Genomic DNA, 228595 nt, shown 5'->3' with positions numbered 1-228595 from the left:
GCGCCTGGCGGAATGGGGCCAGCAACCGCTGCCGATCAGCGCCGCCTGTCACGACGGCACACGCCTGCACCTGCGGCTCGAGGGCGGTGAGGGTTCGGTGGCGGCGGCCCATGAGCGCCTCGGCGGCGAACGGCTGGACGCTGCCTTCTGGGACGATCTCAACGAACAGCGCCTGAGTTACTTCGATGAAGACCAGCCGCTGTGGCGCCTGTCCCTGCCGCACAACACGCCACGCCTGTCGCTGCCGGGTCGCCAGATGCTCGACTGGGGCGGCGCCCAGCGCTGGCTGAAGTCCGATGCCGAAGCGGCATTCATCCGCCAGGTGGTCGACGAGGTCGGCGGTCATGTCACCTGCTTCAGCCACGGCCTGACCGACAGCCCCTTCCATCCGCTGCCGCCGGCGCTGATGCGTTATCACCGCAACCTCAAACAACAACTCGATCCACGGGGCATCTTCAACCCCGGACGCCTGTACGCGGAGCTTTGAACCATGCAGACGACCTTGAGTGAACGCGCCAGCCATCTGCCCCGTGCCGCAGAAGCCGAAAGCATCCTGCGCACCTGCGTGCACTGCGGCTTCTGCAATGCCACGTGTCCGACCTATCAATTGCTCGGCGATGAACTGGACGGACCGCGAGGGCGCATCTACCTGATCAAGCAAGTGCTGGAAGGCAACGAGGTCACGCAAAAGACCCAACAGCATCTGGACCGCTGCCTGTCGTGCCGCAACTGCGAAACCACCTGCCCGTCGGGCGTCGATTATCACAACCTGCTGGACATCGGCCGGGCGGTGGTCGATGCGGCGGTGCCGCGCCCGCTCGGTCAACGCCTGTTGCGCGAAGGGTTGCGCCAGACCGTGCCGCATCCCGATCTGTTCAAGAGCCTGGTCAATGGCGGTCAGGTGTTCCGCGCCCTGCTGCCCGGCCTCCTGCAAAGCAAGTTGCCGCGCAGTGTCTACCCGGCCAAGCCGCGGCCCATGACCCACCGTGAGCGCCAGGTGCTGATGCTCGAAGGTTGCGTGCAGCCCGGCCTGTCACCCAACACCAATGCCGCCGCGGCGCGGGTGCTGGACCGGTTGGGGATCAGCGTCATCGCGACCCGCGAAGCCGGTTGCTGTGGTGCCGTGGATTACCACCTGGATGCCCAGGCCGCCGGTCTCGATCGCGCCCGGCGCAACATCGACGCGTGGTGGCCGGGCATCGAAAAAGGCGCCGAGGCGATTGTGCAGACCGCCAGCGGTTGCGGCGCCTTTATCAAGGACTACGGCCATCTGCTCGCCAGCGACCCGGCCTATGCAGCCAAGGCGAAAAAGGTCAGCGAACTGGCCCGGGACCTGGTGGAGGTGTTGCGAGACGAACCCCTGGAAAAACTTGGCATCCACGCCTCCCAGCGCCTGGCCTTCCATTGCCCCTGCACCTTGCAGCACGGGCAGAAACTCGGCGGAGCCGTGGAAGCGCTGCTGAGCGAACTCGGTTTCAACCTCACGCCCGTTCCCGATGGGCACCTGTGCTGCGGCTCGGCGGGCACCTATTCGCTGACCCAGCCCGAATTGTCGCGACAACTGCGCGACAACAAGCTCAACGCCCTGGAAAGCGGCCATCCCGAGGTGATTGTCACGGCCAACATTGGCTGCCAGTCGCACCTCGACGGCGCGGGCCGAACCCCGGTGCGGCACTGGATCGAACTGGTCGAAGCCGCCCTGCCTTAAGCGAATCCTGGAGATGCCCATGAACAGCAAAGCCGTCCTGAGCCAGGCCGAAGTCGGCCAGATCATCAAAGCCGCCCGCGCCGAAGCACAGGCCAACCAATGGGCCGTGACCATAGTGGTGGTCGATGACGGCGGCCACCCACTGGCCCTCGAACGCCTCGACGGCTGCGCGCCGAGCAGCGCGTACATCGCCACCGAAAAGGCCCGCACCTCAGCCCTCGGGCGACGCGAATCGAAAAGTTATGAGGACATGGTCAACAGTGGGCGCTACGCTTTCCTGTCAGCACCGGTGCTGACTTCGCTTGAGGGTGGCGTGCCGATTGTTTTCGATGGGCAGGTGATTGGTGCTGTCGGGGTGTCGGGCGTCAAGCCCGAACAGGATGCGCAGGTGGCGAAGGCCGGGGCGCAGTGCCTGGAATGAGGTGTCGGCTTCACCCTTTTCCCCTGTGGATGGGCTTGTGGCGAGGGGGCTTGCCCCCGTTGGGTCGCGAAGCGGCCCCCGAAAAATGGGACTGCTGCGCAGTCCAACGGGGGCAAGCCCCCTCGCCACAAGCCCGCTCCCACAGGGGCCGCGTTCAACCAGCCGAGAGGAACTCTGCGATGCCCCGTCTAACCGCAAAAGACTTCGCCCCCGAACTGCTGGAACTCTACGACTACTACGCCCACGGCAAGATCAACCGCCGGGAGTTTCTCGACCGTGCGGCGTTGTTCACCTTCGGCGGCTTGACCGCTGGCGCCCTGCTCGCCGCGCTAAGCCCCAACTATGCGCTGGCCGAGCAGGTCGAGTTCACCGATCCGGACATCCTTGCCGAATACGTCACCTACCCGTCGCCCAAGGGCCACGGCCAGGTTCGCGGTTACCTGGTGCGCCCGGCCAAGACCGCCGGCAAAGTACCGGCGGTGGTGGTCGTGCACGAAAACCGCGGGCTCAACCCGTACATCGAAGACGTGGCCCGGCGAGTGGCCAAGGCCGGGTTCATCGCCCTCGCCCCGGATGGCCTGACGTCGGTCGGCGGTTATCCCGGCAATGACGACAAGGGTCGCGAGCTTCAAGCCACGGTCGATCCGGAAAAGCTGATGAACGACTTTTTCGCCGCCGTCGAGTGGATGATGAAACACCCGGCCGCCACGGGAAAAGTCGGCATCACCGGGTTCTGCTACGGCGGTGGCGTGACCAACGCGGCGGCCGTGGCTTATCCGGAACTGGGTGCCGCCGTGTCGTTCTATGGCCGTCAGCCGACGGCGGAGGAAGTGCCCCGGATCAAGGCCCCGGTGATGCTGCACTACGGCGAACTGGATACGCGGATCAACGAAGGCTGGCCCGCCTATGAGAAAGCGTTGAAGGCCGGGGGCAAGACCTATGAGGCCTACATTTACCCGGGCTGCAATCATGGTTTTCACAATGACTCGACACCGCGTTATGACGAGGCGGCGGCGAAGCTGGCGTGGGAGCGGACGGTGGGGTGGTTTAAGAAGTATCTGGTTTGACCGGGAGTTCTTGGTCTGCGGGGCCGGCCTCTTCGCGAGCAAGCCCGCTCCCACATTGGATCTCTGTCGTACACAGATTTTGTGTTCACTGGAGATCCCCTGTGGGAGCGGGCTTGCTCGCGAAGGCGATCTTAAGGCCGCAGCAGTTACTTCGGCTGAGCCACCGTCCGCAAATACGGCTTCAATGTCTTGAAGCCCTCCGGGTATTTCTTCTTCGCATCTTCGTCAGACACTGAAGTCGGGATGATCACATCCTCACCCGGCCGCCAGTTCACCGGCGTGGCAACGGTGTGCTTGGCATTCAGTTGCAGGGAATCGAGCAGGCGCAGCACTTCATCGAAATTACGCCCGGCGCTCATCGGGTAGATCAGCATGGCCTTGACCTTCTTGTCCGGGCCGACGATGAACACCGAACGCACCGTGGCGTTGTCCACTGCCGTACGCGCGCCGCCGCTGGCATTGGGGTGGATCATGTCGTAGAGCTTGGCCACCACCAGGTTCTCGTCGCCGATCAGCGGATAGTTGACCGCGCAGCCCTGGGTCTCGGCAATGTCACCGACCCAGCGGTTATGGTCACTGACCGGGTCGACGCTGAGGCCGAGGACCTTGGTGTTGCGCTTGTCGAATTCCGGCTTGAGTTTGGCCAGGTAACCCAGTTCGGTGGTGCACACCGGGGTGAAATCCTTGGGATGGGAAAACAGGATAGCCCAGCCATCGCCGACCCATTGGTGAAAATTGAGCGTGCCTTCGGTGGTTTCAGCGGTGAAATCCGGTGCTTCGTCGCCAATGCGGATAGCCATGTTCGATCTCCTTGCAGTGATGGACAGGGATGCCGTCAGGGCACCGAATGCGCTTTCAACGGCATGGACGCGAGACAGTATAGGAGAGGTTGCGGGACTCGCCGGACCGCATCGGGTGCGTCGTTAGCCGACCAGCGCGATCAGTTGCTGACGCTGGGCGTCGGTCAATGTCGGGCCGAATCCGGCCCTGGCATTTTCCGCCATGTAGCGCGGGTTGCCGGTGCCCGGAATCACGCAGGTCACCGCCGAATGCGACAGCAGGAACTTCAGCGCCAGTTGCGGCCAGCTCTTGACCCCGACTTGCGCCGCCCAGCCTGGCAGCGGTTTGTCTTTCAGTTTGGCCAGCAAGCCGCCACCGCCAAACGGTCGATTGCAGATCACCGCCACGCCCCGTTCGCGGCACAACGGCAGCAGGCGTTTCTCGACGCCGCGATCATCCAGCGCGTAGTTGATCTGCAAGAAATCCACTGGCTCGGCCTTGAGTACCGCTTCGACTTCTTCATAGGCCGATGCGGTGTAATGGGTGATGCCGATGTAGCGGATGCGCCCTGCTTCCTTCCAGTGGCGCAGGGTCGGCAGGTGCGTCTGCCAGTCCAGCAGGTTGTGGATCTGCATCAGGTCGATAATGTCGGTCTGCAACAGGGCGAAGGATTGCTCCATCTGCGCAATGCCTTCTTCGCGGCCCCGGGTCCACACCTTGGTGGCCAGGAACGCCGGCGAACGTGGCTCATGGATCGACAGCAGTTCGCCGATGGTCTGTTCGGCGCGACCATACATCGGCGAGCTGTCGATCAACGTGCCGCCCTTGTCGAACAACGCATCCAGTACCGTGGGCAGGTCCTTGTAGGTCGGTTGCGAAGGCTCGACGTCGAATCCGCGATAAGTGCCCAAGCCTACGATCGGCAAGGGCTCGTTACTGGAAGGAATGGCGCGAGTCTGCATGGTCTTGCCTCCTGTTCCCGTCGGCGGCGCGGGTTGTGCCCCCACCGGACCGAACGTGAAGACCGCCGAAGCACCGGCAGCCAGCGTGAGTATTTCTCTACGGGTGTAACCCTCAGGATGGCTCATAAAACGCTTCTCACCAGTCGTTCGGGTTCGGTCCGTTGCGTCGACCGTCCGGACAACCCGCGCCAAAGGTCGATTGACTACACTCAGAAAGCCTTGCGCCAGCCACTTTCAAACCCCGAGCGTTCATGCCGCCCACTAACGTTAGTCGAATGTCACGCACCCTGGTGTTGCTCGTCGTCATCGTCGCTGCGCTGTACCTGGCGCTGTGCGTCGCGCTGTTCGTGTTTCAACGGGCGCTGATCTATTACCCGCAACCGCGCACCGTCGGGACAGCCGCAACGCTGCTGACCCTGCCGGTCGCCGACGCACAGGTGCTGGTCACTGTCCGCCCTCACGATGGCCCGAACGCGCTGGTTTATTTCGGCGGCAATGCCGAGGACGTCTCGCGCAACCTGCCCGGGTTCACCCAGGCGTTCCCTGACTACGCCCTGTATCTGCTGCATTACCGTGGCTTTGGCGGGAGTTCCGGCTCGCCATCCGAAGAGGCCATTGCCCGCGATGCCATCACGTTGTTCGACCAGGTGTATGCCACCCATCCGCATGTGGCGGTGGTCGGGCGCAGCCTGGGTTCCGGGGTTGCCGTGCGCCTTGCCAGCCAGCGGCCGGCCGCGCGGCTGGTGCTGATCACGCCCTACAACAGCCTCGAAGGGCTGGCCGCCCGTCAGTTCCGCTGGTTTCCGGTGCGCTGGTTGCTGAAGGACAAATACCCGTCCTGGCAGTACGCCGCCCGCATCACGGTGCCGACGGTATTGATTGCGGCCGGGCATGACGAAGTGATTCCGCGCTCCAGCACCGAGCGCCTGTTGAGTCACTTCACCAAAGGCGTGGCTTCGATGCAGGTCATCGAGGGGACGGGGCATAACTCGATCGGCGAAAGCCCTGAATACCTCAAGGCGCTGGGGGATGGGTTGTAACGGGATCAGCGGTCTTTGTGGCGAGGGGGCTTGCCCCCGTTGGACTACGAAGTAGTCCCCAACCCAGACGATACGGTATATCAGACAAACTTTTGCGACCGCTTCGCGGTCGAACGGGGGCAAGCCCCCTCGCCACAAAAAGCCAAATCGCTTTTGGCGACAGGCTATGGCCGTTCATCCGAGAACTCACCTGTGCCCAATAAAAACATATTTTTATGTCTATATTGATATTGTCGAACGTTCCCACTCTCTGAGGGTGCCGTCATGAATATCAAAACCCTGGCTTTGCTCCTGCTGGCATTGTGTGCACAACCGGTCTGGAGCCAGACGCCTGCCGCTTCACCCGCCGCGGCCGACAGCCCCGCGCTGACCACGCGCCTGGCCGAGCGTGACCTTTGGGTCGAGCACATTTTCTGGATCAGAAACTACGCGCTGGCCAATCAATCCGCCGACCAGAAGCAAGCCAAAGTCGCGGCCGACCAGGTGGTCGACAACGCCACCAAAATCGCCAACAGCATCGCCCCGCTCTACGGCCAGCCAGCGGCGGATCAATTGCTCAAGCTGCTTGCCGGGCATTGGGGCGCGGTGAAACACTACAGCGATGCCACCGTTGCCAAGGATGCGAAAGGCAAGCAGGCCGCCGTCACCGAATTGACCGGCAATGCCAAGGCGATCGCGGCTTTCCTGGCCGGTGCCAACCCCAATCTGCCTGAGACGACACTGGTGACGATGTTGTCAGCCCATGGCGGTCACCACATCGCCCAGATCGATGAGTTTGCCGCGCACGATTACGCTGGCGAAGCCCGTACCTGGGCGATGATGCGCACGCACATCCTGGCCCTGGCCGACGCCTTGACCGGCGCGCTGGTCAAGCAATTCCCGGACAAGTTCTGATATCGCGCGAGGGCACACCATGCTGGAAGGACTGGGCCGAACACAGCAAGACCTGCTCAATGCCCTACTGCACCATGCCGGCGGCATGAGCATTGACGAGTTGGCTGAACATCTGGCCGTCACACGTACGGCGATCCGCCAACACCTGGCGGCGCTGGAGCGTGACGACCTGGTGCTGCGCGGCGACACCCGCCCGACGGGCCGTCGCCCCGAGCAGCTGTATCGGCTCACCGACCACGCGCGGGAGCAATTCCCTCGCCACTATCAGCTGCTGGCCAGCGTATTGATCGATGAAGTCGCCGCCATCATCGGCCCCGAAGCCCTTGCCTCGCTGATGCGCAGCATGGGCCGAAAACTGGCCTTGGACCGTGAACAACAGGTCGTTGACGAAGCCAGGATCGTCCAGCACATGAACCAGGCGGGCTACGAAGCCGAGGTGTTTTTTCGCTCAGGCGACAGCCCGGAAATCGTTGCGCACAACTGCGTGTTCCATCGCCTGGCCGCCGAGCATCCGGTGGTCTGCGAACTGGACCTGGCCTTGATCGGCGCGCTGGGCGGCGGTGAAGTCGAACACAGCGAATGCATGGTGCGTGGCGGGCATGTCTGTCGCTTCAAGCTGCGACCGACAGAAAGCCCGGAGCCGCCACTCGAACCCTGACGTTACAGATCGACCATCTGCATGTTCGCCTTGAGAAACCCCATCAACTCGGCCGCCGCTGGCGACAGGCTCTGCCCCTTGCGGCACAGGATGCCGATCTGGCGCTCCACCCGCGGCTCTGACAGCGGCAGGAACACCAGTTTCTCGTTGCCCTGCGGGAACGCCAGGGACGGCAGCGTGGTGATGCCGATGCCCTCTTCCAGCATCGCGATCAGCGAAATCATGTTGGAGACGAACAGCAGACTGCTGTCCAGCAACCCCGCCGCCTCCGTGCCAGCGAGCAAGCGCGACGTGCCATTGCGCACCAGCGGGTAGGCTTGCAGGCTCGACCAGTGCAATGCCTCGCCGCTCGCCACCAATGGATGATCGTGGCGGCAGACCACCCCCACCCGATCACTCAGGATCGGCACGAACTCAATGTTTTCGTCCGCCGTCCACACGCTGCTGATCGCAAAGTCCACCTGCCCCTGGACCAACAACTGCTGGACGCTGTCGGCGTTGCCGTCCTGCATGCTGATCTGCATTTTCGGGTGCTCGCTGACAAACCGTGCCAGCAGATGCGGCAGCAACCGACTGGCCACCGATGGCACCGTGGCGATGCTCACCTGACCGATTTCATGCCGTGCCAGCAAGCTGACTTCACGGGCGATACGGTCGTGATGCGCGAGCAAATCCTGGAACAGCGGCAAGCAGTGTTCGCCGAAGGGTGTCAGTTCGGTCTTGCCGCCCTTTTCGAACAATGGCTGGCCGAGTTTCTGCTCCAGCTCACGCACGGCCAGGGACAGCGCCGGTTGCGTGCGATAGGCCTGCTTCGCCGCGCCGTGAAAGCTTTTCAGCTGGGCGACCAGGACGAAATAGCGCAGTTGGGTAATCTTCAGCTCAGGCAGCACGGTAAGTTTTCCTTATCATTTCATATTTATTATTAATTTTTATTTGCAGACTAATACTCTCAAGATGGGGCCAACGCAATCGGAGGTTCCCATGGCACTGCAACCCTACAAAAACTACATCGGCGGCAACTGGTGCGAAGGCCAGGGCGTCATCGCCAACCACAGCCCTTCGGATGTTCAAGACCTCATCGGCCACTACCAGCAAGCCAGCGCCGAGCAAACCCAGGACGCCATCGCCGCCGCCCGCGACGCCCAGCCGTTATGGGCCGCCAGCGGCCTGGAACAGCGCCAGCAAGTGCTGATGGCCATCGGCAACGAGCTGATGGCACGCAAGGAAGAACTCGGCGAACGGCTCTCCCGGGAAGAAGGCAAACCGCTGGCAGAGGGCATCGGCGAGGTCAATCGCTCTGCGCAGTTCTTCCACTACTACGCCGCCGAAGTGCTGCGCCAGATGGGCGAGACCGCCGCCTCGGTACGCCCCGGCATCGAGATCGAAGTGCAGCGTGAACCGGTCGGTGTGGTCGGCATCATCACCCCGTGGAATTTCCCCATGGCCACCGCCGCCTGGAAGATTGCCCCGGCCCTGGCCTTCGGCAATGCCGTGGTGTTCAAACCGGCCAACCTGGTGCCGGCCAGCGCCTGGGCCCTGACCGAAATCATCAGCCGCCAGGCCCTGCCCGCCGGCACCTTCAACCTGGTCATGGGCAGCGGCGCGGTGGTCGGCGAAAGCCTGATCCAGTCCGCCGACATCGATGCGTTGACCTTCACCGGTTCCCTGCAGACCGGTCGCCGCGTCGCGGTCGCCACCGCCGGCAACCTGGTGCGTTGCCAACTGGAAATGGGCAGCAAGAACGCCCTGGTGGTGCTCGATGACGCCGACCTCGACATCGCCGTGGAATGCGCGTTGAACGGCGCCTTCTTCGGCACCGGGCAAAAGTGCACGGCTTCTTCGCGATTGATCGTCTGCGACGGCATCCATGACCGTTTCGTCGAAGCACTGGTGGCGCGCATGCGTCAGCTGAAGGTCGGCCATGCCCTCGGCCAGGGCGTACAGATCGGCCCGGTGGCCGAAGCCCGGCAACTGGAGCAGAACCTCCATTACCTGCAACTGGCCGAAGACGAAGGCGCGACCCTGGTCGAGGGCGGCGAACTGCTCAACCTGGAGCCGGCCGGGCACTACATGCGCCCCGCCCTGTTCATCAATACCCACAACAGCATGCGCATCAACCGCGAGGAAATCTTCGGGCCGATTGCCTGTGTGATCCGGGTCAACGATTACGAACAAGCCTTGTCGGTGTTGAACGATACCGAATACGGCCTCACCGCCGGCATCATCACCCAGTCGCTGCGTTATGCCAGCGACTTCAAGCGCCGGGCCCGCACCGGTTGCGTGATGGTCAACCTGCCCACCGCCGGCACCGATTACCACGTGCCGTTCGGCGGTCGCAAAGCCTCCAGCTTCGGACCACGCGAGCAAGGGCAATACGCCCGCGAGTTCTACACCGTGGTCAAGACCACCTACGTGCGACCTTGAACGGGAGATCAGCATGCACGACTTATTGATGATCGACGGCCTGCAATATTCCCACTGGAACGAAGAGATCTTTCGCCAGATGCGCGAAGGCGGCCTGAGCGCGGTGCACGCCACCATCGCCTACCACGAGAACGCCCGGGAAACCCTGTCGCGCATCGGCGAGTGGAACCGCCGCTTCGAAACCTGGCCCGAGCTGATTCGTCCGGTGCGCGAGGCGTCGGACATTCGCCTGGCCCATCAGGAAGGCCGCGTGGGGATTTTCTTCGGTTTCCAGAACTGCTCGCCGATTGAAGACGACATCAGCCTGGTGGAGGTTTTCCGCCAGCTCGGTGTGCTGATCATGCAGCTCACCTACAACAACCAGAGCCTGCTGGCCAGCGGTTGCTACGAGACCGAAGACAATGGCATCAGCCGTTTCGGCCGCCAGGTGATCCGCGAGATGAACCGCGTCGGCATGCTCATCGACATGTCCCACAGCGCCGAGCGCAGCACGCTTGAAGCCATCGAGCTGTCGAGCCGGCCGGTGATCGTCTCCCACGCCAACCCGTCGAGTTTCCACGCGGCCAAGCGCAACAAATCCAACGCGGTGTTGCGCGGTATCGCCGAGTCCGGCGGCCTGCTCGGTTTCAGCACTTACCCGTTCCACCTCAAGGGTGCGTCGGGCTGCACCCTGGAAGACTTCTGCGACATGGTCGCCAGCACCGCGGAATTGATGGGCGTCGAACACATCGGCATCGGCACCGACCTGTGCCAGCAACAACCGCTGCAAGTGCTCGAATGGATGCGCAACGGGCGCTGGAGCAAAGACAAGGATTACGGCGAAGGATCCAAGGACAACGCCAACTGGCCGGCACCGCTGCAATGGTTCCGTGACAGCCGGGACTTCCCGGTCATCGCCCAGGGCCTGCGCGACCGAGGCTTCGCCGAGGACGAGGTACGCAACATCATGGGACTCAACTGGCTGCGCCTGCTGGAAAACGCTACGACGGCGCAAAACTGACTCTTGATCGACACCGTGAGGACAGCATGAAAAATAACAACAATAGCCTCCCGTTCATCTCCCCGACCGGCGATGCACAGCCCCAGGCGCGTATTTTGGAGGCATCATGAAAACTTCCGACACCCTGCAAGCCGACGTCCAGCCAATGGACCTTGCACCGCCGAAAAAAGACATCGACTGGCCGCTGTTCCTGATCAGTGGCGGCTTCCTTGGCGCCTTCCTGATCGCGGCACTGGTCGACATCGATGGCGTGTCGCACCTGGTGAACACGCTGTTCGCCTGGTCGACGAAGTTCTTCGGCTTGTACTGGCAGATCCTGATGCTCGCGACCTTCGCCATGAGCCTGTTCATCTGTTTCAGCAAATGCGGGCGGGTACGCCTGGGCGGCGTCGACCAGCGTCCCGATACCAGCACCTTCAACTGGATCGCCGTGATCATGTGCGCCCTGCTCGCTGGCGGCGGCGCGTTCTGGGCGGCAGCGGAACCGATGATGCACTTCGCCAGCCCGCCGCCGTTGTTCGCCGGGGTGCAACCGCACACCGAAGCCGCCGCACACGTTGCGCTCGCGCAATCATTCGTGCACTGGGGCTTCCTGGCCTGGGCAGTGCTGGGCAGCCTGCTGGCCATCGTGCTGATGCATCTGCATTACGACAAAGGCCTGCCGCTGGCGCCGCGCACCCTGCTCTATCCGTTGTTCGGCGAACGTGCGCTCAAGGGACCGATCGGCACGCTGGCGGACGCCACCTCGATCATCGCCGTGGTTGCTGGCACCATCGGCCCGATCGGGTTCCTCGGCCTGCAGATCAGCAGTGCGTTGCACTCGGTATGGGGCATTCCCAACGACCTGGTGGTGCAGTCCATCACCATCGTGCTGGTCACGGTGATGTACACCATCTCCTGCCTGGTCGGGCTGGAGGGCATCCGCTTCGTCAGTGGTATCAACGTCTGGCTGATGATCGGCCTGGCGGTGTTCATGGTGCTGCTCGGGCCCACCGCCTTCATTCTCGGCGGCTTTCCCAGCGCGTTTGCCTTGCACCTGGAGCAGTTCATTCCGATGACCCTGTTCCGCGCCGATCCGAAATGGCTCGACTGGTGGACGGTGTTCTACTGGGGCTGGTTCATTGGCTACGCGCCAATGGTTGCCCTGTACGTGGCGAAGATTTCCCGTGGCCGGACCATCCGTGAAGTGATCATGACCCTGTCGATCATCGCACCGCTGGTGACCATGTTCTGGTTCACCATCGTCGGTGGCGCCGGCATCGGTATGGAATTGCAAACCCCGGGCATCGTCACCGCCCACGGCGCGCAGCCCGAAGACCTGCTGCTGGGCGTGACCCAGAACCTGCCCTTGGGTGGACTGATCTCGGCGCTGTTCCTGTTCCTGAGCTTCATCTCGGTGGCCACCAACGGCGATGCCATGGCGTTCACCGTGGCGATGGCCATGTCCAGCAATGACAAGCCGAAAGCATGGCTGCGGGCCTTCTGGGCCATCGGCATGGGCCTGGCCGCCGTGGTGTTGATCACCATTGGTTCGGGCGGGGTCACGGCGCTGCAATCCTTTATCGTAATTACCGCCGTACCGGTTTCACTGCTGATCCTGCCGTCGCTCTGGGATGCACTGCGCATCGCCCGGCAGATGGCTCGCGAACAGGCAGTCTGATGATGAACAGTTCAGGAATCGCAATGATGTCGCACACCGACGCAGACACCTCTCCGACCTTGCGGCCCGCCGCCCGGGTCATGGACCTGGAGCGGCTGGGCAGTCACTTTCAGAGCCGCTTGAGTTTCGTGCGCAGCAGCATGCGGCGGATGATGAACGAGCAGTGGCGCATCCAGCGCACCTGCTTCGACCTGGACGCCGAGGGCTTTGGTACGGCGATCTACCGCATCGACACCGCCAGTGCCCATTATCACTGCGTCATTTTTTCCATGTACCTGCCACCGGAAAAGCGCAGCGACCGGGTCATTGCCGATCAGTGGGACGTCAGTTTTGTCCTGCTCGCCGGCGACGTCGACGAGCAGCAATTGGCTGACTTGCGACGCAATGTGCCGCTGCAGGAAGCCGGGCGATTCGATTCGCGAGTGTTGGTGCTGTCGCGGGCCAACCGCAGCCTGCGCAACTTCGAGCGTTTCCTCGAAGCGCTGGCCGAAGGTTGCCAGCCAGACCCTCGGCAACTGGCCGAGGTCGGCTACCTGTATCGCACCACCGCGGTATACGGCAACGGCAAGTTCGGCATCGCCGACTTCAGTTGCCTGCAAGGCACGGCGGACTTCACGCAACCCTTCAGTGCGCAAATGTTTACCGTGTACCTGCTGCGGCATTTCAGCATCGAACAGATCGAGCACATGGCCCGGGCGCGCAACCCGCAGCGGGCGGTGGGTCTGGCCCCGGCCCTGCAGCGTTACCTTGGAGTCGGCAATTCCACGGGACTGGGCATGGCGCCGTTCCTGATCAACCACCCGCAACTGGTCAACCAGTGGATGTGGGCGCGGGAAACGGCGTTGGGGTTGGTGCTGGCCCAAGCAGCTGACGTGCCTCAGGCGCAGCGCTTCCAGGCATTGCTGCAACGGGCCCGTCAACACTTGCAGCAAACCCGCACCGATGACCAACGACAAAGCGGTATCGACCAGCAGACGCTGGCCGATCTCGATCATCTGGCCGAGTGGTTCACCGGCCAGTCGGTCAACGCCGGCTTGTGGTCGCGCCTGCAAGCCTGGGCCGACGTGAACGTCGGCGCCGGTTGCCAGGAACTGCTGGTCAGCCTGCTGCTGGAGTTGTACCCCGAACAGGTCGATCCGCTGGCCGGGCAGATGTCGGTCAACGAGGGGTTTCGCCTGAATGCCGAGATGCCGCTGGATGAACTGAGCGACCTCATCGAGACCGAGTACCGCTGGGCGCTCGAGTACGACTTGAGCGGTGCCGAGGCCAACCACTTCTTCTGGTATCGCTCGGCGGAAAAGGAAGAGCCACGCCTCGGCGAACGGGCCATGGAGCCAGGCGCAGAGAAAGAAATGCAGTTGGGGATCGCGCACAACATTCAACGTTGTCATCGCGCCCTGCTGGCCTACCGCGAGCAACACCCACGGCAATTGACCGCGCACTTTCTGCTGGCACTGCCGCAGTTCAAAGGCACTGTCTGCCGCCTGCAGGGCATGGCCCGCTGCGCCTTCGGCGAGATCCGCGCCAACCTGATGGACCGCGGCATGCTGCCGATCCACTTGCTGCGCTGCAAACTGGCGTTCTTCGGCGCTGGCAAGTTCGACCCCAAGTCCAGCCGCTGGGTGCGCATCACCTTGTTCCAGGGGGCACCGCTGGTCAGCGAGATCGGCCAGCCGTTCGCCGACGACTGGAATTTCGCCGTCATGCCTGAACTGACCAACGCTGCCGGAGCACTCTGAAATGCGCGTATCACTCAATGAAATCCAGGTGATCTGCCGCAAGGCCTTCGAAGGCATCGGTTTTGCGCCCGGTGATTGCGACGACGCCGCCGAGATGATCGCCAGGCTGCAACAGCAAGGCCTCGACGGCATCGGCGCGCTGAAAAAGGCCTTGGACTTTCTTCACGATGAAGTCGATCGGCCCATCGAAACCTGCTACGAAGACGCCACGCAACTGACCCTCGATGCCCATGGCCAAAGCGTGTTGCGCTGCGCCGCCCAGGCCATCGAACTGGGGGTGGGCAAGGCCTTGCGTGGCGGTAGTGCGCTGATCCGCATTCGTCACTGCCACAACCGCATTCTGCTGCTGGGCTACCTGGCGCGCTGTGCCGGAGAAGGCCTGAACTTTTGTGTGTATTGGCGCGATGCCCGGCAGGAACTGGTGGCCACCTTCAGCGCCGGGAACACCCACCCGGCCTTGCGCGTGTATGACCTGCCGCAACCGGCGCAGGGCGACGAGCAAAGCATCAACGTGCTGATGTCCAGGCACTTCGCGCTGCTGCCACGGCTGAGTGCCGAAGACGCGGCCCCGACGTTTGAACACAGTCAGCCAACCCCCGCGGGTGGGCTGCAGGTCAATGATGAAGTCTGGGCCCAGTTGAAGAAACTCGGTGAGCGGGTGCTGGTGGAAAGCACCGAAGAATCCCGTCGCCGTGGCGCCGGCGAAGGCAGCGACACCCGATAAAACCCTCAAATCTGCATCAGGAATCATCCATGAAACAGGCGATCAAGACCGATCTCTTTGCCTCGCGCGCGCCATTGGAATGGGCGGTTGTCGGCAACGGCACGCTGTACACCGCGCAAATCCCCATCGACCGTCAGGGCCAGGTGGTGAGCGGCGGCATCGAAGCGCAAACCCGGCAAACCCTGGACAACCTGCGCCATACCCTGCAAGCCGCCGGCAGTTCGCTGGACGCGGTCACCCAGGTGCTGATCTACGTCACCGACCGCAGTTATCTGGCAACCGTGAATGCCGTCTACGCCGAGTACTTCCAGGCGCCCTACCCCAATCGTGCTGCCATAGTCGTGGCAGGTTTGGCCCGGGAAGAAATGCTGGTGGAGTTGGTGGTGTACGCCTGTATGGACTGACCCGCCCCAGCACCCTGTAGGAGCGAGCCTGCTCGCGATGGGCGCTAACGATAACGCTGGCTGCCTGACACCCAGCGGTGTCCTGGAGTCCATCGCGAGCAAGCCCGCTCCCACAGAAGACCTACCCTTCGTCGGACATTTCGCTCCGACAATAAACAGGTTCACGTTCGCCGTGAACCTTGTTCCAGGAAGCCAGTCATACCCCAGCGTTTTTTCCTCTCCTATCGTCGTCATCTCATTCGAGTTGTCCGTCCATGCGCCAAACTGTCGTTGCCTTGCGCTTTTCTTCGCTGTGCCTGTTCTCCCTGCTCCCCGTTTTCGCCAGCCCCGCCCACGCCGATGGGCAACGACAACTGGTCGACGCCATCAACGACTATCGCGCCCATCCGCAAGGCTGCGACCGGCGACCGACGCAACGTTTATCACCCCTGAGGCTGAAATCGAACCTGGCCCTGCCCGTTGGCTACGGCGGTGGGTTGCGGGACCGGTTAAAGGCTTCCGGCTATCAGGCCACCATGGTGCGGTCGATCCGCGTGGTGGGTGCACGGGATGCCGAAGAAGCGTTCGATATGTTCCAGGACGAGCACTGCGCCGCGCTGCTCGACAACCAATACGCCGATATCGGCGTCAGCCGCGCCGGCAGTGAGTGGCAAGTGGTACTTGCCAAGCCGGTACTCGACGGGCAAACCGGCGATCCACGCAGCGCCGCCCAGGCGTTGCTGGCGCAGGTCAACGCAGCCCGGGGCAAACCGCGCCTGTGCGGTCGCCAGCGTTTCGCCGCCGCGCGACCGCTGTCCTGGAGTTCGGCCTTGGGTTCCGCTGCACAAAGCCACAGCAAGGCCATGGCCTACGGCAACTATTTCGCCCACCAGGACCCCGACGGCGACATGCCCTCCGACCGCGCCAGGGCCGCCGGTTACCGTGGCCGCCAGATCGGTGAAAACATCGCCGCCGGGCAAGGCTCCCCGAGCAAGGCCATGGCCGGCTGGCTCGCCAGCCCCGGGCATTGCGCCAACCTGATGAACCCGATGTTCACCCAGGTCGGTGCCGCGTACGCCGCCAACGCGCGCAGCGACAATGGTGTTTACTGGACAATGCTGTTTGGCGCGCCTTGAGCCGCCGGCCAGCCTCACCGTGCGGGCATTAACAGGTTTGGAGGTCACTTCATTTCGGCGTGGGCAGGTCCCTTGTAGGAGCCGGCTTGCTGGCGAAGGTCGTTAACGATAACGCGTGCTATCTGGACTCACTCGGCGGACTTGGGTCCATCGCCAGCAAGCCGGCTCCTACAGGTACTTGAATCCCCGGCCAGCCCCACCGTACGGGCATTAAAAAGCCCGCTCTGAGCGGGCTTTGTGGGTGAATGTAACAAGTAGGTGGCCGGTGCTGGTCTCCGGCTTACAAGGTTTATCAGGCCTCCCACAAAAGAGTCGTGAAACCGTAATGGAACTCTTCTGCTTCACACGGCATAAGGGCTGGATCCCAGCGCGGGGATCTTTCTAACCGTGTACCCTTCGGAACGCGCCCCACGTCTCCTTGCTATCCTTTTGCGCATCAGTCTGCGTCTTCACCTACAGGATTGAGAATAGCAAAACAGGCGCGATTGCCAACCAGGCTTTTAGACCGATTTCGACCAGCAGAAAACCCGGCAGGAAACAAAAATACTATCGACAAGGAGATGACGTTACATGGATGAGTTTCACCGGGGCAGTTGCCTCTGCGGCACCGTTAAATATGGCTTGTCGAGCGAGCTGAAAGCCGTCACCCATTGCCATTGCGGCCAATGCCGAAAGAGCCATGGGGCTGCGTTTGCGACCTACGCGAGCACACCCGCCTCGGCGCTATCGATCATGACCGGCACTGATTCGCTGATGGCCTATGAATCGTCCAAAGGCGTCACGCGGCGGTTCTGTTGCCGCTGTGGATCTTCACTGTTCTGGACTGACTCGACAGGCGCATTTTCCGACTGGGTTTCGATTGCCCTCGGCACCCTGGATACGCCGCTGCGCCCCCGCAAGCAAAAACATGTGCATGTCGGCTCGAAAGCGGACTGGCACGACATCAGCGATCAGCATCCTCAGACGGACTGAGGCACATTCAACATCCATAGCGCCTGACACACCGTCTTCGCGAGCAAGCCCGCTCCCACAGTTGATTTGCGTCGAATGCGATATCTGCGTACACCCTCGAAGAATGTGGGAGCGGGCTTGCTCGCGAAGAGGCCGGCACATTCAACATCCATGGCGCCTGACCCACCGCCATCGCGAGCAAGCCCGCTCCCACAGTTGATTTGCGTCGAATGCGATATCTGCGTACACCCTCGAAGAATGTGGGAGCGGGCTTGCTCGCGAAGAGGCCGGCACATTCAACATCCATGGCGCCTGACACACCGTCTTCGCGAGCAAGCCCGCTCCCACAGTTGATTTGCGTCGAACGCGAAATCTGCGTACACCCTCGAAGAATGTGGGAGCGGGCTTGCTCGCGAAGAGGCCGGCACATTCAACATCCATGGCGCCTGACCCACCGCCTTCGCGAGCAAGCCCGCTCCCACAGTTGATTTGCGTCGAATGCGATATCTGCGTACCCCCGCGAGCAATGTGGGAGCGGGCTTGCTCGCGAAGAGGCCGGCACATTCAACATCCATGGCGCCTGACCCACCGCCATCGCGAGCAAGCCCGCTCCCACAGTTGATTTGCGTCGAACGCGAAATCTGCGTACACCCTCGAAGAATGTGGGAGCGGGCTTGCTCGCGAAGAGGCCGGCACATTCAACATCCATGGCGCCTGACCCACCGTCTTCGCGAGCAAGCCCGCACAGTTGATTTGCGTCGAACGCGATATCTGCGTACACCCTGGACAATGTGGGAGCAGGCTTGCTCTGCGTCCGTGCTTCACGAAGGCCGGCGCACCACCCTCACCTTGCCGCTACCCCCACCACCGCAGAACAACCGCTCGCCGCCATCGGACTCCAGTCCCGACACGCCGACGCCCTCCGGCATCTTGAGGCTCTCCAGCACTTCACCGGTTTGCGAGTCGATGCGCCGCAGTTCACTCTTGTCGCCCTCCCAGGTGCCATGCCACAGCGAGCCTTGCACCCAGGTCACGCCGGTGACGTAGCGGTTGGATTCGATGGTGCGCAGGATCTTGCCCGTCTCGGGGTCGATCTGGTGGATCTTGCGTTCGCGGTACTGGCCCACCCACAACGTCCCTTCGGCCCAGGTCAGCCCCGAATCGGAGCCTGCGCCAGGCGCAGGAATCGTCGAGAGGATGCGGCCGCTGCGCGGGTCGATCTTGTGGATGCGGTCTTCGGCGATCTGGAACAGGTGCTCGCCATCGAACGCGGTGCCCGCATGGGCGGCGACATCGATGGAGCTCAGCACCTTGCCGCTTTCCGGGTCCAGGGCGTTGATTTTGTCGTTGCAGGCGAACCAGACCTTTTCGCCGTCCCAGGTCACGCCGCACACATGGTCGACATCGGCAAACGGGCCATATTCACGAATGACTTCAGCAGTTGCGTGTTTCATTCCGGCATTCCTCATTGGGGTTGGTGGCGTTCATCCTAGCCACCGGGCAGCGGCGCCGGGAGTAACAAGGTCGTCGCGAAACCCGGCACGGGCGGTGTCATCCAGCGCCGTGCGCGGCCACGGCCAAACCACTGCACCTTGCCCTGCTCCGCCAGTGTATCGAGCGCCCGTTGCACCGTGCGCTGGCTGGTGCCCAGCGCCAATGCCAGGGCGGAACTCGACCACGACTCACCATCGGCGAGGCAGGCAAAGACCGCGGCAAATTTTTCCTCGACCGGTTGCGCCAATGTCACCACATCGGTACACACAGGCGATTGCAGCGCATAACCGCGAGCTGTCGCGGTGATGCCGGCCAAGGGCCTGAGCGCTTGACGCAGCCTGCCGATTTCCACGCGAAGCCGGGCGCGATGGGATTCATCCGCGAGCTTCAAGCGGAACGCCCGGGCGATCAGCGTTTCCCGCGCCACGTCGGCGGGCCACGCTTCGGCCAATGCGCGGGCCAGCAGGAACAGGATCGGCCGCGTCGCGAGCGACACCGACATGCCACAGCCACGCACGGCGTAGCGGCAGGCATCCACCACCAGCGACGTTGAGCTGAGCAAGGCTTCAACTTCCTCGAGCAACAGCGGCCGTGCTTCCCCTTGGGCAATCAGGCGTGCCGCGGGGGCATCGAGCAGTTGCGCAGCGTGTTCGACCTCGGCCATCAATGCGGCAATTCCCGTTTGACCGGCTGCCTGCCGGGCCCTGGTCAACGCATCCCGTGCCGCGCTCGATTGCAGGCGTCGAATGGCGATCCCCGCCAGCACCAGCTCATGGGTTGCGCGCAACGCCGGCGGCAACGCGCCGGGGTCGAGTCCGGCCAGTAACTGCTGCGCTTCATCGAGTTGACCGATCAGCAGCAAGCGGCGGATTTGCAGATACCGCGCATGGGCGGCATTGACCCGGTCACCGTGTTGCTCAAGGGTGACCCGCGCCGTTTCGAGCGCCTTGACCGGCCAGCCGAGCTCCCGCGAAGCCAGGGCGATTTCGGCCTCGGCCACCACACAGCGCGCCCGGGCCAGCACTTCTTTGGGCGCGAAAGCTCGTTGCGCGCGCTTGAGCAGCGCCCGGGCCCGCACCAGGTCGCCCAGTTGCGCCATGGCGATACCGCGCAGGGCCAGCGCCGGCGCATCGTCACGCAAGGCCACGCGGTCCAGTGCGCCGAGCGGATTGCCCGCCGCCAGCGCCTGGGCGGCTGCCGTGATCATCGAGTCCATCGAAATCCCGCCACGCTTGTCACTCCCATCATTCGATACCCGGGTTTAGTCTAAATCACGACCTTTCACCAGGAGCGTACAGCGATGAACACGCACAAAACCGCGACCCGTGACCAATGGCTGACGGCACGCCTGCAACTGCTCGAAGCGGAAAAGGCCCTGACCCGACGCAGCGATGAAGTGGCCAGGCAACGCCAGGCATTGCCGTGGGTTCGCCTCGACAAGACGTACCGATTCGAGACCGACAACGGCAATGCAACCCTGGCCGAGCTCTTTCAGGGGCGCTCGCAATTGCTGGTCTACCACTTCATGTTCGGCCCCGACTACACCGCCGGCTGCCCGTCCTGCTCAGCCATTGCCGATGGCTTCGACCCCTTGGTCATCCACCTGGCCAATCACAACGTGACCCTGATGGCGATCTCCCGCGCACCCTTGGTAAAACTGCAGGCCTACAAGCGCCGGATGGGCTGGACCTTCCCCTGGGCCTCGGCCGCCGATAGCGACTTTACCGCCGACTTCAACGTCTACTTCACTGAAACCCAGCAGCGTGAAGGGCTGGTCGAATACAACTACCAGCGCGGCGGACATGCCATGGACGCCAGCCAGATCCCGGAACCGGTGAAACAGTTCGCCGCGACCTGTGGCACCGACGCGCCGACCTACTCCCGCGACCGGCCGGGGTTGAGCTCCTTTGTGTTGGAGGACGGCGCGATCTATCACACCTATTCCACCTACGCGCGGGGCCTTGACGGGTTGTGGAGCATGTACCAGTGGCTCGACCGCGCGCCCAGGGGACGCAATGAAACGGGGCCCTGGTGGCGCCGGCATGATGAGTACCAGTGAGCGCCGGCGGTGCCGGTCACTGAGCGCCGATGAAGACATCCGCCAGTTTGTCCACCAGTGCTGGCTTGGTCTGCAAGACCCAGCGCCGGGTCGCCCTTTCCTGCCATTCCTCGGCACGATCGAGGGTGTAGCGCGGCACAAAGTCACCGAGGAACCGACCCAGGTTGTGCAGCGTGACTTCATGCCCGGCGTCGGCCATTTGCTCGAGCAAGTCCCTCAGGGCCACTTCTAATTCGGGCGGCCACTGTTCGCCGCCCAACACCTGTTCGACCGAAGGGTGTCGATCACAACCAAGCGAATTGCAGACAGGCATCGGCATTTTCCTCGGTGTTGCGTTGTGTGTGAGTCAGCCAAAGATGCTGCACAGTTCAATGCTGCGCAACCACTTCACCTGACGAGCCCCGGAGTGGCGATCGCTACCCGAGACCAATGAAAGGTGTTCGCCAGGCTCCGTCTGCCCGTGCGCATGCTGTCGATACACCACCAACACCGCATCGCCCACGTCGGTATTGATCAATTCGTTCCAGCTGAACAACGCGACATAACCGTCACTGGCCCGCGCCACCACATAGGCGCGTTTCCAGCCCTTGGGGTCATCACTCTGCAACCCGGCCTTGAGCACAATTTCCCGCAGCAACACGCCGCGATAGCCCTTTTTCCGGGCTTTTTGCGCATTGCCTTCGCAGGTGTTGCTGGTCAGCGTCACCCAGTCATAGCCCGGCATGGCTTGCAGGTCGGCCACGCTCAAGCGCAGCGGGTTCTGTACTTGCCCGACCACCTCGAGTGTCTGTTCCGCCACATCGATGGTTGCGCCGGGCAGCAGCACGGGTTTGGCGCTGGGGCGAACAAGGCTTTGCACAGTCGAAAAAATGGAACGCATGGCGATGCTCCTGTCGTGGTTGACCAATCACCTGCAGGTCCCGGAGCGCGCATCGCCCGCCCGGGACCGCTACGCCGTGCTTAAAGCAGCGGCAGGCTGTAGCTGAGGATCAGGCGGTTTTCATCCAGGTCACTGCTGGCATTGCCACGCAAGCTGGCGTTGCGCCAGGAAATGCCCAGCCCCTTGAGTGGACCGCTTTGCAGCGCGTAATCGATACGCAGGTCGCGCTCCCATTCCTTGCGATCACCCGCGGCGGAATCGATGTTGTCGCCACTCAGATAAGTGACCACGGTCTTGAGCCCCGGCACGCCCAGCGCGACGAAGTCATAGCCGTACTCGGCCAGCCAGGTGCGCTCGCCGGCGCTGAGGAACTTGCCGATCTGCCGGTCCGTGATCAGGTACGCCGTGGCGCCGTCGCCCTGGTTGACGAACGGGAACGCGCTGTCGCCGGACACTTGCTGGTAGCCCGCGCTGAAGGCATGGCCGCTCAGGCTGTAGGTGAACAGCGCGCTCCAGGTGTTGTTGTCCACCTCACCGGCGTGGGTGTCCCCCGCGCTCCAGAAGCCGCTGCTTTTGTAGCCCTGGGCACGTCCGGCCGCGTTGCCGTTCTTGCCATCGGCGCTGCTGTTGAAATAGCGCAGATCAGTCTTCAACGCGCCGGGGCCGATGGCCAGGGTGTGGATCAGGCCGAGGAAGTGCTGCTTATAGAAATCTTCGAGACTGCCGTAGTAGTACTGGGCGGTCAGGTCCTTGCTGATCTTGTAGTCGCCGCCGGCGAAGACAAAGTTGTCCGAGTCGGCCAGCGGCGTGCTGGCCGGAGTGCGGGCGGGACGTGTCGCGCCGGCGATGCGCAGATCGATATCGTCGGTGGAACTGCGGGTCTTGGTGCTTTGCAGTTGGCCGGCGGTGAGGGTCAGGCCGTCGATCTCGCTGGAGGTGATCTGCCCGCCTTCGAAGGTTTGCGGCAGCAGGCGACCGTCGTTGAAGTTGATCACCGGCAGCTTGGGCTGCAGGGTGCCCAGCCGCGCCTCGGTCTTGGAGATGCGCACCTTGCCGGTCACGCCGCCCTTGGAATATTCATCGACCGCGTGGCCGTCGCTGTCCGTGGGAAACAGCGCCCCCGGCGTACGGTCAATACCAGCCTTGCCCACGCGACCGCCGCTGTCCAGTTTCAGCCCGGTCATGGCGATGGCGTCCAGGCCAAAGCCGACGGTGCCCTGGGTGAATCCGGAGATCACGTTGAGTTGCAGCCCCTGCCCCCACTCCTTGGCCTGGCTGGCGTAGGCGGCATTGCCCACCTTGTCCTGGCTTTCGCGGTTGTCCGAATTGAAATAGAAATTGCGCAGGCTCAGCGAGGCCTTGCTGTCATCGATAAAACCGGCGGCGATGGCCTGGTGGGTCAAGCCACCCAGGGTGATGGCCAGGGCCAGGGGTTGCAGCTTCATTGTGTTTACTCCGGTACGGGGCTCTTGTTTTTTTGGTGTCCATGGACCTGATTCCCTCGAGACCTGACGTTTTCGCCTATCGCTATATATTTTTGTATATAGCGATAGGCGAAATTTACCGCTTGCAGGTCTGCAAGCGCCGTCGGTGCTACGTGATTGAGGCTAGGAAAAGGTTGAAACAGGTCTGGCGGCCTGCATCTTTCTAGAAGCTGACTTTGAAGTCAATAAATTTAACAAAAGTGAATGGAGCGTTTGATCACGCTTGCCGTATGCGTTCAGCAGAAAGTAAAACAGAGTCACCAGAAATAAAGTGCGGTGGTTGCAGCGAGGGATTCGGTGTCACAACAGGCTCCGCCAGGTACTTAACACCCTCGGGCTGTTCAACCCGCACTTCACCTACCTTCAGGGTCTGGTGTTCGGTGAAGAGGCCGTCCGGGCAACGCTCCACGATACCCGTGCCCGATTGTCACTGGAGCCGGTGTTCAGCAATCTCATTTGCAGCTCATCAGTAGAACTCGTCTAGCAAACAGTAAAACGCTATACGTTGCTGATCTGGCTCCACACCATAGGCGCGAAAAAATGGCGCTACCCATGCCTGTCCAAGGTTGCGCTCTATGCTTCGGACAGCCAGTGCAAGGTCTTGATAGATGTCACTGATGCCTAGCCGGCCGCAGTCGATATAGCCGGTAAAGTGACTTCCTTCGACCATGAAATTTGGCAGGCAGGCATCGCCATGGGTGACCGCAAGATCATATGTTTCAGGGAGCGTCGACAACATCTCTGCGAAAACATCCTCAGCGGTCCGACCCAGCCGCTCATCGTCAAAGTCTGCCTCGTCAACGAGCCCGGCCCTCACTCGACGCCTGGCGGTTGCAATGCGCTGCTCCAAGGAGTGATCAAAGGGACATGTCGCAATGGGTACCTGGTGCAGAGTACGTAGCGCCATCGCCAGGATGCTGACAACTTGGGGTGGAGACAAATCGTTGGCACTGGCCAGATCATGCCCGGGGACGGCACTCATGAGTAACCAATGGCGATTGTTTTCTGTCGTAGCATCAAGAACGGTTGGCCCAGGCAGGTCAAGCCGATTCATCCAGCGAAGACGCTCAATCTCCTCCGGCAGTTCACTGTGTGCACCAATGGGCTCGGACTTCACGAACAGGTGTTCGACGTTGATGCAGCGGATGCGAGAAACCTCGGCGCCTGACTCTCCGATAGCTTGTCGTTCTATAGGCGCCCCACTGAATGTTTGGGACCATTGGGTAGGAATATTCATGCTCTCACTTACTCAAGTGTTGGCGGATTGACTGCCCGTCGGTTGCATGACACGCAAGACTTAAACCCTGCTCACGTCGAAGCCAAGGCAATCAAAACCGCGGACAGGTAGAGGCCAATTCCAAAGACGCTATGACTTATCACACTGCGCACGCAGTTCCTGGCTGGCGTGGGCGTCCGAGAGGATGCAAATCCTGCCCCCATGGCGGGCTGTATAACGAAAAGAGGAACTGCAACTGTCGCGAAGCCCACAGCGATTGCTGGCAGGAAGGTGGGTTCCTGCAGCCAGGCAACACCTTGAATGCACACCAGTAACACCGCGAAAGCAATGCCCGTGACGTAGTGTGCCACCCAACCCAAGGCCACTTCACCTCGCACCGGCATCGCTTGTCCAATGCTGGCATGAGCGAATGTACCTTGGCACACATGACCTACCCAGCGCCCTACGAAGGCGAAATTCAGCGTTGGAACGCCTAGGGCCTTCAGAAGAAACATCCACAAATCCATGACGACAGTAGCGCCGACCCCCAGCAGAAAAACCTGTGCAACCTCTTCCGGCAATGCCATACAGACCTCTTGTTCATGGACCAATTTATCTTGCGAATGCATGATAGAAGTTGAAGTCAACTTCAAGTCAATGGGCTGAAAATGGATATCACTGAGGTCGTCAAACGCACGGGAATTCCTGCCCACACATTGCGTTTCTACGAGAAGAAAGGCTTGATCGCGTCGGTCAGCCCGCGCGGGGCTCGACGCCAGTTTGCGCCGGCCGTGGTTGAGCAGTTGGCTGTTATCGCACTCGGACAGGCAGGTGGTCTCTCGCTGGATGAGATACATGCCATGCTCTCCCCGAGTGGCAAGGCCGTTGTTGATAGAGACGTGCTTTTGGCCAAGGCCGATGAGATTGATGCGACCGTCAAGCAACTACAGGCGATGAGTCGGGGATTGCGGCATGCGGCCGAATGTCCAGCCCCTAGCCACGCAGAATGCCCGAGATTTCATAGGTTACTCAAGGTCGCGGCGGCTGGCGCCTTTAAACGTGGCAGGCATTCGGCGCCATTCCCTTCGGCCGTTCGGTCTTGAGCACTCCGTACACGCGCATCAGTGCTCCGACATCACCACCATCACTTCAGCATCGGCGCCATCCTCGCCTTCAGCCAGATAAACATGACCAATCGAGCTGTTGAAATAGGCTGTTTCGCGACAGCCGATGCTGATGAATTCACCCGTTTCGAATTGAATCCGCACACGACCTGAAAGGACCACGGCGAACTCTTGTCCGGGGTGACGGATGTAGTCTTCGAACTGGTTCAGTTCACGCGCACAGATCCGCGCGTACATGGGCGTCATGCTGCGCCCGGGGAAATCCCCCGCCATCGGGTGATATTCATAATTGCCCGTGCTGTAGCTCGCCGCACTGTCGATGGCGGTGCTGACTACCGTGGGCTGTACTTCGCTGACGCCCGCCTTGGCCGGGCTGAACAGCTGGGAAATGTCCACACTCAGGGCACGAGCGGCGGCCGCGAGTTTTTCGTAACTCACCGACACTTGCGCCAGCTCCATCTTCGACAAGGTCGACAGCGCCACGCCCGAACGCTCGGACAGTTGTTTCAGCGTCAACTTCTGGTTTTTGCGGAGGACACGCAGGCGCGCGCCGACCTGGGCGCGATCTATCAAGGGATGGTCCGTGGGACACGAGACTCGATCGGAACTCATGCAGACTTCTCTGTCGTACGAAAAACGGCGCCTGGGGCTGAGCCAAGGCAAGGGCTGGAATAATACCTCAAGGTAATGGGTTGACTGGGGAATTCTCATATCTTACATTTCTCGTATCTGAGAATTATAAAAATAAGGGGAAAACTAATTTTCCCCATCCCCAGAGACAGGAGTGACTTCGGTATGCAGGACAGCGAGTGTTTCGATTTCGCCATCATCGGCGGCGGTATTGCGGGGGCCTCCCTGGCCTATCGCTTGGCCGGGCAAGCCAGCGTTGTGGTGCTCGAGCGTGAGAGCCAGCCGGGTTATCACGCCACCGGACGCTCCGCCGCGATGTTCATGGAAAGCTATGGCACACCGCAGATCCAGGCATTGACCCGTGCCAGCCGGGACTTCTATGAGCAACCGCCAACCGACTTCACCGAACATGCGCTGCTGGAGCCTCGCGGCTGTCTGTACGTCGCCGGTGAGGGGCAACAATCCCTGCTGCGACAAACCTTCGATACCGGCCTGGCACAAGCTGGCAATGTTTCATTGATTGATACCGAGCAGGCCCTCGCGATGGTGCCCTGCCTGCGCCCGGAGGCGATTGTCGGGGCGATGCTCGAAACTGACGCCCGCGACCTGGACGTCCACGCACTGCACCAAGGTTTTTTGCGGGCCATGCGCCGTGCCGGTGGCGTACTGAAATGCGATGCCCAACTGAGTGTCGCCACCCGCGAGGGCCGTCATTGGCACCTGACACTGGCCGACGGCCGCCAGTTGCGCGCGCGCAATCTGGTGAACGCCGCAGGTGCCTGGGCCGACCAGGTGGCGCAGCAATGCGGTGTGAAGCCCATTGGGATGCAACCCTGCCGACGCACCGCCTTTACCTTCGACGGCCCTGAGGGCGTGGACTTCTCACGCTGGCCGGCGGTGATCGGCATCGACGAAAGTTTTTACTTCAAACCGGACGCTGGCCAACTGCTTGGCTCACCGGCCAACGCCGATCCCGTCCCGCCACAGGACGTGATGCCCGAAGAGCTGGACATCGCCACCGGGATCTACCACATCGAAGCCGCCACCTCCTTGACCATCCGCCGCCCACGCCACAGCTGGGCCGGCCTGCGCTCGTTCGTCGCCGACGGTGATCTGGTGGTCGGCTGGGACGATCACCGGGAAGGCTTCTTCTGGCTGGCGGCACAGGGTGGTTATGGCATTCAGTCCGCGGCCGGCGTATCGCAACTGGCCTGTGCCCAATTGCTCGATCAACCCCTACCCGAAACACTGCGCCGCCAAGGCGTCGAGCCACAACGCCTGGCACCTGGTCGCTTGCGCTGATCATCCCCCCAATGAGGTTGCAAACCATGTCTGACAATTTTCAGCGTTACCCCAGCCACCTGCCCTATCCGTTCTCCAAGGCCATTCGGGTCGGCGACTTTCTGTTCCTCTCGGGGCAAGTCCCGATGAACCCTCTGGGCGAAGTGGTGCTCGGTGATATCCGCGAGCAAACCGAGGCCGCCATGGCCCGCATCGGCGAGACCCTGGCCGAATGCGGCGTGGGTTTTGACCAGGTGGTGAAGGCCACGGTGTGGCTGTCGGACATGCAACATTTCGCCGGTTTCAACGAGGTGTACAAGCGCCACTTCGAGAATGGTTTCCCGGTGCGCTCCACCGTCGGCGGCGCCCAGTTGGCGCTGGGGGTCGATGTGGAGATCGAAGTCCAGGCCTGGGTCGGCGCCCGCTGATCCACCCAGCTGTTTGCCAGTGCGATGCCCCGGGACGGCCATGAACAGTGGTCGTCCCCATAAGCCATAACAAAAACAATTCGAGGGAAATCGTCATGAAAGAAAGTCTGAAAATAGCCGGTGCATTTGTCGGTGTGATCGTCGGTGCAGGATTCGCCTCCGGTCGGGAACTGCAGATGATGTTCGTGGATTTTGGCGTATGGGGACTGCTCGGGGCGGTGGTCAGCGCCGCGCTCTTCACCTTTCTCGGGATGGCATTGGCGGGTATGGGTAGCCGCCTGCGGGCAAAGTCCCACAAGGACGTCGTCTATGCACTGTGCGGACGCTACCTGGGCACCTTTGTCGACCTGATGATCACCTTCTTCATGTTTGCGGTGACCGTGGTCATGTTGGCCGGCGGCGGCGCCTTGCTGGAACAACAGTTCGGCATCCCCGCCCTGTTCGGCAGCGTGGCGGTGACCTTGATCGTGGTTGCCATCGTGTGCCTGGATGTGCAGAAGGTCATTGGCATGATCGGCGCTGTCACTCCGCTGTTGATCCTGACGGCGGTAGCGGTGGCCCTGTATGGTGCCGCCACCCGGGGCTTGAGTTTCGGTGAACTCAATCAACTGGCCAGCCAGCAAGAAGCCGGCGCGAGCCATTGGCTGCTGGGAGCGTTGTTGTACGTGTCTTACAACATTGTGGCCGGGGTGCCGTTTCTGGCGATCATGGGCGGCGCTGCGAAATCCGAGAAGCAGGCCATCTGGGGTGGCATCCTCGGTGGCGCATTGCTGGGGCTGCTGATGCTGGTGATGAGCCTCGGATTGCTGTCACGCCTGGACAGCGTGGCGGATTTGCCAATGCCCATGCTGTCCATCGCCACGGAGGTTTCGCCGGTCCTCGGCCTGCTGATGGCGGTGATCATTTTCCTGATGATCGTCAACACGGCCGTCGGTACCCTGTATTCCTTTTCGGCCCGGCTACTGCCGGCAGGCACTCGCAAATTCCGCATCGGCTCAGCGGCCGCTGGCGCACTGGCTTTCGTCGGCAGCCTTGTCGGGTTTGTCAACCTGGTGGGCCAGGTCTATCCACTCTTTGGCTACCTGGGCTTTTTGCTGATTGGCGCAGTGGTCGTTGGCTGGTTACGCGTAGGACGCCTGGCCCAGGCTTAAATAGTCGATAGTGGCGCGCTGAGTAAAAAAACGATCAATGCGACCGTGGCTATCAAAGGTATCGGCAGGCCGTACGGGGCGATACTCATCGCCAGCGGCGCAATCAGACTGTCAACGCCCAGAGCAAACCAGCACTGGCGTTGGCGGTCACAGATCCCGCCCCAAATATTGTTGATCGATCAGAATCAGTGCCAGGCAGATCTGCAGATGGAGCACCGTTGCGCGGAGCACGCGTATGGCACAATGTTTTCTTCCTGACTCAATCGCTGAGGCCTCATGATCCGCGACTTTCGAAACGTTGACCTAGAGCCCGTATTGGACATTTGGCTACGAGCGTCAATCCAGGCGCATCACTTCATAGCCCCCGAATTCTGGCGTAGCCAGCTTGATGCTATGCGTGAAATCTACCTACCCGGCGCCATGTCCCGAGTATTTGAGGCAGACGGGACGGTAGTAGGATTCTGCTCTGTATATGGAGACACACTTGCGGCGCTATTCGTATCGCCTGAGCGTCAGGGGGACGGTATCGGTTCGCAGCTTCTCGCGGACGCCATGGCATCCAGGTCAACTCTACAGCTGACTGTGTATTCGGCGAATGCGCCTGGTATCCATCTCTATGAGAACCAGGGCTTTGTAGTTCTCAATGAACAACTGGACGCGCACACTGGCCACCTTGAGAAGGTGATGCGCTGGGTCGCCTGATCTGACTAATGTAGCTATACGACAGGTCGCGCCAGCTTCAGCGTAAGCGTCCGCCCAACTGACCTTGCGTTGTTAAGGGCCCGTGATTCTCGATGGGAAGACGGACAAGGAGCAATCAACAGCTGGCGCAAACCCGGCGGGTACTCCGTACCAGTCTCCGGATGTTTTCTTAGTGGGTAGCCATCCTCGTAACACACATTCCTGATGCCATCGCTTAGCGCCAAGGTGAGCGCGAACAAATTCCTTACATGTTTCTACATCTTCGAACGCGGCGTACAACGGCAACTTACATCGCCTTCCAATAATCGGCATCGGAATAATAAAAAGACCGATTACATGGAGAGTTTCAAATGCCCTTTACTCGTACTGTTCTAGCGTTGTCCCTCGGCCTGTTTTTTTTGCAGAGCCAGGCTCAGGCGGCGCCGCCGCTGTCGCTTACTAATGGCAACTCCGAGCTGACTGCGCAAATCAGTAATGCCTGGATTGAAATCAACAAGACCGCGTTAGAGCACAATATCCGAGCCCTGCAAGCGGAGCTCGCCGGCAAGTCGAAACTCTGTGCGGTACTAAAAGCCGACGCTTATGGTCATGGTATCGGGTTGGTGATGCCTTCGGTGATCGCGCTCGGTGTACCGTGTGTGGCGGTCGCCAGTAACGAAGAGGCGCGAGTGGTTCGCGAAAGCGGCTTTAAAGGTCAGTTAATCCGTGTTCGCACCGCTTCCTTGGGGGAGCTGGAAAATGCTCTGCAGTACAACATCGAGGAACTGGTTGGCAACCTCGATTTCGCCCGCCAGGCGGCCGATCTTGCACATAAACACGGTCGCAAACTGCAAGTGCACATCGGCCTCAACTCAAGCGGCATGAGCCGTAACGGCGTGGAAATGGCCACCGAACAGGGCAAGAAAGACGCCGTGGCAATCACAAAGGTACCGAATCTGGAAGTGGTCGCAATCATGACCCACTTCGCGGTGGAGGATAAGGACGACGTACGCAAGGGCCTGGCAACCTTCAATGAACAAGCGGCTTGGCTGATGGACGTGGCCCAGCTCGATCGCAAGAAAATCACCCTGCACGCGGCCAACTCCTTCGCCACCCTGGAAGTACCCGAATCGCGCCTGGACATGGTGCGCACGGGCGGCGCGTTGTTTGGCGATACCGTCATTTCGCGCACTGAATATCGGCGCGTGATGCAATTCAAGTCGCATGTGGCCTCGGTCAATAACTATCCCGCTGGAAACACAGTGGGTTACGACCGCACCTTCACCCTGACACGTGATTCGAAACTCGCCAACATCACGGTCGGTTACTCCGATGGGTATCGCCGCGTGTTCACCAATAAAGGCGTGGTATTGATCAATGGACATCGCGTGCCGGTGGTGGGCAAGGTTTCGATGAACACCGTGATGGTCGATGTCTCGGATGCACCCGACGTCAAGGCAGGTGATGAAGTAGTGCTGTTCGGCAAGCAAGGCGCAAACGAAGTCAGCCAGGCTGAAGTCGAAGAGATCAACGGTGCGCTTCTGGCCGACCTCTACACCGTCTGGGGCAGTGCCAACCCGAAAATACTGGTCGAGAAGTAATCCCACCACCATCGTAAATTACCGGGCACGCTCATTCGTGCACCGTTTTGCCAAGCGCGCAAAACCTCAAATGTATGGCAGGGACCGACAGGAGAGAGGTCGCATTCTCTTGTCGGAAGTTGACCATTATGTTTTTTTCCGCGCTGACTCAACGTATCGCCGATGTCGGCGCAGTCGCCTGAGATATTCACTACTGCGCCATGGTGTTTGATCACGCCCGCCCCCGGCGTTCGGAAGCGAAAGCGCACCTTATCTATCGTGCAGATGCTTCTTCAAGAACGACCGGGTTCGTTCGTGGACAGGGTTTTGCAGGATGTCTTCGGGTGCACCCTCCTCGACCACCACCCCGCCGTCCATGAAGACAATCCGGTCTGCCACTTCGCCGGCAAAACGCATTTCATGAGTGACGATCAACATCGTCATATGCTCCGCAGCGAGTTGCTTCATGACCAGGTTGACCTCTTCGACGAGCTCCGGGTCCAGTGCCGATGTCGCCTCGTCGAACAGCATGACTTTCGGCTGCATCGCCAGGGCCCTGGCTATGGCCACCCGCTGTTTCTGCCCGCCCGACAGGCGAGAAGGATATTCGTCGAACTTGCTGGCCAGGCCAACTTTTGACAAGTATTCCATTGCCAATTCACGAGACGCTTTTTTGCCGAGCCCCTTGAGCTTTACCGGGCCAAGGGCAATGTTTTCATACACGGTCAGGTGCGGAAACAGGTTGAAGTGCTGGAATACCATGCCCATCTGCTGCCGCACGGCATTGATGTGCTGTTCGAACGCACGACCTTTCAATGGCCGGTTGACTTGCTCGCCCTCCAGCCAGATCTCGCCGTCGTCGAGCACTTCCAGGTGATTGATCGAGCGCAGGAGCGTGCTCTTACCAGAACCGCTCGGGCCGATGATGGCGATGATTTGTCCGCGAGAGATGGAAAGATCGATGCCCTTGAGTACTTCAAGTGCTCCGTAAGCCTTGCGAGCGCCCTTCACTTCAACCATGAATTGCTTGCTGATCATCGTGACATCTCTACCTTGTTTTCGAGAAGATGCAGGCCGCCTTCCAGAACAAGATTGGCTGCATAGTAAATAACCGCAACAGTCAGATAAAACTCGAACGGACTATAGGTTTCGCTCACGGCAAGTTGCGCGCTGTACACCAACTCGGCAATACCGATGATGGAAACCAGGGAGGTGTCCTTCAACAGGACAATCAGGTTGTTTCCCAGTGGCGCAATAGTCCTGCGCAGCGCCTGCGGCACGATGATGTAACGCTGGGTCTGTCCACGGCTGAGGCCAATGGAGCGCGCACCTTCGATCTGCCCCGGGTCTACCGACACCACGCCGGCACGAATGACGTCGGCGTTGTAGACGGCAAAGTGCAAACTAAGACCAATGATGCCAGCCACCAGCGCGGGAATATCGATGCCTACTTGCACAAGACCATAATAAATCACGTACAACTGCAGAAGCAGTGGCGTGCCCATCAGCAACCAGGTCATGAAACGCACGGGCAGCGCCAACACCTTGGGCGCATAAAGAACAATGAGTGCAAAGGCTATCCCGGCCATCAAACTCAACAGGCTGGAACTTACAAACATCACGACCGTCCACCAAAGACCGGTCGCAAGCAGCTCGGAATAAGGTGTAACTATACTAAGATCCAGGCTTTGCATAGGAATGCTCTCACCTTGCCGCGAAGCGATTATCGAGATAGTCGACAATAAATCTGACCGAGTAGACCATCACGATGTAAAGCAATGCAGACACCATGAAAATCTCAAAAGGCTTGTACGTTGAACTGATAAAGCGTTGCGCTGTATATGAAAGTTCAACCACAGAGATCGTCGACACCAATGCAGAACCTTTGATAAGAGCGACAGCGTTCACTCCCAGCGGTCTTATCATCAGTTTTGCAGCTTGTGGCAGCGTGATGAACAATAAGGTTTGACCCCGCCCGAAACCAATTGAACGTGCCGCTTCTTCCTGGCCAGGGTCAATGTTGATGATAGCGCCCCGAATGGACTCGGCCATGTAGGCGGCGATATTCAGGCCCAGGCCGATGACGCCTGCCGCAAACGGCTCCAGCTCAAGTCCGATCTGCGGCCCGCCAAAGTAAATGATGAACAGCTGAACCAGGCAGGGAGTGCCGCGAAAAACGCTGATGTAGAGTCTGGCAAGGCATCGAAAGGCGAGAACAGTGGACAACCGGCCAGCCACGAGCACGATTGCGACCAGAAAACCAAGCAGAAGAGCAAGTACAGAGATCTGCACCGTAATCCAGGCCGCCTCCAGGAAAAACGGGAATGTGCGTTGTATGAGAGTCAGATCCATGAGCACGCTCGGAAAAGTCTGATTGGCTGGCTCGACAGTAAGTCGAGCCATGCTAAATACGCATTAGCGGATATCGTTGCCAATCCACTTCATCGAGATCTTTTCGTAGGTGCCATCGGCGAGCATGTCTTCAAGTGCCTTCTGCATCGTCGCCTTGAGTTCAGGGTTGTTCTTGCGCAGGGCAATGCCCATTCCCTCAAGAGCACCGTCGCTGTCCGGTGGCGTAATGATGCGAACCTTCTGCCCGGTTTCCTTGACGGCGACCAGCACCGGAACACTGTCCATCACAATCGCGTCGATACGCCCAGCCTCCAGGTCGACCAGCATTTCCGGAAGCCCCTTGTACGTTCTGACCTTCAGGTTGCCGCGGGCCCTCGCCCATTTATCGTGGGCGTCGCCGAGGGTCACGCCGACAGACACATCCTTGAGATCATCGAGGCTTTTGATCGAAGAATCTTCCTTCACTACGATCGTGCGGCCGGCATGGTAATAGGGCCCGACGAAATCCACGGCCTTCTGCCGTTCCGGGGTAATGGTCATGGAAGCGATGATGGCGTCATATTTTTTCGCCAGAAGACCTGCAATGATCCCGTCGAACGGCGTGGTGATGATCTTCACTTTTACCCCCATCCGCTCAGCCAGTGCCTCGCTGATGGAAGCATCGAATCCGACAATCTGGTTCTGCTCGTTGGCAAAGCTGAAGGGCGAGTATTGACCGCTCATCGCGATGCGGATTTCCTGGGAATCCTGGATCGACTTCAAATCATCAGCGTGAACAACCGAGGTGGAAAGTAGCGCCGCTGCCGCCACGGTAGAAGCGACAATCAAACCCTTGAGCTTTTTGGTTAGCATTGGATGGCACCTTGGAAGAATTGTTTTTTATTTTCTTGGAGTTATTCAGCCGGCCTTCATGAAAAGTCTTGCATAGGCACTTCTGGAAAGCACCCGGCAAGGTGTCAGCCTGCCTGACACATTGCCGGAGTTGGCCGACACTATGTCGGGCAGTCAAATCAGCGCAGTGCGGCCTTGAAACTTTCGTCCAGGACCTCGAGCAGAAAGTCAGCATTTGCCTGACTGAAAATCATCGACGGGCGCATCTTCAGGACATTGTCATGGGGGCCTTCAGTACCGATCAAAATGCCCCGCTCCCTGGCACCATCGGCCACTTGCCTGGCCAACTGCGTGGCCGGAACTTTGGTCTTGCGGTCCGTGACAAGTTCTATCCCGAGAAACAGACCCTGCCCACGCACATCGCCAATTGCATCGTAGCGCTGCTGCAACTTGCGGAAGCCGTCGAGCAGATAGTTGCCAATGGTCAGTGCGTTGAGTTTCAGGTTATCGCGCTCGATCACATCGAGTACCGAGAGCCCTACAGCACATGAAACCGGGCTGCCGGCGAAGGTATTGAAGTACTCCATGCCGTTGTTGAAACTGTCGGCAATTTCCCGCGTGGTCACCACCGCCGACATCGGATGGCCATTGCCAATGGGCTTGCCCATGGACACTGCATCGGGAACCACACCCTGGGTTTCAAAAGCCCACCAGTGGCTGCCTACACGACCAAAGCCGACCTGGACTTCGTCAGCCAGGCAAAGACCGCCCTCGGCACGGACCATTGCATAGACTTCTTTCAAGTAGTTTTCCGGGAAGAACAGTTGCCCGGCGACACTGGGAATGGACTCCGCCAGGAAGAACGCCGGCGCCCTGCCCTGCTTGCGCATGAGCTCGATCTGATCCGCCACGCTCTCGGCGTAACGCTTGCCGAGTTCCTCGAACGCCCACTGATCCAAACCACGGTAGGCATCCGGGACGGCCGCCTCGAACACATGGTCTGCGCGCCCTTTACCGGCTTTACGCTTGTACTTGTAGGGGCTGAGGTCGATCAATTCCTGGGTAGTGCCGTGGTAAGCCCAATCCAGCACGATCGCATCGTTACGCCCGGTGTGATTGCGCGCCATACGCAGCATGAGGCTGTTGGCTTCACTTCCCGAGCAACCGAAGGAAGCCACCGCCAGACCTTCAGGCAAAGTGGCGGTGAGCCGCTCCGCATACTCGACGATATTGTCGTGCAGGTAACGCGTGTTGGTGTTCAGGCGTGAGGCCTGCCGGGAAAGTGCTTGCACCACATCCGGATGAGAGTGGCCGAGATGGCAGACGTTATTGAAGCAGTCCAGATACGCCCTGCCAAAGTTATCGATCAACCAGACCCCGTCACCGCGAACGAACTTGATCGGGTCCGAATAGGAGATCGACAGGTTTGGCAGCAACAGCTCCTTGCGCTTGGCGACAAGCTCGGCCTTGGTGCGTCCGTCCTGGCTGTAGGTTTCCGCAGGAATCCCCGCGAGGGTCGATGCATCGGGGAACAGGTCCGCCCATACCTCAAGATAAGCCCGCTCACCCACACCGATGAACTCGCCCGCTTTCAGCCCGGTGTCGGTGGACATCTGAAAATGCACATGGGGGATCCACCCGCCATTTTCCGTATCCGCCCCCATGTATCCCACCAGCGCGCCAGCCTCCAGGCGGTCCCCGGGCTTGAGCCGCGCCAGGGCTTCATGCGCCATGTGCCCCCACAGCGTCAGGAATGGCGGGCACCCCTCAGGCGAGTGCTTGAGCATGATCAAGCCGCCATAACCCAGCGGCTCATGCTCGACCTCGACGCTCTGCACCACGCCGGCAACCGGCGTATAGAGCGGCGTGCCGGCGGGCATGATCAAGTCGACACCGACGTGAATGATCCGACGCTGCCCTTCGATGAATCGCGACTCAAACGCCGTGTCGGTGTAGATGGTCCGTTCCTCGCCCCATGGCCCGATGCCGAGCGGCACCTTGTGCTCGGCAGAAAAATCACTCCACCACTGGGTTGCCTGCGCTGGACGCCGCTCGGCTGAAGCGATGGTCATCACATGCGAAGCGTCGCCGAACGGGGCAATGGCCTTGTTCATGGTCGCCGCCGATGGACGCACGATATCGGCGAAGGACTTGCAGTTTTCAGCCACCCAGCGGCGCACCGCCCCCGCGCCTTCGATCGCGTCAAAACCGCAGGCTTTGCGCAGGATCGCCGTCGCCAGCCGCGGGTTCATGCGATCCATCCTTTCCAGCAGTCGCCAGGCCGGCGCTTCGCTGATGCCAAGGTAGGGATTGTCTTGCGTGCGGTCGCAGCGCGAGGCCGACAAGGTGACACTGGTGACCAGGCGCATCGCAATGAGATTGAAGAGGACGTCAAGCTCCTCCGGCTGCAGAGGGTACTTGTCATGGAAACCGGCAGTGAGGGCGGCGGCCGCGCCGATCGGGTCTTCCATGTCGAGAATGGAATAGGCGCAGGTAATGGCGACTTCGGCAATCAGGATCGTATGGACCGCATCGCCAAAATCGATGACGCCCGAGACGCTCTGGTGATTGTGCGAATCGACGAGGATGTTCCAGTCATTGCCGTCATTGTGAATGACTTGCGCACGCAGACGCGAAAGCTTCGGCTGGACGCGTTGTTCGAAGTTCTCAATGAAGCGTTCCAGGATGGCCCTTCTGCCAGGATCTGTGACGAAGTGCAGGCGTGAGCGCGAACGTGCGGCGTGACGCAAATCCCAGTCGAGATCACGCACCGCGCCCGGATGAATGAAGCCCTGAAGTGCACGGTCGATTTCACCGAACGACTGGCCCAGGCTGCGCATCAATTCGAACGTACGCTCGACCTCGGCCAGCGGCGTACCGTGCAACCAGCTCACCAGGCGCACCGCATGGGTTTCGCCCGAGGGCGCTACCGCAGTGGCGAGGTATTCACCGGCAAGGCTTTTCTTCAGAAAAGGCACGGTAAGCTCGGGGTTGTGAGTGGCGAGATGACTGAGAATGGCCGTCTGAAACTCGCTTTCAACGCGCGGCTCGGTCGAGTTGACGACCTTCAGAATCCATCCCGCATCGGTTCCTGTGTTCAACCGGTAGTTGCGGTCGCGCTCGCCATCCAGCGGCGTGGCCGTACCAATAACGTTGAAAAGCTGCTCACTGAGTTTTTCGGCATCCCCGGTCGAGAACTGGGGGGCAGGATGCGAGAGATTTGTCATGGTAGTTGTTTTCCAAGCCATTTTTTTCAGATAGCTTGGCACGCAACGCCCGGGACGGCAGTAGGTATACGGTCGGCTTGCGCCTGCATATTGCCGGAATCGACCGGCACAATTTCGGCAGCAAAATTAGGGAGTTCTGATGCGCGACCTGGACACGAAAGACCGCGAAATTCTCGAAATTCTTTCCAAGGAAGCCCGGATTGCCCTGAAGGCTTTGGCAGCGAGAATCGGGCTTTCAAGAAGCGCGACCAGCGAACGGGTCATCAACCTTGAACGCAATGGCGTGATCAGGGGATACCGCGCGGACATCGGTGAAATCGACGCCAACGTGATTCGCGCCATCCTGCTGGTCTGCCTCAAGCGCACGCCTGCAATGGGCCTGCTGGATCTACTGGCGCAAAACTCGCAGGTCCGGCGCGTGTCCTCGGTCAGTGGCCAACTCGACCTGGTCATCGAGATCGAATCACGAACCATCGATGACCTGAACCGGGTCAGAGATGCCGTCGCCAGTCATGATTATGTTGAGGACATTACTACCGCTGTTGTTCTGCGGCGCGATATTGATCGGCAGAGTTCCTGATTTGTTTGGGGGAGAAATTGCACTGCATTTGATCAGGCGTTTGCGTTCGACTTGATCAGTCATTTGCATTCGTTCTGACCACCCATTGCATCGGATTTGACCCGCTTGCTTCGTGGGCATGAGCGGCAGAGAACGGCTGAAGCGGTCGTTCGACTGATCAGACAAGGTGGTAAGGCTGGCATCTTTTCCAGCGACAGGGACGAACGCATGACAGAGGTCTACCAGGGAAGCAGCCTTTGCATATCGATCATGTTATGCGCTACTTATTACGCTAAACCAGTGAGTCATAGTTCTGGACGTTCGCCCCGAAACGATTCAAAAAAGGATATCGATGAGGGATGAGCAATTACTCTTCAAGTGATGCGAGGACTTCGCTTTAGTCGAGGCACCCAATTGCTTAGGATGGCGCATGCCCTATCACATTATCTTGCTCGTACTTTTTGCAGCGCTCTTGCATGCCAGCTGGAATGCCGCATTGCGCGGTGGCGCCGACAGACTTTGGTCGATGACGATCATGTGCGTGGCGGTAGCCATTGCCAGCATCGCGATAGCCTTGTTTTTGGAAGCTCCGGCCCAAGCCAGCTGGTTCTACGCAGCGCTTTCAGCGGTGCTGCACGTTGGCTACAACTTGTTCCTGGTGCGCAGCTATAAGGTTGGAGACCTTGGGCAAACTTACCCTATATCTCGGGGCTCCTCGCCTATCCTGATTACCCTCGCGGCTTCGGTTTTTGCCGGAGAAACGGTTGGGCCAGTCGCGATGATCGGCATTTTACTGGTGTCAGGCGGAATCATTTCGCTGGCCTTTAGAGGGCGCAAGCTTGCCGTTCCCAGTCTGCCTTACGCCCTGGGAACCGGTTGTTTCATTGCGGCTTATAGCGTGACGGATGGCATTGGCGTCCGCCTGTCCGGCGCGCCGATGGCATACACGGTATGGATGTGCGCCTTGTGGGGCATCTTGATGCCTTTGGTGTATGTCGGCGTGCGCGACGCGAAGAGTTTATTTACCTTCCGACCGGGGTTCATGTCGGCCTTCGTTGGAGGTCTGGTCTCACTTCTGGCCTATGGCATCGTCATCTACGCCATGTCCGCCGCGCCCATGGGAGCGGTGTCTGCATTGCGCGAAACCAGCGTGTTGTTCGCGGCATTGATCGGATATTTTTTCTTGGGCGAAACACTGACTGCCCGAAAGATATTGGCATGCGCGGTGATTGCTGTCGGGACGATCATCATTGGCTGACGGCAGGGGCGCAAAGCCGAGGTCAGCTATGGGCTCGGTTACAGCCCTTCGCGATAGGCAACTACCGGCCGATTCTGTTGAAAAAGTCGGCCATGGTTTCCACGGGAGAAAAGTACGCGTTTGAGATTGAAATCTTTACTTTAAGCAGAGGATTCCCGGGCTCAGATTTCGCGCAGCTGCGCGCAAAAAAGGCATTTTCAGCAGTCAGTACGCGGGCAGTCTGGAAGGACCGACTTTTTCAACACAATCGGCCAGAAGCTGCCCTTCATCAACGGCAGCAATGGCCAAAAGGGGGCAATCGTTTACGGTGAAACGTTGCTCCAGACGGATATAACACTCTATTCGATAACCCGCCCGATCAGATCGTTGCCTTGGCTGATGTGCCGTGAAGATATTGCCTCGCAATAGCTTTCATCTGCTCTGAGGACATGGCTGCGCCATGTCCTCCGTGAATGCACTGCACCTCCAGATCGATCAAACGTTGCATCGTCTGACGGTAAAGAGTCTGGTTCGAGCAAGGCAGGTTATCGACCAAACCACCGATATAAATGACGTCACCACTGAAAAGCACACCTGCCGATTCGTCGAACAGGCCAATCGAACCACGAGAGTGACCGGGTAAATGAAGTACCCGTAGCTGTTTGTCTCCCAGATCGATGATGTCACCCTCCTCCACGGTCTGAGTCAATGGAGCCGGCCTGATGCAGTAGTGCTCCGGCGACCAGTTCAGGCACGGTGATTGCTCCACTGCGCCCGGCAAGCTGCGAAACACATGGGCCAAGGTGTCCTGATCAACCATGCAGGCAAAGTCTTCCGCCTCAGCCGGATGCCCAAGTCGTGTTTCGAACTCATGGAAACCGCCAACATGGTCAGCATGAATATGGGTCGCCACCGCAACAAGCCGCTTACCTTCTTCCAGAGCCAGGGCCGGTCGTAACGGAACCAACCCCATGCCGAAATCAATCACCAGATCGGCATCGCGCCCTCGCACGTGAAAGAGGTTAGCGGCAAAGTAGCGGTGCACATGAGGCTCGCTCAAGCGCGTAATGCCATTGCCCAGATCCTGCCTTTGGTACCATTCATCCCTCATGGGGCACCTCAATGCAGAAGCTGGCCAAGAAAGCGCTGGGTTCGTTCGTGGCTTGGCTGGGTAAATATTTGATCAGGCGAACCGCACTCGACAATTTGACCTGCGTCCATGAAGACAACCTTGTCAGCCACCTTGCGAGCAAAGCCCATTTCGTGGGTAACACACACCATGGTCATCCCTTCTTCCGCCAGTTGAACCATGGTGTCGAGCACCTCTTTGATCATCTCCGGGTCCAGCGCCGAGGTCGGTTCATCGAACAGCATCACCCTGGGATTCATGCACAAGGCTCGTGCAATGGCGACTCGCTGCTGTTGGCCACCCGAGAGTTTGGCTGGATAGCACTGGGCTTTGTCCGGGATGCGTACCCGCTCCAGGTAATGCATGGCCAGTTCCTCTGCTTCTCGACGAGGCATCTTGCGTACCCAGCGTGGCGCCAGTGTGCAGTTCTCAAGAATGGTGAGGTGGGGGAATAGATTGAAGTGCTGAAACACCATACCCACTTCGCTACGCACCCGATCGATGCGTTTGAGCTGGCCGGTAAGCTCCACACCGTCGACGACGATGCGTCCTTCCTGGTGTTCCTCCAGGCGATTGATGCAGCGAATCAGGCTGGACTTGCCGGAACCGGAGGGCCCGCAAATGACTACCCGTTCGCCCTGCTGGACATCCAGATCAATATTTTTCAGTACCTGGAACGCCCCGTACCATTTGCCAAGCCCCCGAATTTCCACCGCAGTTGGCTGAATCTTGGCAAGCTCGACTGGCGTATCAATGGACAGTTTCATGGTGTCTCCTGTTTTGCCGAAAAGCCGCCCTTAGCGGTAGCCATTGGAAAGAACGCGTTCGACGCGCATCTGCAAGCCCGTCAATACCGAGACCAGCAACATGTAGTAAACCAGCGCGGCGCTGTACCACTCCATAAACTGAAAGCTCGTGGCAATTGCAAACTGAGTGGTGGTCATCAATTCATTCAAAGAGATGATGGTCGCCAGAGAAGTCGCCTTGAGCAGTGAGATGAACTCGTTAACCAAAGCGGGTAGCGCAATACGTAAGGCTTGCGGCAACACCACCAGCATGAACACTTGCCATCGATGCAGACCCAATGCCGCTGCGCCTTCGCGCTGGCCGCTGCTCACCGCAGCAAATGCACTGCGAAATATCTCGGTCAGATAGGCGATCTGTATCAGCGACAGAGCAATGAACGCCGCCAGAAAAGGCGTGAACCAGCCGCCACGAAAACTGGGGAACAGTTGCGGTAGCCCATTCCAGATAAACAGCAAGACCAGCAACGCCGGAGCACCACGGAACAACCACACATAACTGGCCATCGACCAGCGCACGCCGCGCCGCGACGAAGTTGCACAGGAGCCGGTGAACAGCGAAACGCCCATCGACAACGCCATCACGCCAACCGACAACACCAGGGTCAGCAGCGCCCCTTTAGCCAGCGGCCAGCCGAATACGGCGTCCAGGAATAACGAAGAATCAAACACCATGACGCTCACCCTTACTGCTGAGCCAATTGGACGTCTGTCGACTGGGTCGGCAGATTCCACTTGGCGAGCAGCGTTTTCAGCTCACCACTTTGCTGCAAGGCACCCAACGCATCGTTGAGTTTTTGCAAATCGGCAGTGTTCTTGCGCAGGTAAAGTCCAAACAGGTCAGTGTCGGGATAGGTATAGGTAATCTGCAGTCTCCCAGGTACCTGGGTACTGCGATAAGCCGCCGTTGTATCCTGGGTGATCGTCGCCGTTACTCGCCCTACGAGAACTTGCTGGATAACCGCCGAAGCCGACGGGTACGTCTGCATGCTGATGGGCTTACGACCGCTTTCTATCAGCTGTTTGTTGAGAGCCTTTACCGTGTCTTCGTAGGTGGTGCCCGCCTCGATAGCGATCACCTTGCCGCTCAGATCTTCCGGTTTGCGGGTTTGCTCATCCTGTGCCGACGTCACCATGACCTTGGACGATTTGAAATAGCCAACACCGTCGTAGCGCTTCAAGCGTTCGCTAGTAAGGGTCATGCCGCTGGCAACAACATCACAACGTTCTGAGTCGAGAGACGGCAACAAACCTTTGAAATCGCCCACAACCAACTGGAGTTTTACGCCCCAGTGTTTGGCCAGCGCAGCCATGACATCCACCTCAAAACCAACCATCTGGGTGTCGCCTGGCTTGGCGTAGAACTCCATCGGTGGAAACTCGCCGGCCGTACAGACTTTTAATGTGTCGCCCTGAGCGAACGAAGGTTTCGTGCTACTCATATCAGCTGCAACGGCCAAGCTGCTGGCCATACCCATACCCAAACCCAGAAAAATTGCGGCTACTTGGTTCATGACATTTCTCTTGTTGTTTTGGTGGTTTAGAGGAGGAATGCGGTAACGCAGGGCAATGGTGCTGGCGACAAAGAAGGCAAACAAGCTAAACTTTTTATAGGGTTATTCTTTAGAAAAACTGAAATATAGGCGTGACGATGGCACTCCCACCTCTCCATAGTTTTCGGGTATTCGAATGTGTCGCACGACTGGGCAACATTGCCGCGGCGGCGGTGGAGTTACATGTCACCACGGGCGCAATCAGTCAGCAGCTTCGGGTTCTGCAAAGCGGTCTGGGTAAGGAATTATTCGAGAAGCAAGGTCGACGACTGGTCCTGACCGACAATGGCCGCCTGTTGCAACATCGGGTAGCCAACGCGATTTGCGAAATCCAAGATGGGGTGCGCCAGCTATCCAGTGAACGTCAGGGAGAACGGCAGAAAATCGAACTGACGCTTTCTATCCCCAGCGTGCATGGCGTAACTTGGCTTGCCACGCGGCTTTTCGCGTTCATGGATGACAATCCGCACATCAAGTTGAATGTCATCACCGCAAGTTACTTCAATACAGTCGATTGGCGGCGGGCCGATCTGGCCGTGATTTACGGCGTCCCTCCCTGGCCTGGCTTCTGGTGGCGATTACTGCACGGGATCCGCATGACACCGGTATGTAGCCCCCAACTATTGCGCGGCCCCAAGGCCATTCGAAGCGTGTCCGACCTGGCTCATTATCGTTTGCTTCATGAAGACGATGGCGCGCAGTGGCGACGCTGGCTGTCCGAGGCACGCTTTGGGCAATCGAGTGACTCGGATATTTACTTCGATGATTTCGGCATGGTTCTGCAAGCTGCTCGCGATGGGTATGGCGTGGCACTCAGCGACGAGGTTGTGTCCGCCCGCGATCTGGATGAAGGCCGACTGGTACAGCCTCTCGCCCTTGCCGTGCCAGCTTTGCAGAACTATTACTGCGTGTGCAGCGAAGGTAATCGCGATCGTGAGGAAGTGAGCAATTTCATCGAGTGGTTGATTGCGCAATCGCAACTACCTGTTACGCCCCAGGTGTAAATAGCTTTTCGTAGGAAGCCGGCTCATGCGACAGCGTGACGGCTTCGGCGTGGCGCTGAGCGATGAAGTCGTCTCCGCCTGCGATCTCGATGAAGGACGATTAGTGCGTCCGCTGCCGATCTCGGCGCCGGCGGTGCACAATTACTATGTTGCCTGTTCCAAAGGAACGCGCGAACGCCCGGAAATCCCGGCGTTCATCGACTGATTACTCTCTAAGGCAGGGCAGCCCGATCAGTAACCGTAGACACGACCATCAGTGAACTGGATGTTGGTAAGAATGCTGATGTCCTTCTCCACCTTATAAAGCTCGGAACTCTTGATCAGTTCCGGATCGCTGAAGGCTTCACCCTTGGCTCGCCCGGCATGGATCAGGACCATCTTGTCGCGGATCGCCCGCACGTCGGCGTATGTCATGGCTGGCACCCTGGTTGGGTCCTCGTCAGCGTGAGCGCCATAGATGGCGGTCTGCTCATTGATCACCTTCAGCGTGGCATCGAGAGAAGCGACGTAGTCCTTCAGGTTCCCCGCCAAGAGCCAGGACGGATAGACGTGGTCCCCCGCCAGAAGGATGTTGTGCGTTTCATCGAAGAGCGCCACTTCATCCTGCGTGTGACCGGGTACGCTGATCAGGCGCACCTTGAGGCCGCCCAGGTCGATCGTCTCGTCGGGCTTAATCAGTCGCGCCACCTTGAAGGGCGGCACCACCATATGATCTATGTTGCCCAGGTAAACCGGCTCGGGAACACGGTAGAAGTCATCTTTGCCCTTGAACTGACGAGTGAAGGGCATATCCACCAGGTAGATGCTCTGAAAGTTGTGCAAGCCGCCAAGGTGATCGAAGTGCAGGTGTGAAGGCAGCAACGAGAGCGGCTTGTCCGTGATATTGCGCACCACCGAAGTGATGTCTTCTTTCTGGTTCGCGCCCGAATCAAACATCAGCGCCCGATCCGTCCCCACCAACAAGTACGAATAGTTCTTCTGGTAGTAGTTGGGCTCGCCGATGGCGTAGAGGAAGTCCGTTAACTTATGCACCACAAAGGCCGGGGTTTGCCCCGTGGAGGTTTCCTGTGCCTGAGTGGCGAATGGGACGCAAAGGATGGTGAAGGAATACAGGGTCAGGGCTTTTACGAACTTGTGCATGGAGTGCGGACCTTTTCTCTTGTTGTCATCGGATGGCAGAGTACTTTCTGCAGTGCCTATCTCACTGGCTGACGGTTCGCACATCAATGGATGATTTTTAAAGCCGGACACTTCAGTTCAACTAAAGCGTGCGGCGAATACTCAGTACCCATTTCGCTCCCTGAAAGTAAAAGTCGAATTTCGATCCCGTTAAGTCGACTGAGCGCAGCTGAGCTACACAGCCTCGCCCCTCCAAGATATCCATCAAATGAATAATGCATGTGCAAACATGTGATTTCCATAACCCCTGTGGATTGGAGAATATTTGCCCATCGAAACCAGTCATCTCCAAAGGGGAATGCCATGTTCAGTAAGGCAGTAGCTCTCGCACTAATCCCGGTGGGTACCGCGTTGCTGGCAGGTGCAGTCCTGCCCTTCCAGGCTGCCAGCAATGCAGCCGTCGGCCGAGCGTTAGGGCACCCGCTCTGGGGGGCGTTAACTTCGCTGTTCGTCAGTGCCGTTGTGGTGGTGATTGCGCTGTTGGTCCTACGTGTATCTGCGCCTGATGTTGGCAAGGCTTTGCAGGGATCCTGGTGGTTATGGATCGGTGGCATTTTGGGCGCCGTGTACGTAGGCAGCGCAACTGCCATCACTCCCCAGCTAGGGGCTAGCGGTTTTCTACTGCTCGTCGTAGCGGGACAAATTTTGGCTTCAGTCCTGGTTGACCATTACGGACTGATGGGACTCCCCAACAAACCGATCACTTTCACTCGAGTGGCAGGCGTCGTGCTCATCTTTGGTGGTGTGTTGCTAGTCCAGGGCATCGGCACGCCAACGGTTGAGAACAGCGCTACCCAAATCAGCAAGTAACCCGCCTTACCCGTTATATGAAAACCCGCAACGCAACCGCAACTTTCTGACTCACGATAGGAGAAACAAAGATGAACTTCGTAAAACTTCAGTTCAGCGATGGCCGTTCCGATGTTGAAGGTATCGACAGCGTCAACGCTGTATTGCGCAGCGTAGGTGTGCGCGCCAGCACTGTCTCGATACCCGAAGAAGCCAAGCCGATACTCAAAGCATCGCTGGTTGACGCCATCAGCGAAGAAGATCAAAACAAGCTGCTTTCGATATTCAGTCTCAACCGCGCTGAATTGTTGGAGCAAATCCACCTCGCAGGCCGCACTCCTGAGGTACACCGTGGTGGTTACCTGGGTACCCGCGAGGGAGATACAGCGCCCTATCCAAAAGTTTACGACATGAAAGCCATGACCCCAGAGATGCGGACTTGGGCTCTGAATCGTTATGGGCGTCTTCATGTAAACACTTCGGACAATGGCGCGGGCATTGATGAGGTGATGACGGTTGTATCCGGTGGTGCTTTCACCTGGATGTTTGTACTGCCGGATGGCGTCCTTGCGCGCTTGACCGTGCATGAGATCAATCCTCAAGGGCCTGCGGTGCGCCTCAGCTATCCAGGCTTTGGCATGCACGCCGGCTACATGGATCCGCACCAGGGCGTAATTGTGGCTTATGCCCATGGGCCGGAAAGCTTCACTATTCGCTTCGATGAATCAAGCGTGCCGCATGCCGAGTTGCTCGATACCAATCCTTGGGTCGACTTCTCGGGTGAAGTGCCTCAACTGTTTTCCAAGATCAGCTAAGTCGTCGAGCTTGGCGCACGCATCGTGGAGAGCTCCCATCTAAAGATCGGAAATTTGGATGGGGACTCAAGTAAGTGATTCCGACAGGAGGATCGTTATGCGCAGTTTTTCAATTCAACGTATAGACCATGTTGTTTTACGGGTACAGAACATCGAGCACAGCCTGGCTTTCTACACATCTATACTTGGATGTGATGTCAAAAAGCGCCGTGACGACCTTGGCATGATTCATCTGAGCGCAGGGACATCCATGATTGACCTGGTTGATGTGAAAGGGCCGATCGGTCGTCAGGGTGGTCAGCCGGCGGGTAAGCAAAGACACAACGTCGATCACTTTTGCCTTCGGGTTGAGCCGTTTGATGAACAAGCCATTCTCCGCCACTTGGCTGATGCCGGTGTATCTGCTGAAAAGGCAGTGATGCGCTATGGAGCAGAGGGAACAGGCTTGTCGATTTACCTGAATGACCCTGATGATAATCAAATCGAGTTGAAAGGCCCTGCTCTGCAATCCTGATGAAATTCGTCAGGTAGACGGGCAAGTAACTATCGAGTTAGTCGTGATGGAGCACAGCTTGGCTGCTCTGGTTTGACGTCAGCCTGGCTGAGAGCATTTGAAGACTGCCTCGCGCAACCAGCGATGTGCGGCGTCACCCTCTTTCCTGGAATGCCAGGCCTGCTGATAGGCAAATCGGGGGATATCAATGGGCGGTTCGAATTGCCGTAGCGATTTGTGGTTTCGCATCGGGCCTACCGCGCGACTGGCAACCGTAAGAATCAAATCGGTACCAGCAAGTACTTCGACCGCAGCGCTCCAGTGTGGCAAAGCCAAGGCAATGTGACGCTTTAAGCCTCGGGTGGCCAACGCTTGCTCGATTTCGTCATTCGCGTCAGGGCGAAGCGCGAGCATTACATGTGGGCGAGTTAGCCAATCGTTCAGTGAAAGACCGCCCTGCGCGGGCAACACTTTTTTATCAGCAAGACTGATGAACCCTTCGAAAAAGAGATCTTGAAGCGCAATGGCATCCGGAACCTCGGGAAAGATACCCAATGCAAGGTCGAGTTCGCCATCCAAAAGCTGAGAAATCATCATTTCTCGACTTGCCTGGCTGATAGCCAAATCAATACCTGGAGCTTCTTGACGAACCTTCTGGGTAAGCCGAGGTAGAAGGATTCGCGCTGCATAGTCCGATAGCGACAATCTGAAACGGCCCTTTGCCGTTGATGGCTCAAATGACGGAGCGCCCAACAGCGAGTTCAAGTTGCCCAAAGCATCCTGAAGCGGCTGAGCCAGAGCTTGTGCCCTCGCCGTTAAAACCATGGACCCGTTTCGCCGTATGAGCAAAGGGTCATCGAAATGGGCTCTGAGCAAGCCGAGCGCGTGGCTGACTGCTGGCTGGCTTTTATGCAGCCGTACTGATGCTCGCGTGACGTGCTTCTCGGCCAGTAACGCATGAAGCGTTACCAGCATGTTGAGGTCAATCCTGCGCAGTTCATCCATAGAATGAATACTCGAGTCGCAAAGTAGTGGTTTTCATCAATTTACCACATGAACTGTTACCCCCGCCGAGCGCTGATCGGCATGTTTAACGGAGAACTTTATGCTAGGCAAAACTGCCCTTTATCTTTTTCTACCCTTACTGACAGCCTTCATGGCAGGCACGCTGATTCCGGTACAAGCCGCTAGCGGCGCCACGCTGGGACGCATGCTTGGCCACCCTTTATGGGGAGCCGCTGTCGCGCTCAGCATCGGCGTCGTTGCGATATTGGTAGCTGTCATCCTTATGCGCTTGCCCGTGCCTGACTTCCAAAGTGCAGTAAGCGGCCCGTGGTGGATGTGGATCGGTGGTGTGACAGGGGCCATTTACGTGGCTACTTCCTTAGCGCTACTTCCAAGAGTCGGAGCGAGCGGTTTCCTCCTGTGTGTAATAGCCGGTCAGATGATTGCAGCGATGCTACTCGACCACTTTGGCCTGCTCGGATTGACGGAAAAGCCAGCAAGTTTTGGGCGCTTTTTGGGTGTGGGAATCATGCTGCTTGGTCTCGTCGTAGCACAGTTCAACAGTCCTGGTGTTTCACAGACTGTGTCGAAGGACAAAGAAGTGCTGACAGAGCAAGCGTCGAATAGAAATACGTCGAATTAACAAGGATACAAGGGGTATCGCTTGAGTCGACTGGCGGCTGTACATCCAGCTAATCGAAGTGGCCTGCTCCTGGCGTCCGCTTTGGCCGTTTTCTGCCGGTGCTGACCGGCAACTATGGGTCGTTCTCTGCCCGGTATTGCCATGGAGCATCCTGGTCAAATCCGATGCAAATGACAGGTCAAGTCGAATGCAAATGGGTAGGCAAGTCTGTGAAATCACCTACCTTGAGGGAGAAAACTCAAGACCGACTCCCCCCCCTCAATTCATGATCAATCCGGCAACAGTGTTTATCCCGCCGACCGATTTTTACCCCCCCGCCAAACACCTAACATTGGCTCTACCCAAGTGAGTAAAGCCAACCAAGCGCAACCCACTCACGCGGGAAAAATCGTCCCAGGAATAACGCTCCGACCCCGAGGTAAAGATCATGAAACTGCTAAAAATCGCACTCTTGCTTACGCTTGCCGCCACCGGCACCCAGGCCTTTGCAGATGACATCCACTCCACTGCCGCAACCAGCCAGGCACCGGTTGAAACCTACACATACGGCACAAAGCTCGATATCAAACGCGTCATCGAAGTCTCGGAAATCGCCAATGAATGCGGACCGGTCCCGGCGCGCATGACCTACGAAGATTCCCAGGGTCAACGCCGTACCATCGAGTATCAAGTGATGGGCAGCGGTTGTTCGAACGGGTGAGCACTGTACGGGCGCTGGAGGGTCGACACTCCATGCGTGCTGCGCCAGCCACATCGCTACACCGATGCACCGACAATTTTTTCATCAGACGCCAGCAACCCGGGAATGGAGTGCTTCAGGAATTCCACCCAGGTTTTTATTTTTGCATCGACGAACTTGCGTGAAGCGTAGATCGCAAACAGGTTCAACTCTTCCAGCCGATACTCCGGCAATACCCGCACCAGCGTCCCCGCCCGCAGGCCTTCGACGGCCGACGCGATCGGCTGGATGCCAATGCCCATTCCGTTCTTGATCGCGAAGGTCATGGCGTCCGCCGTGTTGACGTGGAAGGGCGACACCGGCGTGCTGAACGTTTCTATCCCTTGCGGGCCTTCAAACACCCAGTTCTCCGATGGCATGACCGTGTTGACGATGCGCAGGCAATCATGGCCGTCGAGTTCACCGGGCGAGCCGGGAACCCCGCGTTTTGCCAGGTACGCCGGCGAGGCGCAGAGAATGCTGTAGGTGATACCCAGCCGCTGGGCGACAAAGCCGGAATCGGGCAGGTCTCGCGCCAGCACGATCGACATGTCGTAGCCCTCCTCCAGCAAATCCGGCAGGCGATTGGTCACGGTCAGGTCGAACAACACCGAAGGGTAGGTTTCCCGGTAGCGGGCGATGGCGCCGATCACGTAGTGGTTGCCGATGGCCGACATGGCGTGGATTTTCAGGCGGCCGGCGGGCATGACCTGGGCCGTGCCCGCCTCGGCATCGGCTTCGCGCATGTCCTCCAGTATCCGCTCGCAGCGCTGCAGGTAGCGTACACCGGCTTCGGTCAACGCCAGGCGTCGGGTGGTGCGGTTGATCAGGCGCGTTTGCAGGCGGGCCTCCAGGCTGGAAACGGCTTTGGATACGTTGGTCGTGGTGGTGTCCAACATCGTGGCCGCCGCGGTGAAGCTGCCGCTTTGGGCAACCGCGGCGAAACAGCGCAGGGTCTGCAAAACATCCATCGGTGTCACCTCAAGGGGTAGGCGGTCCTGTGACGGACCGCCCTGATGCCAGGCACTACGGCTTGCGTGGAATGAACCCGGGCACTCCGGTTTCAACCACCGAGTTGAAGCGTATACGGGTTGTGATGTCTTGTTGAATCTCGAGCATGGCCCTGTGCGGCAAGGTCGAGATATCGATGTTTTCGCGGATATGGCTTGGCGTGGCCGAGGTGGTCAGGAATGCCACGCCGCGTTGCACCGACCAGGCCAGCGCCACCTGGGCCGGGGTTTTCTGCAAGCGCCGGGCGATACCGGTGAGCACCGGGTCTTGCAGCACATTCGGCTCCATGCCATGCCCCAGAGGCGCAAACGCCAGCACGATGATCCCGTGTTCCTTGCAGAATTCCAGCAGCTCCCACTCCGGCAGATAAGGGTGGGCCTCGACCTGCACCACGGCCGGTTTTATCCGCGCCTCAGTGACCAGCGCCTTCAACGCTTCCAGGGTGATATCGGACACCCCGATGGACCTCGCCCGCCCCTCATCCACCAACCGTTCGAGCGCGCGCCACGTCTCGATCAATGTCACGCCGTTGTCGTAGATGACGTTGCCCTGCTCGTCCCTCGGGTCCTGGTTGTCACCGGGTTGAAAGGCAAACGGCGTGTGGATCAGGTAGCAGTCGATGTAGTCCACTTGCAGGCGTTGGCGACTGGCTTCGAACGCGGGCTCGACGCGCTCGGGACGGTGGTTGGTGTTCCACAGTTTGGTGGTGATGAACAGGTCCTCGCGGCGGACTTTACCGGCTGCCAGCACGTCCATCAGCGCAACACCCACCTGTGCTTCGTTGCGATAGCGCTCGGCGCAGTCGAAGTGGCGGAAACCGGCAGCCAGCGCTTCCTTCACCGCTTCAGTGGTGGTGGCAAGATCGCGGAACAAGGTGCCGAAGCCGACTGCCGGCATCTCGACCGTCCCATGGTTGAGCGGGAAGCGGGTATCGCGCAGCCCGTCGTGAAAGGCTTCATAGGTCATGTCAGTACTCCAGGCCGCAGCCATTATTGATACGAAGGTTTCTGCCCGTCGCCCGAGGCAACGCGTTGCTCGAAGGCGCCGACCGAGTTGCCGCCCAGGGCGATGAACAACTGCACGGTGTCGAGGTACTGCGCGGTTTCCACGCGGATCTGCCCCAGCAGCGCCTGCTCAAAGGCACGCTCCGCTTCCAGGACCTGGAGAATGCTGTTCTCGCCTTGCGCGAAGGCTTGCTGGTTCAACTGCAGACTGGTTTGGGCCGCGTGCAATGCGTCGGTCTGGGCCAGGTGTTCCTCGGCGTCATGGTTGATCGCCTGCAAGGTGTCGGCGACCTGGCCGAACGAGCTGATGACCGTCTGTTGGTAACCGGCGAGCGTCGCCTTGTAGCCGTCGACGGCAGCCTGTTGTTCGGCCTTGAGCGTACCGCCATCGAAGAGCGGCCCGGCCAAGCCCGCAGCAAAACCCCAGAGCGCCGCGCCGCCATTGCCCGAAGCCGCCTGCGCCAGGGACGCCGACAGCGTGACGTGGGGATAGAGATTCGCCGTCGCCACGCCCACCGCCGCGCTGGCCATGTGCAGTTGTGCTTCGGCTTGCAGCACATCCGGGCGATCGTGGGCCATTTCCGAAGGCAGGCTCACCGGCATGTTCGACGGCAGGACAAACTCGCTCAACTCGAAGTCGGGAGCGATCCAGTCCGCCGGCCCCTTCCCCGTCAGGATCGACAGCGCATGCCGGGCGGCATCGCGCTGCTGAGCGAGGGGCGGCAACAGCGTGCGGTCCTGGGCCAGCCGTGTCTCGGCCAGCGACACATCGATCTGCGTGGTGCTGCCATTGCTGCGGGCCATGCGCACCAGCTCAAGATTCCTCGCGTCGTTGGCCAGCAGTTTTTCCACGGCCTGGATCTGCGCATTGGCGGAGGCCACCAGCAACGCCTGGCTGGCGACGTTGCCGGTCAGGGTCAGGTACGCCGCTTCGTAGCGGTGAGTTTGCAGCTCGGTGAACGCCTGCTGCTGTTCAACAAGGCGCTTGTTGCCGCCGAACACATCAAGGTCGAACCCTACCCGCGGCCCGATCGCATAGAAGTTGGCGATCGAGGGTTCCTTGCTGTTGTGCAGCCGTTGCCGACCGGCCACGGCAGCAAAATCGACCTGCGGATACAGCGCACCCTGCGCCGCCGCCACAGAAGAAGCGGCCTGGCGGATCGTCGCATCGGCGGCCACCAGATCGAGGTTGCCGTCGATGGCGCGACGCTCCACGTGGTCGAGTTTCTGCGAGCCAAAGGCAGCCCACCAGTCGCCACGGACCCTCTTGCCTAGGTCGATGCATGGCTCGGCACCATGGGCCAGGCGCTGCTCGGCTTGCGGGTCATAGTGCTGCGACGCACTCGCTTGCGGCGTCTCATAGTCCGGGCCTACGGTGCAGGCCGTCAGCAATACCAGTAGCGACAGCGCTGCGATCTTCGTTTGCAGCAGATGTCTGTTGATGACCAGCGCACAAGATTTCATTTGGCGAACTCCACGAAAACTAATTGGCCGCAACGGGCTTGCGAAGAAACAGCACCAGCGGGCTCACCACCAGCATCACCACCAGCAAAATCTTGAACTGGTCGACGACCGCGATGAACGCGGCCTGGCCGGTGATCATTTCGTTGAGCCCTTCCAGCGCCTGCAGCGGCGCCGAGGTCAGCGACTGCGTGGCGACGCGGTACGGCGTCAGGTTGCTGACCAGCGCCATGTGCATGGCCTGGGTGTTGTTGAAGAAAAACAACTGCACGATCGCCACCCCCAGCGTGCTGCCATAGACCCGGGCCAGGTTGAACAGGCCGGTGCCTTCCGGGCGCAGCGCCGGGTCGAGGGTGCTGAAGGCGACTTTGCTCACCGCCGGCATCAGGATGCCCAGGCCCGCGCCTTGGATCGCACCGGCCACAGCCACGGGCCACTCGTCCATCAGCGGTGAATAACCGAGCATCATCCAGTTGGCATAAATCACGATGGCAATACCGGCCGCGACGAAGAGGCGCCGGTCGAAGCGCTCGGGCAACCGCCCCATCAGCAGGAAGGCGCCGACCAGGCCGATGCCACGAGGGATCGTCAAGGCGCCGGTGGTGTCAGGCGGATAGCCGAGAATCTCGTCGAGCATCGGTGAGGTCAGGGCCATGGTCGACAACAGCACGAAACCGAGGGCGAAAAAGATCACCGTCGACAACACGAAGTTGCGGTCCTTGAGCAGGCGCTTGTTGAGGAAATGCACCTTCGAGGTCAGCACATGCACCACGAACAGGTAGATCCCCAGCGCCGACGCCATCGCTTCGATCCAGATCTCCGGCGAGGCGAACCAGTCCAGTCGCTCACCCCGGTCGAGCAGCATTTGCAGGCTGATCAGGCCGAGGGTGAAGGTGCCGAAACCGAAGAAATCAAACGCCGGCGGTTTCTCGGCTTTCTTCTCGGTCAACAACAGCGCCATCACCAGGAAGATGAACGCCGACAGTGGCACGCTGAGGTAGAACATCGGCCGCCAGCCAAAGTGTTCGGCGATCCAGCCACCGATGCTCGGGCCGCTGACGATACCGAACAGCACGATGGCGGTCCAGCTCGCGCCAAAGGTTGCACGCTTTTGCACCGGCAAGGTTTCCATGGCGATCGCCATCGACAGCGGCGCCAGTACGCCACTGGCGAGGCCTTGTACGATGCGCGCGCCGACGAACTCCAGTGATGTCGTCGCTGCCGTGCCAAGTAACAAGCCCAGGACGAACAACGCCAGCGCCGCCTGATACACCCGCTTCAGGCCAAAGCGTGCGGCCAGCCACTGCGCGATTGGCATGCTGATTGCGCTGGCGGCCAGGTACGCGGTGAAAATCCACCCCGCCTGATCGTCGCTCATCGACAGGCTGCCCTGAATCAACCTGAGTGCCGAGTTCGGCAACGGCAGGTTGGCCGACTGCATATAGGTCGCGAGCAAGGCGGCGAACCTGAGCGAGCGCGCACCCTCCCCACCGGGACTTACCAACGATTGAGCGTTCATCAGGAGTTACCTGCGGTCAGCAACGCCTTGAGCGGGTGCCACCAGGGGCTTTGAAACTGGGTGTCGATCCGCACCGTGGCGCTGGTCCCGGAGAACAGCGGCAGCGCCGGGTCCTCTTCGTCGAGCTCAAGCCGTACCGGCACCCGCTGCGTGACCTTGACCCAGTTGCCGGTCGCATTTTCCGGCGGCAGCAAGGCGAAATCCGAGCCGGCCCCCGGGCTCATGCTGGTGACGTGGGCCTTGAACACGCGATCCGGGTAGGTATCGATGCGGATGGTGGCTTCCTGACCCGGGCGCATGTGGGCCACGTCGGTCTCGCGGAAGTTGGCCTCGATCCAGATCTCGTGACCGGACAACAGGGCAAAGGCCGGCGCACCACTGTTCAAGTGGTTGCCCACCTGCAGATCATCGACCTTGGCCACGATGCCGTCCTGCGGCGCATACACCGTGGTGTACGAGAGGTACAGTTGCGCCTCGTCGAGTTGCGCCCTGGCTTCGCGTACCGTCGGGTGACTGTCGGCGTCGATGTTTGGATTGCCGTTCAAGGCCACCACGGTGCTGGCGATCTGTTGCTCGATGGACGCGATCCGTTGCCGCGCCACTTTCACGTCGGTGTCGGCCCGTTCGTAAATCGATTTCGAGACGAACTCGGAGGCGACCAGGGCTTTCTTGCGGGCAAAGTCCTTCTGGTCGAAGTCGGCCGACTCTTTTGCCGATTGCAGTTCCGCCTGTTGCTGGCGATAGCTGGCCTTGAGCCCGTCGATGCGCAGCCGCGCCACGCTGAGCTGCGCCTGGGCACGCTCGACGGCGATCTGGAAGGGTTGCGGGTCGATCCGGAACAGCACCTGGCCCTTGTGCACCTGCTGGTTGTCCTCGACGGCGATTTCCACCACTTGCCCGGAAATCCGCGCATTGATCGAGGCCTTCGCCACCCGGGCGTAAGCGTTATCGGTCGAAACATACGCCTGCCCCGACACGTGGTGGGCATAACCCAGCGCCGCGAAGAGGATGGGAACACCGACCATCAGCCAGGGGCGCAAGCGCTGTTTCAGCGGTTTTCCGGTGGGTGCGCCGACCGGGTTGGGGCCAGGCTGCTCGAAGGTCTGTGAAGCCGGGATATCGAACTGTTTGGTCATGATCGAGTTCACCTTTAGCCGGGTAATCGGGCCGGCATCGGCAACAAGCGCCAGCGGCCCGAATGAGAATGGATGCAGTAAGGAAGCAAGCCCGTGCGCGGTCGGGAGGATCGCTCCCAGCACGTCGGTTTCGTCGCCGCAACACTCAGTTCGCGCTCGGCTACAACAAACCCTGATCAAGGAATTTCTGATTCCTTAATTTTGTGCGATGGTGTAAGAATATCCCTCGACCCAGCGCTTCACAAGGATTTTGTACAACATGGCACAAAATAAATCGACAGAGGGCAAAGGCCGTGGCCGCCCTCGGGCGTACGACCCGCAGACAGCGTTGCAGCAGGCACTCGGGGTGTTCTGGAACACCGGCTATTCCGGCGCGTCGCTCGACAGCATCGCCACCGCCGCCGGCATGAATCGCCCCAGCCTCTATGCGGCATTCGGCGACAAGCACGCGCTCTACATCAAAGCGCTGGAGCAGTATTGGGAATTCGCCGCGGCGGCCATGCACGAGGCCCTGACGGACCTCGAGCTGCCGTTGGCCGAAGCCTTGCAGCGTTTCTACGAGGGGCAGTTGTCGATTTACTTCTCGGGCGACGGCCAGCCCCGGGGTTGCTTCGCCATCGGCACGGCCACCACCGAGGCCGTCGAGGACCCGCAGATTCGCGAGGTGCTGTCCGACCGCTTGAACCGGCTGGATGCCGATCTGGAGGTTCGCCTGCAAGCGGCCAAAGAGGCTGGCCAGCTCAAAGGCGATGCAGACCCAGCGGCCCTTGCCGTGCTTGCCTCGTCGCTGCTGCACAGCATTTCCATACGTGCGCGGGCCGGTAAATCCCGAGCCGAACTGACGGCGCTGGCGCGCAATGCAGTCAGAGTGATCTGCGGTGAGTGAAAAACTCGAGGATATTCTTGCCGGGGAATTGGCCGTGATCTTCTGCGGGATCAACCCCGGAATGACTGCCGCCGCCCAGGGTCACCATTTTGCCGGGCGCGGCAATCGTTTCTGGCGCACGCTGCACCTGGCCGGTTTTACCCCGGAGCTTGTGCAACCGGAAAACGATCGGACTCTCTTGAACTATCGATGCGGATTGACTGCGGTGGTCGAACGGCCGACAGCCAGTGCCGATCAGTTGTCCTTGCACGAGTTCAGCGCCGCCGCAGCGGGCTTCGAACAGAAAATCGCCCGCCATGCGCCGCGTTTCGTGGCGTTTCTGGGCAAGGCGGCGTATTGCGCGCTGTCCGGTCAGCGCAACATTGCCTGGGGCCTGCAAAGCAACACCTTCGGCAATGCCTCGGTCTGGGTGTTGCCCAACCCCAGCGGCAGAAATCGCGGGTTCAGCCTTGAGCAACTGATAACGGCCTACCGTGAACTGCGGCTGGCGGTCGACGGCAATCGGCCGGCGTGATCACGTCGGCGGAATCGTCGCCAGCACACCGATAAAAATGGTCAACAGCAGAAAACCGCCGAGAAAAATCGTCATCTTGGCCATGTGGCCTCCCACGCAATGAATTGGCGGTACAGCGGGCGCCATGAGTTGCCCGAACTGCGTACCGTAGATTTATTGTCGGCCGATGGCTGTTTCCGTTACAGAGGCAGATTGCGCTGAAAAATACGGATCAGATCCCCTTTCAGGCTGTGTGTTCGGGCCTTTTGCAGAGCGAAGTTTGTGCGCGGAGTCCACAAATGGCGTGACGATCAAACCCCACAGCGTCAGGTATCGCTCGTGATCCTGCTCCCCGGTGCCGTAATGGATGACTTCGGGTGTGGACCGGGTGACGTACAGCGTGCCGAACATCCAGTCCCACAGTGACAGGTTGATGCCGAAGTTCTTGTTGAAGTGTCGCGGCGCATCGCTGTGATGAATCTGGTGTTGCGCCGGGCTGCTCAGCACCCGCTCAAGCACCGGCCCGAAGGACAGCCACACATGGCTGTGACGCAGGTTGGCCGCCAGGTTATTGAAGATGAACACCATGTAGGTCACGCCAAATAGCGTATAGCGGCTGATCTCCCCGCCACAGGCGTACCAGAAGACACCGGCAAAGGCGCCGAGACAGATGATGTCCGTGAGCTTTTCCACCACATCTTCCAGAAAGTGCACCCGGCTGGCCGTCGCCGGCACCAGCACGGGCGCCGAATGATGGACTTTGTGGAAGGCCCACAGGTACCGCGAATGAAAGGCGCGATGGCCCCAGTAATGGCTGAAATCCTTGACCAGGAATACCCCGAGCCCATAGAGCAAGGTCAGCCCCAGGTTCTCCTGCACTTGCGTACGCGCACCCCACAGGTTGCTGAAGAACGCGATGTAGTCCGCTGAACGCAAGACATACGGATCGACCAGGCCGACGATGGGCAGCACCAGGGCGACCTTGAGAATGGCGATCACGAAGTAATAGCGGTAGTCGAGCAGCGCCGAGCGGTGCAGGTAGACCCGGCGGCCACCGATGAACTGTGGGAACGAGCGCGCGTCGGTCAAGCCCCGGGATTTGCGGTACCGGAACAGGCAATAAGCGACGCTGTAAGACATGCAGAGAAAGGATAGCCCGAGTCGGCCGTTGAAGTCGAAAATGCCCAGGAACTGCCGGGTGACCGGCTCGATCACCCACTGGGATAAATAAAGATGGATTGCGGCGAGAACATCCATACCGGGCTGCCCAACGTAAATGGAAGGGCAATTGTAAATGAGAACGAGTCTTTAATGTGTTGATTTATGACCGAGTGTCAGCCACCCAGCGCAATGATCGCAAGGATCAGCACGGCCCCCGTGGTGGCCATGATCACCCCACCCTGCCACTGCGTGGCGCCCGCGTATCGGGCGAGCAGCCAGCCGGCGATGAACAGCACCACGAGGCCGACCAGGTTGGACAGGCGGATGGCGAGTGCCGTCTGGTCGAGCAGTATGAACGGCACCACCAGCGGAAAGGTCGAGCACACCACCAACAGGAAAACACCCAGGGCGCCCCTGAAGTCGTTCCAGCCCAGGCCGGCCCTGATCGGCAAGGGCGGCTGCTCGAGCAGCCGCCGGCGCAACAGCTCCAGGCCTTCGCTGCCGGCCGCCGTCGCGAACTGCAACGGCAATACTTGTGCAATGAGCGCCTGACCGGCCGCGGCGTCCGTGCCATTGCGCAGGGCAAGGTACAACTTGATCCTGCGCGTGCGCTCGACCAGTGCGCGCAACAGGTACATGACCGCATCGGCCAGTCCCCAGGCGAGATTGCAACCGAGCGCGGCGATCATCATCGTGCGTTCGGCGGCCTGGTCTGCCGTGGCCACGCTGATGGTGCCGGTGAACGTCATGGCCATCAGCAGGCCGAAGATCACCTCGGTAATGCGCTCGACAGGATCCAGTACAGGCGCCCTCTCGAATTGATCATTGCCTGTCATGAATTCACCTCCCCCGGGTCTGCCCGCACGATACCGGCCGACGCGTCGGCCAGGCACCGGTTGCCCGGACTGGCGATGCGCTTCCCCGTCAAGTGTAGATTGAACGGCTACACTCATGCGCACACGTTACCTGCTTCTAGAGGAGCGATTCATGCTTGATTACTTCGCACTGGGCCTGCTGATCTTTGTCGGGCTCGTCCTGTTCTACGGGGTCATCCTGCTCCACGACATCCCCTATGAAATTGCCGTCCACCGCAACCACCCCCACCAGGATGCGATCCACGCGACCGGGTGGGTCAGCCTGTTCACCCTGCACGCGCTCTGGCCGTTCCTGTGGATCTGGGCGATGGCCTACCGAGAGGACCGGGGCTGGGGGTTCAGTGACGGGCATTCGCCCAAGAGCCATGTGGTTCACCTCGAACAACAGGTCGCCGAACTGCAAGGCCGGATCGAGCGCCTCGAAGCGACGGCGGGCACGGCACCGGGCAGGCTGCCAACGGACAATCTCGGCGAGGGCCTTTGAGCCATGGATCTATTACTCATACTGACGTATGCGGCACTCTGCGTTGCCATCTTCAAGATCTTCCGCATCCCCCTGAACAAATGGACGGTGCCCACGGCGGTGCTGGGCGGAATCCTGATCATCGGTGCGCTGATTTTCACCATGAACTACAACCATCCCTACTCCGAGGTGGCGCGTTCCTATTTCGTCTCGGTCCCGGTGATCCCCGTGGTCAGTGGCCAGGTGATCGACGTGCCGGTGAAGACCAACCAGCCCCTGGAAAAAGGCGATGTACTGTTTCGCATCGACCCCGCGCCTTTCGAGTACCGGGTCAAATCCCTCAAGGCACAGCTGATTGCCGCCCAGGCCGATCGCGCGCGGATCACCGAGTTGATCAAGCGTAATTTCAGTACCCAACGGGAACTGGATATGGTGGTCGCTCGCAGCGATGACCTGACTGCCCAACTGGGCAACGCGCAATACGAACTCGACAACACCACGGTGCGTGCGCCGAGCAAAGGCTTCGTCACCCACGTTTCGCTGCGTCCGGGCATGATGGCGACCAAATTGCCGCTGCGCCCGTCAATGGTGTTCATTCCTGCCGAAGGGCATTACTTCTCGGCGTGGATGCGGCAGAACAGCCTGTTGCGCCTGACCGAAGGCGACGAGGCCGAAGTCGCGTTTGACGGCATTCCCGGGAAGGTGTTTGAAGGCAAGGTGAAAACCGTGGTGTCGGTCATCGCCGAAGGCCAGATTCAACCGTCGGGCACATTGATCGGCTTCACCGGCTCACCGCCGGCCGGCCGGGTGCCAGTGATCATTGAAATCACCGATCCCGACTATGCCCAGTACGCCGGCCAGATGCCGGGCGGGGCCTACGGCCAGGCGGCGCTGTACAGCCAGCATTTCCATCACATCGCGATGATGCGCAAGATCCTCCTGCGCATGGCCGCCTGGATGAACTACATCTTTCCGTTCCACTGATACGGCAGCGTCGGCAACTGACTCAATCCTTGAATTGGGTCAGTTGCCGGTTCAGCGAACCGGCCTGATGCCGCATCGCAGCTCCTACAAGGGACCGCGTCCTGGTCGAAACACGCAATACCCGTAAGAGCTGGCTTGCTGGCGATGGACTCCAGTGCGCCGCGTTTATCCGGTTTATACGCGTTATCGTTGACGACCATCGCTGGCAAGCCAGCTCCTACCAGGGACCGCGTACCGGTCGAGACACGCAATACCTGTAGGAGCCGGCTTGCCGGCGATGTACTCCAGTACGCCGCGTTTATCCGGTTTACCATCGCTGGCAAGCTGTACTTGGGCGAAAAGAGGAAGTCCTCGCCGCTCATGTCACGACCGTCGCAGGTGACGAAGTCCTTGTACTTGCCGTCGGTCACGGAGGCACCGGCGTTGAACACGTCAAAAAGCTCGGTTTTCGAGTTCTTTTTCGGAGTTCAGAGAACGTGGGGCAAACAGAAGACAGCAACTTTACGGTGCAAGCTAGCGGGCAGAGGCAGGGGGAATTTTCGAATGTGGCGTCGAGGGGTTTTGCGGCGCTAGAGAATCCAGCTCAGCAGCAGGTGCGAGGCAATCCACGGAGACGCCTGGGCCACCGCCCATGCCAGCAGTGCGCATACGAGCAGGTAACCTGCAACGAACTTGAACATCGCGCGATCTTCCATGCCACCCTCCCGACTTTACAGCCATGCAGGGCGCTCATTGCGAATGCGTCACCATTACGACACCCGCTTCGCCCGTAAAGACTTCGAGTGTCAGAATGGTTTTCAGTTCCATTGGCGCACAAATCAGGAAAAAATTGGTTCTTCACGCAATCCCGGGAAACCGTAGGAGCCGGCTTGCTGGCGATGGACTCTAGTACGCCGCGGTTGTCCGGTTCATGCGCGTCATCGTTGACGACCATCGCTGGCAAGCCAGCTCCTACAAGGGACCGCGTCCTGGTCGAAATGATGTGAACGCCAAACTGTAGGAGCCGGCTTGCTGGCGATGGACTCCAGTGCGCTGCGTTTATCCAGTTCGTACGAGGGGGACCGCGTACGAGTCGAAATGATGTGAACACCAATCTGTAGGAGCCGGCTTGCTGGCGATGGGCTCCAATGCGCCGCGTTTATCCAGTTTGTACGCGTCATCGTTAACGACCATCGCTGGCAAGACAGCGCCTACAAGGGACCGCGTCCGAGTCGAAATGATGTGAACACCAAACCGTAGGAGCCGGCTTGCTGGCGATGGACTCCAATGCGCCGCGTTTATCCAGTTCGTACGAGGGGGACCGCGTACGAGTCGAAATGATGTGAACACCAATCTGTAGGAGCCGGCTTGCTGGCGATGGGCTCCAATGCGCCGCGTTTATCCAGTTTGTACGCGTCATCGTTAACCACCATCGCTGGCAAGCCAGCTCCTACAAAAGACCGCGTCCGAGTCGAAATGATTTGAACACCAAACTGTAGGAGCCGGCTTGCTGGCGATGGGCTCTAGTGCGCCGCGTTTATCCAGGTCACACGCGTCATCGTTAACCACCATCGCTGGCAAGCCAGCTCCTACAAGGAACCGCGTCCACGCTGAAAATAGAGTGACGCCCCCCCCCCTGTTTCGAGGTCGGCCGGTTTGGCGCTCACTTCAGATACCACCCCCAAGGTTCGCCGTTGTAGCGGGTGATCTGCTTGGTTTCCAGGTAGTTGTTGTAGCCCCACTCGCCCAGCTCACGACCGATCCCGCTCTGCTTGTAACCGCCCCACGGCGCTTCGACGAAGGTCGGCTGCGAGCAGTTGACCCAGACAATGCCGGCGCGAAAGCCGCGAGCGACCCGTTCGCAGCGCGGGATATCCCGGGACATGACCGCCGCCGCCAGGCCGAACGGTGAGTCATTGGCCTGGTGCAGCGCTTCGGCTTCCGTGTCGAAGGCGCGCAGGCACACGACCGGTCCGAAAATCTCCTCACGCCACAAAGCGCTGTCTTCGGGAACATCGGCGAAAATCGCCGGCGTCAGGTAATAACCCTTTTCCAGATAACCCGGCCGCACACCGCCCGAAACCAGTCGCGCACCCTCGGCCTGGCCGGCGGCAATGGCCGCCAGCACCTTGTCCAGTTGCCCCTGGCTGACCAGCGGCCCGAGTTTCACACCCGTTTCGAAACCCTGGCCAATCCGGATCTGCTCGGTCGCGACAATCAGGCGTTCCAGCAGCGCCGGGTACAACCCGCGTTCCACCAGCACCCGCGAAGTGGCTGAACAGACCTGGCCCTGGTTCCAGAAGATGCCGAACAGAATCCATTCCACCGCCGCCTCAAGATCACTGTCGGCAAAGATCACGAAGGGCGATTTGCCGCCCAGTTCCAGGCTGATGTTTTTAATCTCGCTGGCGGCGGCCTGCATGATCTTGCGCCCGGTCGGCACGCTGCCGGTGAAGGCGATCTTGTCGACATCCGGGTGTTCGGCCAGCGGCGCTCCCGCCTCGCGACCCAAGCCCGTGACCACATTCAGCACCCCGGCCGGCAGCCCTGCCCTGTCAGCAATGCCGGCCAGTTCGAGGGCTGTCAGCGGCGTCAGTTCGGAGGGCTTGAGCACAACGGTGCAACCGGCCGCGAGTGCCGGAGCAACTTTCCACGAGGCCATCAGCATCGGGAAATTCCACGGGATGATCGCGGCGACCACACCCACCGGTTCCTTGATCACCGATGAGGTGAACCGCGCATCCGGCACCTCGATCGACCGTTCACTGTGTTGATCCGACTGCTCGGCAAGCCCCGCATAGAAGTCGAAGCACCCGGCAGTATCGGCGATGTCCCAAAGCGCTTCCGGCAGCGGCTTGCCGTTGTCGCGCACTTCGATGGCGGCCAATTCGTCCTGACGGACACGAATGCCCTCGGCGATCTTTCTCAGCACCTGTGCCCGTTGCGCGCCGGACCAACGGGGCCAGTCACCCTCATCAAACGCAATGCGCGCCGCTGTCACCGCCAAGTCGATATCCTCTGCTGTCGCCGAGGCAACCCGCGCCAGCACCAACTCGTCACTCGGATCGAGCGTGTCGAAAACACCGCGTTGAACCGGGCTGACCCACTCCCCGCCGATGTACAACCGTTGGTAGTCACCCAAGGGACACTCCTTGATCCTGCGCTGCCGACGCTGCTGGTACAGCTGTTCGGCGGCCTGCAATTGCTCGCGGTCATTGACCCCGAGCACGTCGGCTTCCTCCACTTCCACGGCAGTCACGGTCAGCCCCGCCTCGTTGGCCACCGCCACCGCATCGGTGAGGTAGTACTCGCCCTGGACGTTGCGGTTGCCGATGCGATCGAGCAACCACAGGCAGGTGTCGGCGCGCAGGCCCATGACGCCGCCGTTGCAGAAGTTGATGTCCAGCTCCTGCGGGCTGGCGTCCTTGGCTTCGCGGATGGCCAGTAAACGCCCCCGCTCCACCAGCAGGCGCCCGTAAGGGCCCGGATGCTGTGTGTGGAATCCCGCCACCGCCACCGCTGCGCCGTCGATCAGTGCCCGACGCAAACGGTTCAAGGTCTGCGCGGTGATCAACGGCGAATCGCCGAACAGCACCAGCACACAACCCTGCTCGTGAGCCTCCAGTGCCGGCCGTGCCGCCAGCAACGCATGGGCCGTGCCCAGTTGCTCGTGCTGGGTAAACACCCGTGCCGTCGGTGCAACCTGATCCAGGTACTCGGCCACCAGATGGCCGCCGGCACCCAACACCACCGCTCGCTGCTCGATGCCCGCCGCCTCCACCGCCGCCAGCACATGGCCGAGCAGCGGCCGGCTGCCCACCGGGTGCAAGACCTTGGGCAACGGCGAACGCATGCGCGTGCCCTGCCCGGCCGCCAGAATCACCGCCAGCGTCGGCCAGTCAATGTTGTCACTCATCGCGATCCTCCTGTGTGCATCCCGGCTTCAGGCCGGATCGCGATAGAAAACGTCGTCGGCATACGGATACCACCAGTCCTGGATTTTCGGCTGGTGGTCGATGATGACCATTTTCGAGCGGCGAAACGCTTCCAGCCCCTGACGCCCGAGCTCGCGCCCAAGGCCGGACATTTTCCAGCCACCGAACGGCAACGCATCGTTGTCGATCAGCGGATTGTTGACCCAGACCATCCCCGCTTCCAGACGCTCGGCAGCCTCCATGGCTTCGGCCAGATCGGTGGAAAACAGCGAGGCGCCAAGGCCGAACGGCGAGTCATTGGCCAACCGCACCGCCTCGTCGAAATCGCTGACACGGCAGATCGCCGCCACCGGGCCGAAGCACTCTTCCTGAAGAATCGCCATGTCGCCGGTCACGCCGGTGAGGATGGTCGGTTCATAGAACCAGCCGACGTTGTGCCCGGGTGGAATCCGTCCGCCACACACCACTTTCGCGCCCTTGGCCACGGCGTCGTCGACCAGGCGCATGACCTTGTTGCGCGCCGCCTCGCTGACCATCGGCCCGATCTCCGAGCGCTCCAGGCCATGACCGATGCGCAAGGCACGGGCACGCTCGGCGAACCTGGCGACAAATTCGTCATGGACCTCGTCGACGACATAGAAGCGCTCGGCCGACGTGCAGATCTGCCCGCTGAGGTGGAACGCAGCCGTCACCGCACCCGCCGCCGCGACATCCAGTGGTGCGTGCCTGGAGATGATCAGCGGATCGCTGCCACCAGCCTCGATCACACAAGGTTTCATCCGTTCGGCGCAGGCCACGGCCACGGCTTTACCCGCCGCGACACTGCCGGTGAAGGCCACCGCGTGAGTCTGCGCCGACTGCACCAGCAACTGCGCGGTGACTGCATCGCCTGGCACACAGGACACCAGCCCCGGCAACAGCGCGGTGAAATGCTCCATGAACTTGAGGGTGCACAGGGTCGTGGCTTCCGCCGGCTTGATGATGCAGGCATTGCCCGCCGCCAGCGACGCGGCGACCGTCCAGCACATCAGCAGGATCGGAAAATTGAACGGCATGATGTGCACGCTGACGCCATAGGGCTCGTAGCGCACATGCTGGAAGGAACCGATCTGCGTGGTACCGGCGACCTTGCCGGCATCGTCCCGGGCCATTTCCGCGTAGTAGCGAAAGATCGGCGCACAGTTGGCTAACTCGCCCATGGCCTCGGGAAACGGCTTGCCCATTTCCAGGGTCATCAGGCGCGCCACTTCACGGTTGCAGGCAAGGTTCTGTTCGATGGCATTGGCCAGTTGATGCAGGCGCGCGGCGCGGCTTTTGGCATCCACTACGCGCCATTGTTTTTGCGCGGCGGCGGCGGCGTCGATGGCAGCTTGCACATCGGTATCGCCACACACGCCGACTTGCCCGACCGCTTGCAGGGTCGCCGGGTCGAGCACCTCGCGCACGCGGCCATCGGTCAGCGGCAGGAACTCGGAATTGATGAAGCGCAATGCAATGTCAGTGTTGAACGTGGCCATGGGATGATCCTTGAACCAATCGATAAGGGGTTTCACGCAATGTCGCCAGGGTCTCGGCGGGCAGTTCCGCACGCCAGCCCGGCACGTGCCGGTCAAGCCACTGGCGCAGCGGCGCAAAGGCCTCGGCGTCCAGGGCGCGGATAAACAGACCGAGGGTGCGCGGCAAGTGCGCCAGGTAACCGTGCTTGCCGTCCCGGCCGGCCAGGCGCACGAAAATCCCCAGCACCTTGGCGTGACGCTGGGCAGCCAGGCGCCGGTAATCTTCGAGAAAACCCGGCGCATCCAGCTCCGGGCGCTGCAACAGGTAATGGCTGATCAGGGCCACCCGCAGCGCCTCCGGCACATCACGACGGGCGTCTTCGAGCAGTGACATCAAGTCATAGGCCGCCGCCCCGGCCAGCGCGTCCTGGAAATCCAGCAAGCCGCAGGCCGCGACGCCTTCGCGGCCTTGCAGCAGCATCAGGTTGTCGACATGAAAGTCGCGCAGCACCAGGGCTTCGCGACGTTTTGAGACGTCGAGGCAGGCAACGGCGAACAGCGCCAGATACTCATCGCGCAGGGCCAGTGCCGCCTCTTTGCCGATCAACAGCGGCACGTACCAATCAATAAAGAGTGCGTACTCGGCCGCCAGTCGCTGCTCGTCGTAAGGCGCCAGCTCCGCGGCGGGCGCTGCGCGATGCAACGCCACCAGCGTATCGACCGCCAGGTGATACAACGCCGACTCCGAATGCCCGGCCAGCAGCAGCCGGGTGTAGGTGTCGTGACCAAAATCCTCGATCAGCGCCAGCCCCGCCACCTCGTCCACTTCCAGCAAGGCCGGCGCGGACAGGCCCAGCCCCTGCAACTGCCGGGCGATCCGCACGAACGGGCCGATGGGTTCGCTGTGTGGCGGCGAATCCATCAGCAACAGGCCGGCACCGTCCAGGCGGAAATAACGCCGGGTCGAAGCATCCGCCGGCAAGGCGACCAGCAAGGCCCCGGCAAAACCGGCGCGGGCCAGGAAGGCGGCGCGCTGGTCCTCACGGGTTGGCAATTGCGCCAGTGCATCTGTCATGGCAGTCACCGGATCATGTAGACCTTTTTCACGGTCTCGTGGACGGTACACACGCCTTTCCAGTCCTTGCGGAAGAAGGCGGCGGTGTCTGGCTTGATCTCGATCACTTCACCGGACTCGTGGACGTAAGTGCAGCGACCTTCGAGGAAGTGGCAGAACTCGTCGCTGGTGACGTGGCAGAACCACTTGCCGGGGGTGCAGATCCAGATGCCGCATTCGGACTGGCCTTCGGGGCCTTTGTGCAGCACCACGCCGGAAACACGGGATTCGCCTTCAAGCATGGTCGGGATCACGCCCCAATCCTTGACGTCGGTGATGCTCAGCGGGTCGTACAGAAACGGGGTAGTCATTTATTTTCTCCAGTAAATTGTCATTCTCGGACCTGTAGGAGCCGGCTTGCTGGCGATAGCGCCGGGACTGTCGACACATATGTCGCCCGACGTACCGCCATCGCCAGCAAGTCGGCTCCTACAAAGTTCAGGCCAGCATGTAAACGTTGCGCAGGGTTTCGCGGACGTCGCATTCACCCGTCCATCCGGCCGGGAACAGCACCAGGGTGTTGGGGCGCACCTCGATCACTTCGCCGTTGTCATGGCGGTAGGTCGCGTGCCCGGCGATGAAATGGCACAACTCGTCCCGGGGAATCGACAGCCGCCAGCGCCCAGGGGTACACACCCACAATCCGGTTTCAGGACTGTTGTTCGGCCCCTTGAACAGCAAGCGCCCGCTGGAATGCGAGACGCCTTCGACGGCGTCGCTCTGCACGCCCCAGTCCACCAGGTCGGTGCGGCTGCTGACGGCTTCGAGGTACGGCGTGATACCCGCCGTGGTGGATGAATCAGGCATCGTTGAGCACCTTGTCGAGAATCGCGGCCGCGTCTTGCGGCCCCTTGCGGGATTGCATCTGCACGCTGGTGCGCTGCAGGCGTTGGCGCATCGCCTCGTCGTTGAGGCACGCGTGGAGTTTTTCTGCGAGCTGTTCTTCGCTCCACTCATAACGGTCGAGCTTGAAGCCGTGGCCGCTTTCTTCAGCGCGCATGGCGTTGTCGTGGCCGTCCCAGACGTAGGACATGACGATCGCCGGTTTGCCGAAGAACAGGCACTCGGTGAAGCTGTTGTTGCCGCCGTGGTGGATCACCGCGTCGACCTGGGCAATCACCGACGGCTGCGGGAACCAGTTGGAAATCTGCACGTTGTCCGGCAGGTCCGGGTACTCATCCAGGTGCTCGCCGACGTTGAACAGCGCCCGGTACGGCAGCTTGCCCACCGCCTCGATCAGGCGCTTGAGCAGCTCGACATCGCCGGAACCGAGGCTGCCGAAGCTGGCGTACAGCAGCGGCTTGTCGTTGTTCGCACGGAACCGCGGAATCTCGTACGGCGTGTCGTGGCGCACGCAGCCTTGCAGGTAATGGAAACGCTCGGCCGGCAACGGATGGCGGCGGTCGAACTTGACCGCATCCGGGTACAGCAGCAAGTTCATGAACGGCGAGGTTTCAAAGAACGTGCCCAGCGGATACGGCTGCTCGCCATGGGCCTGGAGGAACTGGTTGAAGTCCTCGTGGATCGGCCCGACCACTTCCTCAAAGCGCTGGCGGAATTGCGCGTGGCCGGCCTTGTCGTCGATGCTCATGCCCGACAGGTGCGGCGGGATATCCGGGTCTTCGATCTCGTTTTCCGAGCAGGAAATGATCCGCACCCACGGCTTGCCGTACTGCTTGATCGCCGGAAACAGGATCACGTTGTCGACGCAGATCAGGTCGGGCTTGACCTTGTCCAGCACCGCCGGCAGGTCCTTTTGTGCCCACTTTGCGGTTTCGACAATGGCCGCCCAGCATTCCTTGACGTAGTTGTCGATCTGCTCGAGCGGCGACTTGCGGAAGTTCGGGATGTGGCCGTTGATGAAATCCACCCAGTAGCGGGCCATCTCCTCGGCCGGCATCGGCGCCGACATGTTGACCATGTGCTCTTCGAAACCATAACCGGCGTACACACCGCTCATGCCCGGGTCGGTGAGGAACACCGCCTTGTGGCCCAGGGCTTCACAGGCCTGGGCGATACCCACTGAGTTCAGCGCCGGGCCGTAGGCGGCTTCCGGAAAGAATGCGATCACTTTCTGTTTCATCGAGTGCTGCTCCTGCCTGGTCTTTTTATTGTTCAGCGTGTCAATACGCGGGCATGCCGGGCCTGCCAGCCCAGCCGGATGGTCGTGTCGATTGCAAAATGGGCGAATTCGAACTGTGAGGACGGCACGCGCACGATCAGCGGTTTGTCGCTGAGCGGAGTCTGCACGTGCAGGTTGGTGTCGAGGCCGTGGTAGGCGACTTCGACGATCTTGCCGCTGACCTGATTGGCGCATTCGCCGCCCTGCTCCGTCAGCACTTGCAGGCGCTCGGGGCGCACCACCACGGCAACGGCCTGGCCGCTCACCAGCGGCGCGTCGGTTTCCACGCTCAGTTCCTGGCCGTTGACCCGCACCGAGTGTTGACCGGTGCGCACGCCTTCGAGCAGGTTGCTGACGCCGATGAAGTTGGCGACAAAACGGCTGTTGGGGTTTTCGTAGAGCTCGGTCGGGCTGCCGCACTGGCAGACCTTGCCGCCGTCGAGCACGGCCATGCGGTCGGACATCACCAGGGCTTCTTCCTGGTCGTGGGTGACGATGATGAAGGTGATGCCGCTCTCGTGTTGCAGGCGCTTGAGTTCCAGCTGCATCTTTTCCCGCAGCTTCTTGTCGAGGGCGCCCAAGGGTTCGTCGAGCAGCAACACCCGTGGTCGCTTGACCAGGGCCCGGGCCAGCGCCACCCGCTGACGCTGGCCGCCGGAGAGTTGATCGGGCTTGCGTTCGGCCAGTTCACCCAGCTGCGCGGTGCTCAGCACTTCATCGACCCGCCGGCGGATTTCGCTCTCCGGCAGGCGCTCCATCTCCAGGCCGTAGGCAATGTTCTTGCGCACGGTCATGTTGGGGAACAGCGCGTAGGACTGGAACATCAGGTTCAGCGGCCGCTTGTTCGCCGGCAGCGGCGAGATGTCGTTGCCGTCCAGATAGATGCAGCCACCGCTGGGGGTTTCGAAACCGGCGAGCATGCGCAACAGCGTGGTCTTGCCGCAGCCGGACGGCCCGAGCAGCGCGAAGAACTCGTTCTCGCGGATGCTCAGCGACACCTCGTTGACCGCCAGACCGTTGCCATAAGACTTGCTGACCTTATCCAGGATCAGTACCGCGGATGAGTTATTCATGGGTGCGAGGAGCCTTGTTGAGACGCTGCGAAGCCAGCAGCGCGGTGATGCTGACCAGCATCACCAGCGTCGCCAGAGCATTGATTTCCGGGGTGACGCCGAAGCGGATCATGGCGTAGATCTGCATGGGCAACGTGGTCGAGGCCTGGCCGGAACCGGAGTTGAAAAAGGCGATGATGAATTCGTCCACCGACAGGGTGAACGACAGCAATCCACCGGCCAGCACGCCGGGGAAAATCACCGGCAACAGCACCCGGCGCAAGGTGGTGAACCAGCCCGCGCCGAGGTCGATCGAGGCTTCGAGAATCGAATAGTCGAAGTGCTTGAGCCGCGTGCGCACCACCGCGCAGACGAAGGCGATGTTGAACACGGCGTGGCTGATGATAATCGAGTGCAGCCCCAGGCCGACCTTGAGCAGGTTGAAAAAGCTCAGCAGCGCAATCGCCAGCACGATGTCGGGAATGATCATCGGCGCCATCAGCAAGGTGTCGACCACCTGGCCCTTGTGGTTGTCCTTGCGGCGCAACTCGATGCCCAGCGCCAGGAAGGTGCCGAGCACGCAGGCAATGAAGGTCGCCGACAAGGCAACGATCAGGGTGTTGAGCGCCGCCGACAGGATCGCCGTGTTGTGCGCCAGCGCCGCGTACCATTTCAGCGAGACGCCGCCCCAGGCGGTGGGCAAACCGGACTTGTTGAACGACAGCAGGATCAACACCAGGATCGGTATATAAAGGAAGGCGTACACCAGCCCCAGGTGCGAACCGAGCACGGTGGCGCTGACAGAACGTGGCTGACTCATGAGCGCGCCCCTTCTGCACGACGGGCCACCAGGGCCTGGATGAACAACAGGATCAGCATGATCGCGATCAGGAAGAAGCTCAGCGCCGCGCCGAACGGCCAGTCCCGCGCCGTGAGGAATTGCGAGTAGATCAGGTTGCCGACCATCTGCACCTGCTTGCCGCCCAACAGGTCGGCGGTGATGAAGTTGCCGATGCTCAGCACGAAGACAAACACCGCGCCCGCCGCGATACCCGGCACGCTCAGCGGCAGGATGATCCGGCGAAAGGTCATCCAGCCTGAGGCGCCGAGGTCTTTGGAGGCGTCCCAGAGTTCGTTGTTGATCCGCGACAGCGACGAGAAAATCGCCAGGATCACGAAGGGGATGTAGTTGTAGACCAGCCCCAGCACCACGGACGATTCGGTGTACAGCAGGCTGATGGGTTCGCCGCTGTAGCCGAACACTTGCAGCAGGCGGTTGATCAGGCCTTCGCGGTTGAGCAGGACGATCCAGGCGTAGGTGCGGATCAGGTAGTTGCTCCAGAACGGCAGCATCACCAAAAACAGATACACCGCCTGACGCCGCCGTGGCGCCCGGGCAATCGCATAGGCCGCCGGGTAACCGATCAGCACCGCGAACAGCGTGGCCAGCCCGGCGATCTTCGCCGACTTGAGCAGGATGCCCAGGTACAGCGGATCGAATGCGCGCTGGTAGTTTTCCCAGGTGAACAACCAGTCGATGCCGCCATAGGCACCGCGTTCGACGAAGCTGTAGACCAGCACCAGCAGGCACGGAATCACCAGGAACATCAGCAGCCAGCCAAAGCCGGGCGCAAGAAGCCAGGCCGACAGACGCCTGTCAGCATGCAAAGCACTCATTAACCCTATCCTCCCGCCTCAGGACAGAGGCGGCTTGCGAGCGTGGCGAGGCATGCCGGGCATGCCTCGAATCGATGCGGCGTTAGTTCTGCGCCGCCATGATTTCGGTGACGGCGCGGGTGTAGGCCTTTTGCGTGGTGCCGCCGAGGTCGCGCAATTGCTCCATCTTCACCAGCTCGCTCGGGGCGATGGTCAGGTTGGGGTATTGCTTGAGCAGGTCTGCGGACAGCCCGGCCATGGCCGCCTGGTTGGGGATTTTGTAGAGGATGTTTTCAGCGACCCAGACGTGGTTTTCCTTGGCCAGCATGAAGTTGACGAATTTGAAGGCTTCGTCCTGGTGCTTGGAACTCTTGAGCACGACCATGGTGTCGACCCATAGGTCGGAACCTTCCTTGGGCACCACGAACTTGATCGCCGCGTTGGCTTGCGTGCCGTAGTTGCACCAGCCGTCCCAGGCGTGGGCCATCAGTGATTCGCCAGAGGCCAGCTTGGAATAGAAGGTGGTGTCGTCGAAGGCCAGAATGCGTTTTTTGGTGGCAATCAACTGGTCGCGAACGGCGGCGATTTGCGCAGGGTCGCTGTCGTTGACCGACCAGCCCTTGGCGAGGAAACCGGCGCCGAGCATCCAGCGGTCGGTGGCCAGCATCGTCACCTTGCCCTTGAGGGCATCGCTCGGATTGAGCAGCTCGTTCCAGCTCTGCGGCGCCGGCGTCACCTTGTCGGAGCGGTAGCAGATGCCGGTGGTGCCCCAGGTGTAAGGCACAGAGAACCGGTTGCCCTGGTCATATTCCAGGTGCGTGGCTTCGGGGTAGAGGTTTTTCAGGTTGGGGACCTTGACCGGATCGATGTCCGCCAGCAGCCCCTGCTTGTGCAGGACTTCGGCGAACGGCGAGGAGACGAACACCACGTCGTAACCTTCACCACCGGACGCCATCAGCTTGCCCATGATTTCTTCGTTGGTGGCGTGCAGCGCCTTGTCGACGTCCACACCGCTGGCAGCCTTGAACTTCTCCAGCGCATCCGGGGCCATGTAGCCGTCCCAGATGGAAATCACCATGTCTTTTGCACTTGCAGCCTGTGAGGCGATCGCCAGGGAAACGGCCAATCCCGCGCACAGAAGATCATTCAGCTTGCTCATAAATACTCACCCGACGATTGTTTATTGTTGTGTTCGAAGGCAGTACGGCAAAACGAGAAACGATTGCTGGTGTTTTTTTTTAGAAATTAGGACCAGTATCAAAAGATGTCAACGCATTTTTTCCGGCCTGACGTCCAACCGGCGCATGACATAAGATGAGCAACTGAGTCCCACAGCGGTTCACAACGAGAAAAGACGCTTGAGCACGACAGCCGAAAAAAAACCGCGCACCAATCACCTCGAACTGGCCCGGCGCATCCTCGAGCACACCCAGGAAAGCGGCCTGGTGGCCGGCGATCCGGTGGCCGAACAGGCCCTGGCCCGCACGTTCCAGGTCTCGCGCACGCTGATTCGCGGTGCACTGAAAGTGCTGCTGGAAGAGAATCTACTGAGCCATGAGGCCGGCAAGGGTTACACCCTGTTGGCATCCCCGGCTGGCTCGGCATTCAACGCCGCCTTGCCGCAAGCCGAGGAAGAAGAACTGGCCGCCTCGGTTCTGCGCGACCGCATGGCCGGGCGCCTGGGCGACAGCATCAGCATCAGCGAACTGATGCGCCGCTACGACATCGGCCGGCCGGCGGCGCAAAAAGCCCTGCAGCAATTGAGCGAAAGCCAGGCCATCGAGCGCGGCCCCGGCCAGTCCTGGCTGTTTCGCCCGTCGCTGAACAGCCTCGCAGCCCTCGAAGAAAGCCTGAAATTCCGCCTGATCCTCGAGCCCGAAGCCCTGCTCAGCCCGAGCTTCAATGCCGACCCGCAACGCCTGGCACTGTTGCGCAGCGCCATGCAAAGCCTGCTCGCCCGCCCCGTGGAAGACTTCGATCTGCAGCAGTTTCGCGAGCTGGACATCAGCTTCCACGAACTGCTGGCCCAGAGCTGCGGCAACCGCTTCATCAGCGACGCCCTGCTCCAGCACCAAGGCTTGCGCCGCCTGCCGAACCTGCTGCCGTCGGTGAGCGTGCACCGCCTGCAGGAAGCCCTGCGCGAGCACCTGCAGATCATTGCGCAGATCGAGCGTGGGCAGATGGAGATCGCCGCCGACCTGCTGCGCCTGCACCTGCGCCTGAGCGCCGCGCAACGCCCGCAAACCGCCAACCGTGGCATCCCGCAAAGTCATCTGTTCGGGCGTCGCTAACCGATTCGAAAAAACATGATGATTTTTTTTTGAAAATAAGACAGCATCAAAAACACCTTCAGGAGCGGCGGGTCTGACCCGCCATGGACAGTCCCTCGCCATGCAAAAACAAAAACTGATCGCCCTGTTTCCGGAAGCCAGTTTCGGCGCGGCCTTGAACTGCATTGGTATCGCTCAGTCGCTGCGTGAACTGGGCGCCAAGCCGGTGTTCATCTGTCATGAGCATTTCCAGGGGCTGTTCGCCGAATACGGTTTCGACGAATACCCGATTCCGCAAGTGAGCCCGTTGTCGGCGGCGGAACACCAGCACTACTGGGAGCGCTTCATCGAGCGCAGCATCCCGTACTTCGACCAGACCCCGCTGGCACAGATCGACAGCTACGTGGCGCCGGCCTGGGAAGCGATCATCGACACCGCCATCGAGTCGGAAAAGCCGCTGCAGCAGTTGCTCAGCCGCTTGAAGCCGGACGTGATCGTGCTCGACAACGTGGTGATGTTCCCGGCCATCGCCAACGCCGGCTGCCCGTGGGTGCGAGTGGTGTCCTGCGCCGAAACCGAACTGCCGGATGCCGCCGTTCCGCCGTACCTGTCCGGGTGCCTGGCCAGTGACCCCCAGGCCTGCGAGGGTTACACCGAGCAGTACCTCAAGGCTATCGCACCGGCCCATGAACGCTTTTCGCAGTTTCTCCTGAGTAACGGCACCGCGCCGTGCCCACCGGGACAATTCCTCACCGATTCGCCGTGGCTGAACCTGCTGCTGTCGCCGACACCGGTGCGCTATGAACGCCAGCAACCGCTGGACCCGCAGCGCTACGTCTACCTCGACGGTTGTGTGCGCCGCGAAGCGCCGTACATCGTCCCGGACTTTCCTCGGCACAACGACGCGCCGCTGATCTATCTCAGCTTCGGCAGCCTCGGCGCCGCCGACACCGGGATGATGAAGCGCCTGATCAGCACGATCGAAACCTTGCCTTATCGCTTCCTGGTCAACGTCGGCGCCTACCGCGACATGTACACCACCGTGCCGGACAACGTGTACCTGGACAGCTGGTTTGCCCAGCCGGCGGTGCTCAAGGAGTGCGATGTGTTCATCCACCACGGCGGCAACAACAGCTTCTGCGAAGCGCTGTATTTCGGCCTGCCGTCGCTGATCATTCCCTATTGCTGGGACGGTCACGACAACGCCGCCCGCGCCGAGGAAGTCGGCGTCGGCCGCTACCTGCCGCGCTTTGCCGATCCCGTGGCCGCGCTGCCCGCCGCGCTTGAACAGCTGCTGGCCGACCAGGCGATGAAACAACGCCTCACCGCGTTCAGCGAGCGCATGCAGGCGACCCGCGGCACCGAGATTGCCGCCCGCGCCATTCTCGACCTCTAGCCAAAACAACAAAAACCATCGGGCAAGCGAACGCCATCGTCGCTGCCCGACACACGCCGGAGTTTCAGCATGAATGCCCCATCGCATCTCGATGCGCTTGACCATGTCCTGCCCCATCCCTTCTGGCAGGACACCGTCACCCCACCGCCTGCCGCACCGTCCGTCACCGGCACTGTGCAATGCGACCTGGCGGTGGTCGGCGGCGGATTCACCGGATTGTGGACGGCGCTGCTAGCACGCCAGCGCAACCCGGGCATGAGCATCGCGATCATCGAGGCGCGCCGTTGCGGCGGTGAGGCCAGCGGACGCAACGGCGGTTTCTGCGCGCCGAGCATCTCCCATGGGGTATCCAACGCGCTCAAGCGCTGGCCGGATGAAGCGCAGCAGTTGATTCGCCTGGGCCGGCAGAACCTCGATGAGCTGGCCGCCGACCTCGATCGTTTCGGCATGCAGGTCGAGTTCGAACGCCAGGGCAAACTCAACGTCGCGGCCCGGCCGTGGCAGGTCGATGGGCTGCGCTCGATGCAACGCAACTATGCCCGCTTCGGCATCGATTGCCAGTGGCTCGAAGGCAAGGAACTGGCAGAGAAACTCGACTCCCCGACCTATGCGGCCGGCTTGTTCGAACCCAACTACGCCTTGCTCAACCCGGCAAAAATGGCCGCTGAACTGCGCCGCGTTTGCCTGGAACAAGGGATTCAACTGTTCGAAAACAGCCCTGTTGTGCAACTGGATGCGGACAAGGACAACGTGCGCCTGCGCACAGCCAATGGCGAAATCATCGCCGGGCAGATCGCCCTCGCCACCAACATCGCCCCGCCGCTGCTCGGTCATCTGGCATCGAGCGTGATCCCGGTCTATGACTACTCACTGGTCACGGAGCCACTGCGCGATGCACAACTGGCAGCCATCGGCTGGACCGGCCGCTACGGCATCGCCGACGCCGGAAACCAGTTCCACTATCTGCGCAAGACCGCCGACAACCGCATTCTCTGGGCCGGTTATGACGCCATCTACCATTTCGGCGGACGCCGCGACGAGGCCCTGACCCAGCGCCCACAAAGCTTTCAGCGCCTGGCCGAGCAGTTTCAGCAGACCTTCCCGGCCCTGCGCGATGTGCGCTTCAGCCATGCCTGGGGCGGCATCATCGACACCTCCGCACGCACCACGATGTTCACCGGTTGCGAGCACCAGGGCCGCGTCGCCTATGCCCTGGGCTTCACCGGGCAAGGGGTGTCCGCCAGCCGCTTCGCCGCGTTGAACATGCTCGACCTGTTGGCCGGCGAGCGCACCGAGCGTACCGAGCTGCTGATGACCTCCAAGGCGCCCTTCCGCTTTCCGCCCGAACCCTTGCGTTATGTCGGCGTGAAACTGGCCCAACGCTCACTGGCGCGCGAAGACCGCGACGGTCACCGCGACCTGCTGCTCAAGACCTTCGATGCCTTCGGCATCGGCTTCGATTCCTGATCCGGAGACCACCATGTCCACAGCCCTGCCCCGGCACGTCATCGACTTCGCCAGTGACCTTGTCCCCCGTGAAACCGAAATCAACGACCCGGCCGTGGTCGACGCGCCTTATCGCAGCAAGAGTTGGCGGCACTTCGTGGCGCCTGAGAAAAACGCCGTGGCCGGCATCTGGGAGGCGGGACCGCACCGCGAGCGTTGCCAGTGCGATTACGATGAGCTGTGTCACATTCTCGAAGGCACAGTGCGCCTGACCGATGCCGAGGGCGTCGCGCGCACGTTCGGCCCCGGTGATTCCTTCGTGGTCGCCAGCGGATTCAATGGCACCTGGGAAAACCTCACCACGGTGCGCAAGGTCTACTTCATCCTCGGCTAAACGGCGGATGGAATGAGCAACAAACAACCCGTGGCGAGGGAGCTTGCTCCCGTTCGGCTGCGCAGCAGTCGCAAACCCTGTTTGCTCGGTGCTACCTGATTGATCCGGTTTTGGGGCCGCTGCGCAGCCCAGCGGGAGCAAGCTCCCTCGCCACAGGGGCTGGGGGGTTCGTCCTTTAAGTGGTTACTTGCCGTACCTGGTTTCGCCCGTTGCGCTTGGCCTGGTACAGCGCGTCGTCGGCGCGGGTCAGCAGGCTTTCCGGGGTGTCGCCGGGTTGGGCATGGGCCACGCCGAACGACGCGGTGATGGTATCCAGCACCGTGTCGGTACTCCGGGCCTTGACCCGCAGCGACTGGATTTTCAGGCGCAGGCGCTCGGCAAAAACGCCGGCAGCCGCCAGGTCCGGGCAATCCTTGAGCACCACGCAAAACTCTTCTCCGCCATAACGCGCCGCGAACGCTTCGCCGGGCAGCGAATCGCGCAGCACCTGGGCGACATGCTGAAGCACGCGGTCGCCCAGGGGATGGCCGTACTGGTCGTTGAATTGCTTGAAGTGGTCGATATCCAGCATCACCAGCGCCACGCCTGCTGGCGCGCTGTTCATCGCCTGCTCAAGCTTGCGGTTGAAGGTGCTGCGGTTGAGCAATTCGGTCAGGCCATCGAGGGTCGCCGCCAACTGGGCGCGCTCCAGCTTGTCGCGCAGGCTTTTGATCTCATGCTGCGCGGACTGCAACTGGGAGAGGAAGTGCTCCTGCTGACTCTGCATCAGCTGGGTGCTCTGTTGCAGCTGGATCAGGATGCTCGGCAAGCGTTCGCTGGCCGGTTCTTCGAGCATTTGCAGGTATTGGCCGAGGCTGGCCTGGAAATTCTGGTTGCCCTTCACGCTGCGCGAAACATCGCGCTCCATGTCGTCGACCAGGTTGATCGCGTCCTGCTGTCCGGAACGGGCGTCCGCCAGCTCATCGCGGATGATGTACTCGCGAAACAGCTTGGTGGCGGACTCCGGCGGGAAGTAATCGAAGTCGTTGACCACCCGGTCCAGGTGCCGGTTGAGCTCCGGCTCCTGGCCTTTGCTGTAGGTGTACCAGAGCGCGTAGTGCACCGGGTTGGGCGGAATGTTGTGACGAACCATCAGCGGCACTGCCTGCTTGAGCAATGCCGCCGCCTCGCGGGAGTCTTCTGGATACAGCGCTAGAACAGTCGCACGCGTGTCTGATTGGCTCATGGCTTCACTGTGGTTGTTTATCATTGGCGTTTGGCAAACTCGCTGAGCATAGCCATACGCCCGAAAAACAGCTATCGCCAATTACACAATCCTTTCAACGCGGTACGCCTGTTCCAACCGTCATTACATGTTGCCCGTCATCACACCTGCCATGTTCTGCCGGCGACGGTAAGCCGTGTCACGGTTCGCCAGCCAGTAGTACAGCGGCGTGGTCACGATCAGGCCGACCAGCCACGACAGGTCCGCACCGTCGATATGCACCGCCACGGGACCGGTGTAGATCGGCGTGTTCATGAACGGGATCTGCACCACGATGCCGATGGCATAGGCCAGCAGTGCCTGCGGGTTGAAGCGGCCATAGATGCCGCCGTCGACGCGGAAGATCGAGGCGATGTCGTAGTCGCCCTTGTGAATCGCGTAGAAGTCGATGAGGTTGATCGCTGTCCACGGCACCAGCACCACCAGCAACGCCAGCACCAGGTCGACGAAATGCCCGATGAAATCCGCCGAGGCACCGATGGCCGCCACGCAGCAACCGGCGAGGATGATCAGCGACAGCACCGCCCGGCTCTGTGCCGTCGGAATCCAGCGGTGGGCGAAGGTTTGCAGCAGGGTGATCACCGAGAGCACGGAGCCATACAGGTTCAACGCGTTGTGGCTGATCACGCTGAGCAGGAACAGCACCAGCATCAACGGGCCGATGGCACCGGTGGCCAACTTCACGGCGTCCATGGTGTCCATGCCCACCGGCGTTGCCAACACGGCGACAGCGCCGAACACAAAGGACAGGATCGAACCCAGCGACGAGCCGAGGTAAGTCGCCCAGAAGGTCGAACTGACTTTCACGTCCTTGGGCAGGTAGCGCGAATAGTCGGACACGTAGGGCGCGAATGCGATCTGCCAGAGTGCCGCCAGCGACACCGTGGCCAGCCAGCCGGAAATGTTGAAACTGCCACGGGTGAGGAAGTCGTCGGTCTGCACATGGGTCAGGATGTAGCCGAAGCCCAGCACGATGCCCAGCCCCAGCACCCAGGTGCCGATGCGATTGAGCACGTGGATGAAGCGGTAGCCAATGATGCCGATGATCCCCGATCCGAGCCCGCCGAGGACGATGCCGACCGACACCGGCACGCTCTCGACCACGCCATGCAGCGACTTGCCGGCGAGGACGATGTTGGAAGCGAAGAAGCCGATGTACATCACGCCGGCAATCACCACCACCAGCAACGCACCCAACGAACCGAACTGCGCGCGGCTCTGGATCATCTGCGGAATGCCCATCTGCGGGCCCTGCGCCGAGTGCAGCGCCATCAGCACTCCGCCGACCAGGTGGCCGACGATGATCGCGACAATGCCCCAGACCAGGTTCAGGTGGAACAACTGCACGCCGAGCGCGCCGGTGACGATGGGCAGTGGTGCGATGTTGCCGCCGAACCACAGGGTGAACAGATCTTTGACCTTTCCGTGGCGATCCTCAGGGGGGACGTACCCGATCGTGTGTTTCTCGATGAGCGGGGCGGATGAAGCGGTGGTGGACATGACGAACTCCAAAGCAAGGATGAGTACGTGTTCGTACTTCGGTGTGCGCGGACGGAACGGCGCATTTCTTGTAGGAGGCGATCATGGACAAAGAGCAGCGGGAGGAAAATTAGTTAATTTGTGCCTTTAAACGTTAAAAAATATTGCGCGGTAATGGCTATTTATCAGCAGGAAAAACCAATTAAAGACAAAATCAAGCCAAAGACAAAACCCCTGTAGGAGCGGGCTTGCCCGCGATGGCGGTGTGTCAGCCAACGAAGATGCTGGATCTGATGGCCTCATCGCGAGCAAGCCCGCTCCTACAGGGTTCTGCGTTTGTCAGGCACTTCAATGTTGGACCTGATGGCCTCTTCGCGAGCAAGCCCGCTCCCACAGGGGTAAAGGGTTGACCACAAATTTTGCGAACAACCGAGAAACCTGTAGGAGCTTGCCCGCGATGGCGGTGGGTCAGCCAACGAAGATGTTGGATCTGAGGGCCTCATCGCGAGCAAGCCCGCTCCTACAGGGTTCTGCGTTTGTCAGGCACTTCAATGTTGGACCTGATGGCCTCTTCGCGAGCAAGCCCGCTCCCACAAGGGTGTGTGTGTTGGCTGAGTTATCGCGCAGCCCAGGCATTGAAGCGCTGTTCGAGCTCTTCGCCGTGGTCGACCCAGAACTCCGCATCCACCGCTCGGGCGCCGGCCAGGTTGGCTTCGGCGGTCGGCAGTTGCTCCTGCACGGCTTTGGGCAGCAATGGCAGGGTCTGGCGATGCACAGGCCCGTAAGGGATGTTTTCCGAGAAGACTTTTTGCCTCTGCGGCTGACTGGCAAACGCGATGAAGTTTTCCGCCAGCGCCTTGTTCGGCGTGCCCTTGACCACCGCCCAGTATTCCGGGTCGTACAGGCTCTGCGGCCAGACGATGCTCAGCTTCATGCCTTCCTTCTGCGCCGAGGCGATCCGGCCGTTGTAGGCCGCGCTCATCACCACGTCGCCGGCCACCAGCCATTGCGCCGGCTGGGCGCCCGCCTCCCACCACTGGATGTTCGGCTTGATCTGGTCGAGCTTGGCAAAGGCCCGCGTCACGCCTTGGGGCGTGTTCAGGACCTTGTAGATGTCATCCGCCTTGACGCCGTCAGCCAGCAAGGCGATTTCCAGGGTGTACTTGGCACTCTTGCGCAAACCACGCTTGCCCGGGAAGTCGGCGACGTTCCAGAAGTCCGCCCAGGACTGCGGCGCCTTGGCCTGCTTGCTCTGGTCAAAGGCCATGACCATCGACCAGACGTAAGTGGCCACCCCGCATTCGGTCAGCGCACCGGGCACGAAGTTCGCCGCATCACCGAAGCGCCCCGCGTCGAGCTTCTCGAACAGGCCTTCCTCGCAGCCGCGCAACAACTCGGGGCTTTCGACTTCCACCACGTCCCAACTGGTGTGACCGGCCGAAACCATGGCCTTGATCTTCGACAGCTCGCCGTTGTACTCACCGGCGATGATGTTGCCCGCGCCGCTGGCGTTGAAGGGCTGGAAATAGGCCTTATCCTGGGCCTGTTTGGTCGCGCCACCGAAGGAAATCACGGTGAGGTCCTGGGGGGCCGCCCACGCACTGGCACTCAACAACGCCAGGGCAAACGGAACACTGCAACGCAAGGATCTGGACATGGATCGCTTCCTCGGGCCTTGTGGCCCGTTGTTGTTATGGGTGTTCGGATTCACTCAAGTAAGCCGCCAGGCGATCCATCAGGCGGTCACAGGCCGCCATCTGTTCGACGCTGACAAATTCATCGGGCTTGTGCCCCTGGTCCATGCTGCCGGGACCGCAGACCACCGACGGGATACCGGCCTGGTCGAACAGCCCGCCTTCGGTGCCAAAGGCCACGGTGCTGAACTCGTCGCTGCCGCACAGTTGGGCAATCAGTCGGGCTGCGGCGCTGTCGGTCGGTGTCGCCAGGCCGGGATAGGCCGAGATTTTTTCAAAGCGGATGCCGGTATCGCTGTCCACGGCCTGCATGGCCGGCAGCAACGTCTGCTCGGCGTAGTCCTGCAACTCGTCGACGACTACTTGCGGGGCGAAGTCCGGCAAGGCGCGGATCTCGAAATCGAAACGGCAATCGGCGGGCACGATGTTCAGCGCCGTACCGCCCTGGATCACCCCGACCTGCACGGTGGAGAACGCCGGATCGAAGCGTTTGTCGTGCAACTGCGGGCGCGCCAGGGTGGTGCCGATGTCACCCAGCCGGCCGATCAGGCGCGCGGCCTGCTCGATGGCATTGACCCCATAAGGCGCGTAGGCCGAATGACAGGCCGCGCCGCGCACGTGGCAACGCATCGCCAGCTTGCCCTTGTGGCCGAGCACCGGCTTGAGTTCGGTCGGCTCGCCGATCAGGCACAAGGCCGGTGCCGGGATGCGTTGCGGCAGCACTTCGAGCAAGCCGCGCACGCCGAGGCAACCGACCTCTTCGTCATAGGAAAACGCCAAATGCACCGGGCGCTTCAAGGGGCTGGCGAGAAACATCGGCACCGCCGCCAGCACCGAGGCCAGATAACCTTTCATGTCCGCGGTGCCGCGCCCATACAGCTTGCCGCCCGCCTCGCTCAGGCAGAACGGCTCGACCGTCCACGCCTGACCGTCCACCGGCACCACGTCGGTGTGACCGGACAGCACGATGCCGCCGGCCACGCTCGGGCCGACCGAGGCCAACAGATTGGCCTTGGTCCGCTCGGCGTTGTAGATCAGTTCGCAATCCACGCCCAGCTCGCGCAGGTAGTCGCGCACGAACTCGATCAACTCAAGGTTCGAGTCGCGGCTGACCGTGGCGAACCCGATCAACCGCGCGAGCATGGCGCGGCTGCGCAACTCACTCATCGCCGGGCACTCCATACGCGGGGGCCAGGGTCGGATTGAGGGCGCGGGTCAGATAATCCTGAAGTTGCGGCTCGTAGGCCGTCCACAGTTTGCCCAGCTCGCCAATCGGGTTTTCATCGGCCCAATCCACCCGCAGGTCGACAATCGGCCAGGTCAGGTCACCGACCACCGACAGCGCCGCCGAGTGCACCGCGCCCGCTTCGCCGCCGGCATCCTGCCCGGCCTGCAAGGCGTTCATCAGTCGGGTGGCGAGGCAGCCTTCGCTGTTTTCGAACGCCGCGACCATCGCCTCGATCACCCCACTGTTGGCCAGCAGGTTGCCGGCCGCCACGCATTGGTCACCGGCCACGGCATTGTTGATTCCCAGCGCATGGTTGCCGCTGAACACCGCCGTGCGCCCCTGGGCATCGACCACCGCGACCTGGCGATACTGGCTGTAGCCGTTGCGGGTCAAAGAGTGGTCCAGCGCCTGGGGCGGCGCCGAGCCGTTGGCCAGTTCATCGAGGATCTGCGGGCCAAGGGCCGGCAGCGTGATGTTCTGGCTCGACACCGCGCCGACACCGGCACGCAGCCACGGGCAGCGCGCACCGACGGCAATGCTCGAAGAACTGATGGCAATGCCCAACTGGCCGGTCTCGGCGCAGCGACCCACGATGGAAAAAGTCATGGCGAATTCCTTATTCGGGGATAACGGCAATCACGTCGATTTCCATCAGCCACTGCGGCTGGCCGAGGGCGCTGACCACAAGGCCAGTGGAAATCGGGAACACGCCCTTGAGCCACTTGCCGACTTCCTGGTACACCGGCTCGCGGTAGCGCGGGTCGATCAGGTAAGTGGTGGTCTTGACGATGTGGCTCATGTCGCTGCCCGCCTCTTCGAGCAATTGCTTGACGTTGCGCATGGCCTGTTCGGCCTGGGCGCGCGGATCACCGAGGCCCACCAGTTGACCGTTGAAATCGGTACCGACCTGACCACGCACATACACGGTGTTGCCGGCGCGCACGGCCTGGCACAGGTCGTTGTCGAGCGTCTGGTTCGGGTAGGTGTCTTTGGTGTTGAACATGCGGATGCGGGTATGAGTAGGCATCAACGAACTCCCATGAGGCTGGCTTTCTGAAGAGGTGCGCGGGCGGCGTCGGCTTGACGCTGGGTCGCATCCCGATAGTTGAAATAGGTGTGCTGTTTAACGATGTGATCGGCAATGTGCTTGGCGTCGTGCCAAACGCCCCAGATGAACGCGGAGCCACGACGGGACTGCCACGGCAACCCGACGAAATACACGCCCGGCTCGGCCGACACGCCGCGCTGGTGCTGCGGCTTGCCGTTGTCCTTGAAGGCGTCGACCTTCAGCCAGCTGTAATCGGTGGAGTAACCGGTGGCCCAGATGATCGTGGTCACGCCGGCCTTGAACAGGTCCAGCTCAAGGACTGGATTCGTCACGCAGTCCGGATCGGCCAGCATGGCGCGCGCTTCCGGTTCCAGCGGCAGGTCGAGGCCGTTGCGTTCGATATAGGCGTCGGCCTTGTCGAGCAGTGCCAGGTAGTTTTCATCGCCACGGCGGATGTTGTCGGCGAGGTTGTTTTCGAAACTCACCACGGCGCCATTGAACGCTTGGGTCAGGCCGACCAGGGTCATGCCTTGATGGGCCAGGCGGCGGAAGTCCACGGTGTGGCCGCCACGGGCACCGCTCACGGCGATGGTCACGTGTTCCTTGCCCGGCTGCATGGCTTCGGCATCCCACTCGCCGAGCACCCCCAGCCACCAGCAGAAATCACGGTTGCGATAGGCGCGCGGCGGACGATCGTGGGCGCCCACCGACAGGTAGACCTGCTTGCCGGAGCGTTGCAGTTCATCGGCGATCTGCACGCCCGAAGAACCGGCGCCCACCACCAGCACCGCGCCTTCGGCCAGTTGCTGCGGGTTGTAGTATTGAGCGGAGTGAATCTGCGTGATGCTGGCGATTTCCGGGGCGATCGGCGGAATGGCCGGACGCTGGAACGGACCGGTGGCGACCACTACATGGCGAGCCTCGATCACGCCCTCGGAGGTTTCAACGGTGAACCCCGGACGATCGGCATTGCGTTCGACTTTTTTCACTTCCACGCCAGTGCGGATCGGCGCATTGAATTTGCGGGCATAAGCTTCGAAGTACTCAGCCACCTGCTCCTTTCCGGCGAACGCATCCGGGTCCAGGCCGTCGAATTCCAAGCCCGGGAAGCGGTCGTGCCAGGCCGGGCCGTTAGCCACCAGCGAATCCCAACGGCCGGTGCGCCAGGCTTCGGCAACACGGTTGCGCTCCAGCACCAGGTGGGGCACACCGAGTTTGCTCAAGTGTTCACTCATGGCCACGCCGGCCTGGCCGGCGCCAACAACAAGCGTATCAATTACGGTTTTATCAACTGTCATGGCTGTGCACTTCTGAAAGGTGGTTTGATTCAGGTCGGTCATGGCTGCCGCCTCGATTCTGATCACTGTTGTTCTTCTGCTACGGCTATCGGTGTCAGGGTGTTGGCCGCATTCTGTTCGGAGCCGGGGATTAGCGAAATTATGTTTTTTGTGGTTGCTGGCGAGGAAAAAGCGTCGAGCCGACCGATCGGCTGTGCGAGGTTGCGGGTGGCCGGATCCCGGCCTATGGTCCTAGCGATGCAATGCCTGTGATTGACGCCTGATGGCACATTGCAGGCCGCTGTCCACCCAGTGCGAATTAGCGCAAGGAAGTGACGACATGCTTACCAATTCCCGCCCTGCCGTGCTCGAACTGATCGGCAATACACCGTTGGTGCGCGTCAGCCGGTTCGATACCGGCCCATGCACGCTGTTTCTCAAACTCGAATCACAGAACCCCGGCGGTTCGATCAAGGACCGTATCGGCCTGGCGATGATCGATGCCGCCGAACGCGATGGCCGCCTCAAACCCGGCGGCACCATCGTCGAAGCCACCGCCGGCAACACCGGCCTGGGCCTGGCCCTGGTCGGTCGCGCCAAGGGCTACCGGGTGGTGCTGGTGGTGCCGGACAAGATGTCCACCGAGAAGGTCTTGCACCTCAAGGCCATGGGCGCCGAGGTGCACATCACCCGCTCCGACGTCGGCAAGGGTCATCCCGAGTACTACCAGGACGTCGCCGCGCGGCTGGCGGCGGAAATTCCCGATGCGTTCTTCGCCGACCAGTTCAACAACCCGGCCAACCCCCTGGCCCATGAATGCAGCACCGCACCGGAGATCTGGGCGCAGACCCAGCACGATCTGGACGCGATCGTCGTCGGTGTCGGTTCGGCCGGCACCCTCACCGGCCTGACCCGCTTCTTCAAACGCGTGCAGCCGGACCTGGAAATGGTCCTGGCCGACCCGGTCGGCTCGGTGATGGCCGAATACAGCCGCAGTGGCACCCTCCCCACCCCCGGCTCCTGGGCGGTGGAAGGCATCGGCGAAGACTTCATTCCGTCGATTTCCGACCTGTCCAGCGTGCGCCACGCCTACTCGATCAGCGACGAGGAAAGCTTCGACCACGCCCGCCAGTTGCTGCGCGCCGAAGGCATTCTCGGCGGCTCGTCGACCGGCACCCTGCTGGCCGCCGCCCTGCGTTACTGCCGCGAACAGACCCAGCCGAAACGCGTGGTCAGCTTCGTCTGCGACACCGGTACGCGTTACCTGTCGAAGGTCTACAACGACCAGTGGATGAACGATCAGGGCTTGCTGCAACGCAAGCACTACGGCGACCTGCGCGACCTGATCGCGCGGCGCTTCGAAGATGGCCGGGTGATCAGCGTCGGCCCCGACGACACCCTGCTCACCGCGTTCCAACGCATGCGCCTGGCGGACGTCTCGCAACTGCCGGTGCTGGTGAAGGGTCAGCAACTGGTCGGCGTGATCGACGAATCCGACATCCTGCTGGGCGTGCACGAAGACGTTGCGCACTTTCGCAAGACCGTGGCCAGCGCCATGACCGACAAACTGCAAACCCTGTCCCCCGACGCCACGCTGGCTGAACTGGAGGCAGAGCTGGGCCGTGGCCTGGTGGCGATCATCCAGGACGCCTCGGGCTTCCACGGCCTGATTACCCGAACCGACATGCTCAACCATTTGCGGAGATCCCTGCCATGAGTCAACAGGACAAAAACGCCCCGCCACAGGGCTTCGCCACCCGGGTGATCCACGCCGGGCAAGTGCCGGACCCGACCACCGGGGCGCTGATGCCGCCGATCTACGCCAACTCCACCTACCTGCAACAGAGCCCCGGCGTGCACAAGGGTTTCGACTACGGGCGCTCGCACAACCCGACGCGTTTTGCCCTGGAACGCTGCGTGGCCGACCTCGAAGGCGGCACCCGGGGCTTTGCCTTCGCCTCGGGGCTGGCGACCATTTCCACGGTGCTCGAACTGCTCGACGCCGGCTCGCACATCGTCTCCGGCAACGACCTGTACGGCGGCACCTTCCGCCTGTTCGACAAGGTGCGCCAGCGCAGCGCCGGGCACCGCTTCAGCTTCGTCGACCTGACCGACCTGGCGGCGTTCGAAGCCTCCCTGCAAGACGACACCCGCATGGTCATGGTCGAGACCCCGAGCAATCCGCTGCTGCGCCTCACCGACCTCGCCGCCATCGCCCGCACCTGCCGCGCGCGCGGCATCATCTGCGTGGCCGACAACACCTTCGCCAGCCCGTGGATCCAGCGCCCGCTGGAACTGGGTTTCGACATCGTGCTGCACTCGACCACCAAATACCTCAACGGCCACTCCGACGTGATCGGCGGCATCGCCGTGGTCGGCGACAACGCTGAACTGGCCGAGCGCCTGGGCTTTTTGCAAAACGCCGTCGGCGCCATCGCCGGCCCCTTCGATGCCTTCCTCACCCTGCGCGGGGTGAAGACCCTGGCCCTGCGCATGGAACGCCATTGCAGCAACGCACTGGACCTGGCGCAGTGGCTGGAACGCCAACCGCAAGTCTCGCGGGTCTACTACCCCGGCCTGCCCTCGCACCCGCAACACGAACTGGCGCAACGGCAAATGCGCGGCTTCGGCGGCATGATCGCCCTCGACCTCAACAGCGACCTGGCCGGCGCCAGGCGCTTCCTCGAGAACGTCCAGATCTTCGCCCTGGCCGAAAGCCTGGGCGGCGTGGAAAGCCTGATCGAACACCCGGCGATCATGACCCACGCCACCATCCCGCCGGATACCCGTGCGGAACTGGGAATTGGCGACGGGTTGGTGAGGTTGTCGGTGGGGGTTGAGGATGTGGAGGATTTGCGGGCGGATCTGGCGCAGGCGTTGGCAAAGATGTAAATCACCAGAACTAAGGAACACCACAAAACCTGTGGGAGCGGGCTTGCTCGCGAAGACGGCGGCACATCCAACATCGATGTGACTGATATACCGCTTTCGCGAGCAAGCCCGCTCCCACATTTAAATTTCTGTCATACACAAATTTTATGTTCACCAGAGATCCACTGTAGGAGCGAGCCTGCTCGCGATGGCGGCGGATCAGTCAATATTGATGCTGGCTGACACTCCGCTATCGCGAGCAGGCTCGCTCCTACACTTGAATTTCTGTCGTACAAAAATGGGCTGTTCACCAGAGATCCACTGTGGGAGCGGGCTTGCTCGCGAAGACGGCGGCACATCCAACATCGATGTGACTGATATACCGCTTTCGCGAGCAGGCTCGCTCCTACACTTGAATTTCTGTCGTACAAAAAATGGGCTGCTCACCAGAGATCCACTGTGGGAGCGGGCTTGCTCGCGAAGACGGCGGCACATCCAACATCGATGTGACTGATATACCGCTTTCGCGAGCAGGCTCGCTCCTACACTTGAATTTCTGTCGTACAAAAATGGGCTGTTCACCAGAAATCCACTGTGGGAGCGGGCTTGCTCGCGAAGACGGCGGCACATCCAACATCGGTGTGACTGATATACCGCTTTCGCGAGCAAGCCCGCTCCCACATTTAAATTTCTGTCTTACACAAATTTTATGTTCACCAGAGATCCACTGTAGGAGCGAGCCTGCTCGCGATGGCGTCGGATCAGTCAATATTGATGCTGGCTGACACTCCGCAATCGCGAGCAAGCTCGCTCCTACAGGTTTTGCTGGCCTGGCACACAAGAGTCCCTATAATCCCGACGTTTTCGTCTACCCTCACGAAGCGTCGTGCAGCAATTAGCGTGTGCGGGGCGCATCGACATTTTTCCGCTATTGAACCGGAGAACTTCCATGCTCAAACGTACCCTGGCCTTGGCCGTCGGCCTGACCCTATCCGTTACCGCCCTGCTGGCACAGGCTGCCGACACCCTCAAGGTCAGCGCCATTCCCGACGAAGCCCCCACCGAATTGCTGCGCAAGTTCAAGCCGCTGGGCGAATACCTGGAGAAGCAACTGGGCATGAAGGTCGAGTTCGTGCCGGTGTCCGACTACCCGGCGGTGGTCGAGGCGCTGGCCACCGATCGCATCGACATGGCCTGGCTGGGCGGCTTCACCTTCGTGCAGGCGCGCCTGAAAACCGGCAATGCCATTCCACTGGTACAGCGTGAGCAGGATGCGCAGTTCACCAGCAAATTCATCACCGCCGACCCGGCCGTCAAGTCGCTGGCCGACCTCAAGGGCAAGTCCTTCGCCTTCGGTTCGGTGTCGTCGACGTCCGGCAGCTTGATGCCGCGTTACTTCATGCTCCAGGACGGCATCAAGCCGGAAACCTACTTCAGCCGCGTCGGCTACTCCGGCGCCCACGACGCCACCGTCGCCTGGGTCCAGGCCGGCAAAGTCGACGCCGGCGTGCTCAATGCCAGCGTCTGGGAAAAACTGGTCAAGGCCGGCAAGGTCGACACCGACAAGGTCAAGGTCTTCGCCACCACGCCGGCCTACTTCGACTACAACTGGACCGTGCGCGGCACCCTCGACCCGGCCCTGGCCGAGAAGATCAAGGCGGCCTTCCTCGCGCTCGACCCGGCAAAACCCGAAGACAAGGCCATCCTGGACCTGCAAGCCGCCAGCCGCTTCATCGCGACCAAGCCTGAGAACTACAAGGGCATCGAGGAAGCCGCGCGCGCTGCCGACCTGCTGAAATGACATTGCATCTGAACCGCGTCAGCCTCACCCACGACACGGGCGTGCTGGCGCTAAATGAGATCGACCTGCACATCACCGCCGGTGAGCAGGTCGCAATCATCGGCCCGTCCGGCGCCGGCAAGTCGAGCCTGCTCAACCTGCTCGCCACCGCCCTGCGCCCCGGCAGCGGCACGGTCGAGGTGCTCGGCGAACAAGCCTGGCACCTCTCCGCACGTCGACGTCAGCAACTGCGCGCACGCATCGGCCTGGTGCATCAGGCGCCACCACTGCCACCGCGCCAGCGCGTGGTCACCGCGGTGCTGGCCGGCAAACTGGGCCAATGGGGTTTTGCCAAAAGCCTGCTGAGCCTTTTGCATCCAGTGGATGTGCCTGGCGCGCGGGCGGCCCTGCTCAAACTCGATCTTGGCGACAAGCTGTTCGCCCAGTGCCAGCAATTGTCCGGCGGCCAGTTGCAGCGCGTGGGCATTGCCCGAGTGCTGTACCAGGCCCCCGAAGTGCTGCTGGCCGACGAGCCGGTGTCGGCGATGGACCCGGTCCTGGCCGGGCACACCCTGTCGATCCTCTGCCGCCACGCCCGGGAACACAAGGTGACCCTGGTCGCCAGCCTGCATGCCGTGGAACTGGCCCTGACGCACTTCTCGCGCATCATCGGTCTGCGTGACGGCCAGGTCCTGTTCGACCTTCCCGCCAGCGAAGTCGACCACGATTTGCTCGACAGGCTCTACGCCAACGAGCAACTGCAATCGCCGCCCGCTCCGGTGGCGCCCTTGAGCCTGCAGATTCCCCGATGCTGACGCGCGATACGCGGGACCCGGCCACCCTTCCTCGTCTGCTGCTCACGCTGTTAGCGCTTGCCCTGCTGTGGCCCGGCATCCATTTCAGCGAGCTGGACCTGGGCGTGCTGTTCAAGGACGACAGCCAAAGCGAGATGGGCCGTTTCGTCTCGGCCTTCTGGCCCCCCGCCCATGACCAAGAGTTCCTCGAGTTACTCTGGCAAGCCACGTTGCAGACCCTGGCCATCGCCACCGCCGGCATGGCCCTGGCCCTGATGTTGGCCGTGCCCGCCGGCCTGCTCGCCAGCCGCGCGCTGTCGCTGTCGGCGGCTTCGCGCGGCGGTCGCCCCAGCGCCCTGGGCCGGCTGCTGCGCTGGCCGGTGCGAGGCTTGCTGATCTTCCTGCGCAGCGTGCCGGAAATCGTCTGGGCCCTGCTGTTCGTGCGCGCCGTCGGCCTCGGCCCGACCGCCGGGGTGCTGGCGATCGCCATCACCTACAGCGGCATGCTCGGCAAGGTCTACGCGGAAATCTTCGAGTCGGTCGACCAGCGCCCCGCCCACGCCCTGCTGCAAGCCGGCAGCGGTCGATTGACCGCGTTCTGCTACGGCATCCTGCCCAATGTCGCGGCGGAATTGCTGTCGTACACCGTGTATCGCTGGGAATGCGCGATCCGCGCCTCCGTGGTGATGGGCTTCGTCGGCGCCGGCGGCCTGGGCCAGCAGATCGACCTGTCGTTGCGCATGTTCGCCGGCGGTGAAGTGGCGAGCATGCTGCTGACCTTTTTCGTCCTGGTGCTGTTCGCCGACCAGATCAGCCGCCTGCTGCGCTGGAGGTTCGCATGAATCGCCTGATCAACCTGCTGCTCATCCTGTGCATCGGCGCAGCGGTCGTCGCCTCGTTCAGCTACCTGGGCATCGACCTCGGCGAACTGACCGGCAGCGGCAACCTGCAACAGATGGGCGCCTACGTCCTGCGTTTTCTCAGCCCGGACCTGAGCGCCGGCCATCTGCAAGCCATCGGCCGAGGCGCCGTGGAAACCCTGGCCATGTCAGCCCTGGGCACCCTGCTCGCGGCGGTGTTCGGCCTGCTCCTGGCGTTGCCAGCGGCCGGGCGATTCGGCTGGCCGTTGCAGAGCGCATCACGACTTGTGCTTAACGCCCTGCGCGCCATTCCCGAACTGGTGTGGGCGGCGTTGATGGTGCTGGCCGCCGGACTCGGCCCAAACGCCGGGACCCTGGCACTGGCGATGCACACCACCGGGGTGCTCGGTCGACTGTTCGCCGAAGCCTTGGAAAACACCCCGCCGCAACCGGCTGAAGCCATTCGTTTGCAGGGCGGTAATGTGGTTTGGGCTTTCTGCTACGGCACACTGCCCAACCTGTTTCCGCAGTTGCTGGCGTACATTTTGTACCGCTGGGAGAACAATATTCGGATGGCCAGTGTGCTGGGTTTTGTTGGGGCTGGGGGGTTGGGGCAGATGCTTTATGTGAGTCTTAGTCTGTTTCAGGAGGCTCAGGCGAGTACGGTGATATTGGCGATGTTGGTGCTGGTGTTTGCGGTTGATGGGTTGAGTAGTTGGAGTCGGCAGCGTTGGGTTAAGGCGTGAAGCGGCCAGTGTGTCGTCGTGATCGCGGGCAAGTCGGATCGCCGCCTTAACATATACAGGGGCGCGCATCGGCTGACAGGACGCAAGAGGAGAGAGAAACTGAAAGTTCATTAGCGGTCAGCTGTGGATGAACGTCCAGAGATCGGTATTCAGTTTTTCAATAGCGTCTTTAAAGTCCTTGGTGGTGATTTTCTGACTTTCGTTCTCTAGCTGGTTGCCGAATACCTTACGCACCACTTTGACCATTGTTTGATTGGTTCTTGCGTCTATGAACTCGGCTTCAACAAATAGATTAGTGTCTTGATCCCTGTGACCGGTAGCTGCCTGTGTCGCTCCGACAACGGCCGCAATCGGCATCACTTCATACCACTTCATACCTTCGTTCGAAGCGCTGACGCCAGTGATTGCCGCCCGCAGAATCAGGGGGCGTGACCTGGCCGGTGCGGCGGCGGCGTTAGACACCCTCTGGTATTTCTGTCCCAGCACGATTTTGGCCTTTCTGGACATGAAGTCCTGCAAGTCGGCCAGCGTCTGTTGATTGACCTGCTCATTGGGTTTGGGCGAGGGATAAAACTCCAGCGTTCTGAACGCTATGGTGTCATACGCATTCGGGTTCCACGACGGGCTCACCCAGCGCATTGCCTTCTCACCCGTGGCGGTGGTCACTTCTTGCAGGTTGTTGTAACTGGACAGGAAGCCCGAATATTGCTCGCGTTCAGTGACTTGGGAGGTGCAACCGCCGAGTAGCAGGTATGTCAGTGCGACGCCAACAAACAGTTTATGGTCCAAGGACATGGTGGGTTCACTCCACGATTTAGTCGCGCTCAGTCAACTGAAAAACAGAAACGCCAAGTCATGTTTCTCTTCATGGCTTGAATGCAGGCGTTGTAGGACTCACCGGAGATTGATTGCCGTTGTGAACTGGATCTGCTGCACCGACATACCGCAGAGACAGCCCCCAGCCCAACTGACATTGATGCCCCCAGAGCATAGTCCGTTCTTGCAGATCTGCGGCACGATCTCAAGGTCTGGCACTGGTCGAGTACTGCCTTTGGCGAGAGGCAGAAAACGGCCAAAAGCAGACCATGGACACGCAGCTAACACGTCAGTCATGTGCTAAGTAATATGTCGCTTTCACCTTTCTTGATGTCGCGTTTACAATGTCGATTTTTTGATTGCTCAATGGATTACGCATGAACATGGGATGTTATGCCAAAAGCCGTTCGGCATCTAAAAGTTGAATTTAAGGAGCAATAAAATGGAAATCAAGATTGATGTATTGGGTTCTCCAACAGAAAAGGATAAAGCAGTTCTGAATAATAGGTTTTCAGAATATCTTCGAATTCAATATCCAAATCTGCCACCAGAATCGGAAGATAAAATATTTATGGTGGTTGCACACGATGAAGTAGGCGACTACATCGGTGCAATAAGCTGTAATTGTTACTGGGATGGCTTAGAAATTGACACCTTTTGGGTTAAGGAATCTCATCGCGGTAAAAAAGTAGGATCTATGCTTTTGGAAAAAGCAGAAGCGATTGGTGCCAACAATGGAGCAGTAGTTGCATTCTTAAAAACCGTTGATGCTAAAAAGTTCTATGAGCGGCATGGATATGAGATTTATGGTGTTCTTGAGGATCGCCCAATTGGGACTAACCTGTATCATTTAAAGAAACGGCTAGTAAAACATGCATAACAACTGGTTCAAATCGTTCACTTCGCTCAATGGGACGGGCTAAAGCCCCCCCTTAACCAAATGCTGGTCAGAGTCCGCTATGGGTCGATTTCTGCCTGTAGCCACCGTCAGCTTTTGGCCGATTCTGTTGAAAAAGTCGGATTTTCAGCTGGCCTGAACTAAGGCACGACCACCATCGGAGAACCTACTCACCACATCGAGTGGTTTCTCGGCTCTTCGTTGACCTTTGCTGCTCTGTTATTGGGTTAATTTGAGGTTTTTTGCTTCGTGCAGGCGCACCTATCCCGTGGCAGGTGGCCCTTGAGATGTAAATTTGGCCAGCCGTCGCAGGTTCTGCACCGCAGCGGCCAGCGTGAATTCATCAGTCGCGCCACTCATGCCACGTAGTCGCAGGCGATCCAATTTCAGGATGCGCTTGAGGTGGGCAAACAACATTTCGACCTTCTTACGTTCGTGGCGAGAGCGCACGTACCCAGGTGTCGCTGCGATTCGCCGAGCCACATCGCGCGCGGCTTCATGGACGCTGCGGGCGATCTTGCGGCACGCAGTGTTCGGGCAGCACTTGGCTTTCATCAGACAGGCAACGCAGTCGGTCTGCCGGGATCGGAAGATAATGGTGTTGGCTTTGGTGACGTGTGAACGCTCATTTTTGAAGGCTCGCCATTCGCTGCGCAATGGGTTTCCGGCCGGGCAGCGGTATTCCTCAGCCTCTTCATTCCAGTGGAAATCGTTGCTCGAAAAACTGTTGTTCTTGCGCTCGGTTTTGTCCCACACCGGCACATGCGGCTCGATGTCTTTTTCCTCCACCATCCAGGCCAGCATCGGCGCGGTGCCGTAAGCGGTGTCGCCAATAAGGCGCTCCGGCTTGATGTCGAACTGCGCTTCGACCCGTTCGATCATCGTCTTGGTGCTCTCGACTTCTGCGGTTCGATGAGCCGGTGTGGGTTCCACGTCCATGATCACGCCGTGCTCGGTATCGATCAGATAATTCGTGGAATAAGCGTAGAACGCTGGGCCACCTGGAGCTGCGGTCCAGCGGGCTTGAGGATCAGTCAGCGATAGGCGCTTCGGTAGCGTTTCGGCCAGAGCCTCTTCATCGAGTGCCTCAAGATACTCACGCACGGCGCGGGTGCTCAGGGCCGGATCGTTCCAGTTGACCGGTTCATCACCCGGTACACCGCGCTGCCGGCTGGCATCCGCTTTGATGATGCTGGCGTCCACGGCAAAGCCTTCGCCCTTGACCAGGCCGGCGTCCATGCAACGACGCAGCACTTCGTTGAACAGCCAGCGAAACAAATCGCTGTCCCGAAAACGGCCGTGCCTATTTTTGGAAAAGGTCGAGTGATTGGGGACTTCATCTTCAAGGCTTAACCGGCAGAACCAGCGATACGCCAGGTTCAAATGGGCTTCTTCGCACAGCCGACGCTCTGAGCGAATGCCGTAGCAATAGCCCACGATCAGCATGCGGATCATCAACTCAGGGTCAATCGACGGACGCCCAATTGGGCTGTAAAAATCGGCGAGGTAATGGCGCAAGTCGCTCAGATCGAGACACCGATCAATGCTACGCAGAAGGTGATTGGCGGGGATGTGGTCTTCAAGGTTGAACGAGTAAAACAGCCGTTCCTGCCCACTCGATAACTGTCCCATCATGCTGCGTGCTTCCCTGCTGGCCAATGCAGAGATTTTGCCGCAGGCCAGACAGGGGAGCTACTTTTTCAACAGAATCGGCCGTTCTCTGCCGGTCACGGTTACAAAGCCAGCTGATCAAATCCGATGCAACCGGTGGTCAAGTGCAGGGCAATTCCGCACCTGACAACCAAACCGGTAATGCCCACGCAAAAACCCCTTCCTGCGCGACAGCACAGGAAGGGGTTTTTTCGTTAAGGCCGATCAGTCTTTAGCCTGGCTCAACTTGGTGAACAGCTCAGTCGGTACTTTCTTGCCGTTGGAGGTGAACTGGTTGGTGCGGAACTTGTACACCTCACCTTCCGACAGGAAGCCGTCGCCGTTGGTGTCCATCGCCTTGAATTCCTCTGTGCCCTTGGGGGCCACGGCCAGCAGTTCCTTGAGCGAAACGCGGCCGTCGTGGTCGGCGTCGGTGCGTGCGAAAGACGCATCGCCGCATTTGCCTTCACCGCACTTGCCTTCGGCCTGGGTCTTCTGGGCGCTGGCTTCGGCGCCGCATTTGCCTTCGCCACATTTGCCTTCGCTGGTCTTTTCTGCGGCGGCCAGTTGGTAGCCTTGCGGCAAGGCTTCGGCGGAGAACGCGGTGGAGGCGAAGTTGATACCGCCGACCAGTGCAACTGCGAGCAGGCCAATACGGGTTTTGTTCGACTGGATACGAGACATGTTGATACTCCGGATCAATGGCGTGGCTGGACCACTATTGGTCGTACCACAAGGGGTGATGAACCTGGTGGCGAGGTGCGTTGTGCATCTCGCTTTGACAGGTCTATTTGGCCCCAGTGGTGTATCCGGGCTGTATCCGTGAAGTGATGGTTTTGTATGGCTGTATGCGGATGCAGCGCCCTGATACACGGCGATACACGAAAGGCGTTACTCGGTTGTTGATGTCCGAAAGAGCTCTTGTTTAAAAAGGTTGTAGGGTATTTCCGGGGGGCTACAAGACCTTGCGTCGTTGCCTACGGTTACGCCAGAATCCGCCGGCTTGTGCGCCCAGGGGCCTGGTTTTATCGTTTCCGCGTCGTTGCCAATTCAGCGACCAGGCTTGGAACCCTGATGAATAAACGGCGCATGATGCCCTTCATAACCCATGCTGCACACCTTTGAGTGTGTGCTTCGTTATGGCGGCTGTGCGTGGGAGACCTTAGGGTCTGCCGGGTTTCCGTTTCCCGGGTTCCAACCTGCGTACAGCTGCCACCCTTCGCTTGGAACCGAATGGTGCAGCTTTAACTCGTAGACGGAGAGTTGCCATGTTCAAGGTCACCCCCAACCCGCCGGACGCCGATCCGGCATCCCCGTATGAACCCGATTCAAAACATCTCGACGAGGCTGCCCTCGCCTTCCCTTCGGCCGCAGATATCAAAGCCACACCACGCACACCTGGCTCCCTGTTTACCGTCGACCCCAAGGTCGATACCGAAACCCTGATGGTGTATCTGGTCGAGACGCTGGCCTCGGTCGATGTGATGGTGCATCAGTTGGTGGATCATCTGGACGGCGGATCGCGCAATGCCCTGCTGGGGATTTCCAACAGTGTGATGTTGGCGGAGATCACGGCGAATCGGGTGTTGGATCAGATTGATCCGCGTGAATAATCACTGATTCTGTGGCAAACGCTGACCCTGTGGCGAGGGGGCTTGCCCCCGTTCGGCGGCGAAGCCGTCGCAAAACCTGATTGCACCGTTTGACTGAAGAAAAGCGGGGCCGCTTCGCAGCCCAACGGGGGCAAGCCCCCTCGCCACAAATGTCGGCAGGCTCAATTGGCGCAACAACACTTACATCGCACTGAATCATTGGCAGACGCTAACTCTGGAGCTAACACCGCCCTTGTGGCGAGGGAGCTTGCTCCCGCTCGGCGGCGAAGCCGTCGCAAAACCTGATTGCACTGTTTGACTGAAGAAAAGCGGGGCCGCTTCGCAGCCCAACGGGGGCAAGCCCCCTCGCCACAAATGTCGGCAGGCTCAATTGGCGCAACAACACTTACATCGCACTGAATCATTGGCAGACGCTAACTCTGGAGCTAACACCGCCCTTGTGGCGAGGGAGCTTGCTCCCGTTCGGCGGTGAAGCCGTCGCAAAACCTGATTGCACTGTTTGACTGAAGAAAAGCGGGGCCGCTTCGCAGCCCAACGGGGGCAAGCCCCCTCGCCACAAATGTCGGCAGGCTCAATTGGCGCAACAACACTTACATCGCACTGAATCATTGGCAGACGCTAACTCTGGAGCTAACACCGCCCTTGTGGCGAGGGAGCTTGCTCCCGCTCGGCGGCGAAGCCGTCGCAAAACCTGATTGCACTGTTTGACTGAAGAAAAGCGGGGCCGCTTCGCAGCCCAGCGGGAGCAAGCTCCCTCGCCACAAATGTCGGCAGGCTCAATTGGCGCAACAACACTTACATCGCACTGATTCATTGGCAGACGCTAACTCTGGAGCTAACACCGCCCTTGTGGCGAGGGAGCTTGCTCCCGCTCGGCGGCGAAGCCGTCGCAAAACCTGATTGCACTGTTTGACTGAAGAAAAGCGGGGCCGCTTCGCAGCCCAACGGGGGCAAGCCCCCTCGCCACAAATGTCGGCAGGCTCAATTGGCGCAACAACACTTACATCGCACTGATTCATTGGCAGACGCTAACTCTGGAGCTAACACCGCCCTTGTGGCGAGGGAGCTTGCTCCCGCTCGGCGGCGAAGCCGTCGCAAAACCTGATTGCACTGTTTGACTGAAGAAAAGCGGGGCCGCTACGCGACCCAACGGGGGCAAGCCCCCTCGCCACAGGGTTTGTGTGTTTGATGTTGGGGGATTGCTAGTTCGGGTCGAGCAACCCGCCGCTCCAGTTTCGCGACACCCGGCTGCCGGTGAATTTCGCCACGCCCATGCCCTGGGGGATCAGGCGATCGCGATAGCGCGTCACCAGGCGCCCCGCTTGCTCGGCATGCAGCACCACTTCGGAGGATGGATCGCCCGGGGTCCTGAGGATTCGCGCAAAGCGCTGGCCTTCCTCGACGAAATCCCCCAGCTCCTTTTCGAAGATCAGCACGCCGGGTTGCGGGGCGATGATGGTTTCCATGTGGCCCATTTCCACGGCTTCGACGGGCCAGTCTGCAGGCGCCACTGACTCATCGATGACGCCGCAGCTGCATAGCCAGTTGTACAGCCCTTCGGCATCCGACTCGGCGAAACGATCACTGACATCGCCCTGCCCGCGCAACTCAAGGGTCGCCGCCATACGGTGCTCGGTGACGCCTTCGCGCAGCCACGGGGCGATGATGGTTTCCTCGAAGGAGCCGTCGCCGCCGTCATCCCAGATGATCGCCACGTCCATCTTCATCGCCGCCGCCAGTTCGCGGCCACGGGTCTGGAAACTGCGGTGCACGTAGAGGTACGGCAAGGCCTCGTCATCGGTGTGCAGGTCGAGCATCACGTCGGCCGGGGCGGCCAGTTGCACCAGTTTCTTTTGCCATTGCTGGACGCAGGTCGAAGGTCGCTCCATGGCTGCCGACTGGTCGAACGCGCGGTTGAAGTTATGCCCGGTGGCGTCGTGGTAACGCCCGAGGATCCGCCCCTGGCGAAACTGCCCGATGCCCAGCGGGTTGGCCTGCGGCACCACGGTGATGTTGCCTTTGAGCCGGCCCTGGGCCTCGGCGGTTTGCAGCCTTTGCATCAGCAGGTGCAGGACCAGCATCCCGGCGATTTCATCGGCATGCACGCCGGCCTGCAGGTGTACGTTGGGCCCGCTGCCGTCGCCTGCGTAACGCCAGGCACCGACCCGCACGGCGTCACCGTTGTTGTTACGAACACTGAACGAAATATCCTGCGGCATTGGCTTTCCCTCCCGTCATGACCGTTGAAAAACGCTGTATCGCTGCTGTCGAGGCTGGTGATTGAACAGACGTTCAACTAAGCTCGACTGCGTGGAATCTCACCCAAGGACAGCCTTGTGCCAACCGTTGCCCCGAAGAACCGTCGCGCCGAACCCGAAGACCGCCGCGAAATGCTGGTGGCCGCCACCCTGCGCTGCCTGGGCCGCGACGGTCACGCCGGGATTTCCGTGCGACGCATCGCTACCGAAGCCGGGGTGTCCGTGGGGTTGCTCAACCATCACTTTGGCAGCATCGAGGCTCTGATCGCCGACACCTACCAGCGGCTCGCGAGCGAACTGACCACGGCCCTGCTCTTGGAAATCGAGCAGGCCGGGACACCCGCGCAGAAGATCGACGCCTTCCTGGTCGGCTCGTTCTCGCCCAGGGTCATGGACCCGAAACTGCTTGGCGTGTGGGTGGTGTTCTGGAGCCTGATCCGTCACTCCGAACACGTCAGCCAGTCCCACGAAAAAAGCTACCGCGCCTACCTCGACCTGATCCGCCAGTTGCTCGACGGCCTGGCCGCCAGCGAAGGTTTCGTGATTCACGACACCCGGCTGGCGGCCATCGGTTTATCGGCGATGCTCGACGGTCTCTGGCTCGAGTGGTGCCTGAACCCCGAGACCTTCAGCGCCGCCAACGGTCTCCACATCTGCCGTTGCTGGATAAAGGGGCTGCGTCACGGAGCATTCAGCACCGACGACGTCCTGTGATGCGTGCCGGCCGAAGATCATCGCCAGGGTGCCGCTGACGGCGATCAGCCCGGCGCCGATCATCAGCGACGTGTCCATCAGCGTGCCCCAGACCAGGCTCGACAGGGCGAACGCCCAGATCAGCCCGGTGTACTCGAACGGCGCGAGCAAGGTCGCGGTGGCGCGGCGGAAACTGGCGAACAACAGGAACTGACCGATGCCGCCCACCAGGCCGGCGCCGAGCATGCCCAGCCAGGCGGGTGTCGGCGAAGGCGTGTGAGTCCACGGCAGGGCCACCGCCATGCAAATCACGAACACCACGTTGGTGATCAGCATCTGCTCCAGCACCGAGGTCTGCTCGTCCACCTGACGCAACTGGATGTAGGTGAATGCCCAGCACACCGCCGCCAACAAGGTCAGCACGATGGGCAACGGCTCGGTCATGTTGTCGGGGCGACAGGCAATGACCACCCCGATAAAACCGATGATCAGGCTGAACCACTGCCAGCCGCTGGCGCGCTCCTTGAGGATCACCGCCGCCAGCATCGTGACCATGATCGGCGCGGAAAAATACAGGGTGGTCATCTCGGCCAGGGTCAGGTCGCGGGCCGCCGTGTAGTACAGCACCCAGGCCACGATCGACAGCAGACCGCGCACCACCAGCAGGCGCCGGCTGGGTGAATGCCAGGCCCGGCGGATGACGCGCAGACGGCCTGCCAGCAGCACCGCCACGACCACCACGGCGGCGCGCCAGAACAGAATGGTGACCACCGAATAGTCGGCCACCAGCCATTTGATCAGCGCATCCTGAAACGACAGGAACGCATAGCCCAGGACGCACAGGCCAATGCCTTGCAGCGAGCGGTCAACCCTTGACGAACTCATCAGGCCGACCTGCGCACCGGCGTGCCGCGCCGTTCGGCGAAGGCAAACAGCGCCTCGATCAGGAAGGTCAGGCAGACGTAGACACCGGCCACCAGCAACAGGGGTTCATACACTTGCAGGGTTTGTGCGCGGACCACGTTGGCGGCGCCGAGCAGATCGATCACGGCGATGGTCGAGGCCAGCGCCGTGGACTTGAGCAGCATCACGGTTTCCCCGGCCAGGGTCGGCAGCAACAGGCGCATCGCCCGGGGCAACCGTACCCGCAGCAAGGACTGGCGCTTGGTCATGCCGAAGGCCGAAGCCGCTTCCATCTCGCCCTTGGGCACCGCCAGCAGGCCGCCGCGAATCACTTCGCCGACATAGGCGCCGACCGACACCACCAGGGCGAACACGATGTACCAGTAACCGTCGCGCAGGTACGGCCAGAGGAAGCTGCCGCGAATCAGCGGGAACTGGGCAAACAGGCTGCCCAGGCCGTAATAGAAGATGTAGATCTGGATCAGCAACGGCGTGCCACGGGTGACGCTGGTGTAGAACAGGCTGACCTTGGCGATCACCTTGTTTTTCGAGATCCGCGCCAGGGCCACCAGGACCGCCAGGGCAAACCCGAACACACTGGCGATCAATAGAATCGTGAGGGTGGTTTGCAAGCCCCGGCCCAACAGTGCCGCGTATTCAATTATCCACGCTGGAATCATTTCATTTACTCAGCCGGTTCAGTCAACAAGAGGCATCCAGCGACGAATACGTCGCTCCAGCCGACCCGACAGATAGTTCGACGCCAAGGTCACCGCGTAATACAGCGCGGCAGCCGTGAGGTAGAACAACAGATAGTGGCGCGTCGAACCCGCGCCTTGCTTGGCGGTGTACAGCAGTTCGTTGGTGCCGACCACGCTGATCAGCGCACTGTCCTTGATCAGGTTGATCCACAGGTTGGCCATCCCGGCCATGGCGTACGGCGCCATGATCGGCAGCGTGACCCGGCGGAACAGCCCGAAACCGCTCAGGCCGAATGCCTTGGCCGCTTCGATCTGGCCGAAGGGAATCGCCTGGATCGCCGCGCGGAAAATCTCCGAGGCGTAGGCGCCCTGCACCAGCCCCAGCACCACGATGGCCGCCAGCGGACCGCTGACATTGACCACGCCGTAGCCCAGGTGGGTCATCAGCGAATTGAGGAGCATGGAGCCGACGTAGTACAGCAACAGAATCAGCAGCAGTTCCGGCACCGCGCGGAACAAGGTGGTGTAGCCGCGCATCAGTGCGGCAATCGGTTTTGGTGCGCCCAGCTTGAGGCACGCCACCACCAGCCCGATCGCCAGCCCGAGCACGAAGGCCCCGGCGGAAATCTGCAGGGTCATCCACAGCCCCTTCAGCAGCGCACTGCCCCATCCCTGCTCGGTGAAATTGATCAGATCGAACATTGCCGGCATTTCAGTCTCCAGTTGGCGGATCTGCACCTTCCCATGTGGGAGCGGGCTTGCTCGCGAAAGCGGTATGTCAGTCAATATTTATGTATCTGATACGCCGCTTTCGCGAGCAAGCCCGCTCCCACAGGGGATCTACGTTTAACCCGTCGTCAGAACGCAGGCTTCACGCTGGTGCCGAAGTAGCTCTGGGACAGGTCGTCGTAGTCCTTGCTCGCCAGCAACTGCTGGATGGCCTTGTCGAGCTTGGCCTTGAGTTCGGTGTCGTCCTTGCGCATGCCAGCGCCTACGCCTTTGCCGAAGATCGGGTCGTAGGGCACGGTGCTGAGGTAGGCCAGGTCCTTGGCATCCGGGGTCTTGATGAACGAAGCCATGGCGGTGCCGTCGGCCATCATCAGGTCGATGCGCCCGGCGATCAGGTCGGCGTTGGCCGAGTCCTGGGTGTCGTAGTACTTAACGTCGGCGATTTTTTCGTAGTAGGTCTTCAGGTAGCTGGCGCTGACGGTCGAGTTCTGCACGCCGATGATCTTGCCCTTGAGGTCATCCGGGTACTTCTTCACCGACGCTTCTTTCGGGCCGACGACGGCAATCGCCGAGTCGTAGTAGGCCTTGCTGAAGGCGATCTGTTTTTCGCGCTCTTCGGTCACCGACATCGAGGAAAAGATCACGTCGATCTTCTTCGCCAGCAGCGACGGAATGATGCCGTCCCACGCCACTTCCTTGATCTCGCAATCGGCTTTCATTTCGCTGCACAGCTTGTGGATCAGGTCGACTTCGAAACCCTTCCACTCACCGTTGGCCTGCTTTTCGGTGTACGGCGGATAGGGTTCGGCGGCCACCGCGAACCTGATCGGCTGTGCTTGCGCCGCACTCATGCCAGCCAGCAATACGCAGGCTGCACCGGTCAACCAGTTTGCAAAACGTCGATTTCCCATGTTGTTTTCCCGTCTTTTTATGATGAGTTAGCGAGTCTGATGAGCGTTGACGAATTGTCGGCAACGCTCGCTGCGTGGGTGTACGAACACTTCGTCCGGCGAACCGGTTTCCTCGATCAGCCCTTGATGCAAAAAGGCGACCTTGGAAGAGACATCGCGTGCGAAGGCCATTTCATGAGTCACCAGGATCATGGTCCGGCCTTCTTCGGCGAGGGAGCGGATCACCCGCAGCACTTCCCCGACCAGTTCCGGGTCGAGTGCCGAGGTGGGTTCATCGAACAGCATGACCTTGGGCCGCATGGCCAGGGCCCGGGCGATGGCCACCCGTTGTTGCTGTCCCCCGGAGAGAAACGCCGGGTACTCGTTGCGCTTGGCCGCAAGACCTACGCGCTCGAGCAGCGCTTCGGCCCGTTCGGTGGCCTCCGCACGGCTTTCACGCAGGACCTGGGTCGGCGCTTCGATGAGGTTTTCCAGCACGGTGCGATGGGGCCAGAGGTTGAAATTCTGAAACACCATGCCCAGGCTGGAACGGATGCGCACCAGCTGTTTGGCGTCCGACACCAGCGGTGCGCCGGGACGGTTCTGGTTAAGGTGAATGCTTTCGCCATCGACCAGGATGCGGCCCTGATCCGGCACTTCGAGCATGTTGATGCAGCGCAGCAAGGTACTTTTGCCCGAGCCGCTGGCCCCGATCAGCGAGATCACTTCGCCCTCGCGGGCGGTCAGGGAAACGCCCTTGAGCACTTCGATATTGCCGAAGCGTTTGTGCAGGCCATCGACCTCGATCATGGTCCTGGCCGCAGCCGGTTCGACGGTTGCGGTGCTGGTCATCGTGCCGAGCACCGGCCTCGGCGCCTCACCATTGAGCACCTGGACAAAACCGCGAATGCGCTGGCAGGCCTGGGCCAGGCGCTCTTCACCGAGGGTGAACGACAGCCGCACAAACCCCTGGGCCGGCTCACCGAACGCCGCCGCATCGAGCACCGAGACACCCGCCTCGCGCAGCAGGCGCCAGGCGAATTCCAGCGAGGTCAGGCCGGTGCCGCGCACGTCCACCAGCACGAACATGCCGGCATCGGGATTGAGCACGCTGATGCCCGGGCAATCGGCCAGGCCGGACACCACCAGGTCGCGGCGCCGACGATAGATCTCGCGCATGCCGTGGGTGACTTCATCAAAGGACTGCACGGCCTTGAGCGCCGCTTCCATGACAAACCCGGGCAAGCCGTAGAGCATGCTCAGCACCAGGGTTTCGACATGGTTGACCAGGGTTTCATTGGCCATGACCCAGCCGATGCGCCAACCGGTCATGGCATGGGATTTCGACAGGCTGCCGATCACCACGCAGCGCTCGGCCATGCCCGGCAACGCTGCCAGGCTCAGGTGTTCTCGCTCGTAGGCGAGGCTCTCGTAGACCTCGTCCACCACCACCCACAGGTCATGGGCGATGGCGAGGTCGGCGATGGCTTGCAGCTCTTCGCCACCCAGCACCACGCCGGTGGGGTTGTTCGGATTGGAGAAGAAAATCGCCCGGGTGCGCGGGGTAATGGCCTTGGCCAGCACGGCGGCATCGAGGCGGAAACCCGAGTCCGCCGCACAGGGCACCCGCACCAGCGTGGCGCCGGAGGCCTTGAGCGTGGCTTCGTAGGTGACGTACATCGGATCGAAGGCAATCACTTCGTCGCCGGCACCGAGCAGGCACATCGAGGTGGCGAACAGGGCGTTCTGCGCGCCTGCCGTGAGAATGATGTTCGAGGCCTGCAGTTCGCGGCCAATCGACTGGCTATAGCGGCCGGCGATGGCTTCGCGCAAGGCCTGGCGGCCGGCGATTTCGGTGTAGTGGGTGTCCCCTTCGCGCAGGGCGTGGATGGCGGCGTCGGTGATGAAATCGGGGGTGGGGAAATCCGGGTCGCCGACGCTGAGGATGATCACGTCCTCGCCGTTGCGTTGTGCCGCGTTGGCTGCGTAGTGAATATCCCAGGCGGCAACGCCCTGGCCACTGATCCGTTCAACAAAGGGTGAAAACCGCATGCCATTGCCTCGTTCGAATTGAAGAAACGCAAGCCCGCAACCAGCCGGGGGAAGGTGGCCCCCAACATAGTCCAGACTGAACACTCGTTCAACAGAAAACTCACAAGGCTTCGCGTTCAGCGCAAACAGGTCGTTTTCACGACAGTCTCGCCGTTTTTCAGCACGGCGCGATCAAGCGACGTGAAACGATTTTGCTGACCGCTCCCAGCACCAGCGCCAAAAGAATCAGCCCCGCAGCCACCGCAAACGTCAACCGCATCCCCTGCGCGATAGCCTCGGGTTGCGCCTGCAAGATATCCTGGCTGGCCGTGCCGAAGGCGAACACGGCGCCCATCACCGAGGCGCCCGTGATCAAGCCGAGATTGCGCGACAACCCGAGCAGGCCGGAAACCACACCACGCTGTTGCGCCTCGATTTGCAGCATGACGGCGGTATTGTTCGCCGCCTGGAACAGCGCATAGCCGGCCGTGAGGACCACCATTGGCGCGAGGTAACCAGGGATGCCGACGCTCATCGGCATGACAGGCAGGATGCACGCGCCGGTCAACATGGCAATCAGCCCGAGTGCACCCGAACGCTGCGCGCCCAGCCGGTCGACCAGGCGTCCGGCGGGCATGCCGGCCAGTGCCGCCACCAGCGGGCCGGCCGACATCACCAGCCCGACACTCGCCGCCTTCAACCCCAGCGCACCCGACAAATAGAACGGGCCGACCACCAGGGTGGCCATGACGACCGTGGTCACCAGGGTGCTCATGGCGAACCCGGCGCTCAGCAGCGGACTGCCCAACATCGCCAGGTTAACCAGCGGCGACGCAGCCGTTTGCTCGACGAACACGAACAGGACCAGGCCGATCACCGCGACCAGCAGCAGTGCGGTATTGAGCGGACCGAAGCTGCCGCGTCCAAGGGTCATGGCCAGCGTGTAAGCCAACAGGGTCAGGACCAGGACCAGCGTGCCGAGTGCGTCGAAGTCCGGGCGGGTGGAGGTGATTTCGTGGTGATCCACCGGTAAAAAGCGCCAGGCCAGTCCGAACGCCAACACACCCAGGGGTACGCTGAGCAGAAAGATCCCCTGCCAGCCCACCTGAGCAATCAACACGCCGCCCAGCGTCGGCCCCAGGCAAGTGCCTATCGCCGACATCGTGCCGAGCACGCCCATCGCGCTGCCGGTTTTTTCCTTGGGCACCGCCCCGCTCACCAGCGCCAGGGTCAGCGCCATCATGGTGGCCGCGCCGACGCCCTGCAGGGCCCGGGCCGCTATCAGCAACCACAGGCCGGGCGCCAGGGCGCAGAGGAGCGAGGCGACGGTAAACACGGCAATGCCAATCAACAGCAAGCGCCGCCGCCCCATGAGGTCGCCGAGCCGGCCGACACTGACGATCAGCGCGGTGATGCTCAGCAAGTAAGCGAGCACCACCCACTGCACGGCCTGGAACGACGCAGAAAACGCCTCGGCCAATGCCGGCAATCCAACGTTGGCAATGCTGGTGCCCAGGGATGCCAGCAACATGGATAACGACAGGCTGGCCAAGGCGCCTCGAATCGATAGGGATTTCATTTTCTCGTGACTCCGCAAACAGGTTGTACCGAGCCTAAGCCCGGCCATACCATGGCGGAAGACGCAGCAGTTGCACTTAATACGTGCATACAACGCCATCATGGAAGCGGGCCCTGTGGCGAGGGGGCTTGCCCCCGTTGGGTTGCGAAGCAGCCCCCAGCGATCCTTCAGGCAGACCAAGTCGCCTGGATTTACGGCGGCTTCGCCACCGAACGGGGGCAAGCCCCTTCGCCACAGAACTCCCTATCCACAGAGCCCCCTCACCACAGGGGTCCCTATCCACAGGGGTCCCACTCCACAGGGCCCGCTCCCACAGGAACCCATTCCATGCCCGATCTGAATTTGCTGATCACCCTGAACGTATTGCTGGAGGAAGGCAGCGTAGCCCGCGCCGCAAAGCGCTTGCGCCTAAGCCCGTCCGCCATGAGCCGGGCCTTGGCGCGACTGCGCGAAACCACGGGCGATCCTCTGTTGGTGCGGGCCGGGCGCGGACTGGTGCCCACCCCTCGGGCGCTGGAGTTGCGTGAACGCGTCGGTGTGCTCGTGCAGGACGCCGAAGCCGTCCTGCGTCCCGCCGAGGTACTCGATCTCAAGCAACTGACCCGCACCTTCACCCTGCGTACCAGCGACGGTTTCGTGGAAAACTTCGGACCGCCACTGATCGCCCGCCTCAACGCAGCAGCGCCCGGTGTCCGCTTGAGTTTCGTGCAGAAGCTCAACAAGGACAGCACCCTGCTGCGCGACGGTTCGGTGGACCTGGAAACCGGTGTGATCGACGAATCCACCAGCCCGGAAGTGCGCACCCGGATGCTGTTTCGCGACCGCTTCATTGGCCTTGTGCGTGAAGGTCACCCGTTGACTCAAGGTGAAATGACAGCGGTTCGTTATGCCGCCGCCCGGCACATCCTGGTCTCGCGCCGGGGGCACGAAAAAGGCGTCATGGACGACGCCTTGAGTGAACTGGGATTGCAGCGCGACATCGTCACCATCGTCGCCGGCTTCTCCTCTGCGATCGCATTGGCGCGGGCTTCAGAGCTGGTGGCCAGCGTACCCGAGCGACACGTCGGCAACCTGTGCCAGGGGATGCACTGCTTTGCCCTGCCCTTCCCCACGCCGCCGATCACGGTGTCGATGCTGTGGCACCCGCGCATGGACGCCGACCCGGCGCATCGCTGGCTGCGCGGTTGCGTGTGGGACGTTTGCAGTCAATAACGCCAGCGGAAAACGTAGGAGCGAGCCTGCTCGCGATGGTCGTTAACGATAACGCGTGCGTCCTGACTGAACGCGGCGCTCTTGAGTCCATCGCGAGCAAGCTCGCTCCTACATTACTGCTTGAGGATCAGCAGCGGCTCGCCTTTCTTGACGATGTAGGTGGCCAGTTCCGATGCCTTGTCCTGGCCTACGTTCTTCGCCACATGCGCAACGCCTGCGGGGATGTACAACGAATCGCCGGCCTTGAGCGTCACCGGTGCCCGCCCTTCCAGTTGATACTCGAAGATGCCGCTGATCACGTGCGCCACCTCTACGCCCGGGTGGGCATGTTTGGGCGACGTCACGCCCGGATCGAAGTCCACGAGCACCTGAAGGACTTCGCAATCGGCGGCGCCCAGGTCTTCGCGTACCAGATCGGTTCGATGCAGGCCCTGCTGCCAGCTTTTCATCGCCGGGGCCGGCTGTACTTCCTGGGCCTGCGAGAGGCTCGCGAAGGTCGCCAGCCCCGCTGCTGCCAGGGCGATGCCAAGCTTGCCGATGGTGTGACGGGTGTTGATACGCAACATAGCCTTGCCTCCAGTTGAACCATGCTCGGCCGCGTCGAAAGTGACGCGGTGCCGGTGATTGCATTTGAAGGCCGCCGTGTATCGCCAGGGTGTCGGGAAGCCCGGGTTTTGTATGTTCGGGTAACGGCGGGCGTTGCGGATACCTGCGGATACAAACCCGTCGTAGCGGGCACCGCTAGCCCTTGAACGCTTCGCGGCGGGCGCTGCGTTCGGCGACATAGGCTGCACTCGGCTCACTGATCAGGTCTGCACGGCGCAGGGGCTGTCCGCAATGCGCGCAAAGCGGCCCGAGTCCGGCCGGTTCGCCGCAGCTGCGGTGGGTATACACCACCGCCAGGCCTTCCTCGGGTGATTTGCACCAGGTTTCGCCCCAGGCCCGCAGCGCCAGGACCACCGAGTGGAACGCGTCGCCCTTTTCCGTGAGGTGATATTCGTAGCGTTTTGGCCGTTCGCTGTAAGCGCGTCGCTCTACAAGCCCATCCGCTTCCATGCTCTTCAAGCGCGCCGCGACCATTTGCGGCGTACCGCCGGTCTGCGCCTGGATTTCATCGAAGCGATGGCTGCCCATGAACAATTCGCGCAGCACCAGCACCGTCCAGCGGTCGCCCACGACGGCTTCAGCCCGGGAAATCGGACACAGGGTTTCAGAAACGGTTGTTTTCACCGACATGCGGTATTGCCTCTTTCCTAGTTACTATGATTATCATATCTGCGTAAATTTTGAGCAACTACACTTCACCATCCACGGATTTTTTTGCGGAGAACCGTCATGTCCAACGCCATCTACCCTCTTGACCGGACTGCCTATCTGCTGGTCGACCCCTACAACGACTTTCTCTCGGAGGGCGGAAAGATCTATCCGTTGATCGAGCCCATTGCCAAGCAAGTCGGCCTGCTCGACAACCTGCGCACCCTTGATCGCACCATCCGCGCGCTCAACATCCCGGTGGTCATCGTACCGCACCACCGCTGGGAAAAAGGCGACTACGAAAACTGGGATCACCCAAGCCCCACCCAGTGCAAGATCATGCACATGCATCACTTCGCACGGGGCGAATGGGGCGGCGAATGGCACCCTGATTTTGCGCCGAAGGACGGCGATATCGTCGTGCAGGAGCATTGGGGGTCGAGCGGTTTTGCCAACACCGACCTCGATTTTCGCCTCAAACAGAAAGGCATCACCCACGTGATCATCGTCGGCCTGTTGGCCAATACCTGCATCGAGGCGACTGCCCGTTACGCTCAGGAACTCGGCTATCACGTCACCCTGGTACGCGATGCAACCGCCGCCTTCAAGCCGGAGATGATGCACGGGGCCCATGAACTGAACGGCCCGACCTTCGCTCACGCCATCGTGACCACCGATGAACTGGTTGCCGCACTGGCACAGGCAGGTGCGTGATGCAGTTGACCGGTAAGCTGCTGATCGGCGCCAGCGATGTCGCCGCCAGCGAAGGCACCCTGAAGGCGCTCAATCCCGCGACGAACCAACCGATCGAACCGGCGTTTGCGCTAGGTAGCGTGGCCGATGTCGACCGCGCCGCGACCCTGGCCGATGACGCATTCGATGTCTACAGCCATACCTCGCTCGCCGAGCGTGCGGCGTTTCTCGAGCGCATCGCCGACAATCTCGACAGCGTTCGCGAAGCGCTGGCGGCACGGGCGGCCCTGGAAACCGGACTGCCCGAGGCGCAGCTGCAAGGCGAGGCAATCAAGGCGGCCACCCAGTTCCGCCAATTCGCCGATGTCGTGCGCGGGGGGCGTTTCCTGCAACTGGCTATTGATCCTGCACAACCGGAGCGCCAGCCGCGCCCGCGCATGGACCATCGCCTGCAGAAAATCGCCATCGGCCCGGTGGCGATTTTCGGCGCGAGCAACTTCCCCATCGCTTATTCGGTGGCCGGCGGCGATACCGCCTCGGCACTGGCGGCGGGTTCGACGGTCATTCTCAAGGCGCACAACGCGCATCCCGGCGCCTCGGAAATCCAGGCCCGTGCCATCCGCCAAGCGGTGCAAGACAGCGGACTGCCCGAAGGCGTGTTCTCGATGGTGCGTGGCAGCGGCAATGCCATCGGCGAAGCACTGGTCGATCATCCGCTGATCAAGGCCGTGACCTTCACCGGTTCCGAACAAGGTGGCATGGCGCTGTACCGGCGCGCACAACAACGCCCCGAGCCGATTCCGGTCTTCGCCGAAATGACCAGCGTCAACCCGACCTTCATCCTGCCCCGGGCACTTGCCGAACGGGGTGCGCCGATTGGCGATGGCTTTGTTGAGCGCATGCTGGTCAATGTCGGGCAAGCCTGTCTCAAACCGGCGATTCTGGTTGCCGTCGAAGGGACTGGTTTTGCCGCGCTGCGCCACGCCATGAGCAAACGCGTGAGCGAAGCGCCGGCCCGCACAATGCTGACACCGGGTATCCACGGGGCGTACTTGAAGGGTCTGTGCAACATGGAAAGCGCCGGTGCCAGTCTTGTCGCCGTGGGCGCAACCGCGACCGCTGAAGTGGATGGCCGCTCGGCGCTGTTCGAAGTCGAGGGTGAGCGTTTTCTCGCTGAGCCGTTGCTTGCACAGGAAGTGTTCGGCCCGTCCGCGTTGCTGGTGAAGGTCCGGGATGAAGAAGAACTGTTGCAGGTAGCGCGCTCATTCAAGGGGCAACTCAGCGCGACCCTGCATCTGGAACAGGACGATTTGCCACTGGCCCATCGCTTGCTCCCGCCCCTGGAGCGACGCACCGGGCGCATCGTGGTCAACGCCTTCGCCCATCCGCAGGAAGTGTGTTTTGCCACCGTGCATGGCGGGCCGTTTCCGGCGACCACCGACAGCCGATTTACCTCAGTGGGCATGACGTCCATCGAGCGCTTCCTGCGTCCGGTGGCTTACCAGGGCTTTCCGGATGCGTTGCTGCCGGAGCCCTTGCGCGAGGGCAATCCGTTGGGGCTGCCACGCCTTGTGGACGGGCAATAAAAAAGGTTATTCAAGCAATCCCGTAAAACTGTAGGAGCCGGCTTGCCGGCGATGGGCTCAGGTGCGCCGCGTTTATCCGGATCATGCGCGTTATCGTTGACGACCATCGCTGGCAAGCCAGCTCCTACACGAGACCGCGTGACCTACAAACCCTGTAGGAGCGAGCTTGCTCGCGATGGACTCAAGAGCGCCGCGCTTAGCCAGCAAGCACGCGTTTTCGTTAACGTCCATCGCGAGCAAGCTCGCTCCTACACAACACCGGGTCCATCAGTTGTTTTTTGCCAGCTTCGTTTCGCCGCTGTCCCAACCACCGCCCAAGGATTTGTAGATCGCGACAATCGCGCGGTACTGATCGGTTTCACCCAGTGCCTGGGCATCCTCGGCGTTCAACCGCTCGCGTTGTGCGTCGAGCAACACCAGATAATCCACCACCCCTTCTTTGTATTGCGTCGCCGCCAGGTCGGCCGCAGCACGGCTCGACTCGCTTTGCTTGATCAGCGACAGCAAGCGTTGCTGGCGCTTGCCGTAGTCGCTGAAGGCGTTTTCCGATTCTTCCAGTGCGAGCAACACCTGTTGCTCATAGGTCGCCAATGCCCCTTCGGCGTCGGCGTTGGCCCCGCGAATACGCGCCCGCACGCTGCCCAGGTCAAACGCCGCCCAGGTGATGCTCGGCCCCAGGCTCCAGGCGCGGGCGGCGCTGGAACCGATTTGCGAACCACGCCCCGCCGTGAACCCGAGGAAGCCACTCAGGCTCACCCGTGGAAACAGGTCGGCGGTGGCCACGCCGACATCCGCCGTTGACCCCGCCAACCGACGCTCCGCCGCGAGCACATCCGGACGCCGGTGCAGCAGCTCGCCCGGGTCGCCAATCGGCAACGCCTTGGCGATGGCCGGCAAGTCTTTTGGACTCAGGTCGATGCCCAGCGCGTCCGGGCGTTCACCCAGCAACGTGGCGATGCGGTTCTTGTGGTGCACCTGCTCCGCCTGCAGTTGCGGCACGCTCGCCTCGACGGCCGCCAACCGCGCATCGGCACGCACCACGTCGAGTTCGTTGCCCACGCCAGCGTCACGCAGACTCACCGTCACGCTGCGCGATTCGCTTTGATTCTTGAGGTTGGCCAGGGCGATTTTTTCCCGCAGTTGCGCACCGCGCAGCTGACCATAGGCGTCCACCAACTCGGCGATCATGCTCACCCGCAGTTGGTACAGGTCCGCCGCCGTGGCATCTTCCCGGGCATCGCTGGATTCCAGTTCGCGCTGGATGCGCCCGAACAGGTCGATCTCCCAGGCCATGTCCAGGCCCAGATCGTAGCGGTCGGTATTGACCCGATGCTCTGTCTGCCCCGGCACCTGCGACTTGCCCTGCTGGCTGCTGACCCGGCTGGTGACCACCGGCAGGTTGTCGTTGCTGACGTCATCGCGGATGGCCCGGGCGGCCTTCCAGCGGGCGAAGGCCACGCGCAGGTCGCGGTTGCCATTGAGCGCTTTGCCGACCAGTTGATTCAGTGTGGGGTCATCGAATTGCTGCCACCACACCGTTTCGAAACGCGATTGATCGTAGTTGGCTCCTTGCGCCGAGACGACATGGGCAGGTGCCGTGTCCGGGGTTTTGTAATCCGGCCCGACCGTGCAGGCGGCCAACGCGGTGACCAGCAGACTCGGTAAAAACAGCTTGAAAGCGTTCATCAGTGTGCCTCCGGATCAATAACGTTGAGCGAGTGAACATGGGCCGCCTTGCGCGCGGCTTTACGTTCGATGTAGCGACGGATCAGGACAAAGAACACCGGCGTCAGCAGCAGGCCGAAGAAGGTCACCCCGAGCATCCCGGAGAACACGGCGACGCCCATGGCCCGGCGCATTTCCGAACCGGCACCGGTAGACGTCACCAGCGGAATCACCCCCATGATGAAGGCGAACGAGGTCATCAGGATCGGCCGCAGGCGCATGCGGCAGGCGTCCAGCACGGCGTCCAGCGGTGACAGGCCCTGGTCCTGTCTGTCCTTGGCGAACTCGACGATCAGGATCGCGTTCTTGCAGGCCAGCCCCACCAGTACGATCAGGCCGATCTGGGTGAAGATGTTGTTGTCGCCCTTGGAAATGATCACCCCGGCAATCGCCGACAGCAGCGTCATCGGTACGATCAGGATCACCGCCAGCGGCAGGCTCCAGCTTTCATACAGCGCTGCCAGCACCAGGAACGCCAGCAATACGCAGAGCGGGAACACCAGCAGCGCCGTGTTGCCGGAGAGGATCTGCTGGTAGGTCAGGTCGGTCCACTCGTAGGTCATGCCGTTGGGCAGCTCTTCCTTGAGCAGCTTTTCAATCGCCGCCTGCGCCTGGCCGGAGCTGTAGCCCGGGGCTGCGCTGCCGTTGATTTCCGCAGTGACAAAGCCGTTGTAATGCGAGACCCGGTCCGGCCCCGACGTCGGGCTGACCTTGACGAAGGTCGCCAGCGGAATCATCTCGCCACGGTCGTTGCGCACCTTCAACTGGCCGATCTGCTCCGGCTCCTGACGGAACTGTTGCTCAGCCTGGACATTGACCTGATAGGTACGGCCAAAACGGTTGAAGTCATTGGCGTACAGCGAGCCCAGATACACCTGCAGCGTGTCGAAAATGTCGTTGATCGCCACGCCGTGGGTCTTGGCTTTTTCGCGGTCGATGGCGGCCTCGACCTGGGGTACGTTGACCGTGTAGCTGGTGAACAGATTGGCGAGCTCGGGAACGCTGCGGCTCTTGCCGATGATGTTCATGGTTTCTTTGTACAGTTCGTCGTAACCCAGGTTGCCGCGGTCTTCGATCTGCAGGCGGAAACCGCCGATGGTGCCCAGGCCTTGAACGGGCGGTGGCGGGAACACCGCGGTGTAGGCGTCCTGAATACCGCCGAACTTGGCGTTCAACGAAGCGGAAATCGCCCCGGCCGACAGGCTGGGGTCCTTGCGCTCATCGAATGGCCGCAAGCCGATGAACGCGATACCGGCGTTCGGGCTGTTGGTGAAGCCGTTGATCGACAGCCCCGGAAAGGCCACGGCACTGTCGAAACCCGGCTCGTTCATGGCAATGGTGCTCATGCGCCGGATCACCGACTCGGTGCGGTCCAGGCTGGCGGCGTCCGGCAATTGCGCAAACGTCACCAGGTACTTCTTGTCCTGGGTCGGCACGAACCCCGTCGGCGTGGTGCTGAAGCCCATGTACGTCATGGCGATCAGGCCGGCGTAAACCAGCAACGCCACGCTGCTGCCACGGATGATTTTTCCAACCGCCACCACATAGCCGTGACCGGCCTTTTCGAACAGACGGTTGAAGGGCTTGAACAACCAGCCACCGAGCAAGCGGTCCAGCACCTTGGAGAAACGGTCTTTCGGTGCGCCGTGAGCCTTGAGCAGTACCGCTGCCAACGCCGGCGACAAGGTCAGGGAGTTGAACGCCGAGATCACCGTCGAGATCGCGATGGTCAGGGCGAACTGCTTGTAGAACTGCCCGGTCAGCCCGGAAATGAACGCCGCCGGCACAAACACCGCGCACAGCACCAGCGCCGTGGCGATGATCGGCCCGGTCACTTCGCCCATGGCTTTTTTGGTGGCTTCGGCCGGTTCGAGTCCGGTTTCGATGTTTCGCTCGACGTTCTCTACGACCACGATGGCATCGTCGACCACGATGCCGATGGCCAACACCAGGCCGAACAGCGACAGCGCATTGAGCGAGAAGCCGAGCAAGTGCATCACGGCAAAGGTGCCGATCAGCGACACCGGCACCGCCACCAGCGGAATGATCGACGCGCGCCAGGTTTGCAGGAACAGGATCACCACCAGCACCACCAGGATCAGCGCCTCGAACAGCGTGTGCACCACCGCCTCGATCGAGCTGCGCACGAAGATGGTCGGGTCGTAGACGATCTCGTAGTCCATGCCTTCCGGGAAGCTCTTCTTCAGTTCGGCCATCTTCGCCCGCACCTGGTCGGACACGTCGATCGCGTTCGAACCCGGGCGCTGGAAGATCGGCATCGCCACCGCTTCCTGGTTATTGAGCAGTGCGCGCAGTGCGTACTGGTTGGAGCCCAGTTCAATCCGGGCAATGTCCTTGAGGCGGGTGATCTCGCCATCGGCGCCACTGCGCACGATGACGTTTTCGAATTCTTCTTCGGTGACCAGCCGCCCCTGGGAGTTGATCGACATCTGGAAGCTGGTGGCGTTGGGTGCAGGCGGCGAGCCCAGTTGGCCGGCCGCGACCTGACGGTTCTGCTCACGCACCGCATTGACCACGTCGGTGGCGGTCAGGTTGCGTGACGCGGTCTTGTTCGGGTCGAGCCAGATGCGCAGCGAGTAATCGCCGATGCCGAACATCTTCACGTCACCGATACCGTTCAACCGCGACAGCTCATCCTTGACGTTGAGGATTGCGTAGTTGGACAGGTAGAGCATGTCGTAGCGCTTGTCCGGCGACACCAGGTGCACCAGCAGCGTCAGCTCGGGCGAGGCCTTGTCGACGGTGATGCCGATGCGCGTCACCTCCTCCGGCAGCTTGGGCTCGGTGCGGGTCACGCGGTTCTGCACCTGCACCTGGGCGTTGTCCAGGTCGGTGCCCAAGGCAAAGGTCACGGTGAGCGTGAGCCGGCCATCCGCCGTGGACTGCGAAGACATGTACAACATGTTCTCCACGCCGGTGATGGCTTGTTCGAGCGGCGCGGCCACGGTTTCGCCGATGACCTTGGGGTTGGCGCCCGGGTAGTTGGCATGGACCACCACGGTGGGCGGCACCACTTCCGGGTATTCGCTGATCGGCAACTGGAACAGCGAAATGCCGCCGGCAATCAGGATCAGCAGCGACAGCACCGCGGCGAAGATCGGCCGCGTGATAAAGAACTGGGAGAACTTCATGGCTGTGTTCCTTTATCCGCGAGGCGAAACGGCAGCATCGGTTTTCACCAGCGCCGGTGACGGAGCGACGGGCTGATTACCCGCCTCGATGGCCTGCCGTTGACGGGCCAGGGTGGCGACGGTTTGTGCATCGGCCATCGGCGCGTCCTGAGGCGCGACCACCGCGCCGGGACGGACCCGCTGCAGACCGTTGATGACGATGCGGTCTTCCTTCTGCAAACCGCTGCGCACGATGCGCAAGCCTTCGAGCTTCGGCCCCAGGTCGACGCTGCGGTACACGGCCTTGTTGTCCTGGTCGATCACCAGCACGAACTTCTTGCCCAGGTCGGTGCCCACCGCCTCGTCCTTGATCAGCAGGCCGGCATAGGCCGCGCTGCCCACCAGTTTCAATCGGGCGTACAACCCCGGGGTGTATTGGCCGTCGGCGTTGTCGAACACCGCACGGCCGCGGATGGTGCCGGTCTTGGGATTGACCTGGTTATCGACAAAGTTCATCTGCCCCAGGTGGCGATTGCCCTCCTCGTTCGACAAGCCCATGTACACCGGCGTGGACTGGCTGCGCTGGCCTTGGCGGGAGAGCTGGCCGTACTTGAGGAACAGGCGTTCGTCCGCGTCGAAATAGGCGTAGACCTTGTCGGTGGAGACCACGCTGGTCAGCGCCGAGGTGTCGGCGGTGACGATGTTGCCGGCGGTGATTTCGGCACGGCTGACCCGGCCGCTGATCGGCGCGGTGACGCGGGTGAAGCTCAGGTTCAGGCGTGCGAGATCGAGTTGTGCCTGCACCGCATCGACGGCCGCCCGGGCTTCCTGGGCGGTGGTGGTGCGCGTGTCGGCCAGCTCCGCGGAGATGGCATTGCTGCTCAACAGGCGCTGGCCGCGTTGCGCTTCGTTGGCGGTTCGCAGCAGCGCGGCGCGAGCTTGTTGCAATTGTGCTTCAAGGCGGTGCACTTCGTGTTCGAACGGCCGTGGATCGATCTGGAACAGCAAATCCCCCTTCTTCACCGACTCGCCATCGGTGAAGGCCACGCGATCGATCTGCCCCGACACCCGCGGGCGAACCACGACAGTTTCCGGCGCCTCCAGACGGGCGGTGACCTCATCCCACTCGGTAATGGGTTGCTCAAGGACTTTTGCGACGGTGACAGAGGGCGCACCAGGCGCCTTGGCGGCATCGGGTGCGTGACCGCAGGCCGTGATGACTGCCAGGGTCAGGACAGCAAGTGGATAACGCAAAGGTTTGAGTGACTGTTCCATGGGGGGTGTCCGCCAGACGGTTAGGGGTTGGAAAATTCTCGGCCTCACGGGGGGCAGCGACGAATTGAATGGAGTGAACTTGGCTATCATCATTAATGATAGCTATCATGTTTAACCGCAAAAAAACCAATGTTCGAATCAAGCCTATGAATTAGCAGGGTTTTTTATTGGAATCCGTCAGACTGATGACGGAACAAATGGAGTCCAGCGCGGGCCCAAGCGCTTGCGCGACCTGCAAGGCACGGGTGGTCGGTTCCATTTTGTGGCCAATGCGTTTAAACAGAGGGTCGTTGAACAGTCTTCGCAGACGACCCAATGCACCGCTGACGGCCGGCTGGCCCAGGGACAGTCTTGCTGCGGCCCGAGTGACATTGCGCTCCTGAATGAGCGCCTCGAAAACCACCAGCAGATTGAGGTCGATACTGCGCAGATCATTACGTTTCATGGGTAAAAGCACCCTTTGCGGTGGTTCGACTCGAGCCACTGGCTCGGGACTGGCAAAACCATGACCGCGAATTTATATTACGATCATCATAATTACCAGCCCCCCGGCGAATATTTGCCAGGGCGCTCATCGGATGGCAGGACCCGCTCATGAAAGTGACGAAAGACCAGGCAGCCGCCAACAAGGAAGCGATCCTCGGCGCGGCCTCGAAGATGTACCGGGAAAAAGGCATCGACGGCATCGGGATCGGCGAGCTGTCGCGCTCGGTAGGCCTGACCCACGGCGGCTTCTACGGACAGTTCCCGGGAGGCAAGGAGCAGTTGGCGTCAGAGGCGGTCAGCCGCACGTTCGAAACCAACATCGCAGACTGGCGAGCGGCCAGATCCATCCCCGAACTGCTCAAGGGTTACCTGACCCAGGGCCACTTGAAAAACTGGAGCGAAGGCTGCCCGATCCCTGCCCTGGGCGCCGATGTCGCGCGCAATGGCGGTGCCGTCAGCCACTCGTTCACCCAGGGCGTGCAGACCCTGATCGATACATTGCTGCCACTGGTCGACGGCGAAACCGATGAGGAAAAACACCAGGAAGCCTTGCGCATCCTGTCATCGATCACCGGGGCGATACTGATCGCCAGAGCCCTGGACAACCCGCGATTGTCGGAGCAGTTCCTGCAATCGGTGATCGATTCGTGGTCTGCCGACGCCGAAAAAACAGACGCGGGCTGAACGCTGACCTTCAGCACTCCGGGCAGCGTCGCCAAGACTGAACTAGCTTTACAGGCAAGGTCTTCCTGCCAGCGATCCACTGCCAACCGGCAAGGAGTTGTGATGCGTGCCACGGCATTTTCAGTCGGCCAGCCAGCCCCTTGGTTCCATTGTCGCACTCAACTCAGAGAACGCTTTTGCTTCGATACCATTGCCGGTCGGTATGTCGTGCTGTGTTTTTTCGGGTCTGCGGCTGATCCTGCAGCCACTGAAATACTGGACAGTATCCAGGCCCATCGCCAGCGGTTCGATGATGCTCAAGTCTGCTTCTTTGGTGTTTCCGTCGATCCGGATGATGAAAAGCTCAAGCGCGTGGAAAGTTTGATACCCGGCATACGCTTCATCTGGGATTTCGATCGGGCAGTCAGTCAACTCTACGGTGTCTTGCAGCCAGACGGCAGCATCAGGCAAATGACCTATGTGCTGGATCCTGCGCTACGAGTCCTGGCCATCGTCCCGATAGAGGCAGCGATTGATAACCATGTCCCCTCTTTAGTGCGCTTTCTGGATAAATTGCCTGCACTGGCTGCACCACATGCCGCCACGCCACACGCCCCCGTCCTGGTGGTTCCGCGTATATTCGAACCGTCGTTGTGTAAAGCACTTATCAGTTATTACGACGAACGCGGTGGAGAGGAATCCGGGTTCATGACAGAGCAATCGGGTAAAACCGTCCACATCAAAGACCACAGCCACAAACATCGTCGTGACTGCGTCATTGAAGATGAAGTTCTATCCAAAGCATGTTCATCGCGTATTACCAACCGCCTGCTTCCAGAGTTACAAAAAGCGTTCCAGTTCAATGCCACTCGAATGGAACGCTATCTGGTGTCCTGCTACAACAGCGAGGAAGGCGGCTATTTCCGACCCCACAGGGATAACACCACGAAGGGCACGGCGCATCGGCGTTTTGCCGTTTCGCTGTTTCTTAATTCGGGAGAGTTCGAAGGTGGTTTCCTGCGTTTCCCGGAGTACGGAAAAGCACTTTACAACGCCCCCACAGGAGGGGCTGTGGTGTTTTCGTGCTCACTACTGCACGAAGCCACTTCTGTAACCCAGGGTCGCCGTTATATGTTTCTGCCGTTTCTATACGATGAAGCGGCCAGCGCCATTCGAGAAGAAAACCTCTCGTTTATTCAAAGCTGACTTGCGAGCAACACACTTCAGCTTTCGGTTCATGGTCGCTGGATGCCCTCCGCTGATGCAGGAGCCAGAGGGCAAGTCATTCCAGCGTTACGCCAACCTCCCCTATTTCAGATCGAAATGATTCAGGTTCATCACTTTGAAGGGCAACCCCTAGGGGTCAAAAAGCCTACTTCTGGGTTTGTATGGCTCGGTTTGGCTATGTAAAGACAGCTTTATGTCACGGTAGCAAGGAAATGCCAGAACCGACCCGCAGGGCGATCATTAAACAACTGGGTCTCTGAGAGCCCCTTCACCCCATCTGCACGCTGGACGATCACCTCCAAGGAGTGACCATGTACGACTATGCAATCCGTTTTGAGAAAGACACGTGTCCAGGCCTGGCGGTCTACTGCCGGGATCTTCCTTTACTCAATAGCTATGGCGATGACCGAGAGCACGCCATCAGCGAAGCCGTGGATGCCATCGAAACAACCCTGTCTATCTTTGTCGATCAGCGCCTGGCTATTCCCGCTTCATCTGCGCCAGAGACCGGAGAGGAAGTCATTCACTTACCTGCGGTGACAGTGGCCAAGATCGTTTTGTGGAACGAGATGATGGCGCGCGATATGTGCAAGGCCGATTTGTGCCGCCTACTCGGACTGGCTCAGACCCAAGGGGATCGCCTGGTCGACTTCCTGCACACCTCGAAGATGGAAGCCATCGAGAAAGCTTTGGCAGCCCTGGGCAAACGTATACGAGTGTCTGTCGAAGCAGTCTGAATAAAAGATCGGCCCCAGCTGCACTCCGCGTTCGCAGCGATGGGTGTTGTGGAGCCGAAAACGAAAAAGCCCTGCATATAGCGTAATGCTGTTCAGTTAAGGAAATTGTAGGAGCGAGCTTGCTCGCGATGGACTCAAGAGCGCCGCGTTTAGCCAGTAAATACGCGCTATCGTTAACGACCATCGCGAGCAAGCTCGCTCCTACAAAGGACCACATTCGCTTAAGTGAACAGCATTACGCATATAGCGAGGCCTGTAAATTTCTAGCGCTTTAGACTGACGCTACTAAACGCAGCTGCATAAAATCATTATCGAGACTCAGGTTATCGCACTCGCGACATAAACCGACGAAATCGAATGAATGCCGCGACCGGGTAATATCTAAAAAACAGAATATTTACAAGCGTCAGATTATATATCAAATACATTATGCCGGATGACAAAATCGCGTATAAAAACTCGCTCCTCCCGAAAAAACTCATTTTCTTTTTAGCAATTAGATTAGTGCAATCAAGATAATTAATATAAATCACAAAAAAAGAAAGCAAAACCAACAAAAACGGCAACATCAAAAAAACGCGTAGTGGTGCGTCTTCAAAATTAGACGCTGTAAATTTCGATTTACTTATAATTAAATACGAGTAGCCCAGCGCAAAAAACGGTGCAAGCAAACAAATATAGTTGGCGACAACCTTGGAAACCAGAGGAAAATTAGACGAGCCAAAACCCACACTCCCGAAAAAATATCTATCAATATCACTATCAAGAGCAGAGTAAAATGACGTATTCGCGTACGCTGGAACAAGAATTGAAAAAAAGAAAATTGGCAACAACGTAAATGCAAGAAAAAAATAGGGCACTTTCGCTTTTACAAACTTTATCCCTGATTGCACCTTTAACACTCCATATATTTGAAAAGCTTCACACCACCCTGCATGGCAGGGCAATTTCTGAAAAACATATTGATTCAAGATAACTAGTCGCGCAATGCACTTAAGGACGCAGTCGAGGATGAAATCCTGGAGAGCAATCCGCTCTCTGGGTGGGCCTTCAGCTAAGAACCCTGGAAGCATGCGGAACACATCTACCGGGTAATCTGGTCACTGGATGCCCTCCGCTGATGCAGAAGCCGGAGGGCAAGTCATTCCAGCTTTACGCCAACCTCCCCTATTTCAGATCGAATCGATCCAGGTTCATCACTTTGGTCCACGCAGCGACGAAGTCCTTGACGAACTGCTGCTGCGCATCGGCGGTGGCATAGAATTCGGCCACCGCACGCAGCTGCGCATTGGAGCCGAAGACCAGGTCAACCCGGGTGCCCGTCCACTTCACCGCACCGGTCTTGCGATCACGTCCTTCAAACTCCTGTTGGGCGTCCGACACCGGCTTCCACTCCACGCCCATATCCAGCAGGTTGGTGAAGAAGTCGTTGGTCAGTGCCTCCGGCCGTTGGGTGAACACACCGTGTTTGCTCTGGCCGACATTGGCGTTCAACACCCGCAGCCCGCCCAGCAATACGGCCATTTCCGGCGCGCTGAGCGTCAACAGTTGTGCCTTGTCGATCAGCAGTTTTTCGGCGGGCACACGGTACTGTTGCTTCAGGTAGTTGCGGAAACCGTCGGCAATCGGCTCAAGGAAACCGAAGGATTCGACATCGGTCTGTTCCTGACTGGCGTCCGTGCGTCCCGGGCTGAATGGCACCGTTACGCTGTGGCCGGCGTTTTTCGCTGCCTGTTCGACCCCCGCGCCACCGGCGAGCACGATCAGGTCGGCCAGGGAGATTTTCTTGCCACCGGATTGCGTGCCATTGAACTCCTTCTGGATGCCTTCGAGTTTGCCCAGCACATTGGCCAGTTGCTCCGGCTGGTTGGCCTGCCAGGACTTCTGCGGCGCCAGGCGCAGACGCCCGCCGTTGGCGCCGCCGCGTTTGTCGGAACCACGGAAGGTGGAAGCCGCCGCCCACGCCGTCGATACCAGTTGCCCAATCGACAGGCCGGAAGCCAGTACCTTGCTTTTCAGGGCCGCCACATCGCTGTCGTTTACCAGCGGATGATCGACGTCAGGGATCGGGTCTTGCCACAGCAGTTCTTCGGCCGGCATTTCCGGGCCAAGGTAGCGCGAGAGCGGGCCCATGTCACGGTGAAGGAGTTTGTACCAGGCGCGCGCGAAGGCATCGGCCAGCTGATCGGGATTGGCCAGGAAGCGCCGGGAAATCGGCTCGTAGATCGGATCGAAACGCAGGGCCAGGTCCGAGGTGAGCATGGTTGGATCGCGACGCTTGGACGGATCAAAGGCATCCGGAATGGTCCCGGCACCGGCGCCGTTCTTCGGCTTCCACTGATGGGCGCCAGCGGGGCTCTTGGTCAGTTCCCAGTCGAAACCGAAGAGGTTTTCCAGGTAGTTGTTGCTCCATTTGGTCGGCGTGGTGGTCCAGGTCACCTCCAGGCCGCTGGTGATGGTGTCGGCGCCCTTGCCGGTGCCGAATGTGCTCTTCCAGCCCAGGCCTTGCAGTTCCAGGCCAGCGGCCTCGGGTTCCGCCCCGACGTTGTCGGCAGGCCCGGCGCCGTGGGTCTTGCCGAAGGCGTGGCCACCGGCGATCAGCGCCACGGTTTCCTCATCGTTCATCGCCATGCGGCCGAAGGTTTCGCGGATGTCCAAGGCCGATGCGACCGGGTCGGGCTGACCCTCCGGGCCTTCCGGATTCACATAGATCAGGCCCATCTGCACGGCGGCGAGGGGGTTTTCCAGATTGCGCCCATTTTCGGTACGACTATCTTCGTTACGACCCGGCTCGGCCACGAGCGGGACATCGCCGGGTGCCTGTGCGGGCTTGCTGTCGTCTTTGCCATAGCGACTATCGCCACCCAGCCATTTTTTTTCAGAACCCCAGTACACGTCTTCGTCCGGTTCCCAGACATCCGGACGGCCGCCGGAAAAACCAAAGGTCTTGAAGCCCATGGACTCAAGGGCGACGTTGCCAGTGAGGACGATCAGGTCGGCCCAGGAGATTTTGTTGCCGTACTTTTGCTTGATCGGCCAGAGCAGCCGGCGGGCCTTGTCGAGGCTGACGTTGTCCGGCCAGCTGTTGAGCGGGGCAAAGCGTTGCTGGCCGGAACCGGCGCCGCCCCGGCCGTCACCGGTGCGATAGGTACCGGCGGCGTGCCAGGACATGCGAATAAAGAAGGGGCCATAGTGACCAAAGTCCGCCGGCCACCAGTCCTGGGAATCGGTCATCAGCGCGGTCAGGTCTTTTTTCAGCGCCTGGAAGTCCAGGCTTTTGAAGGCTTCGGCGTAGTTGAAGGCGCCCCCCAACGGGTCAGACTTGGGCGAGTGTTGACTCAAGATCTTCAGGTTCAGTTGGTTCGGCCACCAGTCGCGGTTCGTCGTGCCACCGCCAGCGGCGTGATTGAACGGGCATTTCGATTCAGTTGACATGGCATCTCCTCTTTATTTTGTTTTAGCTAACCACCCTTGAGCGTGGATCCGGATCACCGATTGATGAAATAGCTTTTCGGTATGGGATCCATAGCCTTAAGGCTATGACAGCCCCGCGATCAGTCGCTCCAGAACATCCATTAAAGTACCGGTCGGGGAAACTGTCGCTTCATCCGGGGAGATAGCTGATAAACAGCGCAAATCAGAAACGAGAGGCAAGATCATCAACACCTGCCACAATGGATTAATACTATTGCTACAGGGACGTCGGCGATCGGCAGGATCGTTTTGCGCGAGAGGTTTCGCCATGTACGTCAAAGCCATTGTCATCTGGGTAGTGCTGGCGATCATCGTCGTCGCCGTGCTCTGTCGCCTGGTACATAACGCCAAGGTCGCCGACCGGGCGCTCAAGATCGCCAAGCCGGACAGTCAGCCCCCCGGACGCAAGGGTGACAAGGCTCCATGACCTGCGGACAGACCAATAAAAAACCGGCCTTTGGGGCTAATGCCAGTCAGTTAAGCTGACTGGCATTTTTATTTCTGATCGGATACTTCGGTGATTTGAGCCGGATGGCGCGAGGATAAATACGCTCCTCTCGCCGATGAGGCAGGACATAGTGCGGGGCTGAGGCATGAAGCTCGGCCAGGTACTTGGGGATGTTCCCGGAACGGTCGGCCGAGACACTATTGATAAACCCTAAAATCGCCCAGGTACACGCGCTAAAGCTCATTTCACACGGGTAAATACCTGGACAGTGACGACTCATTTCCACCATCTGATAGCGCAACAAGTTGTAGCCCAGCAACACACCCCACAGTTCCTGCTCGATCATCTCGGGTGTCTTGCTACGCAGCGTATAGCTGCTGTTGAGCAGCGTCTGTTTCATCTCCCGAAAGCCCAATTCGATCTCCCATCGCTGGCTGTACAGGTCGACTATTTCGTCAGACGGGAAGCGCAGCGGGTCGGTCATCGACGTCAGGATCTGACACACCTTGCCCTTGACGGTTTTGCTCAGGAGTCGCGCAGTCAGGCGCTCGGGCAGCCCCGGCCATTGTTTGCGGGCCTGCGGCGAAGTGCTTAACAAGACAACCGCATCCTGACGGCCCAAACGCTGAACCACTTCGTACTGCGTGCCTTTTTTCAGTGGCATCAGCCAATGCCGTTCGGTGCCTGCTTGCTGCCATTGGTGCAGCAATCCCAAGGAGTAGAAACCGCGATCGAACAGGGTCAACGAGTGATCGGGCGTGGTGTCGATCAGTTGTTCGGCCAGCTTCATTTCGTTGCTGCGATAGCCATCAAACGCGCTGCCGATCAGCATGTGGCTGGTCAATTCCATTTGGCAGACCATGCGCACCTGAGGAAAGCCAGTGTCGCCATGCTGATTGCTGGCCGAGTCGTAGCGCGCCCGATTTTCCGGGGTATCCGGTGTTCGCCAGACCACACCGTCGACGCCCAGCAAACGCAAGCCTGCCCAAGTTGGGTGATCCACAGCCTCATGCCAACTTTTCTGAGTCAGATGGAAGACCTGTCGGACAGCCTCGCAGCCCAACCGCTGACGGGCTTGAACCACAGCGCTGGGTGCCACCAACGGACGCTGGCCCGGCAGCATGATGTTCATGCGGCTGACCACATCCCATGCCGACATGCGTCGAAAGAACGCCATGGAAATCACGCACCAGAGCATCATTTCCAGCGGCAAACGCCGCTTGCGCAGGGTCGCCACACCGGCCTGTTCAAGGGCCCGCTCGACCAAAGAAGGATCGAGTAAAGAATCCAGTCCCTCGATTGAATTGGGAGTGGAGGCGATGTTGTGGGTCAGTTCCAGTGCCCGAGCGAGACGCATAAAAAAATCCGATGCCAGTACAGGCATCGGATTTTGATTTCTTGCGGCCAAAGGTCAAGCGAGAAGGCTTAACTGATCGGCATTAGCCTTTGGGGCCGGTTTTTTTACTCGCTCAACAGCACTTCGGTCCGGCCTTACTGCCGTAACGGGCCTCCTGGCGCTCGCGGAAGAACGCCTCGTAGTCCATCACCGGTTTGTCCGGGTGCTTGTTCTGCATATGCTCGACGTAGTTGTCGTAGTCGGGCATGCCGACCATCAGGCGCGCAGCCTGACCAAGGTATTTACCCAGGCGACTCAAGTCATTGAACATGCTGCCCTCCTCGCTTACGCATTCGGCACAGCCTGGAATGGCGCTTCTTTATCCGTACGCTCTTTGCTGCCCCAGGCGGAGATACCGACCTTGAGCGCGAAGAACAGGATGCTGAACACCACGAACAGGAACAGCGCGGTCAGCGTCGCGTTGGTGTAGGCGTTGAAGATCACGTGCTGCATCTGGTCGATGCTCTTGGCCGGGGCCAGCACCTGACCGTTGGCCAGGGCATCGCTGTACTTTTTGGCCAAGGCGAGGAAGCCGATCGCCGGGTTGGCATCGAACAGCTTGATGAAACCGGCGGTGGTGGTGCAGATCAGCAGCCATACGGCTGGCAGCAAGGTCACCCACACATAACGCTGGCGCTTCATCTTGATCAGCACCACGGTGCCGAGCATCAGCGCGATACCGGCCAGCATCTGGTTGGAGATGCCGAACAGCGGCCACAAGGTGTTGATGCCGCCCAGTGGGTCGATCACGCCCTGGTACAGCAGATAACCCCACATCGCCACGCAACCGGCAGTAGCGATCAGGTTGGCGGTCCAGGATTCCGTGCGGCGCAGGGCCGGTACGAACGAGCCGAGCAAGTCCTGGAGCATGAAGCGACCGGCACGGGTACCGGCATCCACGGCAGTCAGGATGAACAGCGCTTCGAACAGGATCGCGAAGTGGTACCAGAACGCCATGGTGTTCTCGCCCGGCAACACGTGGTGCAGGATCTGCGCGATCCCCACCGCCAGGGTCGGCGCACCACCGGCACGGGCCAGGATGGTGGTTTCACCGATGTCATGGGCGACCGCTTGCAGGGCTTCCGGCGTGATGGCAAAGCCCCAGCTGCTGACGGTTTGTGCAACGGTCACCGCATCGGCACCAACCACGGCAGCCGGGCTGTTCATGGCGAAGTACACGCCCGGATCGATCACCGAGGCTGCAACCATGGCCATGATCGCCACGAAGGATTCCATCAACATGCCGCCATAACCGATGTAACGGGCATGCCCTTCACTGGCGAGCAGCTTCGGCGTGGTGCCGGAGGCGATCAGCGCATGGAAACCGGAGACCGCGCCACAGGCGATGGTAATGAACAGGAACGGGAACAGACCGCCCTTCCATACCGGGCCGGTGCCGTCGATGAACTGGGTCAGGGCCGGCATTCTCAGCTCGGGCATGGTCACCAGGATGCCGATGGCCAGGGCAACGATGGTGCCGATCTTCAGGAAGGTGGAGAGGTAGTCACGGGGTGCCAGGATCAGCCACACCGGCAACACCGCCGCGACAAAACCGTAGCCAATCAGCATCCAGGTGATCTGCAGACCGGTAAAGGTAAAGGCCTTGGCCCACACCGGGTCCGCGGCAATCTGCCCGCCGAGCCAGATCGAACCCAGCAGCAACAGCACGCCGACCACCGAGATCTCACCGATGCGGCCCGGGCGGATGTAGCGCATGTACACGCCCATGAACATCGCGATCGGGACGGTCGCCATCACCGTGAACATGCCCCACGGGCTCTCCGCCAGGGCCTTGACCACGATCAGCGCCAACACCGCGAGGATGATGATCATGATCAGGAAGCAACCGAACAGCGCGATGGTGCCGGGGATGCGGCCCATTTCCTCGCGAACCATGTCGCCCAGGGACCGGCCGTTGCGGCGGGTGGACATGAACAGGACCATGAAGTCCTGCACTGCACCGGCCAGCACCACGCCGGCGATCAGCCACAGCGTGCCGGGCAGGTAGCCCATCTGCGCCGCCAGCACCGGGCCGACCAGCGGACCCGCGCCGGCAATGGCCGCGAAGTGGTGACCGAAGAGTACGTGTTTGTTGGTCGGCACATAGTCCAGACCATCGTTGTTGAGCACAGCCGGCGTGGCCCGATTGGGATCGAGCTGCATCACTTTATTGGCGATGAACAGGCTGTAGTAGCGGTAGGCAACAAGGTAGATGGCGACGGCTGCGACTACGATCCACAGGGCGTTGATCGCTTCGCCGCGGCGCAGGGCCACGACACTCAGCGCAATCGCTCCCAGGACAGCCACGGCAAACCAGGCGAGGTGTTTAGCCAGACGGGGCATAGCGTGTCTCCTGCCGACAGCCAGTGACTGCGGCGGTAATTTTTATAATTGTGTCCGCGATGCGGAGCTGGCCCAATATCCACGCATGCCGTCCACAAATAAATCCGCGTTACTACGTACGTGGCGTCTACGTAGTACTACGTAGACGCCACTATCCCCTGTGGGAGCGGGCTTGCTCGCGAAGGCGGCGGATCAGTCAATATTGATGTCAGCTGACCCAGCGCTTTCGCGAGCAAGCCCGCTCCCACATTGGTTTTGCATTTCACCCCGGCCAATGGTCATTCGGTCCTACAAGGCTTTGCCTCTTTGGCATATGATCCCGAGCCTTCGCGCGGGCAGGAATCAACATGCAGCTCAAACACAAGATCGTCGCCCTCGGGATTCTGCCGCTGGTGCTGGCCATTGCCGTCATTTGCGCGCTGGTGATTTCCCTCAACCGCCAATTGGGCGATCAACAGGCGCAACTGATCGAAGACAGCATTCTGGCGAGCAAGCGCGCGGAGCTGAAAAACTACGTGGAAATGGCCCAGAGCCTGATCGCCCCCCTGTACGACGACGGCCACGGCGATGCCCGCGCCCAGCAACAGGTGCTGGAAGAACTGCGCAAGCTCAGCTTCGGCATCAACGGCTACTTCTTCGTCTACGACCACGAAGGCCGCAGCCTGATGCACGCGCGGCAGTCGGAGCTGGTGGGCCAATACCTCTGGGACATGAAAGACCCCCACGGCCTGCCGGTGATTCAGGCGCTGCTGCAAAGCGCGCAATCGGGAGAAGGCTTCCAGCGCTACGCCTGGAACAAGCCCTCCTCCGGCCAGGTGACCGACAAGCTCGCCTACGTGGTGATGCTCGATCGCTGGGGCTGGATGCTCGGCACCGGCATCTACCTCGAAGACGTCGAGCGCGCCACCCAGCAGGCCCGCGCCGAAGTGGCCATGGGCATCCGCAAGACCATGATGGCGATTGCCGTGGTCGCCCTCGTCGCGGTGCTGTTCGTATTCGCCACCGGCATGACCCTCAACGTCAGCGAACATCGCCTGGCGGACAAGAAACTGCAGCGCCTGACCCAGCGCATCGTCAGCCTGCAGGAGGAAGAACGATCACGGGTATCCCGCGAACTGCACGACGGCATCAGCCAGGTGCTGGTCTCGATCAAGTTCCAGTTCGAACTGGCCAGCCATCTGCTGGAACGCGGACAAGCCGACGACAAGGGTTTGAACGCCCTCAGAGACGCCACCGAGCGCCTCGGCGATGCCATCGGTGAAGTCCGCAGCCTCTCCCACGACCTGCGTTCCTCCTTGCTCGACACCCTCGGCCTGCCGGCGGCCATCGGCCAACTGGCCGCCGAATTCGAGCAGCGCAGCGGGCTGACCGTGACCTATGACGAAAATGAATTCGACTGCCTGCTGGTCGACGGCGCGGCGGTTTCGCTGTTCCGCATCGTCCAGGAAGGCCTGACCAACATCGAACGCCACGCGCAGGCGAAAAACGTGTCCATTACACTGCGCGGCTGCGACGAGTCCGTGCGGCTGACCCTGGTCGATGACGGCATCGGTTTCAACGTCGCCCAGGTCGAACGTCGTCAAGCCGGCATTGGCTTGCGTAACATCCGCGAACGCGTCGAACATTTTGGCGGGCGCTTCGATTTGATCTCGATGCCGGGCAGAAGTGAGCTGGACGTGCTGCTGCCGATGAAACCTGGCGCAAAACGCTGAGCCGGCCCAAAAACTACAAGAGTGAATAGCTGCGATGAACCTGCCCTCCCCGATCCGCGTCGCCCTGGTCGACGATCACTCCCTGGTCCGCGACGGCATCAAGGCGCTGCTGGCCGTGATGTCGCCCCTGGAAATGGTCGGCGAAGCGGAAAACGGCGCCGAGGCCATCGAAATGGTCGGACGCTGCCAGCCCGACCTGCTGCTGGTCGACATCAGCCTGCCAGACATGAACGGCCTGGAACTGACCCGCGTGCTGCGCAGCCAGTACCCGTCGCTCAAGGTGCTGGTGCTGAGCATGTACGACAATTACGAGTACGTCAGTGAATCAGTGCGCTCCGGCGCCAGCGGCTACGTGCTGAAGAACGCCCCGTCGCGGGAAATCATCGCCGCCATCGAAGCCATCACCAGCGGCGGAACCTTCTACAGCGCCGAAATCGCCCAGCGCCTGATCGCCGACAAGAACACCGACAACGAACTGACCCCGAGGGAAAGCCAGGTCTTGTCGAAGATGGCGCAAGGCTTGAACAACAAGGAAATGGCCCGGGAACTGGACATCAGCGTGCGCACGGTGGAGACACACCGCCTGAGCATCCGGCGCAAACTCAACATCGACAAACCGGCCGCGCTGGTCAAATACGCCCTCGATCACGGCCTCATCTCCCGCTGACACCTCGAAACCTGTGTTCACTGCAAAAACCTGTGGGAGCGGGCTTACTCGCGAAGGCGTTGTGTCAGTCGACAACATTGCTGGCAATGCCGACGCCTTCGCGAGCAAGCCCGCTCCCACAATGGTCAGCAAATCATCCATTGACTGCATCGATAGTCACCATTGACTCAATGAAGTTCTCTTAAAAAATCCACGGCGTAACATCTGCTCCATACCAACCCATAAGTACCCCGGAGCACACGATCATGAAACGCCAGACCCTCCTCAGCATCGCTTTCTCGGTTTTCGCAGTTAGCGCTTTTGCCGCTACCTCTGCTCAACCTGTGGTCGCTGAAGGCGGCTCGGATCGTCTGATTGAAAGCCGTGTGGCCGAGGGTGGTTCCGACCGCCTGATCGAAAACCGCGTCGCTGCGGATGGCTCCGACAAGCTGATGCAGAACCGTGTTGCCGAAGGTGGCTCTGACAAACTGCTGCAGAACCGCGTCGCTGAAGGTGGTTCTGACAAACTGCTGCAGAATCGCGTCGCTGAAGGCGGTTCCGACAAACTGCTGCAGAACCGCGTCGCTGAAGGTGGTTCTGACAAGCTGCTGCAGAATCGCGTCGCATAAACAAACCGCGTCGCCACAACGCCCAACAAAAACCCGGCCTGATCAGCCTAATGCCAGTCAGTTAAGCTGACTGGCATTTTTATTTTTGATCGGATACTTCGGGGATTTGAGCCTGATGGCCCGGGGGTAAATGCGCTCCGCCCGTCGATGAGGCAGTACATACTGCGGGGCTGAGGCATGCAGCTCGGCCAGGTACTTGGGGATGTTCCCGGAGCGGTCGGCCGAGACGCTGTTGATAAACCCGAGGATCGCCCAGGTGCAGGCGGTAAAACTCATTTCACATGGGTAAATGCCGGGGCAGTGGCGACTCATTTCCACCATTTGATAGCGCAACAAGTTGTAGCCCAACAACACTCCCCATAATTCCTGCTCGATCATCTCGGGCGTTTTGCTGCGCAACGTATAGCTGCTGTTGAGCAGCGTCTGTTTCATTTCCCGAAAGCCTAATTCGATCTCCCATCGCTGACTGTACAGATCAACGATTTCGTCGGGCGGGAAGCGCAGCGGGTCGGCCATTGAGGTCAGGATCTGACATACCTTGCCTTTGACGGTTTTGCTCAGGAGTCGCGCGGTCAGACGCTCCGGCAGCCCCGGCCATTGCTTGCGAGCCTGCGGCGAAGTGCTTAACGAAACCACCGCATCCTGGCGACCCAGACGCTGAACCACTTCGTACTGCGCACCTTTGCGCAATGGCATCAGCCAATGGCGCTCGGAGCCGGCCTGCTGCCACTGGTGCAGCAAACCCAAGGAATAAAAGCCGCGATCGAACAGCGTCAACGAGTGATCGGGCGTGGTTTCGATCAGTTGTTCTGCCAGCTTCATTTCGTTGCTGCGGTAGCCGTCAAACGCACTGCCGATCAACAAGTGGCTGGTCAACTCCATTTGGCAGACCATGCGCACCTGAGGGAAACCAGTGTCGCCATGCTGGTTACTGGCCGAGTCGTAACGCGCACGGTTTTCGGGGGTATCGGGTGTTCGCCAGACGACACCGTCGACGCCCAGTAAGCGCAAACCGGCCCAAGTTGGATGAGCGGCCGCTTCATGCCAACTTTTCTGAGTCAGATCGAAGACCTGTCGTACAGCTTCGCTGCCTAATCGCTGACGGGCCTGGACTACGGCGCTGGGCGCTACCAGCGGACGCTGTCCCGGCAGCATGATGTTCATGCGGCTGACCACATCCCAGGCCGACATACGTCGAAAGAACGACATGGAGATCACGCACCAAAGCATCATTTCCAGCGGCAAACGCCGCTTGCGCAGGGTCGCTACACCGGCCTGCTCAAGTGCCTGTTCGACCAAAGAAGGGTCGAGTAAGGAATCCAATCCATCGATGGCGTTGGGAGTGGAGGCGATGTTGTGGGTCAGTTCCAGTGCCCGAGCGAGACGCATAAAAAAATCCGATGCCAGTACAGGCATCGGATTTTGATTTCTTGCGGCCAAAGGTCAAGCGAGAAGGCTTAACTGATCGGCATTAGCCTGATCAGCCGGGTTTTTTCATGACTTTTTTAAACCCGCAGATCACCCGTCAACTATCAATGATTCAGGCTTTTAAAGCTTGGCGATGGAGACTTCCGTCGACTTGACGAAGGCAATCACCTCGCTGCCCACCTTCAACTCCAGGCTGCGCACCGAACGCGTGGTAATCACGGAAGTGACGATCCCGGAGGCCGTTTGCACGTCGATTTCGGAGACCACTTCGCCTTCGAATATTTCCTTGATGACGCCCTTGAACTGGTTACGGACGTTGATCGCTTTGATGGTCATGATAAGGCTTCCTGTCTGGCGTCGAGACCATCCGCATGGATGGGCAGGCCCTCAAGATGCACCGCATCAGCCAACACCAAAAGGAATATATAATTACATGTTTAGACCATTTGGAAATATAAAGGGCATTCATAAGCGCCTGAAAATCGCCCACCAATAAGAACCAAAAAGAATTAATAAATGAAAATTAAGTATTTATCGTTATAAAAATAGAAGCGTACTCTCCAGTCATCCCGTCATTCATCACCACAGTGAAGTGCCCCATGAATCCGACTGACAACCTCATCGATTTCGCCAGCTACCGCAAACGCAAACAAGCTCAGCAACGGGCACGGGCCATGTGGGAGATGTACGCACGTAACGCCGGATTACAGGCATTGCAGTGGATTCAGGCGTCTCGGTCTACCGAGACACGTCAGGCGTGAACGCGCACGAACCCTCGCGCTTTTTGATAAGCGCGGACGAGCCTGTGCTGGACCTGAACAATCCGGATGCCCCGGAAGAGGACCCGATCTGCGAGCGGGTCGGACAAAACCTGCTGCGTCTGCGCAGCAAGCGCCATCTGTCCCTTGATGCCCTGGCCCGACAGTGCGGCGTGAGCCGCGCCATGCTGGCGCAAATCGAATCGGGGCGCAGTGTGCCGTCCATCAAGGTGCTGTGCAAAATCGCCAAAGGCTTGAAGGTATCGGTGGCGGCGTTTCTGGAGCATCGGGCCTTCGAAGGTGTGGCCCTGTTGTCGGCGAGCCAGAGCAAACGCCTGGTCAGTGCCAACGGCGCTTTTGTCAGCCGCGCCCTGTTCCCCTTTGACGTGGCGCGCCAATCGGAATTCTACGAGCTGCGCCTGAGCGCGTTGGGAGAGGACCAGTCGCAGGGCCATGGCCCAGGTGTCCAGGAAAACCTGGTGGTGGCGCAGGGTGTCCTGGAAATCAGCGTCAACGATGAACGCTACCTGCTATCCACGGGGGACTCGATCCTGTTTTACGCCGACCAGCCCCACCGCTATCGCAACCCCGCCGACAGTGAGGCCGTGGCCTATCTTGTAGTGACCTACCCCGAACGCCTGGACTAAAACCCCCTTCTTGTAGGAGCGAGCTTGCTCGCGATGGACGTCAACGATAACGCGGGTTTTCTGGAAAAACGCGCCAGCCTTGCGTCCATCGCGAGCCAGCTCGCTCCTACAGGTACAGGTACAGGTGCAGGTGCAGTGCGGCGATCAGCAAGTGCAGCACATCAGCGGCATGCCGTTGCAGCTCATCATCATCGGCATGCTGCAGTCGTTCATCATTTTCATCATCAGGGCACAGCAGTTTTTCATCATGTCCATGTTCATGCCGGCCATCGGCATGATTTTGCACATCATGCAGTCCGCCATGAGCGTGCATTCCATAACACACTTCATCGACGGCATCGGCATGCCCATCACTGGCATCGACATCATCATGTTCATCATCGGCATGGCCATGCTCGCCGGGGACATGCACATCATGCTCATGTTGCCGCAGTGCATCATCATCGGCATGCCGCAGTTCATCATCAACTGCATCATTTCAGCGCTGTTCCTGAACATGGCCATGTCCATGCCAGCGGCCGGCATCATCTTGCACATCATGCCGTCGTCCATCATGTCGCAGGACATGGTCGCCATCATCATCGGCATGCCCATCATCGACATCATCGGCATGTTGGCGTTCATCGGCATTTGCATCTGCATGGCATTCATCATGGTGTTGTTCCCTGAAGGACTGGATAGTTGGACGAAGCTGATGGAGGCGGATTCTAGGGAATCGGCCGGGCGCGACAAGCTGGCGATCAAACAGCCAAAGTCGATGTCGCGGCAGGCTTAACGAGGCAGGCAGGAGGATTGTTTCTGTTGTGACGAACGATTCGATTCGATCACGGACAAGGTGAAAAACATGACGTGGATTATTCGGTTATGGATATGCAGATTGCATCTATTTAAATAACGGAAAGAAATAAACGGTCTAACCGGTATAGCAATCTTTCTCTGCAGGTTGAGTTGAAATTCAGCCGGTCCGCGGCGGCGTCGTAGCGGAATTCTTCGCTTTCAATCAACTGGACGGTGTCGCGGCTGTGCAACTGGCCGTTGGCTTCGTATTCGTACTTGATCTCGCCACGCAGTTTGTCGAGGGTGCGGGTGAGTTCGCCGGCCGGGTCGTACTGGTGGCGGCGATGGATCGGGTTGTAGGCGTGCTCGACCAGCAGGTCGGGCTGGATACCGGGGTTGTGGATTCTCGAGAGTTTTTCCGCCGGCAGGCGCGAGGCGAACTGCCAGCTCTTGCGGCCCATGGCGTCGTAGCCGAAGCAGCTGGTGAGGGTGCCTTGGGTGCGCAGGACTTCGCGGTGCAGGTCGTCGCGCTCGATGTCGCTGATCAGCTGGCCGTCGAGGTTGAGTTGGTGCAGGTGGCCGCTGCCGTAGTACAGGTGATTGAGGTGTTGGGCTGATGCCAAGGGTATTTTCTAGAAGATCATCAGCACAAACCCTAGATCAGCGCCCCAACTAGTTATCGAACCGAATCAGATGTCGATATCTAGCTAATACACTCTCGTATTTGGCAGCTTTTACCTCTTTCAGAACTACCTCATTTTCTTTTTCGAGTTTTTTTTTCAGATCTTTCACCGAATCGCTCAACCCTAACCCTTTCTTGATTTCCAGAATTTCTTGCAAAGTGGCTTTAGCTTTACCTATTGCCAAAATACTTATGGAGTCCGGCAATTGGTTGCCATCTTCAAGGACATACGCTACCAATTCTTCAACTGAGAAAAATATTTCCGCACCGTCTAAAAATGGATCACCAGAGCCTATGAGATAAAATTTATCTTCGGCAGATCTATCGATCAGAACAAGCCTGCCACCAGAGTCATCACCCACCAAAAGCTGCCCTGGAAAGTCCTTGTCTATATCATATGTTTTATTGCGCTCAACTATTTCCTCCGTCGAATAAATCAGCACTTGATCATCAAGCAAAGCTCCATTATAGAGAGCCCAAAACCTGGCAACCCATACATCCTCATCGACCCCCAACAAGCAGACCGCTTCATTAATCATCGCTGCCGACGCAGGCGGATTTACTTCTGTATAACTTAGAGTCATTGAAACGCCCCTAATGAGTCAAAATATTTATACGACCTACTGGCAGCCTTTTTCGCAGCGCCAGGATCAACGCCAGCGTCAATTAATTCTTTGTAGGCGACACCAAACTCTTCCTTAATCGTTCCACCAAACCCAGAAATTCGCCGTCTAGTTCGCTGAAGCGATGAGACAATCGCATGAGGTTCTCCCGAAGAGCTTTTTAGAAGAATAGCAGGCGCCTCGTTTCTCTTATACCCTGTGACATTTCTTTTCGCCCACTCATCTTGGATAAAATGGTGTGACTGAACTAGTTTATCTTCCGAAATATTTTTGTGGCCCGATGCCCTATTAACACCTGGAGACAGGTTACCGTGGGCATCAACATCACCAGCTTTGTAGCCGCCGGGACGATTGCAACTCCACCCCCACGGATCGCTCCAACCTATGGAATTAGGAGCGTATTGATACAGGTTTGCCCCGCCAATCAACCCAATCGGATCCTGCGTAACAAACCGCCCCACCTCCGGATCGTAATACCGAAACGTGTTGTAGTGCAGCCCCGTCTCATCGTCAAAATACTGCCCCTGAAACCGCAGATTCTGCTCGACATCATTGACCGCCAGCCTTTCAACAGCCCCCCAAGCCTTGTACGTCGCCTGCCAGACAATCTGCCCTTCACGGTCAGTCATCTCCAACGGAGTACCAATCTGATCGGTATGGAAGTAATAGAGCTGCTGCTCTTCCCCCTCTGCCTGATCCACCCGCGCCAACGGCGCATAACTCCCCGGCTCATACAGGTACAAACTACTCTGCCCCGGTCGCTCCTCACGCAGCATCCGCAAGCCTTGCCACAAAAAGTGCTTCTGCTCGATCTTGCCGTTGACCTCTGAAACCTTGGCAACCCGTCGCCCCAAACTGTCATACCGATACGCACCGGTACTTTCCAGCTTGCCGTTAACCAACGTCTCAGCCCGCACCAACCGATTTTCACAGTCATAACCAAACGTCTGCAGCGTGCCCATGCCGCTGCGTTTTTCAATCAGGTTGCCCCACGCATCGTAGGCATATTCCTGATCCCGCCAGCGTTTGAGGCGGTTGTCTTTGACGTGATCAAACTGGCTGGTGTTGAAGTTCAGCCGGTTCGCCGCGGCGTCGTAGCGGAATTCTTCGCTGTCGAGCAACTGGCCGGTGTCGCGGCTGTGCAGTTGGCCGTTGGCTTCGTATTCGTACTTGATCTCGCCGCGCAGTTTGTCGAGGGTGCGGGTCAACTCGCCGGCCGGGTCGTACTGGTGACGGCGATGGATTGGGTTGTAGGCGTGCTCGACCAGCAGGTCGGGCTGGATGCCGGGGTTGTGGATTCTCGAGAGTTTTTCCGCCGGCAGGCGCGAGGCGAACTGCCAGCTCTTGCGGCCCAGGGCGTCGTAGCCGAAGCAGCTGGTGAGCGTGCCCTGGGTGCGCAGGACTTCACGGTGCAGGTCGTCGCGCTCGATGTCGCTGATCAGTTGGCCGTCGAGATTGAGTTGGTGCAGGTGGCCGCTGCCGTAGTACAGGTGATTGAGGTGCTGGCCGGTGGGCAACGTCAGGGTGGTGAGGTTGCTCAGTGGGTCGTATTCGTAGGACAAGGCGCCTTGCGCCGTGGTCTCCTGGACCAATCGGCCGAGCAGGTCGTAGGCGAATTCCAGCGTTTCTTCGCTGACACCCAGTTGCTTGCCCTGCCCGGTCGGCAGACGCTGGATCGACAGCAGGCGATCAGCGTCGTCGTACACATAATCCTGACGCGCATCGGCATTGAGTTTGGCCAGCAGTCGGCCAATGCTGTCGCGCTCGAACTCGGTGCGGCGTTGTGGCCGCTCGCCGCGTTCGCCGTAGCCGGTTTCGTCGACCTGGGTCAGATGCCCGCCGAGGTTGTAGCTGAAGCGTCGGGTCAGGTTGTCGATGCGTTTTTCTTCGATCAACCGGTCGGACGCATCGTAGGCGAACTGGTACGCCGCGTTGTTTTCGTTGATCAGCGCAGTCAGGCGAATCGCCGGGTCGTATTCGTAGCGGATGCGCTGGCCCTTGGCGTCCTGGCGGCTGCTCGGCAGGCCGCGAGCGGTGCGCAACAGCCGGGTGGTCTGGCCTTTGCCGTCGGTATGGCTGAGCACCTGGCCGAGGGCGTTGTAGGTGAACGACTCGGCGCTGCCGTCCGGGTGATTGATGCGCAGCACTTCGCCGTCAGGCTTGCGCTCCAGCGTGGTGGTCTGACCCAGCGCGTCAGTGACGGCGACCAGATGCTGGCGCTCGTCGAAACGGTACGTGGTGTTTTTACCCGAGCAATCCTGGAAGCGTTCGACCTGGGCCTGGGTGTTCCACCACAGGTATTTGGACTTGTGGGTCGCATCGATGATGGTGTGTGGAAGGCCGTCGTCGCTGTTGAGGTATTCGGTTTTATTGCCCAGGGCGTCGACTTCGGCGATCAAGTTGCCCTTGGCGTCGTAGCGGGCCTGCCAGGTGCTGCCGTCGAGGAAGGTCGTTTCGGTGACCAGGGTAGTGCCGAGGTGGTACTTGTATTTGATCTTGCGGCCCAGTGGGTCGGTTTCTTCAAGCAAACGCGAAAAGTCGTCGTACTTGAACCCCAAGCGGTTGCCATCCGGCAGCTTGAGACCGGTCATGTTGCCGGCTTCGTCGAGGTCGATAGCGTACTGCTCGCCGCCGAAGTCGCGACTGGCAATCACGCGGCGATCGTCGTTGTAGTGGATCTGCAGCTCACGGCCCAGTGCGTCAGTGGCCCACGAGGTGCGCTGCTTGAAGTCGTAGCGGTAGTGAAAGTGTTCGCCATCGCTGGTCCAGTGCTCGACCACACGCAACTGGTCATCAATGGTTTCCCAACGGTAATGACAGCTCAGGCCCAGGGCGTTGCTGTGGCTGGCCATCACCCCATCGGCGTAGCTGAAGCGGCGCATCGAATCGCTGTTGCGATTGATCACCTCGATGAGTTGGCCGTTGTCGTCATAGCGGTACTGCACCAGGGTTTCAACCGCCAGGTTGTCGACGACGCGCTTGACGTCGGTCAGGCGCCCCAGCGGGTTGTCATAGTGCAGGTGCACCCGAACCCCGCCAGTGGCGCTGATGTCGGTCAACCGGCCTTCTGCCGTGCGGGTGAAATGCAGGTAATGCCCAAGGGCATTTTCCAGGCGTTGCAGCGGGACATCGCTGTTGTCGTCCGGCACCTCGCCGAAGTAGAAGAACAGGTTGTCGAGGGTTTGCAGCAGGTAGTGGCCGCCTTCGGTGCGGACCAGGTGGAGCTGCTCATAGGGGTTATAGATGCGATCGCCTGGCTCCACATCCACAAAGGGCACGCTGCGCCCCTGGTTATCCGTGAGGTAGACGAAGCTGCCGCTTCTGCGCAGGTTTTGCTCCCAAGGCAAGACCCAGCCTCTGCCGAGCACGCTGTCGACGGTCAGATCGCTGGCATAGAAGCGCGACCATTCAATCGGCATGAGCCCCGGCAGCGCAAAGTCGGTTTCTCCCGACTCGAGCAACAGCTTGCGCCCGCTGGTAAGGTCGACGGGATTGCCGCTCAAACCGCCGATTGCGCGCTCAACGGCCGGACCGATGACAAAGCGACCGGCCAGGTAGCTGGCGGCCACGGTCGCGCCAAATCTCAATGCGCAAGGTCCGGCCGCCTTCAGACCTTGCACCATGCCCAGCCTGAAGATCGGACCTATTGCGCGGCCCATCGAGGCGACGATCATCAGCACGTCGACGGTGACCCGCAGCCAGCCGGGAATTTCTTCGTCGACATCGAGATAGCGCTCAGTTCCGCCGCCAATGAACACATTGTTCGAGCCGCTGGAGATCTTCGCGCCGCAGGTGAGTTTGTCACCCTTGCGCGATGCCGCCACATTGTTGATGAAAACATTGGAAGAGCCTTCGGCAACCATGACCGGCGCTGGGTGTTTATCGCAAATACCCATGCTCAATTTTGCGTGGGCGGCATTACGGCTGTTGATGAACACATCCGTCGAGCAGCCTTCGAGCTTGATCCCCCCGGCGGGCGAACTCATTGCCGACCCTATGCTTTCGCCAATCATGGGGACGAAACTGGCAGCCAGCCCTACGGCAATCCCCAGCAGAATTCCGCCGAGCCCCGCCGTGCAGATCGTGAATGCGGCAGCCGTCGCAATCGCAAGCCCGATCACCGCGCCGGCGAGAAAGCCGCCGAGCGCACTGGTGTGTTCAATTTCATCGCCCCAACGCGCAGCTTCGAACATGGGTTACTCCTGTTCGGCGCTGTCGGTGGACACCGTATCGGCCTGGCGCGGTTTGAAACTTGCCAGCAGATCCAGCCAACTCTGGTTTTGTTTGACACTGAAATCAGCCTGGCTGGTCGTGGAAAACACCAGGATGCGACCGGGTTCGATTTCGAACGCTGCCTGTCGTTGGTAAACCGGTCGACCATCATTCATGTAGTAGGCATCCACCTGGATGCCGGGGAACGGCTGCTCCCCGGACAGCGCTGCCGGCTTCTTGCTGAGCAAGGTATAGCCGCGCAGTTTGGCGGCAATGAGTTTTACCTGGCGCTCGATGTAAGCCTTCAGATCCTCTGCCGGCAGCATGTTGTCGCGCGACAGTGTGATGTTCAGCGGCGCAGGAATACTGGTGCCGAGCACAAACATGTTCACCGTGCGGTCCTGAAAACCTTCCGGCAACGTGATGGATCCTTCCTGAAGCTGATAGTCCATTGGGCGTGCGTTCCGTAAATACGTAAAAGGGGAAAATGCTTAGTCAGCGCTGATGTTTTCGAGCATCGTCTCGAACTCGATCAACCAATCGGCAAGCTCTGCATGTGCGGGATTGATCATCGTCGACATGCTCAACCATTGGCGCTCGTTACCATTGCCGGGCTGGATGACTGCGCTGGTCGCTCTGCCGTGGCGACGCTCCTGTCCCGCCGTGAATATATAATCCAGGGTAATCGCCGGACTGCCTGCCAGCAGGCAATCGCTCTGGCGCACAATGGTGACGTCGGGGTGGTTCTTGCGCAGGTTCTCCACATACAACTGCAGCGAGCGTTGCAGCGTCAGCCCTTCGGGTGCAGGACGACGCTTGGCACTGAACGTGACGGGATGCCCATGTTTTTCGAGCGTTGTATCGATGTCGCGGAAGTTGAAGCCTTGCGGCATTACCAGATTCAGTCCCGCGACTTTCAATTCATTGCGCGTCAATTGAAGCGGTAGCACCGCTACCGGCTCGGGCTCGATGACAGCGAGCGAAGCCTCGGCAGCCTCCTGTAACTGCTGTCGCGCAAGTGCCTCGGCCGCAAGCCGCTTCTCGGAAATACGATCGTAGATACTGGTCCTGACCATGGTCTGATTTCTCATTTGTTGATATCGACACGGTCACCGTGGACGTAGGTGTTCTTGCCAAGAATATCGATGGCGTCGCCCTTTATTTCGATACCTTCAGGCGTCAGCTTGATACTGCTGCCGCCCACCTGAAGAATGATGTGCTGCTTGGCACTGACCTGAATGAACTGGTTGTCGACCTGAATCGTCAGCGAGCCTTCCTGGACATTCATCACCGTGTCTTTCTTGATGGTTTCGGTGTGCGTGCCACCCACCGTGATCGTGCGGTTGCTGCCGACATTGTGGGTCTCGTCGACCTCGATCTCGGTGTCCATGTTGCGCTCGGCATGCATGATGATCTGCTCGGCGCCGGACTTGTCTTCGAAGCGGAAGAAGTTCGCCGTGCCGCCGTCACCCTTCATCGACCGGGTCAGGAACCCGCTCTGGGTCTTGTTCGCCGGCAGCGACCACGGCGGGGTGTTCTGGCTGTTGTAGAGGCTGCCCATGACCAGTGGGCGGTCTGGATCGCCATCAAGAAAAGCCACGACCACTTCATCGCCAACGCGAGGGATCAAGACACTACCGAAACCGCCACTGGCACCGGACTGGGCGACACGGACCCAGCAGGAACTCTTGTCGTTGAACTCACCGTAACGGTCCCAGTGGAACTGCACTTTTATCCGGCCGAGTTCGTCGGTGTAGATCTCCTCGCCGGGCGGGCCGACGACGATGGCGGTTTGAGGGCCGGAAATCGTTGGCGTTAGAGTGTCGAGCTGCGGTCGGAACTTGATTTTCTTGCGTACACAAAAGAAGTTGTTTGCATAACCCGCCTGCCCGCCCGAAAGATAATTATTGCTGCCCCGGTGCTGAATGCTCATCAACAAAAACTGGCGATCTTCGACTGAGCCACTGTCGTGTTCATAGTGCTGTGTGAGTTCGAACGTGTAGCCGGGGCGCATCGCCCGGCAATTGCTAGCACCGGAAAACTCCTTGCCTTTAAGCTCCAGTGCCTCGATACGATTGCGCACCAGCACTTCGCCGTCGTCGTAGTTCCCATGGGTGTACTGCCCCATGAAATCGTAAATCTCGTAAGCCGGTACATCACCCTGCTGATTTAGGCTGTTCATGGCCACTGGAAGACGGTTTTGAGGCTGACGGTAGTCGAAAGTCTGAACCGCGATCTTGCTCGACTGCAACTCCCGCTCTGCACTCCAATGGGTGATGGAATCCGCTGATTCAGTAATGGACGCCGTATGAAAACGCACTTGCGGCTGCTCTGGCAGCGCAGGCAACTGGGTTGAGTCATCCATGATGATCAACGTATGACTGTCAGCGGTGTGCTCGAAGTAAAAGAACAGTCCTTCGTGCTCCAGCAGGCGCGTCACGAAATGGCGATCACTTTCCCGATACTGAGTGATGTAACTATGGGGTTTGAGCGTGCGGTTGATGCGAAACTCGAACTTGGCCAGCCCTTCATAACGACTGAATACTTTGGTAATCACTTGTTCGACCGTTTGGTCCTGGAAAATCTGCGAGTCGAACCGCTGCTCTAGCAAACTGAGCCAGGAGCCGATCAGCGCCGAATAACGACACATCCCACCGTCGCTGCCATTACTGCCGAAACGCAATACATGCCCGTTGATGTAGCGACTTGCGCCCGTAGACAGTTCGATCTCGATCGTCGCCAACTGCCCCATGGCGGTTTTGAGTTTTACACTGGCATCATCGGACAACAGGTCCAACTGGAAGCCGAACTCCATCGACAAGCCTTCATGCCCGACGAAGGACTCAAGCAGCAGTTCCTGGCCACTTTTGAGCGGCATGTTCAGTTTGAACAGGCGCCGGTTCTGCGCGGTGAACAGGGATGAAAGATCCATTGTCATGTGCAACTCCTGGAATCAATATTCGGGCTACTGCCGCATTAACGCTTGGCAGTCAAGAACCTGTGGACTGGCGCAGGGAACCCATCCATTTAAATAACCGACCCAGCCACCAGCGGCTGCGGGCTTCGCGTATTTCGTCGATTTGCATGAAGGTGTAGGGCGTGGACATTTTGCGCTCTCGGATACGTAGGGTTCGGAGACCGCGGATGCTGTGGCGTAAGTAAAACAACATAATTACAGAACACAGCGTGCAAAGTACCACCGCAACCATGCCGCCCGTGTCTGCACCCACAGACTTCAGAAACACGCTGCCTGTGAGCGTCGTCACACCGGAAATTAATCCGAGATTATAGCTCTTGGCGCTCACAACTTTTTTTGGCCGGCCTGCAACCCTATTGCCTACGCATTCGAAAGGAAAAAACGATTCTTTACTATAAAAAATCACTACAAATACCAAAAACACGATGATAATCGGTGTTATTCCAATGGATACAGACCGAAGATCACCCCTCCCAAAAAAATCTGAAGCGATCAAGTACGCCAAACAGCCGGCAATATAAGGAAAAGTAATTACCCCAACCAACAACACCGCCGTCAGAAACACAACAAATCTCTCACAGCAGTAAATCAAATACAGACTGAAGCCAAAAGAAATAACGACAAGAAATAAATACCACCACCAACCTTCATAGGTTAATGGTCCAAAAACACCAAAAAAGGCAACTGCAACGACGTTAATCCAGCCGCCCTTTTTTATAGTTTGTGCATTAATCATGAGACTCGCGCAAAGAAAGTATCCACTTAAAAAACCTGCCCAACCACCAGCGGTGGCGGGCCTCGCGAATTTCATCAATTCGCATGAAGGTATAAGGGATCGGCATACTACGTTCTTGGATTCGAAGGGTACGAAGACCACGGATCGTGTGGCGAAAATTGATCAGTAGTGCTAAGCAACCAAGACTCCCAACCAAAACAATAACGACTTCACTCGTCAACGCATCAACCGACTTAAGAAACATACTACCCGTCAAGGTCGTCACACCAGCGATAATACCAACACTGTAAGCACTTTGACTTTTCGCTACCTCTCGTAAAGCAACCTTTAAACCTGCACATTCAAATGGAAAATGCGCTGACTTCGTAAGCACTATCGCATAATATACGAGCACCACGGAGACTATCGGCACTAACCCCATTGTAACAGCCTCAAAGCTCGCCGCACCCCAAGTGCCCGATGCAGACAGGTAAGCAAAACTACTAAACAAATAGGCAAGCGTACCAACAAGACTTAAAAAAAGCGTGGAGACATAAAATGTGTATCGCTCACAAAAATACACCAAATACAGGACAAAACCTAATGCAACAACAACAACAAATAAATATACCCACCAATAACCTGGGATTCCAGACGATCCAAAAGCACCAAAAAAAGCCACCATTATAAAAGCAATCCAAGGCCCTTTTTTAATAGCATCCGCATCTGGGTTAAACATAATAGATATTCACTTTGTTAGAAAATCCCCAATTTGTTTATCAGCACCGCTTTTGCTCATGACTGACTGAACCACCATTCCACCTGCCCATCCAAGCATCAAAACAACAACTAGCGGTGCTGATGCCGAGGTCAACGCAATAGTCACAATGACGCCACCAGCAAACGCCGCTATATTAGTAGGCTGACTATAAGCAGACTTCTTGTAAAATTCGTCCATCGTTGTCGAGCTTGAATAATCTAGATACGCCTGCGGCCCAATGGCTAACGCCACCCCCACCGTATTACCCGTCATAAACTTGAGGCCACCCGTTGCGCCTCCGGCGTGGAGCATGGCACGCTGATTAAGTGCCCCCTTCGTTCCATAAGCCGGGAGATGAGCTACTTGCGCCCCAACCTGACTGAGCACCTTATAACTTTGTGCCTGAGCAGTAATCGGCACTTCAAAATGCAACTGCCCCGCAACCCGAATCAGTTTTATCCGGCCCTTGAAGGCTTTTTTAGCCGAGGTCGAGCTCGCTGTTCCACGACTATTGGCCCACTTGATCAGCTTTTTCTTGTCGGCCGCGGAGAGATCCAGCAAGTCTACAACCGACTTCGACTTGGAAAATGCTGCCACGCTGGTACCGGCACTGACCAAGGTCCCAGGCAAGTTCGCCGGAGAAAACATCAAGTCCCCTATCTCCGGGATTGATTGGGCGGCTTTTTGCAGTTCTTTCAGCGCCTCAACGGAAACATTCGCTGCCGTACCCAGGTTCCTGATTAACGAACGCAGCAACTGTAAGGACTCTTGCGCCTCACTCGGCGACATATCCAGCTCGGGCGAAGCCAGTTCATGAGCAAGAAACATCGCCGCGTTGTAATCGCTGGTCGCGTAGTAACCGGCAAAATTTTGTGGCATCGGAAAAGACCGCGAGGCGATCTCGCTGGGAAATGAAAGATTGCCGCCAGCAATCAATCCGGCTTGCTGGCGCGTTCCACGAGGGTTGGCCACTGTGCAGGGTAAAAATCTTTCATCCATGTTCCTTTCTCCTGATACCGCCTTCCCGAAAAGATCTTCGGCAAAACCAACTCCGTGCAACAACCGACGAACTTTTCATGAGCCATGCTCCGCTCAAAGAGCATTGCCCCATCAACCATCACGAAAAAAAACCGCTGTTGCGATTGTCTTCCTGAATCACAAACGGCGGATAATGACCCGTGGGTGCGACAACCACCATGCGGATAAAGTGCCGAAGGAATTCAACAAAAATAGAACTGCGTCACATTTTTTAATCGCCACCTGAGCACGTGCGAAAGGAAACACCTATGCAACACCAAGTGTCAAGCCGGTATTTTTAATTCGGGAATCCATCATCTGCCGAAACCATTGAATTGGCTGCATCTCCGAACTATCTGACAGACACATCCCACAAGTAGTGGCAAGCAGACATCATTGTACCAAGCAATAAAACCCAGAAAGATCCGTTCCCATGGATACCGAAAAACTGAAAGAAAAAACCCTGAAGCTACGGTCGGCCATCGATGCATTGAAGGCAATGGACCCTGCTGTAACTAGACTGGATCAAGAGCTGGCGCCCCTGATGGACAGGGCTGATCGTGGTCAAATCCGCACGCCTCTGGAGTGGCGAGATATTCCTGGACGCTTTCTGTTCACTGAAGACGGCTTGCAGCAATACGCAGAACTTGAGTTGGCTTTTGCCGAGTTTAAAATCGAACTGACTGGCGGAGAATCCCCGACGCTACTCCGACTGAAAGCCCAGATGGCTCGGTCGTCCGGAACTGACTGACAAAATCCGCGAAAAGAACGCCTGCCGCATTCCCGCCACGCGCCAATGCCATCATCCCCTCCCGATTAATATGACACTTGCACTGCAATAACTCCGTAAACACCAATCAATCCCGACCTGGGTGAACCGGTTCACCTTTTTCAAATTATTTTCAATTAAAAATTGGATCCACAACCTGCCTGAAACCATTGAATTAACTGGGTTTCAGAACTATCCGACAGACACTTCCCACAAGTAGTGGCAAGCCGACATCATTGCGGCATGTAACAAAAACGAGAAAAAATCCGCTCCCGAATGAACTTTTCCATACAACGTGTTGCCATACACGACGTTACTGGCAACTCAATATCCATATGCCAGCATCACACTCTCGGTTATTCCCGGCAGTGTGTTTTTTTTGATGTCGAACAATAGCAATCACCTCTCGTGGACGAGTGTTCCCTCGAGAAATCAGTCACTCGACATGCCCCGGTTTTTTACCCAGGAAGGCATGGAGTGTTCAAGGACGATGTACCGATGACCCAGACGTTTTTTGATGTTGAAGCATTGATCAAGCTGCGAAGCCAGACCCGGGCCATTTCCGATGCGCTCAAGGCGCAGGCCTCGGATTATCTGGCGACCCTGGCCTTGCTGATTCGTCCACAGGCGTTTTTCGGTGAGTACCTGCAGGGCGCGCAACGCAGCAGCGGGCGCGAGACCCAGCACCACTTCAAGGAACTCAAGGAGCTTTACGATCGCATCGGCTCGGCCGCTCCGTTCCGGTTGGTCAACGAACTCGAAGTGCCCCTCAACCTGCTCAGTACCACTCCGCAATTGTTTGCGCTGGAGTACGACAAGGTGCTGTCCGAAAGCGGTCAATCCATTCGCATCACCAGCCCCGTGCGCTGGGTGGTCGGCTTCAGTTCGTTCGACCTGGCGCGTTTTCGCAGTGTGATCAAGGACCCCGATCGCAGCAGCGCCGAGTTGCACCGTTTCGTCGTGCATTACCTGGTGCTGTTCTACTGCCTGAGCAAGTCACCGGGCCTCGGCCGCTTGCTCGAAGGCCTGCGTTTTCCCGTCAGTTTCGAACGTTTGAAGGACTTCGGCGACCTGCCCTTCTGCGTGATCAGCTCGCCTGTTCGTTCGCAATTGCCCGACGAAGCGGTGATCCGCAGCAGCACCCAGATCGCCGGCAACACCAGCTTCGAAGAGCTGGTGGGCCACGCCAACATCATGGAAATGAACGATGAAATCCGTCAGCGCCTGCTGCTGACGATCGAAGGAATGTAACGCGCTCGGCCACCCATTGAACCGACACGCAAACGACTTGCAGCGAATTGTTCGCACAGGAGATCACGATGGCGAAGAAGGAAAGTACCCAGCACAAACTCGACCGCGTTCGCGCGCCTCGGGTCCATATCACCTACGACGTGGATATCGGTGACGCTCAGGAAAAGAAAGAGCTGCCCTTTGTCGTCGGTGTGCTGGGCGATTTCTCCGGCAACCCGCTGGAGCCGCTGCCGAAGCTCAAGGACCGCAAGTTCATTTTCATCGACCGCGACAACTTCAACGGTGTGCTCAAGGGCATCAAGCCGCGCCTGACCTACCGCGTCGACAACACCCTGGCCAAGAACGGCACGCAGCTGGGCGTCGAGCTCAACTTCAATGCCCTCGAAGACTTCGAACCGCAGAACGTGGTCAAGCAGGTCGAGCCGCTGCGCAAGCTGCTGGAAGTGCGCAACAAGCTGGCGGACCTGCGCAACAAGATGGGCGGCAACGACAAGCTCGAAGAGCTGCTGATGGACGTGCTGCAGAACACCGAGAAGTTGAAAACCCTGGGCAAGGAATTCGGTCGCGAAGCCGCCGTTCCAGCCACCGACGGCAAAGCGTAGGAGCCTGACGATGAACGACAAGCAAACCGTGACTCAACAGGACAGCACGCTGGTGGAAGTGGACAGCTTCACCGCGCAATCCTCGTTGCTCGACAGCATCATTTCCGAAAGCCGCGTGGCCCGCTCCGAGACCGAGCGCACCCGCACCCGCGACCTGATCGGTGAATTGGTCAACCAGATCCTCGAAGGCGAAATGACGCCGAGCAAGGACCTGATCGCCGTACTCGATGCGCGCATCGCCGAGATCGACGCGATGCTCTCCGAGCAGATGAACGAGATCATGCACGCCAGTGAGTTCCAGCAGCTGGAGTCCTCCTGGCGCGGCCTGAAGTATCAGGTGGACCAGACCGAGACCAGCACCACGCTGAAGATCCACTTGCTCAATGCGTCGAAGAAAGACCTGGTGCGCGACCTCAAGGCCGCTTCCGAATTCGACCAGAGCGCGCTGTTCAAGAAGATCTACGAAGAAGAATACGGCACCTTCGGTGGTGCACCGTTCGGCATGCTGCTGGGTGACTACGAGTTCAACCGCAGCCCGGAAGACATGTACCTGCTCGAAGAGATTTCCCACGTCGCCGCGGCGGCCCACGCACCGTTCATTTCGGCGGCCTCGCCCGAGCTGTTCGGCTGGGATTCGTTCACCGACATGTCTGGCCCAAGGGACCTGGCGAAGATTTTCGACACCGTCGAATACGCCAAGTGGAAGTCGTTCCGCGCCTCCGAAGACTCGCGTTATGTCGGCCTGACCCTGCCCCACGTGCTCGGTCGCCTGCCTTACGGCCCGGATACCACGCCGGTCGAGGAATTCAACTTTGTCGAAAGCGTCGATGGCCGCGACCACAACAAGTACCTGTGGATGAACGCCGCCTACGCGCTGGGCACCCGGGTCACCGATGCGTTTTCCCGCTACGGCTGGTGTGTGGCGATTCGCGGTGTCGAGGGTGGCGGCCTGGTGGAAGGTCTGCCGACCCACACGTTCAAGACCGATGACGGCGAAATCGCCCTCAAGTGCCCGACCGAGATCGCCATCACCGACCGCCGCGAGAAAGAGCTGTCGGACCTCGGTTTCATTCCGCTGGTGCACTGCAAAGGCACCGACTATGCCGCGTTCTTCGGCACCCAGTCGGCGCAGAAGCAAAAACAGTACAACACCGACATCGCCAATGCCAACGCCCGGCTTTCCGCGCAGTTGCAGTACATCTTCGCCACCTCGCGCATCGCCCACTACATGAAGGCGATCATGCGCGACAAGATCGGCAGCTTCGCCTCGCGCAAGGACGTCGAGATGTTCCTCAACAAGTGGCTGTCGAGCTACGTGTTGCTGGACGACACCGCGAGCCAGGAAGCCAAGGCCAAGTTCCCGTTGCGCGAAGCCCGCGCCGAGGTGTTCGAGGTACCGGGCAAGCCGGGTGTGTACAAGGCCGTGACCTACCTGCGCCCGCACTACCAACTGGACGAGCTGACTGCTTCGTTGCGCCTGGTCGCTGAATTGCCGCAATCGACCCGCGGCTGATCGGGCACATTGCCACGGAGGCACCATGACCAGTCAACACAAGCTGTTGCCATCACTGCTGGACCGATTGCTGGACGATCGTCCGCATCAGTCCAGCGAAGCGTTATCGCAACGCTTGTGTTCGCTGGCCGATTACAAGGCCAGCATCGTTCGCGACCTGGAAATCCTGGTCAACACCCGCCAGTCCCTGGTCGCCAACGAGCTGGAGGGTTTCGTCAACCTCAGCGGCAGCATCCTCGACTACGGCATGCCGGACTTCACCAGTCGCAGCGTGCTTGATCCGAAGGATCGCCTGTTGATCCAGCGGCAACTGGAGAAAGCGATCACGGTCGGTGACCGGCGCTTTCGCAGCGTCAAAGTGCAACTGCTCGCCCAACAGACCGGCCAACGCATGCTGACCTTTCGCGTGGACGCGGTCCTGCGCCTGCAAGACGTCACCCGTCAGGTGTCCTTCGACGCGGTGCTGCAGGTCAACACCCAGGAATACAAAGTGCAGAACCTCAACTGATGCTCGACGATCTGCTGCCCTACTACGAAAAGGAACTGTCGCACCTGCGCTTTTTGGGCCAGGAGTTCGCCAGCCAGTACCCGAAAATCGCTTCGCGGTTGCTCATCGAGGGCGATAACTGCGAAGACCCGCACACCGAGCGCTTGATCGAAGCCTTCTCGTTCCTGTCGGCGCGGGTGCACAAAAAACTCGATGACGAGCTGCCGGAAATCGTCGAGTCGTTTCTCGAGGTGCTGTACCCGCACTACCTGCGCCCTACCCCGTCGATGTCGATCGTCGAGTTCAACCTGGGCAAGCAGGAAAAAGTCACCGAAGCGTTCCGTGTGCCCCGGCATACCGAAATCAGCGCCAACCCGATCGATGGCGTGGTGTGTAAATTCCGCACCTGCTATCCGGTCGAGCTGTGGCCGGTGTCGGTGCAACAGGCGTCGTTCATCGAGATGGAACGCTCGGCGTTCAACGGTCACAGCGCCGACCTGGTCGCGCGCTTGCGCATCGGCCTGGTGGCGACCTCCGACGTGCTGTTCGGCAAGCTGGAACTGGACCGCCTGCGCTTCTTCCTCGACGGCGAAAGCACGTTGATGCTGCAACTGTACGAGCTGCTGTTCAACAATTTGGCCAAGGCCACGCTGAGCTTCGAAGATCAGGGCCGCACCCGCGAGGTCACCTTGCCGGCCAACTCCCTCAAAGCCGTCGGTTACGGTCTGGACGAAGGCCTGGTCGACTACTCAGAGCGCTCGTTCCTCGGTTATCGCCTGCTCCACGAGTACTTCACCTTCCCCGACAAATTCATGTTCTTCGACCTGTCGGGCTTTGCGCGGATTCTGGCGGGCAAGGACGTCGAGAAAGTCGAGATCAACTTCTACTTTTCCGACTACGACCTGAGCGACCGCCTGGCGCGTCTGACGCAGAACATCGGGCGCAATAACTTCAAGCTCAATTGCACGCCGATCATCAACCTGTTCCGCCAGCAGGCCGAGCCGATCAAGTTGACCCACGCCCAGCACGAGTACGCGGTGACGCCGGATGTGCGCCTGCAAAGCTCGGCGGAAGTGGTGTCCATCGATCGCGTGCGGCGGGTGCGCAAGGTCGGCGGTATCGATCAGGTCGGCACCTGCCATCCGTTTTTCGAGCCCCGTGGCGATCAAGGCCCGGGCCAGAGTTTCTGGATTGCCCGGCGCCGCGCGGTACAGACCGGCCAGCGCGATGGCTCAAACGTGTTTATCCGGGTGGTGGATCGTGAGCTGGGGCTGATGGAGGCCAACAACGATACGTTGAGCATCCGCCTGACTTGCAGCAACCGCGACCTGCCCCTGATGCTGCCGTTCGGTGGCGAACGCGGCGATTTCAATATCCCGGGCAATTCGGTGATCAAGGACATCCGCTGCCTGCGCAAACCCACCGCCACCGCTCGTGTGCCGCTGGGCAACGGCGTGATCTGGCGGCTGATTTCGCACCTGTCGCTGAACCACATGTCGCTGGTGTCCCGTGGTCGCGAAGTGCTCTTGGAACTGTTGTCGCTCTACAACTACCGCAACGTGTCGGCGATCCGCAAACAGATCAACGGCATCGTCTCGGTGAGCAGCGAACCCGTGGTCGCGCGCATCGGCCACCCACGACCGAACTTCGTGCGCGGCGTCGGCATCACCCTCAATTTCGATGAAAGCCAATACACCGGCAGCGGTGTGTTTTTGTTTGGCATGGTGCTCGATCACTTCTTTGGTCAGTACTGCTCGATGAACAGCTTTACCCAATTAACCCTTCGCAGCTTGCAGCGCGAAAAGAGAGTCGTCCAATGGCCACCGCGAACCGGCGATCAACCCCTGGTCTGATCGACCAGGCAAGGGCTGAGCCGCACCGATTCGAGTTTTTCCAATTGGTGCGCCTGCTTCGCCTGCATTACAGCAGAACCGGGCGCATGGACCTGGAAACCCGACCGCACGAAGACCCTTTGCGTTTTCGCTCGCAGCTGTCGCTGAACTTCCCGGCCAGTGAAGTCAGCGATCTGCAGTTCGAGCGTGACGGCAAGGTGTCCGTGGCCGGTCTGCCGCTGTCCGAAGTGCAAGTCACCTTCATGGGCCTGGTCGGGCCGTCGGGTGTGCTGCCGCGCCCGTACACCGAGCTGTTGATCGAGCGGCACATCCAGTACCGGGATGACGCGGCCCACGCGTTCCTCGACATTTTTTCGCACCGCATGACCACGCTGTTCTACGAGGCCTGGCAGAAGTACAAGTTCTACATCGAGTACGAACGCAACGGCACTTCGGATTTCGACCGCTACCTGCTCAACCTGGTGGGTTTCGGCCCCGAGGCGCAGAAGCAGAAATTCGACAAGCAAGGCTCGCCCCTGCGCCGCGAATTGTTCAGCTATTTCTCCGGCCTGTTCGCCCAGAAACCACGCAACGCGTTGAACCTTGAAGCGATGCTGACTTTCTATTTTTCCCTGCCGTTCAAGGTCAAGCCGTTTGCCGGTCGCTGGCTGAAGCTCGATGCCAGCCAATGTACGCAGCTGGGGCGCAAGAACGCCGTGCTCGGGCAAAGCGCCGTCGCCGGCAACCGGGTCTGGGACTATCAGTCATGCGTGCGCATCGAGCTGGGCCCACTGGAGCTGGCTGACTATCAACGCTTCCAGCCAGGCACCGAGGACTACCAGAAACTGGTGGAACTGGTGCGTTTCTATGTCGGTGCGGAACTCGATTTCCAGTTGGCGCCCAAGCTCAAACCCAAGGCCGTGCCGGTCGCCCGCCTGGGCAGCGTTTCGCTGGGCCGGCTCGGTTGGCTCAAGCGACCAGGCGTCGACGTCGAACCTTCGCGCTGCGCCCTCTTCCACATTCCTTTTGATGGGGTCTCCCTGTGAACCTGAAGTCCCTGTTTGCCAAGCTGAACGACACCAGCCGCGCCGCCACTGAAAGCGCCGCGGCGCTGTGCCTGTCGGAACACCACTACGATGTCGAAATCGAGCACCTGTTGTTGCAATTGCTTGACAGCTACGACAATGACCTGCCGGCCATCCTGCGTCATTACGAGGTAGTGCCTGAGCGCTTGCAGGCGCAACTGGTGACGGCACTGGGGACGTTCAAGAAAGGCAATACGCGCACCCCGGCGCTGTCGCCGCACCTGACCCGCATGATCGAACAGGCGTGGGTCCTGGCCTCCATCGAGTTCGGCCAGGCACAGATCCGCACCGGCCATCTGTTGCAGGCCCTGCTCGATGACGATGAGCTGCGCCGGGTGGTGATCGCTGGCGCCGCCGAGCTTGAAAAAATCAACGCCGACGACTTGCGCCTGAACCTCAATGCGTTGGTTGAAGGCAGCGCCGAGTCGAAACAGGCCAAACCACTGGGCTCTAGCGAAGTCGCCAGCGCCAGCACGGTAAAAGGCAGCGGCAAGACCCCGGCCCTCGACCAATACACCGTCAACCTCACGCAAAGCGCTCGCGAAGGCCGGATCGACCCGGTGCTCGGTCGCGAGTTCGAAGTGCGGCAGATGGTCGACATCCTCACCCGCCGCCGCCAGAACAACCCGATCCTCACCGGTGAAGCCGGCGTCGGCAAAACCGCCGTGGTCGAAGGCCTGGCCCTGCGCATCGTTCAAGGGGACGTGCCGTCGGTGCTCAAGGGCGTCGCCATCCACACCCTCGACCTGGGTTTGTTACAGGCCGGTGCCGGTGTGAAAGGCGAATTCGAAAACCGCCTCAAGTCGGTGATTGAAGAAACCAAACGCAGCCTGCACCCGATCATTCTGTTCATCGACGAAGCGCACACCCTGATCGGCTCGGGTGGCCAGGCCGGGCAGAACGATGCCGCCAACCTGCTCAAGCCAGCCCTGGCTCGCGGCGAATTGCGCACCATCGCGGCGACCACCTGGGCCGAGTACAAGAAGTACTTCGAGAAGGATGCCGCCCTGGCCCGCCGCTTCCAGGTGGTGAAGGTCGAGGAGCCGGACGAAGACAAGGCCATCCACATGCTGCGCGGCCTGTTGGCCAAGATGCAGGAACATCACAAGGTCACGGTGATGGACGAAGCGCTGGTGCAGGCCGTGCGCCTGTCCAATCGCTACATCACCGGGCGCCAGTTGCCGGACAAGGCCGTCAGCGTACTGGACACCGCCTGCGCCCGGGTCGCCCTGGGGCAATCGGCACAGCCGGGGCCGCTGGAAGACTGCAAGCGCCAGATCGACAATTTGCAGGCGGAAATCTCGGTGCTTGAGCAGGAAGCCGCCAAAGGCAGCGACCATGCTCGCCGCCTCACCACTCTGAATGCCGAGTTGCTGAGCGAACAGCAGACCCGCGATGCCCTCGAACAACAATGGCAACGCGAGCTGCAACTGGTGGAAAAACTCGGCGCCCTCAGCCACCCGGAGAATCAGGCACCGGATACCCAGGAGATTGCCGCGGTGCGCGCCGAGCTGGCCAGCGTCCAGGGTGAGCAACCGCTGGTGCATGCCCTGGTGGATGGCGGCACCATCGGCGAAGTGATTTCCGGCTGGACCGGCATCCCGCTGGGCAAGATGCTGCGCGACGAAATCGAAACCGTGCAGCGCCTGCCGGCGTTGCTGGGCGAACGGGTGCTCGGCCAGGACCACGCACTGCAGGAAATCGGTAAGCGCATCAAGATTTCCCGCGCCCGCATGGAAGACCCGAACAAGCCGATCGGCGTGTTCCTGTTGCTCGGCCCGAGCGGCGTCGGCAAGACCGAAACCGCACTGGCGCTGGCCGACACCCTGTACGGCGGCGAGCGCAACGTCATCACCATCAACATGTCCGAGTACCAGGAGGCCCATACCGTCTCCAGCCTCAAGGGCTCGCCGCCGGGATACGTCGGTTATGGCGAGGGCGGCGTGCTGACCGAAGCGGTGCGACGCAAGCCGTACAGCGTGGTGCTGCTCGATGAAGTGGAAAAAGCCCACCCGGATGTGCTCGAACTGTTTTTCCAGGTGTTCGACAAAGGCGTGCTGGATGACGGCGAAGGTCGCGAGATCAACTTCCGCAATACCGTGATCATCCTCACGTCCAACACCGGCACCGACCGCATCATGCACTGGTGCCTGAACGCTGAGCAGCAACCGACACCGCAAGACATCGTCGAAGGACTGCGTGACGAGTTGAACCAGGTGTTCAAGCCCGCCTTCCTCGGCCGCCTGACCATCGTCCCCTACTACCCGGTCAAGGACGCGATTCTTGAGCGCATCGTCGCGCTCAAACTCGAGCGCATTCGCCAGCGCTTCGAGCGCAATCATCAAGCCGTCCTGAGCTATGACGAGGCGCTGGTCAAGGCCATTGCCTCGCGCTGCACGGAAGTCGACAGCGGCGCGCGCAACATCGACAACATTCTGTCCAAGACCCTGATGCCGGAACTGGCGCAACGGGTGCTGGAGCGCATGGCGCAGGACAAACCGATTCAGAGTTTGAACATCGAGTTGGGCAGCGACGGCGATTTCGCCTATCGCCTGATCTGATCGGGCATTTACAGGTAGTGGTCATGGACAAGAAATATTCAGGGAAGCGTCCCGAAAAGACGGCATTGGCCAAATGCCTCACGGCGGTGGCGATGATCGCGGTACTGAGCGCCTGTGGCGTCACCGACCGGGTCGGCAAGCGCGTCGACGACACGTGGGCCGGTGACATGCTGTTCGACGACAACGAGAAGGTCATCCTGACCTCCGACGGCGGCAACCAGCTCAATCCCGACGCGTCCGGCACGCCGCTTTCGGTGGTGCTGCGCGTGTACCAGCTGACGTCGCTGGAGCGTTTTGCCTCGGTGGATGCCGACTCGCTGTGGGACGACCCGCAAAAAGCCCTCGGCAATACCCTGATCGAAAACCGCGAAATCACTTTGTTGCCGGGCATGGGGCAAGTCGACAAGTGGCCGCTGAACCAGGCGGCAGGCTATGTCGGTGTCGCGGCTTTTTTCCGCAGCGACGAGAACAGCCGCTGGAAGGTCGCGTTTGATGCCAACTCCCTGCGCAAGGACGGCATCTGGTTCTCCTCCGACGGCCTGCGGGTGCTGGTGGACAACAACACCGTGTCCGCCGTCAGCGGCGTCGACGTGCTGAACAAACCGAAGTCCGAAGAGCAGCTCGCCAAGGCCTCCGCTCTGCCCGACCCACCGGCTGAGCCGACACTGACCGAACGTGTTCAGGACGCCGTGGTGCAAAAGGCCCAGGACAAAGCCGTTGGTTCCGCGCAAAAAGCCGTGGACTCGAAATTGAATTCATTATTGGAAGGCGCTCAATGAGTAAGCAAAGCCGGGTGATGTGGTCCGAAGGCATGTTCCTTTTGCCACAACATTTCCAGTATCAGGATGAATTTCACCAGCATCAGCTGGCGCAGGCGACCCTGCGCAACACGCCTTTTCACTGGGGCGTGCAGTTGCTGGAAGTGGACGAGGAAGCCCTCGCCACCGGCTCCCTGCAACTCAAGCGGCTGAAGCTGGTATTCCCCGACGGCAGCCTGTTCGACGCGCCGCAGCACGATCCGCTGCCAGCGGCCCGTGACCTGAAAGACTTGCTCAAGGGCAACGATCTGAAGGTCTACGCCGCGCTGAAACTGCCTGAGCCCTTCGGCCTCAATTACGTCGAGGACGGTCAGGAACAGAAGACCGGGCGGCGCTTTCGCAAGCAGTTCGACACTTTGCCGGACCTCAACGAAGGCGACCTGGAAAACGAAATCACCAGCCTGCGCCTGAACGTGGTGATGCTGATCGACGGCGACAACCTCGATGGCTACACCTGGTGTCCGATTGCCCGGCTGTCGCGCAACAACATTGGTGGGTTCAATCTCGACGGGCATTTCGTGCACCCGACGCTGCACCTGGGTACCCACGACACCCTGATCGGACTGGGCAAGCGTCTGCTCGGGGCCCTGCAATCCAAGAGCAAGGCGCTGTCGGGCCGTCGTCGCGAGCGTGCGGACCAGATTGCCGAGTTCGGCTCCAGCGACGTGACCCTGTTCTGGCTGTTGAACACGGTGAACCGTGCCCACCCGGCCCTGGCGCACCTGCTCGCGCATCCGCGCCTGCACCCCGAGCGCTTGTACCTGTTCCTGGCTGAACTCGCCGGCGGCTTGCTGACGTTCTCGCTGGACACCCAGCTCAACGACATCCCCGAGTACGACCACCACGACCCGGCGGCTTCGCTGGTCAAGCTCGACGAAATGATTCGCGTGCTGCTCGACAACGTGGTGCCGAACCAGTGCGTGGTGATCAACCTGACCCAGACCAAGCCTTCGTACTGGCAAGGGCAGTTGCACGATCCACGGCTGGCCGAGGCGGACTTCTACATCTCCGTGCACGCCGACATGCCGGGCGCGAGCCTGCTGGAACTGGTGCCACGGGCGTTCAAGGTCGGCTCGCCGGAAGACATCGAAGTGGTGGTCAACAGCGCCATGCCCGGCGTCACCCTCAATCACTCGACCCGCCTGCCCAATGCGATCCCGGTGCGACTGGACAATCACTACTTCTCCATCGAACCCCATGGCCGGGTGTATGAGCGAATGATGAGTGCCCAGGCCATCTCTTTCTATGCGCCCAGCGCGTTCACCAACCTCAAGCTTGAACTGATGGCGGTACTCAAATGACCGAAGCCGTATTGCAAGGCGCCGTTGCCGCCGCCCGTGAAAAACCGACCCTCAAAGACCTGGTGCAAGACTTCATCAGCATGGCACTGATCGTGCGCAAAGGCCGCCAGGTGACGTCGGTCAGCGCCTTCGAGGCAAGCGTCGACACCTTCTTCAAGGCGCTGGAACGCGATGCCCGCAGCGCCAACTACAGCGTTGAACAGGTGAAGGACACCCAGTACGCCCTGTGTGCGTTCCTCGATGAAAGCGTGTTGCGCTCCGGGGACAACGAGTTGCGTCGGCACTTTGAATTGCAGCCGCTGCAGTTCCGCTATTTCGGCGTGCACCTGGCCGGTGAAGGCTTCTTCGAAAAAATCGATGCGCTGCGTGGCGACGTCAAACAGAACCTCGATGTGCTCGAGGTTTACCACCTGTGCCTGGCCCTGGGTTTCGAAGGCAAGTTCAGCCTCGGGCAAAAGGATCAGCTGCGTTACCTGGCCAATACCCTGGGCCAGGACATCGCGCGTTTTCGCAAGACGCCCAAGGCCCTCTCGCCTGACTGGGCATTGCCCGACCAGGTCTCGCAAATGCTGCGCCATGAAGTTCCCCTCTGGCTTTACCTGGCGCTGATTGCGCTGGTCTGCGCGGGTGTCTACCTGACGCTGGACTGGCTGCTGGGCAAAGACGTAGCCGCTTTGTCCGAACAAATCAGCCAGCTGTTCAGTGCCTGAAAACAGGTCAGGTAATCGAGTCAGGAAGACATGAAGACATTATTGCGCTCGTTAAAAAGTTTTTGGTTCCTCGTCCCCGTGCTGTGGCTGGCGAGCCTGGCGGTTTGCTGGTTCGTCGCGCCGCACGTGAGCTGGTTGCGCGGTTATGCGCTGGAGGTGATGGCGATCGTCAGCGCCTTCTACCTGCTGATCATTGTGCTGCGTCAGTACAAGCGTATCCGGGCGGAGCACAACCTTGAAAACCTGGTACAGATCGAAGTCGATCGTTCGCTCAAGTCCACCGGTGAGTTCCGCGATCAGCAAGTGCTGCGCGAACGCCTCAAGCACGCCATCGCGATGCTGCGCGCCGACCGCTCGGCCGGCGGCGGCGGTTCGTCGGCGCTTTACGATTTGCCGTGGTACCTGGTGATCGGCATGTCCGCGGCCGGCAAGACCTCGTTGCTGACCCGCTCCGGTTTGTCCGCGAGCATTGCCAGCAGCGCCAACGACACACAAAGCGGCACCCAGCATTGCGATTGGTATTTCAGCCCCGAGGCCGTGATGATCGATACGGCCGGCCGGTACCTGCGCGACGATCCGTCGGCCAGCGAATTCGCCGCCTTCCTGCGCATGCTGAAAAAGCAACGCAGCAAGGCCGCCGTCAACGGTCTGGTGTTGGTGGTGAGCCTGCCTGAACTGCTGGCGTGCAGCGCGGCCGAGCGCAACGAACTGGCCGCGCAACTGGTGTCGCGCATCGAGGAGTACAACGATTGCCTGGACGCCAATCCACCGATCTACCTGATGCTGAGCAAGACCGATCAACTGCCGGGCTTCAGCCAGGCGTTTGAAGGCCTGGACCTGAACGAGCGCCAGCAACCGCTGGGCATGACCTTCGGTTTGTCCGAAATCCGCAACCAGGGCCTGCGCCCGGTACTGGATGCCAAGCTGGCCAACCTGCATGGCCATATTCGTCGCCACGTCGACGCGCAGATGATTGCGCTGGGCGCCGATGCCAACAGCGCGCTGCTGAATTTCCCGAACTATTTCGCCGAGCTGTCGGGCGTGCTGGAGCAGTTCCTCCAGCACTTTGCCGAGACCGGTCGCAGCGGTGCACCGCTGTTGCTGCGCGGGCTGTATTTCACCAGCGCACTGCAGACCGACCAGCAACTGAGCCAGGTGTATGAAGACGACCTGGCCGAGTCGTTCGCCCTGCAACCAGAGCCTGAGCAACCGGAGCCAAGCAGCGGCAAGAAAATCAGCGACCGCAGCTACTTCATCACCGATACGTTCCGCCGGGTGATCTTCCCGGATCGCGACCTGACCCTTTATCAGTCGCGCCTTGGCAAGAACACCTCCGCCAGCCCTGCCCTGCTGGGCCTGGCGGTATTGGCCGGGGTTGCGTTCATTGGCTGGCAAGCCCTGTCGTTCCAGAACAACCGTCAGTGGCTGGCCACATTGCGCGAGCAACTGAGCGAGCTGCAACAGTCCCCGGACCGTGCCGGGCTGCTCGCCTCGGGCCAGGGCCTGGAGCTGCTGCGCGAGCAACTCTCGGCCATCGAGAAGCACCGCGCCAAAGGCGTGCCACTGCAACTCGGTGCCGGCCTGTATCGTGGTGACGACATCTACCGCGTCGCGCAGACCGCCTACTTGCAGCAACTGCGCACCCAGGCACTGGAACCGGTCAACCTGCAGCTGCAATTGCAGATGCGCGCCTTCAATGAATTCGCCAAGACCGTGGATGCGCAGAACAGCTTTGCGCCTGCGTCAAACAAGGCCGACCCGGTCAAAGCGCGCGCATCTGGCCAGAAACTGCCGATCCGCTTGAACAACCTGCCGCGCAGCAGCGCTGATGTCGCCAGTCGCCTGACCGGTACCGCCAAGGGTGCCGCCAACAAGGCACGGGGCGAAGCGCTGACGGCACTGCGCAACCCTGCCACGGCGAGCGATGCCGCGGATTTGTCGGCGACCACCGGCGGGCTTTCGTTGTCCGAGGAAATGCTCGGCCGGCTGGATGAGCGGCAAGTAGCGTCCATCATCGAGTCCTATAACGCACTGAAGCTCTACCTGATGCTCACGCAACCGGGCACCCACCCGGACCCTGAGTTCGTCGGTGCCGCGTTGCCGGTGGCCTGGGCCAATACCGCCAGTGCCGACAATCCTGTCAGCACGGCGGTGATCCAGGACAACTCGCCGGTCTACGTGCAATTGCTCAAGAACGGCCAGGCACCGGCCTTGTCGCGTAACGAGCAACTGATCAGCGAAACCCGCAACAGCCTGAAGTCGTTCATGATTTCCAGCTCGCTGGTGGACCGTGAATACCTGCGCCTGCAACTGGAATCCAGCCGTCAGTTCCCGGCCGTTGGCTTGAGCGACCTGGTGCCAATGCCCGGCCGTCAGTTGCTGTACGGCACCGAGGCGGTTCCGGCGATTTTCACCCGCCAGGGCTGGGAACAGTTCGTCAAGCCGGATCTGATCAAGCTGGTGTCGGGCAACCTGCAAAACGAATCGGACTGGGTGCTCGACGGCGAAGGCGGCGACAGCATCGTGCAGAAAGCCAACTTCATCCGCGAGTTCATGACGCGCTACAAGCGCGACTACACCCAGGCCTGGTATACCTTCATCGACAGCGTGGGTGTTCGCCACTTCACCGACATGGCCAACGCGACTCAACAGTTGGCACTGCTCAGCGACGTGCAGAATTCGCCGGTGAAAATCCTCCTCGCGGCGGTCAACGACAACACCCAATGGGATGTCCCTGCCCCCCGCGAAACCCTGCAAGCGGGCATCAAGCCCGATGACGGATTCTGGAGCAGCGTCACTGGGATTTTCGATGGCAAGAACACCTCGCCAGGCGCGCTGATTTCGCCTTTGCCGGCAGTCGACGACGGCAGCCTGGCCAAGCGCTTCGAACCGGTATCGCGAGTGTTTGCGGTGCAGAACGCCGAAGGCGCCGACAGCACGATCATGGATCGCTACCTCGCGGCCTTGCGCAAGCTCAAGGTGCGGATGAACAACATCCAGCGCTCCCAGGACGTTGGCAAGAGCAGCAAGCAGTTGATCAGCGAAACCCTCGAAGGGTTGCCAAGTGAAGTGACCAGCGTGCGCAACTATGTCGAGACCACCGTCGACACCAGCCAGGGCGGCCTTTCCGAATCGTTGCAGGGCCTGTTCAGCCTACCGATCCAGTTTGCCTGGGAAACCCTGCGCGACCCGGCCGGCCAACAGATTGCCAAGGCCTGGGCACAGCAGATTGCCAAGCCCTGGGAGCAGGTCATGGCGCACCGTTACCCGATTGCACCGGGCAGCCGCAATGAAGCTTCGGTCAAGGATCTGCAGCGTTTCGTCGACCCGGAATCCGGGCTGCTGCCGAACTTCAAGCGCAACGAAATCGGCAACCTGTCCGGTGGCGAAGGCCTGGGGATGAGCAGCAATAGCAAGGCAACGCCGCTGGTCAACCCGAACATGGTCAACAGCATCGACAAGGCCAGCTCGTTGGGCCAGGTGATCGCCAGCCTGTCGGACCGCGACAACGGCTTCGAGATCATGCTCGAGCCTTCCGCCAACCTGACCGACATCATCTTCACCCTCGATGGCCAGGTGCAGCACTATCGCAACGGCAAGACCAGCTGGAGCCGCTTCTCGTGGCCCGGCACGACCACCACGCCGGGCGCACGCCTGGATGTGGTGACCCTGACCGGCGAGCGCATCACGGTGTTCGACTACCCGGGCCGCTGGGGTCTGCTGCGCATGAACGACAGCGCACGGGTCAGCGATCTTGACGGTATCCAGCAACGCTTCAGCTGGAACACCAGCAGTGGCCCGGTCAGCCTCGCCGTGCGCAACTACGGCGGCGTCAAGCTGACCGACCTGGCCAACGTCAAGGCATTGAGCGCGCTCAACAGCAAAGAAGGTCAAGCGCTGTGAGCCGGCGAACCTTGAAGCAGGGTTGCGGCCTATGATCGGCTGCTTCGGCAAGGTGCCCGCGAGCCCGGACTTCGTCAGCCTGCAAGGTGCGGGCGACGACGTCTGCGAGTTCGACGGCTGGCTGCAAGGTGCACTGGCCGCCCTGCAGCATCGCGAAGACTGGCGCGAGCTGTTCGACGCACTGCCGCTGTGCTTTTTCAGCTATCGCGCACGCAGTGGCAACTGGTTGCTGGGCGGGCTGATCAGCTCGAGGGACTCGAGTGGGCGGCGCTATCCGTTCTTCATTTTCCAGACGCTCAAGGCCAGTGAAGCCGAGCCACTGGTCAATCCGTTCACCCTGGGCGAACTGTTCAGCGGGCAGATCAGGCCGTTGCTGCACATGGCCGTCCAGGGCGAAAGCACTTCGGTGCTGTTCGAACGCATCAAGGCCTTGCGCCCGTTGCAGGGGCAGGACTTCGAGTTGTTCCGCCGCGTGCATGACAAGTTCCTGGTGAACTTCAACCTGCGCGATATTGCCTTCGCGCTCCAGGGCACTTACCCGGAGTTCGTCATCAATGCCGTGCTGACGCGCCTTCAGGCACTCAAAAAGCATCTGGATCACGTAACGCCGATCGGCATCACCCTGCCCTTGCCGGCGGAAAGGGGTTTGAAAAATCCGACCGCCGATCTGTGGGTCACCTGGCTGACGCAAATGACAGCCGAACGCGCCGCGCCGCAGGTCAACCTGCTGGCGGACGATTTCATGCGTCCCCGGCTGATCTGTTTTGCCTCACGCAATACCAGCGAGGCCTACCGCCTGCTGACCGGCATCAATGAGCGCTCGCAGAGCTATGACGTGCTGGCGTCATTCGATGCCTTTGACGAGCACCACCCGAAACACGCTTTTCCCGAAATCGACCGCCCTCTGGGTGACGTTATCGACCGTTTTGTCGATGCCCTGGATTCGAAGTCCGTATGAACAAGATCAAGTATTACTTCTTGCGCTATCAGCCCTACATTCTCGGGGTGTGCTTTTTCCTCACGATCTTCGTGGTGTGGGGCATCGGCCGTGCGTTTGACTTCAGTTCGCTCAACAGCCTGTTGACCGGCATTGGCGTGTTCCTCGGCCTGTCCGCCGGTTATGTACTGCTGCTTTATCGGGGCGTGTCCCGGCATCACAACCTCGAAGGACTGTTGCGCGAGGATGCCGACCAGGCCGTGCTGAACGCGAGCCCGGCGGATCGCGAGGAAGTCAGCCTGTTGCGCGAGCGGCTGTTGCAGAGCATCGAACGCTTGCACAGCAACAAGCCACGGGGCAGCAATCCCAAGGATGCGCTGTACGCCCTGCCCTGGTACCTGGTGGTCGGTCAGCCCGCGGCAGGCAAGAGCACCATGCTCTATCAGTCGGGTCTCAATTTCCCCTATGCCGAGCGCGAAGGCGTGCGGGTCGCCGGTCTCGGTGGCACGCGCAATTGCGACTGGTTCTTCAGTTCCGAGGCCGTGCTGCTGGACACAGCCGGCCGCTACATGAACAACCAGGAAGAGGCCGGCAAATGGCGCGCATTCCTGCAACTGCTGCGCCAGCATCGCCAGCGCCGGCCACTCAACGGCCTGATCGTCACCGTCAGCATCCACGACATCCTGCAAACCTCGCTCGACGATCAGGAGCGCATCGCCAAGCGCCTGCGCGAACGCATCCAGGAAACCCATGCCCTGCTGGAAGTGCGCCTGCCGGTGTACCTGGTGTTCACCAAGTGCGACCTGGTGCCGGGTTTCGCGCCTTTCTATCGGCAACTGGACGAAACCGCCCGTGGCGAAGTCATGGGCAAGACCTTTTCCCACAAAGGCTATGAGCAGGCCGATTGGGGGCAGCGCTTTGGCGTTGCGATGGACGAGCTGGTCAGCTACTGGCAACAGGTGGCGAGCCAGCAGCTGGTCTCGCAAGACATCCAGATCACCCGTCAGGATTCGGCGGTGTATCGGTTCCCGCTGGAGCTGGCGGCCCTCAAGCCACGGCTGCAACTGTTCGTCGATGCCCTGTTGCGCGCCAACCCTTATCAAAGTGCCGAACTGCTGCGCGGCTTCTATTTCACCAGTGCCCTCGATGCCGACCAGCCGGAACTGGGCGGGCACGCACGCCAGGTGACAGAGCGATTCTCGCTGGAAGGTGACCGGGAGATCGCCAACGGCAACGCGCAACCGCGCCCGTTGTTCATCAACAGCCTGTTCCGCAAAGTGATCATTCCCGACCAGCACCTGGTGGCGCTGTACACCACCAACCACCGCGAGCGTCGGCGCCGGGCGGCCTGGATCGGCGGTGCCGCAGTGGTCGCGGTGCTGCTGTGCAGCTTGTTGGGCTGGTCGTATGTGAACAACAGGAACACCCTGCAGGGCATCTCGGCAGAACTGACTCAGGCGACGGCCGATGACCGCTCCGCCACCGGGCAATACACCGCTTGGCAAACCCTCGATCGCCTGCGCTTCTGGACCGCGGATTACTACGCGCGGCATCACGACCAAGGCGTACCGTTGCGCATGCGCCTCGGGCTTTATCAGGGCCACAAGGTAGAACCACTGGTGCGCAGCCGCTATTTCGACCGCCTGGAAAGCGTGATGCTCAAGCCCACGGCCGACAACCTGACCCGGTCGTTGTACTTGCTGACCACCCTCAAGGTCTATCAGCGCAATGCCAAGGACCTGATGCCGGTGACCGGCGTGGACAGCGTCGAACCCAAGGCCCTGCCGAACGACAACCGGGCGCAGTCCATCGCCGCGTTCGGCAAGGCGACGCTGGACACCTACGTCATGCTGTCGCGTGCCCAGCGGGAAAAGGCCGACCCTGCGTTCCTCAAGGCGAAAATCCCGGACTACTGGTACCCGGCGATTGCCCGCCAGGTCGGCAACGCCAGTGTCGCCGCCTCGGACTATGAGTTCGCCAGCCGCCAGATCAATTTCTACAGCGACCAGATTCACCAGCCGGACGTGCCGCGGATCCTCGACAACGCGTTCCTGATCTCCAGCTCGCGCAACTACATCAACAGCCTGCTGACCCAGTCGTTGCGCTCGATCGAAACCATCACGCTGGAGTCGGACACCCTGTTCGCTTTCGCCCGTGCGGACTTCCAGAGCCTGAAGACTGAAGGCCAAAGCCAGCTCAGCGCGATCGCCGGCAAGCTGCTCAGCACCCCCAACATCGGAAAAATCATCATCGCCGGCCACGCCGACCAACTCGGCGACCCGCAGGGCAACCTGCAGGTTTCGAAACAGCGGGCGCAAACCATCAAGACCTACCTGGTGGGCAAAGGCGTACCCGGCGAGCTGGTGGAAGCCGTCGGCGAAGGCAGCAACAAGCCCTTGGTCAAGTGCGACATGCAGCAACCAAGAGCGCAGCTGATCCACTGCCTGGAGCCTAACCGGCGGGTAGAAATCGAAGTGCGGGCACTCAACTGAGCATGCGCGCCCTGTGAAGAAATACCGGCATCCGGGTCATCTCGACGAGAGGCCCGGGCTGGCATAAGACACCTCTGTTGATCGTTTCAAAGAGGTTAGAACGAAGGGCTGGAACCTGCTCGCAGGTGACATCCCTTTAAATGAAGGTAAGGAGAAAATAGAAATGGCATTTGACGCATACATCCAGATCGAAGGTATTCCAGGTGAAGTGCTGGACGACAAACACAAGGATTGGATCGAAGTGCTGGGCTACGAGTATGGCGCCACCCAAGCGACCTCCGCGACGGCCAGCTCGTCGGGCGGTGCTTCGTCGGAACGTGTAGCGTTGAGCGACTTCCGCATCCGCAAAGCCGTGGACAAGGCTTCGGCCAAGCTGTTCGAACACTGCTGCAATGGCAAGCACATTGCCAAGATCCAGCTGAACGTGAACCGCGCCGGTGGCGACAAGGTCACCTACCTGACCATCAACCTGGAAGAAGTCGTGGTGTCGTCCGTGAAAGCGATCGCTGGCGGTAACCAGAACGGCGAAGACAAAGCGGTTGGCGATCTGCCGATCGAAGAAATCAGCTTCAACTTCGCTCGCATCAAGACCACCTACACCCAGCAGAGCCGTGCCGATGGCCAGGGCGGCGGCAACGTCACCGGTGGTTGGGATCGCACCGCGAACAAGGTTTTCGCATAACACCGTGGTAATGACGGGCCGCACACGCGGCTCGTTTTCAGCACTGCGCCTGCCAGGCGGGCGCGGTGTTCTTTTAGTCTGATCAGAGTTTCCCATGTCTGAATTTCTCAACGACCTTTCGCTGGCCGAACTGACCGCGCCCATCAATGAGGGGAGCGGCGAAGACCTGAGCTTTTCCACCTTGTTCGATCAGGTGAAAGAAGCACGGCGAGCAGACCCCGATTACCTGACCCAGGGTGACTGGCAAACCGATCTGAAGTCCTCCGACTGGGATCTGACCCTCACCCTGGCTGCCCAGGGCCTGGCTCGACAGAGCAAGGACCTGATGCTCGTCGCCTGGCTCAGCGAAGCCCTGGCGCACAAGTACCATTTCACCGGTATCACCTTCGGCCTGACCCTGGCCGAACGCCTGCTGGATAATTTCTGGGCCGGCCTCTTCCCTTCCCTCGAGGACGGCGTCGATGAACGCGCTGCCCGTCTGGCGTGGATGAAAACGACCCTGGCGGATGTCGTGGGCGGATTGCCCATCACCCAGGGCCAGCAGTACGGCCTGCTGCGTTACGACGAATCCCGGCACGTCGAAAACCTCGGTTTGCAGAACCCCCAGGCCATGCGCGCCGCCCTCGACGAAGGCAAGATCAACGCCGAGGTGTTCCAGCGTTCGGTGGTGCTGACCGACTCCGACCACCTGCGCCTCAAGGCCGGCGAAATTGCCGCCAGTCTCAATGCGTGCCAACAACTGCAGAGCACCGCCGACAGGCTGTTCGGTCATGACGCGCCAAGCTTCGCCGGGCTCCATGACGTGTTGTCCCGCGCCGGCCAACTGGCCGAGAAACTGCTCAAGGACCGCGGCATCGAACTGCACCCGGCCCCTGTCGCCCCCACCCCGACCGTCGCCGAAAGCGCCGGCGCACAACCTGCAGGTGCGGCAATGACCCAGACCCGGCAAGACACTCCCGTCACACCACTGCGCACCACGCCGCAGACCCGCGACGAGGCATTCACCCTGCTCGCGGGCATCGCGCAATTCTTCAAGCAGACCGAACCCCAGAGCCCCGTGCCCTACCTGATCGAACGCGCGATCAAATGGGGCAACATGCCGCTCGAGGGGTGGTTGAATGATGTGATCAAGGACAGCAATGTGGTGGACAACATTCGTGATGTGCTGGGGACCAAGGAAGCGAAGTCCTGATGAGCTATCAGCACAGACACTGAAAAACCTGTGGCGAGGGGGCTTGCCCCCGTTGGGCTGCGCAGCAGCCCCAAAAAAGAGACCGCCGCGCATCATCGTGAGCAATCCACTCACTCAAACGAACCGCACTTACTCAGGTGAATCAATCTGATCCAGTACCCGGTTCGCCGTAATCTCCGCCAACATCACACTGTTGGAAATCCCCAGCAGAGCATTGCGCGATCCACCGTCCAGATGATCCACCAACTGGTGGACCATCACATCCACCGAAGCCAACGTCTCCACCAGGTAAACCACCAAGGTTTCGGTATCGACCTGCGGGTCGACGGTAAACAAGGTACTGACCGTACGCGGCGTGGCTTTAATATCCGCGGTCGAGGGGAAGTGAAAATCGAGAGCGCGCTCGGCGGTTTCGTTGAGTTTGTTTGAATCGGGTTCGTAGGGGGGTGCCGGATCGGTGTCCGGCGGGTTGGGGGTGACCTTGAACATTGGCTCTATCCTCATAAGAGTGAGGCTACAACCCGTTCGCTGCTAAACGATATGGGAGGCAGCTGTGCGCAGGTTAGCAGACCGATGAGCCAAGAAATCGGCGCGCCGAAGCGCCCTGCGCACAACCACCATCAAGTGCAGGTAAGGGATACCTGTTTGATAGAGACATCATGCGTCTTGACATCAACGGGCTGCTAAACCCGATCACTGATGGGCAGTGATGCGAATCAAGTTACCGAGCGGACCCCAGGCGCACAAGCCGGCGGATTCTGGCGTAACCGTAGGCAACGGCGCAAGGTCTTGTAGCTTTCGGGGCGTAACCTACAACGCATTTAAACAAGAGTTCTTTGGCGATTTGATTGATCTGATGTGCACCTCTTATACGAAGTGAAATCCAGGTGCAGGCTAGTCGCGAGTTCACCGACGAAGAGCAGCTCGGTGCACTAATGACCTCAGGCGATGAGCTGTCCAGACGCGCACGGCAACTGGTAAAACTCATCGTGGGCCACATGATTCACATTGAATCCATCTACGCTCAAATTTACATATGTGCCGCCGAGCGATACATTCTGAAAAGCAATTCTCACTACGGCGTCGATTTGAATCAACGCGACGACAAGCAGCAAGTTAAATTTATGCCAGACGCTATATAAAATATACTAGCGTCCATTGAACATTCTCAATGTGCTCTCCAACGGTAGAAAAACAGCTGATAACATCTGAATACTACACGGACTGCAGCACCACAATTTTTATTGGCTCGCATGAATAATGAAGTACTTTGAAGCCTTTCAAGTTCTTTAGAACTCATCCTCTGAAAGCCCGTAAGTCGCAGTGTTGCCATTCGCCACTTTGTAGAGAGTAAGCGTGATAACACTGTACTGGGTCCCTTTGTATGTGGTGGATTCAGTTAGCTCCATAGATTCCGAGCGCGAAAGACCGCCGGAAGTCAGATCGCGATACCGTACATCAAAGTTGCCAGCAGTGAGATTTTTCATGGTAAAGCTACTGTGTGCAGGAATAAAAATCTGCCTTGCCGGCCGGGCTAGCTTACCTTCCAACGCAACGAGTTTCAGCAGAACGTCCGAGTTGTTCTGCCCATTGTCGATCGTCACCTCCGAGTGGCCAGTCTTGTGCGTTTGTGGTTCACCAACCAAGTACCCCGCGGTTTTAGGCCATGGCCGGCCATTTGGGGCCATCTTCGAACGCACATAGGCCGGTTTTTTTGCCACCACCTTCTGTGGGGTGTTGGTAGCCGACGCAGGCTGAACAACCATACCACCCGACACATTTGTGGAAGTTGCTAATGGGGCAGGTTGCGCGGAATACGGCATTGGCCCACGAGGCGGAGAATAGTGTGATTGGGGATAATTAATTATCGCGATGGCGATCACTCCAGCCGCCGCAGCAATCGCACCAAGATGGACAAAAAAACGACCGTGTATGGGGCCCCAGCTGTTTTTCAATCGATTGGCTTTGTTGTTGCTACCCAATTCGGCCATGAATGCTTCAAGGTTGCTGAGCAGACTGTCTCGCTCAGTTTCTTCCGCACTTTTACGGCTAGGTGTATTCGGCACTTTCCTGCAGTACTTTATCGCGTTTTCGGCGAGTGACTGTGCCAGGTCAGGGCGTCCAGTCGCATAGAAATAGTAAGCTTGGTAACCCAGCAATCTAGCATTTTCAAGCGGTGGATGCGTGCCACCGAACATGTTGCTCACCAATGCGTGCGCAGTGTAAAGCGGCCCCCATGGAAAGCCCCACCAACCAAGCAACCAACTGGTTGCTGATGCTTTCAGAGACTGTTTCTGAGCACACTCACTGCAGTACACACCAGCGATAGGTTTGCGAATTGTTGCCACAAGGAAGCTTTTTACAGATCGGAATACCACGACTCTTGGTTGAGCCGAAACTTTTGTGCAGAGAGAACAGACGATAGGGTCTGGCACTTGAGATGTCGCGGGATCAGTGCCAGCAGTTTGAGTACCCACGCTGTCATATTCGGTCCTGGAGACGGGGTTCGATAGCACCGCATAAGCTTCATTTAAGAATTGAAATTGCCGGGTGGTATCGTTTCCAGGGTTGCGATCAGGGTGTAGCTCCATGGCGCGCCTTCGATAGGCGGCCTTGATCTGATCATCCCCGGCGGTCGAGGTTAACCCCATGACTAGGTAATATCCCTTAGGATCATCTTTGTCGTGTCGCATTTAACGATCCTTGTCACGCCGGCGAGGTACCAGGCACATTGTTTTTATATTAGGAAAGGGTGTCATCCATCCCTCAGCCTCAACATTAGCCGCTGAAAGTACTCCATCGAACAATCACGAGAGATGGTGATTTCCTAGGGATACATCATAGTAGCCATATGCTACTTTTTTCGTCCATCGTAATTGCTCGTCGGCGGCATATCTTTGGCGGTTTGGGCATCCTTACTACCAGTACTGGTCGGTCGTCGTCCTAACGCCCACCTCCCTAAACTTTGCGCACCATTTCCATAGCAGCACACCTCCCAACCTCGCCGCCCCCAGCAAGTCGACGCCACCTCGCCGAGCAAGTGGCAAAGGACAGCTATAAAAATATTTGCGCCCTACTATCACTTAATCACCGCCAACAACCCGGTAATGGGCGTGTACTACCAGCACCACGTCGGTTTCCTTGACGCACAACCACCCGCAGTGAAAGGTCCGCTCCCCATTGAGTTGGCCAAGGGCGAAGCTGGTGTCATCAGTCCGGCGACTCGGTAAGCGAACTTTTACCTGCCATCCAGCCAGAAACTCCGTTCGGGGACTTGCGTCATCGGTATTATGGTATACCATCAGACGCACAGACACCCAAAACCTCTACGGAGCAGCTCATGAGTTTCGAAATCCGCAAGATCGTCAGCTATGTCGAAGAAACCTTTATTGAAGGCGGCAAAGCCACCGATAAGCCCGTGACCATGGTCGGTCTGGCCGTGGTGATGAAAAACCCCTGGCTGGGCAACGGTTTCGTCGAAGACCTGAAACCACAGATCCGCGCCAACTGCTCCGACCTCGGCGCACTGATGGTCGAGCGCCTGGTGGGCATCATTGGCGGCGCCGAGAAGATCGAGGCATACGGCAAGGCTGCGGTGGTCGGCGCTGACGGCGAAATCGAGCACGCTTCGGCGGTGATCCACACCCTGCGCTTCGGCAACCATTACCGCGAAGCGGTCAAGGCCAAGAGCTACCTGAGCTTCACCAACAAGCGCGGCGGCCCGGGCACTTCGATCCAGATCCCGATGATGCACAAGGACGACGAAGGCCTGCGTTCGCACTACATCACCCTGGAAATGCAGATCGAAGACGCACCGCGTGCCGACGAAATCGTCGTGGTCCTGGGTTGCGCCGACGGTGGCCGCCTGCACCCGCGCATCGGCAACCGCTACATCGACCTGGAAGAACTGGCTGCCGAAAAAGCCCAGTAACCGCCCAGCAAAACGACAACAAGAAGGCATTGCAGGAGCGCTCCATGATTCGGCTCACCGCTGAACTCACCCCGGCTGGCACCAGTTACCTGGCGACCGGCCAAGGCCAGCCCGTGGTCTTGATCCACGGCGTGGGCCTGAACAAAGAAATGTGGGGCGGCCAGATCGTCGGCCTGGCCACGAACTACCGCGTCATCGCCTACGACATGCTCGGCCATGGCGCCAGTCCGCGTCCGGAGAGCGGCACGCCGCTGCTCGGTTATGCCGACCAGTTGCTGGAGCTGCTCGACCACCTGCAATTGCCCAAGGCAACGGTGATCGGCTTTTCCATGGGCGGGCTGGTGGCGCGGGCGTTTGCCCTGCACTACCCGCAACGCCTGGAAGGCTTGGTGGTGCTCAACAGCGTGTTCAACCGTAGCGCCGAACAGCGCGCCGGGGTCATCGCCCGCACCAGCCAGGCCGCCGAACACGGGCCGGACGCCAATGCCGAAGCGGCGCTGTCGCGCTGGTTCAGCCGTGAATACCAGGCCGCGAACCCGGCGCAGATCGCCGCGATTCGCCAGACCCTGGCCGGCAATGACCCGCAGGGTTACCTGACCACTTACGAACTGTTCGCCACCCAGGATATGTACCGCGCCGATGACCTGGCCAGTATCCGGGTGCCGACGCTGATCGCCACCGGCGAACTGGACCCGGGCTCGACCCCGGAAATGGCCCGGCAGCTGGCCGAGCGCATTCCCGGCGCGACCGTTGCCGTGCTCGCCGAGCAACGGCATATGATGCCCGTAGAATCGCCGCGCCTGGTCAACCAGCTGTTGCTGGAGTTTCTGCAGGCCGCGCACTCCCAACAAAACCAGATCAAGGGGATCGTTGCATGACACTCGCACGCTTCCAGATGTGCATCGGCGGTGAATGGGTCGATGCCCTGTCCGGCAAGACCTTCGAAAGCCTCAACCCGGCGCTGGCCGAGCCTTGGGCCGAGCTGCCCGATGCCGACGAAGCCGATGTCGAGCGCGCCGTACAAGCCGCGCAAACCGCTTTCGACAGCCCGGCCTGGCGCGGACTGACCGCCACCGCTCGCGGCAAGTTGCTGCGACGTCTGGGCGACCTGATCGCCGAAAACAAGGAACAACTGGCGCAGCTGGAAAGCCGCGACAACGGCAAGCTGATCCGCGAAACCCGTGGCCAGGTCGGCTATCTGCCGGAGTTCTTCCATTACACCGCAGGCCTGGCGGACAAGCTCGAAGGCGGCACCCTGCCGCTGGACAAGCCGGACCTGTTTGCCTACACCGTGCACGAAGCCATGGGCGTGGTGGCCGCGATCATTCCGTGGAACAGCCCGCTGTACCTGACCGCGATCAAACTCGCCCCGGCGCTTGCGGCTGGCAACACCATCGTGATCAAGCCGTCGGAACACGCCTCGGCGACCATCCTCGAACTGGCGCGCCTGGCGCTGGAAGCCGGGATTCCGCCGGGGGTGGTCAACGTCGTCACCGGTTACGGCCCGAGTACTGGCGCGGCCCTCACCCGCCATCCGCTGATCCGCAAGATCGCCTTCACCGGCGGCGCGGCGACAGCGCGGCATGTGGTGCGCAGCAGTGCGGAGAACTTCGCCAAGCTGTCGCTGGAACTGGGCGGCAAATCGCCGAACATCATCTTCGCCGACGCCGACCTCGACAGCGCGATCAACGGCGCCATCGCCGGGATCTATGCCGCCTCCGGGCAGAGTTGCGTGTCCGGTTCGCGCTTGTTGGTGCAGGACGAGATCTACGATGAGTTCGTCGGCCGACTGGTGGAACGCGCCCAGCGCATCCGCATCGGCAACCCGCAGGACGACAGCAGCGAAATGGGCCCGATGGCCACCGCGCAGCAACTGGCCGTGGTCGAAGGTCTGGTCGCCGATGCCATCGCTGAAGGTGCGCGTTTGCGTCTGGGCGGCAAGCGTCCGACCAATCTGGGCGACGGCTGGTTCTACGAGCCGACGCTGTTCGAGTGCGACCGCAACTCGATGAAGATCATGCAGGAAGAAGTCTTTGGCCCGGTGGCTTCGGTCATCCGCTTCAAGGACGAAGCCGAAGCCCTGGCGATCGCCAACGACTCGCAGTTCGGCCTCGCCGCCGGCATCTGGACCCGCGACCTCGGCCGCGCCCATCGCCTTGCCCGGGACGTGCGTTCGGGGATCATCTGGGTCAACACCTATCGCGCGGTCTCGGCCATGGCGCCGATCGGCGGCTTCAAGAACAGCGGCTATGGACGCGAAAGCGGCATCGATTCGGTGCTGGCCTACACCGAGCTGAAAACGGTGTGGATCAACCTGTCCCAGGCACCGATGCCTGATCCCTTCGTGATGCGCTAGGAGTCCTGGAAAATGATCGAACCCGGCATTTACAAAGACGTGATGAGCTCGTTCCCGTCCGGGGTCACGGTGGTCACCACCCTCGACCCGGATGGCGGCATCGTCGGCATCACCGCCAGTGCCTTCAGTGCGCTGTCGATTGACCCGGCACTGGTGCTGTTCTGCCCCAACTACGGCTCCGACACCTACCCGGTGCTGCGCGACAGCAAGCAGTTCGCGATTCACCTGCTGTCCGCCGAGCAGACCGCCGAAGCCTATGCCTTCGCCGGTAAAGGCAAGGACAAGGCCAAGGGCATCGAGTGGCACTTGAGTGATCTGGGTAACCCGATCCTGGCCAAGGCCACGGCGATCATCGAGTGCGAACTGTGGCGCGAATACGACGGCGGTGATCACGCGATCATCGTCGGCGCGGTGAAGAACCTGATCCTGCCCGCGCAACCGGTGACGCCGATGATCTACCACAAAGGCAAGCTGGGACCGCTGCCTACCCTGGCCTGATGGATCTACACAATCCCCTCGTGGGAGCGGGCTTGCTCGCGAAGGCGGAGTGTCAGTTGACATCAATATTGACTGACCCACCGCTTTCGCGAGCAAGCCCGCTCCCACAGGGTCCACCACATTACTCAGGAGCCGGCATGAGCCCAGCAGCCTCGTTACTGTTCCGCCAGCAGGCCTACATCAATGGCCAATGGCTGGACGCGCCGGATGGCGCCTGTCAGGACATCTTCAACCCGGCCACTGGTGAACTCATCGGCCGCGTGCCGAACCTCGGCGCCGAGCACGCACGCCTGGCCATCGATGCCGCCAACAAGGCCTGGCCGGCCTGGCGCGCACTGACCGCCAAGGAGCGCAGCAATACCCTCAAGCGCTGGCATGCCCTGATGATGGAAAACGCCGACGCCCTGGCACAGATCCTCACCCTCGAACAAGGCAAGCCACTGGCCGAAGCCAAGGGCGAAATCCTCTACGCCGCGAGCTTCATCGAGTGGTTCGCCGAAGAGGCCAAGCGCATCTACGGCGACACCATTCCCAGCCACAAGGGCGATGCGCGCATCGTCGTCAGCAAGGAGCCGATTGGCGTCGTCGCGGCCATCACGCCGTGGAACTTCCCGGCGGCGATGATTACTCGCAAGGCCGGCCCGGCGCTGGCCGCCGGTTGCCCGTGCATCGTCAAACCGGCCCCGGAAACGCCGTTCTCGGCGCTGGCCATGGCGGCATTGGCGGAACAGGCCGGGATTCCCGCTGGCATCTTCAACGTGATCACGGGTGACGCCATCGCCATCGGCGCCGAGCTGACGTCCAGCCCGCAGGTGCGCAAACTGTCGTTCACCGGCTCCACCGCCATCGGCAAACTGCTGATGGCCCAGTGCGCACCGACCCTGAAAAAAGTCTCGCTGGAACTGGGCGGCAACGCGCCGTTCATTGTCTTCGACGATGCCGATCTGGAGCGTGCCATCGATGGCGCGCTGATCGCCAAATTCCGCAACGCCGGACAAACCTGCGTCTGCGTCAATCGCTTCCTGGTGCAGGACGGCATCCACGACGCCTTTGTCGCTCGACTGGCCGAACGGGTATCGCAGCTCAAGGTCGGCAGCGGTTTCGATGATGGCGTCACCCAAGGACCGCTGATCAACGAGCGCGCCGTGGCCAAGGTCGAAGACCACGTGCAAGACGCCCTCGCCCACGGCGCCCGGCTGCTGTGCGGCGGTGAACGCCATGCACTGGGCAACGGTTTCTTCCAGCCGACCGTGCTCACAGGCGTCACCACGCAGATGAAAGTCGCCCGGGATGAAACCTTCGGTCCGTTGGCAGCGGTGTTCCGCTTCGACAGCGAAGCCCAGGCCGTCGAGATGGCCAACGACACGGAGTTCGGCCTCGCCGCCTACTGCTACACCCGCGACCTGGGCCGCGCCTGGCGCATGAGCGAGGCGCTGGAGTACGGCATGGTCGGGATCAACGAAGGGTTGATTTCCACCGAAGTCGCGCCGTTTGGCGGGATCAAGTCCTCGGGGCTGGGCCGTGAAGGGTCGAAGTACGGCATCGAGGATTACCTTGAACTCAAATACACCTTGATGGGCGGCCTCTGAATCGCGGGTTCACCCTGTAGGAGCCGGCTTGCTGGCGAAGGCGTCTGCAAGTACGCCATCGCCAGCAAGCCGGCTCCTACAGATCGACGTCGAGATCCAAATCCCCCACGGGAGAGCAGCAAAATGAACAACGATAAATATGAAAAAGGCCTGAAGATCCGCACCCAGGTGCTGGGCGAAGCCTACGTCAACCGCTCCATCGAAAACGCCGACGACTTCACCCGGCCACTGCAAGAGATGGTCACCGAATATTGTTGGGGTCATGTCTGGGGTCGTGAGGGTTTGTCGCTCAAGGAGCGCAGCATGATCAACCTGGCGATGATCTCGGCCCTCAACCGCCCCCATGAACTCAAGCTGCATGTGCGCGGCGCCTTGCGTAACGGCCTGAGTCGTGAGCAAATACGCGAAATTCTGCTTCAAGTCGGCATATATTGCGGTGTTCCCGCTGCCGTGGACAGTTTCCGGCTCGCCCGAGAAGCCTTCGCCGAAGCCGATGCCGAGGCCTCCAGTTAACCCCTCGACTGTTTAAATGCCCGTCTGGCATGGACAGCCAACCTAAAGAGCGGACCCCATGAAACGCCTGCCACTCGACGACAGCTTCAAGGTCAATCGCAACCCCGTTACCCTGCGCGAAATCGTGCTGGATAAACTGCGAAGCGCCATCATGAACTTCCAGCTCCTGCCGGGAGACCGTCTGGTCGAACGCGATCTGTGCGATCGCCTGGGCGTCAGCCGTACTTCCGTGCGCGAAGCCTTGCGTCACCTGGAATCCGAAGGCCTGGTGGAATTCGCCGATGCCAAGGGCCCGCGTGTCGCGATCATCACCCTGGCCGATGCCGTGGACATCTACGAGCTGCGCTGCGTGCTCGAAGGGCTGATCGTGCAACTGTTCACCCTGCGCGCCAAGGCCAAGGACATCAAGGCCCTGGAAAAAGCCCTCGAAGAAAACCGCAAGGCGCTCAAAGACGGCGAGCTGCAACAGGTCATCGACTCGGTGCAGGGTTTCTACGACGTGCTGCTCGAAGGTTCGGGCAACCATGTCGCGGCCACTCAGTTGCGCCAGTTGCAGGCACGCATCAGCTACCTGCGCGCGACTTCGGTGTCCCAGGAAAACCGTCGCGGCGCCAGCAACCAGGAAATGGAACGCATGGTCGAGGCGATCAAGGGCGGTGATCCGCTGCTCGCCCACCAGGCGTGCGTCGACCACGTGCGTGCAGCCGCAGCCGTGGCCCTGGACTACCTCAAGCGCAAGCAGGAAGAAACCGGCGACATCCCGGCGATCACCCAGCCCATCGCGCTGAAAGAACCGCGCATAGGTCGCTGACATGTTCAGCCCGAGCTTTTGCCCCAAGTGCGGCAGCGCTGATCTCGGTCAGCGGGTGCCGCCGGGCGATACGCACGAGCGCCTGATGTGCCGCGGCTGCGGCTACATCCACTACGTCAATCCGAAGATCATTGCCGGCTGCATCATCGAGCAGGACGGCAAGTACCTGTTGTGCCAACGCGCCATCCCGCCCCGCACCGGCACCTGGACCCTGCCGGCGGGCTTCATGGAAAGCGGCGAGACCACCGAGCAGGCGGCCTTGCGCGAGGTCTGGGAAGAAAGCGGCGTGCGCGCGGAAATCGTCTCGCCCTATTCGATCTTCAGCGTGCCGCAGATCAGCGAGGTGTACATCATCTTTCGCGCCATCGCGCTGGAGATCACCGGGCAGTACGGCCCGGAAACCCTCGACTACAAGTTCTTCGCGCCTGAGGAGATTCCCTGGGACAGCATTTATTACCCGGCGATTCGGCAGATTCTTGAGCGTTATATCGAGGAGCGGCAGGCTGGGGTTTATGGCATTTACATGGGTAATGACGACAGCGGGAAGATTCACTTTATTCGTTGATCTGTTTTCTGTTGTTCGAATTTTGGTAACCGGCTCCCCTGTAGGAGCGAGCCTGCTCGCGAAGGTTTGTCGTTCGACGCTGGCTTTCGGGTGTACATATCCATTCCTGCGGTAACGGCCGCTTATGGTTCCGCTCTTACAGCGGGTCACTTTGAAAAGCCCAAAGTAACCAAAGGCTCTTGCCCCTTTCGTTCGGTGCCTCGCCTAGGCTCGGCATGCCCTCGCTCCGGTCCTGCTCCGTGGGCCCGCCGCCATCGGCCATCCATGGCCGGGGGCGGCTAACCCGGCATCCATGCCGGGTTGCCCACTGCGCAGAACCTCCACTCGGCCTCTCGATGGGGCAAGAAGATCAAAAGCCAAAGCGAGGCGGCCTGCCGGCCGGCCTGATCGTGAGGCTCTACACCCTCCCTGTAGGAGCTGGCTTGCCGGCGATGGCGCCACCCCAGCCAACCCTGCGGCACCTGACACACCGCCATCGCCGGCAAGCCGGGCTCCTACAGAGATTGAGTACATCTGAGAGGGATTGGTTGGCTTGCAGGCCGCCATCGCTAGCAAGCCAGCTCCTACAGTTTGATTTGCGTGTATCTGCGAGGGATTGGTTGGCTGGCAGGCCGTCATCGCTGGCAAGCCAGCTCCTACAGAAAAGCAAAAAGCAAAAAGCAAAAAGCAAAAAGCAAAAAGCAAAAAGCAAAAAGCAAAAGCGGCGTACACCCATGCTCTTCACCACTCATCAGGCCGAGCGTTAGCTCGCCTGCAGCTCTTGATCTTGATCCACCCGCCCCCTCGGGAGGCTGAGTGGAGGTGTTCATCCGGGGATGGGCGCGCAGCGCCGTTCGACGCAGTCGAACTCATCGCATGTAGGTGCCAGCGAAGCCAACCGGAGGGCGATGCCCCCGATGAATGCCGGAGCGAAGGAACCCCGAGCCTAAGCGAGGGGCCGGACGCCAGGGGCGAGACCTTTTGGTTACTTTTGGGGCGTTTGCCAAAAGTGACCCGCTGTAAGAGCGGAACCATAAGCCGCCGTTACCGCAGAAACGGATATGTACTCAGCCGTTTTTCAGAGCCCCACCACCCCCTCGACAATGATGACCTCAGCCAAAGCCACCCCCAAACGAAACCCCCGAGCCTCCTGATACAACGCCGACCGATAACAAGCCACCGCCTGATCATACGAATCAAACTCGATCACCACACTGCGCTGCGGCGTCGACCGACCTTCCATCGCCTCACTACGCCCACCCCGAGCCAGAACCCGACCGCCATACAACGCAAACGCCTGCGGCGCCCGCCGAGTGTATTGGCTGTATTGATCAGGTTCAGTGACATCCACATGAGCAATCCAGTACGCCTTCATAGTGACCTCCCGGTTAGTTTTGTATTATGGTATACCAGATTACCCATTCAACAAACACCGAGACTCCAGCATGGCCTTCAACAGCATCGAAGAAATCATCGAAGATTACCGCCTCGGCAAAATGGTCCTGCTGGTCGACGATGAAGACCGGGAAAACGAAGGCGACCTGTTGCTGGCCGCCGACTGCTGCACACCCGAGGCGATCAGCTTCATGGCCCGCGAAGCCCGCGGCCTGATCTGCCTGACCCTGACCGACGAACACTGCAAGCGCCTGGGCCTGGAACAGATGGTGCCAAGCAACGGCAGCGTGTTCAGCACCGCCTTCACCGTGTCCATCGAGGCCGCCGTCGGTGTCACCACCGGCATCTCCGCAGCAGACCGTGCCTGCACCGTGGCCGCTGCCGTCGCCGCCAACGCCGGTCCTGCCGACATCGTGCAACCGGGCCACATCTTCCCGTTGCGCGCCCGCGAAGGCGGCGTGCTGACCCGCGCCGGCCACACCGAAGCCGGCTGCGACCTGGCACGTTTGGCCGGCCATACGCCCGCCTCGGTGATCGTCGAAGTAATGAACGACGACGGCACCATGGCCCGCCGCCCGGACCTGGAAGTGTTCGCGCGCAGGCACGGGATCAGGATCGGCACCATCGCCGACCTGATCCACTATCGCCTGAGCACCGAACACACCATCGTGCGCATCGGTGAGCGTGACCTGCCGACCGTGCATGGCACCTTTCGTCTGATCACCTTTGAGGATCGCATCGAAGGCGGTGTCCACATGGCCATGGTCATGGGCGATCTGCGCCGCGAGCAACCGACGCTGGTGCGCGTGCATGTGATCGATCCATTGCGCGACCTGGTCGGGGCCGAGTACAGCGGGCCGAGCAACTGGACGCTGTGGGCCGCGTTGCAGCGTGTCGCCGCCGAAGGCCACGGCGTGGTGGTGGTGCTGGCCAACCACGAATCCTCGCAGGCCTTGCTCGAGCGTGTGCCGCAATTGACTCAACCACCACAGCAGTTCAGCCGTTCGCAGTCGCGGATTTATTCGGAAGTGGGCACCGGCGCGCAGATCTTGCAAAACCTCGGCGTCGGCAAGCTACGCCATCTGGGCCCGCCGCTGAAATATGCGGGCTTGACCGGGTATGACCTGGAGGTGGTGGAGAGCATTCCATTCACCGAATAACCCTCGGTTTGGCGCCATTCCCTGTGGGAGCGGGCTTGCTCGCGAAGAGGGAGTGTCAGTCGGCCCAAAGTTGTCTGACACACCGCCTTCGCGAGCAAGCCCGCTCCCACAGGGGAATGCGTCGACACTGAAAATTCCACTTTCGGCTGATAGCCGGTACGGCAAAGTGCTTGCACAAAGCTTGGAATACCATAATATGATATTCCATAGACCGGACAGTCAGCACTGACTCGATGGACCTACTGCTCCCGATAGGCGGGCACTCGAAAGCCCCGCTCATAAACACAACAATGAGGGCGTGAAAATGGTGTTGAACAAACGTGCGACCGCGGTTCTTTTTGCGGGACTGCTGAGTGTGACCAGCCAGGCATTGCTGGCGGCTGAAAGCGTCAACTTCGTGAGTTGGGGCGGCAGCACCCAGGATGCGCAGAAGCAGGCCTGGGCCGACCCGTTCAGCAAGGCCAGCGGCATCACTGTTGTGCAGGATGGCCCGACCGACTACGGCAAGCTCAAGGCCATGGTCGAGAGCGGCAACGTGCAGTGGGACGTGGTCGACGTCGAAGCCGACTTCGCCCTGCGCGCCGCCTCCGAAGGCTTGCTCGAACCCCTCGATTTCAAAGTCATTGACCGCGACAAGATCGACCCGCGCTTTGTCAGCGATCACGGCGTCGGCTCGTTCTTCTTCTCCTTCGTCCTCGGCTACAACGAAAGCAAGCTCGGCGCCAGCAAGCCTCAGGACTGGTCCGCGCTGTTCGACACCAAGACCTACCCCGGCAAACGCGCCCTCTACAAATGGCCAAGCCCTGGCGTCCTTGAACTGGCCTTGCTGGCCGATGGCGTGCCTGCCGACAAGCTCTACCCGTTGGACCTGGACCGTGCGTTCAAGAAACTCGACACCATCAAGAAGGACATAGTCTGGTGGGGCGGCGGCGCGCAGTCGCAGCAGCTGCTGGCCTCCGGTGAAGCGAGCATGGGCCAGTTCTGGAACGGGCGGATTCACGCCCTGCAGGAAGACGGCGCCCCGGTCGGCGTAAGCTGGAAGCAGAACCTGGTCATGGCCGACATCCTGGTCATTCCCAAGGGTTCGAAGAACAAGGACGCGGCGATGAAGTTCCTGGCCAACGCCAGCAGTGCCAAGGGCCAGGCCGATTTCTCCAACCTGACCGCCTACGCCCCGGTCAACGTCGACAGCGTGCAGCGCCTGGACTCGGTGCTGGCCCCTAACCTGCCGACCGCCTACGCAAAGGATCAAATCACTCTTGATTTCGCGTACTGGGCCAAGAACGGTCCGGCCATCGCGACACGGTGGAACGAATGGCTGGTCAAATGAAAATGACGGCAACCGCGTCTCGTCCCTCAACGGCCACCGGGAGCGCCATTGGCGCTGCCGGTGCGGCATCCGCCCTGTCTGTTGCAAAGCAACCCTCGCCGTCGCTGAAACAGCGTTGGCGTGGCGCCAGTAACCTGGTCCCGGCCCTGCTGTTTCTCGGCCTGTTCTTTCTCGCGCCGCTGATCGGCCTGTTGCTGCGCGGCGTGCTGGAACCGGTACCGGGGCTGGGCAACTACGAGCAACTGTTCGCCAACTCGGCCTACGCCCGGGTGTTGTTGAACACCTTCTCGGTGGCGGGACTGGTGACCCTGTTCAGCCTGCTGCTGGGCTTCCCGCTGGCCTGGGCGATCACCCTGGTGCCCCGTGGCTGGGGGCGCTGGATCCTCAGCATCGTGCTGTTGTCGATGTGGACCAGCCTGCTCGCCCGCACCTACTCCTGGCTGGTGTTGCTGCAAGCCTCGGGGGTGATCAACAAGGCGTTGATGGCCATGGGCATCATCGATCAGCCGCTGGAGATGGTGCACAACCTCACCGGCGTGGTGATCGGCATGAGCTACATCATGATCCCGTTCATCGTGCTGCCGTTGCAGGCGACCATGCAGGCCATCGACCCGATGATCCTGCAGGCCGGTTCCATCTGCGGCGCCAGCCCCTGGACCAACTTCTTCCGGGTGTTCCTGCCGCTGTGCCGGCCGGGGCTGTTCTCCGGCGGCCTGATGGTGTTCGTGATGTCCCTCGGTTACTACGTCACCCCGGCCCTGCTGGGCGGTGCGCAGAACATGATGCTGCCCGAGTTCATCATCCAGCAGGTGCAGTCGTTCCTCAACTGGGGCCTGGCCAGTGCCGGCGCCGCGTTGCTGATCGTGATCACGCTGGTGTTGTTCTACTTCTACCTGAAGCTCCAGCCGGAATCCCCGGTTGGCGCCAGCAACGCGAGGTAAGCCGTCATGCTCCTGACCCCCAATGCCATGAGCCGGCGCATGCGCTTCGGCCTGTATGCCACCACCGGGCTGATCGGTCTGTTCCTGCTGCTGCCGATCGTGTTCATCGTGCTGCTGTCGTTCGGTTCATCACAATGGCTGGTGTTCCCGCCGCCGGGCTGGACCCTGAAATGGTACGGCCAGTTCTTCTCCAACGCCGACTGGATGAACGCGGCGATGGCCAGCCTCAAGGTCGCGGTGCTGACTACGTTCTTCGCCGTCGCGTTGGGCCTGCCGACCGCGTTCGCCCTGGTGCGGGGTCGCTTCCCCGGCCGGGAAATGCTCTACGGCCTGTTCACCCTGCCGATGATCGTGCCGCTGGTGATCATCGCCGTGGCGGTGTACGCGCTGTTCCTGAAACTCGGCTACACCGGGACCATGTTCGCCTTCGTGGTCAGCCACGTGATCGTCGCGCTGCCGTTCACCATCATCTCGATCATCAACTCGCTGAAGCTGTTCGATCAGTCGATCGAGGACGCGGCGGTGATCTGCGGCGCCTCGCGCCTGCAAGCGGTGTTCAAGGTGACCTTCCCGGCGATCCGTCCGGGGATGGTGGCCGGCGCCCTCTTCGCCTTCCTCGTCTCCTGGGATGAAGTGGTGCTGAGCGTGATGATGGCCAGCCCGACCCTGCAAACCCTTCCCGTGAAAATGTGGACCACCCTGCGCCAGGACTTGACGCCCGTGATCGCCGTCGCTTCGACGCTGCTGATCGGCCTCTCGGTGTTGGTCATGGTCATCGCCGCTGCCCTGCGCCGGCGCAACGAAATCAGCGCTTGAGCGCCAGGAGTACGACATGACTGCAGTGATCAAAGATTCCGCGCAGCAAAATGACAAACCCCTGGTCAGCTTGCGCAACCTGAACAAGCACTACGGCGACTTTGCCGCCGTGGACAACATCTCGCTGGACATCAAGGACGGTGAGTTCCTCACCTTCCTCGGCTCCAGCGGCTCGGGCAAAAGCACCACGCTGTCGATGCTTGCCGGTTTCGAAACGCCGAGCAGCGGCGAGATCCTGGTCAACGGCCAGTCGCTGGTCAACGTGCCGCCGCACAAGCGCGACATCGGCATGGTGTTCCAGCGTTACTCGCTGTTCCCGCATCTGTCGGTGCGCGACAACATCGCCTTCCCGCTGGCCATCCGCAAACTCGCCACTGCCGAGCGCGAGCGCCGGGTCGATGCGATGCTCAAACTGGTGCAGCTCGAGCAATTTGCCCATCGCCGCCCTTCGCAATTGTCCGGTGGCCAGCAGCAACGGGTCGCCATTGCTCGGGCGCTGGTCTACGAGCCACGCATCCTGCTGATGGACGAACCCCTCGGTGCACTGGACAAGAAACTGCGCGAAGACTTGCAGGATGAACTGCGCCAGCTGCATCGGCGCCTGGGCATCACCATCGTCTACGTGACCCACGATCAGGAAGAGGCCATGCGCCTGTCCCAGCGCATCGCGATTTTCAGCCACGGCAAGATCGTTGGCCTCGGCAGCGGTTATGACCTGTACCAGAACCCGCCGAACGCCTTTGTTGCGTCGTTCCTTGGCAACTCGAACTTCCTCAAGCTCAAGGCCCAAGGTAATGCGGTGGCCACCTTCGAAGGTCAGGCGCTGTCGATCCGCCTCACTGCCGGCCTGCAAACCGATCAGGACGTGCTGTTGATGGTGCGTCCGGAAAAAGCCCTGGCCCTGAGCAATGAACAAGCCCTTGCCGAACCGCTGGCCGCCGGCTGGAACGAAGTCTCGGCCCAGGTCGTGGAAGTGTTGTTTCTCGGCGAAAGCCAGACCTGCAGCGTGGTCACCGCGGGCGGCACCTCGATGACGGTCAAGGCACTGTCCGCCGCCGGCATGCCCCTCAAGGCCGGAGACCCGGTACGAGTGCGCTGGGCCACCGCCGATGCCTGCGTCTACACCGAATGGGCCGAAAGCGACCTGAACAAGGCTGCCGGCGCTCACTGATCCATTGGCCTGCACGTGCGGGCCACTATCATGAGTCACCCCTCGGGCCACCACAACGTCGGGTTGTGGTGGCCTTTTTTCTGGTAATTTCACGGCTTTGGCGTTCACGTCATTTCGACCCGGACGCGGTCCCCTGTAGGAGCTGGCTTGCCAGCGATGGTCGTTAACGATAACGCGTACGAACCGGATAAACGCGGTGCACTTGAGTCCATCGCCAGCAAGCCGGCTCCTACAGTTTGGCGTTCACATTATTTCGACTCGGACGCGGGCCCTTGGAGCTGGCTTGCCAGCGATGGTCGTTAACGATAACGCTGTGATCCAGATAAACGCGGCGCCCTTGCGTCCATCGCCAGCAAGCCGGCTCCTACAGTTTGGCGTTCACGTCATTTCGACCAGGACGCGGGCCCTTGTAGGAGCTGGCTTGCCAGCGATGGTCGTTAACGATAACGCGTACGAACCGGATAAACGCGGTGCACTCGAGTCCATCGCCAGCAAGCCGGCTCCTACGGTTCGGCGTTCACGTCATTTCGACTCGGACGCGGTCCCTTGTAGGAGCTGGCTTGCCAGCGATGGTCGTTAACGATAACGCTGTGATCCGGATAAACGCGGTGCACTTGAGTCCATCGCCAGCAAGCCGGCTCCTACAGTTTGGCGTTCACGTCATTTCGACCCGGACGCGGGCCCTTGTAGGAGCTGGCTTGCCAGCGATGGTCGTTAACGATAACGCTATGATCCGGATAAACGCGGCGCACTGGAGTCCATCGCCAGCAAGCCGGCTCCTACAGTTTCGCGGGAATGAGTGGAGAACCTTTTTTCTGTCGTCTGTAAGATAAATTGGACAACGGATTCCTAAAACCCCGGTTTAATGCTAAATAGTGCTCAGTATTTTTAACACCCGACCCCTGTCGTGCCACACAGTGCAACGAGAATAACGATATGAAAGTCCATTTCGAGAAAAGTGAAGTGTTTGGGACCCTCCACCTGCAAGCGGCGGTGGCAGCATGATCGAAGTTACCGAAGTCTCCATCGCCGAGCTGCGCGCCGCGCTCGAATCCGGCCAGACCACCTCGGTCGAGCTGGTCCAGGCTTATCTCGCGCGGATCGACGCGTATGACGGCCCGCAAACGCCAACGGCGCTGAACGCGGTCGTGGTGCGCAACCCCGAGGCGCTCGCCGAGGCGCAGGCCTCCGACGCCCGTCGCGCCAAGGGCCAGGTGCTGGGGCCGTTGGACGGCATCCCGTACACCGCCAAGGACAGCTATCTGGTCAAGGGTCTCACCGCCGCTTCCGGCAGCCCGGCCTTCAAGGACCTGGTCGCCTATCGCGATGCATTCACCGTCGAACGCCTGCGCGCTGGCGGGGCGATCTGCCTGGGCAAGACCAACATGCCGCCGATGGCCAATGGCGGGATGCAGCGTGGCGTCTACGGCCGCGCCGAAAGCCCGTACAACGCTGACTACCTCACCGCGCCTTTCGCTTCCGGTTCGTCGAACGGTGCCGGCACGGCGACCGCGGCCAGTTTCTCGGCCTTCGGCCTGGCGGAAGAAACCTGGTCGAGCGGCCGCGGCCCGGCCTCGAACAACGGTTTGTGCGCCTACACGCCCTCGCGCGGGGTGATCTCGGTACGCGGCAACTGGCCCCTGACCCCGACCATGGACGTGGTCGTGCCGTTTGCCCGGACCATGGCCGACCTGCTCGAAGTGCTCGACGTGGTCGTGGCCGATGACCCGGACACCCGTGGCGACCTGTGGCGCCTGCAGCCCTGGGTGCCGATTCCGAAATCGTCCGAGATACGCCCGCAATCCTATGCCGCGCTGGCCGCGAACAGCGAAGCGCTCAAGGGCAAGAAATTCGGCATTCCGCGCATGTACATCAACGCCGACCCTGAAGCCGGAACGTCCGAAGCACCGGGCATCGGCGGGCCGACCGGCCAGCGCATCAACACCCGCCCTTCGGTGATCGGCCTCTGGGAACAGGCGCGCAGGGCCCTCGAAGCCGCGGGCGCCGAAGTGCTCGACGTGGATTTCCCGCTGGTCTCCAACTGCGAAGGCGATCGTCCTGGCGCGCCGACCGTGTTCAATCGCGGCATCGTCTCCAAGGAATTTCTACACCATGAACTGTGGGACCTGACCGCTTGGGCGTTCGATGATTTCCTGCAGGCCAACGGCGACCCGAAATTGAATCGCCTCGTCGATGTCGACGGCCCGCAGATCTTCCCTCACGACCCGGGCACCCTGCCTAACCGCGAGGGCGACCTGGCCGCCGGCATGGACGAATACGTGCGCATGGCCGAGCGCGGCATCACCCCGTGGGACCAGATCAGCACAGTGCCCGACGGCCTGCGCGGACTGGAAAAGACCCGCAAGATCGACCTGGAAGACTGGATGGATCGCCTGGGCCTCGACGCGGTGCTGTTCCCGACGGTCGCCGATGTGGGGCCGGCGAATGCCGATGTCGATCCGCAATCGGCGGACATCGCCTGGAGCAACGGCGTGTGGGTCGCCAACGGCAACCTCGCCATCCGCCACCTCGGCGTGCCGACGGTCACCGTGCCGATGGGCGTGATGCCGGACATCGGCATGCCGGTCGGCCTGACGTTTGCCGGTCGCGCCTATGACGACTCGAAGCTGCTGCACCTGGCGTCGGCGTTCGAGTCGACCGGCAGCAAACGCATGATCCCGCCGCGTACCCCGGCGCTGCGGTAAAAGATCGGGCTGTAGGAGCGAGCCTGCTCGCGATGGTCGTTAACGATAACGCGTGTCTACTGGATAAACTCGGCGCGTTTGAGTCCATCGCCAGCAAGCTGGCTCCTACAGCAGACTCCAGTCCCGAATCATCAAGGATCGACCTGGGCCATCAGTTCCGGAATCGATTCCGGCCGCTTGGCATAACGCTGCGCCAGCACCGCACAGACCATCAGTTGAATCTGGTGGAACAACATCAGCGGCAGGATCAGCAAGCCAATGGTGCTACCGGCAAACAACACCTGCGCCATCGGCACGCCGGTCGCCAGGCTTTTCTTCGAGCCGCAGAAGAGAATGGTGATGCGGTCTTCCTGATTGAAGCCGAACGCCTTGCCCAGTACGGTCGCGGCCACCAACACCAGCGCCAGGACGATGCAGCAGACCAGCACCAGCCCAACCAGATCCAGCAACGGAATCTGCTGCCACAGGCCCTCGATCACCGCCTCGCTGAACGCCCCGTAGACCACCAGCAAGATCGACCCCTGATCGACGAACTTCAACCAGCTCTTGTTGCGCGCCACCCAGTTGCCGATCCAGCGCCGCGCGATCTGTCCGGCAATGAACGGCAGCAGCAACTGCACGCTGATCTTGAGGATAGCGTCGAGAGTCGAACTACCTTCGCCGTGCACGTTGAGCAGCAGGGTCACCAGCAACGGCGTGAGAAAAATCCCGAACAGGCTGGACGCCGCCGCACTGCAGATCGCCGCCGGGATGTTGCCCCGCGCCAGCGAAGTGAAGGCAATCGCCGACTGCACCGTGGCGGGCAGCGCGCACAGGTAGAGCATGCCCATGTACAGGTCATTGCCAATCAGCGGCGACAGCAACGGTTTGAGCGCCAGGCCGAGCAGCGGAAACAGCACGAAGGTCAGGCTGAACACCAGCAGATGCAGGCGCCAGTGCCCGGCACCGGCAATGATCGACTCGCGGGAGAGTTTGGCGCCATGCAGGAAAAACAACAGCGCGATGGCGATGTTGGTCAGCCAGCCAAAACCGACCGCGACCTGGCCGCTGGCGGGGAGCAGGCTGGCAAGCGTCACCACGCCGATCAGGGTCAGGGTGAAGTTGTCGGGTAACAGACGGGGGCGAGTCATGGGTTTGATCATCCGGGGGTTGCCAGTACGTGCAAGCGACTCTAACGTGACTGGATATTACCGACTAACGCCGATGAGCCAGCTGATGCCGCCTAAAGGACATGACAAGAGTGTTCGACGCAGTATTCCCGGGCTGTCCAGCCTGCCACGACCACTCTATGGTCGTACCGAATCGCTGCCCAATCGCGCATTGACCCGGCGCCACAGCCACCCATGGGTGCAACTTTCCTATGCGATCCAGGGCGTGCTCGAAATCCAGACCGGCGTCGGGCGTTTCGTCGCTCCGCCGGAGCGTGCGGTGTGGATTCCGGCGGGCATGCCGCACCGGGTGTTCAGTTCACCGCGCACGGAAATGCGCAGCCTGTACATCGATTGCAGCGTCTCGATGTGGACGCCACCGGGCTGTCATGTGTTGGGGGTCAGCGATCTGTTGCGCGAGTTGATCCGTGCCTTCAGCCAGGTTCCGGTGGAATACGATCAGGACGGGCCGCACGGTCGGTTGGCCCAGGTGATTCTGGATCAGTTGGCTGAGGCGCCGCAGATCGACCTGATGCTGCCCCTGCCCCAGGACAGCCGGTTGCGGCAAATCGCGCAAAGCCTGGAGGCGCATCCGGAGCAACAAACCACGCTGAGCCACTGGAGCGACAGATTCGGCGTCACCGAGAAAACCCTCAGTCGCCTGTTCCTGCGCGACACCGGCCTGACGTTTCGCGCCTGGCGCCAGCGTTTGCGCCTGCTCGGCGCCCTGACGCCACTGGAACAGGGCGAGCGCGTGACCGACGTTGCGTTGGCCTGTGGCTACGACTCGACATCGGCGTTTATCGCCGCCTTCCGCCAGCAGTTCGGCGAAACACCGGGGGAGTTTTTTCGCTGAGCCCTGCACCGTACAACCTGTGGGAACGAGCCTATGTGGCGAGGGGGCTTGCCCCCGTTGGGTCGCGGAGCGGCCCCAAAACCAAACAATGGGGCCTGTCTGGAAAAACGCATTGGCAGATTTTACGACTGCTTCGCAGTCGAACGGGGGCAAGCCCCCTCGCCACAGAGGCTCGCTCCTACAGGGATAGGGGTTACTGATCGGACTTGATGCTGGTCCAGACCCGCGTGCGCACCCGCTCGAGCTTTTGCGGCAATGGCTGCACCACATACAGCGTCGCCAGCGCTTCGCTGGTCGGGGTCAGGTTCGGGTTGCCGGTGATGTCCTTGTTGATCAGCGTCAGCGAGTCTTTGTTGGCATTGGGGTAGCCGAGGAAGTCGCTGATCGGTGCGATGACTTTCGGGTCCAGCAGGTTGTTGAGGAATTCGTGGGCCTCGGTGACGTTCTTCGCGCTTTTCGGGATGGCGAAGGTGTCGAACCAGATCGGCGCGCCCTCTTTCGGCAGGCGCCAGTCGACGACCACACCATTGCCCGCCTCTTTGGCGCGGTTGCCGAATTGATAGAAGCTGCCGGAGTAACCGATGGCCACGCAGATATCGCCGTTGGCGATGTCGGTCATGTACTTGGCGGAGTTGAAGTAGGTGACGTAAGGGCGAACCTTGAGCATCAGCGCCTTGGCTTTTTCGTAGTCATCGGGGTTCTGGCTGTTCGGGTCCAGCCCCAGGTAATGCAGGGCCAGCGGCAGGATCTCCGACGGCGAGTCGAGCATGGCGACGCCACAGGCCTTGAGCTTTTCCATGTTCTCGGGCTTGAACACCAGGTCCCAACTGTCCACCGGCGCATTTTCGCCCAGCGCCGCCTTGACCTTGGCCGGGTTGAAGCCGATCAGCACGGTGCCGTACATGTAGGGCACGCCGTACTGGTTGCCCGGGTCGTTCTTGTCCAGCAGCTTGAGCAACGCCGGGTCCTGGTGCGACCAGTTCGGCAACTTGGACTTGTCGAGTTTCTGGAACACCCCCGCCTTGATCTGGGTTTCGATGAACTGGTTCGAGGGCACCACCAGGTCGTAGCCCGAGTTGCCGGTGAGCAGCTTGGCTTCCAGGGACTCGTTGGTGTCGAAGGTGTCCCAGGTCACCTTGATCCCGGTGTCCCTGGCAAAATCCTTGGGGACGGACGGCAGGATGTAGTCCGCCCAGTTGTACACCCGCAATTCCTGTTGTTCGGCGTGCACCGCGCTGGCCAGCAGCGACAGCCCGCAGGCGGTGACGCCCAGTTTGATCGTGTGCATGGATCATTTCCCCAAGTATGCCGTGAGTGCTCTGATTCTTGCTGACGGCGTGGCCGGTTCACAGCGTGGGTCAGGCCAAAAGGGGATCGAAAAGGCCAATATAACTGTCCGCTTTGATCGGCAATGAATCGACAGTTAGTCCAAACTGCCGATGCCTGCGCACCCCGTTTGCTGCTTATTACGCTTCACACCAATAACAAGATCGCGAGGCTTCGATGCGTGCTCCACTTCTGCTTGCCCTGCCTCTGCTCGGCCTGCTCAGTGCCTGTTCCGAACCCTATGACCCGCAACCGCTGACCAGCACCGGCAATGCCACGTCCCAGATCGGCAGTGCCGCCGTGGCGCAACCGTTGAGCGGCGCCGTGCCCGCCAACCCCTTCATGGCCAGCAACGGCAGCAGCTATATGCATTCCGATGGCTATAGCTCCGACACGCACCCCGGCCCAGGCCCGTTAGGCCGGGACATGCAAACGAGCAGCCGTGATGGCAGTCGCAAGCCCGGCGGCATGTGCCCGATTCACACCTTCGATCAGCAGGGGCGCCTGGTGGTGTTGTGCGCCAACCTGATGCAATTCGAACTGCAACTGCTCGAACCGCGTACCCTCAAGCTGTTGGCCCGCTACCCGCTGCCGCCGCGACCGTCGACCTTCCACGCGTTGATTACCCTGGACCCGGACAAGATCATGGCAGACACCTCCGGCGCCTATTTCTATATCGATGAACAGAATCGCGTGGTCATCGCCGACGCCGAGCAGCACATCCAGCGCGTGGTGCATCGTCAGGACGCTGCCGGTGCGTGGTCGTTCGAAAAGGTTGATGACTGGGACCTGAGCGACAAGGTCCCGCACGATTGCGTGCGCCCGACCTCGTGGTTTCCCAAGGGCGAATGCGACCCCATCACCGGGGTCATGCCCGATCACCAGGGCTTGATCTGGTGGATCACCCGGCGTGGCCGCATCGGCACACTGAACCCCGACACTGGCAAGGTCCAGGGCACCCAACTGGCCAACGAAGAAATCCAGAACGGCATGTCGGTGGCGGCCGACGGCGTCTATCTGGTGTCCGATCACGCCATGTACCGCTTCGCCGCCGATGCCGACGGCAAGCCCGTGCAAGGCTGGCGCGAAGTCTACGACCGTGGCACCGGGCGCAAGGTCGGTGCGATCAACCAGGGCAGCGGCACCACACCGACCCTGCTCGGCGAGCGCTACGTCACCATCACCGACAACAGCGACGGGCGCATCAACCTGCTGGTCTACCGTCGCGAGCAGGACTACGCCGGCAATCGCCTGATCTGCAAATTGCCCGTGTTCGACAACAACGCCTCGGCCACCGACAACTCGGCCATCGGCTGGGGTCGCTCGATCATCCTCGAGAACAACGCCGGCTACACCAGCGCCTTCGCGCAGAAGGACTGGCAGGCCGTGCACGGTGGTATCAGCCGCATCGACATCCGTGCCGACGAGTCGGGCTGCGACCGGGTCTGGGAATCGAAAGAACGCTCGCCTTCGGTGGTGCCGAAACTCTCGGTAGGCAACGGTCTGCTGTACTTCTACACCTTCGAGCCGCAGGCCGACGGCGAGAACGCCTGGTACCTGATGGCGCTGGATTTCGCCAGCGGCCAGACCCGGTTCAAGGCGTTGAGCGGGGTCGGCCAGGCATTCGACAACAACTGGTCGCCGATCACATTGGCGCCGGATGGCACGGCCTATGTCGGGACGTTTGGCGGGTTGGTTGCGCTGTGGGACAAGGGGGTGAATGCAAGCAGCGAACCTGCACGCCTGAGCGAGAAGTAGACAATCCGGATACCTGAATGAGCCGGCTCCCTGTGGCGAGGGAGCTTGCTCCCGCTCGGCTGCGCAGCAGTCGCAAATTCTACCGACGCGGTATACCCGACCGAATGCTGGGGGCCGCTGCGCGACCCAACGGGAGCAAGCTCCCTCGCCACAATCAACGCTCTGTTCTATCGCTTTGCTCGCCTACAGCAACGACAAGGTGTAGTTGATGATGAACCGGGTCTGATCCACATTGCGGCCCGCATCGGTATTGGACGTGGCATTACGCAAGGAGAAACCCACCCCCTTGAACGTCCCTGATTGCAGCACGTAGTCCAGCGTCATGTCGCGCTCCCACTCGGACTGGTCGCTGGCGTTCTGCGCCTTGATGTCCGTGCCCTTCAGATACACGATCGAGGCTTTCAGGCCCGGCACGCCCAGGGGCGCGAAGTCGTAGGTGTATTGCCCGAAGTTCGTCTGCTCGCCGGCCCGGGCAAAGTTCTGGATCATCTTGTCGGTGGGCAGGTAGACACTGCCGCCGCCCGCCCCCTTGTCCACCAGGCTGCCCTGGTTGGGCTGGACGAAGTTGCTGCCATCGCCCACCTGTTGATGCCCCAGCGTGACCGCGTGCCCTCCATGGGTGTAGGTGACCATCGCAGACCAGGTGCTGTTGTCGATTTCACCGTCGTTGTCGTCGGTGTAGCCCGATACCCGATAGCCTTGCGCGCGCCCGGAGGCCGAGCTGTTGGCACCGCTGGAGGTGGTGCGGAAATAGCGCAGGTCGGTGGTCAACGAGCTGGCGCTGTCGATGGGCAGGATGTGCGTCAGTCCGAGGAAGTTCTGGTTGTAGAAGTCTTCCAGTTGCGCGAAGTAATACTGGGTCTTGAGCGTTTTGGTGAGGTTGTAGTCGGCGCCAGCGTAGTAGAACTTGTTGCTGTCCTGGGTGCTGCCGGCGACCGAGAGTCCTGTGCGATCCGTCGAGGCGCGCCCTACCGCGTGTTCAAGCACGCCGCTGGTCAACGTCAGGCCATCTATGTCGTTCGAGGTGACCTGCGCGCCGGTAAACGATTGCGGCAACACACGGGCATCGTTGGCGAGCAGGATCGGCAACTTTGGCAGCAAGGTGCCGTAGCGAAACTCAGTCTTGGCAAGGCGCATCTTCGCCGTAGGGCCGAAGCTGCTCCAGGCGGCCGCCGCGCCGTCGCCGTCAGAAGGAATCATGCCACTACCGACGTGGCGCCCTGCTCCGCTGTCCAGCGTGATGCCGAGCAACGCCTGGGCATCGAGCCCGAACCCCACCGCGCCCTGGGTAAACCCCGACTCATAGCGCAATACGAAACCCTGGGCCGCCTCTTCGGTTTTCGAAGGGTCCGCCGCGCCGTCACGATTGTCGCTGTTGAAGTACAAGGTGCGCATCGAGAGGCTGGCCTTGCTGTCTTCGAGAAAACCATGGGCGGCGGAATCGGCGGCCTGTGCACACAGCGAACCGGTGGCCAACAGGACTGCGGTGGGAATGGCGCGTTTGAACATACGGTGCTCCTGGGTGTTTCTTATCGTTATTTGAAGGTTTCATCGCCAGTCAGGGCCCGATTGCCGCCCACGCAACTGCGCTCAACACGAACGCGCAAGCAGGCGCGCCCGATGAGTGACATGCGCATCACAAGTTCGAGGTAAGGGTTTACTGAATGGCTTGTGAAACTCTTAAAACATTTCGAGAGGCTATTATCAAATGCGGTGAAAGTAGTTTTCGTGGAGGGATAAGGCTTGTCGCACAGGGATATGGACGGTCACCGTTTTTGCATATCGGTGCGGCGGATTTTCACCATACTGACTTCATCGGCAGTGTTGCCTGGCTGCCCGTGAGTCCCTCAAGGAGCAATACCCATGAACGATCGGATAGAGCTGTTCGGCGCCAATACCGGCAACAGCCTGCGGGCCGCGATCGCCCTGGAAGAAGCCGGCATCGCCTACACCGCACGCAGGCTCGACCTGTATGCGCAGGAGCATCGCGGGCCGGACTACCTGGCGCTCAACCCAGCCGGGAAAGTCCCGACCCTGGTCGATCACGGGACCACGCCGGCACTGGTCATCAACCAGTCCAACGCGATCATCCAGTACGCCGACTCCATCGCGCCCGGAAAGCTGGCACCGGCGCAGCCCGGGCCTGAGCGCACCCGGGTGATTGACCGCTATTTCTTTTTTGTGACCGACGTCATCGCTCCCAGCCATGCCGCCTTTTTTCTGCATCAGGCGAGACAGGACAAGGCCGCGGCGATCATCGATCTGCGGGTGATCGAGCAATTGACCTATGCGGAAAGTTTTTTGACGGGCGAATTCATGGCCGGGGCGCAGTTCACCATGGCCGACATCTCCGCGTTCACCATCGCAAGGGCGTTCCGTGACCGGCTGGAGTGGAAGCTGCTTCCACAGCTCTCGCGCTGGTTCGACTGCGTCGAAGCCAGGCCGGCGGTGCAACGCGGCCTGAATGTGTTCAAGGATGCTTGAACTGCAATCCCGGGTAACACGCAATACCTGTAGGAGCCGGCTTGCCGGCGATGGATTCAAGTGCGCCGCGTTTATCCTGCTTACACGCGTTATCGTTGACGTCCATCGCTGGCAAGCCAGCTCCTACAAGGGACCGCGTGACCTACAAATCCTGTAGGAGCCGGCTTGCTGGCGATGGATTCAAGTGCGCCGCGTTTATCCTGCTTACACGCGTTATCGTTAACGACCATCGCTGGCAAGCCAGCTCCTACAAGGGACCGCGTGACCTACAAATCCTGTAGGAGCCGGCTTGCTGGCGATGGATCCAAGTGCGCCGCGTTTACCCTGCTTACACGCGTTATCGTTGACGTCCATCGCTGGCAAGCCAGCTCCTACAAGGGACCGCGTGACCTACAAATCCTGTAGGAGCCGGCTTGCCGGCGATGGATTCAAGTGCGCCGCGTTTATCCTGCTTTCACGCGTTATCGTTAACGACCATCGCTGGCAAGCCAGCTCCTACAAGGGACCGCGTGACCTACAAATCCTGTAGGAGGCTTGCCGGCGATGGATTCAAGTGCGCCGCGTTTATCCTGCTTACACGCGTTATCGTTGACGTCCATCGCTGGCAAGCCAGCTCCTACAAGGGACCGCGTGACCTACAAATCCTGTAGGAGCCGGCTTGCCGGCGATGGATTCAAGTGCGCCGCGTTTATCCTGCTTTCACGCGTTTTCGTTAACGACCATCGCTGGCAAGCCAGCTCCTACAAGGGACCGCGTGACCTACAAATCCTGTAGGAGCCGGCTTGCCGGCGATGGATTCAAGTGCGCCGCGTTTATCCTGCTTACACGCGTTATCGTTGACGTCCATCGCGAGCAGGCTCGCTCCTACAGGGGTCAATCGACGTAGCCGAACTTCACCGCATGGCTTTGCTGCGCCTGGTTGCGCGTGGCGAGGCAGTAATACAACGGGCATGTCACCACCAGCCCGACCAGCCACGACAGGTCCGCGCCGTCTACCAGATTGGCGTACGGCCCGACGTACAGTGAAGTATTGGCGAATGGCAGCTGCACGATGATGCCGATGAAGTAGGCAATGATCGCGTGCCAGTTGAAGCGCCCGTAGATGCCGCCGTCAGCGCGGAAGATCGAGGCGATGTCATAGCGGCGACGCTTGATCAGGTAGAAGTCGATCAGGTTGATCGAGGCCCACGGCACCAGCACCAGCAGCAGCGCCAGGATCAGGCCGATGAACTGCGAAATGAAATTCGTCGAAGCGCCCAGCGCCACCACGCAGCAGCCCGCCAGCACGATGCTCGACAACAGCACGCGCACCTTGATGCTCGGCGTCCACTGGCTGGCGAAGGTCTGGATCGAAGTGATGATCGACAGCACCGCGCCATACAGATTCAAGGCGTTGTGGCTGATGATATTGAGCAGGAACAACACCATGAGGATCGGCCCCAGCCAACCGGTGGACTGCTTGACCGCCGCCATCGCCTCGGTACCTTCCGGGGTTGCCAGTACCGCCACGGCACCGAAGGTGAACGACAGGATCGTGCCCAGTGTTGCCCCCAGGTAGGTGGCGAAGAACGGCCGGGTGATGCCGATGTCCGCCGGCAGGTAGCGCGAGTAGTCCGACACGTAAGGCGAGAAGCTGATCTGCCAGATGATCCCCAGCGACACCGTGGCCAGCCAGCCGGACAGGTTGAACGCACCGCGGGTGAAGAAGTCTGCCGGCAGGTCATGGGCGAAAATGTAGAGGAAACCGGCAAGCAACGCGCCGCCCATCACCCAGGTACCGATACGGTTGAGGGTATGGATGAAGCGGTAGCCGATCACCCCAATGGCGGTAGCGCTAAGGGCACCGATGAGGATGCTGGCCGGCACCGGGACCGATGGCGCAATGCCGACAATCGATTTACCCGCCAGCACGATGTTGGAGATGAAGAAGCCGATGTAGATCAACGCCGCGAAGAACACGATCAGCAGCGCGCCATAGCGGCCGAACTGGCCACGGCTCTGCACCATCTGCGGAATGCCCATGCACGGCCCCTGGGCCGACGCGAGGGCAATCACCACGCCGCCGACCATGTGCCCGAGCGCAATCGCCAGCAGGCCCCAGAACAGATTGAGGTGGAACACCTGGACCACCATGGCGCCGGTGACGATGGGCAGTGGCGCGATGTTGGTGCTGAACCACAGGGTGAAAAGATCGCGGGCCTTCCCGTGGCGCTCTGCGAGTGGAACGTAGTCGACCGTGTGGTTCTCGATCAACGGATCTTGCCGGGACATCTGGGACATGTGCATGAACTCGAGTTTGTCTGTTCTTATCTTTGTATGAAGCCAAACCGGGGGGACTCTCTGGCCGCCCCTCAGATGCGGACCATATTATGGTATTCCAAACTTTAAACAATACTGATCCGGTCTTTGAACAAGCATCTGAACCGGCATCCTGCCCGATTCACACCGGCGCTTGCTAGCTTAAAGCCCCGTATTCATTGACTTTCCGACGAGAGCCGTACGTTTATCGGTTCACCTAAAAAGACCTTGCATTCGATGTATTACGGTATACCATCAGACCTACAAACCTATAAAAACGCGTCACACCACCCGAGGACCGTCCAATGATCGATGCCGCCATCTACAAACAAGTCATGGGTTCGTTCCCGTCTGGAGTGACCGTGATCACCACCCTGGATGACGACGGGCAGATCGTCGGCCTGACCGCCAGCGCCTTCAGCTCGCTGTCGATGGACCCGGCCCTGGTACTGTTCTGTCCCAACTACAGCTCCGATTCCTACCCGGTGTTGATCAAGAACAAACGCTTTGCCATCCACGTGCTGTCCGGCGGCCAGCAAACCGAAGCCTATGCCTTCGCACGCAAAGGCAAGGACAAGGCCCAGGGGATCGAGTGGACGCTCAGCGAGTTGGGCAACCCGATTCTGGCCAACGCCACGGCGGTCATCGAATGTGAACTGTGGCGCGAATACGAAGGCGGCGACCACGCCATCATGGTTGGCGCCGTGAAAAACCTGATCGTGCCCCGCCAGACCAGCGGGCCACTGGTGTATTGCCACGGCAAGATGGGTGCCCTGCCCGTTCTGGCCTGATCCCTCTGAAATCACCGCGTACCCCTGTGGGAGCGGGCTTGCTCGCGAAAGCGAACTTCCAGGCGACATAGGTGTTGACTGACACTCCGTCTTCGCGAGCAAGCCCGCTCCCACATTGGTTAGCGTTAGCCGCGAAGAGAAGTCATTTGCGGAAATAATGTATTATGGTATACCAATATTCAACAGGCCCGCGATCGACAGGCCAACAACAACAGATCCGAGGTAAGCGTCATGAAGTTTTCCCTGTTCGTACACATGGAACGTTGGGACGAAAGCGTCAGCCACCGCCAGTTGTTCGAAGACTTGACCGAACTGACCCTGATGGCCGAAGCCGGTGGTTTCAGCACCGTTTGGATCGGCGAACACCACGCCATGGAATACACCATCTCGCCGAGCCCGATGCCGCTGCTGGCTTATCTGGCGGGCAAGACCACCACCATTCACCTGGGCGCCGGCACCATCATCGCGCCGTTCTGGCATCCACTGCGGGTGGCCGGTGAGTGTGCCTTGCTCGACGTGATCAGCAACGGGCGCATGGAAGTCGGTCTGGCCCGTGGCGCCTACCAGGTCGAGTTCGACCGCATGGCCGGCGGCATGCCTGCCTCCTCCGGCGGCCAGGCGCTGCGGGAAATGGTCCCGGTGGTGCGCGCGCTGTGGAACGGCGACTACGCCCATGACGGCGACATCTGGAAATTCCCGACCTCCACCAGCGTACCCAAGCCGATCCAGCAACCGAACCCGCCGATGTGGATCGCCGCCCGCGACCCGGATTCGCACAACTTCGCCGTGGCCAACGGTTGCAATGTCATGGTCACGCCACTGATGAAAGGCGACGAAGAAGTCCTCGACCTGAAGAACAAGTTCCAGGCCGCGCTGGACAACAATCCTGGCGTGCCGCGCCCGCAACTGATGGTGCTGCGTCACACCCACGTGCACACCGCCGACGATCCGCAGGGCTGGGAAGTCGGGGCCAAGGCGATCTCGAAGTTCTACCGCACCTTCGATGCCTGGTTCGGCAACAAGACCACCCCGGTCAACGGCTTCCTCGCGCCAAGCCCGGAAGAGAAATTCGCCGGGCGCCCAGAGTTCGAACTGGAGAGCCTGCACAGGACCGCCATGATCGGCACCCCGGAAGAAATCATTCCGCGCATCAAGTACTACCAGGAACTGGGGGTCGACGAATTCAGCTTCTGGTGCGATAACAGCCTGCCCCACGCGGAAAAGAAAAAATCCCTGGAGCTGTTCATCAAGCATGTGGTGCCAGCGTTCCGGTAGGCATTTGTCCCCTGTAGGAGCGAGCTCGCTCGCGATGGACGCCAACGATAACGCGCGCCTTCTGAATGACCGAGTTGTCCAGAGTTTTTCGCGAGCAGGCTCGCTCCTACAGGTATGCATTTGTCCTGTGGGAGCAGGCGTTCCCACAAGGGTCGATTCCAATGCGTACTGGTCGTCTCCCATCGCTCACCCTTCCTTCCGGCGCCGCGCGGGCTTACCTGCGCGGTGAATCGTGCGCCTCACACCTGCATTTCAAGCGCCTGCGCGCCAGCGTTGCGGCCAAGCAGAACGGCTTCTGGCAAATAGTTCACTGAGCCCACCCGAACAGCCAATCACGCATCCCGCGTCTCGCCATGGCCTGGCGCGTACGGTGCATCGTGTTTCGCCTTTGATCAGGTTTGCCCAATGAACAATAACAACGCGCTGTTGATCATCGACATGCAGCAGGAGGACGGTTTTGTCCTCGACAACCTCGACACCGTAGTCGCCAATACCGCCGCCCTGCTCGATACCGCCCGCCATCAGCGGATGCCTGTCATCTATACCCGCCACATCAATCAGGCCGACGGCAGTGACCTGCCCCCCGGCGAACCCCTGGCAACCGACGGTGGCCCCGGCAGCTACCGCGCCGGCACCCGGCAAGTGGAAATCATCGAGTCGCTGACGCCGCAGCCCGGTGAATGGGTCATCGACAAGGGGCGTTACAGTGCCTTTCACCGCACCGACCTCGAGGCCCGGCTCAAGGCACTGGAGGTCGACACGCTGATCGTCTGCGGCGTGCTGACCGATGTCTGCGTGCTCACCAGTGTGTTCGATGCCTTCGCCCTCGGTTATCGCGTGCGCCTGGTCAGCGATGCCTGCACCACGACCACCGAGGCCGGGCATTACTCGGCCCTGTTGATCATGGCCAACTGGGTCTATTCGCTGGAAATCCTCACCACGACCGAATGCCAGCGCGCCCTGCAACAAGTCGATTACGTCAGCCTGATCCCCAGGCAGCCGGACCTGTTCGCCCACCAGCCCCACGAGCTGCCAGGCACCATCGCCCGCCTGCAATCCCATCTCGTCCGGACTCAGGAGTGATCGCCATGCAAGTCGAAAAACGAAGCATCGATTTCATCCCCGAGACCGAACGCCATGGCAAACCGGGTTCGCTGTTCTATATCTGGTTCGGCGCCAACATGAACATCACCACCATCGCCTCCGGCGTCTTGCCGGTGGTGATGGGGCTCAACCTGTACTGGAGTGCGCTGGCGATCATCATCGGCTCGCTGCTGGGGGCGATTTTCATGGCCTCCCACTCGGCCCAGGGACCGAAGCTGGGCATTCCGCAAATGATCCAGAGCCGGGCGCAATTCGGCGTGTGGGGGGCGGTGTTGCCGCTGCTGTTCGTGATGCTGATTTACCTGGGCTTCTTCGTCAGCAACACCTTGCTCGCGGCCCAGGCACTGGAGTCGGTCAGCCCGCTGCCGATGTCCGGCAATATCTACCTGATCGGCGCGTTGTGCTTCGTCGTCGCACTCTATGGCTATCGGTTGATTCACCGCTTGCAGAAGCTGTTGTCGATCCTGTCGCTGCTGGTGTTCGTGGCCGCCACGGCGCTCGCCTTGCAGTTGCCGATCCCGACCGAACAATGGCTGCCGACCGGCTTCTCGCTGTCGAAGTTCCTGGTGGCGGTGAGCATCGCCGTGACCTGGCAGTTGTCCTACGCGCCTTACGTCGCCGACTACTCGCGCTACCTGCCGAGCAACACCCCGACTGCGCAGGTGTTCTGGTACAGCTACGCCGGCACGGTCAGCGGTGGTGCGTGGATGATGATTCTCGGGGCGATCCTGAGCGTCGGCATCGGCGACTTTTCCAGCAACGTCGGCGGGCATGTCGCCGGCTTGTTCGGCACTGGCGCGGTGCTGCTGTTCGCCTTCATCGTCTACGGCCAAGTGTCGATCAACGTGTTCAACCTGTACGGCGCGTTCATGTCGACCATCACCGTGATCGAGCCTTTCGCCCGACTCAAGGTGACGCCACGGGTACGCGGCGTGTTCATGCTGCTGATCAGCCTGGTGGCCACGGCCCTGTGTACCATCAGTCAGGACGACTTCATCAACTTCTTCCTCAACTTCATCTTCTTCATGAGCTATTTCCTGATCCCGTGGACGGCGATCAATCTGGTCGACTACTACTGCCTGCGCAAAGGCCAGTACCGGATTGACGACATCTTCGACCTGAACGGCATCTACGGGCGCATCAACTGGATCGCCTGCGGCAGTTTCGTGCTGGCGATTGCCCTGGAGATTCCGTTCATGAACACCACGCTGTACGTCGGCCCGGTGGCCACGGCGCTGGACGGGGTGGATCTGGCGTGGATCGTCGGGTTGCTGGTGCCGGCGTTGAGTTATTACTGGTTGATGAAGCGCCGCACACACCCTGTGGCGAGGGAGCTTGCTCCCGCTGGGTCGCGAAGCGAACCAATTGACGCATTGCGGCCTGTCATGAAGAGCTTGTATACCGATTTTTAGGGCTGCTACGCAGCCCAGCGGGAGCAAGCTCCCTCGCCACAAAGGCAATCAACAAAAATCGGGCAAAAAAAATCCCAGGCAGCTGATGGACGCCTGGGATTTAAAAATGCATAAACCGTGGTGGTGAACGCGGCGCGGATATTACGGAATATTTCACCCTGTAACAAGATATTTTTATTCACTATCCAGTTACTAATCGCTCTAAGCCCTTATATATCCACATATTTTCCAAGGGAAACTAGAGGAACCAGCGATACTCCCGCGCGCTGATATCATGCAAAAATGCCAGATGATCCTGACGCTTGTTTTCGCAGTAGACGTCCACAAACTCCGCCCCCAAGCCTTCGCGCAGCGAAGCATGACTTTGCATGGACTGCACGGCTTCAAGCATTTCCAACGGAAAATCGATGCCACTGCCGCGGTCTTCGTTGAGCGGTGCAATCGGCTCGCGCTCCCCTTCCAGGCCTTGCTCCAACCCCACCAGAATTGCCGCCAACGCCAGATACGGGTTGGCATCGGCGCCCGCCAGGCGATGTTCGATGCGCAGGTTCTTGACGTCCGACTCCGGAATACGCAAGCACGCATCGCGATCCTCGAAACCCCAACTGGCGCGGGACGCGACGTTCACGGTGCCGCTCAAGCGGCGCATGGCGTTGTGGTTCGGGGCAAAAATCGGCATGCAGTGCGGCAATACATCCAGGCAACCGGCCACCGCATGACGCAGCGCCCGTTGGCCGTTCGCCGCCAACAGGTTATTGCCGGCCTGGTCATACAGGCTGACATGCACGTGCATGCCGCTGCCGGGGTGCTGCAGGTAGGGTTTGGCCATGAAGCTGGCGCGGTAGTTGTGCTTGAGCGCCACGCCCCGGGTGCTGCGGCAGAACAGGGCGGCCCAGTCGGCGGCGCGCAGGCCGTCATCGCAATGGCCGAAGTTGATTTCGAACTGGCCCGGGCCGAGCTCGGCGGTGATCACCGTGGCATCGACGCCTTGCTCACGCGCGGTCTCGACCATTTCATCGAGCACCGGGGCGAATCGCGACAAGCGCTCGATGTGCATGTTCGGCTGATCATCGGCATCGCCGCTCAGCTCGTCACGGGGAAATTGCGGCAAGCCGTCCTTCAGGCGGCTGTCGAACAGGTAGAACTCCAGCTCGAAGGCCACCACCGGGAAAATGCCTTTACGATGCAGCCGGTTCAACACCCGCGCCAACACTTCGCGTGGTTCGAACTCGATAGGTTTTTCCGTGCCGTCGGAGGTGATCAGCATCTGGCCCAAGGGCTGCTTTTCCCAGCTCACCAACTTCAAGGTGCCAGGCACCAAGCGGCGCAACGCATCCGGGTCACCGTCGTTGAAGCAGTAATCACCGATCTTGAACAGCCCGCCCTGAGTGCCGAGTAGCACGCAGTTCTGCGGCAGCTTCAGGGCACTGCCGGCGGCGACTTTTTCCAGCATCTCGATCGGGTAGCGCTTGCCGTAGAAATGCCCCGGAATGTCCAGGGAGATCAGGTCGACGTAACGCACTTCGGGGTTGCAGTGGCGGAAGTTGCGAACCTCGGCCAGCAGTTCAGAGCACACAGCATCCATCGTTTTGTTCCTTGTTGTTATCAGGTGTAAACCCAAAGCACGCGGGTCGGTTGGTCGGACAGGTTGCCGTAGCGGCAGTGCGCATGGCTGGCCAGTTGAAAGCTGTCGCCGGGATGCAGGATCACCGGTTCGTTGTCGTCGAGCCACAGGGTCAGCTCGCCTTCGAGGACGTAACCGCCCTGCTCCGAGCTGTCCTTCATGTGCCGGTCACCACTGCTGGCGCCGGGCTCCAGCTGGCTTTCGAGCATCGAGAACGAGGCGCGCATTTTTGGCGAGACGAGGATGTCGGTGATGCCGTCGGCGTAGTACAGCGTGCGGCGCTCGTCCGGGCGGGTGACCCAGGGCAAGGCCATGGGTTTGGGCAGGCTGTAGAAATAGGTGGTCGGCACGCCCAGGGTTTCGCTGATGGCGGTCAGGTCCGCCACCGTCGGGCGCGACAGACCGCGCTCGACCTGGGACAGAAAACCGACCGAGCGACCGATTTTGTCCGCCAAGTCCTTCAGGGTGTACTTCTTGTGCTTGCGCAGGTCCTGGATCAGGATTGCCAGCGCCGAGATTTCTTCTTGCATGTCCATCTAGAGGCTTCCAGAAAGTGTCGCTTCAAATGCTGTCGCGCAGTCGATACCAGGCCTTGCCGATGGCTTCCAGCGGCGCGGCCAGGTATTTGCCGCCGGGAAAACTGCCGTTGTTCAGGTCCTGGTACAGGGACAATTCGTCGGGCTGACCGAGTACCGCGTCAGATACCGCCCGCGCCGCGGCCAGTGTCGGCAGCACACCATGCCCGGAATAACCCTGCATCCAGTACAGATCACCTCGCCGGCCGATATCCGGGGTGCGCTTGAGGGTCAGGTCGATGTGTCCGCCCCAGGCAAACTCCAGCTCGACGCCGGTGAGCTGCGGGAACACACGTTCGAGGAACGGTCGGGTCGCCGCCGCGATGTCCTTGGGCATCCCGCCCAGGTAAGTGCAACCGCCGCCGAACAGCAGGCGGTTATCCGGGGTGCGACGGAAATAATCGAGCACGAACTGGTTGTCGGTCACGCACACGTTGCTCGGCAGCAGCGCCGTGGCCTGGTCCTTGGTGAGCGGCGCGGTCGCCACCTGATAAGTCCCGACCGGCAACACGCAACTGGCCAGTTGCGGGTCGAGCCGATCGAGGTAAGCGTTGCACGCCAGCACCAGCACATCGGCGCGAATACGACCGCGCTCGGTCGTCACCACAAAACCTTCGCCCTCCTCGCCATAGCTCAGCGCCTTGCTTTGTTCATGAATGCGGCCACCGGCCCGCTCGATCGCATCGGCGAGACCCAGGGCCAGTTTCAGCGGATTCAAATGCCCGCCCTCGGGATCGAACAGGCCGGCCTGATAACGCTCGCTGGCCACCCACTGGGGCAAATCGCTGCGCTCGATAAATTGCAGTTTGTCGTGGCCCCACTTGTGGCTGGCCTCGTGTTGCCACTCAGTCAGCAGGCCTACCCGACGCGGAATCACCGAGGTCCACAGGTGACCCGCGCGGTAGTCGCAATCGAACTCATGCCGGCCGGGCAAGTCACGCAACTCGCGCGCGGCCCAGCGCATGCCGTCCCACAATCGCCGCGCCCGCTCGTAACCCAGCGCCGCTTCCAGCGGTGGCATGTCGCACGACCAGCCGAGAATCGCCTGCCCGCCATTACGCCCGGACGCGGCCCAGGCCACCCGGCTGGCTTCGAGCAGGGTCACGCGCTTGCCGGCCAGCGCCAGGCGCAAAGCCGTGTGCAGTCCACTGAAACCGGCCCCGATGATCAGCACTTCGGTGTCTGACTCGCCTTCCAGAGCGGCTCGATGGACCAGGCGATCGGCGCAGGAATGGGCGTAGTAACTGGCGACATGCTGAGTGGATTGCTGAAACATACGGCCTCATGAAATTTTCTATTTATAATTTCATGAAAAAATACACTTTAAATTTCACACAGGCAACAAGGCGTAAAAAATCCCGCTCAGGCGAACCCGAGCGGGATTTTTTGTTCAGACGCGATGTTCGATGCTATCAAGCCACCGGAATCATCGGATCCGCCGACGCCAGTGCAGCGACACGGTCTGCCGCTGGCGGGTAGATCCACTGGGTGTTGATCTGAGTCTTCAATGCCTTGGCCTCATGCTTGACCAGCTTGACCTGACGATCCCAACCCTCGGTGTACACCGCGCCCCAGGCGCCCAGATCAAGGCAGGTCACGTACTTCGGCTGGCTGTACGGCGTCGGGTCCACACCGAGAATCTGTGCGGCGACGTTGTTGCCGGCATGGCGACCCAGTGAAATGGCGTGCTGGCAGGTCATCAAGGCGTAGTTGCCGATCTCGTCACTGGCGGCATAGGCGACGTCGCCGGTGGCGAAGATATCGTCCTGGCCGATGACTTTCAGGTGTGCGTCGACATGCAGGCGGCCCAGGTGATCGCGCTCGGCCGGAATCTGCTCGGTCAGGGAGCTGGCGCGAACGCCGGTGGTCCAGACCACGGTTTTGGCATCGATACGTGCTCCGTCGGACAGGGTGACGCCGTCGGCATCGACCGACACCACCGAGGCTTTCAAGTGCCATTTCACCCCGGTGGCCACGCTGGCCTCGACGATCGATTCGGCAATTTCCTCACCCATCGAGCCGCCCACTTTATCGCCACGGTCAACGATGATCACATTGATGTCGGCACGGTCGCCGAGGATGGCCCGCAGGCGGGTGGGCATTTCAGTCGCCGTTTCGATCCCGGTGAAACCGCCACCGGCCACCACCACCGTGTTGCGCGCCTTGCTGTCGGGCTGGCTGGCCAGCGCCTTGAGGTGGTTTTCCAGGCGCACGGCCTGTTCGATCTGATCGACATCGAAGGCATGTTCGGCCACGCCCGGCGTGTTCGGCGACGCCAGGCGGCTGCCGGTGGCCAGAACGAGTTTGTCGTAGCTGCAGACTTGTTGGGCACCGGCGGCATCGACGTAGCCGACCTGTTTTTGTCCGACGTTGATGGTCTGCGCCGCCCCCTTGATGAACTTGACCCCTACCGCCTCAAACAGATCACCAATCGGCGCGGCCAGTTGATGGGCATTCGGTTCGTAGAAGCGCGGACGCACACGCAGCTCGGCCTGAGGCGCCAGCACGGTCACTTCCACGTCATTGTGAGCGTGAATGTCGAACAGGCGCGTGGCACTCAAAGCGGTCCACATGCCACCGAAACCTGCGCCGATCACGAGAATGTGCTGTTTCATTTTTAACTCCAGGGGATAAACAAGTGTTGTGAGTCACGCTCATCGGGAGCAGGCATAGGGTCGGTGCCTTTCGAAAACCGCCGACCTGTGCCGCTCGAACAACTACGACTTTATTGATCCTAGTTAAATCCTGCAACAGGTTTTTTTTGATGACGGCCATCGAACGCGTCGATGCCTCGCCAGAAAAGCCTCAAGAACGCGCATGACAAGGGCTTTTCAAGCTGGAAAAGAAAATTTAGGGCGCGACGATTCGTTGCCCGACTTGCTTTCGGCTGCTAGAATTGGCGACTAATCAAGTCGGAGATCTGTATGTCTCTTTACAGCGCGGGTGTCGAGTACGGCATCCACTGCCTGCTTTTTCTCGTAGGCAATGGCGGCGACTCGCGCGAAGCGAGCGTGCGCGACCTGGCCGAACTGCAAGGCGTTCCCCTGGACTATCTGGCGAAGATCTTCACCAAACTGGCCAAAGGCAAACTGGTGGTCGCCACCGAAGGCATGCGCGGCGGCTTCAAGCTGGCCCGGCCCGCGGACGAAATCACCCTGCTCGACATCGTCAACGCCATCGACGGCCGCAAGTCGATCTTCGATTGCCGGGAAATCCGTGGCCGTTGCGCGGTGTTCGACGGTTCCCCACCGGATTGGGCACTGGACGGCCCGTGCGCGGTGCATGGCGCGATGATGGTTGCGCAAAAACGCATGGAAGAAGCCCTCGCCCAGCAAACCATCCTCGACATCGCCAGGAAGTTCGGGCGCAAGGCCCCAGCGGAGTTCGGCGTCAAGGTGGAAAGCTGGATGAACGAGCGTCGGGAGCGCAAAAGTGCCGCCCTGGCGAGCGAGCACATCATCCCGACGACCAACCTTTCAGACTGATTCACACAAAAAAAACCGGATGCACGCCAGGCATCCGGTTTTTTTTCGATTCAGGCGAAAACGGTCGGTGACCGGTTTTCTCTCTCCCGCGCTTACAAGCAGTCACGCACGATTTTGCGCAGGTCGCCGGACTTGGCCCAAGGCGGCCCCTGATACAGCGAAATCTGGCTGCCATCCTTGTATTTCACGATATCCAGCACTTCGTCGGCCGTGATCACGCTGGGCGCGGTGATCCGGTACCCGTTGGATATCGAAACCTGGGTCGTATTCGAGACTTCCGTTTGCCAGGCCGGCAGTACACACGCCGCATACTCTTTTGGCGTCTTCGCACTGTGCTTGCTGACATTCGGCTCGCCCGGTACCAGCGACGCCGGTAACGAACACCCGGCCAGCAACGCCAGCGCGACTCCCCCCATCAACATCCGCATGCTGCATCCTTAAATTCGAAAAAAGAAAATGTAGCTCGCCGCTGTCCGCACATCCATCCCAATGCTTGGGCGACAGTCATTGATGTCGCTTTCGCTGGTTAGTTCCTTGCAGGCGGTAATTTGATATCACTTTGCCTGTGGAAGACACCGGCACTTGAGTAGAACAGCGTATTTTCTCGTGCGCTTTTTACTTTCCCGACCAAAGGAAACCCCGCTGATTCAGACAAACACAACATCCGCTGCGGTAAACGGGTCTAAAATTCCGGAGTGCAGTATTCAGGAGGTCATCATGTGGCTTAACGAATCGGAACAGGAACTTCGACGTGATCTGCAAGGGCTTGCGTCAGATTTGCGCTGGTCGGCCGTGGAGCTTTTGCGCATCGAGCAGCAATTGCGCCTGCTCGGCAACGACATCGACGCGCAAGCCGTGCAAAAACTCTGTGCTTTGTTTCAGGGAGATGAAGCAAAACTGTCCGGCTATGCCGAGGAAGTGAAAGCCAAGGTCATTAGCCGCAACAAGGCTATATAGCGGGAGCGCTGCCATGAACAGGCCTCTATTCACGTTGGTCGTCGCACTGACCGCGTTGGCAGGCTGCAGCACCAACTCGATCTACCAGGACCAGCCGCTGGTGGCGAAAGTCGATACCGGCATGACGCAGGAGCAAGTCCGGCAAATCGGCGGCCCGCCCCTGGCGGTCAGCGATCGCACCGTCGAACCCGGTACGTGCTTTGACTACAAGCTGACTCATGCCGACCATCAGCAGCCGTACAACGTCAGTTTCGATGGCCGCGGCATGGTCGACCACACGAGCTTCATGACGTGCGCGGAGTGGAGTCACACGCAGCTAAAGGCCCGGGAACCCTCTCGCCCCAGCGGAGGCGGCGGTTACTAGCGCCCTTGAGGATTTTGTAGGAGCGAGCTTGCTCGCGATGGGCTCAAGCGCGCCGGGGGTTAACCAGGCAGCACGCGTTATCGTTAACGACCATCGCGAGCAAGCTCGCTCCTACAGGGGGCTTCATTTTGTTTGATGGCTGTCCGCAGGCCTGGCGGTTCGCGCCCTGTAGCCGGGCAGCGCAGCGGCAAATGCCAGCGCTTCTTCCCGACTGGCAAACGAACCAAGCCGGTCACCCTGGGTGCATACCCGCCAGGGGCCGTTGTTCACGCTGAGTACGTCATAACCATTCATGTGCATCTTGTTCAACATCGGAACGCTCATAGTCACCTCCTCTCGGGCAGTGATCTCAGGTTGACTTGCCTACCTTACACCCACCCTTCTCCAAAATACCGACCAGACGTCGCCATGGAAATTCCCCAAATTGATTGCAATTTTCCTGGCATTACCTGCTCAAATTAATCGTAAAGTGCTCAATCGGCCCAGGCCCGCATGCTGCGTTTCAATGCCTGTTACCTGTCAACCGGCCATTAGGTAATCCATGAAAGTACGCGCAACGATCATCTGCGAGCAGGACAGGCATGTACTGCTGGTACGCAAGGCAGGAGGACGCTGGACGTTGCCCGGCGGCAAGCTCGAACGGGGTGAAAGCGCAGCCGATGCCGCCGTTCGCGAACTGCTGGAAGAAACCGGCCTGCGGGTCGACGAGTTGATGTACGTGCTGGAGCTGGAAGCGGACGGCACCCGACACCACGTCTTCGAGGTGTCGGTGCTGAACCTGGAGCAATTGCGGCCGCTGAACGAAATCACCGATTTCATCTGGCACCCGCTGGATGCGCTACACAACCTGAACATCAGCGACGCCATGCTGAGTATTGTCAGGGCCTTTGCGCGTCGCTTGTAGGCCTTAGCCCTTGGTCAACGCCGTCGCTGCCCTGTCGATCAATGCCGCCACTTCGGCGGGCATCGACGCCAATGACGCATGGCTGGCGTTCAAGGTCAGAATCTCCCGGGCATTGAGCCGCTCGGCCATCCACTGCTGGTTTTGCGGCGCGATCATGCGGTCTGCGGTCGAAACCTGATACCACGATGGTTTTTTCTTCCAGGCCACTGTGCCAATGGTGTCACCGAAAGTACTGGCCAGCGGCGCTTTCTGGGTGAGCCCCATGACCAACCCTTCGGTCGCCGGCAGATCCTGGCAGAAGCTTTCGTGATAGAGCTCAGGCTTGACCCACAGGTAACCGTCGCTGTCGGGAGCCAGGTTGGCCGCCGCCGCAGGCGGATGCCGTTGCGTGATGCCACCGGGGCTTTCACCAGCGTCCGGGGCGAAGGCGGCGATGTACACCAGGCCCACCACATTCGGCTGGTCGCCGGCTTCGGTAATCACCGCACCGCCATAGGAATGCCCCACCAGCAGTACCGGCCCCGGCACCTGGGCGACCATCTTGCGCGTGCGCTCGGCATCCTCGGCCAGGGATGTCAGCGGCAACTCGACGGCACGAATGTGCGTGTCGCCCCGGCTGAGCAATTTGACGATGACCTTGTTCCAGTGGGCAGCGCCGCCCCAAAAACCATGGACCAGCACGATCGTGGGTTTGTCACTCATCACCATGACTCCGTTGCTTGCGGATGGGGTTGTCTGTCGCTCGCGTCAGCCCTGATCGCCACCGCCCACGGGCATGATCATGCCGGTGATATAGGACGCTTCGTCGCTGGCCAGAAACAGAATAGCCCCCGCCTGCTCATCCAGTGTGCCGTAGCGTTTCATCAAACTGCTGTCGAGGGTCTGGTCGACGATCTGCTGGTACCAGAGTTTTTCCTGCTCGCTCTGCTCGGCACCATTGCGGGGTATGCGTCGCGGCGGTGCTTCGGTGCCGCCAGGCGCGGTGGCATTGACCCGCACGCCACGACCGGCGGTTTCGAACGCCAGACAGGCGGTCAAGGCATTCACCCCGCCTTTTGCCGCGCCGTAGGGCACGCGATTGAGGCTGCGGGTGGCGATGGACGAGACATTGACGATCGCTCCGCTGCCCTGCTCCAGCATGAACGGCAGCGCGGCATGGCAACACCACAAGGTCGGGAACAGCGAGCGGCGAACCTCGGCCTCGATCTGCGACGCTTCATAGTGCTCGAACGGCTTGGCCCAGATCGTGCCGCCGACGTTGTTGATCAACACGTCGAGGCGCCCGAAGCGCTCGACGGCGGTTTGCATCACCCGGCTGCATTCCTCGTATTGCTCAAGGTCGGCGGTCAGGGCCAGTACCTGACAGGTCGAGGCCAGTTGCTGCTGGACTTCGAACACCAGGTCGGAGCGATCCACCAGGATCAGCTTCGCCCCTTCGGCCGCCATGCGCTCGGCCACCCGCTGGCCAATGCCCTGGGCTGCGCCGGTGATCAGGGCGACTTTTTCGTGAAATCTGTTCATGTGTACCTCATCGGTCAATGACGATGTATCGCTCGAAACCACAATCCTGTGGGAGCGGGCTTGCTCGCGAAAGCGGACTGTCAGGCGACATCAATGCTGAATGTTCCGGCCTCTTCGCGGGCAAGCCCGCTCCCACATTGGATCTGCGCTCGACCTCAATAACTGTGTGAGCGGGCTTGCTCGCGAAGGCGGACTGTCAGGCGACATCAATGCTGAATGTTCCGGCCTCTTCGCGGGCAAGCCCGCTCCTACATTGGATCTGCGCTCGACCTCAATAACTGTGGGAGCGGGCTTGCTCGCGAAAGCGGACTGTCAGGCGACATCAATGCTGAATGTTCCGGCCTCTTCGCGGGCAAGCCCGCTCCCACATTGGATCTGCGCTCGACCTCAATAACTGTGGGAGCGGGCTTGCTCGCGAAAGCGGACTGTCAGGCGACATCAATGCTGAATGTTCCGGCCTCTTCGCGGGCAAGCCCGCTCCTACATTGGGTATTTGTGCGCGACTCAAGCTGCGCTGGCGGCGAATTTCTCGTAGTAGAAGTTCGCCGGTGCGATGCCTTGCTCGCGGATGAACTGGCTCACGGCCTCGACCATCGGCGGCGGGCCGCACAGGTAGACGTCGACGTCGCCATCGTTCAGATGCTTTGGCTCGATGTGCTGGGTCACGTAACCCTTGAGTGGATGCTGGCTCTCGGGGCTGGCGACGCAGGCGCTGAAGGTGAAGTTGGGGATGCGCGCGGCAAAGGCTTCGAGGCGGTCGATTTCCACCAGGTCGAAATCGTGGGTCACGCCATAGATCAGGTGCAGCGGGTGATCACTGCCCTGCTCGGCGATCTTCTCCAGCATCGCGGTGAAAGGCGCCAGCCCCGTACCGCCGGCCAGCAACAGCAACGGACGGCGAATTTCGCGCAGGTAGAAACTGCCCAGGGGACCGGCCAGGTTCATGCTGTCGCCGGCCTTGGCCATACCGGTGAGGAAGCTGCTCATCAAGCCGCCGGGCACGTTGCGGATCAGGAAACTGACCTCGCCATCGCGCTGCAACGAGCTGAACGAATAGGCACGGGTCTGCTCGCTGCCGGGAATCCCCAGGTTCACATACTGCCCCGGCAGGAACGCCAGTTTGCTCAAGGCCTCGCCCTTGATCGACAGCGCGATGGTGCTGTCGGACAACTGGCGCACGGCACTGATGGTGGCGTCATAGCTGGCCTGGCGGGTGCGGCAGACTTCCGAGGAGGTCGGTACGCGCACCACGCAATCGCTCTGGGCGCGCATCTGGCAGGTCAGGACAAAACCCTGCGCGGCCTCTTCAGGGCTGAGGGCGTCTTCGATGTACTCCTCGCCCAGATCGTAGCGGCCGGCTTCGGCAAAACACTTGCAGGTGCCGCAGGCGCCGTCGCGGCAGTCCAGCGGGATGTTGATGCCCTGGCGGTACGCGGCATCGGCCACGGTTTCGCCGGCATTGGCGTCGATGAACCGGGTGACGCCGTCTTCGAAATTGAACGCGATGGAATGGGTCATGACGGCCGCCTCACAAGTGGTAAACATCGATGACCTGGCGAACGTAGTCGTTCTTCAGGATCACTTTCTTGGCCAAGATCTGCGTGTTTTCACCGCGCACGTCGAGGGTGTAGAAGCTGCTGCCGAAATAGCTGTCGACGGTCTTGTAGCGAAAACTCAGGGTGTGCCAGTTGAAGCGCACCTTGCACAGTCCGTCGGCCTGCTCGAGCAGCTCGATGTTGCTGATGTTGTGGGAGGTGCGGGTGTCCGGCACGCTGGCGCTGGAGCGCTCGGTCTTGATGCGGAAGACGCGGTCTTCAAGGCCGGTGCGGTTGCCGTACCAGATCAGCGAGATTTCCCGCTGCGGGTCCTCGGTCAGTTCGTCGTTATCGTCCCACGATGGCATCCAGTACGTCGCATCGGGGGCGTACATTTCCAGCCATTCGTCCCACTGCCGGTCGTCGAGATAGCGTGCTTCGCGATAGAGAAAATCGCGCACCGCTTCATAGGAAATGGTCATTGCACGTCCTCCACGGCGATCAACTTCGACTGCTCGGCCGCCAGGGCCTTGAGCATGGTCTGCTGCCAGTACTTGTGTTGCAGTACGAACAGGCCTTCGTCTTCGGTGCGCACGCCGCTGAGCAGCGGGTGCAGGTCGATTTCCTTGGCTGCGTCGTCAGCGCCTTCGATCCAGTGCTCGGCGCCCCGGGACATGTCGTTCCAGGTGGTAACGCTGCCCTGGTAGCTGGTCTGGCAGGAGCGGAACTCCTCCAGGTCGTCCGGCGTGGCCATGCCGCTGACGTTGAAGAAATCCTCGTACTGGCGAATCCGGCTGGAACGGGCGTGGTCGCTCTCGCCTTTCGGGGCGATGCAGTAGATGGTGATTTCCGTGCGGTTGACCGAAATCGGCCGGGCGATGCGGATCTGCGAGCTGAACTGGTCCATCAGGTACACGTTGGGGTACAGGCACAGGTTGCGCGAGTTCTCGATCATCCAGTCGGCGCGGGCCTTACCGAAGTCTTGCGCCAGTTCATCGCGACGCTCGTACAGCGGACGGTCCTCGGGGTTGGCCCAGCGGGTCCAGAGCAGCATGTGGCCCTTGTCGAAGGAGTAGAAACCGCCGCCCTGCTTGGCCCAGCTGCCGGCGCTCATGGTCGGGTTGCTGTCACCGGCTTCGCGCTGCTTGCGCTGGTTCTGGGTGGCCGCGTAGTTCCAGTGCACGGAGCTGACGTGGTAGCCATCGGCGCCGTTTTCGGCGGTGAGTTTCCAGTTGCCTTCGTAGATGTAGCTCGAAGAACCGCGCAGCACTTCCAGGCCGTCGGCGGACTGATCGACGATCATGTCGATGATCTTCGCCGACTCGCCCAGGTGCTCGACCAGCGGCAGCACATCGGCCTTGAGGCTGCCGAACAGGAAGCCACGATAGGACTCGAAACGCGCCACCTTGGTCAGGTCGTGGGAGCCTTCGCAGTTGAAACTCGACGGGTAACCGGCGTTGGCCGGGTCCTTGACCTTGAGCAGCTTGCCGGAGTTGTTGAAGGTCCAGCCGTGGAACGGGCAGGTGTAGGAGCTCTTGTTGCCGGACTTGTGCCGGCACAGGGTCGCGCCGCGATGGCTGCAGGCGTTGATGAAGGCGTTGAGCACACCGTCCTTGTTGCGCGCGATGAAGATCGACTGGCGCCCCATGGTGGTGGTGTAGAAATCGTTGATGTTGGGGATCTGGCTTTCGTGGGCCAGGTACAGCCAGTTGCCTTCGAAGATGTGTTCCATCTCCAGGTCGAACAACCGGGGGTCGGTGAACATCTCGCGCTTGCAGCGATAGAGGCCCTGCTCGGGATCGTCTTCAAGCAGGGAATGCACGTATTCGGGTCGCAGGGTCATGGCCGCCGCCTCCATTGTTATTGTTCAGGCAGGGGTCATGCTAGGACGGGGCGATGGGACGGAGTATCCGCTGGGTGCAGACCTTTATCCGTTTTGTGCAGGGGTTTGGCGTTGTGTCAGGCGATATCAATGTTGAATGTGCCGACCTCTTCGCGAGCAAGCCCGCTCCCACATTGGATCTCCTGTGGGCCACAGATCGTGAATACACCGACGCGCTAATGTGGGAGCGGGCTTGCTCGCGAAGGCGTCGGGTCAGGCGACATAAATGCTGGAAGTGCCGGCCTCAATGCCGCCGCTTGAGGGTATCGGACGGTAACTCGCCGAACTGCTTGCGGTAGCTGTCGGAAAACCGGCCCAGGTGCAGGAAGCCGTAGTCCATGGCCACTTCGGTGACGTTGCGCACGTTGCAGGTCGGGTCGCTCAGGCAGGCTTTGATGCGTTCCAGGCGTTTCTGGCGCTGGTAGCTTTTCGGCGTAAGGCCAGCATTGCGCTCGAACAGTCCGTACAACGAGCGCAGGCTCATGTGCGCCTGGCGTGCCAATGCTTCGCTGTCGATGTCCTGCTTGAGGTTATTGGCGATGTAATCGGCAATCGCTTCGAACGTGGCGGCTTGCGAACCGAGCTCAACGCGACTGACATTGGTCTTCATCAGGCTGAGCATCTTGCTGACGATGATCTGCGTGTAGTGCTCCTGCACCCTGGGGATCTGCTCGGTGGATTCGGCCTCCTGGCAGATCATCGCCAACAGGTTGACGAAACCTTCCAGTTCATTGAGCTGATAACGGTTTTCCAGAAACCGCACGCCCTGCCCGGGATAGCGCCAGCGCTGCTCATCGCAGACTGATTCAAACAAGCGGGTCGGGACTTTGAGGATGAATTTTTCGCAATCATCCGAGTACGTCAGGTCCACCGGATCGTCGGGGTTGATCAACAGCAACTCGCCAGGGGCGAAGTAATGTTCCTGGCCGTGGCCGCGCCACAGGCAATTGCCGCGCAGCAGCACTTGCAGGTGATAAATGCTGTCCAGCGCACCGGACGTCACGCGCACACTGGCACCGTAGCTGATGCGGCACAGGTCGAGGCTGGCGAACTTGCGATGGTCGAGACTGGCCAGTGGCTGGCCGGTGCGGGGCATGAGGATGCAATGGTTGCCGACGTGCTGATTGACGTAGCCCGATACCGCGTAAGGGTCGGCATGGTCAAACACCCGGCTGCGCTGACTCAATAGTTGCGCTGGCATCATCAGGTCACTCTCGTTGTTGTTATAGGTTGCGTCGTTTCATTCTAGATCCGAAACCCTTGTAGGAGCGAGCCTGCTCGCGATGGACTCAAGGACGCCGCAGGGCATCAGGTACCCAGCGTCATCGTTGACGTCCATCGCGAGCAGGCTCGCTCCTACAGGGGGCGGTGATCAGTCCTCGAGTGCGCGGACCCGCTCGTGGCGCTGCTGTTCTTCAGGCTGGGCAGACGACTGCAGGGTGAAATCGAACTCGATTTCGGCAAAACGACCGCTGACACCATGAGCCGCCGCACGGGCCTGATCGTCACTGAAGGTGATCTTGGCAATCAGTTCGTCACGGGTGGCGTAGGCGAAATCGTCATGCAGGTACTTTTCGCCATCCAGGTTGATCTGGGTGGTCAGGTGGCGATGATCCGGCGCGGAAATGAAGAAGTGCACGTGCGCCGGGCGCTGGCCATGACGGCCCAGTTGATCGAGCAGTTGCTGGGTCGGACCGTCCGGCGGGCAGCCATAGCCCGACGGCACGATGCTGCGAAAACGATAACGGCCTTCGGCGTCGGTAACGATGCGGCGACGCAGGTTGAACTCCGATTGCGTGGTATCGAAGTACGAGTAGGTGCCACCGGTGTTGGCGTGCCAGACGTCTACGACGGCGCCAGCCAGGGGTTCACCAGCGGTGTTGAACACGCGGCCTTGCATGAACAGGGTCACGCCCGGATCGACGCCATCGTCGAGGCGCGCTTCGCCCTCGGACAGCGGCGCACCGGCCACGTACAGCGGGCCTTCGATGGTGCGCGGGGTGCCGCCGGATTTGCCGGCCTGGTCGTCTTCGGCGTCCATCAGCAGGTCGAGGTAATGCTCCAGGCCGATACCGGCCACCAGCAACCCGGCTTCCTGGCGCGCACCCAGCACGTTGAGGTAGTTGACGGCTTTCCAGAATTCTTCCGGAGTCACGGCGAGGTCTTCGATGATGTTCACCGAGTCACGCAGGATGCGGTAGACCAGCGCCTTGGTCCGTGGATTGCCGGCGTCATTGAGCAGGCCGCTGGCTTCTTCGAGAAATTTCTGGACTTCGGCAGTGTGGGAAATCTTGACGTTCATTTTGAAGGGTTCCTCATCTTGTAATTATTAGCGTAGCGAGCTGAACAGGCTGGGCTCAGCGGTCATCGTCACGGATGGAAGAAGGATGCCGGCACATCGCGTCGATTTCGATGGCCATGTACGGGAACAGGGGCAATTGCATCAGCAGGTCATGCAGTTCCTGAACGCTGTCGACATCGAACACGCTGTAGTTGGCATAGTGCCCGGCGATGCGCCACAGGTGGCGCCACTTACCCTGCTCTTGCAGGCGCTGGGCCAGGGCTTTTTCGTCCGCCTTCAATTTCGCGGCCGCTTCGGGATTCATGTCGACCGGCAGGTTCACGGTCATTTTTACGTGGAACAGCATAATGCTCTCCTCAGGCTTGATGAATGGCGGTGGATGTCTTGTCGCGACGGAAGAACGCCAGGCGCTCTTCATCCAGGCTCAGGCCCAGGCCCGGTGCCTTCGGTACGTGCAGTTCAAAATCGCGGTACACCAGCGGTTCGCTGAGAATGTCTTCGGTCAGCAGCAGCGGGCCAAACAGCTCAGTGTCCCAGGCCAGTTTGTTCAAGGTGACGAAGGCATGGGCCGAAGCCATGGTGCCGATGCCACCTTCCAGCATGGTGCCGCCGTACAGGGCGATACCGGCCGCTTCGGCGATGGAAGCGGTACGCAATACAGCACGCGGGCCGCCGTTCTTGGCAATCTTCAGGGCGAACACCGAGGCCGCGCCTTCGCGGGCCAGGTTGAACGCATCCTCCACGCATTCGATGGATTCATCGGCCATGATCGGCGCCGGGCTCATGGCGTTCAGGCGGGCCATGCCGGCGCGGTTGTTGCGCGAGATCGGTTGTTCGATCAGGTCGATGCCGTTGCTGCCGAGGATCCGGCAGGCTCGAATCGCCACCGCTTCGTCCCAGGCCTGGTTGACGTCGACCCGCACGCTGGCGCGGTCACCGAGGGCTTTCTTGATCGCAATGACATGGGCCAGGTCACGGTTGACCTCACCGGCACCGATCTTCAGCTTGAAGATGCGATGGCGGCGCAGGTCGAGCATTTTTTCCGCTTCAGCGATGTCTTTTTCGGTGTCGCCGCTGGCCAGGGTCCAGGCCACCGGCAGCGCGTCGCGAACACGACCGCCAAGCAATTCACTGACCGGCAGGCCGAGGCGTTTGCCCTGGGCGTCGAGCAATGCGGTTTCGATACCGGATTTGGCGAAGGTGTTGCCACGGATGCTGCGCTCCAGGCGCAACATGGCGGCGTTGACGTTGCCGCTGTCCTGGCCGATCAGCAGCGGCGCGAAGTGCGTGTCGATGTTGGTCTTGATGCTGTCCGGGCTTTCATTGCCGTAGGCCAGGCCACCGATGGTGGTGGATTCGCCGATGCCTTCGATGCCGTCGGCGCAACGCACGCGAATGATCACCAGGGTCTGGTTCTGCATGGTGTGCATCGCCAGCTTGTGCGGGCGGATAGTCGGCAGATCGACGATGATCGTCTCGATCGACTCAATGGCGGTTGCAAGCATTTCGATACCCATCAGGTTCTTGAAGTTCTGGAATCGATTCTCGTACGGCTTTTTTTGTGATGCCAATATAGAATTGGTCTGACTTGATACCTTTAAGGTATGCAACCGATCCGCGTCTGGAGGCTCCATGGAACTGCGTCACCTGCGTTATTTCCAGGTATTGGCTCAAACCCTCAACTTCACCCGCGCCGCCGAGCTGCTACACATCGCCCAACCGCCCCTGAGCCGGCAGATCCAGCAACTGGAGGACGAGCTGGGGGTGATGTTGCTGGAGCGCGGCCGACCGCTGAAATTGACCGATGCCGGACGTTTTTTCCATGAGCACTCCACCGCCCTTCTCGAACAACTGAACAAGGTCTGCGACAACACGAAGCGTATCGGGCTGGGTGAGAAAACCTGGCTGGGTATTGGTTTTGCGCCGTCGACACTGTATGGCGTGCTGCCGGAGCTGATCCGCCGGCTGCGCAGTGGCGAGCCGCTGGAGCTGGAATTGGGGCTGTCGGAAATGACCACCCTGCAACAGGTGCAGGCGTTGAAGGCCGGGCGCATCGACATCGGTTTCGGGCGGATCCGTATCGACGACCCGGCCATCATCCAGACCGTGCTCACCGAAGACCGCCTGGTCGCCGCCCTGCCCGCCGGCCACCCGTTGCTCGCCGGCCCCATCAGCCTGCGGGAACTGGCCAGGGAACCCTTTGTGCTGTACCCCGGCAATCCACGGCCGAGTTACGCCGACCATGTGATCGCGTTGTTCGAGTCCTATGGCGTGAGTATCCACGTCGCGCAATGGACCAACGAGCTGCAAACGGCGATCGGCCTGGTGGGGGCAGGCATCGGGGTCACGCTGGTACCGGCCTCGGTGCAGTTGCTGCACCGCGACGACATCGGCTTCACCCCGCTGCTGGAAGACAACGCCACTTCGCCGATCATTCTCAGCCGACGGGTGGGCGATGTGTCGCCGGGGTTGAACCATTGTTTACGGATGATTGATGAGCTGCTGCCGCCAGCAGCTTAAGGCAATAGAACAGGCAATGATCACCTGTGGCGAGGGAGCTTGCTGTGGCGAGGGGGCTTGCCCCCGTTGGGTTGCGCAGCAGCCCTAAAACCGCGCGGTGCATGAGTTTGCGACGGCTGCGCCGCCGAACGGGGGCAAGCCCCCTCGCCACAGGTCAGTGTTCACAGGATTCAGCCCGCAAAAGCCCGGCGCCCTGCCTTCATCTCGGTACGCAACTCGCCGACAAAGTCCGAGATGGCGCGCACGCTGGTCAGCTCCGCCGTCGAAACGCCGCAGATCAACAGCTCCACCCGCTTGCTGACGGGTTCGTAGACCTCGATGCGCAGCAGTCCTTTGTTCTCCGTGCATTCGCACGACAGCGGCGCAAAACCGGACTCAACAATGTTGCAAAGAACTGAAATTGGAAGCATGGCCGGTCCCTCGGGCGACAGTCATTTCGGTTGGATCCGTTTCAGCATAGTTACACTTTCCGGCTCTGCAACAGAATCATTCGCAATTAGTGTTATCCAGCTCTCACTTTCTGCAGGTTTTTTAACGGGCGTTCGCACCCCAGATCCAGTTCCAGAACCCCGGCAACTCGACCGGCTGCGAACCGTCGCGCACGGTTCGCGCCATGGCCGCCCGCAGCAACGCCGCCTGATCATCGTAAAACGGCTTGTCCGCGGTTTTCACCCCGGTCTCCCGGGCGCTGTCGAGCAGTATCTGCAAGTATTCGCGGGTATGCCGGGCGGTGTAACGGTTGAGGTCGTGGAAGGTCACCACCACCGGAATCACCCCATCGACCACCGGCAATTCGCCGCGGGCGATGCGCTCGCGCACTTCGGACATCGAGCGCAGCATGTGCGAGCGGCGTCGCGGGCTGGCGTTGAAGCCCCAGATCTTGCCGTCATTGGCGCTCAGGTCCGTCAGCAGTACATGCAGGCCATGCTGCTGATAAGCGGCGAAGGTGCGTTTGTCGTAGTTCCAGAATGGCGGGCGCAGCAGGACTGGCGGGGCGCCGGTAATCGCCGCGATGTCGGCACTGCCATCAGTCAGGGCCTGCTCCAGCTCTGGCGGATCGAGGGAACGATGATTGGTGTGCCAGGGCGTCGCCGTGTGGAAACCCAGGATATGACCTTCGGCGTGTTCGCGCCGCATGATGTCCCGACCCAACTCGCTACCGCCGGCTCGCGGTGCCCGGGTTTGCACGAAGAACACGGCCTTGATCCCCGGTTGCAGCGGGTTTTGCGCCAGGCTCTCAAGCACCGTGACGGTCGGATTCCACCAACTCGATGCACTGGGACCGTCATCGAAGGTCAGCAAAAAGCGGATGGGGGGCTGTGCACTCAGACGCTGTTCGGTCTGCGCGGTCATTTCGATGGGCGCCGCGATGCACCCCAACAGACCGGCAGCCATCGCGCATACCGTTAAAACCTTGAACAAGTGCTTCATGTTTTGCCTTGGGTCAGACCATCAGGGTCACGCTTGAATTGGCCAGTATCCTTCGCCGGATCATCCGTCCTTCCCCCATTTGGGCGGCGGGTCGAGGTTGGATAGGGTACACAGGGTTTGGTTCCGGTGCTTGCCAGGCCTGTTTCGTCTCGAGCTACTAAACTGAAGTCTCCGGTCAGAGCGTCTCAACCAGAGTGTCAGGCCATGTGCGGACGACTGTCGCAATACCGTGGAATCCACGACTTCGTGGCGGTGCTGAGCATCCCCGACGCGCTGATCAACCACGTCGGCAACGAACCCCTGGCGCACTATAACGCCGCGCCCACCACGCCACTCGCCCTGCTGCATCTGGAGAATGAGCGTCTGCATGCCGACGCCGTGCGCTGGGGTTGGCGCCCGCACTGGGCGACGGATCGCGTGGCGCCGATCAATGCGCGGGTCGAGAAAGTCGCCCACGGCCCGTACTTCCGGGCCATCTGGCCGCATCGCGCGATCTGCCCGATTGATAACTGGTTCGAATGGGTCGACGCCGGTGACGGCAACAAACAACCATGGTTGATTCGCCGACGTGACCGCAAGCCGGTCTTTTGCGCGGCGATCGGCCAATACCCCATTGGCGGAGCCCCGCACAGGGAGCATGACGGTTTCGTCATCCTCACGGCCGACAGCGCAGGCGGCCTGCTCGATGTGCATGACCGACGCCCGGTGGTGTTTTGCCCCGAGCTGGCGCGGGAATGGCTGGACCCGGCCACGCCCAAGGAACGCGCCGAAGAAATGGCGTTATCTCAAGGCGAAATCAGTGATGTATTTGAGTGGTACAAGGTGGACAAGGCCGTCGGCAATGTCAGGAACCAGAGCGCTGCGCTGATTAAGCAAGTTCCATGAACTTATCGATAACGGCAGTAAAGCGGTCATTAATATCAGCATTAACCGACTGTTTCATTCTCTTAACAACAGCAACTGGAACGTTTGTACCGCCTGTCAGACTCCATAGTCGAAATAGATACAATCGCGGTGACTACAGCTAGCATTCGCGCCGAATTTCCCGCAACACCATTAGTTGACCAAAGAGTCAGCGATTAAGGAAATCCTAAAACAACAAGCCTTGCAGAGAACCAAATTGCGCGACGACTATGAAAACGATCAAGTCGTGGGCCTGGCGTGCGTTCATCTTACAAAGACGGAGCACTACCAACTCGACTACTTTATCAAGCAATACATTCAAACCCGCAACCTTCGATCTGTTCCCGATATCCATGAAATCCTGAGTTCAACCCTTGAACATTACCCGGGTAAACCGCCGGTGATGGTCAACGAACTGAACGCCTGGATCGACAAGACATTGGGATACCGCGCAGCCCACCCCGAATTTCCAGAAGTCATGGAACAAGGGTGATCACGACAAAGCCCCGCTCAAAAGGCGGGGCTTTGTCGTATGCGTCGGTCAGAACTTGCGGTCAGGTTCTGACAGTTCCGTACCGTCGTCAGGATGCTTCCAGTCCGGTACCGAACGCTTCTGCTGCTCAATCTCTTCTTCCGTAGGTTCGTCCACGTCCTCTTCCGGGTCCGGACGCTTGGGTTCATTGGCCATGTTCACCTCTCTTCCTGAAGGGATCGGTCATCAATCTTAAGCGTAGAACAGATCCCCCTGCCCCGCTCACAGCCACCAGCGCAGCAAAAAGAAGAAGCCCATGCTCAACAGCATGCTGAGCAAGGTATTGCGCGTGTACAGCACCAGCCCGACCGCCACCAGCGAGCTGATCAGATAGGGATTGTCCCAGTGCAGGTTCAGCTGTTTCTCCGGCATGAATACAATCGGCCCACAGATCGCGGTCAACATGCCCGGCACGGCAAACCCGAGGAACTGCCGGGCATTGCTGCTCAGGCGTACCGGCAGTCGCGGCTCCAGAAAAACATAGCGGTTGAGGAACACCAACACGCCCATTCCGACAATCACTGCCCAGACCATCATGTGCGACCACCGTAGAATTTATTGCAGACAAACCCGGCGGTCATGCCCGCCAGCCCCGACAGCACCAGGGCCGAACCCCATTGCCAGTAGCTGAACAGCACCGAGCAGAACAGCGACACTGCCACGCACACCACGGTCGGCACGTTGCGCACCACCGGGGTGATCAGGGCAATGAAGGTGGCCGCGATGGAGAAATCCAGGCCCAGGTGTTCAAGGCCGGGAATGCTGCTGCCGAGCACAATGCCTGCCAGGGTGAAGAGGTTCCAGGCGATGTAGAACGTCAGGCCCACGCCCAGGGCGTACCAACGGTTGAATTGCTGTTTGTCGTGCTGGCTGGTCAAGGCGAACAGCTCATCGGTGAGCAAGAACCCCAGCCCTGCACGCCAGCGCCCCGGCAACGGCGAGATCACCGAACGCAGGCTCATCCCGTAGAGCAAATGCTGGGAGGTCAGCAGCAAGGTGGTGAGCAGGATCGAAAAGATCCCGGCACCGCCCTTGAGCATGCCGATGGCCACCAGTTGCGCGGCACCGGCAAACACAATGCTCGACAAGCCCTGGCCTTGCAGGGGCGTGAGGTTGGCTTCGATGGCCATGGAGCCGGCCAGCAAGCCCCAGGGCGCGGTGGCCAGGGACAGCGGCATGATCGCGGCGGCCCCGCGCAGAAAGGCACTGCGCGGCATGAGTGAGTTGGACATGACGCTCTACAGACAGGGAAAGACCTGAGACTGTGCCAGCAGTCGCCGGCGAAGGCTTGAACAATCTTGCTCACTGCTACGACCGCGTGCCATTCATCGGCTGCCCGCTTGATTCGCCAAGGTGGTAGCAACATGATGGCCCAGCATTTTCATCGAGGCAGGCCCTTCATGAGTTCAGTCGAAACCGACAGCGACGTATACAAAACCCTGCTTGAGTCGACCAAAGCCATTCCCTGGCGCATCGACTGGAAAACCATGACGTTCAGTTACATCGGGCCACAGATCGAAGAACTGCTGGGCTGGAAGCAGCACAGCTGGGCTTCGGTCAATGACTGGGTCGAGCGCATGCACCCGGATGACCGCACCTACGTGATGGACTTCTGCGTCTCGCAATCGCGGGCCGGCATCGATCACGAGGCCGACTATCGCGCACTGACCGAAAGCGGCGAGTACGTGTGGATCCGCGATGTGGTGCACGTGGTGCGCAAGGACGGTGAAGTCGAGGCGCTGGTGGGTTTCATGTTCGATATCAGCGAGCGCAAGAAAACCGAAGAACACCTGATCCGCCTGCAAAAGCAGCTAGAAGAGTATTCCTTCCAGGACGGCCTGACCGGCATCGCCAACCGGCGCATGTTCGACACCGTATTGGAACGCGAGTGGAACTCAGCCCAACGCACCGGCTTGCCGTTGTCGGTGATCGTGCTGGATATCGATTACTTCAAGCAGTACAACGACCATTACGGCCACATCAAGGGCGACGAATGCCTGCGCCGCGTCGCGCAAACCCTGTCGATGGCGGCCAATCGACCGCGGGATTTCATCGCCCGGATCGGCGGTGAAGAGTTTGTCTGGCTGCTGCCGGAGACCGATGCCGAATCCGCCAGGCTGGTGGCGCACAAGTGCCTGCACCTGATTCGCCAGCAGCAGATCGCCCATGAATTCTCGAACGTTTCGCGGCTGCTGAGTGTCAGCCTCGGCGTCGGCACCACCCTGGCATCGATGCATGCGACGGCCCTGGAATTCGTCGAACAGGTCGATCATCTGCTCTACAAGGCCAAGCACAATGGCCGGATGCGCGCCGAGTTCGCTGACTTTCGTGATTGACAAACGGCGCGCCGCCTTTTAAAACTGGGCGCCTCACTCAGGGTGTAAGCAAGTATGTCCGCAACCTTCAACCTCAACACTTCCGTCATTGGCTTGATTGCCAAGGCGCAAGGTTGCGTTGCGCACACCCTCAAATCGAAGAAACAGTCGCTCATGTGACCGGGGCGCGCTGTCCCGTCAGATGAGCTGACAGGACATTGAGCGCGACGGACCACCCTCCCCTTGCTTACTCTCCTTCCATGCCCCTGACGGTGACGAAATCGGTCAACCATCAGGAGAAAGTGCATGTCTGCGTTTCAAGGTATCTGGGTTCCACTGGTCACCCCCTTCCACAACGGCGCCATCGATTTCGTCGGCTTGCGCCGGCTGGTCAGCCATCTGCTGGAGAACGGCGTCGACGGCCTCATCGTGTGCGGCACCACCGGCGAACCGGCGGCGATGGGCAAACATGAGCAACTGGCCGTGCTCGATGCGGTGCTGGAGCTGGTGCCGGCGCAACGGGTGGTCATGGGACTGGCCGGTAACAACCTGAGCGAGCTGTTGCAATTCCAGAGCGAGATCCTCAAGCGCCCGGTGGCTGGCCTGCTGGTGCCGGCGCCGTATTACATCCGCCCGTCCCAGGCCGGCCTCGAAGCGTTTTTCCGCACGGTCGCCGATGCCTCCAGCGTGCCGCTGATTCTCTACGACATCCCTTACCGTACCGGCGTGGCCTTCGAACAGGCGACCCTGCTCAACATCGTCGCCCACGAGCGCATCGTCGCCATCAAGGATTGCGGCGGCAACTTTTCCAACACCCTCGCCTTGCTCAACAGCGGCCAGGTCGATGTGCTGTGCGGTGAAGACAACCAGATTTTCAACGCCCTATGCCTGGGCGCCAAAGGCGCGATTGCCGCGTCGGCGCATGTCCATCCGCAACTGTTCGTGCAGTTGTACCAACAGATCCGCGACAACCAATTGGCTGAAGGCCGCGCCACGTTTTTCCGTTTGCTGCCGCTGATCAACAGCCTGTTCCTGGAGCCCAACCCGGCCCCGGTGAAAACCGCGCTAGCCCTGCAAGGCTTGATCGGTGACGAACTGCGGGCACCGATGCAACGCAGCAGTGAATCGATGACCGAGCGTTTGAAGGACGTGCTCAGCGCATTGGCCCGCGACAATCGATAGAGCCCCCGCCACCGGCCCGAGTACCATGGTGCGATTCGTCCAGCCTTCAGAGGCACCGCCATGCTGTACCGAATCGCCGCCGACGGGCTGCTGCTGGTTCACTTGCTGTTCGTTGTGTTCGTGCTGTTCGGCGGCTTGCTGGTGCTCAAATGGCGCCACCTGATCTGGTGGCATCCGCCGGCCGCGTTGTGGGGTATGGCGGTGGAATTCTTCCACCTGCCCTGCCCGCTGACCGACTGGGAAAACCGCCTGCGCCAAGGGGCTGGGCAAAGCGGCTATGACGGTGGATTCATCGAGCATTACATTTGGCCGGTGATTTATCCGGCGGGCCTGACACCCGGTGTTCAGCTGGGGTTGGGGGGTGTGGTGTTGGTGATCAATGTGTTGGTCTATCTTCGAGTGATCCGCCAATGGCAATTACGCCGAAACCTGTAGGAGCTGGCTTGCCAGCGATGGATCGGGAGACTTGCATTGCGCTTGCGGACGTCATCGCCAGCAAGCCGGCTCCTACACGGATGCAGGACAGGCTCGCTGCTCGAGTCCATCCGCGAAACCTGTAGGAGCTGGCTTGCCAGCGATGGATCGGGAGACTTGCATCGCGCTCGCGGACGTCATCGCCGGCAAGCCGGCTCCTACAGGGTTGCGATTTTCGTTTGAGGATTGTGCACATGCTGTCGACCGAAGACCTGGCACTGCTCGAGGCCATCCGCGAAACCGGCAGTCTGTCGCGGGCGGCCGCGCACCTGGGCAAGGCGCCGTCGACCGTGTCCTACGCGGCGCGGCAACTGGAGGAGCGTTTCGATGCGTTGCTGTTCGACCGCCGCCGCTACCGTTTGCAACTGACTCCGGCGGGCGAGTTGCTGGTCAACGAAGCGGCGCGGTTGATGCAGGACGTCGCGCGCCTGACCCAACGGGTCCGGCAGGTTGCCAATGGCTGGGAGAGTCGCCTGTGGATCGTCACCGACGAACTGCTGGAGTTCGAGACCCTGATCCCGGTGATCGACGAGTTCGATGCGCTGCAATCCGGCGTGCCGCTGCGCATCACCCAGGAAGTCCTCAAAGGGGTCTGGGAAGCCCTGCGTGAAGGCCGGGCGGACCTGGTCATCGGCGCCACCAATGAACCGCCAGCCATTGCCAACTTGCGCTGGATGCAACTGGGGGAAATGCAATGGGTGTTTGCGGTGTCGCCCAGACACCCGCTGGCCAAGGCCAAGGGCCCGATTACCCGGGCCATGGTCGCGCAGCATCGGGCGATTGTGGTGGCCGATTCATCAAGGGTCACCGAGGGCAGCACCTACGGCGTCACCGGCGGGCAAACGGTGCTGGCCGTGCCGAGCATGCGCGCAAAAATCCTCGCCCAGTGCCATGCGCTGGGGGTGGGTTGGCTGCCACGGCACCGGGTGGGTTCGTTGCTGGAAAACGGCACGCTGGTCGAG

The 228595-nt window shown here is 60.3% G+C and carries 212 protein-coding genes and 3 pseudogenes (2 of these 215 running past the window's edge); 108 read left to right on the top strand and 107 right to left on the bottom strand.

Features of this window, described 5'->3' with window-relative positions; all coding sequences use genetic code 11:
• From glcE to yghX, 4 genes are all read left to right on the top strand, one after another.
• Positions 1-487: the 3' end of a glycolate oxidase subunit GlcE gene (glcE, locus tag QMK54_RS13255; protein WP_320402686.1), read on the top strand. Its footprint begins 578 nt before the window's first position; only the last 487 of its 1065 coding nucleotides appear in the window; its start codon lies beyond the left edge, outside the window; it ends in the stop codon at positions 485-487.
• 3 nt (positions 488-490) lie between these two features.
• On the top strand, positions 491-1708 hold the full coding sequence (glcF, locus tag QMK54_RS13250) for a glycolate oxidase subunit GlcF (protein WP_320402685.1): 1218 nt from the start codon (positions 491-493) through the stop codon (positions 1706-1708).
• A gap of 19 nt (positions 1709-1727) precedes the next feature.
• Entirely contained in the window at positions 1728-2129 is a 402-nt protein-coding gene (locus QMK54_RS13245) for a heme-binding protein (protein WP_223595764.1), read from the top strand.
• A 179-nt stretch (positions 2130-2308) separates the two neighbouring features.
• Entirely contained in the window at positions 2309-3196 is an 888-nt protein-coding gene (gene yghX / locus QMK54_RS13240) for a YghX family hydrolase (RefSeq protein WP_110663209.1), read from the top strand.
• A gap of 146 nt (positions 3197-3342) precedes the next feature.
• Here the strand turns inward: yghX and QMK54_RS13235 are convergent, their stop codons facing one another.
• Entirely contained in the window at positions 3343-3996 is a 654-nt protein-coding gene (locus QMK54_RS13235; RefSeq protein ID WP_223595768.1) for a peroxiredoxin, read from the bottom strand.
• A 123-nt stretch (positions 3997-4119) separates the two neighbouring features.
• Complete coding sequence (locus QMK54_RS13230) at positions 4120-5064, bottom strand: aldo/keto reductase (protein ID WP_320402684.1); 945 nt, start codon at positions 5062-5064, stop codon at positions 4120-4122.
• A gap of 125 nt (positions 5065-5189) precedes the next feature.
• Between QMK54_RS13230 and QMK54_RS13225 the strand changes: the two genes are divergently transcribed.
• From QMK54_RS13225 to QMK54_RS13215, 3 genes are all read left to right on the top strand, one after another.
• The gene (locus QMK54_RS13225; RefSeq protein WP_110663247.1) at positions 5190-5978 is read left to right on the top strand and encodes an alpha/beta hydrolase; all 789 of its coding nucleotides are present in this window, start codon (positions 5190-5192) and stop codon (positions 5976-5978) included.
• Positions 5979-6242: 264 nt separating this feature from the next.
• Positions 6243-6872, top strand: a complete 630-nt coding sequence (locus QMK54_RS13220; protein WP_320402683.1) for a hypothetical protein — start codon at positions 6243-6245, stop codon at positions 6870-6872.
• Between the two features lie 19 nt (positions 6873-6891).
• A complete protein-coding gene (locus QMK54_RS13215; protein WP_110662662.1) occupies positions 6892-7530 on the top strand; it encodes a helix-turn-helix transcriptional regulator in 639 nt (212 codons plus the stop codon).
• Positions 7531-7532: 2 nt separating this feature from the next.
• Here QMK54_RS13215 and QMK54_RS13210 read toward each other — a convergent pair whose 3' ends face one another.
• Positions 7533-8420 carry a LysR family transcriptional regulator gene (locus QMK54_RS13210; protein WP_223595776.1) on the bottom strand — a complete coding sequence of 296 codons (888 nt, stop codon included), beginning with the start codon at positions 8418-8420 and terminating at the stop codon, positions 7533-7535.
• Between the two features lie 91 nt (positions 8421-8511).
• On the opposite strand from QMK54_RS13210, the gene QMK54_RS13205 reads away from it, so the two are divergent.
• From QMK54_RS13205 to QMK54_RS13170, 8 genes are all read left to right on the top strand, one after another.
• On the top strand, positions 8512-9954 hold the full coding sequence (locus QMK54_RS13205; protein ID WP_320402682.1) for an aldehyde dehydrogenase family protein: 1443 nt from the start codon (positions 8512-8514) through the stop codon (positions 9952-9954).
• Positions 9955-9967: 13 nt separating this feature from the next.
• Positions 9968-10954, top strand: a complete 987-nt coding sequence (locus QMK54_RS13200) for a dipeptidase (RefSeq protein ID WP_320402681.1) — start codon at positions 9968-9970, stop codon at positions 10952-10954.
• Positions 10955-11060: 106 nt separating this feature from the next.
• Positions 11061-12614 (top strand): BCCT family transporter, encoded by a 1554-nt coding sequence (locus tag QMK54_RS13195; protein ID WP_320402680.1) that lies wholly within the window; start codon positions 11061-11063, stop codon positions 12612-12614.
• Between the two features lie 23 nt (positions 12615-12637).
• Positions 12638-14353, top strand: a complete 1716-nt coding sequence (locus QMK54_RS13190; protein ID WP_320402679.1) for a hypothetical protein — start codon at positions 12638-12640, stop codon at positions 14351-14353.
• Between the two features lies 1 nt (position 14354).
• Positions 14355-15077 (top strand): DUF3726 domain-containing protein, encoded by a 723-nt coding sequence (locus QMK54_RS13185; RefSeq protein WP_320402678.1) that lies wholly within the window; start codon positions 14355-14357, stop codon positions 15075-15077.
• Positions 15078-15106: 29 nt separating this feature from the next.
• Positions 15107-15481 (top strand): RidA family protein, encoded by a 375-nt coding sequence (locus tag QMK54_RS13180; RefSeq protein ID WP_110660954.1) that lies wholly within the window; start codon positions 15107-15109, stop codon positions 15479-15481.
• Between the two features lie 254 nt (positions 15482-15735).
• A complete protein-coding gene (locus QMK54_RS13175; protein ID WP_320402677.1) occupies positions 15736-16596 on the top strand; it encodes a CAP domain-containing protein in 861 nt (286 codons plus the stop codon).
• 570 nt (positions 16597-17166) lie between these two features.
• Positions 17167-17568 (top strand): GFA family protein, encoded by a 402-nt coding sequence (locus tag QMK54_RS13170; protein WP_223595791.1) that lies wholly within the window; start codon positions 17167-17169, stop codon positions 17566-17568.
• Positions 17569-18368: 800 nt separating this feature from the next.
• Here QMK54_RS13170 and QMK54_RS13165 read toward each other — a convergent pair.
• Together QMK54_RS13165 and QMK54_RS13160 are read right to left on the bottom strand one after the other, a co-directional pair.
• On the bottom strand, positions 18369-19001 hold the full coding sequence (locus QMK54_RS13165) for a PQQ-binding-like beta-propeller repeat protein (protein ID WP_320402676.1): 633 nt from the start codon (positions 18999-19001) through the stop codon (positions 18369-18371).
• 35 nt (positions 19002-19036) lie between these two features.
• Positions 19037-20257: a helix-turn-helix domain-containing protein gene (locus tag QMK54_RS13160; protein WP_320402675.1), complete on the bottom strand. Its 1221-nt coding sequence runs from the start codon at positions 20255-20257 to the stop codon at positions 19037-19039.
• A gap of 84 nt (positions 20258-20341) precedes the next feature.
• On the opposite strand from QMK54_RS13160, the gene QMK54_RS13155 reads away from it, so the two are divergent.
• Positions 20342-21100: a DUF899 domain-containing protein gene (locus QMK54_RS13155; protein WP_320402674.1), complete on the top strand. Its 759-nt coding sequence runs from the start codon at positions 20342-20344 to the stop codon at positions 21098-21100.
• A 16-nt stretch (positions 21101-21116) separates the two neighbouring features.
• Here QMK54_RS13155 and QMK54_RS13150 read toward each other — a convergent pair whose 3' ends face one another.
• The 5 genes from QMK54_RS13150 to QMK54_RS13130 form a co-directional block, all read right to left on the bottom strand.
• Entirely contained in the window at positions 21117-21413 is a 297-nt protein-coding gene (locus QMK54_RS13150; protein WP_110657960.1) for a hypothetical protein, read from the bottom strand.
• 33 nt (positions 21414-21446) lie between these two features.
• Positions 21447-21980 carry a molybdopterin-dependent oxidoreductase gene (locus tag QMK54_RS13145; RefSeq protein WP_110657962.1) on the bottom strand — a complete coding sequence of 178 codons (534 nt, stop codon included), beginning with the start codon at positions 21978-21980 and terminating at the stop codon, positions 21447-21449.
• An 80-nt stretch (positions 21981-22060) separates the two neighbouring features.
• Positions 22061-23425, bottom strand: coding sequence for an OprD family porin (locus QMK54_RS13140; RefSeq protein WP_223595797.1), 1365 nt, complete (start codon positions 23423-23425; stop codon positions 22061-22063).
• A 505-nt stretch (positions 23426-23930) separates the two neighbouring features.
• Positions 23931-24701 (bottom strand): APH(3')-II family aminoglycoside O-phosphotransferase, encoded by a 771-nt coding sequence (locus QMK54_RS13135; RefSeq protein ID WP_320402673.1) that lies wholly within the window; start codon positions 24699-24701, stop codon positions 23931-23933.
• A gap of 71 nt (positions 24702-24772) precedes the next feature.
• Complete coding sequence (locus QMK54_RS13130) at positions 24773-25267, bottom strand: DUF2938 domain-containing protein (RefSeq protein WP_320402672.1); 495 nt, start codon at positions 25265-25267, stop codon at positions 24773-24775.
• 81 nt (positions 25268-25348) lie between these two features.
• Here QMK54_RS13130 and QMK54_RS13125 point away from each other — a divergent pair, with 81 nt between their 5' ends.
• A complete protein-coding gene (locus tag QMK54_RS13125) occupies positions 25349-25783 on the top strand; it encodes a helix-turn-helix domain-containing protein (RefSeq protein WP_110657972.1) in 435 nt (144 codons plus the stop codon).
• 18 nt (positions 25784-25801) lie between these two features.
• On the opposite strand, the gene QMK54_RS13120 is transcribed toward QMK54_RS13125, so the two are convergent.
• Positions 25802-26416 (bottom strand): XRE family transcriptional regulator, encoded by a 615-nt coding sequence (locus tag QMK54_RS13120; protein WP_320402671.1) that lies wholly within the window; start codon positions 26414-26416, stop codon positions 25802-25804.
• A 183-nt stretch (positions 26417-26599) separates the two neighbouring features.
• On the opposite strand from QMK54_RS13120, the gene QMK54_RS13115 reads away from it, so the two are divergent.
• From QMK54_RS13115 to alr, 5 genes are all read left to right on the top strand, one after another.
• Complete coding sequence (locus QMK54_RS13115; protein ID WP_320402670.1) at positions 26600-27736, top strand: FAD-dependent oxidoreductase; 1137 nt, start codon at positions 26600-26602, stop codon at positions 27734-27736.
• Positions 27737-27762: 26 nt separating this feature from the next.
• Positions 27763-28143 (top strand): RidA family protein, encoded by a 381-nt coding sequence (locus tag QMK54_RS13110; RefSeq protein ID WP_154908640.1) that lies wholly within the window; start codon positions 27763-27765, stop codon positions 28141-28143.
• A 95-nt stretch (positions 28144-28238) separates the two neighbouring features.
• Complete coding sequence (locus QMK54_RS13105; RefSeq protein ID WP_320402669.1) at positions 28239-29294, top strand: hypothetical protein; 1056 nt, start codon at positions 28239-28241, stop codon at positions 29292-29294.
• 276 nt (positions 29295-29570) lie between these two features.
• Positions 29571-29996 carry a GNAT family N-acetyltransferase gene (locus QMK54_RS13100; RefSeq protein WP_223595818.1) on the top strand — a complete coding sequence of 142 codons (426 nt, stop codon included), beginning with the start codon at positions 29571-29573 and terminating at the stop codon, positions 29994-29996.
• 350 nt (positions 29997-30346) lie between these two features.
• On the top strand, positions 30347-31576 hold the full coding sequence (gene alr / locus QMK54_RS13095) for an alanine racemase (RefSeq protein WP_223595820.1): 1230 nt from the start codon (positions 30347-30349) through the stop codon (positions 31574-31576).
• Between the two features lie 249 nt (positions 31577-31825).
• Here alr and QMK54_RS13090 read toward each other — a convergent pair whose 3' ends face one another.
• The 5 genes from QMK54_RS13090 to QMK54_RS13070 all read right to left on the bottom strand — a co-directional run bounded on the left by QMK54_RS13090 (position 31826) and on the right by QMK54_RS13070 (position 37965).
• Complete coding sequence (locus QMK54_RS13090) at positions 31826-32593, bottom strand: amino acid ABC transporter ATP-binding protein (RefSeq protein ID WP_320402668.1); 768 nt, start codon at positions 32591-32593, stop codon at positions 31826-31828.
• The gene (locus QMK54_RS13085; protein ID WP_223595822.1) at positions 32590-33249 is read right to left on the bottom strand and encodes an amino acid ABC transporter permease; all 660 of its coding nucleotides are present in this window, start codon (positions 33247-33249) and stop codon (positions 32590-32592) included. Before QMK54_RS13085 ends, QMK54_RS13090 begins: the two co-directional genes overlap by 4 nt.
• 10 nt (positions 33250-33259) lie before the next feature.
• Positions 33260-33907, bottom strand: coding sequence for an amino acid ABC transporter permease (locus QMK54_RS13080; RefSeq protein WP_110657990.1), 648 nt, complete (start codon positions 33905-33907; stop codon positions 33260-33262).
• A gap of 63 nt (positions 33908-33970) precedes the next feature.
• Positions 33971-34759 (bottom strand): ABC transporter substrate-binding protein, encoded by a 789-nt coding sequence (locus tag QMK54_RS13075; RefSeq protein WP_320402667.1) that lies wholly within the window; start codon positions 34757-34759, stop codon positions 33971-33973.
• Positions 34760-34917: 158 nt separating this feature from the next.
• Positions 34918-37965, bottom strand: coding sequence for an aminotransferase class III-fold pyridoxal phosphate-dependent enzyme (locus QMK54_RS13070; RefSeq protein ID WP_320402666.1), 3048 nt, complete (start codon positions 37963-37965; stop codon positions 34918-34920).
• A gap of 139 nt (positions 37966-38104) precedes the next feature.
• Between QMK54_RS13070 and QMK54_RS13065 the strand changes: the two genes are divergently transcribed.
• Positions 38105-38545, top strand: a complete 441-nt coding sequence (locus QMK54_RS13065; protein WP_007975212.1) for an Lrp/AsnC family transcriptional regulator — start codon at positions 38105-38107, stop codon at positions 38543-38545.
• Positions 38546-38954: 409 nt separating this feature from the next.
• Positions 38955-39782, top strand: a complete 828-nt coding sequence (locus tag QMK54_RS13060) for a DMT family transporter (protein WP_223595836.1) — start codon at positions 38955-38957, stop codon at positions 39780-39782.
• 358 nt (positions 39783-40140) lie between these two features.
• On the opposite strand, the gene QMK54_RS13055 is transcribed toward QMK54_RS13060, so the two are convergent.
• From QMK54_RS13055 to QMK54_RS13040, 4 genes are read right to left on the bottom strand one after another with little or no spacing between them, the layout of a single operon-like run.
• The gene (locus QMK54_RS13055; protein ID WP_320402665.1) at positions 40141-40872 is read right to left on the bottom strand and encodes an MBL fold metallo-hydrolase; all 732 of its coding nucleotides are present in this window, start codon (positions 40870-40872) and stop codon (positions 40141-40143) included.
• Between the two features lie 8 nt (positions 40873-40880).
• Positions 40881-41657 (bottom strand): amino acid ABC transporter ATP-binding protein, encoded by a 777-nt coding sequence (locus tag QMK54_RS13050; protein WP_320402664.1) that lies wholly within the window; start codon positions 41655-41657, stop codon positions 40881-40883.
• Between the two features lie 30 nt (positions 41658-41687).
• Entirely contained in the window at positions 41688-42368 is a 681-nt protein-coding gene (locus QMK54_RS13045; RefSeq protein ID WP_320402663.1) for an amino acid ABC transporter permease, read from the bottom strand.
• A gap of 11 nt (positions 42369-42379) precedes the next feature.
• The gene (locus QMK54_RS13040) at positions 42380-43207 is read right to left on the bottom strand and encodes an ABC transporter substrate-binding protein (protein ID WP_320402662.1); all 828 of its coding nucleotides are present in this window, start codon (positions 43205-43207) and stop codon (positions 42380-42382) included.
• Positions 43208-43344: 137 nt separating this feature from the next.
• On the opposite strand from QMK54_RS13040, the gene QMK54_RS13035 reads away from it, so the two are divergent.
• Positions 43345-44250, top strand: coding sequence for a LysR substrate-binding domain-containing protein (locus tag QMK54_RS13035; RefSeq protein WP_320402661.1), 906 nt, complete (start codon positions 43345-43347; stop codon positions 44248-44250).
• Positions 44251-44275: 25 nt separating this feature from the next.
• Positions 44276-44455 carry a hypothetical protein gene (locus QMK54_RS13030; protein ID WP_320402660.1) on the top strand — a complete coding sequence of 60 codons (180 nt, stop codon included), beginning with the start codon at positions 44276-44278 and terminating at the stop codon, positions 44453-44455.
• A gap of 26 nt (positions 44456-44481) precedes the next feature.
• Here the strand turns inward: QMK54_RS13030 and QMK54_RS13025 are convergent, their stop codons facing one another.
• Complete coding sequence (locus tag QMK54_RS13025; protein ID WP_320402659.1) at positions 44482-45390, bottom strand: MBL fold metallo-hydrolase; 909 nt, start codon at positions 45388-45390, stop codon at positions 44482-44484.
• Between the two features lie 342 nt (positions 45391-45732).
• Here QMK54_RS13025 and QMK54_RS13020 point away from each other — a divergent pair, with 342 nt between their 5' ends.
• From QMK54_RS13020 to QMK54_RS13010, 3 genes are all read left to right on the top strand, one after another.
• A complete protein-coding gene (locus QMK54_RS13020; RefSeq protein ID WP_320402658.1) occupies positions 45733-46239 on the top strand; it encodes a DMT family transporter in 507 nt (168 codons plus the stop codon).
• Between the two features lie 71 nt (positions 46240-46310).
• The gene (locus tag QMK54_RS13015) at positions 46311-47033 is read left to right on the top strand and encodes a hypothetical protein (RefSeq protein WP_320402657.1); all 723 of its coding nucleotides are present in this window, start codon (positions 46311-46313) and stop codon (positions 47031-47033) included.
• A 97-nt stretch (positions 47034-47130) separates the two neighbouring features.
• Entirely contained in the window at positions 47131-47547 is a 417-nt protein-coding gene (locus QMK54_RS13010) for a VOC family protein (protein WP_320402656.1), read from the top strand.
• Positions 47548-47625: 78 nt separating this feature from the next.
• Here the strand turns inward: QMK54_RS13010 and QMK54_RS13005 are convergent, their stop codons facing one another.
• Complete coding sequence (locus QMK54_RS13005; RefSeq protein ID WP_320402655.1) at positions 47626-48531, bottom strand: LysR family transcriptional regulator; 906 nt, start codon at positions 48529-48531, stop codon at positions 47626-47628.
• Between the two features lie 100 nt (positions 48532-48631).
• On the opposite strand from QMK54_RS13005, the gene QMK54_RS13000 reads away from it, so the two are divergent.
• Both QMK54_RS13000 and QMK54_RS12995 read left to right on the top strand, forming a co-directional pair.
• Entirely contained in the window at positions 48632-49174 is a 543-nt protein-coding gene (locus QMK54_RS13000) for a DMT family transporter (RefSeq protein ID WP_320402654.1), read from the top strand.
• Between the two features lie 427 nt (positions 49175-49601).
• Positions 49602-49874 carry a DUF2790 domain-containing protein gene (locus tag QMK54_RS12995; RefSeq protein WP_320402653.1) on the top strand — a complete coding sequence of 91 codons (273 nt, stop codon included), beginning with the start codon at positions 49602-49604 and terminating at the stop codon, positions 49872-49874.
• A gap of 56 nt (positions 49875-49930) precedes the next feature.
• Here the strand turns inward: QMK54_RS12995 and QMK54_RS12990 are convergent, their stop codons facing one another.
• Genes QMK54_RS12990 through QMK54_RS12970 form a run of 5 tightly spaced genes read right to left on the bottom strand, consistent with a single transcriptional unit; the run spans position 49931 to position 56023 of the window.
• Complete coding sequence (locus QMK54_RS12990; protein WP_110659903.1) at positions 49931-50863, bottom strand: LysR family transcriptional regulator; 933 nt, start codon at positions 50861-50863, stop codon at positions 49931-49933.
• Between the two features lie 55 nt (positions 50864-50918).
• Positions 50919-51869, bottom strand: a complete 951-nt coding sequence (locus QMK54_RS12985; RefSeq protein ID WP_320402652.1) for an aldo/keto reductase — start codon at positions 51867-51869, stop codon at positions 50919-50921.
• 23 nt (positions 51870-51892) lie between these two features.
• Positions 51893-53371, bottom strand: a complete 1479-nt coding sequence (locus QMK54_RS12980; RefSeq protein WP_320402651.1) for an efflux transporter outer membrane subunit — start codon at positions 53369-53371, stop codon at positions 51893-51895.
• Between the two features lie 19 nt (positions 53372-53390).
• Positions 53391-54887 (bottom strand): DHA2 family efflux MFS transporter permease subunit, encoded by a 1497-nt coding sequence (locus QMK54_RS12975; protein WP_320402650.1) that lies wholly within the window; start codon positions 54885-54887, stop codon positions 53391-53393.
• Positions 54887-56023, bottom strand: coding sequence for an HlyD family secretion protein (locus QMK54_RS12970; protein WP_320402649.1), 1137 nt, complete (start codon positions 56021-56023; stop codon positions 54887-54889). Before QMK54_RS12970 ends, QMK54_RS12975 begins: the two co-directional genes overlap by 1 nt.
• Before the next feature lie 259 nt (positions 56024-56282).
• Here QMK54_RS12970 and QMK54_RS12965 point away from each other — a divergent pair, with 259 nt between their 5' ends.
• Positions 56283-56909: a TetR/AcrR family transcriptional regulator gene (locus QMK54_RS12965; protein ID WP_110659898.1), complete on the top strand. Its 627-nt coding sequence runs from the start codon at positions 56283-56285 to the stop codon at positions 56907-56909.
• Complete coding sequence (gene mug, locus QMK54_RS12960; RefSeq protein ID WP_110659897.1) at positions 56902-57423, top strand: G/U mismatch-specific DNA glycosylase; 522 nt, start codon at positions 56902-56904, stop codon at positions 57421-57423. Before QMK54_RS12965 ends, mug begins: the two co-directional genes overlap by 8 nt.
• 153 nt (positions 57424-57576) lie before the next feature.
• Here mug and QMK54_RS12955 read toward each other — a convergent pair whose 3' ends face one another.
• On the bottom strand, positions 57577-58659 hold the full coding sequence (locus QMK54_RS12955; RefSeq protein ID WP_320402648.1) for a sterol desaturase family protein: 1083 nt from the start codon (positions 58657-58659) through the stop codon (positions 57577-57579).
• A 77-nt stretch (positions 58660-58736) separates the two neighbouring features.
• Complete coding sequence (locus QMK54_RS12950) at positions 58737-59399, bottom strand: hypothetical protein (protein WP_223595856.1); 663 nt, start codon at positions 59397-59399, stop codon at positions 58737-58739.
• Between the two features lie 151 nt (positions 59400-59550).
• Here QMK54_RS12950 and QMK54_RS12945 point away from each other — a divergent pair, with 151 nt between their 5' ends.
• Positions 59551-59922, top strand: a complete 372-nt coding sequence (locus tag QMK54_RS12945) for a DUF3302 domain-containing protein (RefSeq protein ID WP_110659894.1) — start codon at positions 59551-59553, stop codon at positions 59920-59922.
• 3 nt (positions 59923-59925) lie between these two features.
• Entirely contained in the window at positions 59926-60885 is a 960-nt protein-coding gene (locus tag QMK54_RS12940; protein WP_110659893.1) for an HlyD family secretion protein, read from the top strand.
• Here QMK54_RS12940 and QMK54_RS12935 read toward each other — a convergent pair.
• The 12 genes and pseudogenes from QMK54_RS12935 to QMK54_RS12880 all read right to left on the bottom strand — a co-directional run bounded on the left by QMK54_RS12935 (position 60864) and on the right by QMK54_RS12880 (position 73398).
• Entirely contained in the window at positions 60864-61295 is a 432-nt protein-coding gene (locus tag QMK54_RS12935) for a hypothetical protein (protein ID WP_320402647.1), read from the bottom strand. The two genes, QMK54_RS12940 and QMK54_RS12935, sit on opposite strands and share 22 nt — an antisense overlap.
• 1232 nt (positions 61296-62527) lie before the next feature.
• A complete protein-coding gene (locus tag QMK54_RS12930; RefSeq protein ID WP_320402909.1) occupies positions 62528-64006 on the bottom strand; it encodes an aldehyde dehydrogenase family protein in 1479 nt (492 codons plus the stop codon).
• 303 nt (positions 64007-64309) lie between these two features.
• Positions 64310-64780 (bottom strand): annotated as a pseudogene (locus QMK54_RS12925) (NTP transferase domain-containing protein); the annotation flags it as partial.
• Positions 64781-64807: 27 nt separating this feature from the next.
• Positions 64808-66316, bottom strand: a complete 1509-nt coding sequence (locus QMK54_RS12920; protein ID WP_320402646.1) for an aldehyde dehydrogenase family protein — start codon at positions 66314-66316, stop codon at positions 64808-64810.
• A complete protein-coding gene (locus tag QMK54_RS12915; protein WP_320402645.1) occupies positions 66297-67370 on the bottom strand; it encodes an aminoglycoside phosphotransferase family protein in 1074 nt (357 codons plus the stop codon). The genes QMK54_RS12920 and QMK54_RS12915 overlap by 20 nt, the downstream gene beginning before the upstream one ends.
• A gap of 5 nt (positions 67371-67375) precedes the next feature.
• Positions 67376-67720 carry a cupin domain-containing protein gene (locus tag QMK54_RS12910; RefSeq protein WP_110661547.1) on the bottom strand — a complete coding sequence of 115 codons (345 nt, stop codon included), beginning with the start codon at positions 67718-67720 and terminating at the stop codon, positions 67376-67378.
• 127 nt (positions 67721-67847) lie between these two features.
• On the bottom strand, positions 67848-68216 hold the full coding sequence (locus QMK54_RS12905) for a cupin domain-containing protein (protein WP_110661545.1): 369 nt from the start codon (positions 68214-68216) through the stop codon (positions 67848-67850).
• On the bottom strand, positions 68209-69492 hold the full coding sequence (locus QMK54_RS12900; protein WP_320402644.1) for a glycosyltransferase: 1284 nt from the start codon (positions 69490-69492) through the stop codon (positions 68209-68211). The genes QMK54_RS12905 and QMK54_RS12900 overlap by 8 nt, the downstream gene beginning before the upstream one ends.
• A gap of 32 nt (positions 69493-69524) precedes the next feature.
• Positions 69525-70604 (bottom strand): ABC transporter ATP-binding protein, encoded by a 1080-nt coding sequence (locus QMK54_RS12895; protein WP_320402643.1) that lies wholly within the window; start codon positions 70602-70604, stop codon positions 69525-69527.
• Positions 70597-71403, bottom strand: coding sequence for an ABC transporter permease (locus QMK54_RS12890; protein WP_110661264.1), 807 nt, complete (start codon positions 71401-71403; stop codon positions 70597-70599). Before QMK54_RS12890 ends, QMK54_RS12895 begins: the two co-directional genes overlap by 8 nt.
• Positions 71400-72260, bottom strand: coding sequence for an ABC transporter permease (locus QMK54_RS12885; protein WP_110661263.1), 861 nt, complete (start codon positions 72258-72260; stop codon positions 71400-71402). Before QMK54_RS12885 ends, QMK54_RS12890 begins: the two co-directional genes overlap by 4 nt.
• 82 nt (positions 72261-72342) lie before the next feature.
• Positions 72343-73398 (bottom strand): spermidine/putrescine ABC transporter substrate-binding protein, encoded by a 1056-nt coding sequence (locus QMK54_RS12880; protein WP_160385385.1) that lies wholly within the window; start codon positions 73396-73398, stop codon positions 72343-72345.
• A 199-nt stretch (positions 73399-73597) separates the two neighbouring features.
• Between QMK54_RS12880 and QMK54_RS12875 the strand changes: the two genes are divergently transcribed.
• The 4 genes from QMK54_RS12875 (at position 73598) to QMK54_RS12860 (ending at position 77745) form a co-directional block, all read left to right on the top strand.
• A complete protein-coding gene (locus QMK54_RS12875) occupies positions 73598-74530 on the top strand; it encodes a GntR family transcriptional regulator (protein WP_110661261.1) in 933 nt (310 codons plus the stop codon).
• 100 nt (positions 74531-74630) lie between these two features.
• Complete coding sequence (locus QMK54_RS12870) at positions 74631-75905, top strand: glycosyltransferase (RefSeq protein ID WP_320402642.1); 1275 nt, start codon at positions 74631-74633, stop codon at positions 75903-75905.
• A gap of 69 nt (positions 75906-75974) precedes the next feature.
• Positions 75975-77372 carry an FAD-dependent oxidoreductase gene (locus tag QMK54_RS12865; RefSeq protein ID WP_320402641.1) on the top strand — a complete coding sequence of 466 codons (1398 nt, stop codon included), beginning with the start codon at positions 75975-75977 and terminating at the stop codon, positions 77370-77372.
• A gap of 13 nt (positions 77373-77385) precedes the next feature.
• The gene (locus QMK54_RS12860; RefSeq protein WP_110661954.1) at positions 77386-77745 is read left to right on the top strand and encodes a cupin domain-containing protein; all 360 of its coding nucleotides are present in this window, start codon (positions 77386-77388) and stop codon (positions 77743-77745) included.
• Between the two features lie 175 nt (positions 77746-77920).
• Here QMK54_RS12860 and QMK54_RS12855 read toward each other — a convergent pair whose 3' ends face one another.
• The 7 genes from QMK54_RS12855 to QMK54_RS12825 all read right to left on the bottom strand — a co-directional run bounded on the left by QMK54_RS12855 (position 77921) and on the right by QMK54_RS12825 (position 85798).
• Entirely contained in the window at positions 77921-78970 is a 1050-nt protein-coding gene (locus tag QMK54_RS12855) for a GGDEF domain-containing protein (protein WP_223595893.1), read from the bottom strand.
• A gap of 123 nt (positions 78971-79093) precedes the next feature.
• Positions 79094-80509, bottom strand: coding sequence for a purine-cytosine permease family protein (locus QMK54_RS12850; RefSeq protein ID WP_110661956.1), 1416 nt, complete (start codon positions 80507-80509; stop codon positions 79094-79096).
• Positions 80510-81104: 595 nt separating this feature from the next.
• Positions 81105-82145 carry an ABC transporter substrate-binding protein gene (locus QMK54_RS12845; protein ID WP_320402640.1) on the bottom strand — a complete coding sequence of 347 codons (1041 nt, stop codon included), beginning with the start codon at positions 82143-82145 and terminating at the stop codon, positions 81105-81107.
• A gap of 34 nt (positions 82146-82179) precedes the next feature.
• Entirely contained in the window at positions 82180-83349 is a 1170-nt protein-coding gene (argE, locus tag QMK54_RS12840) for an acetylornithine deacetylase (protein WP_223595896.1), read from the bottom strand.
• On the bottom strand, positions 83342-84016 hold the full coding sequence (locus QMK54_RS12835) for a DUF1028 domain-containing protein (RefSeq protein ID WP_218504179.1): 675 nt from the start codon (positions 84014-84016) through the stop codon (positions 83342-83344). Before QMK54_RS12835 ends, argE begins: the two co-directional genes overlap by 8 nt.
• Before the next feature lie 10 nt (positions 84017-84026).
• A complete protein-coding gene (locus QMK54_RS12830) occupies positions 84027-84437 on the bottom strand; it encodes a RidA family protein (RefSeq protein WP_046042476.1) in 411 nt (136 codons plus the stop codon).
• Complete coding sequence (locus tag QMK54_RS12825) at positions 84437-85798, bottom strand: NAD(P)/FAD-dependent oxidoreductase (RefSeq protein ID WP_320402639.1); 1362 nt, start codon at positions 85796-85798, stop codon at positions 84437-84439. The genes QMK54_RS12830 and QMK54_RS12825 overlap by 1 nt, the downstream gene beginning before the upstream one ends.
• 277 nt (positions 85799-86075) lie before the next feature.
• Between QMK54_RS12825 and QMK54_RS12820 the strand changes: the two genes are divergently transcribed.
• The 6 genes from QMK54_RS12820 (at position 86076) to phnE (ending at position 92786) form a co-directional block, all read left to right on the top strand.
• Positions 86076-87452 (top strand): pyridoxal-phosphate dependent enzyme, encoded by a 1377-nt coding sequence (locus QMK54_RS12820; RefSeq protein ID WP_320402638.1) that lies wholly within the window; start codon positions 86076-86078, stop codon positions 87450-87452.
• A complete protein-coding gene (locus QMK54_RS12815) occupies positions 87449-88627 on the top strand; it encodes a PLP-dependent aspartate aminotransferase family protein (RefSeq protein WP_320402637.1) in 1179 nt (392 codons plus the stop codon). Before QMK54_RS12820 ends, QMK54_RS12815 begins: the two co-directional genes overlap by 4 nt.
• A 928-nt stretch (positions 88628-89555) precedes the next feature.
• Positions 89556-90407 carry a putative selenate ABC transporter substrate-binding protein gene (locus QMK54_RS12810; protein ID WP_320402636.1) on the top strand — a complete coding sequence of 284 codons (852 nt, stop codon included), beginning with the start codon at positions 89556-89558 and terminating at the stop codon, positions 90405-90407.
• Positions 90404-91201 (top strand): phosphonate ABC transporter ATP-binding protein, encoded by a 798-nt coding sequence (locus QMK54_RS12805; protein WP_223595908.1) that lies wholly within the window; start codon positions 90404-90406, stop codon positions 91199-91201. Before QMK54_RS12810 ends, QMK54_RS12805 begins: the two co-directional genes overlap by 4 nt.
• Positions 91195-92022 carry a PhnE/PtxC family ABC transporter permease gene (locus tag QMK54_RS12800; RefSeq protein WP_223595910.1) on the top strand — a complete coding sequence of 276 codons (828 nt, stop codon included), beginning with the start codon at positions 91195-91197 and terminating at the stop codon, positions 92020-92022. The genes QMK54_RS12805 and QMK54_RS12800 overlap by 7 nt, the downstream gene beginning before the upstream one ends.
• Positions 92019-92786: a phosphonate ABC transporter, permease protein PhnE gene (phnE, locus tag QMK54_RS12795; RefSeq protein ID WP_223595913.1), complete on the top strand. Its 768-nt coding sequence runs from the start codon at positions 92019-92021 to the stop codon at positions 92784-92786. The genes QMK54_RS12800 and phnE overlap by 4 nt, the downstream gene beginning before the upstream one ends.
• A gap of 117 nt (positions 92787-92903) precedes the next feature.
• Here the strand turns inward: phnE and QMK54_RS12790 are convergent, their stop codons facing one another.
• The gene (locus tag QMK54_RS12790; protein WP_223595920.1) at positions 92904-93581 is read right to left on the bottom strand and encodes a DUF3313 domain-containing protein; all 678 of its coding nucleotides are present in this window, start codon (positions 93579-93581) and stop codon (positions 92904-92906) included.
• 463 nt (positions 93582-94044) lie between these two features.
• Between QMK54_RS12790 and QMK54_RS12785 the strand changes: the two genes are divergently transcribed.
• Complete coding sequence (locus tag QMK54_RS12785; RefSeq protein ID WP_223595922.1) at positions 94045-94482, top strand: GNAT family N-acetyltransferase; 438 nt, start codon at positions 94045-94047, stop codon at positions 94480-94482.
• 279 nt (positions 94483-94761) lie between these two features.
• On the opposite strand, the gene QMK54_RS12780 is transcribed toward QMK54_RS12785, so the two are convergent.
• Together QMK54_RS12780 and QMK54_RS12775 are read right to left on the bottom strand one after the other, a co-directional pair.
• Complete coding sequence (locus QMK54_RS12780; RefSeq protein WP_218498467.1) at positions 94762-96135, bottom strand: transposase; 1374 nt, start codon at positions 96133-96135, stop codon at positions 94762-94764.
• A gap of 240 nt (positions 96136-96375) precedes the next feature.
• On the bottom strand, positions 96376-96834 hold the full coding sequence (locus tag QMK54_RS12775) for a hypothetical protein (RefSeq protein WP_320402635.1): 459 nt from the start codon (positions 96832-96834) through the stop codon (positions 96376-96378).
• A gap of 584 nt (positions 96835-97418) precedes the next feature.
• Between QMK54_RS12775 and QMK54_RS12770 the strand changes: the two genes are divergently transcribed.
• On the top strand, positions 97419-97763 hold the full coding sequence (locus QMK54_RS12770; RefSeq protein WP_320402634.1) for a DUF6124 family protein: 345 nt from the start codon (positions 97419-97421) through the stop codon (positions 97761-97763).
• 1202 nt (positions 97764-98965) lie between these two features.
• Here QMK54_RS12770 and QMK54_RS12765 read toward each other — a convergent pair.
• Positions 98966-99982, bottom strand: a complete 1017-nt coding sequence (locus QMK54_RS12765) for a succinylglutamate desuccinylase/aspartoacylase family protein (RefSeq protein ID WP_320402633.1) — start codon at positions 99980-99982, stop codon at positions 98966-98968.
• Between the two features lie 171 nt (positions 99983-100153).
• On the opposite strand from QMK54_RS12765, the pseudogene QMK54_RS12760 reads away from it, so the two are divergent.
• Positions 100154-100639: pseudogene (locus QMK54_RS12760) on the top strand (TetR family transcriptional regulator C-terminal domain-containing protein); the annotation flags it as partial.
• On the opposite strand, the gene QMK54_RS12755 reads toward QMK54_RS12760, so the two are convergent.
• The 6 genes from QMK54_RS12755 to QMK54_RS12730 form a co-directional block, all read right to left on the bottom strand.
• On the bottom strand, positions 100595-101599 hold the full coding sequence (locus tag QMK54_RS12755) for a DMT family transporter (RefSeq protein ID WP_320402632.1): 1005 nt from the start codon (positions 101597-101599) through the stop codon (positions 100595-100597). The pseudogene QMK54_RS12760 and the gene QMK54_RS12755 sit on opposite strands and share 45 nt — an antisense overlap.
• Positions 101599-102297 (bottom strand): ABC transporter permease, encoded by a 699-nt coding sequence (locus QMK54_RS12750; protein WP_110658704.1) that lies wholly within the window; start codon positions 102295-102297, stop codon positions 101599-101601. Before QMK54_RS12750 ends, QMK54_RS12755 begins: the two co-directional genes overlap by 1 nt.
• Before the next feature lie 18 nt (positions 102298-102315).
• The gene (locus tag QMK54_RS12745) at positions 102316-103029 is read right to left on the bottom strand and encodes an ABC transporter permease (protein WP_110658706.1); all 714 of its coding nucleotides are present in this window, start codon (positions 103027-103029) and stop codon (positions 102316-102318) included.
• A gap of 146 nt (positions 103030-103175) precedes the next feature.
• Positions 103176-103958 (bottom strand): transporter substrate-binding domain-containing protein, encoded by a 783-nt coding sequence (locus tag QMK54_RS12740; protein WP_320402631.1) that lies wholly within the window; start codon positions 103956-103958, stop codon positions 103176-103178.
• Positions 103959-103985: 27 nt separating this feature from the next.
• Positions 103986-105989, bottom strand: a complete 2004-nt coding sequence (locus tag QMK54_RS12735) for an aminotransferase class I/II-fold pyridoxal phosphate-dependent enzyme (protein ID WP_320402630.1) — start codon at positions 105987-105989, stop codon at positions 103986-103988.
• 157 nt (positions 105990-106146) lie between these two features.
• A complete protein-coding gene (locus QMK54_RS12730; RefSeq protein ID WP_320402629.1) occupies positions 106147-107547 on the bottom strand; it encodes an MFS transporter in 1401 nt (466 codons plus the stop codon).
• A gap of 327 nt (positions 107548-107874) precedes the next feature.
• Between QMK54_RS12730 and QMK54_RS12725 the strand changes: the two genes are divergently transcribed.
• Positions 107875-108759: a LysR family transcriptional regulator gene (locus tag QMK54_RS12725; protein WP_320402628.1), complete on the top strand. Its 885-nt coding sequence runs from the start codon at positions 107875-107877 to the stop codon at positions 108757-108759.
• A gap of 113 nt (positions 108760-108872) precedes the next feature.
• On the opposite strand, the gene QMK54_RS12720 is transcribed toward QMK54_RS12725, so the two are convergent.
• Positions 108873-109325, bottom strand: coding sequence for a cupin domain-containing protein (locus QMK54_RS12720; RefSeq protein WP_320402627.1), 453 nt, complete (start codon positions 109323-109325; stop codon positions 108873-108875).
• A 175-nt stretch (positions 109326-109500) separates the two neighbouring features.
• On the bottom strand, positions 109501-109995 hold the full coding sequence (locus tag QMK54_RS12715; protein ID WP_110662712.1) for a winged helix-turn-helix transcriptional regulator: 495 nt from the start codon (positions 109993-109995) through the stop codon (positions 109501-109503).
• 99 nt (positions 109996-110094) lie between these two features.
• Here QMK54_RS12715 and QMK54_RS12710 point away from each other — a divergent pair, with 99 nt between their 5' ends.
• Both QMK54_RS12710 and QMK54_RS12705 read left to right on the top strand, forming a co-directional pair.
• Positions 110095-110727, top strand: coding sequence for an isochorismatase family cysteine hydrolase (locus tag QMK54_RS12710; protein WP_320402626.1), 633 nt, complete (start codon positions 110095-110097; stop codon positions 110725-110727).
• Positions 110727-112292 (top strand): aldehyde dehydrogenase (NADP(+)), encoded by a 1566-nt coding sequence (locus QMK54_RS12705; RefSeq protein ID WP_320402625.1) that lies wholly within the window; start codon positions 110727-110729, stop codon positions 112290-112292. The genes QMK54_RS12710 and QMK54_RS12705 overlap by 1 nt, the downstream gene beginning before the upstream one ends.
• A gap of 267 nt (positions 112293-112559) precedes the next feature.
• On the opposite strand, the gene QMK54_RS12700 is transcribed toward QMK54_RS12705, so the two are convergent.
• The 4 genes from QMK54_RS12700 to QMK54_RS12685 form a co-directional block, all read right to left on the bottom strand.
• Entirely contained in the window at positions 112560-113978 is a 1419-nt protein-coding gene (locus tag QMK54_RS12700) for a TolC family protein (RefSeq protein WP_320402624.1), read from the bottom strand.
• Positions 113978-117169 (bottom strand): efflux RND transporter permease subunit, encoded by a 3192-nt coding sequence (locus QMK54_RS12695; protein ID WP_223595942.1) that lies wholly within the window; start codon positions 117167-117169, stop codon positions 113978-113980. The genes QMK54_RS12700 and QMK54_RS12695 overlap by 1 nt, the downstream gene beginning before the upstream one ends.
• A gap of 12 nt (positions 117170-117181) precedes the next feature.
• Complete coding sequence (mexE, locus tag QMK54_RS12690) at positions 117182-118423, bottom strand: multidrug efflux RND transporter periplasmic adaptor subunit MexE (RefSeq protein WP_110661495.1); 1242 nt, start codon at positions 118421-118423, stop codon at positions 117182-117184.
• Between the two features lie 151 nt (positions 118424-118574).
• Positions 118575-118868: a LysR family transcriptional regulator gene (locus tag QMK54_RS12685; RefSeq protein ID WP_110661493.1), complete on the bottom strand. Its 294-nt coding sequence runs from the start codon at positions 118866-118868 to the stop codon at positions 118575-118577.
• A gap of 149 nt (positions 118869-119017) precedes the next feature.
• Between QMK54_RS12685 and QMK54_RS12680 the strand changes: the two genes are divergently transcribed.
• The 3 genes from QMK54_RS12680 (at position 119018) to QMK54_RS12670 (ending at position 121536) form a co-directional block, all read left to right on the top strand.
• Entirely contained in the window at positions 119018-119593 is a 576-nt protein-coding gene (locus tag QMK54_RS12680; RefSeq protein ID WP_110661491.1) for a TetR/AcrR family transcriptional regulator, read from the top strand.
• 102 nt (positions 119594-119695) lie between these two features.
• Complete coding sequence (locus tag QMK54_RS12675; RefSeq protein WP_320402623.1) at positions 119696-120778, top strand: redoxin domain-containing protein; 1083 nt, start codon at positions 119696-119698, stop codon at positions 120776-120778.
• A 332-nt stretch (positions 120779-121110) separates the two neighbouring features.
• Positions 121111-121536 (top strand): type II toxin-antitoxin system HicB family antitoxin, encoded by a 426-nt coding sequence (locus QMK54_RS12670; protein WP_110661487.1) that lies wholly within the window; start codon positions 121111-121113, stop codon positions 121534-121536.
• Positions 121537-122703: 1167 nt separating this feature from the next.
• Here the strand turns inward: QMK54_RS12670 and katG are convergent.
• The gene (katG, locus tag QMK54_RS12665) at positions 122704-124971 is read right to left on the bottom strand and encodes a catalase/peroxidase HPI (RefSeq protein ID WP_320402622.1); all 2268 of its coding nucleotides are present in this window, start codon (positions 124969-124971) and stop codon (positions 122704-122706) included.
• Between the two features lie 307 nt (positions 124972-125278).
• On the opposite strand from katG, the gene QMK54_RS12660 reads away from it, so the two are divergent.
• Entirely contained in the window at positions 125279-125437 is a 159-nt protein-coding gene (locus QMK54_RS12660) for a hypothetical protein (RefSeq protein ID WP_181432106.1), read from the top strand.
• A 46-nt stretch (positions 125438-125483) separates the two neighbouring features.
• On the opposite strand, the gene QMK54_RS12655 is transcribed toward QMK54_RS12660, so the two are convergent.
• The 3 genes from QMK54_RS12655 to QMK54_RS12645 all read right to left on the bottom strand — a co-directional run bounded on the left by QMK54_RS12655 (position 125484) and on the right by QMK54_RS12645 (position 129197).
• A complete protein-coding gene (locus QMK54_RS12655) occupies positions 125484-126815 on the bottom strand; it encodes an IS4 family transposase (RefSeq protein WP_320402621.1) in 1332 nt (443 codons plus the stop codon).
• 112 nt (positions 126816-126927) lie between these two features.
• Positions 126928-127125 (bottom strand): YbdD/YjiX family protein, encoded by a 198-nt coding sequence (locus QMK54_RS12650; RefSeq protein ID WP_046042517.1) that lies wholly within the window; start codon positions 127123-127125, stop codon positions 126928-126930.
• 14 nt (positions 127126-127139) lie between these two features.
• A complete protein-coding gene (locus tag QMK54_RS12645) occupies positions 127140-129197 on the bottom strand; it encodes a carbon starvation CstA family protein (protein ID WP_320402620.1) in 2058 nt (685 codons plus the stop codon).
• Positions 129198-129544: 347 nt separating this feature from the next.
• On the opposite strand from QMK54_RS12645, the gene QMK54_RS12640 reads away from it, so the two are divergent.
• The 3 genes from QMK54_RS12640 (at position 129545) to QMK54_RS12630 (ending at position 132184) form a co-directional block, all read left to right on the top strand.
• Positions 129545-130909, top strand: coding sequence for a cache domain-containing protein (locus QMK54_RS12640; protein ID WP_320402619.1), 1365 nt, complete (start codon positions 129545-129547; stop codon positions 130907-130909).
• 34 nt (positions 130910-130943) lie between these two features.
• Positions 130944-131576 (top strand): response regulator, encoded by a 633-nt coding sequence (locus QMK54_RS12635; protein WP_110661730.1) that lies wholly within the window; start codon positions 130944-130946, stop codon positions 131574-131576.
• 245 nt (positions 131577-131821) lie between these two features.
• Positions 131822-132184, top strand: coding sequence for a hypothetical protein (locus tag QMK54_RS12630; protein WP_320402618.1), 363 nt, complete (start codon positions 131822-131824; stop codon positions 132182-132184).
• 57 nt (positions 132185-132241) lie between these two features.
• Here the strand turns inward: QMK54_RS12630 and QMK54_RS12625 are convergent, their stop codons facing one another.
• On the bottom strand, positions 132242-133573 hold the full coding sequence (locus tag QMK54_RS12625) for an IS4 family transposase (protein ID WP_223588473.1): 1332 nt from the start codon (positions 133571-133573) through the stop codon (positions 132242-132244).
• Between the two features lie 159 nt (positions 133574-133732).
• Positions 133733-133948, bottom strand: coding sequence for a TOBE domain-containing protein (locus tag QMK54_RS12620; protein ID WP_056724180.1), 216 nt, complete (start codon positions 133946-133948; stop codon positions 133733-133735).
• A 263-nt stretch (positions 133949-134211) separates the two neighbouring features.
• Between QMK54_RS12620 and QMK54_RS12615 the strand changes: the two genes are divergently transcribed.
• Entirely contained in the window at positions 134212-134373 is a 162-nt protein-coding gene (locus QMK54_RS12615) for a hypothetical protein (RefSeq protein WP_223595953.1), read from the top strand.
• 53 nt (positions 134374-134426) lie between these two features.
• A complete protein-coding gene (locus QMK54_RS12610; protein ID WP_160386044.1) occupies positions 134427-135017 on the top strand; it encodes a helix-turn-helix domain-containing protein in 591 nt (196 codons plus the stop codon).
• Positions 135018-135161: 144 nt separating this feature from the next.
• Here QMK54_RS12610 and QMK54_RS12605 read toward each other — a convergent pair whose 3' ends face one another.
• The 10 genes and pseudogenes from QMK54_RS12605 to QMK54_RS12560 all read right to left on the bottom strand — a co-directional run bounded on the left by QMK54_RS12605 (position 135162) and on the right by QMK54_RS12560 (position 146762).
• Positions 135162-135671: a hypothetical protein gene (locus tag QMK54_RS12605; protein WP_082562944.1), complete on the bottom strand. Its 510-nt coding sequence runs from the start codon at positions 135669-135671 to the stop codon at positions 135162-135164.
• Between the two features lie 290 nt (positions 135672-135961).
• Positions 135962-136399 (bottom strand): annotated as a pseudogene (locus QMK54_RS12600) (type IV secretion protein Rhs); the annotation flags it as partial.
• Positions 136400-136466: 67 nt separating this feature from the next.
• Positions 136467-137060, bottom strand: a complete 594-nt coding sequence (locus QMK54_RS12595) for an SMI1/KNR4 family protein (protein ID WP_146241981.1) — start codon at positions 137058-137060, stop codon at positions 136467-136469.
• Entirely contained in the window at positions 137057-141292 is a 4236-nt protein-coding gene (locus tag QMK54_RS12590) for an RHS repeat-associated core domain-containing protein (RefSeq protein ID WP_320402617.1), read from the bottom strand. Before QMK54_RS12590 ends, QMK54_RS12595 begins: the two co-directional genes overlap by 4 nt.
• 3 nt (positions 141293-141295) lie before the next feature.
• A complete protein-coding gene (locus tag QMK54_RS12585; protein ID WP_320402616.1) occupies positions 141296-141763 on the bottom strand; it encodes a DUF1795 domain-containing protein in 468 nt (155 codons plus the stop codon).
• Between the two features lie 39 nt (positions 141764-141802).
• A complete protein-coding gene (locus QMK54_RS12580; RefSeq protein WP_320402615.1) occupies positions 141803-142387 on the bottom strand; it encodes a hypothetical protein in 585 nt (194 codons plus the stop codon).
• 11 nt (positions 142388-142398) lie between these two features.
• Entirely contained in the window at positions 142399-144249 is a 1851-nt protein-coding gene (gene tssI / locus QMK54_RS12575) for a type VI secretion system tip protein TssI/VgrG (RefSeq protein WP_320402614.1), read from the bottom strand.
• A 52-nt stretch (positions 144250-144301) separates the two neighbouring features.
• Positions 144302-145024 carry a hypothetical protein gene (locus QMK54_RS12570; RefSeq protein WP_320402613.1) on the bottom strand — a complete coding sequence of 241 codons (723 nt, stop codon included), beginning with the start codon at positions 145022-145024 and terminating at the stop codon, positions 144302-144304.
• Complete coding sequence (locus QMK54_RS12565; protein ID WP_320402612.1) at positions 145017-145742, bottom strand: hypothetical protein; 726 nt, start codon at positions 145740-145742, stop codon at positions 145017-145019. The genes QMK54_RS12570 and QMK54_RS12565 overlap by 8 nt, the downstream gene beginning before the upstream one ends.
• A 9-nt stretch (positions 145743-145751) precedes the next feature.
• Entirely contained in the window at positions 145752-146762 is a 1011-nt protein-coding gene (locus QMK54_RS12560; RefSeq protein ID WP_320402611.1) for a hypothetical protein, read from the bottom strand.
• Positions 146763-147213: 451 nt separating this feature from the next.
• On the opposite strand from QMK54_RS12560, the gene QMK54_RS12555 reads away from it, so the two are divergent.
• The 16 genes from QMK54_RS12555 to tssA all read left to right on the top strand — a co-directional run bounded on the left by QMK54_RS12555 (position 147214) and on the right by tssA (position 168915).
• On the top strand, positions 147214-147531 hold the full coding sequence (locus QMK54_RS12555) for a hypothetical protein (protein WP_320402610.1): 318 nt from the start codon (positions 147214-147216) through the stop codon (positions 147529-147531).
• Between the two features lie 516 nt (positions 147532-148047).
• The gene (locus tag QMK54_RS12550; protein ID WP_320402609.1) at positions 148048-148800 is read left to right on the top strand and encodes a hypothetical protein; all 753 of its coding nucleotides are present in this window, start codon (positions 148048-148050) and stop codon (positions 148798-148800) included.
• A 68-nt stretch (positions 148801-148868) separates the two neighbouring features.
• Entirely contained in the window at positions 148869-149402 is a 534-nt protein-coding gene (gene tssB, locus QMK54_RS12545) for a type VI secretion system contractile sheath small subunit (protein WP_007978739.1), read from the top strand.
• A gap of 10 nt (positions 149403-149412) precedes the next feature.
• Positions 149413-150915, top strand: coding sequence for a type VI secretion system contractile sheath large subunit (gene tssC, locus QMK54_RS12540; RefSeq protein ID WP_110658471.1), 1503 nt, complete (start codon positions 149413-149415; stop codon positions 150913-150915).
• Between the two features lie 25 nt (positions 150916-150940).
• Positions 150941-151423: a type VI secretion system baseplate subunit TssE gene (gene tssE / locus QMK54_RS12535; protein ID WP_320402608.1), complete on the top strand. Its 483-nt coding sequence runs from the start codon at positions 150941-150943 to the stop codon at positions 151421-151423.
• Entirely contained in the window at positions 151423-153255 is a 1833-nt protein-coding gene (gene tssF, locus QMK54_RS12530; RefSeq protein ID WP_320402607.1) for a type VI secretion system baseplate subunit TssF, read from the top strand. The genes tssE and tssF overlap by 1 nt, the downstream gene beginning before the upstream one ends.
• Entirely contained in the window at positions 153219-154280 is a 1062-nt protein-coding gene (gene tssG, locus QMK54_RS12525) for a type VI secretion system baseplate subunit TssG (protein ID WP_223595984.1), read from the top strand. The genes tssF and tssG overlap by 37 nt, the downstream gene beginning before the upstream one ends.
• On the top strand, positions 154277-156880 hold the full coding sequence (gene tssH / locus QMK54_RS12520; RefSeq protein ID WP_320402606.1) for a type VI secretion system ATPase TssH: 2604 nt from the start codon (positions 154277-154279) through the stop codon (positions 156878-156880). Before tssG ends, tssH begins: the two co-directional genes overlap by 4 nt.
• 23 nt (positions 156881-156903) lie before the next feature.
• Entirely contained in the window at positions 156904-157659 is a 756-nt protein-coding gene (gene tssJ / locus QMK54_RS12515; protein ID WP_110658885.1) for a type VI secretion system lipoprotein TssJ, read from the top strand.
• The gene (gene tssK / locus QMK54_RS12510) at positions 157656-158999 is read left to right on the top strand and encodes a type VI secretion system baseplate subunit TssK (protein ID WP_046042543.1); all 1344 of its coding nucleotides are present in this window, start codon (positions 157656-157658) and stop codon (positions 158997-158999) included. Before tssJ ends, tssK begins: the two co-directional genes overlap by 4 nt.
• Entirely contained in the window at positions 158996-159709 is a 714-nt protein-coding gene (gene icmH / locus QMK54_RS12505) for a type IVB secretion system protein IcmH/DotU (protein WP_320402605.1), read from the top strand. Before tssK ends, icmH begins: the two co-directional genes overlap by 4 nt.
• A 30-nt stretch (positions 159710-159739) precedes the next feature.
• A complete protein-coding gene (locus QMK54_RS12500; RefSeq protein ID WP_320402604.1) occupies positions 159740-163612 on the top strand; it encodes a type VI secretion protein IcmF/TssM N-terminal domain-containing protein in 3873 nt (1290 codons plus the stop codon).
• A 31-nt stretch (positions 163613-163643) separates the two neighbouring features.
• Positions 163644-164570 (top strand): type VI secretion system-associated protein TagF, encoded by a 927-nt coding sequence (gene tagF / locus QMK54_RS12495; protein WP_320402603.1) that lies wholly within the window; start codon positions 163644-163646, stop codon positions 164568-164570.
• Complete coding sequence (gene tssM / locus QMK54_RS12490) at positions 164567-167041, top strand: type VI secretion system membrane subunit TssM (protein WP_223595992.1); 2475 nt, start codon at positions 164567-164569, stop codon at positions 167039-167041. Before tagF ends, tssM begins: the two co-directional genes overlap by 4 nt.
• A 163-nt stretch (positions 167042-167204) precedes the next feature.
• The gene (locus tag QMK54_RS12485; protein ID WP_110658897.1) at positions 167205-167723 is read left to right on the top strand and encodes an Hcp family type VI secretion system effector; all 519 of its coding nucleotides are present in this window, start codon (positions 167205-167207) and stop codon (positions 167721-167723) included.
• Between the two features lie 94 nt (positions 167724-167817).
• Complete coding sequence (gene tssA / locus QMK54_RS12480) at positions 167818-168915, top strand: type VI secretion system protein TssA (protein WP_320402602.1); 1098 nt, start codon at positions 167818-167820, stop codon at positions 168913-168915.
• A gap of 129 nt (positions 168916-169044) precedes the next feature.
• Here the strand turns inward: tssA and QMK54_RS12475 are convergent, their stop codons facing one another.
• Both QMK54_RS12475 and QMK54_RS12470 read right to left on the bottom strand, forming a co-directional pair.
• Positions 169045-169404 carry a DUF6124 family protein gene (locus tag QMK54_RS12475; protein WP_320402601.1) on the bottom strand — a complete coding sequence of 120 codons (360 nt, stop codon included), beginning with the start codon at positions 169402-169404 and terminating at the stop codon, positions 169045-169047.
• An 800-nt stretch (positions 169405-170204) separates the two neighbouring features.
• Positions 170205-171608 (bottom strand): J domain-containing protein, encoded by a 1404-nt coding sequence (locus tag QMK54_RS12470; protein ID WP_320402600.1) that lies wholly within the window; start codon positions 171606-171608, stop codon positions 170205-170207.
• A gap of 647 nt (positions 171609-172255) precedes the next feature.
• Here QMK54_RS12470 and QMK54_RS12465 point away from each other — a divergent pair.
• The 8 genes from QMK54_RS12465 to QMK54_RS12430 all read left to right on the top strand — a co-directional run bounded on the left by QMK54_RS12465 (position 172256) and on the right by QMK54_RS12430 (position 179178).
• Complete coding sequence (locus QMK54_RS12465; protein WP_007978708.1) at positions 172256-172846, top strand: amino acid synthesis family protein; 591 nt, start codon at positions 172256-172258, stop codon at positions 172844-172846.
• 44 nt (positions 172847-172890) lie between these two features.
• Positions 172891-173724: an alpha/beta fold hydrolase gene (locus QMK54_RS12460; RefSeq protein WP_160389462.1), complete on the top strand. Its 834-nt coding sequence runs from the start codon at positions 172891-172893 to the stop codon at positions 173722-173724.
• On the top strand, positions 173721-175202 hold the full coding sequence (locus tag QMK54_RS12455) for an aldehyde dehydrogenase (protein WP_110662722.1): 1482 nt from the start codon (positions 173721-173723) through the stop codon (positions 175200-175202). Before QMK54_RS12460 ends, QMK54_RS12455 begins: the two co-directional genes overlap by 4 nt.
• Positions 175203-175214: 12 nt before the next feature.
• Positions 175215-175700 (top strand): flavin reductase family protein, encoded by a 486-nt coding sequence (locus tag QMK54_RS12450; RefSeq protein WP_110662724.1) that lies wholly within the window; start codon positions 175215-175217, stop codon positions 175698-175700.
• Positions 175701-175837: 137 nt separating this feature from the next.
• A complete protein-coding gene (locus QMK54_RS12445; RefSeq protein ID WP_320402599.1) occupies positions 175838-177289 on the top strand; it encodes an NAD-dependent succinate-semialdehyde dehydrogenase in 1452 nt (483 codons plus the stop codon).
• Positions 177290-177412: 123 nt separating this feature from the next.
• The gene (locus QMK54_RS12440; RefSeq protein ID WP_110662601.1) at positions 177413-177802 is read left to right on the top strand and encodes a carboxymuconolactone decarboxylase family protein; all 390 of its coding nucleotides are present in this window, start codon (positions 177413-177415) and stop codon (positions 177800-177802) included.
• A gap of 58 nt (positions 177803-177860) precedes the next feature.
• Positions 177861-178613 (top strand): GntR family transcriptional regulator, encoded by a 753-nt coding sequence (locus tag QMK54_RS12435; RefSeq protein ID WP_110662602.1) that lies wholly within the window; start codon positions 177861-177863, stop codon positions 178611-178613.
• 1 nt (position 178614) lies between these two features.
• Complete coding sequence (locus QMK54_RS12430; protein WP_320402598.1) at positions 178615-179178, top strand: NUDIX hydrolase; 564 nt, start codon at positions 178615-178617, stop codon at positions 179176-179178.
• Positions 179179-180235: 1057 nt separating this feature from the next.
• Here the strand turns inward: QMK54_RS12430 and QMK54_RS12425 are convergent.
• Positions 180236-180532, bottom strand: a complete 297-nt coding sequence (locus tag QMK54_RS12425; protein WP_320402597.1) for a DUF1330 domain-containing protein — start codon at positions 180530-180532, stop codon at positions 180236-180238.
• Between the two features lie 70 nt (positions 180533-180602).
• Here QMK54_RS12425 and ribBA point away from each other — a divergent pair, with 70 nt between their 5' ends.
• The 6 genes from ribBA to QMK54_RS12395 all read left to right on the top strand — a co-directional run bounded on the left by ribBA (position 180603) and on the right by QMK54_RS12395 (position 188675).
• The gene (ribBA, locus tag QMK54_RS12420; RefSeq protein WP_320402596.1) at positions 180603-181712 is read left to right on the top strand and encodes a bifunctional 3,4-dihydroxy-2-butanone-4-phosphate synthase/GTP cyclohydrolase II; all 1110 of its coding nucleotides are present in this window, start codon (positions 180603-180605) and stop codon (positions 181710-181712) included.
• A 304-nt stretch (positions 181713-182016) separates the two neighbouring features.
• Positions 182017-183042 carry an ABC transporter substrate-binding protein gene (locus QMK54_RS12415; RefSeq protein WP_320402595.1) on the top strand — a complete coding sequence of 342 codons (1026 nt, stop codon included), beginning with the start codon at positions 182017-182019 and terminating at the stop codon, positions 183040-183042.
• Entirely contained in the window at positions 183039-183983 is a 945-nt protein-coding gene (locus tag QMK54_RS12410; protein WP_181432110.1) for an ABC transporter permease, read from the top strand. The genes QMK54_RS12415 and QMK54_RS12410 overlap by 4 nt, the downstream gene beginning before the upstream one ends.
• A gap of 6 nt (positions 183984-183989) precedes the next feature.
• A complete protein-coding gene (locus tag QMK54_RS12405) occupies positions 183990-184799 on the top strand; it encodes an ABC transporter permease (protein WP_007976227.1) in 810 nt (269 codons plus the stop codon).
• Positions 184800-184815: 16 nt separating this feature from the next.
• Positions 184816-185970, top strand: coding sequence for an ABC transporter ATP-binding protein (locus tag QMK54_RS12400; RefSeq protein ID WP_320402594.1), 1155 nt, complete (start codon positions 184816-184818; stop codon positions 185968-185970).
• Between the two features lie 1001 nt (positions 185971-186971).
• The gene (locus tag QMK54_RS12395) at positions 186972-188675 is read left to right on the top strand and encodes an amidase (protein WP_320402593.1); all 1704 of its coding nucleotides are present in this window, start codon (positions 186972-186974) and stop codon (positions 188673-188675) included.
• 131 nt (positions 188676-188806) lie between these two features.
• On the opposite strand, the gene QMK54_RS12390 is transcribed toward QMK54_RS12395, so the two are convergent.
• Positions 188807-189805, bottom strand: coding sequence for a bile acid:sodium symporter family protein (locus tag QMK54_RS12390; protein ID WP_223596132.1), 999 nt, complete (start codon positions 189803-189805; stop codon positions 188807-188809).
• An 85-nt stretch (positions 189806-189890) separates the two neighbouring features.
• Between QMK54_RS12390 and QMK54_RS12385 the strand changes: the two genes are divergently transcribed.
• A complete protein-coding gene (locus QMK54_RS12385) occupies positions 189891-190679 on the top strand; it encodes a helix-turn-helix transcriptional regulator (RefSeq protein ID WP_320402592.1) in 789 nt (262 codons plus the stop codon).
• A gap of 193 nt (positions 190680-190872) precedes the next feature.
• Here QMK54_RS12385 and QMK54_RS12380 read toward each other — a convergent pair whose 3' ends face one another.
• Positions 190873-191967 carry a polyamine ABC transporter substrate-binding protein gene (locus tag QMK54_RS12380; protein ID WP_110662962.1) on the bottom strand — a complete coding sequence of 365 codons (1095 nt, stop codon included), beginning with the start codon at positions 191965-191967 and terminating at the stop codon, positions 190873-190875.
• A 215-nt stretch (positions 191968-192182) separates the two neighbouring features.
• Here QMK54_RS12380 and QMK54_RS12375 point away from each other — a divergent pair, with 215 nt between their 5' ends.
• Complete coding sequence (locus QMK54_RS12375; protein ID WP_320402591.1) at positions 192183-193763, top strand: hypothetical protein; 1581 nt, start codon at positions 192183-192185, stop codon at positions 193761-193763.
• A gap of 183 nt (positions 193764-193946) precedes the next feature.
• On the opposite strand, the gene QMK54_RS12370 is transcribed toward QMK54_RS12375, so the two are convergent.
• Positions 193947-195272 (bottom strand): OprD family porin, encoded by a 1326-nt coding sequence (locus QMK54_RS12370; protein ID WP_110660757.1) that lies wholly within the window; start codon positions 195270-195272, stop codon positions 193947-193949.
• A 354-nt stretch (positions 195273-195626) separates the two neighbouring features.
• On the opposite strand from QMK54_RS12370, the gene QMK54_RS12365 reads away from it, so the two are divergent.
• The gene (locus tag QMK54_RS12365) at positions 195627-196247 is read left to right on the top strand and encodes a glutathione S-transferase family protein (protein ID WP_320402590.1); all 621 of its coding nucleotides are present in this window, start codon (positions 195627-195629) and stop codon (positions 196245-196247) included.
• Between the two features lie 873 nt (positions 196248-197120).
• Here QMK54_RS12365 and QMK54_RS12360 read toward each other — a convergent pair.
• Positions 197121-198527, bottom strand: coding sequence for a purine-cytosine permease family protein (locus QMK54_RS12360; RefSeq protein ID WP_110660755.1), 1407 nt, complete (start codon positions 198525-198527; stop codon positions 197121-197123).
• Between the two features lie 323 nt (positions 198528-198850).
• Between QMK54_RS12360 and QMK54_RS12355 the strand changes: the two genes are divergently transcribed.
• The 4 genes from QMK54_RS12355 to QMK54_RS12340 all read left to right on the top strand — a co-directional run bounded on the left by QMK54_RS12355 (position 198851) and on the right by QMK54_RS12340 (position 203127).
• On the top strand, positions 198851-199336 hold the full coding sequence (locus QMK54_RS12355) for a flavin reductase family protein (protein ID WP_110660754.1): 486 nt from the start codon (positions 198851-198853) through the stop codon (positions 199334-199336).
• Positions 199337-199567: 231 nt separating this feature from the next.
• Complete coding sequence (locus QMK54_RS12350; protein ID WP_223594359.1) at positions 199568-200611, top strand: LLM class flavin-dependent oxidoreductase; 1044 nt, start codon at positions 199568-199570, stop codon at positions 200609-200611.
• Positions 200612-201016: 405 nt separating this feature from the next.
• The gene (locus tag QMK54_RS12345) at positions 201017-201694 is read left to right on the top strand and encodes an isochorismatase family cysteine hydrolase (RefSeq protein WP_320402589.1); all 678 of its coding nucleotides are present in this window, start codon (positions 201017-201019) and stop codon (positions 201692-201694) included.
• Positions 201695-201699: 5 nt separating this feature from the next.
• The gene (locus QMK54_RS12340; protein ID WP_320402588.1) at positions 201700-203127 is read left to right on the top strand and encodes a cytosine permease; all 1428 of its coding nucleotides are present in this window, start codon (positions 201700-201702) and stop codon (positions 203125-203127) included.
• Positions 203128-203365: 238 nt separating this feature from the next.
• Here the strand turns inward: QMK54_RS12340 and QMK54_RS12335 are convergent, their stop codons facing one another.
• The 4 genes from QMK54_RS12335 to QMK54_RS12320 all read right to left on the bottom strand — a co-directional run bounded on the left by QMK54_RS12335 (position 203366) and on the right by QMK54_RS12320 (position 207941).
• The gene (locus QMK54_RS12335) at positions 203366-204712 is read right to left on the bottom strand and encodes a glutamine synthetase family protein (protein ID WP_223594353.1); all 1347 of its coding nucleotides are present in this window, start codon (positions 204710-204712) and stop codon (positions 203366-203368) included.
• Between the two features lie 20 nt (positions 204713-204732).
• Positions 204733-205287, bottom strand: coding sequence for an XRE family transcriptional regulator (locus tag QMK54_RS12330; protein WP_320402587.1), 555 nt, complete (start codon positions 205285-205287; stop codon positions 204733-204735).
• A 25-nt stretch (positions 205288-205312) separates the two neighbouring features.
• Positions 205313-206602: an FAD-binding oxidoreductase gene (locus QMK54_RS12325; protein ID WP_320402586.1), complete on the bottom strand. Its 1290-nt coding sequence runs from the start codon at positions 206600-206602 to the stop codon at positions 205313-205315.
• Positions 206603-206738: 136 nt separating this feature from the next.
• A complete protein-coding gene (locus QMK54_RS12320) occupies positions 206739-207941 on the bottom strand; it encodes an NAD(P)/FAD-dependent oxidoreductase (protein ID WP_320402585.1) in 1203 nt (400 codons plus the stop codon).
• Positions 207942-208250: 309 nt separating this feature from the next.
• On the opposite strand from QMK54_RS12320, the gene QMK54_RS12315 reads away from it, so the two are divergent.
• Positions 208251-208811 (top strand): RrF2 family transcriptional regulator, encoded by a 561-nt coding sequence (locus tag QMK54_RS12315; protein ID WP_110659286.1) that lies wholly within the window; start codon positions 208251-208253, stop codon positions 208809-208811.
• Positions 208812-208903: 92 nt separating this feature from the next.
• Here QMK54_RS12315 and QMK54_RS12310 read toward each other — a convergent pair whose 3' ends face one another.
• On the bottom strand, positions 208904-209239 hold the full coding sequence (locus tag QMK54_RS12310) for a hypothetical protein (RefSeq protein ID WP_110659285.1): 336 nt from the start codon (positions 209237-209239) through the stop codon (positions 208904-208906).
• Between the two features lie 289 nt (positions 209240-209528).
• Here QMK54_RS12310 and QMK54_RS12305 point away from each other — a divergent pair, with 289 nt between their 5' ends.
• Positions 209529-209768, top strand: coding sequence for a hypothetical protein (locus QMK54_RS12305; RefSeq protein WP_110659284.1), 240 nt, complete (start codon positions 209529-209531; stop codon positions 209766-209768).
• Between the two features lie 13 nt (positions 209769-209781).
• On the top strand, positions 209782-210132 hold the full coding sequence (gene osmE / locus QMK54_RS12300; RefSeq protein ID WP_223594348.1) for an osmotically-inducible lipoprotein OsmE: 351 nt from the start codon (positions 209782-209784) through the stop codon (positions 210130-210132).
• A 123-nt stretch (positions 210133-210255) separates the two neighbouring features.
• On the opposite strand, the gene QMK54_RS12295 is transcribed toward osmE, so the two are convergent.
• Positions 210256-210456, bottom strand: coding sequence for a DUF2188 domain-containing protein (locus QMK54_RS12295; protein WP_110659282.1), 201 nt, complete (start codon positions 210454-210456; stop codon positions 210256-210258).
• Positions 210457-210673: 217 nt separating this feature from the next.
• On the opposite strand from QMK54_RS12295, the gene QMK54_RS12290 reads away from it, so the two are divergent.
• Complete coding sequence (locus QMK54_RS12290; protein WP_110659281.1) at positions 210674-211036, top strand: NUDIX hydrolase; 363 nt, start codon at positions 210674-210676, stop codon at positions 211034-211036.
• Between the two features lie 3 nt (positions 211037-211039).
• Here QMK54_RS12290 and QMK54_RS12285 read toward each other — a convergent pair whose 3' ends face one another.
• The 9 genes from QMK54_RS12285 to QMK54_RS12245 all read right to left on the bottom strand — a co-directional run bounded on the left by QMK54_RS12285 (position 211040) and on the right by QMK54_RS12245 (position 219781).
• A complete protein-coding gene (locus QMK54_RS12285) occupies positions 211040-211738 on the bottom strand; it encodes an alpha/beta hydrolase (protein ID WP_110659280.1) in 699 nt (232 codons plus the stop codon).
• A 45-nt stretch (positions 211739-211783) separates the two neighbouring features.
• Entirely contained in the window at positions 211784-212557 is a 774-nt protein-coding gene (locus QMK54_RS12280; protein WP_110659279.1) for a 1,6-dihydroxycyclohexa-2,4-diene-1-carboxylate dehydrogenase, read from the bottom strand.
• 504 nt (positions 212558-213061) lie between these two features.
• Positions 213062-214075, bottom strand: a complete 1014-nt coding sequence (gene benC / locus QMK54_RS12275) for a benzoate 1,2-dioxygenase electron transfer component BenC (RefSeq protein ID WP_320402584.1) — start codon at positions 214073-214075, stop codon at positions 213062-213064.
• 10 nt (positions 214076-214085) lie between these two features.
• Positions 214086-214574 (bottom strand): benzoate 1,2-dioxygenase small subunit, encoded by a 489-nt coding sequence (gene benB, locus QMK54_RS12270; RefSeq protein ID WP_110659277.1) that lies wholly within the window; start codon positions 214572-214574, stop codon positions 214086-214088.
• A complete protein-coding gene (gene benA, locus QMK54_RS12265; RefSeq protein ID WP_320402583.1) occupies positions 214571-215935 on the bottom strand; it encodes a benzoate 1,2-dioxygenase large subunit in 1365 nt (454 codons plus the stop codon). The genes benB and benA overlap by 4 nt, the downstream gene beginning before the upstream one ends.
• A gap of 283 nt (positions 215936-216218) precedes the next feature.
• The gene (locus QMK54_RS12260) at positions 216219-217178 is read right to left on the bottom strand and encodes an AraC family transcriptional regulator (protein WP_320402582.1); all 960 of its coding nucleotides are present in this window, start codon (positions 217176-217178) and stop codon (positions 216219-216221) included.
• A gap of 168 nt (positions 217179-217346) precedes the next feature.
• On the bottom strand, positions 217347-218276 hold the full coding sequence (catA, locus tag QMK54_RS12255; RefSeq protein ID WP_320402581.1) for a catechol 1,2-dioxygenase: 930 nt from the start codon (positions 218274-218276) through the stop codon (positions 217347-217349).
• 55 nt (positions 218277-218331) lie between these two features.
• On the bottom strand, positions 218332-218622 hold the full coding sequence (catC, locus tag QMK54_RS12250) for a muconolactone Delta-isomerase (protein ID WP_008053771.1): 291 nt from the start codon (positions 218620-218622) through the stop codon (positions 218332-218334).
• A 10-nt stretch (positions 218623-218632) separates the two neighbouring features.
• Positions 218633-219781, bottom strand: coding sequence for a muconate cycloisomerase family protein (locus QMK54_RS12245; RefSeq protein ID WP_223594339.1), 1149 nt, complete (start codon positions 219779-219781; stop codon positions 218633-218635).
• Between the two features lie 127 nt (positions 219782-219908).
• On the opposite strand from QMK54_RS12245, the gene QMK54_RS12240 reads away from it, so the two are divergent.
• Positions 219909-220796: a LysR family transcriptional regulator gene (locus QMK54_RS12240; RefSeq protein WP_223594338.1), complete on the top strand. Its 888-nt coding sequence runs from the start codon at positions 219909-219911 to the stop codon at positions 220794-220796.
• Positions 220797-220966: 170 nt separating this feature from the next.
• Here the strand turns inward: QMK54_RS12240 and QMK54_RS12235 are convergent, their stop codons facing one another.
• Both QMK54_RS12235 and QMK54_RS12230 read right to left on the bottom strand, forming a co-directional pair.
• Complete coding sequence (locus tag QMK54_RS12235) at positions 220967-221206, bottom strand: DUF1652 domain-containing protein (RefSeq protein WP_110661748.1); 240 nt, start codon at positions 221204-221206, stop codon at positions 220967-220969.
• A gap of 121 nt (positions 221207-221327) precedes the next feature.
• Positions 221328-222227, bottom strand: a complete 900-nt coding sequence (locus QMK54_RS12230) for a polysaccharide deacetylase family protein (RefSeq protein WP_110661747.1) — start codon at positions 222225-222227, stop codon at positions 221328-221330.
• A 204-nt stretch (positions 222228-222431) separates the two neighbouring features.
• Between QMK54_RS12230 and QMK54_RS12225 the strand changes: the two genes are divergently transcribed.
• On the top strand, positions 222432-223112 hold the full coding sequence (locus QMK54_RS12225) for an SOS response-associated peptidase family protein (protein ID WP_110661746.1): 681 nt from the start codon (positions 222432-222434) through the stop codon (positions 223110-223112).
• 235 nt (positions 223113-223347) lie between these two features.
• Positions 223348-223623 carry a hypothetical protein gene (locus tag QMK54_RS12220; protein ID WP_320402580.1) on the top strand — a complete coding sequence of 92 codons (276 nt, stop codon included), beginning with the start codon at positions 223348-223350 and terminating at the stop codon, positions 223621-223623.
• A gap of 48 nt (positions 223624-223671) precedes the next feature.
• Here the strand turns inward: QMK54_RS12220 and QMK54_RS12215 are convergent, their stop codons facing one another.
• The 3 genes from QMK54_RS12215 to QMK54_RS12205 form a co-directional block, all read right to left on the bottom strand.
• Positions 223672-223818, bottom strand: a complete 147-nt coding sequence (locus tag QMK54_RS12215; RefSeq protein ID WP_007978995.1) for a hypothetical protein — start codon at positions 223816-223818, stop codon at positions 223672-223674.
• Between the two features lie 66 nt (positions 223819-223884).
• Positions 223885-224196, bottom strand: coding sequence for an AzlD domain-containing protein (locus tag QMK54_RS12210; protein WP_015095729.1), 312 nt, complete (start codon positions 224194-224196; stop codon positions 223885-223887).
• Positions 224196-224894: an AzlC family ABC transporter permease gene (locus QMK54_RS12205; RefSeq protein WP_110661744.1), complete on the bottom strand. Its 699-nt coding sequence runs from the start codon at positions 224892-224894 to the stop codon at positions 224196-224198. Before QMK54_RS12205 ends, QMK54_RS12210 begins: the two co-directional genes overlap by 1 nt.
• Positions 224895-225062: 168 nt before the next feature.
• On the opposite strand from QMK54_RS12205, the gene QMK54_RS12200 reads away from it, so the two are divergent.
• The 4 genes from QMK54_RS12200 to QMK54_RS12185 all read left to right on the top strand — a co-directional run.
• Complete coding sequence (locus tag QMK54_RS12200; protein WP_320402579.1) at positions 225063-225998, top strand: diguanylate cyclase domain-containing protein; 936 nt, start codon at positions 225063-225065, stop codon at positions 225996-225998.
• A gap of 285 nt (positions 225999-226283) precedes the next feature.
• Positions 226284-227159, top strand: coding sequence for a 4-hydroxy-tetrahydrodipicolinate synthase (gene dapA / locus QMK54_RS12195; protein ID WP_320402578.1), 876 nt, complete (start codon positions 226284-226286; stop codon positions 227157-227159).
• A 60-nt stretch (positions 227160-227219) separates the two neighbouring features.
• A complete protein-coding gene (locus QMK54_RS12190) occupies positions 227220-227594 on the top strand; it encodes a DUF2784 domain-containing protein (protein WP_320402577.1) in 375 nt (124 codons plus the stop codon).
• Positions 227595-227827: 233 nt separating this feature from the next.
• Positions 227828-228595: the 5' portion of a LysR family transcriptional regulator gene (locus tag QMK54_RS12185; protein WP_320402576.1), read on the top strand. The gene runs 150 nt beyond the window's last position; the window shows 768 of its 918 coding nt (coding positions 1-768); it begins with the start codon at positions 227828-227830; the stop codon falls past the right edge of the window.

It is taken from the genome of Pseudomonas sp. P5_109 (assembly GCF_034009455.1).
GTDB lineage: Bacteria > Pseudomonadota > Gammaproteobacteria > Pseudomonadales > Pseudomonadaceae > Aquipseudomonas.
The sequence above is the reverse complement of the archived record's forward strand: the minus strand, read 5'-3'. Positions and strand labels throughout refer to the sequence as shown.

Bases quoted from the DNA above. Each gene is read 5' to 3' on its own strand.
- glcF (WP_320402685.1), top strand. From the start codon at position 491: ATGCAGACGACCTTGAGTGAACGCGCCAGCCATCTGCCCCGTGCCGCA.
- QMK54_RS13245 (WP_223595764.1), top strand. From the start codon at position 1,728: ATGAACAGCAAAGCCGTCCTGAGCCAGGCCGAAGTCGGCCAGATCATC.
- yghX (WP_110663209.1), top strand. From the start codon at position 2,309: ATGCCCCGTCTAACCGCAAAAGACTTCGCCCCCGAACTGCTGGAACTC.
- QMK54_RS13235 (WP_223595768.1), bottom strand. From the start codon at position 3,996: ATGGCTATCCGCATTGGCGACGAAGCACCGGATTTCACCGCTGAAACC.
- QMK54_RS13230 (WP_320402684.1), bottom strand. From the start codon at position 5,064: ATGAGCCATCCTGAGGGTTACACCCGTAGAGAAATACTCACGCTGGCT.
- QMK54_RS13225 (WP_110663247.1), top strand. From the start codon at position 5,190: ATGCCGCCCACTAACGTTAGTCGAATGTCACGCACCCTGGTGTTGCTC.
- QMK54_RS13220 (WP_320402683.1), top strand. From the start codon at position 6,243: ATGAATATCAAAACCCTGGCTTTGCTCCTGCTGGCATTGTGTGCACAA.
- QMK54_RS13215 (WP_110662662.1), top strand. From the start codon at position 6,892: ATGCTGGAAGGACTGGGCCGAACACAGCAAGACCTGCTCAATGCCCTA.
- QMK54_RS13205 (WP_320402682.1), top strand. From the start codon at position 8,512: ATGGCACTGCAACCCTACAAAAACTACATCGGCGGCAACTGGTGCGAA.
- QMK54_RS13200 (WP_320402681.1), top strand. From the start codon at position 9,968: ATGCACGACTTATTGATGATCGACGGCCTGCAATATTCCCACTGGAAC.
- QMK54_RS13195 (WP_320402680.1), top strand. From the start codon at position 11,061: ATGAAAACTTCCGACACCCTGCAAGCCGACGTCCAGCCAATGGACCTT.
- QMK54_RS13190 (WP_320402679.1), top strand. From the start codon at position 12,638: ATGATGTCGCACACCGACGCAGACACCTCTCCGACCTTGCGGCCCGCC.
- QMK54_RS13185 (WP_320402678.1), top strand. From the start codon at position 14,355: ATGCGCGTATCACTCAATGAAATCCAGGTGATCTGCCGCAAGGCCTTC.
- QMK54_RS13180 (WP_110660954.1), top strand. From the start codon at position 15,107: ATGAAACAGGCGATCAAGACCGATCTCTTTGCCTCGCGCGCGCCATTG.
- QMK54_RS13175 (WP_320402677.1), top strand. From the start codon at position 15,736: ATGCGCCAAACTGTCGTTGCCTTGCGCTTTTCTTCGCTGTGCCTGTTC.
- QMK54_RS13170 (WP_223595791.1), top strand. From the start codon at position 17,167: ATGGATGAGTTTCACCGGGGCAGTTGCCTCTGCGGCACCGTTAAATAT.
- QMK54_RS13165 (WP_320402676.1), bottom strand. From the start codon at position 19,001: ATGAAACACGCAACTGCTGAAGTCATTCGTGAATATGGCCCGTTTGCC.
- QMK54_RS13160 (WP_320402675.1), bottom strand. From the start codon at position 20,257: ATGGACTCGATGATCACGGCAGCCGCCCAGGCGCTGGCGGCGGGCAAT.
- QMK54_RS13155 (WP_320402674.1), top strand. From the start codon at position 20,342: ATGAACACGCACAAAACCGCGACCCGTGACCAATGGCTGACGGCACGC.
- QMK54_RS13150 (WP_110657960.1), bottom strand. From the start codon at position 21,413: ATGCCTGTCTGCAATTCGCTTGGTTGTGATCGACACCCTTCGGTCGAA.
- QMK54_RS13145 (WP_110657962.1), bottom strand. From the start codon at position 21,980: ATGCGTTCCATTTTTTCGACTGTGCAAAGCCTTGTTCGCCCCAGCGCC.
- QMK54_RS13140 (WP_223595797.1), bottom strand. From the start codon at position 23,425: ATGAAGCTGCAACCCCTGGCCCTGGCCATCACCCTGGGTGGCTTGACC.
- QMK54_RS13135 (WP_320402673.1), bottom strand. From the start codon at position 24,701: ATGAATATTCCTACCCAATGGTCCCAAACATTCAGTGGGGCGCCTATA.
- QMK54_RS13130 (WP_320402672.1), bottom strand. From the start codon at position 25,267: ATGGCATTGCCGGAAGAGGTTGCACAGGTTTTTCTGCTGGGGGTCGGC.
- QMK54_RS13125 (WP_110657972.1), top strand. From the start codon at position 25,349: ATGGATATCACTGAGGTCGTCAAACGCACGGGAATTCCTGCCCACACA.
- QMK54_RS13120 (WP_320402671.1), bottom strand. From the start codon at position 26,416: ATGAGTTCCGATCGAGTCTCGTGTCCCACGGACCATCCCTTGATAGAT.
- QMK54_RS13115 (WP_320402670.1), top strand. From the start codon at position 26,600: ATGCAGGACAGCGAGTGTTTCGATTTCGCCATCATCGGCGGCGGTATT.
- QMK54_RS13110 (WP_154908640.1), top strand. From the start codon at position 27,763: ATGTCTGACAATTTTCAGCGTTACCCCAGCCACCTGCCCTATCCGTTC.
- QMK54_RS13105 (WP_320402669.1), top strand. From the start codon at position 28,239: ATGAAAGAAAGTCTGAAAATAGCCGGTGCATTTGTCGGTGTGATCGTC.
- QMK54_RS13100 (WP_223595818.1), top strand. From the start codon at position 29,571: ATGATCCGCGACTTTCGAAACGTTGACCTAGAGCCCGTATTGGACATT.
- alr (WP_223595820.1), top strand. From the start codon at position 30,347: ATGCCCTTTACTCGTACTGTTCTAGCGTTGTCCCTCGGCCTGTTTTTT.
- QMK54_RS13090 (WP_320402668.1), bottom strand. From the start codon at position 32,593: ATGATCAGCAAGCAATTCATGGTTGAAGTGAAGGGCGCTCGCAAGGCT.
- QMK54_RS13085 (WP_223595822.1), bottom strand. From the start codon at position 33,249: ATGCAAAGCCTGGATCTTAGTATAGTTACACCTTATTCCGAGCTGCTT.
- QMK54_RS13080 (WP_110657990.1), bottom strand. From the start codon at position 33,907: ATGGATCTGACTCTCATACAACGCACATTCCCGTTTTTCCTGGAGGCG.
- QMK54_RS13075 (WP_320402667.1), bottom strand. From the start codon at position 34,759: ATGCTAACCAAAAAGCTCAAGGGTTTGATTGTCGCTTCTACCGTGGCG.
- QMK54_RS13070 (WP_320402666.1), bottom strand. From the start codon at position 37,965: ATGACAAATCTCTCGCATCCTGCCCCCCAGTTCTCGACCGGGGATGCC.
- QMK54_RS13065 (WP_007975212.1), top strand. From the start codon at position 38,105: ATGCGCGACCTGGACACGAAAGACCGCGAAATTCTCGAAATTCTTTCC.
- QMK54_RS13060 (WP_223595836.1), top strand. From the start codon at position 38,955: ATGCCCTATCACATTATCTTGCTCGTACTTTTTGCAGCGCTCTTGCAT.
- QMK54_RS13055 (WP_320402665.1), bottom strand. From the start codon at position 40,872: ATGAGGGATGAATGGTACCAAAGGCAGGATCTGGGCAATGGCATTACG.
- QMK54_RS13050 (WP_320402664.1), bottom strand. From the start codon at position 41,657: ATGAAACTGTCCATTGATACGCCAGTCGAGCTTGCCAAGATTCAGCCA.
- QMK54_RS13045 (WP_320402663.1), bottom strand. From the start codon at position 42,368: ATGGTGTTTGATTCTTCGTTATTCCTGGACGCCGTATTCGGCTGGCCG.
- QMK54_RS13040 (WP_320402662.1), bottom strand. From the start codon at position 43,207: ATGAACCAAGTAGCCGCAATTTTTCTGGGTTTGGGTATGGGTATGGCC.
- QMK54_RS13035 (WP_320402661.1), top strand. From the start codon at position 43,345: ATGGCACTCCCACCTCTCCATAGTTTTCGGGTATTCGAATGTGTCGCA.
- QMK54_RS13030 (WP_320402660.1), top strand. From the start codon at position 44,276: ATGCGACAGCGTGACGGCTTCGGCGTGGCGCTGAGCGATGAAGTCGTC.
- QMK54_RS13025 (WP_320402659.1), bottom strand. From the start codon at position 45,390: ATGCACAAGTTCGTAAAAGCCCTGACCCTGTATTCCTTCACCATCCTT.
- QMK54_RS13020 (WP_320402658.1), top strand. From the start codon at position 45,733: ATGTTCAGTAAGGCAGTAGCTCTCGCACTAATCCCGGTGGGTACCGCG.
- QMK54_RS13015 (WP_320402657.1), top strand. From the start codon at position 46,311: ATGAACTTCGTAAAACTTCAGTTCAGCGATGGCCGTTCCGATGTTGAA.
- QMK54_RS13010 (WP_320402656.1), top strand. From the start codon at position 47,131: ATGCGCAGTTTTTCAATTCAACGTATAGACCATGTTGTTTTACGGGTA.
- QMK54_RS13005 (WP_320402655.1), bottom strand. From the start codon at position 48,531: ATGGATGAACTGCGCAGGATTGACCTCAACATGCTGGTAACGCTTCAT.
- QMK54_RS13000 (WP_320402654.1), top strand. From the start codon at position 48,632: ATGCTAGGCAAAACTGCCCTTTATCTTTTTCTACCCTTACTGACAGCC.
- QMK54_RS12995 (WP_320402653.1), top strand. From the start codon at position 49,602: ATGAAACTGCTAAAAATCGCACTCTTGCTTACGCTTGCCGCCACCGGC.
- QMK54_RS12990 (WP_110659903.1), bottom strand. From the start codon at position 50,863: ATGGATGTTTTGCAGACCCTGCGCTGTTTCGCCGCGGTTGCCCAAAGC.
- QMK54_RS12985 (WP_320402652.1), bottom strand. From the start codon at position 51,869: ATGACCTATGAAGCCTTTCACGACGGGCTGCGCGATACCCGCTTCCCG.
- QMK54_RS12980 (WP_320402651.1), bottom strand. From the start codon at position 53,371: ATGAAATCTTGTGCGCTGGTCATCAACAGACATCTGCTGCAAACGAAG.
- QMK54_RS12975 (WP_320402650.1), bottom strand. From the start codon at position 54,887: ATGAACGCTCAATCGTTGGTAAGTCCCGGTGGGGAGGGTGCGCGCTCG.
- QMK54_RS12970 (WP_320402649.1), bottom strand. From the start codon at position 56,023: ATGACCAAACAGTTCGATATCCCGGCTTCACAGACCTTCGAGCAGCCT.
- QMK54_RS12965 (WP_110659898.1), top strand. From the start codon at position 56,283: ATGGCACAAAATAAATCGACAGAGGGCAAAGGCCGTGGCCGCCCTCGG.
- QMK54_RS12955 (WP_320402648.1), bottom strand. From the start codon at position 58,659: ATGGATGTTCTCGCCGCAATCCATCTTTATTTATCCCAGTGGGTGATC.
- QMK54_RS12950 (WP_223595856.1), bottom strand. From the start codon at position 59,399: ATGACAGGCAATGATCAATTCGAGAGGGCGCCTGTACTGGATCCTGTC.
- QMK54_RS12945 (WP_110659894.1), top strand. From the start codon at position 59,551: ATGCTTGATTACTTCGCACTGGGCCTGCTGATCTTTGTCGGGCTCGTC.
- QMK54_RS12940 (WP_110659893.1), top strand. From the start codon at position 59,926: ATGGATCTATTACTCATACTGACGTATGCGGCACTCTGCGTTGCCATC.
- QMK54_RS12920 (WP_320402646.1), bottom strand. From the start codon at position 66,316: ATGGCCACGTTCAACACTGACATTGCATTGCGCTTCATCAATTCCGAG.
- QMK54_RS12915 (WP_320402645.1), bottom strand. From the start codon at position 67,370: ATGACAGATGCACTGGCGCAATTGCCAACCCGTGAGGACCAGCGCGCC.
- QMK54_RS12910 (WP_110661547.1), bottom strand. From the start codon at position 67,720: ATGACTACCCCGTTTCTGTACGACCCGCTGAGCATCACCGACGTCAAG.
- QMK54_RS12905 (WP_110661545.1), bottom strand. From the start codon at position 68,216: ATGCCTGATTCATCCACCACGGCGGGTATCACGCCGTACCTCGAAGCC.
- QMK54_RS12900 (WP_320402644.1), bottom strand. From the start codon at position 69,492: ATGAAACAGAAAGTGATCGCATTCTTTCCGGAAGCCGCCTACGGCCCG.
- QMK54_RS12895 (WP_320402643.1), bottom strand. From the start codon at position 70,604: ATGAATAACTCATCCGCGGTACTGATCCTGGATAAGGTCAGCAAGTCT.
- QMK54_RS12890 (WP_110661264.1), bottom strand. From the start codon at position 71,403: ATGAGTCAGCCACGTTCTGTCAGCGCCACCGTGCTCGGTTCGCACCTG.
- QMK54_RS12885 (WP_110661263.1), bottom strand. From the start codon at position 72,260: ATGAGTGCTTTGCATGCTGACAGGCGTCTGTCGGCCTGGCTTCTTGCG.
- QMK54_RS12880 (WP_160385385.1), bottom strand. From the start codon at position 73,398: ATGAGCAAGCTGAATGATCTTCTGTGCGCGGGATTGGCCGTTTCCCTG.
- QMK54_RS12870 (WP_320402642.1), top strand. From the start codon at position 74,631: ATGCAAAAACAAAAACTGATCGCCCTGTTTCCGGAAGCCAGTTTCGGC.
- QMK54_RS12865 (WP_320402641.1), top strand. From the start codon at position 75,975: ATGAATGCCCCATCGCATCTCGATGCGCTTGACCATGTCCTGCCCCAT.
- QMK54_RS12860 (WP_110661954.1), top strand. From the start codon at position 77,386: ATGTCCACAGCCCTGCCCCGGCACGTCATCGACTTCGCCAGTGACCTT.
- QMK54_RS12855 (WP_223595893.1), bottom strand. From the start codon at position 78,970: ATGAGCCAATCAGACACGCGTGCGACTGTTCTAGCGCTGTATCCAGAA.
- QMK54_RS12850 (WP_110661956.1), bottom strand. From the start codon at position 80,509: ATGTCCACCACCGCTTCATCCGCCCCGCTCATCGAGAAACACACGATC.
- QMK54_RS12845 (WP_320402640.1), bottom strand. From the start codon at position 82,145: ATGTCCAGATCCTTGCGTTGCAGTGTTCCGTTTGCCCTGGCGTTGTTG.
- argE (WP_223595896.1), bottom strand. From the start codon at position 83,349: ATGAGTGAGTTGCGCAGCCGCGCCATGCTCGCGCGGTTGATCGGGTTC.
- QMK54_RS12835 (WP_218504179.1), bottom strand. From the start codon at position 84,016: ATGACTTTTTCCATCGTGGGTCGCTGCGCCGAGACCGGCCAGTTGGGC.
- QMK54_RS12830 (WP_046042476.1), bottom strand. From the start codon at position 84,437: ATGCCTACTCATACCCGCATCCGCATGTTCAACACCAAAGACACCTAC.
- QMK54_RS12825 (WP_320402639.1), bottom strand. From the start codon at position 85,798: ATGACCGACCTGAATCAAACCACCTTTCAGAAGTGCACAGCCATGACA.
- QMK54_RS12820 (WP_320402638.1), top strand. From the start codon at position 86,076: ATGCTTACCAATTCCCGCCCTGCCGTGCTCGAACTGATCGGCAATACA.
- QMK54_RS12815 (WP_320402637.1), top strand. From the start codon at position 87,449: ATGAGTCAACAGGACAAAAACGCCCCGCCACAGGGCTTCGCCACCCGG.
- QMK54_RS12810 (WP_320402636.1), top strand. From the start codon at position 89,556: ATGCTCAAACGTACCCTGGCCTTGGCCGTCGGCCTGACCCTATCCGTT.
- QMK54_RS12805 (WP_223595908.1), top strand. From the start codon at position 90,404: ATGACATTGCATCTGAACCGCGTCAGCCTCACCCACGACACGGGCGTG.
- QMK54_RS12800 (WP_223595910.1), top strand. From the start codon at position 91,195: ATGCTGACGCGCGATACGCGGGACCCGGCCACCCTTCCTCGTCTGCTG.
- phnE (WP_223595913.1), top strand. From the start codon at position 92,019: ATGAATCGCCTGATCAACCTGCTGCTCATCCTGTGCATCGGCGCAGCG.
- QMK54_RS12790 (WP_223595920.1), bottom strand. From the start codon at position 93,581: ATGTCCTTGGACCATAAACTGTTTGTTGGCGTCGCACTGACATACCTG.
- QMK54_RS12785 (WP_223595922.1), top strand. From the start codon at position 94,045: ATGGAAATCAAGATTGATGTATTGGGTTCTCCAACAGAAAAGGATAAA.
- QMK54_RS12780 (WP_218498467.1), bottom strand. From the start codon at position 96,135: ATGATGGGACAGTTATCGAGTGGGCAGGAACGGCTGTTTTACTCGTTC.
- QMK54_RS12775 (WP_320402635.1), bottom strand. From the start codon at position 96,834: ATGTCTCGTATCCAGTCGAACAAAACCCGTATTGGCCTGCTCGCAGTT.
- QMK54_RS12770 (WP_320402634.1), top strand. From the start codon at position 97,419: ATGTTCAAGGTCACCCCCAACCCGCCGGACGCCGATCCGGCATCCCCG.
- QMK54_RS12765 (WP_320402633.1), bottom strand. From the start codon at position 99,982: ATGCCGCAGGATATTTCGTTCAGTGTTCGTAACAACAACGGTGACGCC.
- QMK54_RS12755 (WP_320402632.1), bottom strand. From the start codon at position 101,599: ATGAGTTCGTCAAGGGTTGACCGCTCGCTGCAAGGCATTGGCCTGTGC.
- QMK54_RS12750 (WP_110658704.1), bottom strand. From the start codon at position 102,297: ATGATTCCAGCGTGGATAATTGAATACGCGGCACTGTTGGGCCGGGGC.
- QMK54_RS12745 (WP_110658706.1), bottom strand. From the start codon at position 103,029: ATGCCGGCAATGTTCGATCTGATCAATTTCACCGAGCAGGGATGGGGC.
- QMK54_RS12740 (WP_320402631.1), bottom strand. From the start codon at position 103,958: ATGGGAAATCGACGTTTTGCAAACTGGTTGACCGGTGCAGCCTGCGTA.
- QMK54_RS12735 (WP_320402630.1), bottom strand. From the start codon at position 105,989: ATGCGGTTTTCACCCTTTGTTGAACGGATCAGTGGCCAGGGCGTTGCC.
- QMK54_RS12730 (WP_320402629.1), bottom strand. From the start codon at position 107,547: ATGAAATCCCTATCGATTCGAGGCGCCTTGGCCAGCCTGTCGTTATCC.
- QMK54_RS12725 (WP_320402628.1), top strand. From the start codon at position 107,875: ATGCCCGATCTGAATTTGCTGATCACCCTGAACGTATTGCTGGAGGAA.
- QMK54_RS12720 (WP_320402627.1), bottom strand. From the start codon at position 109,325: ATGTTGCGTATCAACACCCGTCACACCATCGGCAAGCTTGGCATCGCC.
- QMK54_RS12715 (WP_110662712.1), bottom strand. From the start codon at position 109,995: ATGTCGGTGAAAACAACCGTTTCTGAAACCCTGTGTCCGATTTCCCGG.
- QMK54_RS12710 (WP_320402626.1), top strand. From the start codon at position 110,095: ATGTCCAACGCCATCTACCCTCTTGACCGGACTGCCTATCTGCTGGTC.
- QMK54_RS12705 (WP_320402625.1), top strand. From the start codon at position 110,727: ATGCAGTTGACCGGTAAGCTGCTGATCGGCGCCAGCGATGTCGCCGCC.
- QMK54_RS12700 (WP_320402624.1), bottom strand. From the start codon at position 113,978: ATGAACGCTTTCAAGCTGTTTTTACCGAGTCTGCTGGTCACCGCGTTG.
- QMK54_RS12695 (WP_223595942.1), bottom strand. From the start codon at position 117,169: ATGAAGTTCTCCCAGTTCTTTATCACGCGGCCGATCTTCGCCGCGGTG.
- mexE (WP_110661495.1), bottom strand. From the start codon at position 118,423: ATGGAACAGTCACTCAAACCTTTGCGTTATCCACTTGCTGTCCTGACC.
- QMK54_RS12685 (WP_110661493.1), bottom strand. From the start codon at position 118,868: ATGAAACGTAATGATCTGCGCAGTATCGACCTCAATCTGCTGGTGGTT.
- QMK54_RS12680 (WP_110661491.1), top strand. From the start codon at position 119,018: ATGAAAGTGACGAAAGACCAGGCAGCCGCCAACAAGGAAGCGATCCTC.
- QMK54_RS12675 (WP_320402623.1), top strand. From the start codon at position 119,696: ATGCGTGCCACGGCATTTTCAGTCGGCCAGCCAGCCCCTTGGTTCCAT.
- QMK54_RS12670 (WP_110661487.1), top strand. From the start codon at position 121,111: ATGTACGACTATGCAATCCGTTTTGAGAAAGACACGTGTCCAGGCCTG.
- katG (WP_320402622.1), bottom strand. From the start codon at position 124,971: ATGTCAACTGAATCGAAATGCCCGTTCAATCACGCCGCTGGCGGTGGC.
- QMK54_RS12660 (WP_181432106.1), top strand. From the start codon at position 125,279: ATGTACGTCAAAGCCATTGTCATCTGGGTAGTGCTGGCGATCATCGTC.
- QMK54_RS12655 (WP_320402621.1), bottom strand. From the start codon at position 126,815: ATGCGTCTCGCTCGGGCACTGGAACTGACCCACAACATCGCCTCCACT.
- QMK54_RS12650 (WP_046042517.1), bottom strand. From the start codon at position 127,125: ATGTTCAATGACTTGAGTCGCCTGGGTAAATACCTTGGTCAGGCTGCG.
- QMK54_RS12645 (WP_320402620.1), bottom strand. From the start codon at position 129,197: ATGCCCCGTCTGGCTAAACACCTCGCCTGGTTTGCCGTGGCTGTCCTG.
- QMK54_RS12640 (WP_320402619.1), top strand. From the start codon at position 129,545: ATGCAGCTCAAACACAAGATCGTCGCCCTCGGGATTCTGCCGCTGGTG.
- QMK54_RS12635 (WP_110661730.1), top strand. From the start codon at position 130,944: ATGAACCTGCCCTCCCCGATCCGCGTCGCCCTGGTCGACGATCACTCC.
- QMK54_RS12630 (WP_320402618.1), top strand. From the start codon at position 131,822: ATGAAACGCCAGACCCTCCTCAGCATCGCTTTCTCGGTTTTCGCAGTT.
- QMK54_RS12625 (WP_223588473.1), bottom strand. From the start codon at position 133,573: ATGCGTCTCGCTCGGGCACTGGAACTGACCCACAACATCGCCTCCACT.
- QMK54_RS12620 (WP_056724180.1), bottom strand. From the start codon at position 133,948: ATGACCATCAAAGCGATCAACGTCCGTAACCAGTTCAAGGGCGTCATC.
- QMK54_RS12615 (WP_223595953.1), top strand. From the start codon at position 134,212: ATGAATCCGACTGACAACCTCATCGATTTCGCCAGCTACCGCAAACGC.
- QMK54_RS12605 (WP_082562944.1), bottom strand. From the start codon at position 135,671: ATGATGAATGCCATGCAGATGCAAATGCCGATGAACGCCAACATGCCG.
- QMK54_RS12595 (WP_146241981.1), bottom strand. From the start codon at position 137,060: ATGACTCTAAGTTATACAGAAGTAAATCCGCCTGCGTCGGCAGCGATG.
- QMK54_RS12590 (WP_320402617.1), bottom strand. From the start codon at position 141,292: ATGTTCGAAGCTGCGCGTTGGGGCGATGAAATTGAACACACCAGTGCG.
- QMK54_RS12585 (WP_320402616.1), bottom strand. From the start codon at position 141,763: ATGGACTATCAGCTTCAGGAAGGATCCATCACGTTGCCGGAAGGTTTT.
- QMK54_RS12580 (WP_320402615.1), bottom strand. From the start codon at position 142,387: ATGGTCAGGACCAGTATCTACGATCGTATTTCCGAGAAGCGGCTTGCG.
- tssI (WP_320402614.1), bottom strand. From the start codon at position 144,249: ATGACAATGGATCTTTCATCCCTGTTCACCGCGCAGAACCGGCGCCTG.
- QMK54_RS12570 (WP_320402613.1), bottom strand. From the start codon at position 145,024: ATGATTAATGCACAAACTATAAAAAAGGGCGGCTGGATTAACGTCGTT.
- QMK54_RS12565 (WP_320402612.1), bottom strand. From the start codon at position 145,742: ATGTTTAACCCAGATGCGGATGCTATTAAAAAAGGGCCTTGGATTGCT.
- QMK54_RS12560 (WP_320402611.1), bottom strand. From the start codon at position 146,762: ATGGATGAAAGATTTTTACCCTGCACAGTGGCCAACCCTCGTGGAACG.
- QMK54_RS12555 (WP_320402610.1), top strand. From the start codon at position 147,214: ATGGATACCGAAAAACTGAAAGAAAAAACCCTGAAGCTACGGTCGGCC.
- QMK54_RS12550 (WP_320402609.1), top strand. From the start codon at position 148,048: ATGACCCAGACGTTTTTTGATGTTGAAGCATTGATCAAGCTGCGAAGC.
- tssB (WP_007978739.1), top strand. From the start codon at position 148,869: ATGGCGAAGAAGGAAAGTACCCAGCACAAACTCGACCGCGTTCGCGCG.
- tssC (WP_110658471.1), top strand. From the start codon at position 149,413: ATGAACGACAAGCAAACCGTGACTCAACAGGACAGCACGCTGGTGGAA.
- tssE (WP_320402608.1), top strand. From the start codon at position 150,941: ATGACCAGTCAACACAAGCTGTTGCCATCACTGCTGGACCGATTGCTG.
- tssF (WP_320402607.1), top strand. From the start codon at position 151,423: ATGCTCGACGATCTGCTGCCCTACTACGAAAAGGAACTGTCGCACCTG.
- tssG (WP_223595984.1), top strand. From the start codon at position 153,219: ATGGCCACCGCGAACCGGCGATCAACCCCTGGTCTGATCGACCAGGCA.
- tssJ (WP_110658885.1), top strand. From the start codon at position 156,904: ATGGACAAGAAATATTCAGGGAAGCGTCCCGAAAAGACGGCATTGGCC.
- tssK (WP_046042543.1), top strand. From the start codon at position 157,656: ATGAGTAAGCAAAGCCGGGTGATGTGGTCCGAAGGCATGTTCCTTTTG.
- icmH (WP_320402605.1), top strand. From the start codon at position 158,996: ATGACCGAAGCCGTATTGCAAGGCGCCGTTGCCGCCGCCCGTGAAAAA.
- QMK54_RS12500 (WP_320402604.1), top strand. From the start codon at position 159,740: ATGAAGACATTATTGCGCTCGTTAAAAAGTTTTTGGTTCCTCGTCCCC.
- tagF (WP_320402603.1), top strand. From the start codon at position 163,644: ATGATCGGCTGCTTCGGCAAGGTGCCCGCGAGCCCGGACTTCGTCAGC.
- tssM (WP_223595992.1), top strand. From the start codon at position 164,567: ATGAACAAGATCAAGTATTACTTCTTGCGCTATCAGCCCTACATTCTC.
- QMK54_RS12485 (WP_110658897.1), top strand. From the start codon at position 167,205: ATGGCATTTGACGCATACATCCAGATCGAAGGTATTCCAGGTGAAGTG.
- tssA (WP_320402602.1), top strand. From the start codon at position 167,818: ATGTCTGAATTTCTCAACGACCTTTCGCTGGCCGAACTGACCGCGCCC.
- QMK54_RS12475 (WP_320402601.1), bottom strand. From the start codon at position 169,404: ATGTTCAAGGTCACCCCCAACCCGCCGGACACCGATCCGGCACCCCCC.
- QMK54_RS12470 (WP_320402600.1), bottom strand. From the start codon at position 171,608: ATGCGACACGACAAAGATGATCCTAAGGGATATTACCTAGTCATGGGG.
- QMK54_RS12465 (WP_007978708.1), top strand. From the start codon at position 172,256: ATGAGTTTCGAAATCCGCAAGATCGTCAGCTATGTCGAAGAAACCTTT.
- QMK54_RS12460 (WP_160389462.1), top strand. From the start codon at position 172,891: ATGATTCGGCTCACCGCTGAACTCACCCCGGCTGGCACCAGTTACCTG.
- QMK54_RS12455 (WP_110662722.1), top strand. From the start codon at position 173,721: ATGACACTCGCACGCTTCCAGATGTGCATCGGCGGTGAATGGGTCGAT.
- QMK54_RS12450 (WP_110662724.1), top strand. From the start codon at position 175,215: ATGATCGAACCCGGCATTTACAAAGACGTGATGAGCTCGTTCCCGTCC.
- QMK54_RS12445 (WP_320402599.1), top strand. From the start codon at position 175,838: ATGAGCCCAGCAGCCTCGTTACTGTTCCGCCAGCAGGCCTACATCAAT.
- QMK54_RS12440 (WP_110662601.1), top strand. From the start codon at position 177,413: ATGAACAACGATAAATATGAAAAAGGCCTGAAGATCCGCACCCAGGTG.
- QMK54_RS12435 (WP_110662602.1), top strand. From the start codon at position 177,861: ATGAAACGCCTGCCACTCGACGACAGCTTCAAGGTCAATCGCAACCCC.
- QMK54_RS12430 (WP_320402598.1), top strand. From the start codon at position 178,615: ATGTTCAGCCCGAGCTTTTGCCCCAAGTGCGGCAGCGCTGATCTCGGT.
- QMK54_RS12425 (WP_320402597.1), bottom strand. From the start codon at position 180,532: ATGAAGGCGTACTGGATTGCTCATGTGGATGTCACTGAACCTGATCAA.
- ribBA (WP_320402596.1), top strand. From the start codon at position 180,603: ATGGCCTTCAACAGCATCGAAGAAATCATCGAAGATTACCGCCTCGGC.
- QMK54_RS12415 (WP_320402595.1), top strand. From the start codon at position 182,017: ATGGTGTTGAACAAACGTGCGACCGCGGTTCTTTTTGCGGGACTGCTG.
- QMK54_RS12410 (WP_181432110.1), top strand. From the start codon at position 183,039: ATGAAAATGACGGCAACCGCGTCTCGTCCCTCAACGGCCACCGGGAGC.
- QMK54_RS12405 (WP_007976227.1), top strand. From the start codon at position 183,990: ATGCTCCTGACCCCCAATGCCATGAGCCGGCGCATGCGCTTCGGCCTG.
- QMK54_RS12400 (WP_320402594.1), top strand. From the start codon at position 184,816: ATGACTGCAGTGATCAAAGATTCCGCGCAGCAAAATGACAAACCCCTG.
- QMK54_RS12395 (WP_320402593.1), top strand. From the start codon at position 186,972: ATGATCGAAGTTACCGAAGTCTCCATCGCCGAGCTGCGCGCCGCGCTC.
- QMK54_RS12390 (WP_223596132.1), bottom strand. From the start codon at position 189,805: ATGACTCGCCCCCGTCTGTTACCCGACAACTTCACCCTGACCCTGATC.
- QMK54_RS12385 (WP_320402592.1), top strand. From the start codon at position 189,891: ATGCCGCCTAAAGGACATGACAAGAGTGTTCGACGCAGTATTCCCGGG.
- QMK54_RS12380 (WP_110662962.1), bottom strand. From the start codon at position 191,967: ATGCACACGATCAAACTGGGCGTCACCGCCTGCGGGCTGTCGCTGCTG.
- QMK54_RS12375 (WP_320402591.1), top strand. From the start codon at position 192,183: ATGCGTGCTCCACTTCTGCTTGCCCTGCCTCTGCTCGGCCTGCTCAGT.
- QMK54_RS12370 (WP_110660757.1), bottom strand. From the start codon at position 195,272: ATGTTCAAACGCGCCATTCCCACCGCAGTCCTGTTGGCCACCGGTTCG.
- QMK54_RS12365 (WP_320402590.1), top strand. From the start codon at position 195,627: ATGAACGATCGGATAGAGCTGTTCGGCGCCAATACCGGCAACAGCCTG.
- QMK54_RS12360 (WP_110660755.1), bottom strand. From the start codon at position 198,527: ATGTCCCAGATGTCCCGGCAAGATCCGTTGATCGAGAACCACACGGTC.
- QMK54_RS12355 (WP_110660754.1), top strand. From the start codon at position 198,851: ATGATCGATGCCGCCATCTACAAACAAGTCATGGGTTCGTTCCCGTCT.
- QMK54_RS12350 (WP_223594359.1), top strand. From the start codon at position 199,568: ATGAAGTTTTCCCTGTTCGTACACATGGAACGTTGGGACGAAAGCGTC.
- QMK54_RS12345 (WP_320402589.1), top strand. From the start codon at position 201,017: ATGAACAATAACAACGCGCTGTTGATCATCGACATGCAGCAGGAGGAC.
- QMK54_RS12340 (WP_320402588.1), top strand. From the start codon at position 201,700: ATGCAAGTCGAAAAACGAAGCATCGATTTCATCCCCGAGACCGAACGC.
- QMK54_RS12335 (WP_223594353.1), bottom strand. From the start codon at position 204,712: ATGGATGCTGTGTGCTCTGAACTGCTGGCCGAGGTTCGCAACTTCCGC.
- QMK54_RS12330 (WP_320402587.1), bottom strand. From the start codon at position 205,287: ATGGACATGCAAGAAGAAATCTCGGCGCTGGCAATCCTGATCCAGGAC.
- QMK54_RS12325 (WP_320402586.1), bottom strand. From the start codon at position 206,602: ATGTTTCAGCAATCCACTCAGCATGTCGCCAGTTACTACGCCCATTCC.
- QMK54_RS12320 (WP_320402585.1), bottom strand. From the start codon at position 207,941: ATGAAACAGCACATTCTCGTGATCGGCGCAGGTTTCGGTGGCATGTGG.
- QMK54_RS12315 (WP_110659286.1), top strand. From the start codon at position 208,251: ATGTCTCTTTACAGCGCGGGTGTCGAGTACGGCATCCACTGCCTGCTT.
- QMK54_RS12310 (WP_110659285.1), bottom strand. From the start codon at position 209,239: ATGCGGATGTTGATGGGGGGAGTCGCGCTGGCGTTGCTGGCCGGGTGT.
- QMK54_RS12305 (WP_110659284.1), top strand. From the start codon at position 209,529: ATGTGGCTTAACGAATCGGAACAGGAACTTCGACGTGATCTGCAAGGG.
- osmE (WP_223594348.1), top strand. From the start codon at position 209,782: ATGAACAGGCCTCTATTCACGTTGGTCGTCGCACTGACCGCGTTGGCA.
- QMK54_RS12295 (WP_110659282.1), bottom strand. From the start codon at position 210,456: ATGAGCGTTCCGATGTTGAACAAGATGCACATGAATGGTTATGACGTA.
- QMK54_RS12290 (WP_110659281.1), top strand. From the start codon at position 210,674: ATGAAAGTACGCGCAACGATCATCTGCGAGCAGGACAGGCATGTACTG.
- QMK54_RS12285 (WP_110659280.1), bottom strand. From the start codon at position 211,738: ATGAGTGACAAACCCACGATCGTGCTGGTCCATGGTTTTTGGGGCGGC.
- QMK54_RS12280 (WP_110659279.1), bottom strand. From the start codon at position 212,557: ATGAACAGATTTCACGAAAAAGTCGCCCTGATCACCGGCGCAGCCCAG.
- benC (WP_320402584.1), bottom strand. From the start codon at position 214,075: ATGACCCATTCCATCGCGTTCAATTTCGAAGACGGCGTCACCCGGTTC.
- benB (WP_110659277.1), bottom strand. From the start codon at position 214,574: ATGACCATTTCCTATGAAGCGGTGCGCGATTTTCTCTATCGCGAAGCA.
- benA (WP_320402583.1), bottom strand. From the start codon at position 215,935: ATGACCCTGCGACCCGAATACGTGCATTCCCTGCTTGAAGACGATCCC.
- QMK54_RS12260 (WP_320402582.1), bottom strand. From the start codon at position 217,178: ATGATGCCAGCGCAACTATTGAGTCAGCGCAGCCGGGTGTTTGACCAT.
- catA (WP_320402581.1), bottom strand. From the start codon at position 218,276: ATGAACGTCAAGATTTCCCACACTGCCGAAGTCCAGAAATTTCTCGAA.
- catC (WP_008053771.1), bottom strand. From the start codon at position 218,622: ATGCTGTTCCACGTAAAAATGACCGTGAACCTGCCGGTCGACATGAAT.
- QMK54_RS12245 (WP_223594339.1), bottom strand. From the start codon at position 219,781: ATGCTTGCAACCGCCATTGAGTCGATCGAGACGATCATCGTCGATCTG.
- QMK54_RS12240 (WP_223594338.1), top strand. From the start codon at position 219,909: ATGGAACTGCGTCACCTGCGTTATTTCCAGGTATTGGCTCAAACCCTC.
- QMK54_RS12235 (WP_110661748.1), bottom strand. From the start codon at position 221,206: ATGCTTCCAATTTCAGTTCTTTGCAACATTGTTGAGTCCGGTTTTGCG.
- QMK54_RS12230 (WP_110661747.1), bottom strand. From the start codon at position 222,227: ATGAAGCACTTGTTCAAGGTTTTAACGGTATGCGCGATGGCTGCCGGT.
- QMK54_RS12225 (WP_110661746.1), top strand. From the start codon at position 222,432: ATGTGCGGACGACTGTCGCAATACCGTGGAATCCACGACTTCGTGGCG.
- QMK54_RS12215 (WP_007978995.1), bottom strand. From the start codon at position 223,818: ATGGCCAATGAACCCAAGCGTCCGGACCCGGAAGAGGACGTGGACGAA.
- QMK54_RS12210 (WP_015095729.1), bottom strand. From the start codon at position 224,196: ATGGTCTGGGCAGTGATTGTCGGAATGGGCGTGTTGGTGTTCCTCAAC.
- QMK54_RS12205 (WP_110661744.1), bottom strand. From the start codon at position 224,894: ATGTCCAACTCACTCATGCCGCGCAGTGCCTTTCTGCGCGGGGCCGCC.
- QMK54_RS12200 (WP_320402579.1), top strand. From the start codon at position 225,063: ATGAGTTCAGTCGAAACCGACAGCGACGTATACAAAACCCTGCTTGAG.
- dapA (WP_320402578.1), top strand. From the start codon at position 226,284: ATGTCTGCGTTTCAAGGTATCTGGGTTCCACTGGTCACCCCCTTCCAC.
- QMK54_RS12190 (WP_320402577.1), top strand. From the start codon at position 227,220: ATGCTGTACCGAATCGCCGCCGACGGGCTGCTGCTGGTTCACTTGCTG.